This is a genomic window from Novosphingobium sp. HNCC26BN242 (assembly GCF_057180525.1).
The window spans coordinates 505,935-733,616 of the sequence record NZ_JBXUGM010000001.1 but is presented as its reverse complement, the minus strand read 5'-3'; the positions used below and the strand labels follow the sequence as shown (position 1 = coordinate 733,616).

The window sequence follows — 227,682 nt, the reverse complement described above, 5'->3', positions numbered from 1 at the left end:
GATTGGTAACGTCTGCTGTCAGCTTTACCCCATCTGCCGGTTCATAGCTGGTCATCACGCGGGCCACGACATAGCCCGGCAGTTCAAAGGTCGAACCCGTTTCGCCTAGGCGCTTGCCCACATAATTGATCCCGCCGCCCAGCGTAAAGCGGCGTTCGCCGATCATGAACCCCTTGCTGGCGATGAGGTTCGCCGCGTGCGCCGGAATGTTGATCAGCCGGTCGCCGGGATTGATGGTCAGGCCAAAGTCCCTGTCCCCTGCCCGCGTTGTCCAATTGGCATCCAGATAGGCGTAAGTGGCGATCACCATTATGTCGCCGGGCAGATTGGCGTTGAAATCCAGCTCAATCCCGCGAGACCGCGCAGCGCCACCGGCAATCGAGAACCCGGCATTTGCCGGATTAGGATCGGCGGTCAGAATGTTATTCTTGGTCATCGTGAAGGCAGCGATGGACCCGCTGATCGGACCACCCGGCTCACCCAGACGCAGACCCACTTCATAGGATTTGCTCATTTCAGCCGGGAATGGATTGCTGGCGGCATCAACACCGCTGTTCGGACGATACCCCTCGCCGTATCCGCCGAAGATCGAAAGATCATCGTTGATCTCAAACAACACGCCGCCCGTTGGGCTGAACTGCTTCTGGTTGACGAGGATAGTGCGGTTGTTGGCGCGGTTCAGCACCGTCTGCTTGAAGTTGTCATAGCGCCCGCCCACACGCAGCTTCAACCGGTCGGTCAGGTCGATTTGGTCCTGGAAATAGATGCCCCACGCCTTTTGCGTTTCAAAGGTGTTGGTCAGCGGCGTCGCGCCCAGGGCCAAAGTCTGGCCATAAACCGGGTTGAAGATGTTCACGGCATAATTTCCCGCCGTGATCGGCGCGCCGGTCGTGTAGTTTAAAGGACGTCCGCGAAACTGCAGCAAGTCGATGCGAAAACGGTCCCAATCGGCCCCTACGAGAACATGGTGCTTGATCCCGCCGGTGTATAGATTTCCCGAAATCTCTCCTCGCACGACCAAGTTGTCGGTGCTGTAATCGCGTGAACGGCGCTGACGGGCCAGAAAGTTGCCCGGCTTGCCCAGCGTCTGTCTGCGATTGGTCCCGATGGGATCGAGTTCAGCCTCGCTGGAAAAGCCTTTGAATTCGGTTTCGCGATAGCTCAGGCCGGCAAGGAAGTACCAGTCGCCACCCAACTTTTGCTGGAACTGCACCTGATGGCCCAGCACATTCACTTCCATCCGCCCGTCGCCCGGTTCGCCAAAGAAAGTCGACCGGTCAACCACGCCAAGCTGGCCGTTCACCGCAATCGTGCCGCGGTCAAAGGGCACGCGATTGTTCATGAACTCCAGTTCATAAGAAATGCTGGTGTCCTTGCTCGGCGTGAACACGATGGAAGGGTTGGCGGTGTAAAGCGTCTGACGCACCACATCGCGGAAGCTGTCCCCATCTTGCGCTGCACCGTTCAGACGGATCGCCACGGTATCGCTAAGGGAAAGGTTATAGTCGGCTTCTACGCGGAAGGTGTTCCAGCTGCCGCCTTGCACCGCAAAGCTGCCGAAAGTCTCACCGACCTTGGCCTTTTTGGTGATGATGCTGATGGTCCCACCAGGCTCACCCCGGCCAAAGACTGCGCCGTTGGGGCCCTTGAGGATTTCGATCTTTTCGATGTTGGACGCATCACGCGGGCCACCGTAACCACGACCAGCATTGAAACCGTTCACCAGCACGCCACCAGCAAAGTTTTCGTCTCCGGCAAAACCGCGAATGGCAAAACCGTCGAACAGGCCGCCAAAATTGTTCTGCCGCGCAACGCCACTGGAAAGATCAAGCGCGGTATCGAGCCGGGTGATGTTGAGATTCTGCAGCGTCTTGGCATCGATCACCTGCACGCTCTGGGGAATTGCCGAAAGGGGAACATCGCCACGATACTGTTGGCGCTGGCCCACAACGACCATCTCTTCGGCCATCTGCGCTTCGTCGCCATCAGCCGCAGCGCTTTGCGCAAAGGCTGCCATCGGCATCGCTCCCATCGCTACGCCGATCGCCAGCGCGGCCTTAAGTGCGGACATTTTCATCATCGCCACTTTACCCCTATTCGTGATGCGTTTCATCGATCCCACCCGCCGCATGTAATACTATTACATGCGGATCAAGCGAAACCAGCGTTGAGCCGTCCTGCGTCTTTTTTGTTTGTGAGAGGAGCCTATGCCCCCACCAGCGAATCTTGCGTCGAAAGGGTAAGCGCGAACGAACGATTATTGTGAAATTGATATGACACCGGCAAGTTTGTGCCGTTCGAGCCAATCTCCCTGTTTGCGCTTGGTTCTGGTGGGTCAACCCACTTTCAGGTCGCGAAACAAAAGTGTTAATAATAGAGTGCTCGATATGGTGCCACGATGAGGCATTCTGCCCCTCTTATCGCCAAAGGCAATCTTTACGACCACATTTATGCATTAGGTCGATCATAAAAAATGCGCTAATTTGATGGTTCAGAGCTACTGGAGAACGACGATGGACATGAAGACGGGCGAAATGGGCGCAAAATGCCCCTTCCATGCCGCAGATGGCGGCGTTCGCGCGCTGCTGGGCCGCACCAACCGCGATTGGTGGCCCGATGCGCTGCAGCTCGATATTCTGACGCAGAACGGCACCTCGCCCGATCCGATGGGCGCAGACTTCAACTATGCCGAAGCGTTCAATACGCTCGATTACAACGCGCTCAAAGCCGATCTGCGCGCCCTGATGACAGACTCGCAAAGCTGGTGGCCCGCCGATTACGGCCACTATGGCCCGTTTTTCATCCGCATGGCGTGGCACTCTGCCGGAACCTATCGCACGGCTGATGGGCGCGGCGGATCGAGCAGCGGGCAGCAGCGCTTCGCCCCGCTCAATTCCTGGCCAGACAACGGCAATCTGGACAAGGCGCGCCGCCTGCTCTGGCCGATCAAGCGCAAGTACGGCAAGCATATCAGCTGGGCCGACCTGTTCATCCTGACCGGCAATGTCGCCATCGAAAGCATGGGCGGGCCGGTGTTCGGCTTTGGCGGCGGCCGTGCCGATACGTTCGAACCTGAACGCGACGTCTATTGGGGCACCGAGGCCGCATGGGTCGATACCGGCGCGGAAACGCGCATCCAGCCTGACAAGGGCCTTGAGCTGGAGAACCCGCTGGCCGCGATCCAGATGGGCCTGATCTATGTGAACCCCGAAGGCCCCGGTGGCGTGCCTGATCCACTGCAGTCTGCGCGCGATATGCGTGTGACGTTCGAACGCATGGGCATGAACGACGAGGAAACCGTGGCGCTGACGGCAGGCGGCCATGCTTTCGGCAAGGCACACGGTGCTGTTCCCGCCGATCAACTGAGCGGCGCCCCGGAATCCGAAGCGATGGAGCTTATGGGTTTTGGCTGGGCGACGGATGCCGAGCAGATCGACAACGGCCACATCACCACTTCAGGCATCGAAGGCGCATGGACGCCCAACCCCACGCAATGGGGCGGCGATTATTTCCGGCTGTTGTTCAAGTATGATTTCGAACTGGTCCGCAGCCCGGCTGGTGCCCACCAATGGCAACCGATCAATCCCGATCCGTCAGACATGGCACCCGATGCCCGCGATCCTTCCAAGCGCGTGCCGACGATGATGACCACCGCCGACATGGCCCTGAAGATGGACCCCGAATATCGCCGGATTTCCGAACGCTTCCGCGATGATCAGGCGGCGCTGGACGATGCCTTTGCCCGCGCTTGGTTCAAGCTGTGCCACCGCGACATGGGACCAAAGGCGCGCTATCTTGGCCCTGAAGTTCCGGCAGAAGACCTGATCTGGCAAGATCCGGTTCCGGCTGGCACAACGCCTTCGGACGCCACTGTTGAAGCTTTCAAGGCTGCGATCCTAGGCAGTGGCCTATCCGTGTCTGAACTGGTCAAAGCCGCTTGGGCCTCTGCCTCAACCTATCGCCGCACCGACCATCGCGGCGGAGCCAACGGCGCACGCATCCGGCTTGCCCCGCAAAACGGTTGGGCCGTGAACGATCCCGAAGAACTGGCACGCGTGCTGTCGGTGATCGAAGGGCTGCGCGGTGATCTGTCGATGGCCGACGCCATCGTGCTGGCAGGCACCGCTGCGGTTGAAAAGGCCGCGCGCGATGCAGGCTTTGATATTACCGTGCCCTTCACCGGCGGACGCGGCGATGCCACGGATGCGCAGACCGATGCGGACAGCTTTGCCGTACTGGAACCGCGCGCCGATGCCTTCCGCAATTACCTCGCCACGCGGCAGACCGTGAAGACCGAAGAACTGATGCTGGACCGGGCACACTTGCTGGGCCTTTCGATCCCACAAATGGCCGTCCTGGTGGGCGGATTGCGCGTGCTTGGTGCCACCGCTGGCAACACCGATCTTGGCGTGCTGACCGACAGGCCGGGGCTGTTGACCAACGACTTCTTCGTCAACCTGCTCGACATGGGAACGAAGTGGAAGACCGTGGACACCAGTGGCGACGAGGAATTCGTCGGCACTGACCGCGCTTCGGGCACTCCCCGCTGGCGTGCAACCCGGACGGACCTCGTGTTCGGCTCGAACTCGCAACTGCGCGCAGTTTCGGAAGTCTATGCAGAGATTGGCAATGAGGCGAAATTCGTGTCCGATTTCATCGCCGCATGGACCAAGGTCATGAACGCAGACCGGTTCGACCTTGCCTGAGACGTGATCTGAAAGCTCCAGCCTCGGGTTGGCAACCCGGGGCTGGATCATTCAGAAGTGGCCGCCGATGATGCCGCGTGTGGCGCTTCATATGTCGCCCAATTGCTGTCCGCCGATGGAACGGGCGGCAGTCCTGCAGGGCCAACGGGATCAAGCACGCCATTCTCCGGCTTCACCCGCAATTGGTGCAGATGCACTTTGGCGATCATGTTGGCCGATATCGGCGCGGTGATGAACAGGAACAGCGATATCAGCAGTTCGTGCAGCGCCCATGCTCCTTCGGCCAGATGAAAGAACAGGATCGACCCCACCAGCATTCCGCCAAGCCCCAGCGTTGTTGCCTTGGTTGGCCCGTGCAGCCGCTCCATCAGCGTGGGCAACCTGACCATGCCCCAACTGCCGATCAGCGCGAAAGTGGCTCCGATCACGATCATGGCGCTGATGGCGATATCGGCAAGGGAATCCAGCACGCTCACTCCACAATGTCCCCGCGCAGCAGGAACTTGCAATAGGCCACTGTGCTGATGAACCCGACCATCGCCAGGATCAGCGCTGCTTCGTAATAGGTGCCGCGTGCCGTGGCGATGCCGATCAGGACGATCACCGCAATCACGTTGATGACCATCGTGTCGAGCGCCACGATCCGGTCCCCGATGGTCGGTCCCTTTAGCAATCGCCACACGTTGCAGCACAAGGCCAGCGCCAGACAGACGAAGGCATAGTCAACGGCATAATCGATCATTTGAAGACCCCTTTCAGGCGGGCTTCATAACGCACCTTGATCCGCGCAATCTCACTTGCGGGATCAGGCGCGTGAAGGGCGTGGACCAGCAGGTAACGGCCGCAAGATGATACGTCTGCCGATACCGTTCCGGGCGTCAGGCTGATGGTCCCGGCCAGCACCGTGATGGCCTCGGGCGTATCCAGTTCCAGCGGAATGGTCAGCCACGCAGGCCGCAGATCGCGATTGCGGCAGAACAGGATAATCGCGGCCACCTCGAAATTGGCCACGATAATGTCCCACAGGACCAGCGCAATGAAGGCAAGCCCAGCGGTATAATTGACCGAGGGCCGACCCGGCCAAAACGGCGCGGTAAACAGCGGCAAAAGGATGCCAATAACGATGCCCATCAGCACACCGCCTGCAGTAATGGCATTGGCCATCAGCAGCCAAACGATGACTAGCAGAACCGACAGACCGGGGTGCGGGATCAGGCGGCGCATATCAACGCTCCCCCAAAACGGCGCGGGCGGTGGCGGCGCGATCAAGCACCTGCTCTGCCGCTGCCGTGCCATAATCGGTAACCGGGCCCGCCCCGGCTGACAGGCCGGCAAGCAACGCAAGTACGATGATTGGGGCAATGAGATCGGAACTGGATACAGGCGGCGGCTGGTAACCGGCAGAGGCCTCTGCTTCCTTCCAGAAAATTGCGCTGCCCGTGCGGGCAAAGCCGATCACACCGATCAGGGTCGTGCCCAAAATCGCACCCCACGCCCAGCCCCAGCCCGCCACATCAGTGACCGAGCGCAGAATCAACAGCTTGCCGATAAAGCCTGAAAGCGGTGGCAAGCCCGTCGCCGCAATGGCTGCTCCCATGAACAGCAGGGCAACCAATTGCCTTTGCTGGAACATTGGCCCGGGCACGGCCCGGTCAGCATAGCTCGCGCGGCGGCGGGCCACGATATCGGCCACCAGAAACGACGCCGCCCCGGCAAAGGTTGAATGGACGAGGTAGTAGATTGCAGCGCCCAGCGTGTCCTGCTGCCATCCGGCCACGGCAATCATCAAGGTGCCGGTGGACCCGATCACGGCATAAGCGGCCTGTTCCGAAAGTTCGCGGGCCACAAACACCCCGGCAAAGCCCACGATGGCGGTCAATATCGCGGCTGGCAGCAGATAGGGAGCAGGCACCCATGCCGCAGCGCCTGCATCATCGCCAAAGACCTGCGGGATCACGCGGATCATCGCATAGACGCCCACTTTGGTCATGATCGCAAACAGCGCCGCAACCGCTGGAGTTGAAACCGCGTAAGTGCGCGGCAACCACAGATGCAGCGGCACAATCGCCGCTTTCAGCGCAAAAACGCTGGCCAGCAGCAGCGCCGCCACGCGCAACAGGCCCTGATCATCGGGCGCAATCGCCGCAACCCGCAGGCCCATGTCCGCCATGTTGAGCGTGCCCGTCAGCGCATAGAGCAGGCCCAGCGCAATCAGGAACAGCGACGAGCCGACGATATTGACGATCACATACTGCACACCTGCCTTCAACCGCGCAGGCCCCTGCCCATGCAGCATCAGCCCATAAGACGCGATCAGCAGCACTTCGAAAAACACGAAGAGGTTGAACAAGTCGCCGGTCAGGAATGCCCCGTTCAGGCCCATCAACTGGAACTGAAACAGCGGGTGAAAGTGCCAGCCCTTGCGGTCAGACCGCGTGATAACCGCGTGGGTTAGGGCAATCAGCGACAGACTGGCCGCCAAAGTCAGCATGATGGCCGAAAGCCGATCAACCACCAGCACAATGCCGAACGGCGCAGGCCATTCACCCAATTCATAAGTGCGGATTGTGCCGTCCCCGGCAGCATGGAGCAAAATCACAGCTGCAGCCAGCATCGCCATGCAGGACGCAAAACCGATGCCGACGCCCAGCCACCGCCTTCGGCGCATGACCAGCAGCGCTATCGGTGCGGCAACTGCGGGGATGACGATCGGCGCAATGGCAAGATGCGATGCAACACTCATCCGCGCGGCTCTGCGGTCACGTCTGAGCACTCATCCTGATCGCCAGCACATTCGTTGCCATCAACCTGATCGCTGCCGGTTTCCAGAAAGCTGCGAAGAGACAGCACCACGGCCAGCGCCGTCATCCCGAACGTGATCACAATGGCCGTCAGGACAAGCGCCTGCGGCAAAGGATCGGCATAGTCGGTGACACCCTTTTGCAGGATTGGCGGGCGATCAATCGTCAACCGCCCGGACGCAAAGAGGAACAGGTTCACGGCATAGGAAAACAGCGTAAGCCCAAGCACAACCTGAAACGTCCGCGCCCGCAGCGAAAGATAGATACCGCCTGCCACCAACACGCCAATGGCGCTGGCGACCAGAAATTCGAGGGTCATTGGCCCTCCTCCTGCTGCGCGGCAAGGCTGGCAGCATGGGCCCGCGCCGCCCGCTGGGCAATCTGGCTAAGCTGCGCCAGCGCCATCATGACCGCACCAAACACCACCGCCAGCACACCCAGATCGAACAGCATGGCAGTTGCCAGTTCAACTTCGCCCACCAGCGGAATATCGAAATAGCCGAAAGAACTGGTCAGGAAATTGGCCCCGAACACAAGTGATCCCAGCCCTGTTGCCAGCGCCACAAGAACCCCGGACCCGATCAGCAAATGCTCCCCCACCTTGCGGCGCGCATCGGTCCAGTCAAAGCCTGAGGCGAGATATTGCAGCAGGAACGCAATCGCCATCACCAGCGCGGCAATGAAGCCTCCGCCCGGCTGGTTATGGCCGCGCAGGAAGATGTAATTGCCCACCGCCAGCACCAGTGGCAGCAGGATGCGCGTAGCCATCACGAACATCACCGGGTGGCGTTCGGGCGAATGCGGCATGTCTTCCTGCCAAGTGCCCAGCCGCGCCCCGGCCGCACCGCGCGTTGCCGTATCGAGCAGGGCATAGATCGCAAGGCCTGCAATCCCCAGGACGATAATCTCACCAAGCGTATCGAAGCCACGGAAATCAACCAGCGTGACATTGACGACATTTGTGCCGCCGCCACCGGTATAACTGTTGGCAATATGATAGGCCGATATCGGATCATTGGCATTGCGCGTCAGCATCGCCCAAGCCGCACCACCGACGCCCAATCCACCGGCAACCGCCAGCGCACCATCGCGCGAACGCCTGCCCTTGCTCGACAGTTGTGGCGGCGTCTTGGGCAGGAGATTGAGGGCTAGCAGCAGCAGCAGAATTGTGACTACCTCGACCGAAATCTGCGTCAACGCCAGATCAGGGGCCGAAAGGTGGACGAAGGCCAGGGCAATGACCAAGCCGATCACGCTAACATAGACGAGCACCAGAAACCGCTGGCGCTGAGCCAGCACCACCGCAACCGTGGCGGCGATCAGCAGCCCCCAAGCGATCACCGCCACCACCGATGCAGGTTGGCCTGCACGTGGGCCGGTAAGGCTTCCGCCACCGGCCGTTGCTCCTTCGATAAACAGCGCAACAACCACCGCAAAAGCGGCAAGCAACATGCGCTGCAGCGATGGCGTGTGCAATGCCACGATCAGCTTGCGAATACGCTTGTCGGCATAAGCCATCGCGCGTTCGAACACGACCTTGGCATCAAGGTGGCGCACGCTCTCATAAGCGCGCAGCAGCGGCGCGTGCTGCCACAGCAGCAGTGTGCCAAGCGCTACGGCAGCCACGCTCATCCCCAGCGCCGGGTTGACGCCATGCCACAGCGCCAGCCCCAGCGGTGGTGCCGCCTCGCCCAGTACCGCACCCGCTGCAGCAGAAACCAGCGGCCCTGCCAGCGTCATCGGGATCAGGCCAAGCAGCACCGCCAACACCACCAAAAATGCCGGTGAAGCCCACATTCCAACACTCGGATCATGCGCTTTTGTATGAACCTGAGCATCGCGCGGCTTGCCGAAAAACAGATGAACCGCAAGCCGCAGCGAATAGGCGACCGACAAGGTGGCCGCCACTGTTGCCACCACTGGCACCAGCCAGGGAAGGCCAAGCAGGCCAATATGCAGCGTCTCGTCCAGCATCATCTCTTTCGAAATGAAGCCCCCAAAGGGCGGAAGTCCTGCCATCGACGCTGCGGCCAAGGTTGCCACCAGCGCGGTGATCGGCATGGCTTTGCCAAGCCCACCCAGCTTGCGGATATCGCGCGTGCCCGTTTCGTGATCGACGATCCCTACCGCCATGAAGAGCGCGGCCTTGAACGCGGCGTGATTGAGGATGTGCAGCACTGCGCCAACAGCCGCCAGCTTGATCGAAAAGCCCAGCAGCATCACCAGCAGGCCCAACTGGCTGATGGTGGAATAGGCCAGAATGCTCTTCAGATCGTGCCGGAACAACGCCACCCAAGCGCCGATCAACATGGTGATAAGCCCCGTCCCACTGACGATGACGGTGTAAAGTTCTGTCCCCGAAAGCACCGGCCACAACCGCGCCAGCAGAAACACGCCCGCCTTCACCATCGTGGCCGAATGCAGATAAGCACTCACCGGCGTTGGCGCTGCCATCGCGTGCGGCAGCCAGAAATGGAACGGAAACTGCGCCGACTTTGTAAAACAGCCGATCAGGATCAGGATCAGCATCACCGGATAGAGCGGCGAGGCCTGCACAAGATCACCGCGCTGCAAAATGGTCATCAGATCAAACGACCCGGCAATCGTCCCCAGCAGCACCATGCCTGCAATCAGCACCAGCCCGCCGCCGCCCGTCACCGCCAGCGCCATGCGCGCGCCCTGCCTTGCCTCTGCCTTGTGTTTCCAAAAGCCGATCAGCAGGAACGAAGACAGACTGGTTAGTTCCCAGAACACCAGCAGCAGCAGAATGTTGCCGGAAATGACAATACCCAGCATCGCCCCCTGAAACAGCATCAGGCTGGCAAAAAACCGCCCCGTCGCTTCGGTCGGAGCCAAATAGAAGTGGCCAAAAATTACCACCAGCAAACCGATGCCCAATACCATCAGGGCAAACAGCAGCCCCAGCGGATCGAGCATCAGGGAGAAATCAAGTCCAAGTGCAGGCACCCATGGTGCCGAAACCGCAAATACTTCACCTGCGAGTACGCGCCCGGCCGAGGCCAGCACGATGATCAGCCCCACTGCACTTCCCGCAGCAGCCAGACCGCTATGCCATGCCAAGCTTTTTTTACCGACCACTGCAATCAGAAAGGCAGCAAGGAATGGCAGAAAAACAAGCGGATAAAGGGTCAGTTGGAGTGCCATTGTCTGGCCCTGATGCTCCTGTTCAATAGCTTATGCAGTTTGATTTGCTGTCCCCGTCAGCGCCTGTCCTAGACGTTGCAGACAAAGGAAAACAAGGAAAACCAGCCCAACAGCAGCGCCTTCCTAGCAAGAATTGCCGGGACGCTTGTCCCACGGGCGTATTGCCAAGACCGAATTGTTCAGGCTCACTCTCCAAAATAAAAACACAGGGAGGGCGATTCGATGGCAGCAGCTGGCCTGTCCGCAGCAGCACGTGGCGCAACACCTGTTGCCAGCGTAAACCCCGTTCGCACGCGCGCCGATTGGGCAGCGATGCGAACAGCCGTGCTTGAAAACCCCGGAGCGTTCCACGCCAACATCGCGGCAGAACGGATCCACTGGTTCGTCGCCGACCAAGGCACGGCGGGCACATGGCTGACCCGCGATAGTGCTGGCACATGGTCCGGCTGGGATGCCACCACTGGCGCGCCGGTCACCGCTGAACTCTCTGCAGATTTCGCACCATGGACAACCGCGTTTGACGCCTCGAACCCGCCGCACTGGCGCTGGTTCAACGGCGGCCGCACCAATGCCGCCTTCAACGAGATCGACCGCCACGTGCTGGCCGGCCACGGCGATGAAGCCGCACTGATCTTCGAAGGCGACCGCTGGGACATGGCGGCAGACGGCGGGCGCGGCGCGCCGGTCGATACCTTCACCGTCTCGCGCAAGCGGCTCCTGCTCGAAGTCGCCAAGTGCGCCGTTGCGCTGGAAACGCTGGGGCTGAAGGCGGGCGACCGCATTGCGCTCAACATGCCCTCGATCGTGCCGCAGATCTTCTGGACCGAAGCGGCCAAGCGGATGGGCATTGTCTACACGGCAGTGTTCGGCGGCTTCAGCGACAAGACCCTGTCTGATCGCATTGCCGATGCTGGCGCGCGCGTGATCGTCACGTCAGACGGCAGCTATCGCAGCGCGCAAGTTGCTGCGTTCAAGACCGCCTATACCGATCCTGCGCTCGACAACTACGTGCCTGTGACCACTGCGCTGGCCGTGCTGGCGGCGACCGACCTCGGGCTTGATCCGGCAGACGCCGCCGTGATCAACACCACCGTTGCCGAAACGCTTGCGGGCGAAGTCACCGTCGAACGCTCTGATGTGATGCGCGGCGTGGGCCGCGCGCTTATCAAGCTGGGCGAAGCGGGCCGTATCGCATCCAGCGATGCAGCGCGCGTGCGCCTTGCCATTGCCTCCAGCCTCGTCACGCTTCCGCCGCGCGTCGATACCGTGATTGTGGTGCGCCACACCGCCCAGCCCGATATCGTCTGGCGCGAAGAGCGCGACCGCTGGAGCCACGAGCTTACCGACGCGGCGTTGGAAACCATCCTCGCCAAGGCTGGTGTCGCCAATGAAGCAGCGCTGCTCGCCCTGCCCGACGCCGATTTCGTGCGCGCCATCTGGGCATCGTCGAAGCCGCTCCCAGTCGATTCCGATTACCCGCTGTTTTTCATCTATACTTCGGGTTCCACCGGCAAGCCCAAGGGCATTGTCCATGTTCACGGCGGCTATACCGCAGGCATCGCGCAATCGATGCAGGTCGCTTTCGATGCGCGGCCGGGCGACACGATCTTCGTCGTGGCCGATCCGGGCTGGATCACTGGGCAGAGCTACCAGATTTCTGCAGCCTTGCTTTCGCGCGTCACCACGGTCGTGTTTGAAGGCTCACCGGTGTTCCCCCATGCGGGCCGCTTCGCCTCGATGATTGAGCGGCACAAGATCACGATTTTCAAAGCGGGTGTGACCTTCCTGAAGTCGGTCATGTCCGATCCGTCGAACCTTGCGGATGTGCAGCGCTACGACATGAGCAGCTTGCGCGTCGCCACCTTCTGCGCCGAACCGACCAGCCCCAGCGTGCAGGCCTTCGGCATGGAGCACGTGACCCCGCAGTATATCAACAGCTACTGGGCGACCGAACACGGCGGCATCGCGTGGACCCATTTCTACGGCAACGCCGATTTCCCCTTAAAGGCCGACGCCCACGCCTTCCCGCTGCCGTGGATTGTCGGCGAAGTCTGGGTCGAGGATGAAGAGGCCACCCCCGGCACCGCGCAATTTGCCCGCACTGGCAGCGAAGGCGTCACCTGGCGCCGCGCCGAGCCGGGCGAAAAGGGCGAAGTCGTTATCGCCGCCCCCTACCCTTATCTCGCGCGCACGATCTGGGGCGATGTCGAGAATTTCCGCGTCGAGAACGGCAGCGTGGTTGGCGGCTGGACGGGCGATGCCGGGCGCTGGGAAAGCGGCTATTGGGGCCGCTGGCAGGGCGCTTGGGCCTATACCCAAGGCGATTTCGCCATCGCGCATGATGATGGCTCCTTCTCGTTCCATGGCCGTTCGGACGACGTTATCAACGTCTCGGGCCACCGCATGGGGACCGAGGAAATCGAGGGCGCAGTGCTGCGCGACAAGACCCTCGATCCAGACTCGCCGGTCGGCAACGTGCTCGTTGTCGGCGCACCGCATCGCGAAAAGGGGCTGACCCCCCTAGCCTTCGTCGTGCCCGTCGCGGGCCGAAAGCTGACCGAGGAGGACCGCCAGCGGCTGTTCAATCTCGTGCGCACTGAAAAGGGCGCGGTTGCAGTTCCGGCAGACTTCATCGAGGTCAGCCAGTTCCCCGAAACGCGCTCGGGCAAATACATGCGCCGCATGGTCCGCGCGCTGGTCGAAGGCGGCGAGCTGGGTGACGTTACCACCTTGCGCAACCCCGAAAGCCTGACTGAGCTCAAGACGGCGATTGATGCATGGCAGCGCCAGCAGCGCCTCTCCGAAGAGCAATCGCTGTTCGAGCGCTACCGCTACTTCTTGATCCAGTACAATGCGGTTGCTCCGGGCAAGCGCGTCGCCACCGTCACCGTCACCAACGCGCCGGTTAACGCGCTGAATGAGCGCGCGATCGACGAACTGGTGATCGTGGTCGAGCATTTGGCGCGCAAGGACGATGTCGTTGCGGTGGTATTCACCGGGCAAGGCACGTCATCGTTCGTCGCGGGCGCGGATATCCGGCAGATGTTGGAGGAAATCCATTCCCACGAAGAAGCGCTCGTCCTGCCCAACAACGCGCAGCTCGCCTTCCGCAAGATCGAGACCATGGGCAAGCCCTGCATCGCGGCGGTGCAAGGCGTCGCGCTCGGCGGCGGCATGGAATTCGCGCTTGCCTGCCACTACCGCGTGGCGGAACCCACCGCGCGCTTCGGCCAGCCTGAAATCCGCCTGCGCCTGCTGCCCGGCTACGGCGGCACACAGCGCTTGCCGCGCCTTCTGGCAGACAAGCACGGCGAGGTCGGAGTGCGCGATGCGCTCGATCTGATCCTAGGCGGGCGCAGCATCGATGCCGACACCGCCGCCGGAATTGGCCTTGTCGATGCGCTGGCCACCGGCAGCAGGGATGCACTCGCCGAAGCCCACGCGCTGGTGCGCGATTGGGTGAAGCATGGCGAGGGCAGCACGCTGGGCAAGGCCTTTGCCGCACGCGAAGCCGCGACGCAGAGCTGGGAACAGCCCGCTAAGGTCGATCTCGATGGCGTGCTTCAGGACGACTTCCTCCAGCGTATCCTCCGCCAACTCGATTGGGCCGGTCGCGGCACGGCGGGCGCACGCGCGCTCTATGCCGTGCGCACCGGCCTGACACAGGGCATGGCCGCAGGGCTGGCGCGCGAGGCCGCGCTCTTTGCCGAGGCGATCATCGATCCCGAAGGCGGCAAAACCGGCATCCGCCAGTTCATGGACAAAGTCAGCCCGCCGCTCCCCGTGCGGCGCGACGGTCTGTGGATCGACAGCGAGCATGAGACACGTGGGGCCGCGCTGGAAGCCAGCGGCGATCTGCTGCCGGTGGGTGCGCCATTCTATCCCGGCGTCACCGCGATCCCCGAATGGCAATATGCCTTCGGCATCGCGCGCGATCCCGATACCGGGAGCCCACGCTTCGGCCCGCCCGCGACGCACGAACGCGAGCTGATCGTCAAAGTGCCCGAACCTGCGCCCAACGAAGCGCTGCTCTACATGCTGACCAGCGAGGTAAACTTCAACGATATCTGGGCGCTGACGGGCATTCCCGTTTCGCCCTTCGACGCCCATGAAGAAGACGTGCAGACGACAGGGTCGGGCGGCATTGCGCTCGTTGCCGCACTTGGCAGCGAAACCCGCGCCAATGGCCGCGTCAAGGTCGGCGATCTCGTCACCGTCTATTCGGGCACCAACGATCTGCTCTCGCCGATGGTCGGCAACGATCCAATGTACGCGGGCTTCTCGATTCAGGGCTACGAAACCGAGACGGGCAGCCACGCCCAGTTCCTTACCGTGCAGGCCCCGCAGATGCACGCCGTCCCGCCGAACCTGACTCTGGAGCAAGCAGGCAGCTACGTCCTCAATCTCGGCACGATTTCGCGCTGCCTGTTCACCACGCTGCAGATTGCCCCGGGCCGCACGCTGTTCGTTGAAGGCGCGGCCACCGGCACCGGGCTCGATGCGCTGCGCTCATCGGTGCGCACGGGCCTGCAAGTCACAGGCCTTGTCTCCAGCCCTGCACGCGCCTCGTTCATCACCGGCCAGCAGGGCGCAGTGGGCGCGATCGACCGCAAGGACCCACGCTTTGCCGATCTGTTCACCACCGTGCCCGAAGATGCGGACGAAGCCCGCGCTTGGGAAGCCGCTGGCGCGCCGCTGGTTGCCGAATACGAGGCGCTAAACGGCGGCAAACGCGCCGATTATGTGGTCAGCCACGCGGGCGAAACCGCCTTCCCGCGCAGCTTCCAGCTCCTTGCCGAAAACGGCACGCTGGCGTTCTACGGCGCGTCGTCCGGCTATCACTTCAGCTTCATGGGCAAGCCCGGCGCGGCCAGCCCCGAAGAAATGCTGCGCCGCGCGGCCCTGCGCGGCGGCGAGGCGGTGCTGATCTACTATGGCCCCGGTTCCACCGATCTGCTCGACGACATGGGCCTCGAAATCATCGAAGCCGCCCGCCGGTTCAACGCGCGCAGCGTGGTGGCAACCACCACCGATGGCCAGCGCGAATTCCTGCAATCGCTTGGCCTTGAAGACGCGATCGAGGGCATTGTCAGCCTCGAAGCGATCCGGCGGCGCGAGGGCGATAACTTCCTCTGGCCCGATACCATGCCGCGCCTGCCCGATGCCAAGGCCGATATCGAGGTCTTCAAGGCCGCAGTCCGCGATTATCAGGATCGTGTGATGAAGCCGTTCGGTGCAGCTGTCGGCAAGATCCTGCGTTCGCCCGACAACCCGCGCGGAAGCCCCGATCTGGTGTTCGAACGCACCGGCCAGGATACGCTCGGTGTCTCCACCTCGCTGGTCAAACCCTTCACCGGTCGCGTGGTCTTTGCCGAGGACATGACCGGCGGGCGCTTCACGTTCTATGCACCTCAAGTCTGGACACGCCAGCGCAAGATCCTCATGCCCACGGCCTCGATCCTCGGCACGCACTTGTGCAACGCCTATGAAGTTTCGCGCATGAACGATATGATCGCTGCAGGCCTGCTAGAAGTGACCGAGCCGCAAGTCGTCGAATGGGACGGCCTGCCAGAGGCGCATCAGGCGATGTGGGACAACCGCCATTCCGGCTCGACTTATGTCGTCAACCACGCCCTTCCCGCGATGGGTCTGCGCAGCCGCGATGCGCTGCTGGAAGCGTGGGCGGTAACACAGGAATCCGATGCTTAAGTGCATGCTTGACAAAATGGCCCGGAAACAGCGAACATAAACGAACCGACTGCACCGGACCAAATGTCGGGCGTCTGATCACCTTGCTACGAAGCTGTCCTCCCCAGGCATAATATTGAAAAAGCGCGCAACATCGCTTGCAGCGCATGTGTGGGAGAGTGACATGGCCAAGGCAAAGACCAGCACAACTGTCGATTCTAAGCCCAGCGATTCGGCCGTCAGCACCGCCACCGGCAGGCTGGCAGGCAAAATCGCGCTAGTGACCGGCGCAGCGGGCAATCTCGGCGGCTATATCGTGCGCCATTATCTGGCCGAAGGCGCAACCGTGGTGATGACCGGGCGCACCTCCGAACGGTTGGAAGCTGCTGCTACCGCCATGCGCGAGGCCAGCGGCGTCGATGCCAGCCGCCTTGCCTCCGTGGTGCTCGATGGCGGTAATCCGCAATCGGTGCGCGATGGCATTGCCGATGTGGCAAAGCGTTTTGGCAAGATCGATATTCTGGTCAACAACGCAGGCTCTGCGGGGCCCAAGCAGCCGATCGAACAGCTTCCCTTCAGCGCCGAAGAACTCGCCGCGCTGCAGAAAAAGGGCTCGACCGATACCGAGACAGTCGCCGATGCCATGCGCAACATTTTCGGCGTGGCATGGAACCTTGCGCGCACCGCTGCCGGCGTGATGGGTGAAGGCGGATCGATCATCAACGTCTCGACGATCTTCTCGCGCACGCCCTATTTCGCGCGCGCGGCCTATGTCGTGCCCAAGGCTGCAATGAACGCGTGGTCGCGCGAATTGTCGCTCGAACTCGGGCCGAAGGGCATCCGCGTCAATCTCGTCTTCCCCGGCCCGATTGAAAGCGAGCGCATCCGCACTGTCTTCGCCACGATGGACAAGATGCGCGGCGACGAAGCGGGCACGACCGCCAATACCTTCTTCGACATGATGTCGCTCGAACGCAGCACCAGCGGCGCGCCCAAGGCCAAGACCTTCCCGGTGCCCGATGACATCGCCCAGACCTGCGTATTCCTCGGCAGCGATGAATCCGCCGCCTACAACGGCCACGATTTCGAAGTGACCCACGGCATGACCGTGCGCAAGGAAGAGCGCGCAACCTATCTCGCCCGCCCCACCATGCGGTCGATGGATGGCGCTGGCCTTGCCGTGCTGATCGCGGCGGGCGATGGCTGGGAAGAGGCGCTGGAGATCGCCAAGATCCAGATAGCCTGCGGAGCATCGGTGCTGCTCGGCCTGCCGCGCCAGGCAGATGTGGCCATCGCCCAAGCCCGCGCCAAGGCCGAAGCGATTGGGGACGCGCTCACCATCGTGCGCTTCAACCGCAGCGAACCGGCCACGATCGAAGCCGCGCTGGCGACGTATACTAAAAGCAACGCGCCGATCACTGGCGCAATCTTCCTCCCAGTCAACGGTCCGGGCGAATTCACCGGAAAGCTGGTCGATGCCACTGACGAAGACATCGAAGCCTTCATGGATATCGAACTGGTCGGCGCGATGGCATTGGCCCGTACGCTCAGCCGCTATTGGAAGCGTCACGGCGCACTGCTGCAGGCGCCGCGCTTCATCTTCATGTCGAATGCCAGCGACGGCAAGGACAACGTCTACGCCAACGTGCTGCGTGCCGCGATAGAACAACTGGTGCGCGTCTGGCGCGATGAATCCGAGATTGATGTGGCCCACGGGCGGCGCGGGCAGGTAGAATGGGGTAATCAGATCGTCCGCTTCACCAATGCCGAAGCCGAAAACACGCGCTTTGCTGCAGGCCATGCTGCACGTGTGCTGATCAAGGAAAGCAAGATCGGCGAAGTCACGCTCTATGTGCCGCGCAACATCGGCGAGGCGACCGGCGCACGCAAGGCGATGGCCGGGTTCAGCGAGAACATCACCGGCCTGCATCTGGGCAAAGTCGCGCTGATCACCGGCGGTTCGGCAGGCATCGGCGGCCAGGTCGCACGGCTGCTGGCGCTGGCTGGGGCAAAGGTCATGATGGTCGCCCGCCGCGAAAGCGAACTGGCCGTGGCCCGCGCGCGCATCGTCAGCGAGCTGGAAGACATCGGCTTTGCCGGTGTCGAACGCCGCGTTCAGACCATGTCGGGCATGGACGTCAGCAATCTCGACAGCCTGAAAGCCGCCGTTGACGCCACGATGAAGGCGTTCGGGCGGATCGACTACCTGATCAACAATGCTGGCGTTGCAGGCGCTGAAGAGATGGTAGTCGACATGAGCGTCGATGCCTGGAACTACACGCTGGATGCCAACCTGATCTCCAACTTCGTGCTGATGCACCACGTCGTGCCGCTGATGAAGGCCCAAGGATCGGGCTATGTACTCAACGTATCGTCCTATTTCGGCGGGCAAAAGAACCTTGCTGTCGCCTATCCCAACCGCGCGGATTATGCCGTTTCCAAATCCGGCCAGCGCGCGATGGTGGAATCAATGTCGCGTTATCTGGGCCCCGAAGTGCAGTTCAATGCCATCGCTCCTGGCCCAGTTGATGGCGACCGTCTGGCAGGCACCGGCGGCAAGCCCGGCCTGTTCGAACGGCGCGGCAAGCTGATCCTGGCCAACAAGCGCCTGAACGCGGTCCACGCCGCCGCCGTCAGATCGCTGCGGCGCGGGGTGCGGGTCGAAGCGCTGCTCAGCCGCCTGTCGCGCAACGATACCGTGCGCATGTCGCACGATACCAACAACCCGCGCGAACTGCGTGAACTCGCACTGGCCTGCGCGCGTGAGGGCGATGGCCTGTGCACCTGGGACCGCTATCTGATGACGCCGGATATCGCAGCCAAACTGGTGTGCCGCTTGCGCAACACGGGCTATTTCCTCGATTCCCCCGAATGGGCAGAACGGCCCAATACGCCGGAAGACAACGGCAACTGGCTGCTCAAATCCCCGCCTGAAGACGCGCCATTCCTTCCCGCCGAAAAGATTGCCAGCGAGGCCGCGAAAGTGGGCACCGGCGTGCTCTCGCAACTGCTGCTGGGCAAGATGCCAACCGAGACCGACGTGGCGCAGGCCACCGTGTTCTTCCTTGCCGACCGTGCCGTCAGTGGCGAAACCTTCATGCCTTCAGGCGGCCTCAGCGTTGAACGCTCCACCACCGAGCGCGAACTGTTCGGCAGCCCCAAGCAGGAGCGGCTCGATCAGATGCGCGGGCGCACCGTGTGGATCATCGGCGAACATCTGACCGATTACCTTGCCGAAACCGCCCGCGAGTTCATTAGCGACTGCCATGTGGCGCGCGTGGTGTTCATGACCAGCACCGAGGCAGGTTTTGCCGCGCTGAAGGAAGCGCTGTCCGACATTGAAAACGCACCACTGGAAATGGCGCTGCTCGATGGCGGTGTAGAAGCCGCCATGGACAGCGCGCTGACGCAATGGGGCCACCCGACAACCATCGTCTCCACCCCGCTGCAGGCGCTGCCGACCAAGCTCTTTGCCACCGATGCCTTGCTGAGCCCTGAAGAGTTCCGCCAACTGGTCGCCGATAATCTCACCACGCACTTCCGCGTCTCGCGCAAGGCCTCGCTCTATGACGATTGCCAGCTGGTGCTCGTCACCCCCGATGTGCCGATGGGCGACAAGAGCCCGGCCTTTGCGCTCGCCAACTTCATCAAGACCACGCTCCACGCCTTCACCGCCACCTTGGCGGTAGAGAACGAGCGGCTGGTCCACGGCGCTCCGGTCAACCAGATCAACCTCACCCGCCGCGTCCGGTCCGAAGAGCCGCGCGACTTGGACGAGCATCTGGAAGAGGTAAAGCGCTTTGCCCGCGCGGTGCTGCTGGTCGGCACACCGCTGCCCGATGCCGAAGATTCCCGCTATCGCGCGCGCATATATCGCGGCATGTCGATGACGGTCTAATGGAATACCTCTCGTTCGAAAAGCCGATCGAAGCGCTCACCCGGCGCGCAGCAGCCCTGCGCGAAACCGGGGAGCGCGAGGACGAGGCGGCCATGCTGGATGAGCGGGCGCACCGCCAGCTTGGCGATATCTACGCCCGGCTCACCCCGTGGCAGCGCACGCAAGTGGCGCGGCACCCTGCGCGCCCGCACTTTGCGCAATATGTCGAAGGCCTGTTCGATCACTTCATGCCGCTGGGTGGGGATCGCACCTTTGGCAACGATCAGGCGATCATCGGCGGCTTTGCACAACTGGGTGGGCGGCGGGTCGTGGTCATCGGCCATGCCAAGGGCGAGGACACCGCTTCGCGCCTGCGCCACAATTTCGGCATGGCCCGGCCCGAAGGCTATCGCAAGGCGATGCGGCTGATGGACCTGGCCGACCGGTTCGGCCTGCCCGTGATTACGCTGGTCGATACGCCCGGAGCCTTCCCCGGCATCGATGCCGAAGCGCGCGGACAGGCCGAAGCCATCGCCCGCAGCACCGAAAAGTGCCTCTCGCTGGGCGTGCCGCTGATCGCCGTGATTGTCGGCGAAGGTGGTTCGGGCGGCGCGGTGGCGCTGGCGGCCGCCAACCGCGTGCTCATGCTCGAACACGCGGTCTATTCGGTCATCTCGCCCGAAGGCTGCGCCTCGATCCTGTGGCGCGGTTCGGATCGCGCCCCCGATGCCGCCGAAGCGATGAAGATGACCGCCGCAGACCTGCTCCAACTCGGTGTCATCCACCGCATTGTTTACGAACCGGTCGGCGGCGCACACCGCAACCACGCCGAAACCATCCGCCGCCTTGGCACCGCGCTGCGCAGCGAACTGGATGATCTGATCCCCCTCGGCGCTGACGATCTGCGCAACGAACGCTGGAACTTCTTCATGCAGCTTGGGGAACTCTGAAGCGGCGTTTTACGCCGTCAATTTCCCACCAGCACGAACGGTGCCCAAGTGGCAGGATGCGCCGCCCCGGCCAGCTTGCGATCACGAATAATGGCAAGCTGGGCTTGCCGCAGCGCCTCGGCCTGAGACAATCCGCGCCCTGCCCCGTTCAGCGTATCGAGTGTCAGGCGGCTGGCCACATCATCGCGCACTGGCCAGTGTGACAGCAGCAGGGACCGCGCCCCTGCGGCGATGAACGACCGGGCGAGCCCTGAAAACGTCGGCGCGCTTTCCCCGTCACCGGCGCTGGTATCGCAGGCAGACAGGATCACCCAATCGGCATCAAGCCGCAACTTGGCGATTTCCGAAGCCGTCAGCAGCCCGTCATCGCCCTCGCTCGCCTGAACGGGCGGGGTCAGCACCAGCGCAGGCTCCACCAGATCGCGGAACTCCCCGCCGACTAGGCCGTGAGTGGCAAAGGCAATCACGCTCGCCTGCTGCAGCGGCGCGGCCTTCACCGCCGTCTCGGTGGCATCCGTGCCGATCAGCAGCGCCGATTGCCCGGGAAAGGCGCTGGCCATGCTGCGCAATTCATCCGCCGCGCCGGGCAGGCTGGCCAGCTCGCGCAAGGCCCGGGTGCTGGTATCGCCCGAGCGAAGCAAGCTGGCATTGCGCGTGGCCAACCGCACCGGTTCGCCCAGCACAGGTGCGCCGATGCCAGCAAAACTGCGCGCCTTTTTGCCACGTGGCCCCTCGGTCAGCGGCACCGCCGCCAGCGGAACCGAAACGGCATGCGTCAGCGCCAGCCAGCGCGTGCGGCGCAGCGCATCTGCGGCATCATCATCCCCCTGCGGTGCCTGCGTGATAAACGCCGAAAAGGGCAACGCGGCAAGGCTGCCTGTGGCCAGAATGCGCAGATCGGACGCTGCCTTCACCGCATCGCGGATCGGCTGCGGAAACAGCGCCAGATACAATTCATGCGCCGCCGTGCGATCAAAAGCCGCTTTGCCATTGGTCTGAAGCCCGCTTTCAATCGAACCACGCAGGCGCTTTTGCAGATTGAGCAGCGGTCGTGGGGCAATGGCCGTGGTGGCCGCCACCGCCGTGTCCGGCGTCACCGCCAGCACAACCAGTCCCTCTTCGTCCTGACCATAAAGGATCAGCGCCTGCGCCTTGGCCAGGCCCGCTTGCGCCGCTGTAAGGCTGGCTGGCTCCACCGCTGTCTGCACCGAATAACCGGGGATCAGCGCCGCCAGCCGCGCATCTTCCTCGCGCAGTTTGGCATCGATATCAGCAAGTTGGCGATTGATCTCGTCTGCGCCCTCGCCCTTGCCCGCGGCCACTTGCGAATTGAGCGTGCGCCGCAACCGCGCGCCATCGGTGGCCAGCGCCTGATAGCGGCGGATTGCCTCGGTCGCCTCTGGGCTGTCCGCCGTGCGCAGCAGGCCCAGGCTCGACATCGCGCTTTGCAAATCGCCCAGATTGGCGAGCTGCAACGCTTCGAACGCCTGCGCCACATCGCCTGCTGCCATGGCGAGGCGAGCATGCTGTACGAACAGCCCATGATACTGCTCGGCAAGCCGCGATACCTCGGCACGGGGCGTGGCACGATCCAGCAACCGTGCCCGCGCTGGGGCCAGAATCGCGCGCGAACGCGCCATCGCGCCGGGATGATCGCCCTTTTCCGATGCGACAACTTCGGCAAAGATCAGCCCGCCCAGCCGGCGCGCGTTTGAATCGAGCGCCCGTTCTATGAACGCCGCATTGGCGTGGGAAAGCAGCGGCAAAGCCTCATCAAACCGCCTGCCCCCAATATATTCGCGCGCAAGGTTCACTTCGGCAAAAATCACATCGGGATGCTCGGGCGAAGTCGCGCGCTCCCGGCCGATACGCAGCGCTTTTTCGCGCAGGGCCAGCGCCCCCTCCTTGTCCCCGCGCCACGCCGCCAGCCTTGCCAACTGGCCGATCGCAGTGGCGGCAATCGTGGGATTGTTGCGGATGGTGCTCTTCTCAAAGATCTCCGCCGCCCGTTCATAAAACGGCAGCGCCTCCTCCTTGTGCCCCGAATTGTCGAGCGCAAAGCCAAGCGCACTGAGCGAAAACGCGATATCGGGATGCCCTTCCGGATAGGCCTTTGCCCGCAGATCAAGCGTCCGCCGGATCACCGGAATTGCTTGGCCATAAAGCCCTGAATCGTTGAGCGAAGCACCCAGCTGGCTCAGCGCCGCCATGGTCACCCGGTGGTCTTCGCCCAGCTTCGTTTCCGCCCACACAGCCGCCTCGCGCGCCGGGCCAATCGACGAGGCTGGATCACCCGCCTGAACCAGCAGCGCCGCAAGGCTCAGCCCGAAGATGGCAGGCTGTTCCAGATCGTTGCCCGATTGCGTGGCATGCGCCCGCGCCAGCCGCAGCGCTTCCCGCACCCGCGGCATCGCCTGCAGCGGCTCTCCGCGCCGGAATTCAATCAGCGCTAGGCCATAGAGCGCCGAGGCATATTCAATGCTTTCCTTGCCCGCCGTTTGTTCAGTCAGCGTCAGCGCGCGCAGCTTATAGCGCGTAGCCTCGTCCAGCTTGCCCATCGACGAATAGAGCGAACCGATGTTGTTCACCAGTTCGGCGCGGTCCGGGGTCATCGGGTATTTGTCCCGGTCCAGTTCCGCTTCAAGGCCATAGTAGATGCCCAGCGCTTCATCGTATCGGTCAAGCCAGAAGAGCGCATTGGCCCGGCTCGCTTCGGCATAGATCAGGTCGAGCCGGTTGATATTCCCGGCCTTGCGTGCCCGCGCCAGCACCGCATCGATCATCGCCAGCGCCTCGGCCGGTTTTCCCGCCGTATCGGCGGTTTTCAGCGCCTTGACCTCATCTGCCAAACTGGGAACGCTTGCCATCGGCTTTTCCGGTTCGGCGGCAAGACAGACGTTTGGCACAAGTGCCAAAGCAGCAACTGCCCAGATGATCCTCGACATATCCCCTTGCCCCTACTCGAACGACACCCCAGAAGCCCCATACCTGAAGCGTTTTGCCAGCTTAGGCCAGAGTCTTTGCGGCCATAGTTTTGCCAGCCGCAATGCCTTGCTACAGCAACCATTTCCAGCCAGAGTCAGGCTGCAACCGGCATGCCGTCGGCAATCACGGAGCACCATCTCGATGGCAGATACCACGCCCCCTGCAACAGCGAGGAAACCCCGTCGCGCCGCAACCCCGCGCAAGGCAGAAAGCAAGGCCCGCCTCGAAGTGCGGAACGCGCGCATTGCCGATGTGCGCGGTATCAGTTCGCTGGTGCGCCGGGCCTATGGTGATGGGCAGACATATACCTCCGGGCAAATATCAGGCCAGATCAACAACTTCACAGCAGGTTGCTTCGTGGCTGTTCTCGATGGCCAGATCGTTGGCTATTGCGCCACCTTGCAGATTGCCGGCGAAGTCGCCCTGTCACCCCACACTTGGGACGAGATCACCGGCAACGGCTTTGGCGCGCGCCATGATCCGACCGGCGATTGGCTCTATGGCTATGAAATGGTTGTCGATCCTTCGGTGCGCGGGGCGCGCATCGGCCGCCGCCTTTATGAAGAACGCCGCGCCCTTGCCGAAGAGCGGGACCTGACGGGGATCACCTTCGGCGGCCGAATGCCAGGGCTTTCACGGCTGCGGCGCAAAGCGCCTGATGTTCAGGCCTATCTTGATGAAGTGGTGGCCAGCAAGCGCCACGATCCGGTGATCCGCTTCCAGCTGGCCAATGGCTTCCAACCCATCGGCCTGCTGCCGCACTACCTGCCAGAGGATGCTGCCTCTCTTGGCTACGCGGTCCATATGGTGTGGCGCAATCCCTATGTTGACCGCGACCAGCCGGTAAAGCTGCGCGTGCCGCGCGGGGTGGAAAGCGTGCGCCTTGCCACCTGCCAGCTTCAGGCGCGGGCAGTGAAAAGCTATGAAGAATTCATGCAGAATGTCGAATATTTCGTCGATGTAGCATCGAGTTACGAGGCAGACTTCATAGTCTTTCCCGAGATGTTCACGCTCCAGCTCCTGTCCTTCGAGGCGCGCCAGCTTTCTCCCGCTGAAGCAATCGAAGCGCTCAGCCGCTATACTCCCAAGATCCGGCAGGCGCTGTCAGACCTTGCGATGCGGTTCAACATCAACATCATCGGCGGATCGCACCCGACACGCATGGACGATGGGGACATTCACAACGTGGCGATGGTCTGCCTGCGCGATGGATCGATCCACGAACAGGAGAAAATTCACCCCACCCCGGACGAGCGCTACTGGTGGAACGTCAAAGGCGGTGACCGCATCGACGTGATCCCGACCGATTGCGGCCCCATCGGCGTACTCATCTGTTATGACAGCGAATTTCCCGAACTGGCGCGCCGTCTGGTCGATGAGGGCGCCCGCATCATCTTCACCCCGTTCTGCACCGACAGCCGCCAGGGCTATTTGCGTGTGCGCTATTGCTGCCAGGCACGGGCCATTGAAAACCAGTGCTTCGTGGTGATGAGCGGCAACGTGGGCAATTTGCCCAACGTGCACAATATGGACATCCAATACGCCCAAAGCTGCATCCTCACCCCCTGCGATTTCCCCTTCGCCCGCGATGGCATCGCCGCCGAAGCCAGCGAAAACGTGGAGACGCTCACGGTGTGCGATGTGAACCTTGCAGACCTTGCCTGGGCGCGCGCCGAAGGGTCGGTGCGCAATCTCGCGGACCGGCGGTTCGACCTCTATCGGATCGAATGGGAGGACCCGAAAAAGCGCCGCCACGCCGCTCGCCCCGCACCGATCGGCAAGCCCCTGCCCGCAGGCGGATGATGGCGTAAACTGCAATCGCGGCAGGACCGACTTGGCACTGCGTGAAGCAACGCAAATACTCCCTTGGTGCAGTTTGGTGCATCTAGGTGCAGCTAGGTGCAGTTCGGAAATCGCGTTCGGAAGCTCCGATTTCACCCTAGCCAAGACCGGAAATGCCGTGAATGCCTGCAACCTGACACCACCCTTCTGCCTTGTCTGCGCCTACGAGGCCGTCACGATCTTTAGCCGCATGCCGGGCTTGACCTGATCAGGTGTATCCAGCCCATTTATAGCCAGAAGATGCGCCAGCGGACTGGGCATAGCCACTCGCTTTGCCAGCAATTGCGCAGTTTCGCCGGACTTAACAGTCACGACCCGCAAGTAACGATTCATAACGCCCTTGTTGGACTTGAACGTCAGGCGAAGTCCGTTGATCATATTAAGATAGCGATCCCGATTGCGCGGCAGATCGGTGCCTCCCTGCTGCTGCGCCAACTGCATGGCACGCTTGACCCGGTCAATCGGCTGGGGATGGCTTTGCAAATATGGCGGAGTTTCGTCTCCAGTCGGCTGAATAAAGGAATCATACCAGTCATTCTGCTTCTGCAACTGGTACAGCATTCGCGCCGCCCCTAAAGTATCAAGGCCAAGTTTGCTGTTAACGGTAAATCCAACAGCATCGGATTCATACTCGTTCTCTTGACTATAGGCGATATTCTTAAGCATCAGACCGGCTTTTATTTCCGGTGCCTTTTCCCTGAATCGACGGCTAAGCATGCCCAGCTTGTATGCCGCTGTTGAAACATTTTTACGGGCGATCTTCTTGGCGGCATGACGGTTTATGGCATGGCCGACTTCATGACCGATGAGTCCGACCAGCTCGGCCTCGTCGTTGATCCAGACCAGCATACCCACATTAACATAAACAAACCCGCCGGGCATCGTGAAGGCACCCAGATCAGGCTTGTTGGTTACGCTGAAAACAAATTGATCGGGGTGCTTAGCCACGCTTTGGGCAATGCGTTTACCAAAATCGGCGACGTAGCTGGTCAGCTTCGCATCGGGGTAAGGTCCACCAGCTTCGGCAAGAACGGCCGCGTGATTGCGTTCACCGTATGCCCGCTCTTCCAGGGGATTCATGAACGTGCCGTAATCCTGCGCCCATCCGGCCGTTTGAGGCGCGAGCATAGAGGCGACCATCACCCCCAGTAGCAGTTTCCTTGCGATCATCGCCCGCCCTCCTTCTGTCCTGATCAATCCTGCACCAGGCGGATCTGTTCGATCTTTCCGCCCGAAAAGCTGAAATAGAGTTTGCCGCTGCCCCGCGATGAACGCATGGCCGAAAACACCTGATAGTTGCCGTCCACTTGTGGAGGTTGAGGGCGTACGCCCTGATCTTCGCGCGCGGCATCGCGCATTCTGGCGGCAACGGCCTGCTTGCCGGTCGCGCCATCCTTTGGCGAAACGAGCCGCACATTATCGTGCAGCAAGGCAATACCGCCGTTGATATCACCAGAATTGATCGCAGCAACATAACGCGCCGCAATCGACCGGCCGATATTGGCCTCACGCTCAAGCCGGGCGCGCAGTTCGGCACTTGCCGCGGCACGGCGGCGCTGTTCAGCCTCGGCCTCTGCCAGAGCCAGCGCATCGCGACGAATCTTGAGATCGGCAACGATCTGGCCGCCCGCGCTGCCCGCTGGCGAAGGAACGACTTCTAGCGCTGCCACGATGCGGTCAATCGCAGCCGGCGTGCGCGCACCTTGGGAAGCGGCGCTGATCTGCGCCGAATTGTATTCGATCAGCGATGCCTGCATCAAGGACAGGCACCGGTTATACTTTTCGACCATAGGCGAAAGCGCACCGCCAAACCCCTGTGCCAGCTGATCCAGCTTCTTGCCGTCATCAGCATAGGGAGCAAGGGGATGCACCCCGCCACCCACCAGATCGATGCCGCCATCGATCTTTGACATCTCTACCCAGCTGGCCAGCATCCATTGCGCAAGCGCACTGGCGGTGCGCGCCGAAGTTGCGGCAATCGCATCATCGAGCGTTGCAAAACTTTCCTGCATCGAACGGCTGGGCTTTCCACCCGCCCCCGCAATTTCAGCCTCGATCACTCGCCGCGCCCGGATTGCTTCTGCCATCGAAGCAAGGCGTCCGTTGGCGTACGTCCAGTTTTCGCGGCGCGCTTGCGCAATTTCAACAGATGAAGACAGGCCCGGAATGGACAAGGGATTGCCGAAATCGGGACAGGCAAACCCTTGCGCCCAAGCCAACGCCTTTTGCCCGCGCGCAATCGCAGCCTCATCCTCGGGCGTGCGCGCAATTGCCGAACTGTTTGCCATCAGCGCAGCTGCCAGAAACAGGGCGTGACGCAACCGTCGCATCCTCATTTCTCTTGGCGAAGCTTGGGTGGCGTGGCCCCTGCCGAAAGCAGCGCTTCCGGCCCGATCCGGGCGCCATTGGCATCAAACGAGGCGCTGATGATCTGCGCCCCGCGCAAGGCATAGCCGCTGCACACCTGATTGCCATAAGGCTTCAAACGCTCACGCAGGTCAGTGGCCATGCGCGTGCGCGCAGCCGGGCTGGCAGATCCGCCCTGAACCTCGATCCGGGCCACTTGCGGGTCTGAACACAGCAATCCGCTTTTGTTCACCGCAGCATATGTAAGCACCGCTTGCGTCCCTTGCCCATCGAGCAAAGAGCGAGCAATCACGGTCGCTCCATCTTCGCTGGCATTGCGGAACTCACTTGATGATGTGCAAGTCCCGGCCTGCGGACTGGTGCAGAAGAATGGCTTGCCTTTGGTCGCTGTCATCACTGCGCCAAAGGCCGAAAAGTCCCGGCGCTTGGCAAAGTTGGCGCGATCGGCACTGGTTCCGCGTGCCCCCCCGCCCAGCAGGCTGTTGTCCTTTGAACTGCCCAGTTCAAGCAACAGCCAGTTGCTCTCCCCCTCGGCCACCGCATTGTAGACGATCTCGCCGTTGACCGTGCCTTTTGCGGCAACCAGCTTGACGCGGGGGCAGGTGCGACGGATCGAAGAGACAACATTGCTCATCATCCGCGTGGCGGCGCTATCCTTGTTGAATGCGGCGCGATCCTTGCCGTTGAAGACGAACGCCACCTCATCGCCGCAGCGCGGGCCGGAGAACGAGGCGCTCAGCGAATTGTCCACTGTCGTCATGAAAGGACGATTGCCCAGCATTTGTCCATGGGCCACCCCGCTGCCCATAATGAGAAACGGCAGGGATAACGATAGCAGCAAACGTCGGCTCGGGATCACAGGGCTCATCGGTATCATCCTTGGCATCAAAAAATCGCAAGAGAACGTGCTTGGGCGTCGGCTGAACGGCCTGCCCGCAACAGTTGGCTCAATTGTGCAGCCTGCGCAGCGACCAATTGCGCATAAGCGCTCGCTCCACGATCAGGCAAAGCGCTCAAAATCGATGAAGCCCGCTTCGTAGCGGCTTCATCCCTCGTGCCAAGAAGCGCCACCGCTTCGGTCAGACGAATGCCGGGATCCTCAGGGTCAAGCTTTGCCGCCTCGGCAAACAGCGCGTCCCCCTTCTGGCGTGACGCACCGTAAACCAATGCACCTATCCGTGACCGGCGCACCACTTCATAATGCCAAGCCCCGCCCAAGGCCTTTGTCCAACCTTCATTTGGCAGCTTCATTTCCGCTGTGTCGAGCGCTTCCCGGCTGCGTTTTGGATAGCCTTCGCGCAGTGAAGCCGAGGTGGAATTGCTGCGCACCAGCGTGCCGATCGCGGCAATCTCGACCAGAAGGGTCGGCACATCCAGCGGGGTGATCCTTTCGAGCACGCGCCGTGCCGCCAATTCCCTGTCAACCTCGGGCTTTCCCACGGTTGAGACAAGAAAATCCTGCAGATTGTTGACTGCGGCAACACCTGCAGGAGCAGCCGACAGGACCGAGCCCTTACAAAGATATAGAAAAGCAGTACCAAAAGTGAATGTACGCCTGTCACAACGCATATGTCCGCCCCTCACACGCACTGTAGCGGCTATTGTCGCCTGTTATATTAATAGCCCCGTTTATGGTCCATACAATTCGGCAACGATTTAGAAAAATTCCTTTGAAATCGGCTTCAGGCCATTTACGTCAAGATTAAGCCGCAAGTGGGGATTCGGATGAAAGCGTCTTTTGCACGAAAGCCGCGCGTAAATCGCTTGATTTGCGCTGCTTTATCTGTCCAACTCGCAATATTACCGATTTGTGATGTGCCTTTTGCTTTTGCTGCCCCAATAATGCAGCAGAACGAGGGTGCCGATGCAGCCAATCAGGACAAGTCCCTGACTGACATGATTGCAGACCGCAATCGCGAACAGGCGGAAAAAGCCAAGGGTGTCAAGAAAACCGGCGGCATTCTGGGTGCAATCGGTGGAATTGGCACATTCTTTTTATGCGGCGGCGGCAAAAAGGGTGCCTCGGATACGACCAAGCTGCTGTGCACAGCGGCCGGTGCAGCAGTAGCTTACACTGCAGTGCTGATTTCCAATTCCATTGCAAAAAAGCTGGTCGAAAAGGATCAGAAAAAGGTACTGGCCGCAGCAAGCCAATCGTTGCGCACCGGAGAGCCGCAGCAACTCACCCTGCCAGACAGTTCAGCCAGCGCGTCTGTTGCCGGTAGTGGTCAGCCGGTTTTTCGCGAAGCCACGGTGAATATCTTTTACGATACGGTCCGCGTGGCGGATCTCAACAAAATCAAAGTGATCGCCGAACCTTATGTAGTGACCAAAGCCAACACCCTGGTCCGAGACATTCCATCGACGACGGGCAAGATATCGGGGAAACTGGCCGCCAACACTCCGCTCTATGTTTCGGGCCAGGTGGACAATTCCAACTGGTATCTGGTTTCGGAACGCGTTGTTGAAGGTGAAGAATCGGCCATGATGGCGGTCGGTTATGTTGATTCGAAGCTGTTAAAGCCCGCGGCGGCCGGTGCTGTGATGCCGGGCAAAGCCCCCCCTGCCACCATTGCGCGCAAGGATGTGCTGGCTGTGTTGAAGTGCGACAAGATCGGCTTTGCAGTCAGAGACGCCAAGGGCAAGCAGACGAACAGCACATCCGAACTTTGTCTTGGGCCGGAGGGTACGCCAATCTCGGCATGAGGGTCGGCATTGGCATGAACTATTATCCCGCGCAGGCAATAACCCAATCTTCTGAACCTGTTCATCGTCCCCCGGTGGCAAGTCCAGCGTTCACGCCTCCATCCCTGCACGTTCCCGAAAACTGGCCATCCACATGGCATTGGGTGGGAACGGCACGCCAGAATGCGCTTGGTCTGTTTCCGCAAGACTGTTTTGATCGCCTTATGACCACGCATAGCGTTGTCGGCCAACGGCTTGTGGTCCTGTCCGATCCGGCAACGATTGCCGAAGTGAACGGCAGCGCAGCATCGAATTACGCCCTTACCAACATGCATTTGCGCATGCTGGGGCCCGCGCTTGGGAAGGGCGTGATCGTGGCCGAAGGTGCAGCGTGGCGGCGGCAGCGCCGGGCGGCGATCCAGATGGTCTCGGCTGCCAATGATCGGGCGGTTTGCCCGTTCAGCGAAGATCGCATCGCCGCACAAGTTTCAGCCTGGCAAGCTGCATCAAATCCAATCGCGATCCAGAGCGACCTTTCGCTGCTGGCGATTGATCTTCTGGCAGCAGAATTGTTCCATCATCATCAAAAAATCGGTGATGGCCGGGTGCTTGATGCTATCGGCCAACACCGTGTTCTGGTTGAACGCGCCGATCTGCTCGACATGATCGGCGCCCCGGCGTGGTTGACGACACCACGCTTGTGGCGGGCAAAGCGCCTAATCCGCAGCTTCGACACAGACATTCACGCTGCCATAGCCCAAAGTTCCCGATTTGCGCCACCTGCCGATTTCGAAGCTTCGGCCCAGCGCGATCTGGTGGTCAATCTGATGTCCGGCTTTGAATCGATTGCCACGACAGCTCTCTGGCTGCTCGGGCTTGTGGCTGCGCATGCCCCCTTGCTGCATTGGTTGACAGATACGCAGCTCTCTCCTGCCCAGCGCGCTGAACGGATGGCAGCGGCCGTTACCGAAACGCTGCGCCTCTATCCGCCCTTGCCGCTGATCTACCGGCAGGCTCTGGCTGCACACGAAACCCGCTGTGGCACCATTCCGGCGCGAGCCATGGTCTGCATCTCGCCCTATGTTGTGCAACGTCATACGCGTCTGTGGGATGATCCTCAGCGGTTCGATCCCGAACGGATCATGCCTGCGGGCAAGGTGACGCCGTTCATGCCGTTTGGCCTCGGGGCCAGGCAATGCGTTGGACGGCATATCGGGCCGCGCCTTGTGGCGCTGATCGTGTCTGCCGTCCTGTCCACGCTGCGCCCGCGCCTGCACGGCCCTTTCCCGATCCCGCGCGCCGGGCTCAGCCTTCGACCTGCAACACCAATGATGATGACTTTTGATCATGGCTGAAGCAACCGGTACCATGGCCCGCATCGAGGCACGCGTAGCAGAATGGGTTGTCCAGCATGCGCGGCTGCTGTTCTGGCTTGGCCTTGCGATTTCCGTGGTGGCCACCACGGGCTTTTCGCAGATGACACTGCGGAACGATTATCGCTCGTTTTTCGATCCGGGCGATCCCATTCTGGAGCGGACCGACAAGCTCTCTGAACGCATGGGAAACAGCCGCGAAACGGCAATCATCCTCTATCGCCCACAAGATGGCAATGCGCTGAGCGCGATCAGCGTCCTGCAATATGGCCAGCTTGCCGATCAGGCCGGAACATTGCCCCACGTTACCAAGGCAGAATCGTGGTTTGATGCGGAAAAGGTTATTGCCCTGCCCGGTGTCGACGAAGCCGGGCGCCCTCGCCGGGCGCTAGTGCCGTTCCCTGAAGGTGCGGACTTGTTCACGCCCGAAGGCCTGAAGCTGTTGGCGCAAGACATTTCCTACACGCCTACGGTGAACGGACGCTTCGTTGCGCGTGATCGTACCAGCGCCACTGTAATGCTGCAGATCGATCTGGATAGCACTGCGGGCAGCCGAGTAGCGAAACTGGAATCGCTCGAACGTGAAGTCAGCCGGATCGAAAAAGACCTGCAACGGGTAGCGCCGGGTGATCAGCTGCTGCTGGTGGGGTCAACCTTGTTCGATTACACCAGCACACAAGTGCTGCGGGCAGATGTGAAGCGGCTTTTTCCGATTGCCCTGGCCATCATTCTCCTGACGATCCACTACCTTTACCGGTCATGCACATTCACAGCCTGCGCCATGCTGCTGATCGTGCTGCCTGTGATCGCCACCGGTGGCGTGATTGCGGGCGCAGGCTTTGAATTTTCAACGCTGACCGTATCGGCCCTGCTGCTGGTTGGTACACTGGCCGTGGCCGATATACTGCACATCGCAAACAGCTTCTTTCTGATCAGCGCCACCCAAACGGACGCGCAGAGCGATCCGCGCACGGCCCTGAAGCAAGCCTTGTCAAAAAACTTCTGGGCCATAACGGCGACCAGTTCAACGACCGCAGTGGGCGAAATCGCCCTCCTTTTCAGCTCCGCCCCACCCGTCCGGGTCATGGGCATCACGGTTATCGTCGGCGTCTTCATCGCGTGGTTGCTGGCGGTAATGATGCTGCCCTGGGTACTGCTGCACATACGAAATGTGCGACGCGGCGGCGCCAGTTTCTTGAGTGGCCCGCTCGCCCATTTGTCAATGGCCTGCGCCCGGCGTCCATGGCCAGTGCTCGGCGGCTTTGCCATGCTGATGATCGTCTCGGCTTACGGCATTTCGCTGAGCCGCGTCGATGACAGCATGAGCGCGTGGTTCTCAAAGGAAACGCGGTTCCGTCAGGGTATGGACATGCTCGATTCCCAATATTTGGGGCTGCGGACCATGACCTTGGCGACCAAGGTGGATGATCGGGATCGCACCATTGCCGATTCGCAGCGCGAATCAATTCCTGTGCAACAGCACTATGCCAAAGTGCAGGATCGGCTGAGTGCAGCCACCGATGGCTATTGGTTAAGCGCGGTAACCGCCTCGCGCGAGTTTTCAAAACGCATGTCCCAGCCCGGACCGACCGGGTTTCGGCCTGACCCTGCGATGATCTCGGAAAACCCGTCACCAATGTCGTCACGGGTATTGTCGGATTCAGGGCTGATGACGCAGTTCGAACCGGGGAAAATCGATTACGCAGTGTCCTATTTCGATCCGCAGGGCACAACAACTTTTGAAACACTGCGCGCAGCAGACCGGGTGACCAGTGTTGCGCAAAAGGCAGCACCGGATCGGGAACCACAGGTTCAGGGTGTGTCCCTCGCCTTCGCGTCGCTCAGCGCACGCAATTTCTACAGCATGGTGACAGGTTCCATCGCTGCCTTTGCCATCATGACAGTGTCCCTGATGGTCGTGTTCGGATCATGGCGCATGGGATTGGTCAGCATGATTCCCAATCTGGCACCACTGCTGGTGGTCTATGGCCTCTGGGGCTTTCTGGATGGGCGGATCAATATGGCAGCGGTCAGCGTGTTCAGTGTGGCCTGCGGGATCATCGTCGACGATACGATCCACCTCGTGCTTATGTACCGCCGGTTTCGCACTGCAGGCGCTTCGGTGGCAGATGCTATTGGGCAATCGATGGAATCCAGCGGAACCGGCGTGCTCGCCACGACTGTCGTGATCGCTGCAGGCTTCTTTCTTCTGGGCCTTTCGAACTTCTATCTGACAGCGCAAAAAGCGATGATGGTAGGCGGAGCCATCACAGTAGCCTTCTTTTTCGATCTGCTCGCGATGCCGGCGCTTCTTGCCATCTTCGATCAACTCGATGCAAAATTGCGCGGTGCATTGGGCAGTGGCAAACGGCGCAAAACCTAAAGCTGCCACCCAACGCAACTGTTGTTCCGACAACAGCAAGGCAATGCCAGCACAATTTGCGTGCATGCCGGGGGCAACAAAGACGTTTGACTGGCGGAGCGGGAGGAAGCCACATTTCGTGATTCCTATCAGGAATTCAGGTTCTTTCATGGGCCATCTAAGACGAGCGTACCCCCACCTATACCCCCACTTCAGTTTGCCGCCTTAGTTCGAGTGACTGGTGTGCGGAGTTGGGCTCAGTGAAGAGCGGGATGGTTGGATTTTTTTGCGATGCCAGCGAGTGAATTACGCATGTGGGCTGCCGACCTCTCGAGATGGCGTGAGGATAGCCGTATCATGGCAAGTGTGGGTAGCAAGAACACGAAGCCACAGACGGTTCTGGGGCGTGCCCATTTCGCGCTTGGCTATCGCTATCGCCATTACTCCCGCCGCTTGCCCGGACGGCGAGACTTCGTATTCCCTGCCCGAAAGAAGGCGATTTTCGTACACGGTTCTTTTTTGCATGGCCACCGATGAAGGTTGGGAAGGCTGCCAAAATCGCGGTTTGCATATTGGAAGTCGAAGAGCAAAGCGGATAAGGACAGTGACGCCCGTTCCGTGGAAGGCCTCGCTGAGCTTGGCTGGTACGCCCACGTGGTTTGGCAATGCGGGCTGCGTGAGTTGGAATGTGTGATCGAACGTGTAGAGCAGCTCCTTAACGACGAATGACGGGTTTTCTTTCACGTTTCGTTCCACTAAGATTCCGCGCAAACTGCCTGACAGGGAAACGCATGACACGACCGATTGGTATTGACCTTTTTGCAGGCGCGGGCGGCATGAGCCTTGGATTCGAGCAAGCCGGGTTCGACGTGGTTGCGGCAGTTGAGATCGATCCGATCCATTGCGCAGTCCACAAGTTCAATTTTCCCCACTGCGCAGTCATCCCCCGTTCGGTAACCGCCGTGACGGGCGAGGATATTCGGCGCGAGGCGAAGCTAGGCAATCGAACGGTCGATGTGGTTTTCGGCGGTGCTCCTTGCCAAGGCTTCTCGATGATCGGTCAGCGAGCGCTCGACGATCCACGAAACTCCCTCGTGCGCGACTTCGTGCGGATCGTGCATGAACTTGAGGCGAGCTACTTCGTGTTCGAGAACGTGAAGGGCCTGACCGTTGGGAAGCACCGGAAATTCCTTGAAGAGCTGATCGAAGCATTTGAAGGCGGCGGCGCATACCGCGTCACCCTCAAAGAGCAGGTTCTGAACGCTGCCGACTTCGGGGTTCCGCAAAATCGGCACCGTCTGTTCCTCATGGGAGCACGGCACGGGCATAAACTGCCTTTGTATCCGGACCGGATTACCCACGCGGCTGGTACAATTAATTGCGGATCCCCGGATGGTCCATCGTGCGAAGATGCGTTGGGAGACCTACCCGATGCAGAGCAGTTTAAGTCATTGTGGAAGAGCGACACGGTCTCGATTGCAAAATGGGGTGCACCTAGCCCATATGCCAAAGAGTTACGCTGCATTACAAACGACGCATGGCACTTTGGACATCCGCGCGACTGGAATCCTTCGTTGCTCACGTCGAGTTTGCTAACCGAGCATACAGAGATTTCGCGTCGTCGTTTTCGTAGCATCGAAGGAGGCAGGGTCGAGCCTATCTCTCGATTTTTCAAGCTCGCTGCGGGCGGCGTATCCAACACTCTTCGCGCAGGCACGGACGCCGCCCGAGGTGCATTCACCAGTCCTCGCCCGATCCATTACAAGTACGACCGCTGCGTCACCGTTCGTGAGATGGCTAGGCTGCACGGATACCCTGACTGGTTCCGTTTCCATGAGACGAAATGGCATGGCGCACGACAAATAGGCAATTCGGTGCCACCACCCCTTGCCCGCGCTGTTGCCGGTAGAGTTATCAAAGCGCTGGGCGTCGACCCAACTAGACCAGCCCGCAGCCTAGCTCTCGGCGACCCAAAGCTCTTGTACATGGACATGTCCCAAGCGTCCGCATTTTGGAAAGTCGATAACCCGATTTCAGGTCGCGACCGCAAGAGCGGTGCGCGCAAGCGCAAACAGTCGGAAATTGAAGCGTCAAATGCCCTTGATGCGAGGCAGTAGTTCGAAGATAGCGTCACTCACCAGCGTGAGCGCATTTAAGTTACCAGCATGTTCTTTTGAAACTGCTTCGAACTCGGTCACATAAAAGCCGACTCCTTTGATCGCACGCAGGCCGATAGGCACGACGGTTTCCACATCGTCAGTCGCGGTGAAGGCTGCCTGCACCTGATTGATTATCTGGCTAGGTATCAGCGGGTCTTTTGCCTGCTTTGCCTCGCAAGTCACGAGAACTGGCTTAGAGTCCTTTGCGCTGCCTGCGTGACCCAAAAACAGCGCGTCAATCTCTGTTGATCGCAATTTGATGCCCATCTGCAGATGAGCCAACTCTAAGAACTGAAACGATCCGGCAACAGCGAAGTGAGTTTCGATAATCTTGAGATTGATCGCGACCTGGATCAGCCAAGTCTCGTCTGACCTGCCCAGCGATTTCGTCACGAGCGGGATGCTGATGGACTGAATTTTGTATCGATCCGCGTCGAGCCGGATAGGGAACGCGTCCGGAAATGCCTCCGCTTGCCCCGCTGCAAACAGAATGAACTCGAAGCACTCACCCTCGCCAGTGCGTTGTACCGCGGCGTAGTTCCTATTCGCCACCGATTCCGGCCAATTCCGAGAGGTATTCCCGCCGCGTAGCAGGTCTTTCATGAAGTTGGCTGGGTTTCTGTCGCTAAGCGTTACGCCTCTCGGCCTGCATTCCCTGATCGCCTCAGCGACATCATTGAGACTCATCAAAGTCCGCCGAAGGGTCCGTGACTGCTCATCCCAGTGCTTATCGAACAAGTGCTCGATTACTATCGTTTTCTGCGAAGCCATGCAGAGCTAGATAGCCTACTGGCGGTCCGCGTGGAAGCATGCGCCGATTTTATTGCATCTTTTCTGACGGCAAGGGCAACACCTGAAGTCTCATGGAATATCTCCAATCCTCAAGAATCTGAGCGCGAACGGTCTTCCACCAACCAGAAGTCTATATTGGCTGCAGACGTTTTATTATGAAAAAATAATTCTCACATTTTTTCTGAAACGACATTGATCTCGAACGCCTTAGATCTTCATGATAAGACCCTTCTGGCTCATCTCGCCCAATGCAGAAAGAAACAATTCTCGACCTATACCATGGAGGTGCTCGATATCGTCATCTAGGAGTACATCTTTGGCTCGTTCCTTTGCACGTTCTGGGGACATCAAATTGAAGAGCCTAATGGTCTCTGCTCCCTTTGCTGAACCGTTTTTTGGGCTTATCAAGATAGCCTTGTCAGCCACTCCAAAATTCAGATGATCAGCAGGATCGTCAAAAAAAGGATGCACAATGGTAAAAGTCGTGCGCCGATAGCTAGATGCCGCGACGGCAACCGTATCGGCCTCGCCCTTACAATCAACGTTGCAACAGTAGCATGCCAACACCATATTGGTCGGCCAAAATGTCCAACTGTAATGTGGGCTCTTAGGTGCGATATGATCTCTGTGAGGGCGTTTCTCGAACAAGCGGGTGCCGCAATATGCACATCGTTTTGATTGTGCGGCCATCATTGTTGTTGTCACACTCTTCTTGAAGTTCCCGTATTTTCCATCATTGCGCTTCCAGAGTTTTTGGGCGGTCGCAACATCAGAAAGCTTAGAGCGCAAAAAGCGAACAACTTTTATGTCGAATGGCGGTACGTCCAACTTCTTCATACGATTGCGTCTCTGTAGTCTCTTATTGACCCAACAACTTGAGCTAATGCGTCTGCGCTTTCCAAATTCAAGCGATCTGCCTTTTTCAAAAATTTGTCAATTCGATGGCGATCTGTTCCATTCTCTTGAATATGCAGCAGAACGGATGCCAACTCTCTTTGGAAGCCAAAACTGGAAGCAGATGGAATATCCAGAACTTGATATAGCACGGACTCAGGACCCCAACCTTCAAACTCAGCATCGACCGTCGAAGCCCTTAATCGTTCTTTGTTTCGCTCAATCAGAACGACACTAGATTCTCCGAATGGCAGGCTCGATATCAGATGCGGCGAATGGGTGGCGATCAATACGTGGCTTCCTGGTGCCTCTGACAGAGACTGAGAGACAAGGTCGATATAATGTTGTTGCCATGCAGTGTTGAGACTTACTTCAGGCTCGTCGATTGCAATTAAACAGCCTGGCTCGGCGTGTGCGATGAGTTTTGCTCCTGTAGACAAAATATTTTGCTCACCTGAGCTTAACTGTCCGAATTCCGCCCAGCCCTGCCAAGCCTCTCCTTTAATCGCTACATTTGGCCATGAGAAAAACCGACCTCTAATAGCTGTTGTAACCGCTGGCTGTAGTTCTGCCAGCTCAACCAGAGAATCGACGTCCAACGCATCTAGTCTCAAGACGAGGCCTGAGCCGCTAAGTCCTCTACTCCCGAAGCTTTCGGTCCCTTGAGTTCGGCTGCGGAGATACTGAAAAAGTTGGATAAGTGAGGGAACGGACTCGGCGGCGCTCTCAAGTAGCCGTTCATTCTTGATTCTAGCGCTACCTCGCACACGAGCCATTCGCTGGGCAAAGGCGTTCACTGGATCGGGATCGGACAGAAATTTATCGATCTGTGATCGCGAAACACGATCAAAAGTGAGGGCAATTTCACGGGTTCCGCCAAACACTAACTCAACCCATTTTTGAAAAAGACCGCGTTTAGCTCGATCTCCGTAGAGGCGCATGACGGCCTCAGCGACGGAACGTTGCATTGAGCCCGTTGTCATCAGGTTTGTTGCCTGCCTCACTCCCAGATAATGGTAAAAATCGTCATCGTCGGGATCATTTAGGACAAATCGAAAGCGGTCCATCACAAGATTGGACAGCACAAGAATTTTTGTCGGTAGAGGCGTACCGTCCAAGGCATTGCGAGAACCTCGAATTTCGTCTCCTCTGCTATCGAGTATTTCACAGACAAGTCCATGAGTTCCAGACGCGTCGTATCGTTTGGAGACTTTTCTTTCAGACATCTCATCGTGGAGTTTCATCGTGGAGTTCGCAGAAGCGATCCACAATGCTTGCCAAAATTCGGCTCTTGCTGGTGCCGTTGGCTCCTGTGATCAATGTAATGTGCGACTTGTAAGCCTGAGCATTGGGGCCGAGGAAATCAATGGCCTGCGGAACACCGTCGCTTATAAGGAACTGCGCTGATTTGAGCTGAAATGTGGGAAGTGCCACGATTTACCAACCTTTCCGGAAAAAAACTTGCTAACTTCGCCGTTGCTGAACTTCTTACTTTCGCGCTTGTTCAAGGACATGATCACTCTTGATGGCTTGTTTTGACAGCACAGGTTTTCTCACCGAATCATACACTTAATAAAAAAGTATTCTCCTGCGACTACACGTTTCAGCGGTGCGGATCGGCACCACCTTTTTGGAACGCAACGTCTTTGTAACAAAAGGGAACTCCGAGGGAGTGTCCGCTTGGAGAAAAAATCGCGATAGCTGCGCTACTACAGCAAAAGTCGGATCTCCCCCCTCAAGGGTCAATCGCAGATCGTGCAATGAATGGCACCTTTCCGGATCGGTCTTTGATCGCCTTGATACTGGGTTGAACTCAGGTGGTCGCTATCTCGGCTGTCCGGTGTTCGCGTAATCGAGCCCGACCTCGCCCGTCGCGCGCACGGCATGCTCGAACAAAACCGTGATGCCTTGGTGGTCGCTGGTCATTCCGCCCATCGGCGACGGCTGCCCTTAAAGGCATGCCATCGAAGTATAAGCACTGGACGACGGCGTCTTTTCGCTGGTTCGCAGCTAGCTGTCAGCGGCATGGCGATGCATCTGATAGATCTCGACACGGTATCCATCTGGGTCGAGACACTTTAGCCGCGTACGATCATCGCGCTCGTCGATGCGAGACGATCCTTCCGGCATAAGCCGCTCATAGGCAGCGAGGCTTAGCCGAACATTGGCAACTTCGGCGAAGACCGTGACTTGATCTGTGACGCCGTCCACATGGCCCACTTCAACTATCGACAGAACGCCCCCCAGATTCACAGACTTGGCGGTTCGTTTACTGATCCGCAGCCCTAGGATTTCGCGGTAAAAGTCCACGGACCGGGCGAGGTCGGAAACCACCAATCGAAGCCCGAGATGCAATGGGGCAGGCATTCCTGCCGGCGAACTGAAGCCGAGTTCAGTCTCGGTGCTGAAACTTTCGGGCGATTGCCCCGTCCTTTTGCCCAGTTTCTTCACGAAGAGCGTTTGCCCATCGTCAAGCGTGAGCTGCCACGCGTTCGCCGTAAGCGACGGTGACTTTGGAACAATGCCGTCCCAACTTTCGGCTCGAGCGGTCAAACCATTGGGAAGTTTGACCGGAGACGGCTGGCGAAGCTCCGCAAGTTGCGAGAGGAAAGCGGCGAGTGCGGCCTTAGTGACTGGACGATGCCCGGCGCGCGGGGCGGCATCTTCGGGAAGATCGTAAATTTCATCCGCCGTACGACGGATCGTTTCGCGATCTTGTAGGTCTCGAAGGAAAGGCGAAAGCCATTCTAGGCCTATCGCGGCACCGAGCAGTCCGCCGGTCATTGAGGCGAGCGTATCGGTGTCCGCCCCTTTTGCAAGCGCTGCCTGTTTCACACCTTCTACCGGATCCGCGGCGTGCCGTGAGGCGAGGAAAAGCGCTGCAGCCGCGTTGACTGTGCCTGATCCATTCACACGCTTGTCAAAACAGCCCAGTTCCTTGAGCACGTCCTCATCGATTACGGCAACGCCGCCCGCGAGCCCGGCCAAGCATTGATTTAGGAGATCGAGTTGCTCCCGTACTGCATCCCTCCACAGGGCCTGATAGGCACCGGAGTGACCGGCCGCCTCAGTCCAGCTTGGCCAGCGCTCGGTCACAGAAGGTATGGCGCCCCATGCCTGATGGTTCAAGCTAACTACATTGAGGAGCTGGCCGTAGCCAAGCGTTCCGCGCTGCCGCAGCGCCGCCCAGAGGCCATAGCCATATGCCAACGCTCCGACCAAGGCGCGTGGATGACCGTGGGTCGTAACACCATCAGTCATGATGTCCACGGCGAGTGCGGAAAAGCAGGTGTCGCCCACGCGGCGGAGACAATGCGGTAGGATCCGCATGGCGACGCCATTGCCGCCCGCAGCGAGATACCGATCCACGTCATTGGGCTTGGCATCCCATGGCGCCCGTCCGGCGAGCCAGGTAGTTGCCGCGCGTTTGGTCGCGCCGCCGCCGCCACGCTGATAAAGCGTCCACAGTGGAAGCTCTTGGGAAGCAAAGAGGAGCCACCAGGCAGAAGGGTCGCGTAGCAACGACCGCGCACAAGCTAGGATTAACTGGGTATCGTCGCTGTAGCTTCCCGCGCTGATCGCTTCCTCGTGAGGCTGAAAGCGACCACCGGAGCGCTTCGTCCAAGCGTCGAAACCAAGGTTAGGCGACTTTCGATTGCCGCTGGCCCGGGAGGCGCGCATTTCGTGCGGCCACCCCATCGCATCCCCAACTGCGGCACCCAAAAACGCGCCTTCCGCGCGGTCGCGCTTGGGCCGGAACGCGGTGCTGCCATCTTCATTGAGAGGTGAATGGTTGGTCATGCAGTCCACAGTGTTTCGGATGGTCTTTGCCCTGCTCGGATGGCCTTGCTGAGAGCGTACTTGTCGAACAAGGTGGGGGATACCACAAACTTCAGGTCGCCTACGTCGATACCCAGAATCTCGAGCCGGACACGTTCCGCTTGGGCTTGCTCGTCGCTCGAAAGCCCTATCGCCTTGATCTTAGCTGGTGGGATTGAGTCAGGCACCAGCACCTCCGCCTGGTCATCGGTCGGCGAACAAGGCAGATGCAGGAGCGTGCGGCCGCGCACCTTTCCTTGCGCTCCGGGTACCGAGGGCGCGAACATGCTGGCAAAAGCTTCTTCCCCCGCGCATACATAGGCGCCATAGCCAGCGGCGGCGTTTCGCGGACAAAACAAGGTTCCTTCAGACGCGAGCACAGTCGGATCGATAAAGATCACGACCCAGTCACGAAACAGAATTTCGCCTTTTCGGGCACGGTCGAGATACCAGGCGTTCGGATATTCGATCGAGCAACAGATGTGATCGGGATGGCCGTCGAGGCGATGGAGATCGGTGGGATTGAAGAGCAGCCGATCCTCTTCTTCAAGCAACCTAGAGGGCAAAATCCCGGCGCCGCCCGCCAAGATATGGGCAAGGCTGCGCGAGGGCGTGAAGTGGCAAAGCCGGGTGATGCCCCGCTTGGCAACATCCCGTTGGATAATTTCGATCATCCTTCGACTTCCAGGTAGAGTGAGCGGTTCGACGGAAGTAACGCGGTACGCTCGCCTGTATATGTCAAAAGCAGAGCCGTCCTTGCGCGCGTAACACCTACATACAGGATGCGCCCATCGGTTGCGGTTGCGTCTTCAAGACCGCTCTTCTCGACAGCAATAGGGTGCGGTAGCTCCGCGTCCGAAAGGTGCGGCAGGATGACACTATCGAATTCAAGGCCCTTTCCGCTGTGCAGAGTGCCGATCCAGATCCCGGAGGACTCCTTCCAGATCGAAAGTGAATCGGTGAGCGACCGCGCTTCGGGCAGTTTCGAGCTGAATGCCCGAGCCTGCGCCCGCGTTCGGGTAAGGATCGCCACGCTCCTAGTTCTGGCGAAGCGCGTGGCACGGTCGGCCACGAAGGCTATCTCTTGGTCCCGGTCGGTGAAGTGAACCAATGTGGGCTTCGGGCCGTCGGCTGCGGGCTGCTTAGGCGCAACCAAGTCAGCTTCCCCGGCATAATAATGCATGCGAGAGATCGCCAAAGCTAAGTCCGCGATGGCTTGGGTGTTGCGGTAATTCTCTTCGAAATGCCAGATTTTTGGAGGGCTGAGGCCTGCAGATCTCCAAGTCATTTGGTTGCCGTAGATCTGCTGCGCCACATCGCCGAAAAAGGTGAACGACCCGTCTTGTGGTACAGCCTTGGATAAGGCGCGGAGCATCTCCGGTGAAAGGTCTTGACCCTCATCGACAATGACGTGCTTGTAGAGCCGGGGCTTTGCGTCGGCGTCGAACGAGTTCGCGACTGCCGACGCGATGTCATCAACGTCATAACGATAACCAGCCTCGCCACGCAGCCTGCGATATTCCTCGAGAATCTTCCACATTGTGGGGCGCAGCGAACGAATGAGACGCGCGTCAGCGCGTCCAGTCCTGCTGGCCGAGGAGTAATCGTCCGCGCTCACGATTCCGTGGCGCGACAACCAACGGATTTCGTCTTCGAAGAAGGAAACCGACCTGTTGAAGAACGCGTGGGCATCGTGATCGACGGCGACATTCGCAACCGCGTGCTGGACGAGCCCAGCATAGCGGTTGGTTGGCAGGATCGAACTTCCGTTCATCTGCCCGCGCGCGCTCAGATATCCGCGCGCGAAGCGATGGAAGTTCTCGACCGTGACACCGCGCAGTATATCGGCCGCGAGGAATCGAATATAGGAGCCCAACGTCTTGTTGAATGTGATCAGAAGGGTCTTGCCGGACCCTGGGAAGTTGGCAGTCGACAGCAATGCCGCTCGTAGAACGGCCATTGATGTCTTGCCGCTGCCAGCGGTTCCTAGGATCACCTGGTGACCTTGCGTCGGTAGGTATACGACCTCGCGCTGACGTCCGATCGGTTTCGGTAGTGCCACGAATCCCCCAAAATGGCGTCGTCTTCTACGGAACGCCAAAGCGCTTGCTACGTCGTGTACCCGGAATCGCCAAGCTATTCGCTCCCGTTTCGGGAAAAATCTAAGAGTCCGAACCGAAAGTTGTTGTGCAATACCAGCATGTTGTGATTCACGCCTCTTTGCGAAGAGATGGAGTGAATTATAGCATGGACTGGTATTGCCCGGCGTGTGCATAGCCGGGAGGGATTGCGATATCCATAGGATATGACGGATGCCGAGTGGGCGCTGACAGCGCCATTCGTGCCTCCGGCACAGCGTGGAGGCCGACCTCGAACGGCAGACATGCGCCAAGTTCTGAACGCGATTTTGTATATTGCCGCGAGCGGGTGCGCGTGGCGACTTTTGCCGAAATGCTTTGCTCCGGTGTCGACAGTGCAGTGCTACTTCTACGCTTGGCGCGACGCCGGCCTGTTTGAAGCCATCAACACCGTGCTGGTAGTGAACCTGCGCGAAATCGAAGGACGGGCAGCTTCTCCCAGTGCTGGAGTGATCGACAGCCAGTCGGTGAAGATCCCCTGAAACGTAGCTCAGCGCAGCTAAAGTGGCGGAATATCAGGCTTTGACGCGGGCAAAAAGGTCAAAGGGCGCAATCGACAAATACTGACTGACACCTGCGGTTTTCTGATCTTCATCCCCGTGCACGCCGCCGACATGCAGGACCGCGATGGGGCCGTAAATGTACTGGCCGCTATTCGCATGCGGTTCTCCTGGTTGCGCCACGTGTTCGCCGATGGCGGCTATACAGGCTATAAACAACGGTCTGCCCTCGCTGGCATGGGCAAGTGGGCAATCGACATCATCAAACGATCGGACAAGGCCATAGGCTTCGAACTGCTCCCCCGGCGATGGGTAGTTGAACGCACTTTCGCAGGGCTCAACCGCTTGAGCACTGATCGCTTCAATCCGCATGCTCACGCGCAGAACTGCAAGATGTTGCTTCGCTTGAGAAACTTTTGAATCAGGCACTAAGCGACGTTCGGTTGCCTTGGCTGCTCAAGGGCTTTTGACCGACTAAGATAACGGTCCATTGATTTGCAAGCAGTTGGGGTTAATCTAACCCACCGGCGCCTCTTGGCTCCGCTCCGCTCCGCCGGGCGATAAAGGCTCGCGTTATAGCGAGGTTGCATGCGCCCAATATGTCGGGTGGTCGGTCATCGTTCCGGTATCCTGATTGGATATCGCGAGGTGTGTAAGCCTTATCCTTACCCTTCGCGGCGCGGCACTGCGTGTCAGTCAGCATCTAAAAATTTCCTCCAAGAGTTTGCATTCGCAAAGCTCTCAAGGTCACCTTCGTCGCCTGCCGCGACAGGCTCAACAGTTTATAAGACGCTGACAACTCATGACATTTATTGGAAGTGGTTGAGAAATTGACTTAGCTCAGAGCTAAGCCAAGTTGCGGGCATTACCAAGATCACCGCCAAGTCTGCGTACCCCCAAAACACCCATTCCATACCCCCAGCAATACCCCCACGGGGTTGAGATGCCCTGAAATCTCGTGATGTTCGCTGACACGGATTTGGAGGCGAAACCTCCGGAAAGCCGGAGGTTTTGACCTCTTATGGAAGCTGCTGAACACGGGGAATGGCGGAGCGGGAGGGATTCGAACCCTCGATGAGCTTTTGGCCCATACTCACTTTCCAGGCGAGCGCCTTCGACCACTCGGCCACCGCTCCGCATCTTGCTCTGGAAGAGCGCCCCTAGCCGCATGTCTTGGCTTTCGCAAGGCATCGGTTCCTGCAATGATGAACTTATGTCGCTGCTCGCCTTGCTCGCCGCTGTTGCGGCCTCGCCCGAACCTGTCACGCCGCCTGCCAAGACACTTGCTCCGACCGAGATCGTGGCGGCTGCACCTGCAACGGATTGGGTGGTGATTGCGCCTGCCGATCTGTTGGTGATGGACCTTGCGCCCGATGCCGCGCCCGATGCTGCAGGGCGCCCGCGCCGGGTGGTGATCCAGCTGCTGCCCGCGCCGTTTTCTCAAGGGTGGGTCGGCAATATCCGCAAGCTGGCCGCCGCGCACTGGTGGGATGGCACCTCGATCAACCGCGCGCAGGACAATTACGTGGTGCAGTGGGGTGATCCCGATGGCGAGGACAAGGCAAAGGCCAAGGCTTTGCCGGAGGGGTTGGCGGTTGTGGCGCAGAGTGAGTACGAGAAGCCTGCTGCTGTGGTTAAGTCGCCACGCTACGGCAAAAGCAGCGGTGCGGCCTATGTCTATCGACTGCTTCGCGAATTTGGGGATAAAGAAAGTACAACGTCGTCCAAGAATCTTGCGCCACACATCGTAGGCTCTGATGGTGACAGCTACGCGGCTTATTTGGGGTGGGAAAGCGGCTGGCCCGTCGCAAGTGACTTTACAAATGCATGGCCCATCCACTGCTACGGCACCGTTGGCGTGGGCCGCAACGAACCGCCAGACACCGGCACCGGCGCGGAACTCTACGCCGTCATCGGCCACGCCCCGCGTCAGCTTGATCGCAACATCGCGGTCGTCGGACGGGTGATCGAGGGGATGGAGCACCTCTCCACCCTGCCGCGCGGCACCGGCGATATGGGCTTTTACAAGACCGCGCCCGAACGCACGCCGATCCGCGCCATTCGCAACGGCACCGACGTGCCCGATCTTCCCGCGTTCGAATATCTCGGCACCGAAAGCCAGAGCTTCGCCCGCTATGCTGATGCCCGCGCCAATCGCCGCGATGCCTTCTACATCCAGCCCGCAGGCGGCGTGGACATCTGCAACGTTCCGGTGCCCATCCGCCGCCGCAAATGAGCGAGCCTGCCTATCCACTCACCACCACGCTGTGGCGCTGGACGGGCGGGGCGAATGGTGGGGACTGGTTCTTCGTCACCATCGATGGCGAGGTGGGCGAAGCGCTTTCAGCCACCGCGCTGATGCACCGGCTGGAAACCGGGCGACGCTCTGGCTGGGGATCGGTGAAGCTGGGCGCGCAGGTCGGCGAAACCGCCTGGCGCACTTCGGCGTTTCCCAGCAAGGAACAGGGTTGGATCGTCCCCATCAAAGCCGCCGTGCGCAAGGCTGAAGGGCTGGTTGAGGGTGAGGCTTTTGAGATTACGCTGACGTTCTAATCAAACAGCCCACCCCCAACCCCTCCCGCAAGCGGGAGGAGGGAAAGTTACGCCGGTTCTTGCCCTCCCGCCTGCGGGAGGGCCGCGAGACTTACGGAACGCAGGGACGTTAGTCGCAGCGGGGTGGGCAATCTTCACTCACCTCAGTAAACCCAGCCCAATCCCAACCCCAAGGACACCAAGTGCACCACAACGTCGCCCTCATCGGCTATGGCTACGCCGGAAAGACCTTCCACGCCCCGCTGATTCAAGCCGAACCCGGCCTTCGTCTCGCCGCTGTAGTCTCAAGCAATCCGGCCAAGGTCCACGCAGACCTGCCCGATATGAGCGTAGAGGCAGACATCGCCGTCATCCTCGCCGACCCGACGATTGACCTCGTCGTCATCGCCACGCCTAACGATAGCCACGCCCCCCTCGCCCACGCCGCGATTGACGCGGGCAAGGCGCTGGTGGTGGACAAGCCCCTCGCCCTCACCTTGGCCGAAGCACGGCAAATCGCCGCCCACGCGGGGCAACGCGGCACGCTGCTCAGCGTGTTCCACAACCGCCGCAGGGACGGCGATTTCCTGACCATCGCGAACGCAATCGAACAGGGTCTGATCGGCAAAGTCGCCCACTTCGAAAGCCACTTCGACCGCTTCCGTCCCACGGTGCGCAACCGCTGGCGCGAGAACCCCGGCCCCGGCAGCGGCGTCTGGGCCGATCTGGGGCCGCACCTTGTCGATCAGGCACTCTGCCTGTTCGGCCTGCCAGAGCGCGTGATAGCCAGCCTTGGAACGCTGCGCGAAGGCGCACAGACCGATGATTGGGCGCATGTCGTGCTCGAATACCCAGACAAGCGCTGCGTGCTCCACGCCGGAATGCTGGTGGCGGGTGGCTCCCCGCGCTTCATCGTCCACGGCAGCGAAGGCAGCCTGATCAAGCACGGCCTTGATCCGCAAGAAAACCAGTTGCTCAGCGGCCTGCGCCCCAGCGCGCCCGATTGGGGGCGCGAGACCAATCCCCTCACCCGCCACGATGCGGAAGGCAATGCTCATCCGCTAGCACTAATGTCCGGCGATTACCCCCGCTACTACGCCGGGATCGCCGCCGCCCTCGATGGCGCGCCGTTGGAGGTGACACCAGAGCAATCGCTCGCCGTGATGGCCGTGGTTGAAGCTGCGACGGAAGCTGCACGCACTGGCATGGCCCAGCCGGTCCCGCCATTTCGGTTGTAAATCGGCTGTCCTACACGCCCAGCATCAAGGCAGGCTTTGCACAGCTACTTGAACCGTCAATTGCCTGTCGAAACGCAGTGCTAAACCGTCGCCCACCCCCAACCCCTCCCGCAAGCGGGAGGGGGGAAGAAGGCTCTGATCCCGCCTTCCCGCTTGCGGGAGGGCCGCGAGACTTGGCCTTTCGCAGAAAGGCTTAGTCGCAGCGGGGTGGGCTTCCCACGTCAGGAATAACGCGCCAACAAGACCCACTGAGTTACTTTCTTTGGACTGTGTAAACCCCGTAAACCCCTTCAGGAAACCGCCCCGTTTCCTGAACGAGATCACCGCCCGCGCAATACCATTTCTACCGCTTCGCAAATCTGCTGGACGGAAAATGGCTTGGCCAGAAAGTGCATGTTCGGAATGTCGATCTCACGCCGAAGCTGCTCCTCGGCATAGCCCGACATGAACAGGAACGGCAGATCGGGCTTCAGCGCACGGATCTCTCGCGCCATCGCCGGGCCGTCCATCGTCGGCATGACCACATCGGAAACGACAATATCAAACTCACCGCGCCCAATAGCTTCCAAGCCTTCCTCACCGTCCGAAGCGGTGGTCACTTCAAAGCCCTGCCGCACCAGCGCGCGCTCGGCCACGGCGCGCACGGTGTCCTCGTCCTCCACCAGCAGCACCTTGCCCCCGCCCGACCATTGCCGTTTGGGTTCCGCTGCGATCGGCTTGGTCGCTTGCGCCATCTCGGCGGCATCGGGATGGTGGACCGGAAGATAGATGCTGAACCGCGTGAACTTGCCCACTTCGCTTTCGGCAAAGATGAACCCGCCCGATTGTTTCACGATGCCATAGACGGTCGAAAGCCCAAGTCCGGTTCCCTTGCCCTTCTCCTTTGTGGTGAAGAAGGGCTCGAAGATTTTGCCGATCTGGTTCGGCTTGATGCCATGGCCGTTGTCCTCCACCATCAGCGCGGTGTAATCGCCGATGGGCAGAATTTCGCTTTTCATCGCCCGCACATCGGCAGCGGTCACGCGACGGGTCATCAGTTTGACGACGCCCGCTGCGCCTTTAACGCCACCTGCTGCCAGCTTGTCGTTGATCGCATCGCGCGCATTGACGGCAAGGTTCAGCAGCACCTGCTCAAGCTGTGTCGGGTCGGCGCGGATGAAGCCCAAGTCGCGGTCGTGCGTTACCTCCAGCGTGATCCGTTCGCCGATCAAGCGCTTGAGAAGCGCGGACACTTCGGCCACCACATCGGGCAGTTGCAGCACTTGCGGGCGCAGCGTCTGCTGGCGCGAAAAAGCCAGCAATTGCCGCGTCAGCGAAGCCGCACGGTTTGAATTCGCCTTGATCTGCTGGATATCGTCATAGTCGCTGTCGCCCGGCGTGTGGCGCATCAGCATCAGGTCGCAATAGCCGATGATCGCGGTCAGCACGTTGTTGAAATCGTGCGCCACGCCGCCCGCCAATTGCCCCACCGCCTGCATCTTGGTCGCCTGCGCAATCTCGCGCTTGAGCCGGGTTTCTTCAGAGGAGTCCTTGAGGCTCAGCAGCACCGCCCCCTCGCCCAGCCCGCGCACGCCGGCCAAGCTGAGCGAGACCGGCTCTTCGGGCGAGGCGCGCAACCGCACCGCCACGTCGCCCGCCGTCGCTTGGCCCTGCGCATAGCGGCGCACCGCATCGAGCAGCGCGCTCTTGTCTTCCTTGATCACAAGGTCCGCAGGATAAGGCGGCGGGATCGTGTCTTCATGCCCGGCCGCGCGCAGGAAGGCGGCGTTGGCAAACAGGAAACGCCCGTCCCGGTCAGTCATCGCCAGACCCAGCGGCAGGCGCGCCAGCAGCGCTTCGATCTGCGGCAGGCCTGCGCGGATGTCGCCCACGCTGTGCTGGTTATCGATCAGCAGGAACAGTGATGCGGTGCGCGCCGGATCGGTGTTGGCCACGCCGTCAGGATCGGCCACCGGCAGATGGACAAGCCGCACCGGCGTGCCTTTGCCCCCTTCACGGGCATAGAACACGCGCTCTGAGTCGTCGCTGGCAAGATACGATACGAAATCGGTGCCCGTAATTTCACTGCCCGCGTTGCCTGTGGCCCGTTGCGCAAAGGCAGAGTTGGCGGCCAGCACCACACCGTCGGGGTTTACGACCACGGCCTGCAACCCTTCGCGGGCCAGCGCGCGGCCCAGCTTGCCGCCCACGTGCGCGGCCATATCGGCAACAAGGTTTTGCGTGACCACTGGCTTAAACCGCCAGATCAGGAAATCCTCGCCCCGTCCCACGCGGCTAAGTTCGGCGCGCCAGGTGCCGCTGGCAGAGGTGAGCGCATGGGCACTCGCGCTGCCATCGCGCCAGGCAGCGCGCAGTGCATCCTCCAGCGCTTCGACACCGGCCTTTTCCAACGGCAAGCGCGGCGGCGCTGCCCCTGCGCCAAACCATTCCCCCATCAGCGCATTGGCGCAGACCATGCGCCCGGCGCGATCGGTTATGGCTATCGCGGCATCGGTGCTTTCGATGGCCGCGTTGGTGACTGACCAGTCAGGCGCGGCAAAATCGGCCGACACTGCCGATGGCGCGGGGCGATAGGCCAGCCGCAGCGCCGCGCCGATCACGCCGACCCCGCCCAGAAACCCGCCGATCACCAGCGGTTGACCCGAAACAGCCCACAACGCGCCCGCACTGGCAATGACCGCGCCGCTCAGCAGGAGCCAATCGCGCAAGGGGGCAGTTGCTGTGCCTGCATCAGACCCTGCAATCGCCATCAATCGGGCCTGGTCATTCAGGGAAGTCCCGCGCCTCGAACCGCAGCTTGCGGGCCTTGCGCTTGTGCGCAGTCCACCACCGCCAAGCAAAAACCGAAATCACATAGCCGAGCGCAGCTGCCACGATGGAGATCAAAAACAGGCCGATCACCAGCGATGGCGCAGCATCTGACCCCAACCAGGCCAGCCAATCGCCAATGCTGGCGCCCTTGGTCACCATATCACTCACCGTGGCGAAATCGGCGTGGAAGCCGAAACTGTTGCCCACCGCGATGGCGCCGGGAAGGAACACGAACAGTGTGGTTGGCGGGATCGAGATGAAGGTCATCAGCACGGCGAGCGGGATGTTGCCCCGGCACGGCACGCACATCAAGGCCGCGCCGACGATCTGCACGCCGGGAATCAATGCGAAGATGCCGATGAACAGCCCCGCCGCCACACCGCGCGGCACCGAGCGCCGGGTAAACCGCCACAATTCATGGCGCGCGGCCAGCGGGCGGGCGAAGCGGTTATGCTCCAATTGCTCGCGCGTTGGCATGTTGGCCTGCGCCCAGCTGACGATCCGTTTGAACATGGTGCGCTTGCTTCTACCCGTTTACCTACGGCCCCGCCACGGGCCTTTGGATCGCATCTAGACTAACGGCGCTTTCTCAGTGGTGAAGCGCTTTTCCGAAAACCGCTCATCCGTGATCTTTCATGATCCGGGCCTTGTCGCGTTTCCAATCGCGATCCTTCATCGTGGCGCGCTTGTCGGCCACGTTTTTGCCTTTGCACAGCGCCAGTTCCACCTTGGCGCGGCCCCGGCTGTTGAAATAGATCGAGAGCGGGACCAGCGTCATCCCCTTACGCTCAACCGCGCCGTGGAATTTGGCGATCTGGCGCTCTTTCAGCAGCAGCTTGCGCGGGCGCTTGGGCACATGGTTGTTGCGGTTGCCATGGCTGAATTCGGGTACGTTGGAATTGACCAGCCATACCTCGCCGTTCTTCACCTCGGCATAGCTTTCCGCGATGGAACCTTCGCCAAAGCGCAGCGATTTCACCTCGGTGCCGGTCAGGCAGATGCCAGCCTCGTACTTCTCTTCAATGAAGTATTCGAACCTTGCGCGGCGGTTTTCGGCGACCACTTTGGTCTTGTCGAATTCGGGATGTACGGGACGGGCCATGATGATTGCCCATGTAGGCGCTGCCCCGGCAAAGCGAAAGTGGCACTTCACACTTTGTCGGGGCGAGTTTTCAGATCAAAGCAGACCGGCGTGGACCAGCGCGGCATCAACCTTGGCGCGCGCTTCGGCGCTGGCGGGGACGAGCGGCAGGCGCAGTTCGTCGTTGATGCCTTCGAACACGCGGGACAGCGCATACTTGAGCGGCGCGGGCGAGGCATCAGAAAACATCGCGTAGTGCAGCGGATAGAGCTTGTCGTTCAGTTCGCGCGCTTTTTCCAGATCGTTGGCCGCGCAAGCTGCCTGAAAATCGGCGCAGAGGCGCGGCGCGACATTGGCCGTCACCGAGATGCAGCCGACGGCCCCTGCTGCGTTGGCAGGCAGCGCCAGTTCATCATCGCCCGAAAGCTGGCAGAAGTGCTTGCCGATGCCCATACGGTGGTCGGTCACGCGCGAAAGGTCGCCACTGGCATCCTTGATGGCCACGATCTTTTCCGGGTAACGCTTGGCCAGTTCGCAGACAGTTTCGGGCAGGATATCTGTCACCGTGCGGCCGGGCACGTTATAGAGCACAATTGGCAGGTCGTTATGCTCAGCCAGATAGCTGAAGTGGGCGATGATGCCCGCCTGACTTGGGCGATTATAATAAGGCGCAACGCACAGCGCGGCTTGTGCGCCGCACTTCTTGGAAAAGTTCATATGCAACAGCGCGTTCATCGTATCGTTGCTGCCGCAGCCTGCGATCACCGGCACGCGGCCCGCAGCCTGTTCGACGCAGACCTCTATCACGCGGTGATGTTCGGCGTTGGACAGGGTCGATGCCTCACCGGTGGTGCCGCAAGGGACCAGCGCGGACGAGCCGTTTTCGATCTGCCAGTCGACCAGACGCCGGAAGGCTTTTTCATCGAACGCGCCATCACGAAAAGGGGTGACAAGGGCCGGAATGGAGCCGGTAAACATGGACAATACCCCTTCTTTTACCCCATAAAGCCGTTCGTCTTGCAGCAAGTCGAACCCTTCGGGGATCTGTTCAGCGCCTGATAAGGAGCCGCTCCATAGTATGTCCGGCATGGACGTGAAAGCCTTGATGTTGCGCTGGGGTGTTGCCGGTCTGCTGATGCAGACTGCGGTTGCTTCAAGTTCTGTGCATGCCAGTGGCGCGGAAAGTGCCGACGGTGCCGATTGGGATCGCGCGCGCGCGAATCTGACGCTGAGCCAGGGCGGGCCGATGACGGCGGCGGTGGAGCGGTGGAAGCTGCTGACCAGTTCGAACCGTTTTGGATTTTCCGACTATTCCAGCTTCGTGGTCACCTATTCAGGCTTTCCCGATGAGGAAAAGCTGCGCCGCTATGCCGAACTTTCGCTTGAACGAGAGGCGGTTGACGCAGGGCGTCTGGTCAATTTCTTCAGCCAGAAGCCGCCGCTGACCAACATGGGCCGCGCACAATATGCGCTGGCGCTGACGCAACTGGGCCGCCCCGAAGCGCGCGAAGCAGCGCGGGCCGCATGGCGCGGCGGGGCGATGACCGATGCTGCCGAATCTGCGCTGCTTGCCTTCTGGGGCACCAGCTTTACTGCCGACGATCACGATGCGCGGATGGACGCACTGCTGTGGTCTGGCGCGACCGATCAGGCGGCGCGGCAGATCTTGTGGGTCAGCCCTTCCCGCAAGAGCATTGATGGCGCGCGGCTGGCGGCGATGCAGGGGGGCGATCCCTATGCAGCGGTTTCCGGTGTTTCCACGCAACTGTTGAACAGCGATCCGGGCTTTGTTTTCCAGCGCGTGCGGCAGTTGCGCAAGAGCGGACAGGGTGCGGCGGCGCGGGCGTTGCTGGCCAACCGGCCCTTGCTGGTGCGGCAGCCGCTGGACCGGGCAAAGTGGGTTGAAGAACTGCTGCTGAACGCGCGCGGCGCGGCGAGCGCGGGCGATGCGCGGTCTGCCATGCGGATTGCCGCCGGGATCGACGATGCCTTTGCGCCGGGCGAGGACGTGAGCCAACTCGAATACGATCTGCGCGATGACTACACGTCGCTGATGTGGCTGGGCGGAACGCAAGCCTATCAGAACATTGGCGATTATGCGGGCGCGGCCCCGCTGTTCTGGCGCTATGGCGCGGCGGCACGGACGCCGGGGACGCGGTCAAAGGGGTTTTACTGGGCTGGAAAGGCCGCAGCGCGGGGTGGCCAGCAGGCTGAGGCGCGGCGCTACTTCGAAATGGCGGCGCAATATGCCGACCAGTTCTATGGCCTGTTGGCGCTGGAGCGGCTGGGCCGTCCGGTGCCGCAGTTTGCCAAGGATTCCAATGCGCAAGCCACGCCCGATGAACGCAGCCGATTCTACAATCAGCCGCTGACGCTGGCCGTGCGCGAAGTGGCGCGCAATGGCGAATGGCGCACTTCCATCCGCTTTTTCAAGGAAATTGCCGAGCAGCAGCAGACCGAAGGCCAGCATGTGATGGTGGCGCAATTGGCGCGCGATTTGGGACGCCGCGATCTGGGTGTGATCGTGGGACAGGCCGCAGCGGCGCGCGGATACCTCGATTTTCAGCATATCGCCTTTCCGCTGATCCCAGTGCCTGCTGGCTATGAAAGCAAGTGGACCGGCATTCACGCGATCAGCCGCCAGGAAAGCCAGTTCGCGCAGAACGCGGTGAGCCACGCGGGCGCGCGTGGGTTGATGCAACTGATGCCGGGCACGGCTAACGAACAGGCGGGCAAGCTCGGCCTGTCCTACCGCCCCGGCGCGCTGACCGAGGATGCGGGCTACAACATCCAGCTGGGCGCGGGCTATTTCGGGCGGATGCTGGACTATTACAACGGATCATGGCCGCTGGCCGTGGCGGCCTATAACGCCGGCCCCGGCAACGTGAACAAGTTCCTGCGCGCCAATGGCGATCCGCGCAATGGCGGCGTGGACTGGGTGGAGTGGATCGAAAAGATCCCGCTGTCCGAAACGCGCAACTATGTGCAGCGCGTGCTGGAAAACGCGGTGGTCTATGAGGCGATGAACCCACAGTTTGCGACCTATCGCGGGGCGAACCCGATGAGCCATTTTATTGGGAAGCGGGAGCCGGGGTGAGCTTCTTTTTGACCGCACACTCACTTGATGATTGAGAACCTAATGTCGTTGTTTTCGTGGTTAAGTGGTAAGAGTGCTGCACACAAGGAAGTAACAACCTTGGTTGCATTGGCACTTAGGCAAAACTTGGAAAGGTCGATCTCGAACGACTATGACGCCAAGCGTATCGCAACATCTTGGACAGACGAGCGCCCACCACGTTTTCAGCATGATGGCATTGGAGGGTCTCGCTTGACGTCCACCGCTATGGGCGAAGCATTTTTCCTTTTGCAGTCTAGAATATCGAGCAATGAAGCTTCGCAGTGCGCCTACGAGATTGCAGCGCTGAAGTATTTGATCGTGCTGTCCTTCAGCGAAAGACTAGACGCGAGGCTGACAGGGCTGGACGTAGAAGCAAGGGCCTCTGCGTCTCAAACTCTACTAGATCTTGGTGCTGTTGCCAGCTCGAACCCAGTTTAAAAGAGCTTCGAATATGAAGCCTGACGGTCACCCCATCACACCCGCCGGATTTGCCGCCTTGCGCGCGCGATATGACCACCTGCTGGGCAATGAACGCCCGGCGATTGTCGAGATTGTCAGTTGGGCGGCGGGGAATGGCGATCGGTCGGAGAACGGCGATTATCTCTATGGGCGCAAACGGATGCGGGAGATTGATCGGGAGCTAGCATTCCTTGCACGGCGGATGAAAGCGACGCGGGTGGTCGATCCGGCGCGGATGGAGGATCGCAGCCGCGTGCTGTTTGGCGCGACCGTGGATATTGCCGACGAGGATGACGCGCGGCGCGTGCTGACCATCGTGGGGGATGACGAGCAGGATGCCAGCAACAACCTGATCGGCTGGAGCGCGCCGATTGCCAAGGCCTTGCGCGGGGCGCGGGTGGGGGATTTGCGGATCGTGAGGCTGCCTTCGGGGGAGAAGGAGTGGGAGATCATGAGCATTTCCTATCCTGACGCCGCAGGCTAAAGCAGCGCGCATGAAAACGGGTCGCTTCTTCATCATGCGCCACGGCGAGACGGTCTATAATGCGACCGCCCGGCTGCAGGCGAACCACATCCACACTCCGCTGACGCGGCAGGGCTTTGAACAGGCCGTGGCGATGGGCTGCGCGCTGCGCGGCGAACTGGGGGAGAAGCCCGAAGTGACGCTGCACATTTCTGATACCGGGCGCGCGTTGCAGACGGCGGCGCTGATTGCCGAGGAACTGGGGCTGGACTGGTTTGCCGGGCGCCGCACGATGGATCTGAAAGAGATCGACATGGGATCGTGGTGTGGGCGTTCCTACGGCGATGTGGAGGATGAAGTCGGCCCCATCGTGATCGAGGACCACCTGCTGCGCCCTGCCCCGGACGGCGAGGACTATCCGATGATTGCCGAACGGCTGAACCGCTGGCTTGATGGGCTCAGCGATGAAGGCGGCGATCACATCGTGGTGATGCACGGCATTTCGAGCCGAGTGCTGCGGGGTATCATGGCAAGCTATCCGGTGCACCCCATCCACGGCGCGCCGATTGCGCCATCGCTAGTGCAAGGCTCCATCGCGCTGGTGGAGGATGGGGCGGAGACGGTTTTGTTCGGATCGGAACGCGGGATCGAGCACGCCTGATGGGTGAGGTCGTGAACCTGCGGGCGGTACGCAAGGCCAAGGCGCGCGATGCGCACGCGGTTGAGGCGCAGGCCAATCGGGCGAAATTCGGGCGTACCAAGGGCGATAAGTTGCGTGATGCTTTGGAAGCTGAGCGGGCGGCGCGGTTGCTCGATGGCGCCAAAAGGGATGAGCCGTGAGGAAGCTGCTGGTTCTGGCAGCGCTGGTGCTGGCGGGCACGGCCACTGCGCGCGATAGCCTGGGCGTGTTCGGCACGTGGGGTGCGTTCCGTGATCCGGCGGTGCCACGCTGCTATGCCATTGCGATGGCGGAGAAAGTTAAGGGCCGGGAACAGGCGTTTCAGCCTTATCTGACCGTGGGATACTGGCCGCAGCGCAAGATTCGCGGGGCGGTGCACGTGCGGCTGGCGCGGCGCGTGGCGGCAGGTTCGAGCGTCAACGTCTCTTTCCCCGAAGCGAACTTTACGCTGCAGACGGGGCAGGCTGATGCCTGGCCTGCAGACCAGCGGGTGAATGCCGGGATCGTGGCGCAATTGCGCAGCGCGCCGCGGGTGGTGGTGATTGGCCAAGGCACCGATGGCCGCAAGTTTCGCGATACTTATGTGCTAAGCGGCGCGGCTTCGGCGATGGATGCGGCGGCGCTGGGGTGTGTGGGGTAGGATGAAGGCTCGGTAGCATGCCCTCCCCCGGCCCCTCCCGCACGCGGGAGGGGGATTGATGTAAAAAGGGCGGACCTTGTGGCCCGCCCTTTGCGCTTTGCTTAGAAGCGCAGGCCGACGCCCGCCATCACTTGGTGACGGTCGGTGTCGATGTTGAAACGGCTCGAATCCGGTGTGCCACCGTTGAAATCGAACTCGCCTTCGCTGTAGTTGTTGTAGCCGTATTCCAGCTTCACATAAGCGTTGGTGCCGAGGTTCTGCTCAACGCCCGCACCGACACGATAGCCATCGGTATCAAGACGCTGGCGCAGGTTCACTGTGCCATTGGTCCCCTGCAGGTCATAACGCTGGTTGCTGTAGCCACCCTTCACATAGACCATCGTGCTAGGCGACATGGCATAGCCCACGCGACCGCCGAGATAGTACTGACGACCGGCATCAACGCGACCGAGGTTGAACACGTTGGGCTGGTCATTGTTGTTGTCCCAACCGGCGCTGCTTTCGGTGATTTCGGCTTCCGCACCGACCACAAGATTGTTGCCGAGCGCGATGTCATAGCCGACTGCACCGCCATAAGTGACGCCGTCGATCGACTGCTTCAGATCACGGGTGGAATCAATGTCTTCGCTGCTGCCTGAGCGGTGGTGGTCATAGCCAACCAGTGCTTCCACACGCAGGCCGCTAAAGGCCTCGGCGGGAGTCGCGTCCTGCGCGAAAGCCGGGGCAGCGACAAGCGCGGTTCCAGCGGCGAGGATTGCGATGATATTCTTCATGTTTCACTCCATTGATACGTTCACGTGCCGGTTTTCGTTTTTGGCTGCGACCCGGCAGTGGTGTTTAGAATGAGCGCAATTGCATCGGGTTTCATGAACCTGAGACAACAATAAACTGTGATATTTCAGCCACATATTTTGCGACACTCGGAGTGATTAACAGGCCGAACGACAGGAACTATCACGCTGCAAATGCGTTCGCGCGGGGGCTGTTTGCCAGCAGGGCAGAGAATCACTATATGCGCGCGATGCAGCAATCCCCTGATTTTGAACCTTCGATCCCTGCGAACATGGCCATAGCCGGGCATATCGATCCTGTGCCGGTGCCACGCCCCGGCATGGTTGATGGCGTCACCCCGCGCGAGGACGGCCGGGTGGACCTGATCGGCCTGACCAAGAAGCAGATCGCCACCGTGTTCGAAACGGCAGGGCTGGATGCCAAGGCCGCCAAGCTGCGCGCCAAGCAGGTGTTCCACTGGCTCTATCATCGCGGTGTGACTGACTTTGAAGCGATGACCGACATCGCCAAGACGATGCGCCCATGGCTGGCGGAGCGGTTCTTTATCGGTCGGCCCGAGATTGTCGAGGCGCAAGTATCGACCGATGGGACGCGCAAGTGGCTGCTGCGGACGGCAGACGGGCATGACTTCGAAATGGTGTTCATCCCCGATGCTGACCGGGGCACGTTGTGCGTTTCGAGCCAGGTGGGCTGCACGCTCAACTGCCGGTTCTGCCACACCGGCACGATGCGGCTGGTGCGCAACCTGACGCCGGGCGAAATCGTGGGACAGGTGATGCTGGCGCGCGATGCGCTGGGCGAATGGCCGAATTCAATGCAGCGTCCCAGCGCCGATAGTTCATTGGCAGGCGGGGACCTTGGTGGTGATATTCAACGGTTCAGTAAAACGGCTGAGGCCCCCGCCTTCGCGGGGGCGCACGACGCGGTGGATGACGACGAAGATGAAGCCGCTTACACCGCCGATGGTCGCCTGCTGACGAATATCGTGATGATGGGCATGGGCGAGCCGCTCTATAACTTCGACAATGTCCGCGATGCTTTGAAGCTGGTGATGGATGGCGATGGGCTAGCGTTGTCGAAGCGGCGGATCACACTTTCGACCAGCGGCATCGTGCCGTTGATGGCGCGCGCGGGCGAGGAGATCGGGGTGAACCTGGCCGTTTCGCTCCACGCGGTGACCAAAGACGTGCGCGACGAGATCGTGCCGATCAATCGCAAATATGGGATCGAGGAATTGTTGCAGGCTTGTGCCGACTATCCCGGATCATCCAACGCGCGGCGCATCACGTTTGAATATGTAATGCTGAAGGACAAGAACGACAGTGATGCCGATGCGCGCGAACTTGTGCGGCTGATCAAGCAGTACAAGTTGCCCGCCAAGGTCAATCTGATCCCGTTCAACCCATGGGAGGGCGCGGCTTATGAATGCTCCACGCCCGAGCGGATCAGGCGGTTTTCCAGCATCGTTTTCGAAGCAGGCATCAGCGCGCCGGTCCGCACTCCGCGCGGGCGGGATATTGATGCGGCTTGCGGCCAGTTGAAGACATCGGCTGAAAAGAAAAGCCGGGCGGAACTGGACCGGCTGGCCGAGGAAAAGATGGCCGCCCTCGACTGATCAGCCGACTTTGCGCTGATGGTTCGTATCGGTTTCGACGCTTGACGGGGGCCGGCCAGCCACTGCGGCAATCCGACCGTTGTCATCTAGCCGCAGCGGCAGGGAAAACTCAACGCCCAACCGGTCTTCACTGGACCAGCGGCATGTGGCTGTCACCACATGGTTATCGGCCAGCACCACGCGGAAGATGGTGCCCGGCGGCACGTTCCACAGCCCTTCGATCAGGGCACCGGTCTGGCTGATATTGCGCACCATGGCGTTATAGCGGTGGCCGCCGTGATCCAGCACGACCTTGCGCAGCATTGATTGGCGCGATGCGCGTGCCGAACGCGGGCCTTGCGCAATCGCCATAAGCCCGGTTGATAGCCGCGCGGCAGCATTCATGGAACTGAGTGGCCGCTCATAAATATAGCCCTGCACATGGCTGCACCCGAGCATGCGCACGAGATCCAGTTCGTCGAGCGTTTCCACGCCTTCGGCTGTGGTTTCCATGCCCAGAGCTTCGGCCAGGCTGACGATCGAGGCGATGATCGCCCCGTTGCGGCTGCCGGGCTGGGTTGCCCCGCGCACAAACGACTGGTCGATCTTGATCTTGTCAAACGGAGCTGTCTTCAAATATCCGAGCGAGGAATAGCCAGTGCCGAAATCGTCGAGCGCCAGACGCACGCCGATGGCCTTGAGCGCCTTGAACATGTGTTCGGTGCCCTCGTCATCGTTGAGAAACACGCTTTCGGTGATTTCCAGTTCCAGCCGTTCAGGCGCCACTTGCGCATTCGCAAGGGCATTGGTGACGATGGCCGGAAGCGCCGGATTGGCGAACTGCAGCGGTGAAACATTGACCGCGACGCGCACGTTTTCGGGCCAGCGGGAAAGATCCCGGCAGGCCGTGCGCAGCGCCCATTCGCCGATCGGGGCGATAAGGCCGGTATCTTCGGCAATGGGGATGAAGCGTGACGGACTGATCCAGCCTTGTTCGGCGTGGTTCCAGCGCAACAGTGCCTCGAACCCGGTGATCTTCTCGGTCGCGGTCTGTACGACGGGCTGGTAATAGAGTTCGAGCCCGCCGTTGGTGACCGCATCGCGCAAGTCTTCTTCCATCTTGCGGCGCTCTTCGGCATCACTGTGCAGATCGGCATTGTAGAAATGGAAGCGGCCGCGCCCACCATCTTTGGCAGCATAGAGCGCAAGGTCGGCATTGCGGATCAGCGCCTCGCTGGTCACGCAGTCATCAGGTGCGAGGGCAATACCCACCGATACGCCGATCATTACCCGGCTGCCATCGATGGAATAAGGTTGCGACAGGCTTTCGATGATGCGCGAAGCGAGGTGCCCCAACTGCTCACGCTCAATCTTGCCGGGCAGGATCACCTGGAATTCATCGCCCCCAAGGCGCCCGACGCGGCCCATCTTGCCGACCACGCGTTCGAGCCGCTGGGCGACCTGCTTCAGAAGAGCATCACCAGCGGGATGCCCGAGTGTATCGTTGACCTGCTTGAACCGGTCGAGATCGAGCAGGAATACCGCGCAGGCACGGTGGTGGACTTGCGGCGCAAGCAGGATCTTTTCCAGCGTCTGCGACATGCGGAAGCGATTGGAAAGGCCGGTGAGCGAATCGAAATGCGCCAGCCGCGAGGCATGCTCTTGCGAACGGCGCTTTTCCGTAAGATCGGTGCCCGATCCGCGAAAGCCAGTGAAGTTGTTGAACGTATCGTACGTGGGGCGGCCGGTGATCGACCACCAGCGCTCTTCATCCGGCGTGGCCGCACGCACTGCCAGTTCGCTGAAACTGGAACGCGCCGAGAGGTGAAAGGCGAGCGTACGCTCTCCTTCGCCGGATTGCTCTGTCAGGTTGAAGAGTTCGGCAAACGGCCTGCCGATCAGGTCTGTAACCTTGCGACCAAGCGTTTCGGCCACGGGCACAGAAAGATAGGTGATGTGCCCTCGGCGGTCAGTCTCCCAGAACCATCCTTGGCCTGTCTCCTCATAATCGGCCAGAATTTCCTGCGCACGTGTCTGAATTCTGACGTCATTTTCGGCTTTTTCGCGCAGCAGCAGATCGATCCGGCGCTGCCGCGAATAGGCGATAACAGCGATACCCATGCCAACCGCGAGCGAAAAATAGCCGCCGATCGTGGAGGCGACGCAAGTGATTCCCGACCAGATCGCCACTTGCCCGGCCAGCACGCCAACCAGCCTGCCCGATTGCACAACAGTGGAAAGCAGCGAGAGAATGGCCACAGCGACAAGGCAATAGAACCAATCGATCTGCCCAGTCGCTCCCCAGACACCCATCGCCGATCCGAACAGAAACATTGGCAACGCCACGGCGAGACCGACCAGCAGCATCCGCTGCCCTGTTCCGAGGCTCCGTTCGCTTTCTATGCGCAGCGCCCATTTCGACAGCGCCGTGATGCCTGCTGCCAGCCCGACAAGCAGAGCAGTGAGCGCCGGAGGGAGTTCAAGATTAAATGCGGCGATACCGACCATCAGCAGCAGCATCGGCACCGCAAGGCGCGGCCATTCCGGGGCGACGAGGCGGTTGGTCGGATCGCTGCCAAACAGGAAGCTGGCCCCGGCCTCGGTCATGACCGCTGGCGGCACCCGTTCGCGACGGCGGGTCCGCGCAAAATCGCGCGGCGCGTCTGGCATCAGGGGTGCAGTTTCGGGAGGGTTAGCGGGCATACCCTGCAAATGCCCCATGTTCATTTTAGAAACAGTAAACGGCTGAACCATTCAAATGCTTTTGCTGCGACTGCGAAGCTGCTAGTTCGCCCACCGGAATGCGGGGCAAAATGGCAGACAAAGCAGTGAAATCTCTGATCGGCGTAGCAGGACGCAGACTGCACGTTGCGCGGTGGAATGAAGGAGGCGATGCGCATCGGCCCTTATTGATGCTTAATGGCATCGGCATGAACCTCGAACTGCTGGAGCCCATTGCGCGCGCCCTGCCCGAACGTGAAGTGCTTTGCTTCGATTTGCCCGGCATCGGCAGTTCGCCCGATCCGTTCATTCCTTATACGATGGCCCAGATGGCCCTGACGACGGCTGCGCTGCTGGACCAACTTGGCATTGCCGAAGTCGATTTGCTAGGCATAAGCTGGGGCGGTGCGCTGGCGCAGCAGTTCGCATTCCAGCACCGGGCACGCACAGGAAGCATGGTGCTGGCCGCCACCGCTGCCGGAGCAACGATGGTGCCGGGCAACCCCGCAATGATGGCCCATCTGGCCGATCCACGCGAATACACCGTCGAAAAGACCCTGAAGCGCAACCTCGCCTCGATCTATAATGGCGGCGGCAGTGCGCAGGTTTCGCTAAATGCGGCCAAGGCCCCCTCTCCGCTTGGCTTTTCCTATCAGCTCGCCTCATTCGCCTGCTGGTCGAGCGTGCCGTTTCTGCCGCTGCTGCGAATGCCCGTGATGATCATGGCAGACGAGGAAGACCAGTTGATTCCGCCCACCAATGCCCATTTCCTGCACAACGCTATCCCGCACAGCCGGATCGAAATGTTCAGTGGTGGCGGGCACTTGTTCATGCTGTCGCAGCGCGCACGCTTCATTGAAATCATGCGCGACTTTCTGGATGCAGAAGTTACCGAAGGCTGACAGATCTGCAGTTGCCGCTGTGCCCCAGTCTGGCACTGTATCAACAGATTGACCCGGCGCCTAAGCTCTGACTTAATCAAACGATTAACGTGACAGGTGACCCTTTGCGAGTCGGCCTGCGCGGGAGAAGGAGCTTGCCCATGCCAGCCTATGACCTGATCATCAGGAACGGAACCATCGTTGACGGCACCGGATCACCCCGCTTTACCGGCGATGTGGCGGTAAAAGGCGGGCTGATCGCCGCTGTCGGCACCGTGCGAGGCGATGCGGCGCAAGAGATCGACGCCACAGGGCGGATCGTAGCACCGGGCTGGGTCGATATTCACACCCATTATGATGGCCAGGCCACGTGGGATGCCGAAATGGCGCCCTCATCGTGGCACGGGGTGACCACCGTGGTCATGGGCAATTGCGGCGTGGGCTTTGCACCTGCTGCGCCGGACCGGCACGAATGGCTGATTGGCCTGATGGAAGGCGTGGAAGACATCCCTGGAACGGCGCTGGCCGAGGGGATAACCTGGAACTGGGAGACTTTCCCCGAATACCTTGATGCGCTGGAGCAGATGCCGCGCACCGTGGATGTGGGTACGCATGTGCCGCATGGCGCGGTGCGGGCCTATGTGCTGGGCGAGCGGGAGAAGCCGGGAGCGGTGCCGACCGCCGAGGATATCCGCAAAATGGCCGAAATCGTGGAAGACGGCGTGCGCGCAGGGGCGCTGGGATTTTCTACCAGCCGCACCGTGATCCACAAATCGATTGATGGCGAAGTCGTGCCAGGAACAACCGCCACGGCAGAAGAGCTGATCGAAATCGGCCGCGCTATGGCCCGCGCAGGCCATGGCGTGTTCGAGATGGCATCTGACATGAAGCGCGAATGGGATGAATTTGGCTGGATGGGCGCGCTGAGCCGCGAGACCGGCTTACCGGTGACTTATGCAGCGCTGCAATCCATCGCCAAGGAATTGCCGCTTGACGAACAGATCGCCCAGATGCGCCAACAAAACGCGCAAGGGGCCAATATCGTGGCGCAAATCGCCCTGCGCGGGAATGGGGTAGTGATGGCCTGGCAGGGCACGATCCACCCCTTCCGCTTCCGCCCGAGCTATGCCGCAATAGCCGATCAGCCATGGGAGGCGCAGCTTGCGCGGCTGAAAGACCCTGCGTTCCGGGCGCAGGTCCTGTCAGAAGAGAATGCCTATCCGCAAAGTGACATCATCGGACTGCTGATGATGATCGGTCAAGGCTGGCACAACCAGTTTGTGATGGATGACGGGTTTGATTATGAACCGCAGGGCGATGCCAGCGTTCTTGCCCGAGCCAAGGCAGCAGGCACCTCACCCGATGCTTTTGCCTATGACAAGCTGATGGAAAATGACGGAGCGGGGTTCATCTACCTGCCGATCCTGAATTATGCTGATGGCAACCTGGATTTCCTTGAGGCGTTGCAGGCCTCGGATGACACCGTCAATTCGCTGTCGGACGGCGGCGCGCATTGCGGCACGATCTGCGATGCCGCCAGCCCCACGTTCATGCTGGAACACTGGGTGCGGGATCGGAAAAGAGGCGGCAGGATCAGTCTTGAACACGCCATAAAGCGCCAATGCCGTGATACGGCGCGGCTATATGGCCTTGATGACCGGGGCATTATTGCGCCCGGCTATCTGGCCGATATTAACGTGATCGATTTCGAAAATCTCAAGCTGCTAAAGCCATGGCTGGCTTTCGACCTGCCTGCTGGAGGCAGGCGGTTGCTGCAGAAAGCCAAAGGCTATGACTATACGATCAAGGGTGGTCAGGTAACATTCCGCAAAGGCGAATGGACAGGGGCAACGCCGGGAGGCCTGATCCGCGGACCGCAGCGGGCAGAACTGCTCGAAGCGGCAGAGTAGCGCGAAAGCTTACGCCACCCGCCGCAGATCGGGGAGTGCCTTGCCCGTGCCCTTGTCCAGCCGAAACCGCGACACCAGTCGTGCCAGACAATCCGCTTCAGTCGCGAGGCTGCGGGCGGCTGCGGTGGCCTGTTCGACCATCGCGGCGTTTTGCTGGGTCATCGTGTCCATTTCACGCACGGTTTCGCGCACTTGGCCGATGCTTGCGGCCTGTTCCTGCGCCATGCGCGCAATGCTGCTGGCAAGCTCCGCGACTTGGCCGACCTTGTCGACAATCACCGCGAACATGACACCGGTCTGCCCGACAAGGCTTACACCGCGTTCAACTTGCGTTGAACTGGCGCTGATCAGAGTCTTGATGTCGCGCGCGGCATCGGCAGTGCGCTGTGCTAGCGCTCTGACTTCGTTGGCGACGACCGCAAAGCCACGACCATCGTCCCCTGCCCTTGCAGCCTCGACGCCCGCATTCAGGGCAAGCAGATTGGTCTGAAAGGCAATTCCGTCGATCACCGAAATGATCTTGCCGATTTCCTGCGCCGAATGATGGATGTCGTTCATGGCCGTAACGGCCTCGCCGACAACCTCGCCGCCCTTGATTGCCTCGCCGTGGGCCTGCTCGACCGAATCGTGCATGTGCGCAGCGTCGTCGGCGGCGGAGCGAACATTTGTGGAAAGCATGGTCATCGCCGCAGACGCTTCTTCAAGACTGGCGGCCTGCTGTTCGGTGCGGCGCGCCAGATCGTCTGATGCCTGCTGTATCTGCTTGGCGCCCACATCAACCGAACCGGATGTCTGGGCAACGTTGCTCAAGACGCCCGAAACCTGAACGCGCATCCCATCAAGATGCCTCTGCAATTCGGCAAAAGCGGCCGGAAGATCGGGCACTCTCGTGGCAAAATCGCCCTCGGCCATTGCGCGCAAGGTGGCGCTGACTTCGTCGATCACCGCTACGCGCGCAGCCTGTTCTGCCTTGAAATAGGTTGAAAGCGCAACCTCCATGTCCAGCAGTGCCATCTTGATCATCGAACCAACCGATCGTGCGATCTTGCGGCGGCGAAACATCGCGAAAAAGCCAGAGAACATCTTGTTGACGATGTTTTCCAGCACCGTGGCATAGGCCCCGATGTACCAACCCGGTTCCAGCCCGATGCGGGAGTGAACATTGCCGATCCGTTCGGCACTATAGAAGTAAGCCCGGTCCACCGTGCCACTGAACATGCCGGCCCAATGTTCGATCTGCTTGTCCCGCGCATGGGTCATCATGCTACGCGATCCGAAAAAGCGGGCCATTTCTGGCGTTTGCGCTATCTGATCATAGAGCCGATCCAGCGCGGGGGGAGCATGTTGGCGCAGAGCAGCAGCGATCTGGGGAAACCGCGCGAGGTCCTTTTCGGCGATGTTGAAGAACGTCAGCTTCTTGGAAACTGCTTGCGGATCATAGGCGCTGTTCATCGACTTCCACACTCCTGTGTGGAGGAGATTTACCAATGCAAACTTTCAAATACGGTATTTGGATCAGGCGTAAAGTTACGCCCCTGATCGGTATCCCACGATTAACCATATAGGTCCGGGGGCGGAACCAGAGCTTTCCCCCGCACCCCAGTTATTGCGCATCAGACCCGCATTGGCATCAGCACGTAAAGCGCAGCACTCTTGTCGTCCTTGCGGATCAATGTGGGCGCGCCGGCATCGGCCAGATGCAATTCCACTGTATCACCATCGATCTGGTTCAGGATATCTTTGAGATATGTGGCGTTGAAGCCGATTTCGAACTCTGCCGAGCTGTAGCTGGCGGGCAGTTCTTCGGCGGCCGTGCCGTTATCCGGGCTGGTAACTGAAAGTGTGACGCGATCATTTTCGAGCGCCATCTTCACCGCGCGGGTCTTTTCGGTGGCGATGGTGGCCACACGGTCCACGCCCTCGAAGAACGAGCGGGGATCGAGCTTCAGCAGCTTGTCGTTGCCGGTGGGGATCACGCGGCTGTAATCGGGAAACGTGCCGTCAATCAGCTTGCTGGTGAGCACAACGCCATTTTCGCCGCCCAGCGTGAAGCGTACCTTGCTGGCCGAAAGGTCGACCAGAACGTTGGTATCGAGCACTTCTTCCAGCAGCTTGCGCAGCTCGCCCACGCATTTGCGGGGGACGATCACGTCGGGCATGCCCTCGGCCCCTTCGGGACGGGGAATTGTGAAGCGGGCAAGACGGTGGCCATCGGTGGCCGCAGCCTTTAGCACTGGCGTGGTTTCATCCGATACGTGCAGAAAGATTCCGTTGAGGTAGTAGCGCGTCTCTTCGGTGGAGATCGCAAAGCGCGTGCGATCAATCAGTTCCGCCAGCGTGCGGGCAGGCACTTCAAAGCTGGTCGGCAGATCGCCTTCGACAATGACGGGAAAATCATCGCGCGGCAAGGTTGGCAGCTGAAAGCGGCTGCGCCCGGCCTTCACGATCATGCGGTTATCAGCCGTTTCGATGCTGACCTGCGATCCGTCCTGAAGCTTACGTGCAATGTCGAACAGCAAATGCGCCGAAACCGTGATAGCGCCCGCGACCTCAACCGAGACGGCTGCCATCGATTCCACGACCTGCAGATCAAGGTCGGTCGCCATCAGCCGGACCCGGCTATCAGGCGAGGCCTCGATCAGCACGTTCGACAGGATCGGAATCGTGTTACGGCGTTCTACCACCGACTGGACGTGGGACAGGCAGCGCAGCAAGGTCGCGCGTTCGATCGTCGCCTTCATTCTCGTCTCGATCCCCCCGGGCAGCGGCTTGCGCCGTGCTTCCGTGAATTTGGCTGGACCGGGGAATCACACTCCCCGGCGTACGGTTCGGACTGCATGTCTTAACGCAGCGCCGCTGCTCGGCAAGCGCTGCTCCTGCCATTGCAGCCTAAGTTGGGGATAACGGCCCCGATTTCGGCTTAGGGGGCCGCATCCAGCACCCGTCAGGACAGCATCGCCATGCCGCCGTTGACATGCAGGGTCTGCCCGGTGACGTAACCGGCCTCTTTGGAAGCAAGGAAGGCCACCGCCGCGCCAATATCAGAACCTTCGCCCATGCGGCCCATCGGAATGCGGGCGTTGAGCGCGTCCTTCTGGCCATCAGGCAGAACATCGGTCATCGCGGTGCGGATGAAGCCGGGCGCCACGCAGTTCACGGTCACGCCGCGGGTGGCAAGCTCTTGCCCCAACGACTTTGACATGCCGACGAGCCCTGCCTTGGCGGCGGCATAGTTGACCTGCCCCGGATTGCCAGTGGCTCCCACCACGCTGGTGATCGAAACGATGCGGCCAAACCGCGCCTTCATCATCGGCTTGGTAGCCGCGCGCATAAGGCGGAACGCAGCTTCAAGGTTCACGCGGATCACCGCATCCCATTCATCATCCTTCATCCTCATGGCAAGGTTATCGCGCGTGATTCCGGCGTTGTTGACGAGGATATCGAGCTTGCCCAGCGTATCCATCGCGGCGGGCACAAGATGTTCGACCTGCTCGGTGTTCGAAAGATCGCACGTGATCTCAACGTGGTCGTGCCCGTAAGTGTCGTTCAACTCCTCGCGAAAACTGCGCAGCTTCGAAGGATTGGTCCCCGACAGCGCCAACCGCGCGCCTTGCTGCGCTAGCGCGTGGCAGATGGCAGAACCAATGCCACCAGCTGCACCGGTCACAAGGGCAGTCATCCCGGTAAGGTCGAAAAGGCGGTTTTCCATAGGCTCAGAGCTCCTTCAGAATGGCTTCGATATCGGCCATGCCGATTATACTAGTGACTGCGACGTCGGTAACCGAGCGCGTGATCATGGGGCCCAGGACTTTGCCGCCCAGTTCGATCACGCGTTCTACGCCTGCGGCCTTCATGGCGATGGCGGTTTCGCGCCAGCGGACGCGGCCGGTGACCTGTTCGACAAGGAGTCGCCGGACTTCGGCGGGGTCAGTCACCACCGAAGCGGTGACGTTGGCGAAAAGGGCGATGCGCAAAGGACCGGGAGGGGTTTTCTCAAAAGCCTCAGCCATCGCATCGGCGGCTGGCTGCATCAGCGGGCAGTGGAATGGTGCGGACACCGGCAGGAGCATACCGCGCTTGATGCCATGATCCTTGACCATGGCCACGGCCCGTTCGATTGCGGCGCGGTGGCCCGATAGTACCACCTGCGTGGGATCGTTATCGTTGGCAACCGTGCATGTCTCACCCTCAGCCGCAGCTTCTGCAAGTGCAGTCGCCTTATCAATGTCGGCCCCCAGCAGCACGCACATCGCGCCTTCGCCCACTGGCACCGCTGCCTGCATCGATTGCCCGCGCAGTTTCAGAAGGCGGGCCGTATCGGCAAGGCTGAACGCCCCTGCCGCACACAACGCGGTATATTCGCCAAGGCTATGCCCGGCGACGAAATCGGCCTTTTCAGCGAGCGTAATCCCGCCCTCACGCTCAAGCACGCGCAGCACGGCAATGGCATTGGCCATGATCGCAGGCTGGGCATTTTCGGTAAGCGTCAGAACGTCTTCCGGGCCTTCCTTCATGATCTGGAAGAGCTTTTGCCCCAGCGCCTCATCCACCTCCTCGAACACTTCGCGCGCTGCAGCGCTGGCTTGGGCCAGTTCAAGACCCATGCCGACCTTCTGGCTGCCTTGCCCCGGGAAAACGAACGCTCGCATCAAATTCTCCTGCTGCCCCGCCCTTGTCGGCTACCCTTATTAGCGGTGGCGCGCCCTATTCCGGCGCTGCACGTCATGCAAGACCGAACGGCACGATGCGATTTTTGATGTCATGGCCAATCTCGGCCGATCCAAGATAGGCAATGCCCGTTTGCGCGCACCAATGTTCCGCCATGGACTCAGGCTCGCAGCCAAACGGGCGGTCGTTTTCGGGCACATCGCTAACCCGGCCCAACCGGAGGCCCGCGATCCCAACCGGGGCAAGGCCGTGGGTTACGTGAAACAACAACCGGTCAACGGCGTAGTGGTATTCGGCTACCTCCTCGACCATTACGACATGGCCAGCCAGATCGGGAAGCAGCGGCGTGCCGCAGAGCATGGCGAGCGTCATCAGATTGAACGCAGCGGCTGGGCGGTCATCGGTGAGCGATGGCTCCAATCCCTCGCGCGAGCCCGCCAGCCAGCCCAGCGTGCGCCGGATGGCAGCCTCTCCCATTGCGCGGCGGATGTCCGTGGGCATCGGCGCATGAACTTGCCGCCCGATGCGCGCACGATAGAGCGCGGCCAGCAAGATGCCGCCATCGGAATAGCCCAGATACTGCTTGTCACTAGCCGCAGGCTCAAGCCGCGTGATGGCGTCCATCGCGATGCGGTTTGCGCCATAGCCGCCGCGCGCGAACCACACTGCGTCAAACGCAGGATCATTCGCACATTCCACAAAGGCGCCAAGCCGCAGCGCATCAGGCCCGGCAAAGTGGCCTTCGCTGGCAAAGCATTGCTCATGGAATTCAAGCTGAAGCTGCGGAAACTCGGCCTCAGCCAGCGCGCTGACGCGGGCGGCATCGTCACGCGTGAAGGGCGTTGAGGGGGCGCAGATGGCGATGCGACGGGTCATCGCCCACCCCTAGCCGCTTTCGCGCATCGGGTGAAAGCGGCAATCCGAAGGTTGTCACCTGCAGCGCGGGCGCATACCGAACAGGAATGACTGACGACATCATGCTTTCGCCTGCAGCCCTGGCAAATCAAGACTGGTTCTTCTGCGGAATCGGAGGATCGGGGATGCTGCCGCTGGCCTTGATCCTACGCGGTCTGGGCGCGCACGTGGCCGGGTCTGACCGCAGCCGCGATCAGGGCCGTACGCCGGAAAAGTTTGCCTGGCTGGAAAGCCTTGGATTCAAGCTGTTTGCGCAGGATGGTTCAGGCATCACATCATCTGCGCAAGTGCTGGTCGCATCCGCTGCGGTTGAAGACACGGTGCCAGAGGTCGTGCGTGCAAAGGAGCTTGGCTGTGCCCGGATGAGCCGTGCGCAGCTGCTCTCAGCGCTGTTCAACGCCGCGCCACAGGGCATTGCGGTGGGCGGCACCAGCGGCAAATCCACCGTCACCGGCATGATCGGCTGGATCCTGACCGAAGCGGGGCGCGATCCCACGATCATGAACGGCGCGGTGATGAAGAACTTCGTCGCCGATGATGCGCCCTTTGCCTCGGCGCGGGTCGGCGCGGGCGCGGCTTTCGTTTCGGAAGTCGACGAGAGCGACGGATCGATTGCGCTCTACAATCCTGCCGTGGCGGTGCTCAACAATGTCAGCCTTGATCACAAGAGTCTTGAGGAACTGCGCGAATTGTTTGGCGATTTTCTCGCGCGTGCTGGTGCCGCTGTGGTCAATGCCGACGATGCCGAAAGCATGGTGCTGATCGGGCGCGCGCAACAGGCGGTTACCTTCGGTTTTGGCCCGCAAGCGCAGATTTCGGTTGAGGATGGCTCTGTAAACGAAGGCCCCACCACGATTTGCGCGCAAGTAATCGACCGGCGCAGCGCTGCGCGCCATGCGCTCACGCTCAGGGTGCCGGGGCGGCACAATCTGGCCAATGCGCTTGCAGCACTGGCAGCGGCCGATGCGGCTGGCCTGCCCATGGCCGATGCGGTGCGGCACCTTGGCGGTTTTGCCGGATTGGCGCGCCGGTTCGATATTGTCGGCACTTCTGCAGCCGGCGTGACTGTGATCGACGATTTCGGCCATAACCCCGAGAAGGTCGCCGCCACCCTCGCCACGCTGAAGGCCCATCCCGGCCGCGTGATCGCGTTCTTTCAGCCGCACGGCTATGGCCCATTGCGGCAGATGGGGCACGAACTGGCCGAGGTCATGGCCACACGGCTTGGGGCAGAGGACATGACGATCCTGTGCGATCCGGTCTATTTCGGCGGCACGGTGGACCGGTCGGTGGGGTCGGAACGCATCGTCAGCCTGATCCGCGAACATGGCGGGAATGCCGAACACGTCCCTGCCCGCGCCGATTGCGCCGACCGCATCGTCACGCTTGCCCGCCCGGGTGACCGCATAGTCGTGATGGGCGCGCGCGATGATACGTTGTCGCTCTTCGCGCGCGACCTGCTGCGGCGGGTTTAGAAAGTCTTTTCAAGCATGATCAGGTGCGGATCGCCATCCATGCCATGCGCGACAAAGCCTTTTTCGCGCTCCAGTTCGATGGCCGCGTGATTGTCGCGGTCCTCGATCGAGATCACGCGCTTCACGCCGCGATCACGCGCCGCATCGGCCAACAGATCAAGCATGGCCCAGCCCACCCCGCGCCCGCGAAGGTCGCTGCGGATCGATACGGCAATTTCCGCAGTGTCCATGGCGGCATCGCAGGCCAGCATCGCCGAAGCAGCCAATGCGCCATCGGCCTGATCGAAAGCCAGAAAGCTTTCCGTGCGCCAGTGATCGACATGCGTCAGAGGAGCCAGTTGGCTATGGCCCACGTGGTTGCTGGCGGCCAGAAAACGGAACCGGCGGTCTTCGGGGCTGACCTTGTCGAAGAACTCTTCAAGGAGCGCCTCATCTTCGGCAAAGGCGGGGCGCACGTCGAGCACCAGCCCATCGCGGGTGTTGTACTGTTTCCGGGGCGCAAGCTCGGCAAGCGTAGGGGCTGTCATCGTCCGATCTCCTGAAACTGCTGGATCTTCTGACAGGCGTTCTAACGCTGCGCGCACCAGCCGCGTTGATCCAACGCAATTGGATAGGCCGGGGCAGATGCAAAGACAGCGGACACGCTTGCACAATGCGCGAAGATTTTTCGTTCCACGCGGTTAGCGCCCCTTAAACTTTTGTGGGTTAAACCGTCCTAATGCTTGTGGTTAACACAAGTGGAGGATTGGCCATGTGGATCGACAGCGAAAACGCAGACAGTGAAGCCAAGCGCCGCGTTGCGCGGGTTGGAATAGAACTGCCGGTGCGCTGCAAACGCGGCACGCAGCGGTCAACGGTCATCCTCAAAGACCTCAATCCCTATGGTGCACGCATCGAAGGCCTGGAGAAATTGCGCATCGATGAGCCGCTTTACCTGATGCTACCGGGCCTTCAGCCCAAGCTGGCATTTGTCGTTTGGAGCCGTGACAAGGTCAGTGGGCTCGAATTCGAACGCCCGTTGCACGATGACGTGTTCGAAAACCTCGTCAGCGAATTTGCGATCAAGCATTACCGCGAAGCGGCAGCGCCCAAATCACATCCCGTGCGCCACGCTGCCTGACACCGCACCGGTGCACGGCAGGCGTCAGTGCGAGCCACGCGCCTTCGCGATGACATGCACTATCCATGCGACGATCCCGCCAAGGATCAGGCCCACGATCGCCGACAGCACTGCGTTGGTCAGCCATCCGAGAATGCCCGCCAAAGGCCCGGTGACTGCTTCGACAGCGTGTTGAGCTGCGTGAACAACATCTGCCGGACCATGCAGGCCCAGTTCCTCTGCCCCGTGCAGAATGATCTGGCCGCCCACCCAAAGCATTGCCAGCGTTCCAACCGTGGCCAGCACTGTCAGCAGGACCGGCATGGCTTTCAGCAGCATCGCACCGACCGAGCGTGCGGTTGCCGAGGACTTCTTGGCAAGGCTGAGGCCAATGTCGTCCATCTTAACGATGAAACCAACCGCGCCATAGACAATCGCCGTGATGGCAATCCCAACGATGGCAAGGACCACGCCTTGCTGGAAAATGGTCTGCCCCGTCAAATCCGCCAGCGTGATCGCCATGATCTCGCCCGAAAGGATCAGATCGGTTCTCACCGCGCCTGAAACGCGCTGCTCTTCAAAGGCAGCAAGATCGGTTGGCTGATCTTCCAGTGTTTCGCCATGCTTTTCACCACCGAGCTTTTCCAGCACCTTTTCAGCGCCTTCGAAGCACAGGAAAAGACCGCCAGCCATCAGGATCGGCGTGATTGCACCCGGAAGAAAGGCACTCAATAGCAGCGCTGCCGGCAGCAGGATCACCAGCTTGTTGAACAGGCTGCCTTTGGCAATCCGCCATATGACCGGCAGTTCGCGATCAGGGGTGAAGTCGGTGACGTAAGACGGCGTTACTGCCGCATCATCGATCACCACGCCTGCCGCCTTTGATCCGGCCTTGGCGGCGGCTGCGCTGACATCGTCAAGCGAAGCCGCAGCGGCGCGGGCGATAACGGAGATGTCGTCGAGCAGGGCGACAAGACCGGTGGGCATGGGGTGAGAAATCCTTGAAGGGGTTCGCGATCAGACAGCCGATTTGCGGGAAGCCGCCGTGAAGCGCAAGTCCGCAGCGTTTATTGCCGAAATTGGTTCCCATCCTTCTTTTCTTCTATCGTCGGCGAAAAGCCTCTAGGGGCCGCACATGGTCGCGCCAACCTCCCGCCTGCACCACCTTGATGCCGCGCGTGCATCATTATTGTTGCTTGGCCTGCCCTTCCATGTGGCGACCAAGGCCATTTTTGAAAGCGAACCGGCGGCCACAAACTTTCAGCAATCGCTGCTGATCGGCGGCTGGGCATCAGTCACGCACATTTTCCGCATGTTCGCGTTCTTCATGCTGGCAGGCTTTTTCGCAGCCATGATCCGCGAGCGCAAAGGCACGCGAGCGTGGTTGGCCGAACGGACGCGGCGGCTTGGCCTGCCGTTCGTGGCGAGCCTGCTGACGTTGGGGGCGCTTCAGTTCCAATTGCAGGACCGGTTGCTGCACAAGCCTTCACCGCTCTTCCTTGGCCTGCCGTTGGCACTGGATCACTTGTGGTTTCTGCTCGTCTTGCTTGGCTTTTGCGCGATCTATGCAGCCATACCGGCCAGAGCCATCACTCCCGGCGAGCGCACGTGCCGGGCAATGCTGCTGCAAGGCCCGCAAAGCCTGTTGTTGCTGGCGTTGCTCGGGGCCTGGGGCCTTGTCCGCTATGCGACAGAGCAAGTCCCGCCCATTCCGAATGCGCCGATCGAAACGCTGCTGTGGCAGCAGTTCGTGTTCCATGCTGCCGGCTTTGCTCTGGGCGTAGCCGCATGGCATGCCCGGATTGGCGCGCAGATCTTTGCCCTTCGCAGCCGCTGGATCATTCCGGGCATCGTGCTGATGGCGGTCCCCTATCTGCCCCTCGATCCTTTGCTACGCCCGGCTCTGGGCAAGGAAATCTACCCTGATCTTGCAGGCACGCTGATCCTGCGCGCTCTGGAATTGCCGCTGGCCTATCTAATGTCGCTCGCGCTGTTTCGCCTGTTGGCCAAGGTCGTGCACGAGCAAAACCGCATCGTCACATTCTTCGTCGATGGTGCGCTCGCCATCTATCTGTTCCACCTTGTCTGGGCGATGCTGGTGCTGCAGCAAGTCCGCGCCATGCCCTTGCCAGCAGAAGCGCAGTGGATCATCGCATCAGCCGCCGTTCTGCTGTTGTCCATTGCGAGCTATATTGTTGCGCGAAAAACCCGGCTAACCGCGGCTCTGTTTTGCGGTGCGCCGCTGACCCAAGCACCGGGCAAGGCGCCGCCCCCATCCGCAGCGGCACCATAGAAACCCAAGTTCTTCCTTGCATTCCGCCCCAGAATCGCTAAGCGCCGCCCCTTCACCGGCATCTGGCCTGTGAATACGAAGAAAGCCGGAGGGGCCCCGCAATCCCGCGGATCAGCCAGCGATCGGTTATTGAGATAAGGACGCAAAAGCATGCCGCTTTACGAGCATGTGTTTCTGGCGCGCCAGGATCTGAGCCAGGCTCAGGTTGATGTGCTTGCTGCCACAGCCACTGAAATCGTCGAGAGCAACAACGGCAAGGTCGTGAAGACCGAGACGTGGGGCCTCCGTTCGCTGGCATACAAGATCCAGAAGAACCGCAAGGCACACTTCGTTCTGCTGAACATCGAAGCGCCCGGCTCGACCATTCTCGAGCTTGAGCGTCAGACGCAGATCAACGAAGACGTGATCCGCTACATGACCGTCCGCGTTGACGAGCACGAAGCTGGCCCGTCGGTGATGATGCGCAAGAACGACCGCGAGCGTACTCGCCGTCGCGAACGCGAAGGGGAATAAGAGATGGCCCGTCCGTTTTTCCGCCGCCGCAAGAGCTGCCCGTTCTCGGGCAAGAACGCGCCGAAGATCGACTACAAGGATGTGCGCCTGCTTCAGGGTTTCATGTCCGAGCGCGGCAAGATCGTTCCGTCGCGCATCACGGCCGTCTCGGCCAAGAAGCAGCGTGAGCTGGGTCAGGCGATCAAGCGCGCCCGGCACATCGGCCTCCTGCCCTACATCGTGAAGTAAGGAGCGCACATCATGCAGATCATCCTGCTCGAGCGCATCGAGAAGCTGGGCGCCATCGGCGACGAAGTGACCGTCAAGGACGGCTATGCCCGCAACTTCCTGCTGCCCAACAAGAAGGCGCTCCGCGCCAACGACGCCAACCGCAAGGTTTTCGAAGCCAACCGCGCCCGCATCGAAGCTGATAACGCCGCACGTCGCGAAGACGCCAAGGGTGAATCCGGCAACGTTGAAGGCAAGGAAGTCGTGCTCATCCGCGCGTCATCCAATGCTGGCCAGCTCTATGGTTCGGTTTCCGTCCGCGACATCGCCGACGGCCTGATCGCACTGGGTGCCAAGGTGAACAAGTCGATGATCGTGCTGGAACGCCCGATCAAGACGCTTGGCGTCTATGACGTCAAGGTTTCGCTGCACCCCGAAGTGTCCGTGACCGTCAAGGTCAACGTGGCGCGTTCGCCCGACGAAGCCGAACTGCAGTCGAAGGGTGTCAACGTCATCGACGCCATGTTCGACACCGAAGTTGGCGGCTTTACCGAAGCCTACGATCCCAATGCCGAACCGGGCGAAATCTCGGCCGACATGCTGGACGGTGGCGAGGAAGCAGAAGCGGAAGCCTGAGGCTTTCCTTTTTGCGAGAGAGATTCAGGGGCGTCCTTCGGGGCGCCCCTTTTTCGTTGGGCCCTTCTTTCCAGCGAAACAAACGCACGCTACACCTGCTGCGATGGCAAAAACCGAAACGATCCTTTCCGAACTCACCCGTGTCTATGACAGTGCTGTGGCCCTGCTTCGCGAAGATATTGCGATTTACGCCAACACCGGCACGCCCCCGTCGATCAACAAGCGTCATGATGGCAGCTATTGCTACCCGGAATTGCGCATCCGGCTTGATGATGATCCGCGCAACGAATCCACTGGCCGCGCCTTTGGCCGCCTGACTCAGCGCGGCGATTACGCCTGCACCGTAACGCGCCCGGTGTTGTTTGCAGATTATCTGGCCGAACAGATCGAACTGATAAGCTCATCCTATAATGTGCGGATCGAAGTAGGCCGCTCCCGGCAGGAAATGCCCTTCCCCTACGTGCTCGACGGGGCCTATGGCGCGCAGATCGGCATGGTTAGCCCGCAGGAACTCGCCAAGCATTTCCCCGCAACCGATCTTGCCCATATTGGCGATGAGATTGCCGATGGGGAATACAATCTGGGCGATGGCCCGATGCCGTTGTCGCTGTTTGATGGTCTGCGCACCGATTTCAGCCTCGCGCGCCTCGCTCATTACACCGGCACGCGGATCGAGGATTTTCAGAAATACATCCTGTTCACCAACTATCACCGTTATGTCGATGAATTCGTGGATTGGGCAGGCCTTCAGATCGATGGCGATCAATATGTTGCGCTAACCGGAGCTGGCGGCCTGTCGCTCGACGCGCGGACGGAAAACGCCCGCGCGCGCCTGTCAGACACGGCGTGGCGGCGGCACCAGATGCCAGCTTATCACCTTGTCGCGCCAGACAAATCAGGCATCACTCTGGTCAATATCGGCGTCGGGCCGTCCAATGCCAAGACCATCTGCGATCACCTCGCCGTCCTGCGCCCCGAAGCATGGCTGATGATCGGCCACTGCGGCGGCCTGCGCCCCACGCAGAAGATTGGCGATTATGTGCTGGCCCACGCCTACTTGCGCGATGATCACGTGCTTGATCCGGTACTGCCACCTGAAATCCCGATCCCGGCCATCGCCGAAGTGCAGGTCGCGCTGCAGCAGGCCGCTGAACTCGTCTCTGGCGAAGGCGGCACTGACCTGAAAAAGCGCATGCGCACCGGCACCATCGTGACGACCGACGATCGCAACTGGGAACTGCGCTACACGCACTCCGCGCGCCGTCTGTCGCTCAGCCGGGCGGTGGGGATCGACATGGAAAGTGCCACCATCGCTGCCCAAGGTTACCGCTTCCGCGTGCCCTATGGCACGCTGCTGTGCGTCTCGGACAAGCCGCTGCATGGCGAGATCAAGCTGCCAGGACAGGCCAACCGCTTCTACGAAGAAGCCATTGCCGCCCACCTCGCCATCGGCACCACCGCCTGCGCCCTGCTCCGCGAAGAAGGCAACCGCCTCCACAGCCGCAAACTGCGCGCATTCAATGAACCGCCGTTCCGGTAAGGCGGCGATACCCACGTAAAACCCCGCTCACACTGAGCTTGTCGAAGGGTGCCCGCACAAGTTTGTATGCCATGCTTCGACAAGCTCAGCATAAGCGGACTTGTGTATGCAGTGCTTGCCACGCGGTCTTACCAGTGCCCCCAAAAGAAGAGGCAATCCGTAGCAGCTAGCCCTGCTTGCGGATTGCCGAGTTCTGCCCAGCGCTCCGGGGTGGCCAGAGCGGGGCAGCGTCCGTTATAATTCAGGCTTATTTGAATACTTCGGTGCCCAGCGTGTCCATCGCGCTGCGGAACATATCGACCGAGTTCGAGAACACCTCAAGGTCGATGCCTTTGCCGGTCACCACGTCCCACGTCATCATCACCGCATCATCCTTGCCCAGCGAGACCGAGGCAAAGCGCGTGTTGCGGTTAAAGCGCACCGCATCTTCGGCGGTAAACTTTTTCTCTGGGGTGAAATTGGCCACGAATTGCAGAGACTGGCACCCGTCATGGGTCTTTGCGTTGCATTCATAGAACATCAACGCCGCCTGCCAGCCGCCGATGTCGGCATTGATCAGAGGATCGCCGTTGGCGTCCTTGGCCAGCTCTGCCGTGTAACCGAGGTTTTTGAGCGCTTCTGCCACCCCATCGGGCTTTATGGCGGAAACCGTGGTCGCATTCGCTGCCGAAGGGACCAGAACGCTTACGGCCAATGCCGCAAGCATGCCTTTGATCGTCATTGCATCTTCATTCCCGAGAGAGCTCTTGCCGGCCCGTTCGTTGTTTTAGCAAGCTGCCACCAACGAACCGATCCGGCAAGAGCCTCTGAGCGGGTTATGAAAAAAGGTATGTGAGGCTGGCGACCTTACCAGCCGCAGGACTGGCCCTTGGTCTGGCTTGCCAGCCATTTGGTCAGCGGGGCGAAGTAGCGGATCATCGCCTTGCCGCTCATCTCGCGGCTGCCGGTGAAGGCTTCCAGCGCGTCTGGCCAAGGCTTCGAAGCGCCCATCTCCAGCATCGCGTTCAGCTTCGCGCCAACCTCCTTGTTGCCATAGAAGCTGCAACGGTGCAGCGGCCCCTTCCAGCCAGCCTGCTTGCACGCAGCTTCGTAGAACTGGAATTGCAGCACCCGCGCAAGGAAATAGCGCGTATAAGGCACGTTGGCGGGCACGTGATACTTCGCGCCAGCATCAAACCCATCGGCCGGGCGCGCGGCGGGCGGCACAATGCCCTGATACTGCATGCGCATCGCATCCCAGCCCTTCTGGTAATCGGCGGGCGTAATCTTGCCGCTGAACACGTCCCAGCGATAGCGGTCAATCAGCAGACCGAACGGCAGGAAGGCGATCTTGTCCATCGCCTGACGCAACAGCAGGCCAGTATCCTTGTCTTCCGAAGGAACCTTGGCGCGGTCTAGCAGGCCGATCTGCACCAGATATTCTGGCGTAATCGAGAGCGCCACGAAATCGCCGATAGCCTCGTGGAAACCGTCGTTCGCGCCATTCAGATAGAGGGCATCCTGCTTGTTATAGGCGCGCTGGTAGTAGTTGTGGCCAAGCTCGTGATGGATGACGACGAAATCATCGCCATTCACCTTGATGCACATCTTGATGCGCAGGTCGTCCTTGTTGTCGAGGTCCCAGGCCGAGGCATGGCACACCACATCGCGGTCGCGCGGCTTCACGAATTGCGAGCGTTGCCAGAAGGTCTGCGGCAATGGGGCCATGCCCAGCGAGGAATAGAACCCCTCACCCGCCTTCACCATCTGAATCGCGTCATAGCCCTTGGCATTAAGCAACTCGCCCACGTCATAGCCGATGTTGCCTGCCCCTGCCGGTGCCACCACATCATAGATATTGCCCCATTCCTGCGCCCACATGTTGCCCAGAAGATCGGCGCGGATCGGGCCGGTCTTGGCCTGCACTGCATCGCCATACTTTTCGTTCAGCTTCATGCGGGTGAAGCAATGCAGCTGGTTGTAAAGCGGCTTGACCTCGTTCCAGATCTTCTCGGTCAGCGCGGCAAACTCTTCCGGCGGCATGTCATAGTTCGACCGCCACAGCGCGCCCATGTCGGGAAAGCCCAGTTCACTCGCCCCCGCATTGCCGATGCCGATCATTTTGGCATAGTCTGCCTTCATCGGCTTGCCGACATTGTCGTGCCAGCTGACCCACATCTCCTTCAGCTCATCAGGATTGCGATTGGTGCCCATCGCCTCTTCGATGTCGCTGCCATTGATCGGCTGGCCCCTCAGCGTGCCCATGCCTTTGCCGTAAATGCCTTCAAGTCCGGCCTGAAGCGTGGCAAATTCCTGCGATGCGCCGGGGGCAGATGGGGCGGGACCTGTAATCTGCGTGCGGAAAATCACGAGCTTGCGCGCCACCTCTGGCGAAAGCCCGGCGACCTTGGCATATTCCGCCGCCTGCTTGGCCTGTGCCACCGACATCGCCGTGCTGGCCGCATTGGCCTCTGCCACCAGCGATTCCGTGTCATCGGTGATGTTGGTTGCGTAGATCCAGTTGGCCCGCGATGTGGAATAGGAATTGGCCAGGATCTCAGCCTCAGCCTGTTTGACCCAGTCTGATACTTTGCCAGCGTCAGCAGGCGCGTTTTGCGCAAGGGCGGGTGAAGCAACCATGGCTGTGGCCAAAGCCAAGCTGGATACAAGCGATTTCATAATCTTAAGGTCTCCCAGAGGCGATGTTTCAGCGCCGCAAACCGGGCGCCAAACGCATGGCTGCTGGTTACTCTTGAAACCGTCCCGGTCAACCCGCCAAAGAAAATTTCAGCAAGATGGCGTCAGGAGGTCAGAAACGCGACCAATTCGTCCCCAAGCTCCGGCATCGTCACGCTGCTCATGTGCGTGCCGGGAATCAGCGCAAGGCGCGCATCGGGCAAAATCTCTGCCAGCTTTTCTGCTGAACCATTGTCATTGTCCTGATCGCCGCACAGCACCAGCGTGGGCATGGTGATCGCCCCAAGTTCTGCAGGATCGGTATCGGCATTGGCCCCAAGCAAAAGCCGCGCAGCCACGCGGTCTGTGCCCATGCTTTTCAGGAATTGCTGCGCGAAATAGGCCGGATCATCCCGCTTGATCGTGCCAAACCGGTCGATCACATCGACAAAGAAATCCTGCCGCTTGGCCCATCCGGCCAGCCCCTGCAGGCCCATGCCGGAAAGCACCAGCTTGCGCGGCTGCATCCCGGCAATCACCGCCCGCGCAGCCGTGCGCGATCCCAGCGAAAAGCCGACCAGATCAAAATCGGTCAGCCCCAGATGCGCCACCAATGCTTCCACATCGCGCGCCAGCACGTCCTTCGGATAGGCCGCCGGATCATGCGGCGCGGCGCTGTGCCCGTGCACGCGCAAATCCGGCATCAGGCATTCAAAACCCGCCGCCGCCAACTTTGCCGCCGTGCCGAACTTGATCCAGTTGACATGAGCCGAGGAGAACAGCCCATGCAGAAGCACCACCGGCCTTCCGCTTCCCATCCGGTGCAGCGCCAATTGTGCGCCATCGAAGCCGGGGAAGAATTCAGGCGATGCCTCTGCCATGGTGGACTCAGCCCTTCTTCAGGTGACGGCGGCCGAGCAGTTCGGCGATCTGCACCGCGTTCAGCGCAGCACCCTTGCGCAAGTTATCCGAAACGCACCACAGCGACAGGCCGCTGTCCACGGTCGGGTCTTCGCGCACGCGGCTGACATAGGTCGCATCATCGCCCACGCATTCGATCGGGGTCACGTAGCCACCGTTCTCGCGCTTATCGATCAGCATCACGCCCGGCGCTTCACGCAGGATGTTCTGCGCTTCCTCGGCGCTGATTTCCTTTTCGAACTCGATGTTCAGCGCTTCGGAATGGCCGACGAACACCGGCACGCGCACGCACGTGGCCGAAATCTTGATCTTGGGATCAAGGATCTTCTTGGTTTCGGCCACCATCTTCCACTCTTCCTTGGTCGATCCATCGTCAAGGAACACGTCGATGTGCGGGATCACGTTGAACGCGATCTGCTTGGTGAACTTCTTCGGCGCGCCCAGTTCGCCCTGCGGCATATAAATGGCGCGGGTCTGTTCAAACAACTCGTCCATGCCATCCTTGCCCGCGCCCGAAACCGATTGGTACGTGGCCACGACCACGCGCTTGATCGTGGCGGCATCGTGCAAGGGCTTGAGTGCCACCACCATCTGCGCGGTGGAGCAGTTGGGATTGGCGATGATGTTCTTCTTCTTGTAACCGTCGATGGCGTCGGGGTTCACCTCTGGCACTATCAGCGGCACATCCGGGTCCATGCGGTACAGCGACGAATTGTCGATCACCACGCAGCCCGCAGCCGCCGCGCGGGGCGCATGAATTTCGGTCGGGCCAGACCCTGCGGCAAACAGCGCAATGTCCCATCCGGTGAAATCGAAGTTCTCGATGTTGCGCACTTTGAGCTTCTTGCCCGTCTCGCCAAAGTCGATCTCGGTGCCCTGCGAACGCGGCGATGCCACGGCGGCGATTTCGTCCAGCGGAAACTCACGCTCGGCAAGGATGTTGAGCATTTCGCGGCCCACATTCCCCGTCGCGCCGACAACTACAACCCGGTAACCCATTGTCATTCCCTTCCAGCGGCCCGCCCATTCAGACAGTCGGCCTGTGTCCTAGCGGCTGGTGCCAACCAGCCAAGTGTTTTGGGCTTTAGGCCCATGAAGTGAGGCTACTTCCCGCTCCCTGCGCCATTGCGGTCAAGGAAGCGGAAAATCGTCTCATACAAGTGCTTGCTCACCTTCGGCCCACTAATGCGGTGGGTGTAGCCGGGATAGAGCATCATCTCGAACGGCACCGCCTCGCCCTGCATCTTGGCGATGATCGCGCTGGCGTTTTCGAACACCACATTGTCATCGGCCATGCCGTGGATGATCAGGAGCGGATCGCTGATCTTGCCGGTATCGGCCAGCGCGTTCGCCTTTTCATAGACCTGCGGCAATTTGCCCGGATCACCCAGATAACGCTCGGTATAGGTCGTATCGTAAAGCTGCCACTTGGTCACCGGCGCCACGGCAATGCCCGCCGCATAGGCCCCCGGATTGGCCTCCAGCATCTTGATCGACATGTACCCGCCATAGGACCAGCCGAAGGTGCTGATCTTGTCCGCATCCACGAACGGCTGCTGCTTCAGCCACATGGCCCCGGCCAGCTGGTCTTCCACCTCGACCGAACCCATCGCGTGGTGCAGCGCCGAGGCGAACTTCACGCCCCGATTGTCAGACCCGCGATTGTCGATGGCGAAGTAGATATAGCCCTTGTCGACAATCGCCTGTGCCAGCGGGCCTTGAAAGCCCTTGGTCACCACTTGCGCAGTCGGCCCGCCGTAGTGGTAGGTGAAGACCGGATACTTCTTCCCAGCCTCCAGCGGCGGCGTAATCATCATGTAATGCAGCGGTGTGCCGTCTGCCGCAGAGATCGTGCCGAACTGCGCCGGACGATGGCTGGCCAGATACGGCGCATAAGGATGCGCGCCCGCCACCTTGTTCTCCTCGATCCACGCCAGTCGTTTGCCGGTGGTGTCCGCGATGTAGGACTGCGCAGGCTGCGCATCTGAAGCGCGGCTGATCATCAGCGTCTGCCCGGTGCGGTCCATGCTGGCATTGTTGACCCAGCCCGGCTCGGTAATCCGCGTCAGCCGCCCCGGCGCGTTCAAATCCATCGCATAGACCTGTTGCGCAAGCACATCGTCCTTGGTGCCGGTAAGATAGAGCTTGCCGCCCTTCTCATCCACGCCCACCAGCCCCGTCACCACCCAGTCGCCCTTGGTCAACTGGCTCCATTTGCCACCCTTCAGGCGATAAAGGTGCCCAAAACCATCGCGCTGCGACCACCAGATCAGGCTGCCGTCGCTCAGGAACCGGTAGCTGTCCGACAGATCGATCCAGTGTTTGTCCGCAGCCTTCTCGGTGAACAGCACGCTCGCCTTGCCCGTGGCCGGATCGACCTTGAGCATATCAAGCACCGTCTGCTCGCGGTTCATGCGCTGCACGTAGAGCGTCTTGCCATCGGGCGCCCAGTCCACACGGGCGAGGTAGATGTCCTTATCCGCCCCCAGATCCACCTGCACCCGGTTTGATCCATCCGGCCCCATCACCCACAGCGAAATCTCGGCGTTGGGCGTGCCCGCCGCCGGATAGCGCTGCTGGTAAGTGCGCGTATCCTCTGCGCCGATGGCCGTGCGCGTGACCACGCCCACCATGCTCTCGTCAAAGCGCTCCACCGCGATGCGCTTTTCATCGGGAGACCACCAGAACCCGTTGAAGCGGTTCATTTCCTCCTGCGCCACGAACTCGGCCTCGCCCCAATGGACATCCGCGTTCGTCTCTTCTGGCGTGATCGCCTGCGCAGTTCCCGTCACCGGCCCGGCCCACAACCGCCGGTCGCGCACAAAGGCAATATGTTCGCCCTTCGGCCCCAGCTTGGGCGTCAGTTCTCCACCCTTGGTGCCCTCAACTTTGCGCACTGAACCGTCGAGGCCTGCGAGGAACAATTCGCCATCCACCGGCACCAGCACCGATTTGCCATCGGCGGCCCATTCATAGGAAACGATGCCCTTCAGATCGCCGATGCGCTGCCGCTCACGCTGCATCTTCTCCGCCTCGGACAATTCCCGCCCCGAGGACAGCTTGAGCGAATCCACCAGCATCTTCCATTCGCTGGTCTGCCGGTCAAAGCCCCACAGATCATACCGCTCACGGTCGTCAGCGCGGTTCTTCAGCAGCGTCAGATAGCGCCCATCGGGCGAAAGCTTCACCGCGCGCGGCGCGGGGCCATTCAGGCCGGGGCTGGCGAACACCCGTTCAAAAGTCAGGCTCGTCGCTTGAATAGGGGCTTCAGCAGGCACAGCAGTGGTCATCGATGGTTCCCGTTGGGCAAGCGCAGGCGCAGCAATGAGGGTTGAAAGTGCGCAGGCGGCAAGCAGGCAGACGTGACGCATGAGTTGTCGGTGTCCTTTGGCCCGGCGATAGTTCCCGGGCAAATCCAAGATGCGCCTAGGTGGCCCGAAAAGGTTGTGCTTGAAAGCGCAAAAAGGCGCCCCGGCTCTGAGCCGGGACGCCTTTTTAACACGTTAGCCGTGTTGCGGCGATCAGGCCCTTTGGGCTCAGGCCTTGGTGACCTTGCGCTCTGCAATACGTGCCGATTTGCCGGTGCGGCCGCGAAGATAATACAGCTTCGCACGACGCACGACACCACGGCGCACGACGGTAATCGAATCGATATTGGGCGAATAGAGCGGGAACACGCGCTCCACGCCTTCGCCGAACGAGATCTTGCGAACGGTGAAGTTCGAACCGAGGCCACGGTTCGAACGCGCGATGCACACGCCTTCGTAGGCCTGAACGCGGGTACGCTCACCTTCAACCACGCGCACGCCAATGCGCACGGTGTCGCCTGCGCGGAAGTCGGGAATTTCCTTCTTCGCCTTGTATTCGGCGATGGCTTCAGCTTCAAGCTGCTGAATCAGGTTCATTTTTTAACGTCCTGCACTTCACGCTGCGCGTCAGAGGCAGACTGGACCCGAGCGCCGATGTGACGCTCCCAAAGGTCCGGCCTGCGTAACCGTGTATCGATCTCGGACTGTGACTTGCGCCAAGCCGCGATCTTCGCATGATCCCCCGATCGCAGCACTTCAGGGATCGTGCGCCCTTCCCACTCAGCAGGTCGGGTATAATGCGGGTATTCAAGGAGACCGTTCTCGAACGACTCCTCTTGCCCGCTAGAAGCCGCGCCCATTACGCCGGGAAGCAGCCGAATGCAAGCATCCAGCAGCATCAACGCCGCACATTCGCCGCCCGACAGGACGATGTCTCCGACTGAGACTTCCTCAACCTCGCGGCCGGCAAAAATCCGCTCGTCAAACCCCTCGAACCGTCCGCAAACAAGGATCACGCCCGGCCCCTCGGCAAGCTGCCGAACCCGCTCCTGCGTCAGAGGCTTGCCCCGAGGTGTGAGCGCAATAACAGGGTTGCCCGGATGCGCCTCGCGCGCATGATCAATAGCCTTGGCCAGCACATCCACCCGCAGAACCATCCCGGCCCCGCCGCCTGCCGGCGTGTCATCAACGGTCTTGTGCTTGTCGATGGCAAAATCGCGGATCTGCACCGGATCCATAGACCACTTCCCCTCCCCCAGCGCCCGCCCCGCAAGGCTGACACCCAGAGGGCCGGGGAACATTTCGGGGTAGAGGGTAAGGACTGTGGCGGCGAAGGTCATTGAGCCTCATTTCGTGGCTTCAGCCAGCGGCGAGCGAGATATCGCCCTAAAAACGGACCGGCAATTAGACTGCAGAAAAGCGATCCCCAACGGAGAGCATTCATGAACAAGCCGCCAAGCTCGCCGGTACACATTAATTGTTGCGGTCCATTTGCAGCGATGCAGGCCGCGGTTCGAACCTGATCTGCCCGTATTGACCAAGCTGGATAGGACGCCATCAGCACCGGGCAAAGGAGCATGAATTGCCAAGGCCGACGTAGCCAGCCAGCGCCAATAAGTAGCCGGCATGCTCCCGCAACCGGTAACGCGAGAACGCACGTCGCGAAAACTGGAGGCAGAAGTAGCAGGACAACAAGAAACAGCTCCATCAAACCGTCCAGTTCTCAACCATCAACTCCGGCACGTCAGCAAAGTCGCCTACGTTGTTCGTCACCACGGTCGCTCCAATGCTCAAGGCATGGGCCGCCAGCAACCGATCAAATCGCGCCCGCTTGAACGGCAGCTTGGCGTATTCCCGCGCGGCTGCATCGTCGTAAGGCAGAATCGGAATAGCCTTTAAAAACGCAGACAGAACCTTTGGCGGAGGCGGCTTCTGCAATTGTGTGCCGAGCGCTATCTCTGAGAAGCTGATCGCAGAAATCGCAATTTCTCCGGGCGCACACTCACCAATCCGTTGGTTTACCGGAGACTTTGCATCAACCATCGCGTAAATTGAACTGTCCGCATCAATCAAGAAACGGATCACCTGCCCGCATCCCCCAGCTCGTCCTCAAGCCGTTTGAGCGCAGCCACTGTAGAAGGACGCTCCTCAAACTCTCGCAATTGCGGGGGCAATGGTTTCAACCAAGGTGCCTTGCCAGCAAAGCCGCTCACATCAATCTTTCGCTGCGTCGGCTCCATCGGCTCTACCCGGAAGCCTGCATGTTCTTCCTTGACCATGCGGACCTCGGTGCCCTCGGCAATGCCGAGCCCCTTTGGCAGGCGCAACGCAACAGAGTTGCCCGACCGGAAGACTTTGCCCCGGAATTCCTCGCTCATTGCGCCAATTCCTTTTCGGAAACCTCAGCTACGACATCTTCCTTGAGCCAGCGCAACGCATCCCAAGGATAATCGCACCCCTGCTCGCCCAACCACAAAACGCGCGCCAACAGGGCCTGCGCTGAAGGTTCAACGTAACGTTCACGCACTTTGCCTGCGACCATCACCGGCCCTGTAACATGGACATGGAAGCCGTCTGCGCCGCGATAGGCATAGAGATCGCCGTCACTCCACCGACAGTAGCTCATCACACACTCCGTATAGCCGGAATGTATATACTACTCCACCCAGCTCGCTTCAATCACAATCCGCTCGTCGGTCCATTCCGGAACCGCTTGCGCCTTCATCGGCACCATGAACTTCTTGCCGTCGGGCTTGCGCACTTCGATCACGTCGCCTGCGCCGAAGTTGTCGACCGCGATGCACTCGCCCAGCGCTTCACCCTCGGTCGAAACCACCGGCAGCCCGATCAGATCGGCATAATAATATTCGCCCTCCGCCAGCGGGGGCAGCGATGCCCTTGGCACAGTCAGCGCCGTGCCGCGCAGCTTTTCCGCTGCGGTCCTGTCCGCCACTTCGGCAAAGCGGGCAATCGCGCCGCCTTTGCCATCATCGCGCATGGACACAACCGTCAGCGCAGAATCGTTGAAGGCGCGGTAGCGCTTTAAAGCGCCCGCGCCGTCTCCGAACAGTTTCAAGCGCACCTCGCCGGTCACGCCGTGCGCGCCGGTGACAGCGGCCAGCGTGACAGACAGGTCGCGCAAGATCAGGCTTCCGTCTGCTCTTCAGCAGCGACTTCAGCGGCAGGAGCCTCTTCAGCAGCAACTTCTTCAACCACCGGAGCAGCCGATGCAGCAGCAGCGGCTTCAGCAGCTTCACGGGCCTTTTCAGCCTTTTCTTCAGCGCGCTCTTGCGCCTTCTTGCCGGGGACGCCAGCGTTCGGGTTCAGCGTAGCCTTGCGCTCCTTGATCCCGGCCTTGTCGAGCATGCGGGCAACGCGGTCGGTCGGCTGTGCGCCAACGCCCAGCCAGTAACGCACGCGATCTTCGACCAGACGCACGCGGTTTTCGTCATCCTTGGCGAGCAGCGGGTTGTAGGTGCCAACCTGCTCCAGATACTTGCCATCGCGCGGGGCGCGGCTGTTGGAAACGACGACCTTGTAATACGGGCGCTTCTTCGAACCACCACGCGAAAGACGGAGAGAAACCGACATGTGAACTACCTTTCAATCAAACCGAAAAACGAAAATTGCAAAACTCATTTCTTCTTGAGCAGGTCGCCAAGGTTGCCAGGCAGACCGCCCGAACCCAGCCCGGGCAAGCCGCTCATGCCGCCACCGCCCATACCACCAAGGCCTCCGGGCCCCATCTGCTGGTCCAGCCCCGGCATGGCAGCGCCAAGTCCTCCCTTGCCGAACAGCGCGCCCAGGCCTTTCAGGCCGCCCATCTTCTTGATCTGCTTCATGGCCTTGGCCATTTCCTGATGCATTTTCAGAAGCTTGTTCACGTCCTGCACTTGCGTGCCGGAACCCTTGGCCACGCGAATTTTGCGCTTGGCGTTGAGCAGTTCGGGTTTTTCGCGCTCCTTGGGCGTCATCGAACCGATGATCGCGTCCATGCGCAGCAGCACGCGGTCATCCATGCCCGATTGCGCCATCGCCGCCTTGGCCTTCTTCATGCCCGGCATCATGCCCGCCAGCGCGCCAAGACCGCCCATGTTCTGCATCTGCCGCAACTGGCTGCGCAGGTCGTTCATGTCGAACTGACCCTTCGACATGCGCTGCGCCAGCCGCTCGGCGTCTTCAGCGTCAATCGTTGCCGCTGCCTTCTCGACGATGGAGACGATGTCGCCCATGCCAAGGATGCGGCCCGCAACACGTTCCGGGTGGAACGGTTCAATCGCGTCCAGCTTTTCGCCGGTGCCTGCAAACTTGATCGGCTTGCCGGTAACCGCACGCATCGAAAGCGCCGCACCGCCGCGCGCATCGCCGTCCATGCGGGTCAGCACCACGCCGGTCAGGTTCACTTCGCCCGAGAACGACTGCGCCACGTTGACCGCATCCTGCCCGGTCAATGAGTCGACAACGAGCAGCGTTTCCTTCGGGACGGAGACAGCGGAAACCGCCTTCATCTCGTCCATCAACGCCGCATCAACATGCAGGCGGCCTGCAGTGTCGAGCATCAGCACGTCCACGGCCTGCAGCTTGGCTGCATTCACGGCGCGTGTTGCGATATCGACCGGCAATTGGCCTGTGATTATCGGCAGCGTGGCCACGCCCGCCTGCTCGCCCAACACGCGCAACTGTTCCTGCGCTGCCGGACGATTGACGTCCAGCGAAGCCATCAGGACCTTCTTGCCATGCTTCTCTTTCAGCAGCTTGGCGATCTTGGCGGTGCTGGTGGTCTTGCCCGAACCCTGCAGGCCGACCATCATGATCACGACCGGCGGCGCAGCATTCAGATCGAGTTCGGCGGTCCCGCCGCCCAGCATCTCAACCAGCGCATCGTTGACGATCTTGACGACCTGCTGGCCGGGCGTGACCGATTTGAGCACCGACTGACCAACAGCCTGCTCCGAAACGGACTCAATAAATCTACGGACGACAGGCAGCGCAACGTCGGCTTCGAGCAGCGCGATGCGCACTTCGCGCATTGCGGCCAGCACGTCTTCCTCGCGCAGCGCGCCGCGGCCACGCAGGCGGTCAAACACGCCTCCAAGCCGGTCTGAAAGACTATCGAACACGCCCAGTTCCCATCACCATGCCCTTGAAAGCATGCCATTTTCGCGTAACGCGAAAAACGCCGGTGGGCGAAACCTCGCCGACCAGCGTGTGGCATCCTGAACAGGGGCCGTTGCTAAATATGCAACAGACTCAGCCGCCGCACTGCGCGCCATTACCCGCTGCCTGCTGCAAAGGCAAGCCAATCAACGTCGTGCCTCGCGCTCAGTGCGACGAACCGAAGACGCAAAGGCAATCTTAACCAAAACTTCAGGACGATCCCCTACTTCTTTTGGCCTGACGGGAAAGGCAGTGAACGCGCAGTTGCAGCCAATGCAATCCGCGATCACGGCAAAAAGCGGAAACGGGATTATGGCTTCCATGCCGGTTGAGACGGACCAGACTACAGACAACGGCAATGCCATGGCGCATGATCTGGTCGGTCTGGGTATAATTGTTGCAGCGGTGCTCATGTTTGTAGCCACCGGATCATCAGTTTTGACCGACTTCCTTCTTCTGTTGCGAACCGGAACTCCCCCGCGTGAACCGATGCTGGGCGTCGCGCTGATCCTCAACGTGGCCCTGCTGCTGTTTGGCTGGCGGCGCTACGTAGACCTCACCCGCGAAGTGGGTCAGCGCCGTTTGGCCGAAGAAACCGCCCATCGCCTCGCCCACACCGATCCGCTGACCGGCTGCCTGAACCGTCGCAGCGTTGGCCCGGCGCTGGAAGAGATGATCCGCACGGCGCGCATTACCGGCCATGAAGTGGTCGTGATGATGATGGATGTCGACAATTTCAAGCGCTCCAATGATGCGCACGGCCATCAGGCTGGTGATGCGATCTTGATGCAATCGGCAGAGCGCATTCGGGCCATTTTGCCCGATCGCTCGATCATGGCGCGCCTGGGCGGTGATGAATTTGCCTTTGCTGCGATCTATGACCCTGATCATGTCGAGGCCATCGACCGGCTCATGGCGCGTATCAGCATCGGCGTTGCCAAGCCGGTGGAAGCCGAAGGTGTCTTGCTTGAAGTAACCGCATCGTTCGGTGTTGCCACTTCTGCAGGCCGCGATCCGAACGAGACGCACGGCCTTGCCGCCAAGCTGATGCATCAGGCCGATCTTGCCATGTATCAGGCCAAGAAATCGGGCCGTAATCGCTATTGCTGGTTCGAACAGAACATGGAAAGCGAACTGCGCTTCCGCAGCGAACTGGAACGCGGCATCCGCGATGGCATTCCCCGTGGCGAATTCATTCCTTATTACGAAAAGCAGGTCGATCTCGATACCGGAGAGCTCACTGGCTTTGAAATGCTGGCACGTTGGAACAATCCGCAGCACGGCCTGCTTTCGCCTGAAATCTTCATCCCGATTGCCGAAGAAATCGGCCTGATTTCCGAACTTTCCGAAAGCCTGATCCGCCGTGCGCTTAGCGATGCGCGCGATTGGGATCCCAAGTTGACACTGTCGGTCAACATCTCGCCGTTGCAGTTGCGGGATCCGTGGTTTGCGCAAAAACTGCTCAAACTGCTGGTAGAGGCCAATTTTCCGCCGCACCGGCTGGATATCGAGATTACCGAAACCTGTTTGCATGAAAATATCGGCGTGGTGCGCACGCTGATCACCAGCCTGAAAAACCAGGGCATCCGCATCAGTCTGGATGATTTTGGAACTGGCTATTCATCGCTTGCCCAATTGCGCACCCTGCCGTTTGATCAGATCAAGATAGATCGCTTCTTCGTCTCCAGCCTTGGCACAAGCAGCGATAGCGCAACAATCATTGAAGCCATCTCATCGCTGGGCAAAGGTATGAACCTGCCCATCACTGCCGAAGGTATTGAATCACCTGAAGTCCTTGCTGCCATTCGCAAGTTTGGATCATTCAAGGGCCAGGGCTTTCTTTACGGCCAGCCGTCAGACGCAGAAGGTGTACGCTCGATCCTTGCCGAAAACAGCCTGCTTGCGGCTGCCGCCGAAGACAAGGTGAGCCTTGGCGAAAAAGCGCCCAAACTTCGGGTACCCCGCAAAGCTGCATCGGCCTGAGGCCTAAGATCTTGCCCTGCTGAAGCACTGCTTCCCGGCGCAACAGATTGCTTTGCAGCGCTGCAGTCCCTAAGTCGCGGGACATGCGCATCTCTTTTCGCAAAATGCACGGCCTGGGCAATGATTTCGTGGTAATCGACGCCCGCGATGCGCCGGTTGCCATGACCGCGCGCCGCGCCGCTGCCCTGTCAAACCGCCGCACTGGAATTGGCTGCGACCAGCTGATCGTGCTGCAACCTTCGCAAATCGCTGACGTCAGGATGCGGATATTCAACCACGATGGTGGCGAAGTGGAGGCCTGCGGCAATGCCTCTCGCGCGGTCGGCCTGCTTCTGGGTGCTACGCAAAGCATTGAAACACTTGGAGGCTTGATCCGTTCGACGGCAACCGACGATGGCGTTTCTGTCGATATGGGCACACCACGGCTGCGTTGGGATGAAATTCCTGTGTCCTATGCAATGGACACGCTGGATATGCCGGTGGGCTGGGAAGATCTGGAAAACCCGGTCGGTGTCAATGTCGGCAATCCGCATGTGATCTTCTTCGTGCCCGATGCCGACGCGGTGGAGCTTGAACGGCTCGGGCCTCTGATCGAACATGATCCGCTTTTTCCGCAAAGAATCAACGTCAACGTTGCCAGCGTGGTTGGTCCTGATCACCTCAGGCTGCGCGTGTGGGAGCGCGGCGTGGGCCTGACGCAGGCTTGCGGCACGGGTGCGTGCGCTACCGCGGTCGCCGCAATCCGTCGCAAACTGACTGGGCGCAAAGTGCGCGTGGATCTGCCGGGTGGGCCGCTGACCATCACTTGGTCAGAAAATGGCTCCATCGACATGACCGGCCCTGCTACGCTCAGCTTCGAAGGCACGTTCGAGGACGCTGATTTCCCCGCATGACGTCCGAAGTCATCTCATTGGGCTGCCGCCTGAACATTGCCGAAAGCGAGGCGATCCGGGGCTTTCTGGCCGATGGTCCGCCCACCGTCGTGGTCAATTCCTGCGCGGTAACCGCCGAAGCCGTGCGCCAATCGCGCAAGGCAGTGCGAAAGCTGCGGCGCGAAAATCCTGGCGCAAGGCTGGTCGTCACAGGGTGCGCGGCAACGATTGAGGCCGATGCTTTTGCGGCGATGCCCGAAGTCGATGCGGTGGTTTCCAATAGCGTCAAGCTCGATCCCACCAACTGGCGTCCCCGCGCAGGCGGGGACCTCAGGGTTGTTGATGAACGCCTGAGGCCCCCGCCTTCGCGGGGGAGCGGTGAACAGTTGGAGCGGGGGAGCAATGTTGGACTTCACACCCGTGCCTTCGTGCCGGTGCAGAACGGGTGCGATCATGCCTGCACGTTTTGCATTATCCCCCAAGGGCGCGGAAAAAGCGTTTCCCTGCCGATAGTTGACCTGCTTTCTGCGGTTGAAAACGCGATATTCCTGAACAGCACCAAGATGCACCTAGATGCACCTAACCCGCATCAGGGCGTCAATGAGGTGGTGCTGACCGGGGTTGATGTAACGTCATGGGGCGCTGATCTGCCGGGCACTCCCAAACTGGGGGATTTGGTTGCGGCAATCCTCGACCGGTTTCCCACTCTCCCCCGGCTTCGCCTCTCTTCGCTCGACGGGGTGGAGATTGATCCGCTTTTGTTTGACCTCATCACCGCTGAACCGCGCGTAATGCCGCACATCCACCTCTCGCTCCAATCGGGCAGCGACATAGTGCTCAAACGGATGAAGCGGCGGCATACCCGCACGCAGGCGATTGACCTTGTGCAGCAGATGAAAGCGCGGCGGCCCGATATTGCCATCGGCGCAGACCTGATCGCCGGGTTCCCCACTGAAACCGCTGAAATGCATGAAGAAAATGTCTCGATCGTGCGCGAATGCGGCATCGTTCACGGCCATATCTTCCCCTATTCCCCCCGCCCCGGCACCCCGGCAGCGCGGATGCCGCAAGTCGATCCGGTACTGGTGCGCGAACGCGCGGCCCAAGTGCGCGCTGCGGTGGCAGACGAGCGCGCCCGCTGGCTTGCCACGCTGATCGGCAAGCCTGCGCAAGTGCTTGCCGAGCGCGACGGAACCGGCCATGCGCCGCACTTTGCGAGCTACCGTGTACCGCAAGGCACCCCCGCCGGGAGCTTGGTGACGGTGACGCCGACCAAGATCGTTGAAGGAATGTTGGAATGAGTGGCGAGAGTTGGTCCGAGCGACTTCTCGGAGGTTTTCGCAAGACTTCTGAACGGCTTGCCGAAAACCTTGGCAGCATCGTCGGCGCATCGCGACTGACCGAGGCGCAGCTTGACGATCTGGAAGACGCGCTGATCCTCTCCGACTTAGGCCCGCGCGCCGCCGCGCGCATCCGTGAGAAGCTGAAGGCGGCGAAGTTCGAGAACGGTGTTGACGAACAGGGCGTGAAGGAAGCCGTGGCAGAGGAAATCGCCGCGATCCTGCGCCCCGTGGCCAAGCCGCTGGAAATCACAGCCTTTCCGCGCCCGCAAGTGATCCTGGTGATCGGCGTGAACGGTTCAGGCAAAACCACCACCATCGCCAAGCTGGCGCACCTGTTTCAGGAACAGGACTATGGCGTGATGCTGGCCGCCGGAGACACTTTCCGCGCCGCCGCCATTGGCCAGCTGAAGGTATGGGCCGAGCGTTTGGACGTGCCCATCGTGACTGGGCCGGAAGGCGGCGACCCAGCGGCCATCGTGTTCGATGCGGTGAAATCGGCGACCGATACCGGGATCGATACGCTGATCGTCGATACCGCAGGGCGATTGCAGAACAAGCGCGAACTGATGGACGAACTGGCCAAAGTGCGCCGCGTTTTGGGCCGCCTGAACGCTGAGGCGCCGCATGACGTGGTGCTGGTGCTTGATGCCACGAACGGGCAGAACGCATTGCAACAGATCGAGATTTTCAAGGAAGTTGCAGGCGTGACCGGCCTGATCATGACCAAGCTGGACGGCACCGCGCGCGGCGGTGTGCTGGTGGCTGCGGCCGAGCAATATGGCTTGCCGATCCATGCCATCGGCGTGGGCGAAAAGATTGATGATCTGCGCCCCTTCGATCCCGATCTGGTCGCCAAGGTCATCGCAGGAGTTTACCGGTGAGCGAGACAAAGCCCAAGCCCAAGTCATCCTGGATCAACCTGCTGGTCGATTACGGCCCTCTGCTCGTGTTCTTTCTGGCCTATCGCTATTTCAAGCCCGAAGGCGGCGATGCAGGGCTGGCTGAAGTGGTGGCGGTGACCAAGGGCACGGCGGTGTTCATGGGCGCAACGGTGCTGGCGCTGATCATCTCCAAGCTGCGTCTGGGCAAGATTTCGCCGATGCTGTGGCTATCGACTGTGCTGATTCTGGGCTTTGGCACGTTGACCGTGCTGCTTGGCGATCCGTTCTGGATTCAGGTGAAGCCGACCGCGATTTATTTGCTGTTTGCCGCCGTATTGTTTGCCGGGCTGGCGCGCGGCAAGGCCATGTTGCGCTATTTGCTCGAAGCGGCATTTGATGGATTGAGCGATGAAGGCTGGTTGAAGCTGTCACGCAACTGGGGGTTGTTCTTCCTGTTTCTGGCTGGGCTGAACGAAGTTTTGCGCCACTTTTTCAACACCGCCAACGGCAACTTCGAAATCTGGCTGCAGGCAAAGCTGTGGGGCGTGACCACGCTTTCGTTCCTGTTCACCTTCTCGCAGATCCCGATGCTGCTGAAACATGGGCTGGCCGTGGGGGCCGAAACCGAGGTCGAGAAGAATCCCCCGCACGATTGATCGGCAAAGGCCGCAACCTATTTTTGTGTGACTTTTGCGACGTGCTGCCTAATATGCGCGATAACCGGAGGGGCATGGTCGTGTCCCTGCAAAACATGACGGTTGCAAATAGGGGGAAATTCTCATGGCCAAGTTCTTTGGCAATCTTCATCTCGTTCTCGTCGTAGGTCTTGTTGCGGCGATTGCGCTGATGCTGGCCTATGGCGATTCCGCGCCTGTCGATGCGAACGCCGTGCTGCGTTGGCTTCACGTGTTCTTCGGCATCGTGTGGATCGGCCTGCTCTATTATCTGAACTTCGTGCAGGTGCCGACCATGCCCAAGATCCCTGCCGAACAGAAGGGCGCGATCACCGGGCACATCGCACCCAAGGTGTTCTTCTTCTTCCGCTATGGCGCACTGCTGACTGTGCTCACCGGCCTCGGCATTGCGGCTGTTTCAGGCTATGCGCATCAGGCGATGACCTTCACCGGTGAAGGCAATGTAAACCTGATTGGCGTTGGCATGTGGCTGGCGCTGATCATGGCATTCAACGTGTGGTTCATCATCTGGCCTGCCCAGAAGAAGATCCTTGGCATCGTGGAAGCCACTGCCGAAGAAAAGGCTACCGCTGCACCGCGCGCACTCTATGCCAGCCGCACCAACACGCTGCTTTCGCTGCCGATGCTCTATGCGATGGTGAGCGCAAACTTGGGCTAAGCACCGCGTAAGAATATGGTTATCTGGCAGGGCGCAGTATCCTTATGGATCCTGCGCCCTGTTCATTTAATGCCAAAACGCCTTTGCCGGGATATTCTTGCGCAGTGGTGCGTTGCAGCTTCAACCTGCAAATGCGGGTCTGATATACACTGGGAGTCATTCACGAAATGCGTAAACTCATCCTGATCGCCGCGACTGCGGCCAGCGCGCTCGCCCTTACAGCTTGTTCGGAAAAGACGCAGGAAGCTGCTGAAACCACCGCAGAATCAGCTGGAAACGACGTGGCCAGCGCAGCGGACAAGGCTGCTGCTGCAACCGACGAAATGGGCGACAAGGCGGCAAAGGCCGTGGATGATGCCGCCGCGGCGACAGATGAACTTGGCAAGGAAAGTGCCGCGAAAGCCAAGCAGGAAACGGCAGAAATGGAAGCCAGCCTGCACAACGAATCTGTGGCAGAAGCCAAGAAAGACTGAGAATTCCGTCAGACAGCCCGGGGCGGCGCGTGCGCCGTTCCCGGATGCTGCTGATATCAAGCAGAAAAGAAGGCGCCAAGTTTGTCCAAAAGCTGCGACGAGACATAGGGCTTGCCCAGAATTGGCCGGTCATCAAACGGTGCATCGACCGAGCCATAGCCTGTGGCGATGACAAACGGCACACCACGTTCTGCCAGCGCTTCTGCGAGCGGCAGACCGGGCTCTCCGGCAAGGTTCCAGTCCAGCACGGCCGCATCAATGCCACCTGCGGATATGGCCGATAGCGCTTCGCTGACGCGCCCCACCGGGCCCAGCGCAATCGCGCCAGCATCCTCGAGCGTATCGCAAAGCATTGCCGCCACGATGAATTCATCCTCGATCACGAGGATGCGCTTATCCTTGAGCATCATTGGCCTTCGATCATCTTTCCATTCCTGCGGTATCGCCTGCCTTGCATATCTCGGCGGGTAAGGTGATGCGGCACCGCACGCCTTGCGGATCGAGATCAAGTTGCACCGATCCCCCCAGTTGCCGGGGAATTGCATCGGACACAAGCCGCGACCCAAACCCTTTGCGGACTGGCGCACGCACCGGCGGGCCACCGCTTTCCTGCCATTCCATCATAACATCCCCATCGGGACAGAGCGACCAGACGATCGAAACCTTGCCACTGCTTGCGGACAAGGCCCCGTATTTCATCGCATTTGTGGCAAGTTCATGCAGTACCATGACCAACGAAACCGTGGCCGTTGACGAGATAAGCACGTTTGGCCCGCAAAACTGCACCCGATTGTCGCCATGTTCGCAGATCAACAAGCCGTGGTGCACGATCTCGGCCAGTGGCACGCCGGTCCAGTTCGTCCGGCTGAGCGCATCGTGCGCTGCAGACAAGGCGGCGATCCGTTCGTTGAATGCCCCCACAGGCGCAGCAGGCAGTTTAGCGCCCCGGAAGGTTTGGTGTGCCATGGCCTGAACCACCATCAGCGTGTTTTTGACCCGGTGGTTCAGCTCATCCACCAGCAGTTCAAGCTGTTCTTCCAGTTGTTTGCGCTCGGTAATGTCGATGCCGGTAGACTGCGCCACCTGCCAATTGCCGTGTGCATCAAATTCCAGCGCGTGATTGCGCCACAGCGTCCACCGTGGGCCTGTGGCGGATTCAAAGCGGTTTTCGATGGTAAGTTCAGGGCTTTGTGGGGTCAGCCGAGCAAGCATGGCCGACACGTGTTCGTGATCCTCGTCCGAAACATGCTTCCACAGATTCCGCCCGGTTAAATCCGCCGGTTCCTGCCCCAGCGTGCGGGCATAGGCGCGATTGACGAACAAAATCGTGCCATCGGCACGAAAGCGGCAAACCATTTCAAGCTGGGCATCGAGTATTTCGCGCAAGAGCGCCTTATCAGACATTGCGATGCGCCCTTCTTGGCTGGTCTAGAGGGCAAGATAGCTGTTTCCCTCGCTATTCCAAGCCTGTGACGGGTTAGAGCCGGTAGATGCGCTCTGTCCGGGATCGTTGCAGATGGATCAGATCTTCAATTGGCTGCCAAGTTCGACCACGCGGTTTGTTGGCAGGCGGAAGAATTCCATGGCGCTGGCGGCATTGCGCAGCATCCACGCGAACAGCTTTTCCCGCCAAAGCGCCATGCCTGGCTTGTCTGATGCGATCAGAGTCTGGCGCGAGAGGAAAAAGCTGGTCTTCATCATGTTGAACGGTTCACCGCACATGCTGACCTTCTTGAGCGCGGCGGGCACATCGGTTTCCTCAAGGAAGCCGAAGCGCATGGTCAGGCGGTAGAAGCCATTGCCGAAATCCTTGACCGAAAAGCGTTCCGCTTCCTCAACGAAGGGGACGTCTTCGATCGATACGGTCAGGATCACCACGCGTTCATGCAACACCTTGTTGTGCTTGATATTGTGCAGCAGCGCTGACGGCACGCCCGCTGCGGTCGAAGCCATGAATACGGCCGTGCCCGAAACGCGCGCGGCGCTGGAATGGGCAGACTTGGTGAAAACTTCCAGCGGAATGGTGCCTTCAGCCATATTGGCCCGCATCAGGGCGCGCCCGCGTGACCATGTGGTGAGCAAGGTGAAGATGGCTACGCCCATCACCAGCGGCACATAGCCGCCATCGGGAATCTTGGTCAGGTTCGCACCAAGGTAGGCTGCGTCGATTGCAAAGAACAGCGCCAGCATGGCAATGGCCGCCGGCATTTTCCACTGCCAGAGTTTGAACAGCACCACGGCCAGCAGGAAATTGTCGATCAGCATCGCACCGGTCACCGCAATGCCATAGGCGGCGGTAAGGTTTGATGAGCGCTGGAACATCAGCACCAGCAGGATCACCGCGATCATCAGCGCCCAGTTGATGACTGGAATGTAGATCTGTCCTGCGGCGGTCGAGGTATGCTTGATCGTCATGCGCGGGATGAAACCAAGCTGGATCGCCTGCTGCGTGACCGAGAACGCGCCCGAAATCACCGCTTGCGAGGCAATGACAGCAGCAGCCGAGGCGATGAACAGCAGCGGCCACTGGAACCATTCCGGCGCAAGGAAATAGAACGGGCTTTCCAGCGCTGCGGGATTGCGGATTAGCAGCGAGGCCTGCCCCAGATAGTTCAGCACCAGCGCGGGCAACACAAAGACCAGCCACGACATGCGGATCGGCTTACGCCCGAAGTGGCCCATATCGGCATAGAGCGCCTCTGCCCCGGTGACAGCCAGCACGGCTGCACCCATGGCAAGGAAACCGCGAAACGGATCCATCGCAAACATCTTGACCGCATAGTGCGGGCTGAGCGCGGCGATGACTTGCGGATATTGGGCGATGCTCATGGCACCAAGCACCGAGATGGTGGCGAAATAGAGCAGCATGATCGGGCCGAAAAAGGCCGCAACTTTGGCTGTGCCCCGGCTTTGGATAAAGAACAGGCCGATCAGGATGGTTACCACCAGCGGCACGATCAGGCCCTGCATCGATGGGCGATAGACCGCCACACCCTCAATCGCGCCCATCACCGACACCGCCGGTGTGATCATCGAATCGCCATAGAACAGCGCGGTGGCGAACACGCCGAGCAGGATGATCCCCTTGCCCCAGCGTTTGCCATCTGTGTGCTGATTGATCAGCGCCAGCAGCGCGAGGCTGCCGCCCTCCCCCTTGTTGTCGGCGCGCATGATGATCGTCACGTATTTGAACGTCACGATGATCATCATCGACCAGAACATCAGGCTGATGATGCCGTAGATATGCAGCAGATCGAGCGGGAGCGGATGGTGCCCGGCGAATGTATCGCGCAAGGCGTAGAGCGGACTGGTGCCGATATCGCCAAAGACCACGCCAATGGCGCCTACGGCGAGCTTCAGGAGTGGGCCTTGCGTATGGCCGTGCCCGCCCGGGCCTGTGGCTGTGGCCGCGCCGGGCGCACCTGTGCCGGGGCGTTCTGCTGTGGTTGCGGCATTACTCATGACGACCGTGCCCCCGGCTTTTCAGCCATTTGCCATCCCCCGGAACGGTGGAATGGCGCGGCGCTTTAGCACCGCCCCATAACCCCTGCAATGGGGCGGTAACGACAACCGGATGAACCGAAAGGCAGAGCCAGAGACGCCGTCTCGATCATGCGATTTAGGCCAGCGATTCAGGCCGGTGCTTAAGGCAATTATTCAGCCGCTGCGCCCGAAACAGCAGGGGCTGGAGGTCCTGCCTCTACCGGCGAACCTGTGGTTTCGGCGCCCGCTGTCATGGCCATCATCGAATCGATCCGTTGCACCCGCGCGGCCAGATCGGCCCGATATGGGGCACTTGCGGGCGAGCGTTCGAGCAGTTCGGCCCACATCGCCCGGGCTTCAGGCAAGCGGCCCGACTGCGCAAGCGCGAGGCCCATGAAGAACGGCGGTCCGGGATGGGCGGGGTCGATGTTGGCGGCCCGTTGGAAAGCGAATTGTGCGGCAGGGGATATGACCCCATCGCTATGGCCGACCAGCGCATTGCCCAGCGAGACCCACAGGTCGGCATCCTGCGGGAACTGCTGCGTGCCTTTGCGCAGCACTTCGGCGGCAGCGCCGAACTGGCCTTGGCGGGCAAGTCCATCGGCAAGGATCATCCAGCTTTGGCCCTTGGCAAAGCCATCGCCCATCTGCTGACGCTGTTTGAGCAGGGCTTCATCGGCGGCGCGCTTATTTTCAACCGGGGCCTTGGGGGCACCGGGCAGCGATGGCGCCCCCTGCAACGCGTACCCAGCGATGCCGACAAGCAGCGCAGCGCCGGTCAATTCCCACCCGGCGCGCGGCAACTTCAACGCAAAGGCCATAATGCCAAAGGCGGCGGCGGCGATCAGCAGGATGATGGCCCAGGTCATGCGTTATCTTCCTTGGCCTTGGCGCGCCGGAAACGCCCGCGCAGCAGCAGCACGGCGAGTAGCAGGAATACCAGTGGCGCAGCAAAAAGCGGCCACATGATCGGTTTGTTCTGCGGCGCATAGCTGACATAATCGCCATACCGCTCGATCAGCCAGGCGCGGATGGCTTCAGGATCCTCACCGGCAGCGATGCGGGTGCGGACTTGATGCCGCATATCGCCTGCCATTGGCGCATCGCTATCGGCAATCGACTGGCTCTGACACTTCAGGCAGCGCAAGGTTTCCATCAGCCTTTGCGCGCTGGCTTCCTGCGTCGGATCATCAAGCTGCTTGTAGGCCAGCGGTGCGGGCGGCATCTGGTCTTGCGCTGCCAGTGGCGCGGTGAGAAGCAGGGCGATGGCCAGCCACAACGATGTTGCAAGACGCTTCATGATTGCGCCTCTTTCAACTTCTGCAGGATCAACGGCACATCTTCAGGGCGGATTTCGCCAATGTGCTGATAGCGGATCACGCCTTTGCCATCGATCACGAAGGTTTCGGGCACGCCCGATGAACCAATGCCCACCTGCACCTCGGACAGATCGTCCTTGCCGATCCGGGCAAAGGGGTTGCCATAATTGGCGAGGAAGCGGTTCAAATCCTCGGGCCGGTCACGAATGGCCACACCGTCAATCTCGACGCCCTGTTGGCGCAAGGCTTCAAGCTGCGGAGCCTCTACCGCGCAAGGCACGCACCAGCTGGCGAAAACATTGAGCAGACGTGGTTTGCCGGTGGTCATAGCGGCAGTAGACAGGCCAGGCCGGTCTGCAACGGCAGCGGGCAGGTTGAATTGCGGAAGGGGCTTGCCGACAAAAGCGCTGACCACATCCCGGTCTGCCGGGCGATAGAGCCCCCAAATGACGAGCACGAAAAATGCCCCGAACAGCGCGAGCGGGAGCCAGATGGCCAGACTGGAGCGTTTGGGCCCTGAGCGTTTCGGTGCTTCCTCGCTCATTTCAGCATGTCCTGCTGCGCTTTGCGGAAGGCGATCTTGTCCGTCGCGCGCACGCGCTTCACATCCTGCGCCACGCGACCGAGCAGTGCAATCAGACCGCCAAAGGCCACCAGCAGCCCGCCCAGCCAGATTAGCGGCACGAACGGCTTCCACCAGAAGCGCATCTGCCAGCGGCCATCATCACCCTCGTTGCCCAGAACGGCGTAGAGCTGGCCGTTCCAGCGCGTATACAGCGCAGATTCCGTACGCTCCCCCGGAGGCGAGGTAAACGTGCGCGCCTGTGGGCGCAGAAGAACCGGCGTGCCACCATTGTGAGTGGCGCTGACCGTGGCCTCGATCGCGGTCCAATTCGGCCCAGCAACCGGCCCCATGCTCTCAAGCTTGACCGTGATCGGGCCGACCTGTTGCGTATCACCCACGTTCATGGCGGCGAGCCGTTCAATCGAAAAAGCGCTTTCGCTGGCCGCGCCAAACAGGGCCACACCAAGGCCGCAATGTGCCAGAACCATGCCCCATACGGCCAGCGGTGTGCGGCGCAAGTTACGGCCCTTGAGCGGCAACCAACTGCCCACGGCAAGGCCGACACCCACCGCAAGGCCAAGCATGGGCAGAATGCGGATCGACGGGAACATGAGCACGACGCCCAGCAGCACCAACGCCACAACCAGCGCCGGGATCGCCACCGTGGCGGTGATCCGCGACGGCTTGTCCTTGCGCCAGCGCAGCAGTGGCCCAACGCTCATCATCAGCATCATCGGTATCGCGAAGATGGCCGAAACAGGGTTGAAATAGGGCGGGCCGACCGAGACTTTGGCGTCGAACGCCTCGGTCATCAGCGGGTACAACGTGCCAAGCAACACAATGCCCAGAATGCCGCAGAGCATCACATTGTTGAAAACAAGGCTGGCTTCGCGGCTGACGAGGCTGAAGCGTTCGCCTTCGGTCACGGTCGAAGCGCGGATGCCGAACAGCGCCAGCGCACCACCGATGTAGATCGCAAGCAGCGCCAGAATAAACGAGCCACGCTCAGGATCGACCGCGAAAGCGTGAACGGAGGTAAGAATGCCCGAGCGGACGAGGAACGTGCCGACCATCGACATGGAAAACGCGATCACGCCGAGCATCACGGTCCACGCGCGCAAGGCGTTGCGACTGGCAAGGACCGATGAGGAATGCAGCAGTGCCGTAGCGGCAAGCCATGGCATCAGCGAGGCATTTTCAACTGGGTCCCAGAACCACCAACCGCCCCAGCCGAGCGTATAATACGCCCAGTAGGACCCAGCGGTGATGCCAACCGTGAGGAAAATCCACGCGCCCAGCACCCACGGCCGCATCGCGCGGGCAAAGGCCGGACCTACATCGCGAGTGATCAGCGCACCGATGGCAAAGCTGAAGGCGACCGACAGGCCGACATAGCCGACATAGAGCGTGGGCGGATGGAAGGCGAGGCCGATGTCCTGCAGAAGCGGGTTGAGGCCTTGGCCTTCAGGTGCAGGTTCAGGCAAACGCTCGAACGGGTTCGAGGATAGCAGCAGGAACGCGTAGAAACCTAGGCTGACAAAAGCTTGCCCTGCCAGCGTGGCAATCAGCGTGTCTTCGCGCAGCCGCTTTTCCACCAAAGCAACAACTCCGCCAGACATCGCCATGACGGTAATCCACAGCAGCATCGAGCCTTCGTGGTTGCCCCATGTGCCCGCCAGCTTGAAAATGAACGGTTTCATCGAATGGCTGTTGGCAGCGACCAGCTTTACCGACAGGTCCGTTTCCAGAAACAGCGAAACCAGGCAGACGAACGAGACGCCCACCAACAGGCCTTGAATAACAGCAAGCGGGCGGACCACGCCTGCCAGCACCTGCCCACCCGGACGCAGCGCAGAGAAGCCCGCAAACAATTGCAGCACGGCAAGGGCTGCGGCCATCCACAGGACGGCAAGGCCGATTTCGGCGATCATTGCGTTTGCGCCACCACTTGCTTGGCCTGTTCTGGAGTCATGTCGCCCATCTGGCGCGGGACATAGTTTTCATCGTGCTTGGCCAGAAGGTTGTCGGCCACAAAGGTGCTACCCTCCATGCGCCCTTCGGCAACCACGCCAGATGCTTCGACGAACAGGTCGGGCGTGATGCCAGTGAAGCGCACAGGCACCCGGGCCTTACCATCGCTGACCACGAAATCGATGGTGATGCCGTCAGCGCGAGTTTTCAGCGAGCCTTTTTCCACCATGCCGCCGAGACGGATGGCGCGACCTTCTTCCGGCGGGTCTTTCACCAGATCGGCCGGAACGTAGAAATAGCTGGCTTGGTTAGACAGTGCATAGGCCGCAAGCAGCCCCGCACCAACCAGCGCGACAAGAGCGATGACAATCAGGACGAGGCGCTGATGCTTGGGCTTGATGCCGCCGCCGGAAACCTTGGTGTTCACTTTCCTCTGACCTTATCCCTGCGGCGTTCTGCGCGGACCATGGCAGCCAGCGTCCAGCCGACCAGCAAAAGCGTGCCGATCACCCCCACTGATAGCGCGGCGATAACATAATCCCACTGCTCAAGACCTTCACGCATCGTACTGTTATGCCATGGCTTTCCGGCGCAAACGCGCCTCGGCCTGAATTTCGGCCAGAAGAGTGCGCATGCGCGCGATGACGACACCACCAAACACCAGACTGAAGCCCAGCGCTGCAATGAGCAGCGGCCACAGGAAAGTGCCATCAATGGCGGATTTGCCCGCCGTGATCGAAGGTGGCTGGTGCAGGCTGTTCCACCACACGACCGAGCGGTTGATGATGGGAATGTTGATCGCACCAACCAGCCCGAAAATGGCGGTGATGCGATTACCTCCGCCGCCGCCTGCCATATCGCGCTGCGCTGCACCGGACAGCGCGATATAGCCGAAATAGAGGAACAGCAGAACGAGGAAGCTGGTCAAGCGGCCATCCCACACCCACCACGTGCCCCACGTGGGCCGCGCCCAGATTGATCCGGTGGCAAGGCAGATAGCGGTAAAGACCGCGCCTGGCACCGCTGCAGCACGCCCGGCAATGGCGGCCAGCGGGTGCCGCCAGACGAGTTCTACCAAACTGGCTATCGCAATGGTGGACCATCCGGCCATGCCAAGCCAAGCCGCAGGCACATGAATAAACAGGATGCGGACGGTTTCGCCCATCAGCCGGTCCGGCGGGACGACGAGCACGCCGTACAGGACCGCACCCATCGACAGGAGCAGGCCGGTGACCAGCAAAAGTGGCATCATCCAGCGGGCAAGGCGCAGGAAACGGGCGGGATTGGCGAAACCGTGCATAGGCGCGGGGCAGTGTGATCCTTCTCCCGGAAACGTGCGCGTCCGGTCCGCTAACGCTCTGCCACTGTGCGCGCAAAGCCGCAAGCGCAATGGCGGCAAGCCACACCAAAAGGCTATGTCCCCGAAGGGTTGAATTAGCAATTTCAGGAGGAAAATGGGGCGACCGAGGGGGTTCGAACCCCCGACCTCCGGTACCACAAACCGGCGCTCTAACCAACTGAGCTACGGTCGCCACATCATCTGCACGGAACACGCCGTGCGGGGCGGTCCCTTTGCAGAAAGGCGCGGGAAAGGGAAGCAGAAATTTTGCCTGGGTGTGCTGATCACCGGCTGAAACGATCCCCCCATGTGCGGAACGCCACGCGCGGCGGGTTCAGCCCGACATCAATCAGCGCCTGTTCTTCAAGCACAGCCGAATCGACCGTGACCGTCTGGCTAAGCAAGAACCAGCGGCTGAGCACTTGCACCTGGCTTTCGCCCTCCCCGCCACCATCGGGAATGCCGCCAACGCTTCGAAGCGCATCTTCGGCTGCTGCCCAGCCGAGTGCGGGCCGGCTGGCGATCAAGGCGCGCGCGCGATCCACAGAAATTGCAGTCGGCGCGGTCATGGCCAAAAGCGGGGCCTGATCAGCACGCAAGGTATTGATATTGATTGGGGAAAGCTCTGCTGTCGGAAGTGCGCAGAGCCATGGTCGAAGGCGTTCATAGAACTGCGGTGTCATGCCGCGCACCGCACGAATCTCGCTCACGTCGCCAATCAGGCGGCCCGCCGTGCGATAGGGTACGGGGCGGCCTTGATAGCTGTCGTCTTCAGCGCCGTTGGGTGCGGGCGCATTGTCGGTGTCAATCCAGTCCGCCGTCGAATCGCTGATAATCGCGGTCTCCGCCTCGGGGATGGCAAGGCTGCGCATCAAGGCGCGCATCTGGGTTAACCCGGCAACCCGCAGCCGGTTTTGCCCTTGTGCATCCTGTTCAACCAACGAATTGAGATTGAAGCAATTCCCGGCATCATCCACCCGCACCATCACGGTGCCGCGCGGCAAGGACAACGGAAATTCGCGCCCCAACAGGCCAGTACGATCAACCGTGCGTTCGTCAGACTGATCGACCAGCGCCTTGATCCGCGCCATGGCCAGGGTTTCGGCACTGGTGGCATAGAAGCGCGCCTGCGTCATCGCCTGCCCATTGCCGGCAAGGCGCGTGGCCAAATTCAGGCGATCGAGCATGACAGCTGCAATCACCGCCATCACCGCCACCAGCAGCAGAACGGAAAGGAGCGCCGCGCCGCGCTCTTTCGGGTTTCGTGCGCTCACTGGTAGTTGACCCCGACCAGCGAGACGATGCGCAAGGGCGGCACCCCTTTTTGCGGGATGAGCAATTCCACCGCCACAGGCAGTTCGGTGGAAAGCTGCGGCTCCCACCGGTCACGCCAGTTGCCATCCTTGCTACGGAACCGAACTGTCGGTGCGGCTGTCACGGGCAGGACTTCGCTTGGACGATCAGCAGTTGCGCCATCGGGATAGGGGTAGCCTGCGCGAACCAATGCCGTGGATGTGATGCGATATTCCACCTTTTGGAGGCCGGGCCGTGGTGCGCCATCGAGATTGTCCCACCCGCTGCGAGTGAAGCGGATCACCATGCCGTCGGTGTTTGCCTCGAACGCAGGGCGCGGTGTGCCCGACTGGTCACGCGAAGGGCGCGGCACGGCCTGCGCCAGATCAGCGGTCCAGACAGACAAGAAGCGGCGCTGGGCGGCTATGGCGTCAGTCTTCGAGCGGCTGGCAAGTTCGGCATCGACCGAAAAACGCAGCAAACCCAGCGCGCCGACCGCGATCACTGCAAACAAGGCGAGTGCGACCAGCATCTCGACCAGAGTAAAGCCATTACGGGCAGGTGGTTTGATCATGCACCCGGCATACGCGTGAAATCGAGCGTGAAAGCCTGCGACCCTGAACCCGGCGTTGCTTCGCGCACTGACAGCGTAATAGAAAGCACGCCATAATCAGCCTGATTGGCAACCGTGCGGGTCCACTGAAATCGGCGGCCTGCGTTCTCGATTGCGCCACTGGCGCTGCCAACGGGTGGCGGCGCAGGGTCGGTCAATATCTCGGCCGCCATGTTCTGCGCCACGATCTCGCGCAGAAGGCGCTGATCAAGATCGGCGGTGCGGGCGATGCTGGCACCTTCCATCTGCAACAATGCCAAAGCGGCAATGGCAAAGACCGATAGCGCGACCAACAGTTCGAGCAGGGTGAAGCCATTGGGCTGGCGGGGTGTGCGGTCAGCCTTCATCCAATGTCACCTTGCCATCGCGGCGCAGCTGGATGACCAGCGAATTGCCATCGCGGGTGAGCCGGACGGCCGCATCGCTGCTCGCAAGGCCAAGCGAATCGATCACGACGCGCTGGCGCCCGGCGCTGGCCGTGGTTCCGGTGGCCCAGCTGGTGAGGTCAAAGCCCTTGCCGGGCAGCGGCTGCCATTGGCCTTCCATCCGCCGTTCGAAGTAATAGCCGCGTTCGCTGACCACCAGCGCAATCGGGCGGGCCCCTATAATCGCCTCATCCCGCGCAGCCAGCGTGCGGGCGGCAAAGCGCTCGGCCTCTTCACGCAGCCGGCGTTCGTCGCCGGGGATGGTGAGCACGGCCACGGAGGCCAGCAGGCCCATGACCATCAGCACGACCATCATCTCGACCAGCGAGAAGCCGTTGCGCGCCGGGCGCTGAGGAGTGGGTCGAACCATGGCACTTCGCATGCGGCAGAAACGTGACGGTTTTACGACCAAAGCGCCAGCACGTTCAAGTTGCGGCAGGCGGGACGGATGCATAGAAAAACGCGCGATGCTGTCTGTTGCCAACGAATCGTCTGCCGAACGGCTGCTTGCTGTGCCCGGCATGATGCGCGTGCCCTCGCCCCGGATCGAAATGTTCATCCTGCGCGATTTCCTGTCCGAGGCGGAATGTGCTGCACTGGTGGACCGGATCGAGCGGCAGCGGCGGCCCTCCACGCTAGCCGATGCCAATGGGGACACGGCGTTCCGCACCAGCGAAACCTGTGATTTGCCGATGGATGAACACGATGTCGCAGCGCTCGATGCCAGATTTTCTGCCCTTTCCGGCATCGACCGGCCGTTTGGTGAACCGATCCAGGGGCAGCGCTATGATGTGGGGCAGGAGTTCAAGGCCCATACCGATTTCTTCGCGCCCGACGGCGTCGATTACGAACGCTATTGCGGCGTGGCCGGGCAGCGCACGTGGACGTTCATGGTCTATCTGAACACGGTGGAAGCCGGCGGCGCGACGAGGTTCAAGGTGATCGACAAGACGATCCAGCCCAAACGGGGCAAGCTGGTGTGCTGGAACAACCGGCGGCCAGATGGCAGCGGCAACCCCGCCACGCTCCATCACGCGATGAAAGTGCGCAAAGGGCTGAAATACGTGATCACCAAATGGTATCGCGAAAAGCCCTACGTTTGAGGGATCAAGCGCTCAGCCCTCAAGCTCAGCCTCTCGCGCGGCACGAATTATTGGCAGGGCGCGGAATAGCACGTCGGCATCAAGCGCGCCAAGCAGTTCGGTGAAGCGCTCCTCATGCCGATCAATCCGCGCAATCGCTTCTGCTGCCATCGCGCGGCCTTCATCGGTCAGCATGAGCGCATGGCTGCGCCCGTCGAGGCGTCGGCGATCCACCAGCCCGCGTTCCATCAGGCGCGAAATGATTGGCACCATATTGGCCCGCTTAATGGCCAGCGCCTGCCCCACCTCGGTTTGCGAACAATCGGGGTTTTCGGCGATGACCAGGAGCGTGGTCACTTCGGCTGGGCGCAGATCAAGGTCGGCCAGTTCGCGCGAAAGATCGGCCATCATGACAGACGAGGCCCGGCGCAATTGGTAGCCAAGGCGGCTTTCAAGGGAATTGGTCAACGTCATGGCATGATCTTTAGGACGGCTATCGGGGATAGCAATATCCACCTGCGCCGATTTGCGCGCAAATGAAAAGGGCGGCCTGAGCCGCCCTTCCCGAAACCAAAACCACTGCCGTATCTTAACGCTTGAGCGAAAGACCACCGAAGCGCTTGTTGAACTGGGCAACGCGGCCACCCTGATCGAGCTGGCGCGTGCCACCGGTCCATGCCGGGTGCGATGTCGGGTCGATTTCGAGCGCCAGCGTATCGCCTTCCTTGCCCCAGGTAGAGCGAGTCTCGAAAACGGTGCCGTCGGTCATCTGCACCTTGATCATGTGGTAGTCGGGGTGAATGCCAGTCTTCATGGGTCTAACTCCGGTGCGCAGCCGGTTCCGACCGGCCACAAGAATCTGTAAGGGCGCGCGCCTAAACGAAAGCGGCTCTATTGTCCAGCGACAGAGATGCAGATCAAGCGTCGGCGATCATCGCCGTGAAGCTCACTTCGCAGGTCACCTTGTCGCCGATCATGGCCTTGCCAGCGAACTTGCACACGCGGCTGCGCTTTTGTGTGAATTCGACATGGAGATCGAGCAGCACGCCAGGTTCCACCGGATTGCGGAACTTAGCTTCCTCAATAGCCATGAAATAGACAAGCTTGCCAGAGCCCGCCAAACCCAGCGATTCCACCGCAAGCACGCCCGCGGCCTGCGCCAACGCCTCGATCTGAAGAACGCCGGGCATGATCGGACGGCCGGGGAAATGGCCCTGAAAGAACTGTTCGTTCATCGACACGGCTTTCACCGCATGGATGCGCTCGTTCAGTGTAATGGCAACCACGCGATCAACCAGCAGCAAGGGATAGCGATGCGGCAGCGCCGCCATCACCTTGCGCACATCGTAATCCGTTATCACGGCTTGAGCCGTCTCTTCGGTCATTTCCCCGTTTTCCCGGTCGCTAGCCCTGAAAGCCTCAGCGGCCCTCAGGAGCCTTTTTTGCAGGCTGGGCGGGAGCGGGCGTTCCAGCCTGCTGCGGGGCCTGTGCCTGGGCCTGCTGCTCACGCTGTGCGCGGGGCATCCAGCCAGCTGGCGGAACGAGCTGGGCCGAGGGGATCAGCTTGTTGAGTTCAACAAGAATATCCTGATTCAGGTTATAGGCCTGACCCGCCTTGATCACACTTTGCGAATCCAGCACCAGCGTGATCTTCTTCTTGTCCATCGCGGCCTGCGTGGCAGCGTCCAGCTTGTCGCCGATCTGCTCCAACACGTACTGCTGCGAAAGGTTCAACGGCTCCAGAATCTTCTGGATTTCGGCCTGGCCCGCCTGCTCGATCTGCTGGATCTGCTCATACTGTTGCTGCAGCGCGGCGCGGTTGGGTGTGGCAGCGCGCGAATCGGCCTGCAGTTTGTCGATCAGCGGCTTGAGCTGCGCTTCGATCTGGGTCTTGCGCGTATTGGCCTGATCGATCTGCGGCTTGTAAGTGGTGGGGCGCTGCTGCTGGGCCGTTTGATAGGCAGCCGAAGCGGCAACGACAGCCGAAGGATTAGCGATGGCGACGCCGGGTGCAACAACCCCGCCAGCCGCCTGAGCGATTGCAGCGTTGGGCGAAATGGCAACAAGAGCGAGGCCCGCGAGAAGCGCGGATGCATAACGGATTTTCATCAGAACTGGGTTCCCACGTTGAAAGTGAAAGTTTTGGGATCGTCGCCGTCAACCCTTTTGAGGACTCGGGCGAAATCGAGGCGGAATGGTCCGAATGGCGAGTTCCAGTTCACGCCGATACCTACCGAAATACGTGGCGCGGGCGAATCGCCGACGAACGTTTCGTTGAATATCTGAACCGGATCACCGTTTGATGTGCCATCCGATGCTGTCGGGCTGGCGGTCGGCCTGCCGGTCAGACGGTCAGTATAGATGCGCTGCGGGTTGACGAGGTTGGCCGCCAGCGGATTGGTAATTCCCCACAGCGCGCCTGCATCGACATAGATCGACGGACGCAATCCCAGTTCACGCGCGCCTGAGCCCAGCGGAATTTCCAGCTCTGCGCGTGACAGGTAGTAATATTTGCCGCCCACCGCGTCATCGATCCACTGGTTGCGATCGGTTGCTTCCACGCCGTTGATGATGTTCTTGCGCAGCACGCGCGGACCTACGCCGCGAATGTCGAAGCCACGAATCTGCGGTTCACCAAGGAAGAAGCGGTCGGTCAGATAAACGTCATCGATCGTCGGATCATTCGACCGGCTGCCCAACGCCTTGATCGCGCCGCCTTCGGCCCGCAGCGAGAAGATGAAGCCGCTGCCCACGTTCCAGAACCGCGATGCGTTGGCCGTAAACCGCGCATACTTCACCGAACCGCCAAGCCCGGCAACATCGCCGCCCAGCACAACCTGCATACCTCGCGTCGGGCGCAGGCGGTTGTCGAGCGTATCATAGACCAACGACGCCCCAAGGATCGAACTGGTCCGCTTACCAATGGCATCGCACAGATAGCGCCCTGCCAGCAGATTGCTGCACTGGCCGTTGATGAAGAACGTGTTCTGATCCAGCGTCACGTCATCAATGTTGAACGTGTAACGACCAATCAGCGACATGTATTCGGTCAAGGCCACACCGATGCGCGCCGTGAAGCCGGTGGTGGCTTGCCGATAGGTGGTGTTGCGGTTCTGGTTCTGGAAGTTGAAGCTGTTCAGATCGCGCCGGTAGATATCCATCCCGAACGACACGTTCTTGTCGAACAGATAAGGCTCGGTAAAGCTGACCTGCACCGACCGGGTAAAGCGCGAATAATCGACCGAAAGGCCAATCGTCTGCCCACGGCCGCGGAAGTTGTTCTGGCGGATCGATCCTTGGAAGATGAAACTCTCAAGGCTCGAAAAACCGGCTGACAGCTGTAGCTCGCCGGTGGGGCGTTCTTCCACGTTGGCTTCCAGCACGATCCGATCAGGCGCGCTGCCGGGCTTTTGTTCAACCTCAAACTTTTCCTGGAAGTATCCCAGCGATTTGATGCGGTTGGTTGAACGCTTGATCTGGAACGTATTGAAGGCATCGCCTTCGGAAATGCGGAACTCACGCCGGATCACCTTGTCCTGCGTCAGCGTATTTCCGTTAACATCGACGCGTTCGACATAGGTGCGCGGCGCTTCGGCGATGCGGAAGGTGACCGACATCGTCAGGTCATCCTTGTTGCGCGCAAAATCGGGGCGCACATCGGCAAAGGCATAGCCAAAGGCACCGGCGGTTTCGGTCAAAGAGTCGACCTGATCTTCCACCATCTTGGCGTTATACCAGGCACCCTGCTTGATCGGCAGGTTCTTCGCCATCCTGTCACCGTCAAAATCGCGCAACTGGCTGTCAACCTTGACCTCGCCAAACTTGTAGCGCTCCCCTTCTTCGACAACGTAGGTGATGATGAAGTCGCGCTTGTCCGGGGTCAGTTCGGCCACGGCGGAGACCACGCGGAAATCCGCGTAGCCTTCGGTCAGGTAATACTGGCGCAACTTTTGCTGGTCGAAGGCCAAGCGATCAGGATCGTAGCTCGTGCCTGATGAAAACAGGCGGAAGAAACGCGCCTGTTTTGTCACCATCTGGCCGCGCAGTTCCCCGTCGGAGAACTTCTCATTGCCCAGAATGTTGATCTGGCGAACCTTGGACTTCGGGCCTTCGCTGATCTCGAACACGATATCGACGCGGTTCTGGTCCAGCATGACCATCTTCGGTTCAACCGTGGCGGCAAATCGGCCCTGGCGCTTGTACAGTTCGATGATGCGGGCCACATCGGCGCGCACCTTGGACCGGGTAAAGATCTGGCGCGCCGAAAGCTTGATTTCGGGGAGGATCTTGTCTTCCTTTAGGCGCTTGTTCCCTTCAAGGATGATGCGGTTGATGACCGGGTTTTCCTTGACCTGCACCACCACATCGCCGCCATTATTGCGGATCTGCACATCAGCAAACAGTTCGGTCGCGTAGAGGTCCTTCAGGGCCTGATCGCCTGAAACCTGCGTATATGTCTGGCCCGGACGCAGCCGTATGTAGGACAGAATCGTGTCGGCTTCGAGGCGCTGTGAACCTTCGACCGTCACCGTGCGAATGACATCGCCGACTGGGGCCACAGGCGCAGCAGGCGCAGCGAGCGGTACGGCAGGAGCCGCTTGCGCAAATGCAAGTTGCGGGGCAGCCAGCATACCAGTGCAAAGCCCGGTGGTTGCGAGCAAGGCCGCTCCGAGCGGGGGGAGTTTGCCTGCCCGTGCCGCGTTCCGTCCAATCATCACCAAGCGCTATCCCGTACTAAGTGGCAGGTGGACGCCCGCGAGGACGGCCCAGCCACGGCAAGCAATGCTGCCCTCTGCCCGATGCAACAAGGCCAATCAAGCAAACATTGCCCCGCATTTCTGTGGAAAGACATTCCGTGCAAGAATCCTGCCGTCACCCCTGCCGGACAAGACCCCCTTGCACCCAAGATCCATGCGCCCCGCACCGGCACGTGGAAAGAAGCTTACCCCCCGAACACTTTCAGCGACGCCACATCGTTGATCGTGACGAACAGCATCAGCGCCATGACAAACGCAAGGCCAGTGCGGAATGCCCACTCCTGCCCGCGCGGACCGACCGGCTTTCTGCGCACCGCTTCTGCTGCGTAGAAAGCCAGATGGCCACCGTCGAGCACCGGGATTGGCAGGAGGTTAATGAACCCCAAGTTAATCGAGATCAGCGCCACGAAGCCGACGAACGATTGCCAACCCGAAACGAACTGCTCGCCCGAATATTTGGCGATCTTGATCGGCCCGCCCAGCTCTTTGACCTCGCGCTTGCCGGTGATGATCTGGCCAATGCCGTGGACCATCATGCCAATGATACTGCCGGTCTGCCTTACGCCGTCTACCACGGCATCAACCGGCCCGACGCGCACCACTTCATAGGATTTGGGACCGATCCCCAAAAAGCCGATCTTCTGGGTATTGCCGAAGCGGTCGCTTTCCACTTTCACCGCAGCGCGCGCTGCCAGTTCCACCTGCCGACCTTCGCGCAGGACCACCAGATCCAGCGGCTCGCCGGGATTCTGGCCCACTTCAAGCCGGACATCGAGGAAAGATTCGACCGTATTTCCGCGGATCGACACGATCCTGTCGCCGAGTTTGACACCGGCCCGATCGGCAGCTGAGCCGGTCTTGATTTCGCCCACCACCGGCGGGACCACCACTTTGCCATAAGCCATTGTGAAGCCTGCCAGAATTAGCACGGCAAACATCAGATTGGTAACCGGCCCTGCCAGCACGATCAGCGAACGCTGCCACAAGGCCTTGGCCTGAAACGTGCGGTTGCGCTCTTCTGCGGGGAGCGCCAGCCATTCAGGGCTGGGCTGGCTCGCAGGGTTCATGTCACCGGCAAACTGCACGTAACCGCCCAACGGTAGCGCTGAAAGCTTCCAGCGCGTGCCGCGCTTGTCGGTCCAGCCCGCCAGTTCCTTGCCAAAGCCGATGGAGAAGACATCAGCCTTCACCCCGAACCAGCGGCCCACAAGGTAATGACCGAGTTCGTGAATGAACACCAATGGCCCCAGCACCAGCAGGAACGCCAGAATGGTGGTCAGGATTCCGGGGCTTTCAAGCGGCGTCATAGCTGGCCAAACTCCATCACGCCAAACTGCATTACAGGGCCGATCTGGGTCAAGACACGTGCTCCATCAGTTCGCGTGCATGGGCGCGGGCCTGCGCATCGATGGCGATGACATCTTCAAGGCAGGCCGGAGCGGGCAGCGGGCTACGCGACAACACATCCTCAACCGATTGCACGATGCGGGTGAACGGTATCTGACCATCAAGGAACGCCGCCACGGCAATCTCGTTGGCCGCGTTCATCGTGGCAGGCGCAGCGCCGCCTGCGATCACCACATGGCGTGCAACGCGGGTGGCCGGAAAGCGCACCTCATCAGGCGCACGGAACGTCAACTGCCCAATTGCGGCCAGATCGAGCGGCGCGCACGGCGTGTCCATCCGCGCAGGCCATGCCAGCGCCGAGGCGATGGGCACGCGCATGTCCGAAGGGCCAAGCTGGGCCAGCGTCGAACCATCGCGGTATTCCACCATCGAATGCACCACCGATTGCGGATGAACAATCACGCGCAGCCGCTCCACCCCCACCGGGAACAGGTGATAGGCCTCGATAAACTCAAGGCCCTTGTTCATCATCGTGGCCGAATCCACGCTGATCTTGGCCCCCATCGACCAGTTGGGATGCTTGACCGCCTCGACCGGGGTGGCCGCGTGTAGCTGCTCCAGCGTCCAATCGCGGAACGGGCCGCCACTTGCGGTAAGTGTAATGGCATGGACGTGATCGATATCATTTCCCGCAAGGCACTGAAAAATAGCGTTATGCTCGGAATCCACTGGCAACAGCGTTGCGCCATGGCGCGCGACCGCTGCAGTCATCACATCGCCTGCCGAAACCAGCGCTTCCTTGTTGGCCAAGGCGATTGTGCCACCGCGTTCAATCGCCGCCATTGTGGGCGCAAGGCCTGCACAGCCGACAATCGCGGCCACAGTCACATCTGCGCCCCGCGCGGCCGCTTCGATCAAGGCATCAGGCCCCGCCGCGGCCTGAATGTTCGTGCCAGCCAAAGCCTCACGCAGATTGGCCAGCGCGGCCTCATCAGCCACGACAGCCAATTCCGCGCCAAACTCCCGCGCCAGCTTGGCAAGGCCTCCAGCATCACCATGGGCAGTGAGCGCGACCACGCGCCAATCAGCGCGGTTGCGGCGGATCAGATCAAGCGTGGACGAGCCGATGGAACCAGTTGCACCAAGAATCGAAATTGAGCGAGTCACGGCTTCAGTTCCCCACCTGCGTTGCGGCCCACGCGGTACCTGCGATAATGGCTACGGGCAGCAGGCCGTCCAACCTGTCAAACAGACCGCCATGGCCGGGTATAAGGCGGGAGGAATCCTTCACCCCTGCCCGCCGCTTGAGCCAGGATTGATAGAAATCACCAGCTTGCGCAAAAATGGCCATAACCGCCCCAGCCAGCGCGGCCACGCCGACATTGGCGGTTTCAAGCGCCCCAGCCACACTCGGCCCGGTTGGACCGATTGCTGAAATCAGGTATCCGGCTGCCAGCACCACTAACGCGGTCCAGATCCCCGCCGCTGCCATGCCCCCCAGCAGGCCGGACCATGTCTTCGACGGACTGATCCGTGGCGCAATCTTGGGCCCGCCCAGCGCCCGCCCGGTGAAATAAGCTCCAGTATCGGTGAAGATCACGATGCCCAGCACCACCAGCATCAGCGGTTCGGGCATCACCGCCAGCGCCAGCCCCGCCCAACCTATGTAGACGGCCCCGGCGATGACCATAGGCCCCAGCTTCATCGGGCTTTCGGCAATCTTGCTGCAAAGTAGGACATATTCCACGAACACGCCAAACGCCACCGCCGCCACGAACAGGTCCAGCACCAATCCGCCAACCCAGAAAGCCACCCCCGCAATTGCCAGCATGGCCACCGCCGATGCAAGCCGGACCGGCAAATCCGCGTTCTTGCGCTGACCTGCCTCTAGCGGCACCAAGACGGGATCAGCGTCCACCAAACCGCCTCTCGCGCGCACCGAACTGGTCCAGCGCCTCACGCAAGTGTTCCGGGCTGAAATCAGGCCACAACACATCGGTGAACCACATTTCGGCATATGCCGCCTGCCACAGCAGGAAGTTCGACAGCCGCAGTTCGCCAGACGTGCGGATCAACAGATCCAGCGGCGGCAGGCTCGCGGTATCGAGTTCGGCTTCGATGGCCTCGGGCGTGATGTCCCCTTTGGCCGCAGCTTTGGCCGCAGCACGAGCGATTTCCTGTTGCGAACCATAGTTCAGCGCAATGGCCAGCGTGGTACCAGTGTTGTGCGCCGTGCGCGCCATTGCATCTTCGATCAGCTCTACAATGTCGGGTGCAAGCGCCTGATATTCGCCGATGATTCGCAGCCGCACATTGTTGGCCACGAATTCTTCTAAATCATTGCGGATGAAGGTGCGCAGCAGCCCCATCAGGTCGGCGATTTCATCAGCCGGGCGCTTCCAGTTCTCGGACGAAAACGCATAGAGCGTCAGCGCTTCGAGGCCTAAGTCTCTGGCTGCGCGGGTAATCTCGCGCACAGTATCAACGCCGCGCTTGTGCCCGAAGGCGCGCGGCATCAGGCGCTTCTTGGCCCACCGGCCATTGCCATCCATGATGATGGCGACATGGCGGGCGGCCCCTGCAGAACCGCCACCAAGCCGGGCATCGACCCGCTCATCCTGAGCTTGCCGAAGGGTCACTTGCCGAGGATTTCCTTTTCCTTGGCAGCAGCGGCGTCATCGGCCTGCTTGATGATTTCGTCGGTCAGCTTCTGCAGGTCGGTCTCGGCACGCTTGCGCTCATCCTCCGAGATTTCCTTCTTGTTTTCATCGGCCTTCAGCGCATCCATGCCATCGCGGCGCACATTGCGGATCGCGATGCGCGCGTTTTCTGCATATTTGCTGGCCAGCTTGGCCAGTTCCTTGCGACGGTCCTCGGTCAGATCGGGGATCGGCAAACGCAGCGTCTGGCCATCGGTGATCGGGTTCAGACCAAGGCCTGCTGACCGTATCGCCTTTTCAACAGGCGTCACGTTCGATTTGTCCCACACCTGCACCGACAGCATGCGCGGTTCCGGCGCAGAAACGCTGGCAACCTGCGACAGCGACATATGAGCGCCATAGACCTCAACCGTGATTGGATCGAGCAGCGCAGTGTTGGCGCGGCCGGTGCGCAAGCCGGACAGATCGCTTTTCAACGAGTCCACTGCGCCCTTCATGCGGCGCTCAAGATCGGCCTTGTCGTATTTTGCCATGTCAGGCGTCCTTCATCACAATGACTTTTTCACAATTGTCTGCGTGCCCTCGCCTGCCAGAACACGGGCAAGATTGCCGCGTTCGCGGATCGAAAAGACGACGATCGGAATGCTGTTGTCACGGCACAGCGCCACGGCGCTGGCGTCCATGACCTTCAGATTGTCTGCCAGCACCGTGTCATAATCCACGGTATCATAACGCTTTGCAGAAGCGTCCTTCTTTGGGTCGGCATCGTAGACGCCGTCCACACTGGTGCCCTTGAGCAGCGCGTCGCACTTCATTTCAGCCGCGCGCAGCGCAGCGCCGGAATCGGTGGTGAAATAAGGCGCGCCAACTCCGGCAGCGAAGATCACGATGCGGCCTTTTTCCAGATGCCGTTCAGCGCGGCGGCGGATCACCGGCTCGCACACCTGATCCATCTGGACAGCAGACTGCACGCGCGTGGGCACGCCAATCTGTTCGAGCGCATTCTGCATGGCCAGCGCGTTCATCACCGTGGCCAGCATGCCCATGTAATCGGCCTGCGCGCGGTCCATCCCCTTAGCTGCGCCTGCCATGCCGCGGAAGATATTACCCCCGCCGATAACCAGACAAATCTGCAGCCCGCTATCGCGCGCATCCTTCACTTCCTGCGCCACGCGAGCGACGTAATCGGTATCAATCCCGAACTGCTGTTCCCCCATCAGCACTTCGCCCGAAAGCTTCAGGAGGATGCGCTTGTAGGATGGAACGCTCATGGTCTGGATGCACTCATATCGGAAGGTGGCATATCGGAAGGTGGCATATCGGAAGGTGGCCGCCCTTATAACCCTGTGAAGGGCCGTGCCAAGGGCGCAAGATGCAACAATCCCCGCACAGGCAGTCCCTTTGCGGAACCGCCCCTGCGGGGATTGCAGCTTGTGGTGTTACTTGATGCCGGCAGCAGCAGCCACTTCGGCGGCAAAGTCGGTCTCTTCCTTCTCGATGCCTTCGCCGAGCTGGAAGCGGACATAGTCCTTCAGCACGATCTTGGCGCCAGCTTCCTTGCCCGCCGCATCGACGACCTGCTGGATGGTGGACTTGTTGTCCATCACGAAGATCTGCGAAAGGAGCGCGTTTTCCTTGGCATACTTGGCCACGGCGCCATCGACCATCTTGGCCTGAACTTCGTCAGGCTTGCCGCTTTCCGCTGCCTTTTCGGCCGCGATCTTGCGTTCGCGCGCGATCAGTTCGGCATCCAGATCATCGGCATTCAGCGCCAGCGGGAAAGCCGCTGCGATGTGCATCGCAATCTGCTTGCCCAGCGATTCCAGCTTGTCAGCCGCCGCTTCGGATTCGAGCGCGACGAGCACGCCGATCTTGCCGAGGTTGGTGGCAGCCGCATTGTGCATGTAGGGCACGACCACGCCCGCCGAGACTTCGACGTGCTTGATGCGGCGCAGCTGCTGGTTTTCGCCAATGGTCGCCACGTTGTTGGTCAGCTTGTCCGATACGGTGCCGCCATCGGGATATTCAGCCGACTTCAATGCTTCAACGTCGGTCTCGCCGGTGTGCAGCGCCACCTCGGTGGCCTTGCGCACGAAGTCCTGGAACTGGTCGTTCTTGGCGACGAAATCGGTTTCCGAGTTCACTTCGAGCGCAACGCCCTTGGTGCCTGAAACGGCCACGCCCACAAGGCCTTCAGCTGCCGTGCGGCTTGATTTCTTGGCAGCAGCGGCAAGACCCTTGGCGCGCAGCGCGTCAACCGCGGCTTCGATATCGCCATTGGTCTCGTCGAGAGCCTTCTTGCAGTCCATCATGCCGGCGCCAGTGCGCTCGCGCAGGTTCTTCACGTCAGCGGCGGTATAAGCCATCGCGTTGATCCTTCATTCTTGAATATAGAGGAGGGCCGCAGCACTGCCGCGGCCCGTAGATCACATCCGGGACAATTCGGTGACGGCCCTTCCCTTCACGAGTGGGCCGTCAGCCGAAATTCCGAAAATCAGGCCTCGACGATGGCTTCTTCTGCCATCGGTTCGTCCATCGCGCCAAGATCCGCACCCGAAGCGATAGCGGCTTCGCGGCCACCCTTGGTCGCAGCAGCGGCAACGGCTTCACAGTACAGGCGGATGGCACGGCTGGCGTCGTCGTTCGCTGGAACCGGGAACGCGATACCATCGGGCGAAACATTCGAATCGAGGATGGCAACAACCGGGATGCCCAGAACGTTGGCTTCCTTGATCGCAAGTTCTTCCTTGTTGGCATCGATCACGAACATCACGTCCGGGATGCCGCCCATGTCGCGGATGCCGCCAAGCGAGAGTTCGAGCTTGTCGCGCTCGCGCGTCAGTTGAAGAACTTCCTTCTTGGTCAGGCCTGCGGTGTCACCGGCCAGCTGCTCTTCGAGCGCCTTGAAGCGCTTGATCGAACCGGAGATGGTCTTCCAGTTGGTGAGCATGCCGCCCAACCAGCGATGGTTGACGTAGTGCTGGCCCGAAGCGCGCGCGGCCTGTGCAATCGGCTCCTGCGCCTGACGCTTGGTGCCAACGAACAGGACCTTGCCGCCTGCCTGCACGGTGGCCGAAATGAATTCGAGCGCACGGGCGAAAAGCGGAACGCTCTGCGACAGGTCAAGGATGTGGATGCCGTTGCGGGCGCCGAAGATATACGGCTTCATCCGCGGATTCCAGCGGTGGGTCTGGTGGCCGAAGTGGGCCCCGGCTTCGATAAGCTGATGCATCGAGACGACTGGTGCCGCCATAGGTAATTCCTTTCCGGTTGTGCCTCCGGGAAGCTGGAACCGTTGCGGAGATCCCGCTGTCGGCACCGGTGTGAGCGCTTCCCGTGTGGATTGCCGCAAGCACAGGTCAGCACAACGCCAGCCCAAGTCGCGACGTGGCGGCCCTTAAAGCAGGACTTTGATAAAATCCAGCGCGGATTTGACAGATAGTTCAGGCTAGGATCGCACCGAGCACAGAAATACGCCCACGCGTGCGCAAAAGGCACTTGACCGAATGGAACAAAAAGAGAACATTAGTTCCATACCCGAATCGGTTCCCGGGCGTGTTGGAACCATAAGGCAATTCACAGGTTTTCCACAGGTGTTTCCGATATCATCGGAAATGGGTTGAGGGGACCGGACGGTCTAAGGATTCAGGCAATGCTCGCTTTGGTATGCACAGCTGTTTTCGTCATTGCGGCGGCCTTTGCCGTCATTGCCATTGTGGTAACGATGCAAGGACGCACCGCGCAGATCAAGGCGCTGCTGGCTGAATACCGCACGCTTCAGCGGGACCGTGAATTCCTCGTACAGATCACCAGCGACGGAACACCGGCACCGCGCGGCGCCAGCACTTCTCAGGCGCGTCGCACCCTACGCCGTGCGGCACGGCCTTTCGTTGAAGTTGCGCGGCCTACACAGCCGCTGCGCGCTGCCGCCTGACTTTGGCGTAGCGCACCATCCCGACAGGGATCATCGCAAGGTAAACCACACAGATTGCCGAAAGCGTCAGCCATGGCTCGGTCAATAGCGCAGCGATCACAAGGCCGGTCAAAGCCATCAGTTCCAACCGCACATTGCGACGCGGTCGGATCGACGACCAGCTGAGCGTTGCCACGTTCGAAATCATCAGGAACGCGATCATCACCAGCCATGGACCCACTAGTAGGGGTTCACGGAACAGCGGATTGTCAGTCGCGATCCACAAGTAGAGCGGCAGGAACGCCAATCCTGCCGCCACCGGAGCCGGGACCCCAGTCAAAAAACCGGCGGATTTGTGCGGCTGCTCTTCCAGATCGATGCGAGCGTTGAACCGGGCGAGCCGCAACGCACAAGCAATAGCCACGGCCAATGCTGCAAACCAGCCAAGGCGCGGCACTTCCTGCAATGACCACAAGAACAGTATCAGAGCGGGCGCAACGCCGAACGAGACATTGTCGGCAAGGCTGTCCAACTCGGCACCAAAGCGCGATTGCGCCTTCAGCAGCCGCGCAATGCGGCCGTCGATGCCGTCCAGCAAACCGGCAATAACCACTGCGGCCACAGCCCTGCGCCAGTCTTCCGCCACTTGCACAGGATCGGTTCCCGATGCTGCTGTTACGGCAAAACGAATTCCGGTCAGCCCGGAACACAGCGCCGCTGTGGTAATCGCATTGGGCGTCATTGCCCGCAGCGTCAGCCCGCCCGGCAGACGCCCACGGCGAGGTCCGGTCCGTTCAGAGCCGTCCCTTACTTCGGGCTCATCGAAGCCCTCGTCATCGATCACTGGCCAATGCCTTCGATCAACGGTGCATCGCCGATCTCGGCCAGCACCGTCTCACCGGCAATCGTTTTTTGCCCCATCAACACTTTGGGCTCGGTCCCGGCAGGCAGATAGACATCAACCCGGCTGCCAAAGCGGATCAGGCCCACGCGCTGTCCAGCGGCAACGATGTCGCCCCCTTTGACAAAAGGAACGATACGGCGCGCGATCAATCCGGCAATCTGGGTGAACCCGATCTGCACACCATCGCCGCGCTCCACCAGGAAATGCTGACGCTCATTCTCTTCGCTGGCCTTGTCGAGATCTGCATTCACGAACTTGCCGGGGATATAGACAACGCGGCGGATCGTGCCGGCAATCGGCGAACGGTTGATGTGCACATCGAACACCGACATGAAGATCGACACCCGCGTCACCGGCTCGCTGCCCATGCCCCGCACGCCCGATCCATCATCAGCGCACAATTCGCGCGGCGGTGGTACTTTCTGGATCAGGGTGATCAACCCGTCAGCAGGTGCGACAACAAACCGGTCATCGCGCGGCGTCACGCGCACCGGATCGCGGAAGAACGCGAGCACGCCCAGCGTCAGAAACGCCAGCGGCCAGGCAATGGTCTCCCACGCCATGAATGCCGCGCCCGCAGCAAGGGCCGCAGAAATCAGGCCAAACTTGCGCCCTTCAGGATGGATGGATGGCCATGACCAACCGGCGGAACCGCGACCACGGTTATCGAAAATATCTCCGGACATGGCCTTCATCTACGCGCTGGCTGTCGCGGGGACAAGCAGACTTGCCCAAAACAATGACAGCCTGCCCCATTGACCCCGTTCCTCGCTCCAACGCTGAACGAATGGGGCGCACAATCGCCCGAGTTATCAGGCTAACAATGCGGCCAGGTCGATCCGCTGACGGAAATTGCCAAAAGTGCCCGGTTCGCACTCGCCACCGGATCATCCGCCTTATCGCGCGGGACCGTGACATTTGGCCGTCAGCGCGGTGATGAGCATGCTGTCCCGCTGTCCGAACCAGGGCAGCAGAGCAAATAACGGCATCATAGTTGGGAGGCGCACGGCCTGCAGCCTGCATAGCTCAACGAGCAATTAGTGGTGGACAGGGCTGGATTCGAACCAGCGTACGCTCTCGCGGGCAGATTTACAGTCTGCTGCCATTAACCACTCGGCCACCTGTCCACACCAGTGCTGCCGGTGCCGGATTTCTTCGAAAAGAAAGCCGGATTTGCTAGTCTCCGAAGAGACCGTCCGGCCGAGAGGCGGTCCCTTTGGCGAAGCGGCACTTGCCTGTCAATGGGCAGGCTGGCATGCGCGGCATGAAAATTTCATCGAATTTGCGAAAAGGTGCCCCAATGCCGCGTCACGACGATCAACCCAAAGGCCGCGCGCTGCGCGGGCGTGCCGGACGCAACAAGGGCGGTCGGGGCTCCGGGCGCGGCAGTGCCGGGGCTATTCGCCTGTGGGGCCGACACGCCGTGGAAGCCGCGCTCACCAACCCGAACCGCGATGCCAAGAAGCTGTGGGGCACGCGTGAGGCGATTCAGGCCATGCTGGATCATCACGATGCCGAACTGCCTGCTACCCTGCCTGTGGAATACGCGCAGGCAGCCGATCTGGGGCGGCTGGTCGCCAAGGATGCGCCGCATCAGGGCCTCGTGCTCGATTGCGCCCCACTCGATGACGTCGTGCTTGACGATATTCTGGATGAATCCGATGGGCGCACCATAGTCCTGCTCGATTCGGTCACCGATCCGCACAATGTCGGCGCAATTCTGCGGTCCTGCGCGGCCTTTGATGTCGCCGCGCTGATCACGCAAGACCGCAACTCGCCGCCCGAGTCGGGCACGCTGGCCAAATCTGCCTCGGGCGCGCTTGAAGTAGTGCCGTGGGTGCGGGTGGTAAACCTTTCGCGCGCGCTCGAACGGATCAGCGAGGCGGGTTACTGGCGCATCGGTCTGGACGGCGATGGCAAGGCCGTGTTCCCCTCTGCGGTCCCTGCAGGCCCGGTCGCGCTTGTGCTGGGGGCCGAAGGCGAAGGCTTGCGCCACAATGTTGCACAGCATTGCGATGCCATAGCGCGGCTGCCCATTGCCTCTTCCATCGAAAGCCTTAACGTCTCGAACGCTGCGGCCATCGCGCTCTATGCGGTCGCCACCCGCGAAGGTTGATAACACGCGAAGGCTGATCTTGTGCAAAGGCTGATTTGCTGAAGGGGGCGACGATGCGCACATTGAAGTTCGGATTGGCGATCACGGCAATGCTGCTTCTGGCCGGGTGCCTGCTCCTGCCCGGCAAATTCACTTCAGCAATCGATTTGCGCAAAGATGGCGCGTTCAGCTTCACCTATAAGGGCGATATCCATGTCCTCGCCCTGTCAAAAGTTGCCGCCAGCGAACGCTCCCGCACGAGCGCGGATGCCAAGTTTGAACCCTCCCTCTGCTACAGCCCCAATTCTGGCGATGAGCAGGAATGCTCGGCAGAGGAACTGGCCGAACAGAAAAAGGCATGGGAAGAGGACATCGAAGCCAGCAAGGTCGCCTCTGCCGAAAAACGGAAGTCTGACGAGCAGATGATGAAGACTATGCTCGGCGGGATCGATCCGACCGATCCGCGCGCAGCGCAGGAATTTGCCGACCGTTTGCGCCGCCAGAAAGGCTGGAAATCGGTCGTCGACAAAGGCGACGGCCGGTTTGAGGTTGAGTATTCCATCGCTGGAAAGCTAGACCATGATTTCAGTTTTCCTACTGTGGAAAAGCTGCCGATGGTCACACCGTTCATCACGATGATGCGGCGAGCCGATGGCGGTGTGCGCATTGATGCGCCAGCTTTTGCCAGTGCTCCGGCCGGAGCACCCTTCATGGGCATGGCCGCCGCCATGGCCGATGGCAAAAACCAGAAGGCAGAGGCCGAAGGCATGCCGGTGCTTGATGGCGTACTCACGCTCACCACCGATGGCGATATTCTGGCCAACAATACCGATGATGGCCCCGTGGCCAGCACGACGGGCAAGATGCTGAAATGGCAGGTCAATGCTCGTGCCAAAGACGCACCAACGGCATTGATCCGCATCACGCCCTGATCGATCAGGCAAGCCACATGCTGCACAAAAATGCCGCGCCGATGATAATCACCAGCGCGGCTTTTTGTGCCGAAAGTCAAAGGCGGGAGATCGCCAGTATCGCGGCGCTCAGTTCACCGCGTCCTTCAGCCCCTTACCAGCCTTGAACTTGGGCTGAGCCGATGCCTTGATCGCCATTGGTTCACCAGTGCGCGGATTGCGGCCGGTAGACGCCTTGCGCTTGGCCACCGAAAACGTGCCGAAACCCACCAAGCGCACTTCGTCGCCCTTGGCCAGCGAACCGGAAATCGATTCAAACACGGCCTCAACCGCCTTGGTCGCATCACTTTTCGAAAGGCCGCTGATATCGGCAACTGCGCCGATCAAATCGTTTTTGTTCATTGCGAACTCCCTAGTTTCTTATCTCGGGATTGATACATTGAGTCGAATTGCGAATGGCTCAAAAGAAGCCCAGAAACCGCGCTCTGTCAAAGACTAAAGCGGTAATTTGGCTCTAATCAACCATGTAAACCGGCGGACTTGCACAAAAATGCAAGCGCGCAAGCACGGACCGTGCTTGCGCGCTTGCCGCTTGCCGCAAAGCCGATCAGTGCGCCGTAGGCACCGCCCCAACCGCACTTGGCGCTGCCATTGGCTGCGAAGCCAGATCATCAGCCTCGGTCCATTCAATCGCCTGCGGCACACTGATAAGCGCTCGTGCCAGCACCTCATCCACATGCGACAGCGGGATAATCTCAAGGCCTTCCTTGATGTTGGCCGGAATCTCGGCAAGGTCCTTGCGGTTCTCTTCCGGGATCAGGACGGTCTTGATGCCGCCGCGCAGCGCTGCCAGCAGCTTTTCCTTCAGGCCGCCAATCGCCAGCACGCGCCCGCGTAGCGTGACCTCACCGGTCATCGCCACATCGGCTCGCACCGGAATGCCGGTGAGCGTGGAAACCATTGCGGTCACCATGCCGATGCCCGCACTCGGCCCGTCCTTGGGCACCGCGCCTTCGGGCAAGTGGATGTGCAGATCCTTGCGGTTAAAGATCGAAGGTCGGATGCCATAGGCTGGGCTGCGCGCCTTGACGAAGCTGAACGCCATCTGCACGCTCTCGCTCATCACTTCGCCCAGCTTGCCGGTGGTCTTGACCGCACCCTTGCCGGGCACCGTCACGCTTTCGATCGTCAGCAGTTCGCCGCCCACTTCGGTCCATGCCAGACCTGTGACCGCGCCGACCTGATTCTCCTCGTCGGAAACACCATGACGGAACTTGCGCACGCCTGCATAGTCGGCAAGATTTTCAGGCGTGATTGTCACGCTTTTGGTCTTGCCTTCAAGGATTTGCCTAAGGGACTTGCGGGCAAGCCGGGCTACTTCGCGCTCCAGCGTACGCACACCGGCTTCGCGCGTATAGTACCGGATCAGATCGCGCAATGCCTCGGTTTCGAGCGTAAATTCGCCCTTCTTAAGACCATGCGCTTCCACCTGCTTGGCGATCAGATGCCGCTCGGCAATCTGGACCTTTTCATCCTCGGTGTAACCCTCAAGCCGGATGATCTCCATGCGATCGAGCAGCGGCTGCGGCAGGTTCAGGCTGTTGGCCGTGCAGACGAACATCACGTCTGACAGGTCAAGGTCCAATTCCAGATAGTGATCCTGGAATTTCGAATTCTGTTCCGGGTCCAGCACTTCAAGCAGCGCCGACGCCGGATCACCACGGAAGTCCTGCCCCAGCTTGTCGATTTCGTCGAGCAGGAACAACGGATTGGACGCACCAGCCTTCTTGAGGTTGGTCACGATCTTGCCCGGCAGCGAGCCGATATAGGTGCGCCGATGGCCGCGAATTTCAGCCTCATCGCGCACGCCACCCAGCGATTGGCGCACAAACTCACGCCCCGTTGCCTTGGCAATGGACTTGCCCAGCGAGGTCTTGCCCACGCCCGGCGGGCCGACGAGGCACAGGATCGGACCTTTAAGCTTGTTGGTGCGTGCCTGCACCGCCAGATACTCGATGATCCGGTCCTTGACCTTGTCGAGCGCATAGTGATCGGCATCCAGCACAGCTTGCGCTGCTGGAATATCGCGCTTCAGCTTGCTGCGCTTGCCCCATGGCAGGCCCAGCAACACATCAAGGTAATTGCGAATGACGGTCGCCTCGGCGCTCATCGGCTGCATGGTCTTGAGCTTTTTCAGCTCAGCCTGCGCCTTGGCCTTGGCTTCCTTGGAAAGCTTGAGTTTGTCGATCTTGTCCTGCAGTTCGGCAATCTCGTTGGCCTCTTCGCCATCGCCGCCGCCCAGTTCAGATTGGATCGCCTTCAACTGTTCGTTCAGATAATATTCGCGCTGGGTCTTTTCCATCTGGCGCTTCACGCGGCCACGGATCTTGCGCTCCACTTGCAGCACGCCCAGTTCGCCCTCCATGAAGGACAGCACCATTTCCAAGCGCTTCATCGGATCGACTTCGGTCAGTACGGCCTGTTTGTCTGCCACCTTGGCCGCAAGGTTGGCGGCAACCGCGTCAGCCAGCTTGCCCGCGTCTTCGATATCGCCCAGCTGGCCGCCTGCATCCTGCGGCAGCTTCTTGGAAAGCTTGGCATATTCGGCAAACTGATCAACGACCGAGCGCATCATGGCCGAAATTTCAGTGCCTTCCGCGATCACCGGGTCTTGCTGCTCAACTTGCGCCACCAGCATCACACCATGCGATGTCGTTTCTTCGCGCAAGTTCTGCAGTGACGCACGTTCACGCCCTTCGACCAGCACGCGCACCGTTCCATCGGGCAGCTTCAGCAGCTGCAGCACGCTGGCGATCACGCCGGTATCGTAAAGGTCATCACGATCAGGATCATCGCAGCCCGGATCAAGCTGCGCGAGCAGGAAGATATCCTTCGATCCTGTCATCGCGGCTTCGAGCGCCGACACGGATTTTTCACGCCCGACAAACAGCGGCACAACCATGCCGGGGAACACCACAATGTCGCGCAAGGGGAGCAGGGGATAGAGATTCATGGGCACTTTGTTTCCGTCCTGCCGGGCACGCCGCCCGACGCTTTCCGGGGATATGGGGACCACATGCGCGCGCCGCAATGCCTTTGCCGACATCGGTTGTGGATCATGCCCCAAAAGGCCCCGGCATTTCCGGCCGGTTTGCCTCGTGTAAACCCAATCTTAGGTATGTTCCCGCAAAGCTGCCGTTCAGCCACCCGGGACCCTAGCCAGACATGCTCAGAACACGGACAACGCTGATCATCGGCGCGGGTGCGAGCATGGAGCTGCAATTCCCGTCGAACGCCGAATTGCTGGCCCGCGTGATCCAAGGCTATGATTTCAAACGCAGCGGGTCGGAAACCTCTACTCGCGATGGCCAGTTGCTGCTGCGCAACATTTACAAGCTGGCCGAGCGCCTGAACAAGCCAGTCGAGGAAGTGGCTGTTGCGGCAGAGCGTTTGCGCAATGCCTGCCGTCTTGGCCGGTCCATCGATGCCGTGCTCGAACAATACGATCACGATCCGCTGGTGCTGGCCTGCGGCAAGCTCGCCATCACCTTTTTTATTGGGCAAGCCGAATCCCGCTCCAGCCTTAAAGATGCGCCGCGTTTGCCAGGCGAACTTCCGCTGCAAGGCAAGGTTGCCGAACACTGGATCTACCAACTGGGCCAGTTGATAACCTCGGGCGTTCCCCGCAGCAAGATCGGCGAAGCGCTGGAACTGCTGACAATCGTCAACTTCAACTATGACCGGTCGGTCGAACACTTCCTGCCCTATGCGCTGGTCATGGCCTATGGCATTGAGTTGAAGGAAGCGCGCGAGGTGATTGCCGACAAGCTCGACATTATCCACCCGCACGGCACGATCGGACGCCTGCCCTGGCAAAAGGGCGAAGCCGCGCAGGCCGAATGGGGCGTTGAACAGCCGTGGAACATCCACAACATTGCCTCGCAACTCTCATCGCTGACCGAACGCCGCGCGGATCGCAACGCAGTGCGCGACATTCGCCTCGCCGTGGCAACCGCACAGCGCATCGTGTTCCTCGGTTTTGGTTTTCAGCCGCAAAACGTCGATTTGCTGTTCGAAAACGCGCTGTCGCACAACCCTGATGTGCTTGTTTCCACCCATGGCGTCAGCACCGGCAACGTTGCGACGATATCACTGATGCTGCGCCGTCTGTCCGGGCTGGAAAGTGATAGTCAGCTGATGCTTTCCCCGGGCAAGGCATGGGAAGTGCTGCGCGACTATTCGCTGCTGCTGGAAAGCTGATTGCACCGCCGCGCGCAAGAAACCCCAAAACCCAAACCCCCGCTTCCCCGCGAAGGCGGGGACGCATGGAAGGTTTGCTTGTAAACCGCGCTCAGCGCCCCAAAGGCAGCGGCTGCACCACAGGTTCGCTGATGAACTGCACCGGCGCGGGCTCTGCAGGCGCAACCGGCTCGTCACCAGCCACAGCCTCGGGCATCACCGGCGGCGCGGTCCGCGTCAGTTCCGGCAGGATAATCGTGCCCTCTTGCTGATAAACAGCTTTGCCCTTCAACGCATCGATCTCAGCCTGCCGCGACTTCAGGTAAAGCTCGCGATAACTGGCATAAGGATTTGATTCCTCGCGAATACGCTTGAACAGTTCATCGTTCTCAACCCGCTCATCCAGCGAGCGGATCACGAAACTGCTGGTGACAAAAGCAGGCGTGCGCAAAGGCCCGCCCACCGCGAACGGCATCAGAAACCGGTCGATCGTCAACCCGATCACATCACGCAAGGTCGTCGGCCCAACCAGCGGCAAGAACATGTATGGCCCCGGGCCAATGCCGTGATACCCAAACGTCCATGCAAAACCATTGCGCCGATATGGCAGGTTAAACGGTTTTGCCTTGGCCACATCGATCAACCCTGCTGCCCCTACAGTGGAGTTGAGAGCAAAGCGGCCCAACGTCTCCAATGCCTTGCCCGGCTTTAATTGCAGCAGGAAATTCAGCGCCACCACCGGCTCGGTCAAGTTGCGCAGCACGTTACGCAACCCCGTGCGCACGGGCTTGGGCAGCACATCTTCATAGACCATCGCGATGGGCGCGATCACCGCATCGTCAACCGCCTGCACCGCATCATACGATACCTGGTTGATTGCCTGCATCGGATCCTGCTTCGGCGTGCGTTCTCCCGACACGACAATCGCCGTCTCCTCCTGCTCGATCTGGTCGAGCGAAGGCGCATCCGGCGGAGTTTCACCGAATTGTGGCATGGGCAGAGTCACAGGAATAGTGACGGTAGCTTCTGGCAGGGCTTCTGCAGATTGCCCCGCGCCCAAGCCAGAAGCTTGATCTGGCACGGTCGGCGCACTTGCCGCTTCTTGCGCATAGGCCGTGCTGACCCCGGCGCTGACCATTTCTGCCGTCACGCCTCCGGGCACGGAAAGCAGAGCGGTGCTGGCAAGCAGGGTCACGCTCAAGCAAAAATTCCAATCTGATGCATCAATTTGTCCGGCTCGCCATGCCCCTCAACCCTTGTGATCGCAAGCCGTTCCCCAACGGTGCGGACCAGCCCAATCTGGCATTCAGAACGGCAGCTTGAAACCCGGTGGAATGCCCGCAGCCATCTGCACTTTCTGCATTTCTTCAGAAGCAGCGGCATCGGCCTTGCCGCGCGCGTCATTAAACGCTGCTGCCACCAGATCTTCCAGAATGCCCTTTTCCGAAGGGGCCAGCAGGCTGTCATCAATGCTGACGCCAATCACGCGGCCCTTGGCGGTTGCGCGGATCTTCACCAGACCGCCGCCTGCCGCACCTTCAATCTCGATGTTGTCGAGTTTGCCTTGCGCATCCTCCATCTGCTTCTGGATGGTCTGCGCCGCCTTTTGCGCGGCCTGAATCATTTCTTCCATCGACTTCATGCGCGTTTGCTCCACGGTCTCTTTTCGTGCTCTCGCGAGCTACTTTCATCCACGATCACCGCGCCCGGAAAAGCTTGCAGCGCAGCCTTGACCAGCGGGTCCTCCTTCATCGCCGCATCTGCCGCCGCAACCTTGGCTGCCTTGGCTTCCTCAAGGCTGGGCTGCGCCTCACCTTCTCCGCGCTCGACAGCCCAGACTTCGCCGGTCACGCTGTTCAACGCGCGCCGAATATCCGCCACTGGATCGCCGGGCAAGCCCGGGACCAGTTGATACCGCAACAATCCCTGCCGCAGTTCCACCACGCGCACACCCAACCGCATGGTCGATCCGACCAACGGCGAAACATGCTCAACCTGTTCAACCAGCGCTTCCCAATCCGCACCAGCGCCCGCCGCCGCAGCGGCTTCGGCCACCGGGCCTGACGTGCTGGCGCCTTCGCCTGTCGTCGCCGCATTCGTCATTGGAATCGCAGGCCGTGAAGCCAGTTCCTCCAGCTTTTTCACCAGCCCACCCGGATCGGGCATATCGGCCGCGTGCATAACCCGAAGCAGCGCCATCTGCGCCGCCACCAGCGGATCGGGCGCAGTCTTTACTTCCTCATAGCCCTTGAGCAGCAGCTGCCACAGCCGGTGCAATTGTCCCGCCGTGAGCGCCTTGGCCCAACCCTCCAGCGCCTCACGCTCCTCGGTGGAGCGAACGTCCGGCCCGACGCCACCGATCTGCGTCACGGTCACGCGGTGGATCACGTCCATCTGCGCGCGCATCATCGCGATGGGTTCAATCCCCAGCGCATATTGCTGCGCCACTTGCGCCAGCACCAGATCGCCTTTGCCCGAAAGCACGGCCTCCAGCAGACGGCGCTGCATGGTCTTGTCAGCCAGACCCAGCATCTGGCGCACCTGTTCGGCGCTCACCCGCGTCTTGCCATCCTCGCTGCCTACCAGATCGGCGTGGCTGATCGCCTGATCGAGGATCGACAGCCCATCGCGCACCGATCCTTCGGCCGCCGCTGCCACCATCGCCAGCGCCTCGTCCTCAGCGTCCACGCCTTCCTTGCCGCAGATCATCGCAAAGTGGCTGGCCAGCAGTGGCGCAGGAATACGCTTCAGGTCAAACCGCTGACAGCGCGACAGCACCGTAACCGGCAGCTTATCCACTTCGGTGGTCGCAAACAGGAACTTCACATGCGCAGGCGGTTCCTCAAGTGTCTTGAGCAAGGCATTGAACGCATTGCGCGACAGCATGTGAACTTCGTCGACGATATAGATCTTGTAGCGCGCCGATACGGCAGCATAGCGCACCGCCTCAATAATCTCGCGCACGTCATCAACGCCGGTGTTCGATGCCGCATCCATCTCGATCACATCGATGTGCCGCCCTTCGGCAATCGCGCGGCAAGGCTCGCACACCCCACACGGGTCGATGGTCGGCCCGCCCTGCCCGTCCGGCCCGATGCAATTGAGCGCCTTGGCGATCAGCCTAGCGGTCGACGTCTTGCCCACTCCGCGCACGCCGGTCATCAGGAACGCGTGGGCCAGCCGGTCCCGCCGGATTGCGTTGGCCAAAGTCTGCACCATCGCATCCTGCCCGATCAGTTCGGAGAACGTCTGCGATCGATACTTGCGTGCCAGCACGCGATAGGGCTGCACAGCGGGCGCTGTGACTGCGGGTGTGGCTTTGAGCGCTACAGCAGCAGGCGACTCAACAACCGGTGGCGGCGCAGCTTCCTGCACAACCTCGACGACCGGTTTTGGCGCTGGCTCAGCGGGAGCCACCGGTACCGGATCGCCGAACAACGACACCTGCCCCGCCGCTTCCAGTTCAGCAGCAGAAGGCGTGTTCTCCTCCTCAATCGGAGGGTCGCCAAACATATCGGGGGAATCGGCCATTGTTACACTAGGTAAGCGCTAAGCCTGCGAATGTCGAATGTCCCAAGCGGCCGAAACGGTGGATTGACGCACCTGATGGAACGAGAAAACCTGCCCGGACCGGTCCCGACACGCCGGGTCGCGCTGGTCCGCACGATCATGCAGCAAGGCACCGCACTGGGGGATAAAGGAGCCGGCCGACCCGCCGCAACCCGTTGTGGCTGCTTCCTTCCGGACCTGACCAGGTTGGCGGACGCAAACGTCCGACCGACTCCCGGCGCGGCATATGGCTGCCAAGCGGGCGCTTGTCCAGCCCCCAGTTGCCTTCTCTCCCCTCCCGCTAGCGGCAGGGGTCAGGGGTGGGCATTCCAGCCCTACCCAACCCTGCGATCAGCGAAAGTTATCCGCGTAGCTCTGCAGCTTTAACTTGCGTGGGGGCGTCGGGATCACTCGCGCTTCAATCCCATAGCGATCGGCATAGGCCTGCGCCTCGTCCTGCGAAGCAAACGCCAGCACAACTTGCGCCTGCGTATCGCCAGAGCCTGCCCAGCCCATCAGCGGGTCCGGTCGCTTGGCCTCGGCCGGTTCGAATTCCAGAATCCAGTCGCTGGTCCGGGCCTTGCCGGACTGCATGGCGTTTTTGGGGCGCTGATAAATTCGTGCTGACATAGGCATGCGCTTGCACACGAATCAGGGCACAAATCAAGTCCGCTTTTGCGCGTTGAAGGCGTTCTTGGTCTTCAGGCTCGGGTCCTCGGCCCACGGTTCATCCGGCCAGCGGTGGCGGGGATAGCGCCCCTTCATATCCTTCACCACATCGCGCCACGATCCGCGCCAAAATCCCGGCAAATCCGCCGTCGTCTGGATCGGCTTGGCACCGGGACTGGTCAGGCTCAGCAGCAGTGGCCTTGGCGGTTGCCCCACGCACGGATGCCGGTCCAGCCCGAACAGCGCCTGCACGCGCAGTTCCACGCAAGGCCCACCTTCATGTCCATAATCAATGGCATGGCTGGTCCCCGCCGGAGAGCGGAACTCTGCCGGAGCCAGCCGGTCCAACGTCTGCTTCTCATTCCAGTCGAGCCGGTTCGCCAGTGCTTCATGCAACTTGCCCGCACCAATCTCCAAATCGCGCCGCCCGGTCAGCAAGGGCCGCAACCATTCTTCCAGCCTATCCAGCAACGCAGCTTCGGAAAGCGCCTCAAGTCCGGCGTACCCCGCCCGCACGATCAGCGCCTTGGCCGCATCGCCCAACGGCAACAGGTCCAGCCCACCCTCGCGCACCACCTCGATCAGCTTTGCAGCCACCGCTTGTGCATCGGGCTTGGGATCAGGCACCCGCGCCAGCACAATCGCCCCCAGCCGCCGCTCCAGCCGCGCTTCCACCCGACCGTCGCCGGCATTCCACGTCAGCGCGTGCCGCTCCTCGATCCGGTGTGAAAGATGGCGCGTAACCTCCTCATCGGTAAGCGCAATCGCCGCCGTAATCCGCGCGCCCTTTGCTTCCCCTTGCGCATCGCCAATCACCAGCCATTTCGCTGTGGCGAGCGGCGATGCGGCATCCAGCCGACACCCGCGCCCGCCTGAAGAGAGCCACTCCTCCCCCGTTGCCGACCGCGCCCGCGCTATCCGTTCGGGAAAGGCTTCGGCAAGCAAGACGCCTAACGGCACCTCGCGTTCGCATCCTTCGACAAGCTCAGGATGAGCGGATCTGATGTTGGAACCCCGCTCATGCTTAACCGACTTCCTGTTTTGATCCCGCTCATGCTGAGCTTGTCGAAGCACCCTGCCAGCCAGCTCCGCCCAACGCCCCGCCAGTTTCCGCGAACCTTCGGCCCGCCCTCCCCGCTCGCGCTCCCAGCGCTCCAGCCGCTGCGCCAGATCCTCGCCACGCCCGCCAAGACCACGCTCCTGCAGCAGCAGCGCCAATCGCGCCGCTTCTTCCGCCTGCCCCCGCTCTGCCGCAAAAAGCAGCATGTGCGACAACGCCGGCTCCATCGGCAGCCGCGCCATCGCCCGGCCATGCGGCGTTATACGCCCGTTGTGATCGAGCGCGCCCAAGGCCGCCAACGCCCCCCGCGCGGCCGCCATCGCCGCGACTGGCGGAGGATCAAGCCAAGCCATCGCCGCCACATCACCCGCGCCCCACTGCGCCAAAGTCAGCGCCAAAGGAGCCAGGTCGCTCGTCACCACCTCGGGCGGATCGAACGCCGCACGCCCCGCATGCGCCGCCTCTTCCCACAAACGATAGGCCACGCCCGGCCCCTGCCGCGCCGCGCGCCCCGCCCGTTGCGCGGCTGAGGCCTGACTGGCCCGCGTGGTAACCAGCCGCGTCACGCCTGCCGCCTTGTCAAACTCCGCCCGCCGCGAAAGCCCCGCATCGACCACCACCGACACGCCATCCAGCGTCAGCGAGGTCTCGGCAATGCTTGTCGCCAGCACGATTCTGCGCCGCCCTTGCGCATCACGCCGGATCGCCGCGCGCTGCCCCGCCGGTTCCACCTGCCCATGCAATGGCAGCATCAGCGCTTGCGGCAACCGTTCGCTAAGCAAATCCGCCGTCCGCTCGATCTGTGCCACACCGGGCAGGAACGCAAGGATATCCCCCGTCTCTTCGCGCCACGCCGTCTGGATCGCAGACGCCATCGCCGCCTCGATCTTCACATCAGGCCGCGCGCCCAACCATTTGACCGTCAGCGGATGCGCCTTGCCCTCGCTCTCCACCACCGGCGCGTCGCCCAATAACGCTGCAAAGCGCGAACCATCAATCGTGGCAGACATCACCACGATCCGCAGATCCTCGCGCAACACCCCTTGCGCTTCTACCGCGAGCGCCAGCCCCAGATCACTGTCGAGATGCCGCTCGTGCGCCTCGTCAAACAGCACCGCCGAAACGCCCTGCAATTCGGGATCGTTGAGGATCGTTGAAACAAAGATCGCCTCGGTCACCACCAGCACCTGCGTTTTCGCAGAGCGCTTGGCATCCAACCGCGTCACATAGCCCACGGTGTCGCCCGCTTCCTCGCCCAGCAATTCTGCCATCCGGTCCGCCGCCGCCCGCGCCGCCACACGGCGGGGGGACAGCACCATGACTTGTCCGGTGCACCACGGCTCTGCCAATAACGCTGGAGCCACTGCCGTCGTCTTGCCAGCCCCCGGCGGCGCGATCAGCACCGCGCTTGGCCCTGCCCGCAATGCGGCGAGCAGGTCTGGCAAAACGGCATGGATCGGAAGGTCGCTCACGCCCTGCGCTTTACGGTTCATCGCCTTGCATTGGCAACACCTGCGCCGTTCGTCGCGCGCCGCTTCGCATCAGTGCCGTTTGGCGATAAGGCTGCACAATGAAAACCACGCTGGAATTCGTGGTGGCGCTGACCACCGGCCTGCTGTTCAGCGGAGCCATGATCGGCGCGGCCATCCTCGGCATCGGCGCGGTATGTGGCGGCAGCTTCTGGTTGCTATGGCGACGTTTCGGCCGCCGCAAGTAAGCTCACCCCATCGGATAGGGAATAGCGCGGCTCACCTTGTTGATTGCCTTCATCACATCATCGGGCAGGACCAGATCGGCAGCGGCAAGGATGGCATCAAGCTGCGCTTCCGCCCCAACGCCAACTATCGTCGAGGCGACAAAATCATGCTGCTTCGACCACGCCACCGCCATCGTCACCGGATCAAGCCCGGCCTCCGCAGCCACCGCCATGAACCGCTCAGTCGCTTCCAGCGTGCGCTCATTCACGAAGCGCTGGCCCATCTGCGCCTGCCGCCCTTCCATCGCCAGATAGCGTGAAAAGCGCGCGCCTTCGGGCCGCGCCCCGCCATTGTACTTGCCCGAAAGCACCCCGCCCGCAATCGGCGAATAGGGGATCAGGCTCACCCCCTCCATCCGGCATACTTGCGCCAGTTCATCCTCGAACCGGCGACTGTTCAGGCTGAAATTGTTCTGGATCGTCTGATAGCGGACCGTCCCCAGCTTTTCCGCCGTGGCGATGGACTTCATCAGCCCCCAGCTAGTCTCGTTCGAGCAGCCAGTAATCCGCACTTTACCCACGCGCACCAGCTCGTCGAGCACTTCCATCGTCTCGTCATAGGGCGTGTCGTGGTCGGGCCAGTGCGTCTGGTACAAGTCGATGTAATCGGTGCCCAGCTTGGTCAGGCTGGCGTCGATCGCTGTCTCGATGTTGCGCCGATCCAATGCAGTCATGCCATTGCGGCAGGGCGAGCGGAACCACACATGGCTCGGCCCCGAAACCTTGGTCGCCAGAATGATCGCATCGCGCGGCTTGGTTTTCAGCCACTTACCCACGATCTCCTCGGTCCGTCCTACCCACTTGATATCGGGTGGCACCGGATACCCTTCGGCGGTATCATAGAAATTGATGCCCGCATCGTAGCTGCGGTCCAGCACGCGCAGCGCTTCGGCCTCGTCCACCTGGCTGCCGAAGGTCATCGTCCCCATGCAGATGTCGGAAACGACGATGGCCGAACGGCCCAGACGGCGATGCTGCATCAGGTATACTCCGGGTAGGTCAGAACCGGCGCGCCACCGCAAACAGCGCGGCTTCGGTCATGGCAGACTTGGCCGCGCTTGCCGGGAAACCGGCAATCGCGTCAATCGCGCGCTGCGCATACATCCGCGCGCGTTCACGCGTGGCATTCACCGCATCGTGCCGCCGGATCAGCTCAATCGCATGGGCAAGATCGGCGTCGGATGAGCGATCTCCGGCAATCGCTTCTTGCCAGAACCCGCGCTCTTGGGCGTCCCCGCGCGCATAGGCCAAAATGACCGGCAGAGTCATCTTGCCCTCGCGGAAATCGTCGCCTTGATCCTTGCCCATTTCGGTAGCATCCGAATCATAATCTATCGCATCGTCTGCCAGCTGGAACGCAATGCCCAGATTGCGGCCATAGGCATCAAGCGCCAGCTCGTCCGCCTCAGGACGCTCAGCCACCACCGCAGCAATCCGGCAAGCCGCGGAAAACAGCGCCGCTGTCTTGGCCGCGATAATGTCCAGATACATTTCCTCGGTCGTCTCGATCTGCCGCTGCGCTACCAGCTGGTCAACTTCACCTTCGGAAATAACCGCCGATGCGTTTGACAGGATGCGCAGAACCTTCAGCGAGCCATCCTCGACCATCAGTTCAAAGCTGCGGCTGAACAGGAAATCGCCCACAAGCACCGTGGCCGGATTCCCATAAACGATGTTGGCGGTCTTCTTGCCGCGCCGCATGTCGGACCCGTCAACCACATCATCGTGCAGCAACGTGGCCGTGTGGATGAACTCAACGGCTGCTGCCAGCTTGTAATGGCGGCTGCCGCCATAACCCAGCAGCGATGCGCTCGCCAGCGTCAGCATCGGGCGCATCCGCTTGCCGCCCCCGGCAATCAGATGCCCGGCCAGCGTCGGGATCAGCGGGATGCGTGATTGCATGCGATCAAGGATCACGGCGTTGACGCTGTTCATGCCTTCGGCCACGAGGGCCATCATCGGCGTAAGCGAAGGTTCCGCCTTGCGCGGCAGGGTATGTACGGTAGCAGTCATGTCGTCTGTTCGCTTGGCGGCAAGGGCGGCGCTTGGCAAGATGCATCTTGCGCTGTAGCGGCGCACAGAGACCATTTGACACGTCCGTAGAGCAAGGATTCAAGATGAGCGAAGATCCGGTTCTGGCAGGCTATCGCCAGTCCATCGACAATATCGATGCAGCCATGATCCACATCCTCGCCGAACGTTTCCGCATCACGCAGGCCGTTGGCGCGCACAAAGCCGCCAACAAGCTCCCCGCATCCGATCCCGGCCGCGAAGAACGCCAGATAGCCCGGTTGCGCCGCTTGGCCGAGGACGCGAAGCTTGACCCGGAATTCTCCGAAAAGTTCCTGCGCTTCGTGATCGAAGAGGTCATCCGCCACCATGTTCAGGCGGCGGGTTCGGCGAACTGATTTGTTGTAGCTGATGTACACGCGCCCCCGCCTTCGCGGGAGAGCGGCACTACATAGGGGAAAAAGCGACGCAATCTGCGCGTCGCCCCCACTCAATCCTCCAACGGCACCCCCGGCACCTGCTTAGCCGTGCGAATCGTAAGCGATGTCTTTACGCTGGCCACATTGGGTGCAGGCGTCAGTTTGCTGGTCAGGAATTCCTGAAAGCTCTGCAGATCGCGGCTGACGATCTTCAGGATGAAATCGATCTCGCCATTCAGCATGTGGCATTCGCGCACTTCGGGCAGGGTGCGCATGTGGTCTTCGAACTGGCGCAGCGATTCCTCAGCCTGGCTCTTCAGGCTGACCAGCGCGAACACCGTGATCGCAAAACCCAGTTTCGATGGATCAAGATCGGCGTGATAGCCCCGGATCACGCCCGCTTCTTCCAGCGCGCGCACGCGGCGCAAGCACGGTGGCGCCGTCAACCCGACGCGCTGCGCCAGTTCGACATTGGTCACGCGGCCCTCTGCCTGCAGTTCGGCAAGGAGCTGCCGGTCAATACCATCAAGGGTTGCCATGTTCGTGTTCGTTCGTCCGTTTCGTCAAAGCCCGCTCGGGCGAGTCGGAAAGAAGCGTGAGTCGCAATTTTCCGCACAATTCTTCGCATTCATGATAATTTTATTGTTTCATAGTGCAAGCGTGCCGCATTGCAACGCAATCGATACCCGTCGGCGGCGGCACACCACCTGCTGATGCCACTTTTCGAATTGTAGCCATACTTTGTTAGCCTTCTTCAGGCTATTGGAGTGGTTCGGAGCGCTGCTCTGCGGTATGATTCCCCGGTGCGGAGCGTAAATGATCTTTGATGACCGCCTTGAAACCGTGCTGCGTACCAACGTGGCCGGCAAGTCGGCCGCGCGAACGCAGTTGCGGCAGTTGGTCGATCTGCTTGGCGCGGTGCCCGTGGCCGATTGGAATGCAAGGCATGCCGCCGCGCTTCAGCGGGTCGAAGAGCTTGAAGCCCAGCTATCGGATGAAGAGCGCGCCTCTGTCCTGCGCGCGGTACCGCATCGTTCGCCCATGCTGGTCTATCATTTTGCTCAGGGCGGACCACGCACCGCATCAGCCGCCATTTCCTCGGCCCGCCTGACAGATGAAGATTGGCTCGCTCTGATCCCCCGCCTGCCCACGCAGGCGCGCGGCTTTGTCCGCCACCGCAGCGATCTGGGCGAACCAGTGCGCACCCTGCTCAGCCGCCACGGCATCAATGATTTCCTGCTGCCACAACCGCAGCACAAGGATAAGGCCGCCCTTGGCGCCGCACGTGCGGTGCTTGCGCAAAAGGCTGCAATAACATCCCCGCCCGCTTCAGCTCCACTTGTCGTCCCGGCTGAACCGCAAGCGGCTGCAATTGCCGAGCCAGCCACCGAAACACCGATGGCACCAGCACCGGTTGCGCTTGTCTCAAATCCCCCCGCTGCTGCTCCCCCACCTGCGGCAGCAACACCGGATAACGCAGACGCCGAAGATGGCATCGGAGCCATTGTTCGCCGCATCGAAGCGTTCCGCCGCAAGCGTGACGAGCGCGACGCAGACTTGCAGAAATCGGGCCTACGCCAAACGGGCCTGCACCAATCAGGTATTGGCGCTCAGGCTCTGCGCGACGTTTCGGATGGCGTCGCACCACGCCTGCCTTTTGCCGATGAACACGATCCCGAACGCCCCGCACCTGCCTGGATCGATCTGCGGTGCGATGCCGAAGGCGTAGCCGTTCACGCCGCCATTGATACGCCGGGCATGTTGATCGGGGCGCGGGTGTTCTGCATTGATCAGGATGCGCCCGTGCATTGTGACAGCGCAATGGCGCAGGCCTTTCGCCATCGTCAGCCGATTTCCGCAGGCCAGCTTCATATCGAAGGAGCGCCTGCCATTTCCGGCCAATGGCAGGCTGATGGCACGCCCCTGTTCGCGCCCGATGGCGGCCGCTTTACCGGCTATCTGCTGCGCCTGCGCCGCCCGCTTGCTGCCGTGGCTACACCGGAAGCGCCCACCGTTACGCCGCAATTCGTCGAAGCTGACCGGATGCGCCAGCTGCTCCATGAATTGCGCACGCCGATCAACGCGATTCAGGGCTTTGCCGAAATGATCCAGTCGCAGGCGTTGGGCACCACGCCGCACCAGTATCGCGCCATGGCCGCCAGCATCGCCGCCGATGCCGCGCAGATCCTCGCCGGGTTTGAAGAAGTCGAACGTCTGGTCAAACTTGAAAGCCACGCCCTCGCGCTTGAACCGGGCGAGGCCGATGCCGCCACGGTGATCACGCGGCTGGTTGATCAGTTCTCCGCGGTGCTCGCCGCGCGCAACGTGCGCTTGTCGCTCGATCTGGCGTCCGATCCGCTGCCAGTCACAATGTCAGCGGAAGAACTCGAACGCGCAGGCTGGCGGGTGCTGTCGGTCATCGCAGCAAGCGTGGCTCCTGGGGAACGTCTGAATATTAGCCTTCATCCCGATGCCAACATGGCAAAGCTCGTGATATCCCTCCCCGCCACGCTTTACCGGCTTGATGATGCCACGCTGTTCGCGCCCGATGCCAGCAGCACCGCAGGATCGTTTGCGGCCTCGGCCATGCTGGGCAACGGGTTTGCCCTGCGCCTTGCCCGCGCGGAATTTGCAGCGGCCGGAGGAAGTTTGTTGCGCGAAGGCGAACGCGTGCAAATCACATTGCCGTTCGTGTCCGATGCGCCCGGTGCCGCGGGCCGCTTGGCCACCGGGGCATAGGTGCAAGATACCATGGTCTCCCCCTTGCAAATCCTGCGCATGCCCGACGAGAAGGACTTCGTGCGCTTCGCCCCCAGGTTCGGCACGCGCTTCGTGCTGACGATTGACACCGAAGAGGAGTTCGACTGGTCCAAGCCGCTCGATCGCACCAGCCACGGCCTCGATCACCTGCCCCGCCTCGCCAAGTTTCAGCAGTTCTGTGAGGGCCTTGGCGTCGTCCCGATCTATCTGGTGGATTTCCCGGTGGCGAGCGATCCGCGCGCCAAAGAGGTACTGTCCGATGCCGTTCGTGCGGGCCGCGCAGAGATCGGCGTTCAGTTGCACCCCTGGGTCAATCCCCCGCACGATGAAGATGTAACCGTCCATAACAGCTATGCCGGCAACCTGCCGTTTGAACTGGAACGCGCCAAGTTTCGCAAATTGCGCGATACCATCGAACAGGCGTTCGGCGTTGGTCCTGCTATCTACCGCGCCGGACGCTATGGCGTTGGCCCGAATACAGCAGGCATTCTTTCGGAATGTGGCATTGCCATCGACACATCAGTCCGCGCCAACTTTGATTACAGCGCCAGCGGCGGCCCCGACTTTCATCGCCACCCGTTAAAGCCATGGTGGATCGACAGACGCAACGGCCTGATGGAAATGCCCCTGACCACGGTCTTTGCAGGCAGGCTCGCCAAGCTGGGCAAGAACCTCTACCCACTGCTTTGGCGCGTGCCCCGGATGCGCGGCGTGCTATCCCGGCTCGGCCTGCTGGAACGCATTTCACTAACGCCCGAAGGCATCACGCTGGACGAAGCGGTGCGCGGGATCGACGTTGCGCTTGATCTTGGCCTGCCCATGCTGGTGCTGTCCTTCCACAGCCCCTCGCTCGCGCCCGGCCACACGCCTTATGTGCGCAACGAGGACGATCTTGATCGCTTTTACGATTGGTGGCGCGGGGTCTTTGCCCACCTTGCGGCACGCGGAGTAAAGCCCACCTGCGTGCGTGAGATCATCGAGGCAGCCGAAATCTGACCCATCTTGCAAACCACGTCTCACCGCTGTAGCGGAGGCCGCGATGGGCCTGTAGCTCAGTTGGTTAGAGCTGGCCGCTCATAACGGCTAGGTCGCGGGTTCAAGTCCTGCCGGGCCCACCATCACCCTCCCCGGTCCTGACCGGTAGCCAGCCCCAGATGCTGCGCCAGTTCCTTCAGATCACGCGTTGCGCCGTCGCCGATCAGCCCCGGCACCGTGCTCGTAAGCTCCAGCCTCGCACCCTTGATCTCAAGCTGCGTCGCGGCAATCACCGCCCCAGACCCGGCACTCATGCGTCGACATAGCCTTGCCGCCAAACCCAGCGCACGGGCATCGGCAAGGTCTGCAGCCGGTGCCAGCCGTGTCCACGGGTCAGGCTCCTGAGCATCCTTCTGCGCTTTGCCTACACTGCCCCGGATCGCTGCTGCCAGCACCGCACGCCCGGCATTGTCCACGCCCACCCAACGCTTGGCCAGCCCCCAGTCGCCCGGCAGATCGCGCCGCATGTTCGGCTCCACCCGTCCCGCTGCCAGACACAGCGCCAGCGCCGCGCGGCCCAGCGGCGTGCGCGCCAGCGGCACGGCATCGGCCATCCATGCTGCGGCGGTATCAACCAGCGCTCTGTCCACGGCCAAGGGTTCAACGAAAGACATCACGCCCGCCAGCAACGGGTCTTGCGCCTGCACCGCGCGCGAAAGCTGGCCAAACAACACGCCTTCGCGCAGACCCCAGGATGAAAACACCACCCGCCCCGGCTGCAACCGCCGCAACAGCACCGCCAGCAGCGCCGCCGCATCGGGAATGCTGGCAAGGCGGCTTGATGAAACGCCCTCCACCGGCTTCACCGCCTGCCCGCGCCGCGCTAGTTGCCGCGCCAGCTTCAACGCTTCGGCGGCATCGAGCGCAAAGCCGTGCGTATCTTCCAGCGGCCAGTCCAGCCGCACCATCATCGCGCGCGCCAGTGCGCGCATCGGCCCGCCCACCAGATAGAGCGTCACCCCCGGCTCGGCCATCCAATCGGCCTTGGCCAGCATCCGCCCGATCTCGCGCACGAACACGCGGTCCCCTTTGGCGCGCAGGGCCGGAAGGCGCAGCGATCCCAGCGGCAGGCTAACCCCATGGCTGGACCCGCCATCGGCCACATCGACGAGCTCAAGGCTACCACCGCCCATATCGCCCACGATTCCTACCGCATCGGGAAAGGCGCCCAGCACGCCCGTAGCGCTCGTCTCGGCCTCTTCCACACCCGATAGCAGGCGCGGCTCAAAGCCGATGGCGCGGATCTTTTCCAGAAATTCCGGCCCGTTGCTGGCATCGCGCGCAGCGGCCGTGGCCACCACGTCCACGCGCGGCACACCTGCCAGATCGATCAGCGCCTTGTACCGCCGCAGCGCTGCCACCACGCCGGTCACCGCCTTGCCCGAAAGCTTGCCGGTTTCGGCCACATGCTTGCCGAGCTTAGCCGTCACCTTCTCGTTCAGCAGTGTCACCGGCGCGCGCGGCGGCCCGCCATAGACCACCAGCCGCACCGTGTTCGATCCGATGTCGATGATGGCGCGCGATTGCGCCCAGTCGTAGATGCTCAGCCCTGTCTTCACTCAACCACGGTTAGCCGCCCCGCGCCGCAACGCAAGCTTCGGCACTTTTCGTCCACGGGAAAGCGCTGCCCCGCGCCCGGAAAGCGATGGATTGGTCATGAAATAGCCGTGCAGGTTGAACGAAGGGTCCCCCTTTTCGAACCGCTCGTAATCACCATCCGGCCCCAGCGCCCAGCTCTGTTCGGTATCAAGCAGGTTGGCCAGCATCACCTGATCCAGAATCTGGTCATGCACGGTCGGGTTCTTCACCGGCACCAGCACTTCCACGCGCCGCCCCATGTTGCGGCTCATGCCATCGGCCGACGATATGAACACCCGCGCGCGCTTGTTGGGCATGCGCGATCCGTTACCGAACGCCCAGATGCGGCTATGCTCCAGAAACCGCCCGATGATCGATTTGACCTCGATCGTTTCCGACAAGCCCGGCACCCCCGGCTTAAGACAGCAAATCCCGCGCACCACCAACCGGATTTCCACGCCAGCCATGCTCGCCAGATAGAGCCGGTCGATCAGATCGGGATCGGTCAGCTGGTTCAGCTTCGCCCAGATCGTGGCCGCCCGCCCCTTGGCCGCCAGCGCAATCTCGCGATCGATGCATTCGTAAAGCTTCTCGCGCAAGTTGATCGGGCTGATTGCCAGCAGTTCGGTCTGCTTCGGCTCGACATAGCCGGTCACGAAGTTGAACAACTGCCCCGCATCGCGCCCCATGCGCGGATCGGCTGTAAAGAACGACAGGTCGGTATAGATGCGCGCGGTCACCGGGTGATAGTTGCCCGTACCAAAGTGGCAGTACGTGCGATAACTCCCGCCTTCCCGCCGCACTACCAGGCTCACCTTGGCGTGCGTCTTCCAGTCGACAAAGCCATAGATAACCTGCACGCCCGCGCGTTCCAGCTGCGCGGCCCACAACAGGTTCTGCTCCTCGTCAAACCGCGCCTTCAGCTCCACCACGGCGGTAACAGACTTGCCTGCTTCCGCCGCCGCAATCAGCGCGGCAATCACGGCCGATTGCTTGCCCGCACGATAGAGCGTCTGCTTGATCGCCACCACATCAGGATCAGCCGCCGCCTGCCGCAGGAAATCGATCACCACCTCGAAACTCTCGTACGGGTGGTGGATCACCAGGTCCTTCTCACGGATGGCCGAGAAGCAATCCCCGTCATGCTCCAGCACCCGTTCGGGGTAGCGCGGGTTATAGGGATCGAATTTCAGATCCTGCCGGTCCTCGTCGATCACGCTCGAAAGCCCGCTGATCGCCAGCAGGCCCCGGCTCTTGATCACCAGCGCATGGTCCAGCCGCAACTGCCGCCGCAGCAGGCTTTCCGCATCGGCGTCGAAATTCTCCTGCAGATGCAGCAGGATCACCTTGCCGCGCCGCCGCCGCTGGATCGCCGTGCGGTAATAGCGCACCAGATCCTCGGCGTCTTCTTCCAGCTCGATATCGCTGTCGCGCAGCACGCGGAACGTGCCATCGCCCAGAATCTTGAAGCCCGGAAACAGCAGCGTGGCGTGGCGCCGCACCAGCTCCTCAATCCCGATCCACGCCGCGCTTTTGCCCGGCAGGCGCACAAACCGCGGCAGTGCGGGCGGGATCAGGATCATCTCGGTCACCGGCGCACCATCGGCACTGCGCAGCAACTGGAACAGGATGCCGGTGCCCTGATTGGCGATGAACGGAAACGGATGCGCCGGATCAATCGCCTGCGGCGTCAGCACCGGCACTACGTGTTCTTCAAAGTAATCGCGCAGCCAATCAGCCTCAGCCTTGGTCACAGCATCGTGGTCAATCAGCCGGATGTCCGCTGCGGCCAGCTCGTCCTTCAGCCCTGCCAGCACATCCTGCTGCGCATCGATCAGGTCCTTCACCGCCTCGAGCAGCGCGCCCAATTGTTGCGTTGGGGTTTGCCCGTCGATCGACAGCTCGTCGATCTGCCGCCGCACCTGCCCCGCGATCCCGGCCACGCGCACCATCATGAACTCGTCAAGATTATTGCCGCTGATCGACAGGAACCGCAGCCGTTCCAGCAACGGATAATCGGCATTCACCGCTTCGGCCAGCACGCGCCGGTTGAAGGCCAGCCAGCTCAGCTCGCGGTTGAAAAAGCGGTCCTGCACTGGTGGCAGATTATCGGTACTCAAATGCAGCTCCCGTGCGTCATATGCAGTATCATGCGCATTGGTCGTTATAGCGGCGCGGCTGAGAAGTCTTGAACCATTTCCGTCACGTCCCCGTCAAACAAGTGACGCCGATCTGTCCCTGAAATTGCACGATGCTGCAACAGCACAGGCCTAGTTGCCCCTCACCACACCAATGTGGAACATGAGGGATCACACCATGCGTATCGTCGCCGTGCTGCTTGCCAGCACCTCGCTTATCGCTGCTCCGGCCATTGCCGCCGCTCAGGAAGCCCCCGCTGCATCAGAAGCCGCAGAAGCCGCCGCTGCTGATTCGGCTAGCGCCGAAATCGTCGTCCTTGGCGCAGGTCAGACCCGCCAGGTGCAGGAATTGTCCACCCGCGAACTCACCATCCTCGCCTCGGGTACCAGCCCCTTGAAGGCGATTGAAAAGCTTCCTTCGGTCAATTTCCAGTCGGCCGATGCTTTCGGCAACTATGAATGGTCCACCCGCGTCACCATTCGTGGTTTCAGCCAGAACCAGCTCGGCTTCAATCTTGATGGCATTCCACTGGGCGACATGTCCTATGGCAACGCCAACGGCCTGCATATCAGCCGCGCGATCAGCCCTGAAAACATCGGCATCACGCGCGTTTCGCAGGGCTCGGGCTCTATCGCCGCCCAATCGACCAACAACCTCGGCGGCACGCTCGAATTCTTCTCACTCGATCCCAAGGACACGCTCGGCGTCACTGCCAGCGGCTCTTACGGTTCGGCCAACACCTTCCGCGGCTTTGCCCGCGTCGGGCTTGGCACGGCAGACGGCCTGCGCGGCTATGTCTCGGCGCAGTACCAGAACGGCGACAAGTGGAAGGGTGATGGCCAGCAGAGCACCCTGATGTTCAATGCCAAGGCGATCATGCCACTCGGCGAAGGCGTCGATCTCGATGGCTACCTCAGCTATTCGGACCGCGCCGAGCAGGACTATCACGACCTCAGCCTCGAAATGATCAACCGCCTCGGCTATGATTGGGACAACTTCGGCCCCGGTCGCTATGTCGAAGCGGTACGGATCGCCGACATCGCCGCCAACACCGGCTACAGCGGCGTTACCCCCACCAACCCGGCTGCTGGCACCACCTACCCCGCACCGTTCATCATTGCCGATGATGCCTATTACGACGCATCGGGCCTGCGCAAGGACACGATCGCCGCGCTCGGCCTGAACGTCGCCGTGGGCGATACCGGCAAGTTCTCGGTCAAGGGCTACTACCACGAAAACGATGGTCAGGGCACATGGGGCACGCCGTACCTCGCAAGCCCATCGGGCGTACCGATGTCCATCCGCACCACGGAATATGACATCAAGCGCAAGGGCTTTTTCGCTTCTTACGCTGCCACTTATGGTATCAACAACCTGCTGATCGGCGGCTGGTACGAAAAGAACAACTTCATCCATTCGCGCCGGTTTTATGGCTATGAAAGCCGCACCAGCGCGGGCCGTGATCACCGTGATTTTCAGCGCAACCCGTTCCTCACGCAGTGGTCCATTGCCTTCGAAACCGACACGATCCAGTATTACGTGTCAGACGAACTCGATCTTGGCGATCTGAAGCTCAACGTGGGCTGGAAGGGCTTTTCGGTCGATACCAACGCCTTCGCGCTGGTCAACACCAACAGCCGTGCCACCGGCGATCTCAAGGTTGAAGACTGGTTCCAGCCACATGTTGGTCTGAACTACAAGTTCGGCAACGGGCTCGAAGCCTTCGCTGGCTTCACGCAGGTAACCCGCGCCCATCAGGCCTCCACCACCGGCGGCCCGTTCTCGTCGACGCAAGCAGGCTTCGATGCGATCAAGGACACGATCAAGCCGGAACGGTCGGACACCTATGAAGCTGGTGTGCGCTACTCGACCGGCATCATCAATGCTTCGCTGGCTGGCTACTATGTCAACTTCAGCGATCGCCTGCTGGTCATCCCAACCTCGCTCGGCATCGTTGGCGCAACCAACGCACTGCAGAATGTCGGCTCGGTCCGCGCGCTCGGCATCGAAGCGGCAGTGGACGTAAAGCTGCCCGGCGGCTTCGGCGCGTTCGCATCGTACAGCTACAACGACTCCACCTATCGTGACGATGTGGTCATCGCCAGCACCACCCCGGTCACGATCCAGCCTACCAAGGGCAAGACCGTGGTCGACACGCCAAAGCACCTGCTGCGCGGCGAACTGTCCTATGACAGCGACATGTTCTATGGTCGCATCGGGGTGAACTATATGTCCAAGCGCTTCTTCAACTATCTGAACGACCGTTCGGTGGGCGCGCGGACGCTGGTCGACGCCACCATCGGCTACCGCCTTGACATCGGCCAGCGCCAGCCGGTCGAACTGCAGATCAACGGCGTGAATCTGACCAACAAGCGCTATGTCGCCACGATCGGGTCGAACGGCTTTGGCTTCAGCGGCGATAACCAGACCCTGCTCGCAGGCGCACCGCGTCAGGTCTTCGCAACACTGAAGGTCGGCTTCTGATCATGGATCGCCTTTCTGTCGGAAAGGCCCTCGTCGCGGGCGTCGTGCTGCTTTGCAGCGCGGCGCCCGTCGCCGTTCGGGCCGATGAAAACCGCTCGCCTGTCCTGCTCATTTCCATTGATGGCCTGCGCCCCGGCGATGTGCTCGAAGCGGAAAAGCGGGGCCTGAAAATCCCCAACTTGCGCCGCTTCCTGGCAGAAGGCGCCTATGCCACCGGCGTCACCGGCAATCTGCCCACCGTCACTTATCCCAGCCACACCACGCTGCTCACCGGCGTTGCCCCGGCGCGCCACGGCATCGTGTCCAACACCACGTTCGATCCCAAACAGATCAACTATGGCGGCTGGTTCTGGTTCGCCGATGATATCACCGCCCCCACCCTGTGGGACGCGGCGCGCAAGGCGGGCCACACCACCGGCAACATCCACTGGCCGGTCAGCGTCGGCGTCTCGTCGCTCACATACAATATGCCGCAGATCTGGCGCTCAGGGCACGCCGATGACCGCAAGATGCTCAAAGCCATGGCCACCGATGGCCTCTACGCTGCGCTTGAACACGATTGTGGACCCTATGCCGATGGCATCGATGAAGGCGTCGAAGGCGATGAAAACCGCGCCAAATTCGCCGTCCGCCTGATCGAAACCAAGAAGCCCGGCTTTGTCACCGTTTACTTCGCCGGACTGGACCATGAAGAGCACGCCTCCGGCCCCGGCAGTGCGCAGTCCAACGCCACGCTCGAACGGCTCGATGCGGCGGTCGGCAAAGTGGTCAGCGCAGAACTCGCCGCGCACCCCGATGCCACCATCGCCGTGGTCAGCGATCACGGCTTCGTCGCCACCGATACCGATATCAGCCTGTTCCGCCCGTTCATCGATGCGGGCCTGATCACGCTGACACCCGAAGGCAAAGTGGACAAATGGGACGCCATGCCCTGGCCCTCGGGCGGCTCCATCGCCGTCGTCCTCGCCCGCCCAGATGATGCGGCGCTCACCGGCATGGTCGGCGCGCTGCTCGATAAACTTGCCGCCGATCCGCAAGCGCGCATCGCCAAAGTCGCAGGCCGTGCTGAGATCGCCAAGATGGGCGGCAACCCGCAAGCCAGCTTCTTCGTGGACCTGAAACCAGGCGCGCTCTCCGCAGGGTTCGATCCCAAGGCACCGCTGGCGCGCCCCAGCCGCACCAAGGGCATGCACGGCTATTTCCCCACCCTTCCCGAAATGCGCTCCACCTTCCTGATCATGGGCAAGGGCGTGGCTAAGGCCCGCAACCTCGGCGAAATCGACATGCGCGCCATCGCCCCAACGCTTGCCGCGCGCATGGGAGCAGCGTTGCCGGATGCGCAATTGGCCGCGTTGAAGGTGGCCGAATGATCGCAAGGCCTGCTTCTCATGATTTATCAGCCATTTGAGAAGCGGGCTTTGCAATTCCTGTATTGCTGAAATTTGACGAAACCCGAATGCAGTGGTGCGACTCGATCCACTCGGCGCAAGGCTTCGAAATCGCACTCCCGCACACAAATGGCTAACCATGAAACGCGGACTTTTTCGCACGTTTGACAGCTTCCTTGGCGAATGCGCCCGCGTCCACGAGGATGCAGGCGATGCCTCCCCCTACCTGCGCCCCGACCTTTACCGCATGCTAGACTTCCAACCGGCCTACGAAGACCTCCCGCTGATGGTGCCGCAGCACCCCTCAGACTCGCGCCCCCACTGATCCGCTCCCCCGCGAAGGCAGGGGCCTCAGGCCGAATCACAGAACGCCAGCATAAATCGTCTGAGGCACCCGCATTGGCGGGTGCGCGGGCACTTACGGAGGTTGATGGGTTCCAACTCCGCTTGCCACCACCGGACGAGTATGACAGGGACTCCCGCGCCCGAAACACCCCGATTTCCTGAAGCGAACGCGCCCCTTTTCATGCTTACCATCAACGGCATCACCGTCCGCCTCGGCGGCCGCGACATCATTTCCCGCGCCTCGGCCGCCATCCCCCCGCGCGCCCGCGTCGGCCTTGTCGGGCGCAACGGCGCGGGCAAATCCACGCTGGTCAAAGTCATCATTGGCGAGATCGAGCCGGACGAAGGCGCGATCGAAATGCCCCGCCGCACCCGCCTCGGCTACCTTGCGCAGGAAGCCCCGGCAGGCAGCGCTACGCCGTTCGAAACCGTTCTGTCCGCCGATGTCGAGCGCACACAGCTGCTGGCAGAGGCCGAAACCTGCACCGATCCTGACCGGCTGGGCGATGTACATGACCGCCTGCTCGCCATCGATGCCTACTCCGCCGATGCCCGCGCCGCGCGCATCCTGATCGGCCTCGGCTTTGACGAGGACATGCAGGGCCAGCCGCTCGACAGCTTCTCCGGCGGCTGGCGGATGCGCGTGGCGCTGGCCTCGCTCCTGTTCTCCGCGCCCGATGTGCTGCTGCTCGACGAACCTTCGAACCACCTCGATCTCGAAGCGACGCTGTGGCTGGAGAACTTCCTCAAGGCCTACCCGGGCACGCTGCTGCTGATCAGCCATGAGCGTGACCTGCTGAACAATGTGGCCGACCACATCGTCCACCTCCACGGCGGCAAGCTCACGCTCTACCCCGGCGGGTACGACAGCTTCGAACGCCAGCGCAACGAGCGTCTGGCCCAGCAAGCCGCCGCCCGCGCCGCGCAGGAAGTGCAGGCCGACCGGCTGAAGGACTACATCGCCCGCAACTCCGCCCGCGCCTCCACCGCCAAGCAGGCCCAATCGCGCGCCAAGATGCTGGCCAAGATGCAGCCGATCGCGGCGGTGGTAGAAGATCCCTCGCTCAGCTTCGACTTCCCCGATCCCGAAGAACTGCGCCCGCCGCTGATCACGCTCGACCTTGCCAGCGTCGGCTACGCGCCCGGCAAGCCGGTGCTGCAGCGGCTGAACCTGCGGATCGATCCGGATGACCGCATCGCCCTGCTCGGTCGGAACGGCAACGGCAAGACCACGCTGGCCCGCCTCCTCGCCGCGCAGCTTGCGCCGATGGCTGGTGAGATGACCGCGACCGGCAAGATGCAGGTCGGCTACTTCACGCAGTATCAGGTCGAAGAAATCGCCGATGGCGGCACCCCGCTGGAACTGATGACCCGCGCGATGGACGGCAAGAGCCCCGGCGCGATCCGGGCGCAGCTGGGCCGCTTCGGCTTTTCCGGCAACCGCGCCACATCGCAAGTCGGCACGCTGTCGGGCGGCGAGCGCGCCCGCCTCGCGCTGGCCCTCGTCACCCGCGATGCGCCGCACCTGCTGGTGCTGGACGAGCCGACCAACCACCTCGATATCGACGCGCGCGAAGCGCTGGTGCAGGCGCTCAACATGTACAAGGGCGCGGTGATCCTGATCAGTCACGACCGGCACATGGCCGAACTGGTGGCGGACCGTCTGGTCCTCGTCGATGGCGGCACGGCCAAGCCGTTTGACGGCAGCATCGAGGATTACATCGACTTCATTCTGGGCCGCAACCAGCCCAAGACCGATAGCTCCGGTGCCCCCGTGGTCAAGCAGGACAAGAAGGCCCGCGCCGCCGCCCGCGATGCGTACAAGGCGCTGCAAAAGGCGCAAGGCGAAGCGGAAAAGCGCGTGGCCAAACTGCAGGCCGAAATCGCCCGGTATGACCGCGCGATGTTCGAACCCGCCAGCGCAGCACCCGACCTTGCCAAGCTCAACATGAGCGACCTGTCACAACGCCGGGGCAAGCTGGCCAAGGAGCTTGAGGAAGCGGAAGCGGCATGGCTTGCGGCGGGTGAAGCAGCAGAATCGGCGGATTCCGAGGCCAGTTGAGCGTTGAGGCCAGCAGTGCGGGCGCGGCGGTTCCGCACTTGAGCGAGGCTGCAGGTTTACGGGGTTTACACGGTGCAGAGGAGGATTTTCCTTCCTCCTGCATCCCCGCGAAGGCGGGGACCTCAGGCGTGTTACTGTAAGCTTTGTGTAAAACTCCTGAGGCCCCCGCCTTCGCGGGGGAGCGGTTTTGGTTTGAAGCTGTGAGTTCCTCCTCCTCCACCTCCCCCGGAAACAGCGCTTCGAGCCTTGCGCAGCGGGCGTCGGTTTCGCCGTCCCATTTGGCTTCGGCGCAGGCGCGGGCCTGCGCAGTCATGGCATCGCGGACTTCGCCCCACAGGTCCCAGAGTTCGTCGTCGGCGTCTTGGTCAGGTTCGGGGTTTTCCTCATGGAAGCGGCGCAGGGCCTGGCCCTCGCAGTCCTCGACATAGGCCTCGCGCTCCGGATCGGGGAGCGCGGCGGCCTGCGCGGGGGCCTCGCCCTCGCCCAGCGCAAGGAGCATGTCGTCGAATTCTTCGGCGAGGCGGTGGATCGCGGGGCTGGCCTTGGCGGCGCGGGCATCGAGCCGGGCGAGGTGGGCGAGCAGCAACCGTGCATCAAAGCGCTGCCGCTGCCCCACCGCCTCGCCGCGATACCAGATCGTCTCGGTCGTCCCCATGATCGCGCGCTCTGCCAGCACCTGCTCCGCCGCCGCCCGCGCATGGAGCAAGGCCGCCTCCCACCCGGCAGCAAAAGCCGGATCGCGGCGGCGGCGCACATAAGCCGTCTGCTGCGAAACCCCCGCCGCCAGCGCCGCCGCCCGCACGTTTCCGGCGCGGCTGAGGTGTTCGAGGAAGCGCGCGATGAGGAGGGGGGTGAAGGCATGGCCGCCATTGAGCGAGGGGACTTGCTGCCCCCCTCCCGCCTGCGGGAGGGGATGGGGGTGGGCTCTTCCTTCTTCTTCTTCCCGAAAAACTGCCAATTCGCCTGACGGCGAATGCCCACCCCTAACCCCTCCCGCAAGCGGGAGGGGGACTCCAGCACCCGCCGTCGGGTGCTGCCCCCGCACCCACGCCGCCCAATCCACCTGCCCACCTGCATCCAGCGGCGGCAGATCATCATTCGGCAGCCCGATATCCCGCCCGGCCGGAATCCACCCGCGTCCGAAAGAGGATGTGGCGAAGGAAGATGATGCATGAGGATCGGCGACATGCGGCATGGGAGACTCCTGTTGGGAACGAAACAGGAACTTCTAGGCGCGGACGGGGGATGTATGAAAATGGTTTTGTGGCTTAAAGTAAAACGCAACTACATGGTCCGCCGAAATAGGGCTGTACCTGACGCTATGCGTCTTCTGCAAATCTCAACCTCGGTTTAAAAGAGGGATAGGCCCTATTTAGCAAGTCGAGAATTTGATTAATAATTTTAACTGCATCCTCTGAACAGTCATTCATGTTTGATCGGGGAATTGCTGGAATTCTATGCAGGCGATGCAAAGGATTCATGCATAAATCAAACACAGAATCGCGCACAGCTACCCAATGCCCGTGAACATATCCTGACGCCCATCCAAAATATCGGTCATAGACGTTTTTTAAACCGGCACTATCGCTCATTTCTCTGATATTTTTTTTAGACCAACTTCCAAGATCTATGTCAGAAAATTCTTGCCATTTGTCTTCGTTAGCTAATTGCTCTAGATCTTCCAAAGAAACATACTTCGGCATTTCTGATACATCGAAGTCAATTGTTTTTAGGTATGCAAGCTTAGCCTGTCCATTTCCATAATTTCTGTACTGAATCCATGTCTTCTCAGCATCAACATGCATCAAATAACCCAAGGTGATAAGGCATTCAGCGAGCGACCTAAGCATCATCCTACCCTCGACCCGCCTATACGCCGCACCAGCGACCATACTCAGCATTATGTTTATAGAGAACATAGTTAATCCAAAAACTGCATCGAGCCTCGCATCCACTGCGGCAAAAGAGTTTTGTTTAAAAAAGTGCGCCCTTATCTCATCATAAATACCAACTGTCTGATCAAAAACGTCTTGTGTTTTTATTTTTTTAGACTCTTTTGGATAGAATTGGATACAATTTGTCTCCTTTTTGCACTGGCCCCAAAATTCATCAATCCACTTGGACAAGCGCTCCCGCTCTTGATCATCTTCCATAATTGCAAAAGTTTGTTCTGCAGCCCTGATGCTGGGACGCACGGACCTCAGATCTCCAACATTTGGAAAGCCAATAATTTCTTCAAGTTGACGCCCTAGGGACTCTGGATAATGCAACTTCCCGCCTAAGATCATCGACAGAATTTTAAGCCACCTTATGTCTGTAGATGCTTCAGATTGATGCCAGCTAGTCAAACCAATTGCATGAGAAATTATGCTGTAATCGTCTTCGGAGACGCTATTCCAATCGGGGACAATGCGACCCCAATGTGTAAAATCTGGTAGATTTTTGAAAAGATTAAGTGGCTTAAGCTTGCTTACAAGCCCGCCCTCAATGAGCGGAATCATTAATCTATCGAATTCATAATCTGACAAGGAAGCAAGATTTGTATGTCCCAAACCCACCCATTTATTCGAGGAAAGGTCTGCGCAGATTTCCGAAATTTTTCTGAATACGCGTAGATACGACTCTCTATCTGTACCGCCTGTAATCAATGAAGCCCAAAGCATGTTTGGCAGACGGTCGTCTCGCCATGAAGATAATGTAACTTCTGGCAATGACGACAGCGACGATAAAAGCACTTTTCCAGATTTTTTCATCTCAGAGATTTTTCTCTGTCCTATATTTTTCTTTTTTCCCAACGAATATGCTCCCCAATGAATGTTCTGTGGCTTACTCAACAGGCCCATGTTATGTCGATATCTTAATTTTTTGTTCTATATCATGTGATTAATGATCCTGCAATTTGCTCTAGATTTTGAATTCTCTCATAGTTTAGACGCCTTCGCATCCACAGTCCTGTATGATAATACCTAGTCCCTTCGCGAAGCTGCTGTGCTGGGAGTTAAGGTGACAGTTTAATATGTTCTAAACAACCTATCACACCCTAACCCCGCCAAACTCACCGGCAAGGTCGCGCTTCACCGCGGGTGCCCCTCCACCACCTTCGGTGGTCCCCCTCCCCGTGCCGGGGAGGAATTGGCGCCCTTCCGCCTACTGCACGTAGTCCGGATCGCCGTATTCGGGCGTTGGGGCGAAGGGGGAGGCTGGCTGGGCAGGCGGTGCTCCGGCCCAGCCCGAGCCAGCAGCGGGGGTGTTGCGGGGGCGGGCGGGCGGGGTGGTGAAGGTGCCGAAGCTGGAGGCGGAGGCTTCGGCTTTTTCGGTGGCCTTGGCATAGCATTGCAGGCCGATCTTCATGTGAACGTCGCGGGTGTATTCCTCCACGGAATGATCGCCGATCCAGTCTTTTGCTTCGTACACCATGCAGTTGCAGGTACCGACGGCGACGTGGGCCGGGATGCCCTTTTCCTTTGACATGCCGATGCACTGGCGGCGGACCTGTTCGGTCTTGCTGGTGGGGCTGGCCTTCCACGCATCGTAGGCCACGTTCAGGCCGCCTATGGCGAACATGGGTATGAATATCATCCACAGCTTCATCGGTGCACCTCCGCTGGGGGAGGAATACGCGATGAGGTTTAAGGGTGGGTTAGCGAGGGGCGCCAGGTTGTGGGGTTCCCACCCCTCCACCAACATCCTTCGACAGGCTCAGGATGAGCGGATGGTTGTAGGCAATGGGTGCGTCCCCGCAAAAGCGGGGACCTCAGGCGGTTTACTATAGGTATCTGTAAAAGGCCTGAGGCCCCCGCCTTCGCGGGGGAGCGGTTGTGTGGTATCGTGATGGCAACACTGGTGAGAGGTTGGCAAGCATGGATGTTTTTCGGGCGATCTACACGTCGCAGCCGTTCGGGTTTGATGAGGCCATCTTGCGCGGTATCCTGTCGATTGCGCGGCAGTACAATGCGCGCGACGGGATTACCGGGGCGTTGATCTGCCGGGCCGATGTCTATCTGCAGTGGCTGGAAGGGCCGGAGGACAAGGTGCGCGCCACGGTGGCGCGGATTGCGCGCGATGACCGGCATCTGGAAATGAAGTTGCACGTGTCCGAACCGGCACAATCGCGCCTGTTTGGCGAGTGGGACATGCTGCACGATCCGGCGACGACCTGCATCTGGACACCCGAGGAGATTGCCGCAGGGGCGATTGACCGCGCGACGCCCGAGGGGATTGTGGCGATGTTTGTGCGGATGCGGGCGGATGTCGGGGTTTCTGGGGTTTGAGTTTTTTGGCGCTTGCGGCGTCCCCGCGAAGGCGGGGACCTCGGGAGGTTTACGATAGGTTTCCTTAAACGGCCTGAGGCCCCCGCCTTCGCGGGGGAGCGGGGGCGCGGGTTCGGGTAGTTTCCTATTCGTCATTCTCGCGCAGGCGAGAATCCAGCGCACAATCGTTGGAACTGGATTCCCGCCTGCGCGGGAATGACGAGGGGCTAGGAGTTGGTCCCCGTGCCGGGAAGCGGCGCTTGAATCATTTGCGTAAATGAAGTTCAATGCTTCTTCGCAAAGTGATGATGCAAGTCACGCGGAGAGGGTGATTCTATGGCTGGTCAAGCGAACGAAAACGCACAGGCTACTGCGGGGGCGTTGACGCCCGGCAAAGGGCTGATCGTGCTGGGCATCGTGATCGTGGCGGTGACGGCGTTCATCGCGATCAGCGGGGCGCTGGGGCTGGCGGCGGTGTTTGGCGGGTTTCTGTTTGCGTTCTATTTCACCGGGCTGTGCCACGCCGCGCCGGACAAGTTCCTGCCCGCCAGCGTGGGAGCCTTTGCGGGCATGGGCATCGCCTTTGTCCTGATGGCGCTGCCCGCAGACTTCGGCGTTCCGGGCATGATCGCGGCGCTGATCGTGGTGCTGGGCGCGGTCTATGCGCTGATCATGGGCTGGGTGCCGCTGGCGATCAACAACGCGACGATGCTGTTCCTGACCGTGGGCACGATCCCGGCGCTGCAGCAGCGCGGGACGCTGGCGGAGATGGCGCTTTCGGCAGGGTTGGCGGTGGTGCTGGTTGGGGTGGTGTTGGGGCTTGCTCGGATGCGTGGGCGGTAGGGTTGCCGAAGGGTGACGTTTTGCCGATAGCTTTCGACCCCTCCACCACCTTCGGCGGTCCCCCTCCCCGTTCCGGGGAGGATTTTTAGCGCTTTAACAGGGGGGCGAGGTAGTGGCCGGTGAAGCTGCGGGGGTTTTTGGCGACCACTTCGGGTGTGCCTTCGGCGACGATTTCACCGCCGCGCACGCCGCCTTCGGGGCCGAGGTCGATGATCCAGTCGGCGGTCTTGATCACATCGAGGTTGTGTTCGATCACCACCACGGAGTTACCCTGTTCGACCAGGCGGTGGAGGACTTCGAGCAGCTTGCGCACGTCTTCGAAGTGCAGGCCGGTGGTGGGTTCATCGAGGATATAAAGCGTTTGCCCGGTGCTGCGGCGGGCGAGTTCCTTGGCGAGTTTGACGCGTTGCGCTTCGCCGCCCGATAGCGTGGTGGCCTGCTGGCCGACCTTGACATAGCCGAGCCCCACTTCGTTGAGCATGTGCATCCGGTCACGGATGGGGGGGACGGCCTTGAAGAACTCTTCGGCGTCCTCGATCGTCATATCCAGCACATCGGCGATGGAGTGGCCCTTGAATTTTACTTCGAGCGTTTCGCGGTTGTAGCGTTTGCCATCGCACTCCTCACACGTGACGTAAACGTCTGGCAGGAAGTGCATTTCGATCTTGATCAGACCATCGCCGGTGCACTTTTCGCAGCGGCCGCCCTTGACGTTGAAGCTGAAGCGGCCGGGTTTGTAGCCGCGCGCGGCGGATTCGGGCAGTCCGGCGAACCAATCGCGGATCAGGGTGAAGCTGCCGGTGTAAGTTGCGGGGTTAGAGCGCGGGGTGCGGCCGATGGGGGACTGGTCGATCTCGATCACCTTGTCGCAGTTTTCGAGCCCGGTGACGCGATCATGCGCGCCCGCGATCACGCGCGCACCGTTCAATGTGCGGGCGGCGACGGCGTGGAGCGTGTCGATGGTGAAGCTGGACTTGCCCGAGCCGGAAACGCCGGTGATGCAGGTGAACGTGCCGAGCGGGACCTTGGCGCTCACGTTCTGGAGGTTGTTGGCGCGCGCGCCCTCCACCCCGATGAAAAGGCCGTTGCCCTTGCGGCGCTTCTTGGGAACCTCGATCCGGCGGGTGCCGGTGAGGTATTGGCCGGTGAGGCTGTTGGGATTGTCGAGAATGTCCTGCAGCTTGCCCTGCGCGACGATTTCGCCGCCGTGGACGCCCGCGCCAGGGCCGAGATCGACCACGTGATCGGCGGTGCGGATGGCGTCCTCGTCATGCTCCACGACGATCACGGTGTTGCCGAGATCGCGCAGACGCTTGAGCGTGATGAGCAGGCGGTCATTGTCGCGCTGGTGCAGGCCGATGGAGGGTTCATCGAGCACGTAGAGCACGCCCGAAAGGCCGCTGCCGATCTGGCTGGCGAGGCGGATGCGCTGGCTTTCGCCGCCGGAGAGGGTGCCGCTGGTGCGGTCCAGGTTCAGGTAATCGAGGCCGACGTTGTTGAGGAAGCCGAGGCGCTCGTTGATTTCCTTGAGGATGGCCTTGGCGATCTGGCTTTGCTGGCTGGTGAGCTGCGCATCGAGCGCGCCGAACCATTCGACCGCGGCGGAGACGGAGAAGTGGGTGACGGTGGAGATGTCGGTGCCTGCAACCTTGACCGAAAGCGCTTCGGGCTTGAGGCGCTTGCCTTCGCAGGTTTCGCACGGTTGCGCAGTCTGGAACTTGGAGAGTTCCTCGCGCATCCACGCGCTTTCGGTTTGCAGCATGCGGCGGTTGAGGTTGCCGATCACGCCTTCGAAGGCTTTCTGGACGGTGTAGCTTTTCTTGCCGTCGATGAAGGTCAGCGGCACGGCCTTTCCTGCGGTTCCGTAGAGGATAATGACCTTCACCTCGGCGGGGAGCTGGTCCCACGGGGTGTCGAGTTTGAACCCGAAATGCGCGGCGAGGCTGGCGAGGACCTGCATGTAATAGGGGGACGGCGGGTTGCTCTTGGCCCAGGGGACGACCGCACCCTGCTTTAGCGACAGGTTTTCGTTAGGGACGACGAGTTGCGGATCGAACAGCAGCTTTTCGCCGAGGCCATCGCAGGCGGGGCATGCGCCCTGGGGGGCGTTGAAGCTGAACAAGCGTGGTTCGAGCGCGTCGATGGTGAAGCCGCTGACGGGGCAGGCGAACTTTTCGGAAAAGACAATGCGGTTGGCGGGGAGGCCGGTCTTTTTCATGCCCTTTTTGGGCTTGCCGGAGGGGCCTTCGACAGGCTCAGGCTGAGCGGGATTGGGGGCGGTTTCGCCAACATCCGCTCGTGCTGAGCTTGTCGAAGCACTCTCGCCCAACTCCGCCACTGTCGCGTCCGCCAGATCGATGTACGCCAGTCCATCGGCCAGTTTCAGCGCCTGTTCGAAGCTGTCGGCAAGGCGGGTCTGGATGCCGTCTTTCACGGCGATGCGGTCTACCACCACTTCGATGTCGTGCTTGAGTTTTTTATCCAGCGCAGGCGCGTCTTCGATGGCCATCATTTCGCCGTTGATGCGCACGCGGGTGTAGCCCGCTTTTTGCCATTCGAGCAATTCGCGGCGGTATTCACCCTTGCGGCCGCGCACGGCAGGCGCGAGGAGATAGGCGCGGGTGCCTTCAGGCAGGGCCATTACGCGGTCCACCATCTGCGACACGGTTTGTGCGCTGATCGGCAGGCCGGTGGCGGGGCTGTAGGGCGTGCCGATGCGCGCCCAGAGGAGGCGCATGTAATCGTAGATTTCGGTGACGGTCGCCACGGTGGAGCGCGGGTTGCGGCTGGTGGTCTTCTGTTCGATGCTGATGGCGGGGCTGAGGCCGTCGATGTGCTCCACATCGGGCTTCTGCATCATTTCGAGGAACTGGCGCGCATAGGCCGAGAGCGATTCGACATAGCGGCGCTGCCCTTCGGCATAGATCGTATCGAACGCGAGGCTGGATTTTCCCGAGCCGGACAGGCCGGTGATGACGATCAGGCTATCGCGCGGGAGATCGATATCGATCCCCTTCAAATTGTGTTCACGGGCGCCGCGGACGGAAATGGTGTTGAGAGACATGCGCGGCGGTGTTCCATATTTGTTCGTTTAGTGCAAGGCCCCCGCCATGCGTGTCTGCATGTGGGGAGCGCAAGTGTGCGGTGCAATATGCGCTTTGGGGGATGATCGGTTTTGACAGCACTGCTGCGTCCCCGTGAAGACGAGGACCTCAGGCGGTTAACGCTGATGTTCCGTGAACGGCATGAGGCCCCCTCCTTCGCGGGAGAGCGGGGTGGCGTTACTACGTTCAGTTCTTCTTGCCGACGGTTACGCCGGAATAAGTGGAGGCGTTGGTGGCCTGACCGCTGGGCGAATCCAGCAGGAGCGAGAAGGCTCCGCCCCATTCGGCGGCATTGAGGCCAAAGAAGGTGCCATTGAGCACGCTGCTACTGCCCACATTGGTGCCGGTGGCGCGCAAGAGGAAGGTATTGCCAACGCCGCAGCCCGGGCAATTCCCGGCGATCGATCCGCTGTAAGTGAAGCTGCCGAGGCTGCTGACCGCGTTGTTGGTGACATCGGTGGCGTTGAGGCTGAGTACGACATTACCAGTGCCTGCACCGAAATTGGCAGTGAACGCGCTCGTGCCCGAAAGCGAAGCTTCGCGCTGTGTGGTGCCATTACGGCCGTAGCCGTAAACTACGCCATTGTAGCTGGCGCTGCCGGTGCGCGGGATCTGGAAATCGGGGGTGATGCCGCCGAAGGGCACGTAATAGCGCGTGGCGACTTCGCGCCCACCGACAGTATCGGTGCGCACCACTTCCGCAAAACTGGTGTAGGTGAGCGCAATGGCCGGATTGGCCGCGCTGGGTTTGAATACGCGGGCGGTGTAATCTGCGCCACGATAGACATCGAAGGTGGTGGTGCTTTCAGCAGTGCGAAGATCGGCTGCGGCCAGTGTCTGATCCAATTGCTTGGCATTGCCGAAATTGATGCCGCTGGTGTTGGAGCGCAGGATATAGGATTTGTCGGTGGGGTTGTAGGTGACCTCGACATTGCTGTCATTCAGCGTCTGTTCGGCGGGGCTGAGGCCGTTGACGACATAATATTGCGCGCTGTCACCACTGAGCACGGTGGTCGCGGTCAATGACGCAAGGCCGCCTTGCGAGGCACCCGTATCAGCACCGCGCCCGCCGGTAAGCGTGGCTGCCATGACCGCGCCGCCCGTGCTGCTGGCCTGGACCACCGCGCCAACCTGTTCAGCCGCCGGGCCATAGAGCCGGCCGTTGAGTGTGCCGCTGTAGTCCGTGGTGCCATCGAAGGTTATGGTGCCGGTGATGCTGTTGGCCGAGGCCGAGAGGGTGCCGTTGCCGGTCCAGTTGCCGGTGTCAGTCTGGGTGCCAGGCAGGTTGCTGGCGATGCCGGGGATGGCATTGCCCACGGTATAGGCGCCCAGCGTGCTAATCGCCCCGCTCTGGAAATTGAGGTTGAGGCTGCCCTGCCCGTTCACGCTGCGGAACGGTGAACCATTGACGGCGATCCCGCCATTGAGCGCCACATTGAACGAAGCCGAGCCGGTGCGCGGGGTGGCTGCATTGGTGGTGGGGAAGCCATAGACGAAGGCATCGATCTGGCCGAGCGAGGAGCGCCGATCAATCAACACCCCTGCCCGCAGGAAATCGGTGCTGGCGTAGAATTCATAGGACAGCGGCGTATCAATGCCGCGCCGGGGCTGCCACATGATGCGGCCATCGTTGCCGAAGAACACCAGCGGCACGCCCAAGTCTCCCTGGAAAACCGAGGCGATGCCGGTGCCTGCACTGACCGCAGACAGATTGCCGTTTGCGGCCAGTGTGCCGCGCGCCGATGCTGTTTGTGGCTGATAGAATTGATCAGTGGCCGGAGACGTGAGATCGGTGGACGTGTTGACCGGCGTGGTGCCGCGCGTGCCATAAAGCACGCCAGTGGCCGCGACATCGGCATTGGGATTGTTGTTGAAAGTGCCGCCCACTTCTTCTGCTGCGGGGCCGAAGAAGGAGCCGCGCAACTGGCCTGTGCCGATGCTGTCGAGCGTCAATTCCCCAAGAAAACTGTTGGCGCTGCGCGACAGCAGCGCGAAGGCCTGCCAGCCGAAATTGCGCGCGACGATACCGGTTTCGACATCCGTTTCATCATAGAAGCCATTGCCGGCGATCCCGCCCGAGCGGAAATCGACCGACAGGGTGCCGGTGCCGCCAATCGCGAAAATCTTGCTGCTGAAATTGCGTGCGCCGAGCAGCCGCACATCAAAGCTGGCAGCGCCCGTGCGCGGCAAGGCAGCATCGGGGGTTTGCACGCCATAGGCAAACGAGGCGACCCGGCCATTGACCGTAGTGGTATCGGTGGTGACCCGCTGCCACACGCCCGCGCCGACATAGCGGGTTTGCCCAGCACCGGTGCCGGTAGTGGTTAGCGAGAGGAACTCGGTCGTATTGCCGGAAACGACGCGATAGGTGGTGAGCGCGCTGTTCGACTGCGAGGCATCAATGTTGGCGGGCAGGAACGTGCGCGAATTGGTGCCGTCAGACACGGTCCACGACTGGTTGGCGGCGTTATAGGTGACGTTGAGCGTAAGCGCCGAGGCGGTTGCGGTGCCGTTGTTCCCGTTCAACGGGAAGCTGAGCGTGGCGACCGATGCGTTGTTGCGGAATGTCTCACTGGCCAGCGGGGCGACGAGGCTGCTGTTTGCGCCGGTGGTGGGCGTCGGGGTGGGTGTTGGTGTTGGGGTCGGAGTGGGTGTGGGTGTGGGTGTGGGTGTGGGCGTTGGAGTAGGCGTTGGCGACGGCGTTGGTGATGGCGTTGGTGAGGGCGTGGGCGAAGGCGTCGCGGTTGGCGTGGGCACCGGGGTGGGTGTGCTACCGACACCGCCGCCACTGCCGCCGCCGCCGCAAGCTGCCAGCATCAGGGCGATGGTGAGTGCAGAGGCCGTTCCGGCGCGCTGGTGATGGCTCGTCATGACAATGGTTCCCCTCAGAATGCTGAAGTCAGCCCGAATTCGGCGGCAGTACGGCTAAAATCGAAAATGCCCACGGTCGAGCGATTACGCTCTGCCCGAAGGCGGACGAAGGGGGCGAACCCCTTGAACTGGATCGCGCGGAACGTGCCCGACAGGCCCAACGTAGTGCGCCGATCTTCGCGCTTTTGCGGGTAAAGGACCAGCCGTTCATCAGCGGTAAGGCGCGCATGGCTGGCATCGAACACGAATGTCGTGCGGCCCACTTCGCGGAACAGATAGGCAGACGCCCCGCCGGTCCAATCCGCCCAGCCAGCATCGCGCGCGTCGGTGCGGCTGGCGCGCAACTGGATGCCGCCGCCAAAGCGGGCGCTGAAGGCCCGGTCTACGCCCAAGGTTGCAGCGTAGATCGTGGCGTCTTGCAGATCGTTGCGGCGATTGTCGACGCGGGAGATCGCCCCTTCGGCGCGCAATTGGCCACGTTTGCCCAAAGGGTGCTGGAGCACGGCGGAGCCGCCCCACCCGCCAGTAAAAGGCTGTTGCCCGAACCAGCGCCACGATGGCCCGGCGGCCAGCGTGATGCGATCCGTGCCCGAAGTGAATTCCGGCCCGATCTGTACGGCCAGCGCATAATCATCAAACTGGCCCGTACGATAGAAATCACCGCTGCCCGAAAGGCGCGCGAGCAGACGCGTTTTTGCACCCAGCGGCAGGCGCGCATAGCTTTGCCCGCGCAGCGCAAGGCCAAGCCCCGATTGGGCGCGTGCATCATCGCTGAGCGCGAAATCGCCGATCACGGTGCCCAGCGTATCGGCGCGGGTGGCGCGGTTGATGTTGCTATCGGGTGCCAGCGCCACTTCGATGCTGCCGCCCACCGGTTTGGCGGCAGCAAGAGCTGCGGCATAGAAGCGGATCGCGCGTTCCACATCGGGCGGCAGCTGGCCAATGGCCTGTGCGGCGCGAATCTCTCGCTCAGCCGCGCCGAGGCGGCCGAGCATCGCATTCATCCGCGCCAGTTCCAGCCGGACGCGGGCGACATCGGGCTTTTCATCAAGGATGCGCCGCAGTTCTACGGCCGCATCGCGGGTGCGCCCCATGCGATCGGCCAGCATCAGCGCAAGGCGAAAGCGCGCTTCGGAGCGCAGCTCAACCTCAGGATTTTCGGCCAGAGCGCGATAGAGCTTTTCCGCAAGCGCGAAATCACCGGCATCGCGCGCGCTGTCAGCCAAAGAAAACAGTTGGGCCGATGTCAATTTGACTGGAGCCGGAGCCGTTGGCGGGCCCGAAGCGGTGCTTTGCTCTGCAGAGAGATTCGCCGAAGTTGGCATAGCCTTACCGAGCGCCATATCCGGCGAGCCTGCTGCCAAAACTGCAAGGCCTGTCGCCAAAATCATCTACTCCGTCCCACCATGCGAAGAAATACTGACTCGCAAGGCAGAAGCAAGGTGTTTTGGGACCGCAATGCGTGGGAACAAAGGTGTGCTAATTCAAATTATTGCTGATGCACAATGGTTTGGAATGGTTAGTAGCAGTTTTGGTCCAACAGCGCTGACGCCCGTTGCGGCCTTATCAGTTCACCAAGCCAAACCGGATCACCATGACGGTCGGAAAGTGCGCAAAAAACTTCAAAAGTGTGTTGCAGCGCACAATTCCATCTCGACATAGGCTGTGGAATGTCGGAACCATACAATCGTTCCTATATGGACCTTGCTATTGCGGCCCGACGTTCAAGGAGCTTGGATACCGGTTCGATGGTTGCCGATTTGCCCGCACATACTGAAGCCGATCCTGCAGAATGCAGCGCGCAAAGCCTGTTCTGCCGCAGCAGCGGTGTCAGCATGGTGCGGCCCGCGATTTCGGCCAATGTGCGCGAACGGTTTGCACGATACTTTGCAGCAGACTTTGCTGCGGCGATGACTGAGCATCGGCATGATAACGAACATGACGTGCCGGTGGAGGCTGCCTGAATTTCGGCGTCTGTTTGATGTTGCTGGCGTTTGATATGCAGGCGGCGTCCCCGCCCCTCGACAAGCTCAGGATAAACTGCTCGAAGGGCAGGCAGGGACCCCAGGCGGTTTAAGCTGATGTTTTGTGAAACGCCCGAGCCCCCCGCCTTCGCGGGGGAGCTAGAGCTATGTGTAGCGTTACAGGGCCAGCGCCATGTGGCCGGGGGTGCCCAGCCAGTGGCTTTCGAGCTTCCAGACCTTTGCGATGACGGTTTCGGACAGGGCGGTTGCGGGGGCACCCTGAGCAGCCACGCGGCCTTGATCGAGCACGATCACATGATCGGCGTGGTTCATCGCCAAGGCCAGATCGTGGACTACGAGGACGATACCCTTACCCTGCCCCGCAAGGTTGCGAAAGCGCGTGGCAAGGTTGCGCTGGTGCGACAGATCGAGCGCGGCGAGTGGTTCGTCGGCCAGGATCCATTCGGGCTGCGTGGCCAGCACGCGGGCTAGCATCGCGCGGGCTCGCTCTCCGCCTGAAAGCGTGGTGAGCGGGCGGTCGGCGAACGCGGTGAGATCAAGCGCGGACAAGACGTCTGCCAAAACCGCCGCATTTTCAGCAGCGCTGGTGCGGTGCGGCAAGCGGCCCAGACCCGCAAGGGTGCTTACCGAGAGGTTCCACGCGACTTCGCCCGATTGCGGCAGATAGCCAATGCGGCAAGCGCGATCATCTGGGTTGAGCTGTACCACAGGGCGGCTTTGCAGGGTTACCGTGCCGCTGGCTGGAGTGATCAGGCCCGCCAGTGTGGCCAGCAGCGTCGACTTGCCCGCGCCATTAGGGCCGACGATGGCCGTGACGCGGCCTGCGCGCAGTTGCGCGGTCACGTCGTGCAGGCGGTGGGGAATGGTGATGCGCAGGGCCTCAAGCATGGGCTGCACTCATGCCATATCCCGCCGCATCTTGAGCAGCAGGCGCAGGAAGAAGGGCGCACCGGCGAGGCTTAGCGCGATGCCGAGGCGCAGTTCGCCGCCCTTGAGCGGCATTATGCGGCACAGGCAATCGGCGATCAGCAGCAGCAGCGCTCCGGCCAGTGCGCTGGGGATGAGGGTGGAGGACGGGCGCTGGTCAGTGAAGGGGCGGATCATGTGCGGCACCATCAGGCCAACGAAGCCGATCATGCCGGCGACGGCTACGCCAGAACCCACGATCAGGCCGATGGCGCAGATCATCAGCCAGAGCAGGCGTGTGGGGTCTACGCCGAGCGAGCGAGCGGCGGATTCGCCCAATGCCAGAGCATCGAGCGCAGGGGCGGCGCGCCATAGCAGCGCAAGGCCTGCCAGTGTGAGCGGGGCGGCAAGGCGCACTTCGTCCCAGCCACGATCGGCCAGCGCCCCCATCAGCCAGGTGACGATCTCTGACAGCGCGAAGGGATTGGGCGAGAGGCTGATGGCAAGGCTGGTGAGCGCACCGGCAAGGCTGGCGATCATCATGCCCGCCAGCGTGAACAGCGCAATGCCCCCTGCCCGGCCCGCGATCAGCGCGAGCAGGCCCATGGCTCCGCCGCCGCCAATCAGCGCGAAGAGCGGCAGGGTGAGCACTTGCGTTTCATAGCCGGTGTAGAACGACAGCACGGCCCCGAGCGCGGCGGCGGGCGCTATGCCGAACAGGCCGGGGTCGGCCAGCGGATTGCGCAAGTAGCCCTGCATTCCGGCGCCCGCTGCGCCGAGGCCTGCGCCAAGGATTAGCGCGAGGACGGCGCGGGGGAGGCGCAGTTCCATCAGGATGGCAGTGGCATTGGGGACAGGCGGGCTGAACGGGCTGAGCCACACTTGCCCGGCGAGGAGCGAGAGGGGGATGGAGGCCAGCAGGAGGGCAAGGAGGGTTTTCGTGAGGGGGAGCGGGTTTGAGAAGGCGCTCGTCACTTCAGGTGCCCCTCCACCATCTGCGATGGTCCCCCTTCTCCTTCGACAAGCTCAGGACGAGCGGGCGGGGTGGAACTGCGAATTGCGGACAGCCTTTGGGCGGCGGCGATGAGGGTAGGGCCGCCGCAGTAGAGCAGTTTGGGGTTCAGCGCGGCGCGGCGGGTGGTCTTGAGGGCGCTGAGCGCGGGGTGGCTTAGCACGCGGTCGTCGCCACCGATGTTTGACCCTTGGCCGGTTTCGGCAGAGCGGCCCGCGACGAGGATCAGCGCGGGCGGATCGGCCAGCATGCGTTCGAGCGGAAGCAAATCAGCCTGCCCCAACCCGCGTGCGGCGGCGAAGTTGGTGAAGCCGGTGCGGCGCAGCACATCGGCGATCAGCGTGCCGTCTCCGGGCACCATTCCGCCCGATTGCCAGACCACCGTGGGGATGGGTGCCGTGCCCGCGGGCGGTGCGGCGGCGGCAAGGGCCGCGTTGATGCGCCCGATCAGCGCTTCACCGCGCTGGGGCTGGCCGATCAGGCCTGCGATCTGGCGAATTTGGGCGTGGTTTTCCTCGACCGTCATGGCCATGCCGATGCGTTCGAGCCGCAGGCCAAGGCGGCTATAGGCGCTGGCGGTGGCCGGATCGGTGAAGGTACTGCCGAGCACGATATCGGGCTTGAGCGCCAGCACTTCTTCCACCGTGCCGCGCGTGGAGGGAAAACGGCGGGCGTCTACCGCGTCCATCGAGGTAGAGCGCGGATCGTGGCTATAGTGCGAAATGGCGAGGATCTGTGCCGGGTCTGCCACTTCGGCAAGGATCGCGTCGGTGCAGGGATTCAGGCTGACCAGAGTAGGCCTCGATTGGGACGGGTGATGCTGCTCCGGGGGGTCTTGCGCGGCGCGGGATTGGGGGATGCAACCGGAGGTTAAACTTGCTGCGAACGCGGCGAAAGCGGAGAGCACCACCCCCCTGCCCCCTCCTCTAAAGAGGAGGGGGGGAAGAGAGGGCCTGCCCCCTCCTCTAAAGAGAAGGGGGGGAAGAGAGGGCCTGCCCCCTCCGTGCAAGAGGAGGGGGGGAAGTGTTGTGTTTGGTTGCCTGAGGCCCCCGCCTTCGCGGGGGCGCGTGCTACTTTGAGTTTTAGCTTGGTGCGTCCCCGCCCCTCGACACGCTCGGGATAAACTGCCCGAAGGGCAGGCGGGGACCTCGGGCCGACTACCCCAATGTTCCGTAAAACGCCTGAGACCCCCGCTTTCGCCGGGGAGCAGGGTTTGAGGTTGGGGCGACCGGGTGCGCATCAGTAGCGCGCGCGCAGGCCGATGTAGGCTGAGCGGCCCCAGGTACCGTAGGTGGCGACGGTCTGGTAGGCCTGATCGAACAGGTTTTCGACGCGGCCGTAGATTTCCACGCGGTCGGTCACGGGGAAGCTGGCGCGCACAGTGGTAAGCGCGTAGCCATTGAGGCGAGTGCTGTTTGACGCATTGTCAAAGCTGTCTCCCACAAGCCGCAAATCCGCGCCTAGAATAAGGCCTGCAAGCGGCGTGGTCCAGTCGCTCGACAGGGTCAATGCGTGTGAAGGCCTACGCGCCAAGTCCTTGCCGAAGTTGGCCGTGCCTGCGGTGCGGTTTTCGGTTTCGAGGTAGGTATAGGCGGCTTGCAGGTGCAGTGTGTCGGTCGGCCGCGCACCAAGTTCAGCCTCGATGCCCTGCGCGCGGGCGAGGCCGACATTGTCATAGAGGCCGGAGGGGCGATCAGCGCAGCGGTTCAGGCTGGCGCAGGAGACGAAGGCGATCAGATTGCGGCTATCGCGGCGGAATACCGTGACTGCGGCGTGGAGATTGCCATAAGGTGCGCCCCATTCCAGCCCTGCGTCATAGCTTTTGCTGCGTTCAGGATTGAGCGCGGTATTGCCATAGATCGACAGCAGATTGAACAGCGTGGGCGCGCGGAAGCCTTCGCCATAGCTGGCGCGCAGGCGCAGATCGCTGAACAGTTCGAAGCTGCCGTTGGCACCGAAGGTCCATGCGGTGCCGAAGCGGCTGTGATCGTCCACGCGGACACCGGCGGCAAGGTTGGCGCGGCCATTGCTCCAGCCCAGCAGCGCGTGGCCGGAGGTAAGATTGGCCTTCGCCTCTGCATCGAATGTGCTGGAAAAGCGCGTCCATTCGCTGTCCGCGCCGAAATCGAGCGTAAAATTGGCGGGCAGGTTCAACCGCCCCGTCAGGTCGGCGCGTTCGGAGCGGGCCTTGTAACCATAATCGGGCGTGGCGGCGGCATCATCGGCGAAATAATCGCGCTTGGTATCGGCCAACGCGAAACCGGTGTTGATGGTCAGCGCACTGGAGACATAGCGCAGGCCGACACGGCCCGAGGCCTGGCGGGTTTCCTGCACTTCGGTGGTATCGCCAAAGCCCGCCATGCCGAACCCATCGATATCGGTGCGGCCGTTTGCATAGCGGGAGGTGGCGACAATGGCGAGTTCGTCGGTCAGGTTCAGGCGACCGCGCCCGCCGATGCGCCACTGGCGGAAGCCATCGGGTTCGGTGCCCACGGCGGCGGCGGAAACGCCATCGGTGCGGGTATAGCCGCCGTTGAGCGTGATCGCGGCGCGATTCGATGAAACGCCTGCAGCAGCATCGGCGGTGTAGCTTTCGTTCGCGCCATATTCGGCGCTGGCTTCCACGCCGTTCAGATCGCGCGATTGGACGGCGATTATGCCGCCGATGGCCGCGCTGCCCCAGACGACCGAGTTGGAACCGCGCAGCACATCAATCCGCTCAAGCCCGCCGGGGGTGAGCGTGCCGAAATCGAAGCCGCCCGAGGGGGCTGCAACGTCTTCCATGCGCACGCCATCAACAAGGACGAGGACCTGTTCGGACTCCGATCCGCGCAAGCGCACGCCGGTGACGCTGCCAGGGCCGCCATTGCGCGTGAGCGTGAGGCCGGGGACGCGTTCAAGCACGCGGGTGATGTCGGGGCCTTGGATCGAGGCGATTTCCTCGGCAGTGATGACAGTGACGGGCTGGCCAAGGCGATTGAGCGTGGTTTCGCTGCCGGTGGCGATGACAGTGATGGCATCAGCGCGGATTTGATCGGCGATGACAATGTCGTCAGCGCTTTGCGCGAGAGCAGGACACGCGAAAACGACGGCGGAAACGGAAAGCAGATACTTGTTCACAAGACATAACTCCGGCCACGAACGGTTCATGCCGTTCATGGCGAGAGGTGCGCTGGGCCATGGAATTGGCGCGCCTCGTCGCATGCGCCCGGTACACCCCGCCCGGCCGCGGAACGACAACCAGTGGCAGGTTTCCTGGCTTCCGGGTCATCGCGCGTTGCCCGCCTTCCCAGCGCCGGTTTTCAACCCGGCACCAGTGGCTTAACTGGGCAACGCACTATCCGGTTACAGTTGCGGGGGCAGCGCCGGATTTGAACCGGCTTCCCTCTTAGCCCTTTTCACAGGGCACCGTTGGCGTCGGCGCGGAGATTAGCCGGAAATTCAATGCTCGGCAAGGGGCGACCCGCACTTTGGGACGTGTCAGCCTTGTCTAGCCGCAAATCACATCAAGCACCGAAAGGGGGCAATTAACCGGATCGAAGGGGGATGTACCGCATCGGGACAGCGGGAAATGCTCGGGTGCGCGCGCTTTCGCAAAGGTTTAGCGGGGCGGGGAATTATCAGGATTTTTGGCTCCACCATGCCTTTGGACTTCGCCTATCGACCCATCGAACTGCCTGCCGCCCCGCCGCAGCAGCGCGGTGCCGTTGCGCCGAAGGCTGTTTCCGAAGGCGCGATCCTGCAGGGTCCAGTGTTGGTATCCGAGCCCCGCCCCCGCGATTTCGCTGCGCGGGTACGGCGGCGCGACATGCGCTCGATCCGGCGGGCCTTGCGCGCGCCTTCGATGATGCAGAAGCGGCTGGCCGGGGTGGCGATGTTCGGCCTGCTGGCCACGGTCCTTGGCCCCATCGGCTGGGGCGAACCCGGAGGCGTGCGCGCGGCGACCGCGCGGGTGCAGATGGCAGGGCTCCAACCGTTCGAACGTGGGGGCGACAGCTTTCCGGGATCGGCGTTCTATTGGCTCGACACGCAAGACAGCGGGCTGATTGAGCCGACCGAAGCGCAGGCAAAATGGGACCAGAGCCGAAGCGACGCTGACATCGGTTCTGCCCGGCCCATACTGGCGACCGGCACGACCGAGGACCGCTGGCGCGCGTTGCAGTGCCTGACGACGGCGATCTACTATGAAGCGGCAAGCGAGCCTGACGCGGGTCAGCGCGCGGTGGCGCAAGTGGTGCTGAACCGGGTGGCGCATCCGGCCTGGCCGAATACGGTGTGCGGCGTGGTCTATCAGGGATCGGAACGACCATCGTGCCAGTTCTCGTTTGCGTGTGACGGATCGCTGGTGCGCAAGCCGATGAAGGCGTTCTGGGACCGGGCGCGGCGCGTGGCGGCCGATGCGCTGGCGGGCAATGTCTATGCGCCGGTCGGGCTGGCGACGCATTATCACACTACCGCTGTGCATCCGTACTGGGCACCAAGCCTGAGCTTTATCGGCACAATCGGTGCACACCGGTTCTATAACTGGGCCGGTGCTGCCGGAAATCCATCGGCGTTCAACGCGCGCTATGCCGGGCGCGAGCCGATTGCCGCGCCACATCCGCGCACGTGGACGCCCTCTCCCGCCGATATCGCCGATCCGCTGGCGCTGGAGAAGGCGTTTGAAGCAGGGAAGATTGCGGCGGCGGATGCGGTTGTTGGCTCAGCGCCCGCCTATACTGCGCCACTGCTGCAGCAGGGCGGCGATGCGGTTTTCCGTGCGCAGGGCCTGCCGGGGTTAACTGCGCCGGGTGCAAAAGCGCCGCGCGCTGATCAGGCTCCGGCTTCGGGCAGCGGATCGGTGCTGCCGGGCCATGAAGGCGCAAGTCAGTGGATTGCGCAACCGGGCGCTTGAACCGTCTAACCTCCGCTCATGCTGAGCCTGTCGAAGCATCTGGGGTTGTGCGTACTTCCTTCGCCCTTCGACACGCTCAGGATGAGCTCAGGACGAGCGGTAACGAGATGCTTACTCTCGCCACACTGCAACGCAGGCGCGACCCGTCGCAAAACTGCTTCTTATAAGGTGATTACCGGTTCCTTTACCCTGTCATAGAACACACTCTTAGTCCGCGAGGCATAGAAGGTTGGCTGTGGAGAGCGGTCTGGCGTTTCGCCCGCACCGCAAAGGAGAAGTGAAGGAATATGGTGCGATTTGCCCCGAAGTATGGGATTATTTCCCCATGCATGGCGCGGCCCGTTCGTCGGCGGCACTTGCGTGCGGTAAATGACAATTCCGCAAGCGCACAGATTCAACCGCAAGCCGCGCTCGACAGCGCCTTGCGGCTGTTTGCAGCCCATGGATTTTCCGCCGCCGCCCGCGCCCGCGATGCCGCTATGATTGCCGAGGCGAACGGCGATGCCGATCGCAGCGCGTTCTGGCTGGAGGTGTGCAACACACTCGACCGACGCATGGCGCGCGATTTCAAGGCACGCCGCCACCGCTGAGCCCGCACAGGTTTGCGCAGAAGAAACGCAAAGGAAGCCCCGGTGGAAACACCTGGGCTTTTTTTGCGCCTGTAATCGAAGAGCGCACTCTGGAAATGTGTCGATCAATTGCCTGTCTTGCTATTGCAAACTGTTATCAAAAAAACCCGGAAACTAGCTGTTTTTCGCGGTTGCAATCATCTTCAGGCGGGCTTAGTGGCCGAGTCATTCTGTCAGAACTTTCCTGTCTCGCGGGGCACGGGAGGGACTTGGGCGCAAGCTCTGCTGGCATCTGTATGCTTGTCCCCGCGAACGGGAAAGGACCGTAGAGCATGGCACGCAAGAAGATTGCGCTGATCGGCGCAGGCAATATCGGGGGCACACTCGCCCACCTCGCCGCCCAGAAGGAACTGGGTGACATCGTCCTGTTCGACGTTGTCGAAGGCGTGCCGCAGGGCAAGGCGCTCGACCTGTCGCAGTGCGGCCCGGTCGAAGGCTTTGACGCCAAGATCACCGGTTCGAACGATTATGCCGACATTGCCGGTGCCGATGTTATCATCGTGACCGCAGGCGTTGCCCGCAAGCCGGGCATGAGCCGCGACGACCTGCTGGGTATCAATCTTAAGGTCATGAAGGCCGTGGGCGAAGGCATTGCTGCCAACGCTCCTGACGCATTCGTCATCTGCATCACCAACCCGCTGGACGCGATGGTCTGGGCGCTGCGCGAATTCTCCGGCCTGCCGCATCACAAGGTTGTCGGCATGGCAGGGGTGCTGGATTCGGCGCGCTTCTCCACGTTCCTCGCATGGGAATTCGGCGTTTCGATCCGCGACGTGAACACCTTCGTGCTCGGCGGCCATGGCGATACGATGGTGCCGGTCACCCAGTACTCGACCGTCAACGGCATTCCGGTGCCGGATCTGGTCAAGATGGGGCTTTCGAGCCAGGAAAACATCGACGCGATCGTGCAGCGCACCCGCTCGGGCGGCGGCGAGATCGTTGGCCTGCTCAAGACCGGCTCGGCGTTCTACGCGCCTGCCGCTTCGGGCATCGCAATGGCTGAGGCCTATCTGTTCGACCAGAAGCGCATCCTGCCTTGCGCGGCATATGTCGAAGGCCAGTATGGCGTTGACGGCCTTTACGTCGGCGTGCCGGTGCTGATCGGTGCAGGCGGCGTGGAGAAGGTTATCGAGATCGAACTCGACGATGCTTCGAAGGCTGGCCTTCAGGTCTCGGTCGACGCGGTCAAGGAACTGCTGGAAGCCTGCAAGGGCATCGATAGCAGCCTCGCCTAAGCATTCAAGAGATTGCGCCCCCGCGAAAGCGGGGGCCTCGGTGTTGTTACGGAACACCGCGTAAACCGACTGAGGTCCCCGCCTTCGCGGGGACGCGAAATTCAGGAGTGAATGCATGTCCATTCTCATCGACAAGAATACCAAGGTCATCACGCAGGGCATGACCGGCGCGACCGGCACGTTCCACACCGAACAGGCGCTGGCTTACGGCACGCAGATGGTTGGCGGCGTTACTCCCGGCAAGGGCGGCACGACGCATATCGGCCTGCCCAACTTCAACACCGTGGCCGAAGCCAAGCACGCCACGGGCGCGACCGCATCGTGCATCTATGTGCCGCCGCCGTTTGCTGCGGATTCGATCCTCGAAGCCATCGACGCTGAGATGGAACTGATCGTGTGCATCACCGAGGGTATCCCCGTGATGGACATGGTGAAGGTCAAGCGCGCGCTGGTCGGTTCCAAGAGCCGCCTGATCGGGCCGAACTGCCCCGGCGTGCTCACGCCGAACCAGTGCAAGATCGGCATCATGCCCGGATCGATCTTCAAGGAAGGCTCGGTCGGCGTGGTCTCGCGCTCGGGCACGCTGACTTATGAAGCGGTGTTCCAGACATCAAACATCGGCCTTGGCCAGACCACGGCTGTGGGCATCGGCGGTGACCCGGTCAACGGCACCAACTTCATCGACGTGCTGGAACTGTTCCTGGCAGACGAGGCTACCAAGTCGATCATCATGATCGGCGAAATCGGTGGTGATGCTGAAGAGCAGGCTGCGCAGTTCCTGATCGACGAAGCCAAGCGTGGGCGCAAGAAGCCGATGGCCGGCTTCATCGCGGGCCGCACGGCTCCTCCGGGCCGACGCATGGGCCATGCTGGCGCCATCGTTTCGGGCGGCAAGGGCGATGCCGACAGCAAGATCGCAGCCATGGAAGCGGCCGGGATCAAGGTCTCGTCCTCGCCTTCGCTGCTGGGCGAAACGCTGGCCGAAGTGCTGAAAGAGCGCGTGTAACTCAAAATCTTGTGCGTCCCCGCGAAGGCGGGGACCTCAGGAGGTTTACGGAACATAAGCGTAAAACGCCTGAGGCCCCCGCCTTCGCGGGGGAGCAGCGGTTTTTTGAGGCGCGGTTTTGAAAGCATGAAGCCCGGCTACGTCTACATACTGACGAACAAGCCGGGTGGAGTTTTGTACATCGGTGTTACGAGCGACCTCTCGCAGAGGATCGCCCAGCACCGGAGCCGGGCAGTTCCGGGGTTTACCCGGGAATACAACTGCGAACGGCTGGTCTGGTGCGAGAGGTTCGACTGCATCCACGATGCGCGGACGTTTGAACACCGGATGAAGAAGTGGAACCGGGCGTGGAAGGTCGCCCGCATCGAAGAGCGGAACCCGGATTGGCGGGATCTGTTCGAAGATGGCCTGATGCCTTGAGCGGCTTCTCTTTGAGGTTGCGTAAGGAGCAAGGAAAGCGTGCGTCCCCGCGAAGGCGGGGACCTCGGTGGTGTTACGGAACGCTTGTTCAGCAAGGTTGCGTAACGAGGCCTGAGGCCCCCGCCTTTGCGGGGGAGCGGTTTGAATTGGGTCAGGTGAATTGCGTTTTGTCCGAAGCCCCCATCCTCCCCGGGGGGACAAGGAGTTGGTAATGGGTTCTGAACTGCACGATTTCGATGTCGATCCTTCGCAGGAAGGGCCGCAGCCCGGTCCTTCGTGGGCCAATAAGCGCTGGCCGATCATGGATGCCGCCGCAGGCGATGACCTGACGCAGGCGATGGACCCGATGGCGATGAAAGTTGCCATCAAGGAAGCGGTCAAGAAAGCCGGAGCGCCGCTGGATGAAGCCGCGCTGCAGCAGGCCGCGATGGATTCGATCCGCGCGATGACGCTGATCCGCACCTATCGCGTGCGTGGGCATCTGGTCGCCGATCTTGATCCACTTGGCCTTGCGCGGCAGAAGCTGCCCGCCGACCTTTCGCCCGAATATCACGGGTTCAGCGCGGCCGATGCCAAGCGCAAGATCTATATCGGCGGCGTGCTGGGCCTTGAATGGGCGACGCTGGAAGAGCTGGTGGCGATCCTGCGGGCCAATTACTGCGGGCACATCGGCTTTGAATACATGCACATCGCCGATGTGGAAGAGCGCCGCTTCATTCAGGATCGCATCGAGGGCGGCGACAAGTCGGTAGACTTTACCCCCAACGGCAAGAAGGCCATTCTGGCTGCCGTGGTGCGCGGTGAACAGTACGAAAAGTTCCTCGGCAAAAAGTACGTCGGCACCAAGCGCTTTGGTCTTGATGGCGGGGAATCGATGATTCCGGCGCTGGAAGCGATCATCAAGTATGGCGGCCAGCTGGGCGTGCGCGAGATCGTTTATGGCATGGCCCACCGTGGCCGTCTGAACGTGCTGGCCAACGTGATGGCCAAGCCTTACCGCGTGATCTTCCACGAATTTTCGGGCGGCAGCGCCAACCCGCAGGACGTGGGCGGTTCGGGCGATGTGAAGTATCACCTGGGCACCAGCACCGACCGCGAATTTGACGGGATCAAGGTTCACATGAGCCTGGTGCCCAACCCTTCGCATCTGGAAACGGTGGACCCGATCGTGCTGGGCAAAGTCCGCGCGCAACAGGTGTTCCGCGATGACATTGGCGGCGATGTGGGGCCTGATGCCAAGCACAAGCAGGTTTTGCCGGTACTGATCCACGGCGATGCGGCCTTTGCCGGCCAGGGCATCGTGTGGGAATGCTTCGGCCTTTCGGGCGTGCGCGGGTATGATACCGGCGGGTGCATCCACTTCATCATCAACAACCAGATCGGTTTCACCACCAGCCCGCAGTTCTCGCGCGGTTCTCCGTATCCGTCAGACGTGGCCAAAGGCGTGCAGGCACCGATCCTGCACGTGAACGGCGATGATCCCGAAGCGGTGACGTTCGTGTGCAAGCTGGCGATCGATTACCGCCAGAAGTTTGGCCGCGATATCGTGGTCGACATGTGGTGCTATCGCCGGTTCGGCCATAACGAGGGCGATGAGCCTTCGTTCACGCAGCCGCTGATGTATGCCAAGATCCGCCAGCATCCGGGCGTGAGTGACATCTATGCCAAGCGGCTGGTGGCCGAAGGCGTGATCGACGGCAACCACAAGGGCGAAGTGGAAAGCCATTTCACTGCCGCGCTGGAAAAGGAATTCGAAGCCGCCAAGGGCTACAAGGCCAACGAGGCCGACTGGTTCGGCGGGCGCTGGTCGGGCTTCAACAAGCCGGCCGATCCGGTATCGGCACGGCGCAACGTGGGCACGGGCATCGATCAGAAGCTGTTCGACAGCCTTGGCCGCACGCTGACCACGGTGCCCGACGATCTGACGGTCCACAAGACGCTGGGCCGCGTGATCGATGCCAAACGCGAGATGTTTGCCACAGGGCAAGGCTTCGACTGGGCCACCGGTGAAGCGCTGGCCTTCGGCAGCCTCGTGACCGAAGGCTACGGCGTGCGCCTGTCCGGGCAGGATTGCGGACGCGGCACATTCAGCCAGCGCCACGCGGTGTGGGTGGATCAGACCGACGAGCGCAAGTATGTGCCGTTGAAGTCCTTGCCGCACGGCACGTTCGAAGTGCTGGATTCGACGCTTTCGGAATATGGCGTACTCGGTTTCGAGTATGGCTATGCCAGTGCAGACCCCAAGAGCCTGGTGCTGTGGGAAGCGCAGTTCGGCGATTTCGCCAATGGCGCGCAGATCGTGATCGACCAGTATATTGCCGCATCCGAAGCCAAGTGGCTGCGCGCCAACGGCCTCGTCATGCTGTTGCCGCACGGGTATGAAGGTCAGGGGCCGGAGCATTCGTCTGCACGCATGGAGCGCTATCTGCAGCTTTGTGCAGAAGACAACCTGCAGGTGTGCAACATCACCACACCGGCCAACTACTTCCACGTGCTGCGCCGGCAGATGCACCGCCCGTTCCGCAAGCCTCTCATCATCATGACGCCCAAGAGCCTGCTGCGCCATCCACTGGCAAAGTCGGTCGCGTCCGATTTCATCGGCGAAGGGCACTTCATGCGCATCCTTTCGGACATGAAGCCTGCGGCGGACCTCGATACGAAGCGCGTGGTGCTGTGTTCGGGCAAGGTTGCCTATGACCTGATGGAAGCGCGCGATGCGGCGGGTATCACCGACACCCAGATCATCCGTCTGGAACAGCTCTACCCCTTCCCCGGCGATCCGCTGGCACTGCGCCTTTCGCGCATGACCAATCTGGAAGAGGTAGTGTGGTGCCAGGAAGAACCGCGGAACAATGGTTCGTGGTTCTTCGTTGAACCGATGATCGAGGAATCGTTGAAAGCGGCCAAGAGCAAAGTTGCGCGCGCACGCTATGCCGGACGCACCGCCGCCGCCTCGCCCGCCACGGGCCTCGCCAGCCGCCACACCAGCGAGCAAGGCGCGCTGGTGGCTGATGCGCTTGGCTTGTCGGTGCGCGGCGAAATCCGTCGCCAAAAGAAGAACTGACGCAGAAGAACTGAATTTCCTTCTCCCCAAGGAACGAAGATATGTCGATTGAAGTCAAAGTCCCGACGCTTGGCGAAAGCGTGAGCGAAGCAACCATCGGCCAGTGGCTGAAGAAGCCCGGTGAGGCCGTGGCGCTGGATGAGCCGATTGTCAGCCTTGAAACCGACAAGGTTGCGGTGGAAGTGCCCGCGCCTGCGGCGGGCGTGATGGGCGCGCTGGCAGCGAACGAGGGTGACACAGTCACGGTCGGCGCGCTGCTGGCGCTGATCGAAGACAGCGTCGCGGCTGCAGGAGCGCAGGCCCCGGCCCCGCGCACCGAAGCGCCGGTTCCGCCTGCATCGGCTTCGGAAGCGCCGGCTGCGGCTCCGGCTGCTGCTGCGCCCGTTGCGGCCCCGGCGGGCGATGCTGCGGCGCTTTCGCCTGCGGTGCGCCGTGCGGTGCTGGAATACGGGATCGATCCTGCCAGCGTGAAGGGCACCGGCAAGGACGGCCGCCTGACCAAGGAAGACGTGATGGCCGCCGCTGCCGCCAAGCAGGCTGCGCCTGCCGCTGCGGTTTCGGCTCCGGTCGCGGCACCTGCCGCATCGGCTCCGGCTGCAGGTCGCAACGAAGAGCGCGTAAAGATGACGCGCCTGCGCCAGACCATCGCCAAGCGCCTGAAAAGCGCGCAGGACACCGCAGCGCTGCTCACCACGTTCAACGATGTGGACATGAGCGCGGTGATGGAAGCCCGCGCCAAGTACAAGGACGTGTTCGAGAAGAAGCACGGCGTGAAGCTTGGCCTGATGTCGTTCTTTGCCAAGGCTTCGGTGCTGGCGCTGAAGGACATTCCTTCGGTCAACGGCCAGATCCAGGGCGATGAGATCGTCTACTTCGACTATGTGGACATCTCGGTCGCGGTTTCGGCCCCCAACGGGTTGGTCGTGCCGGTGGTGCGCAATGTCGACAAGATGAGCTTTGCCGATATCGAAAAGGCCATCGCGAACTACGGCAAGGCCGCGCGGGATGGCACGTTGACCATGGCCGATATGGCGGGCGGCACCTTCACCATCTCGAACGGCGGTGTGTTCGGTGGCCTGATGTCCACCCCGATCATCAACCCGCCGCAGTCCGCCGTGCTGGGCCTGCACCGCATCGAGGACCGCCCTGTCGTCCGCAATGGCGAGATCGTAATCCGCCCGATGATGTATATCGCGCTGTCCTACGACCATCGCATCATTGACGGCAAGGAAGCGGTGACGGCACTGAAGACGATCAAGGAAGCGATTGAGGATCCAACGCGGTTGCTCATCGATTTGTGATTTGTAACAAGACCTTCGTCATTCCCGCGAAGGCGGGAATCCAGACGAGGTCTGACTGGATTCCCGCCTTCGCGGGAATGACGAAGTGATTTGATTGCCGAATTGGTTTGATAGCTAAGTGCCGCTCATGCTGAGCTTGTCGAAGCATGGTCGCGCAACGGAGGCCGAAAATGGCTGAATACGATTACGACGTTCTTGTCATCGGTGCCGGTCCCGGCGGGTATGTGGCCGCCATTCGCGCGGCGCAACTGGGGCTAAAGACCGCTTGTGCCGATGGACGCGAGACGCTGGGCGGGACCTGCCTGAACGTCGGGTGCATTCCGTCAAAAGCGTTGCTGCACGGCTCGGAAAAGTTCGCCGAAGCGGTGGATGGGACGTTTGATACTTATGGCATCAAGACCGGGCCGGTGACGCTGGACCTGACCGCGATGCAGGGCCAGAAGCTGGATTCGGTCAAGCAATTGACCGGCGGCATCGAGTTCCTGTTCAAAAAGAACAAGGTGACATGGCTCAAGGGTTACGCCACGTTCGAAGATGCGCACAGCGTGACTGTGGCTGGCCAGAAGGTCAGCGCCAAGAACATCGTGATCGCCACAGGGTCGAACGTCACCCCCCTGCCCGGCGTGACCGTGGACAACGATGCTGGCATTATCGTGGATAGCACCGGCGCGCTGGCGCTGGATCGCGTGCCCAACCACATGGTGGTGATCGGCGGCGGCGTGATCGGGCTTGAACTGGGCTCGGTCTGGCGCCGTCTGGGTGCGAAAGTCACGGTCGTCGAATTCCTCGACCAGTTGCTGCCCGGCATGGACAGCGACGTGCGCAAGGAAGCGGCCAAGATCTTCAAGAAGCAGGGCATGGACATCAAGCTGGGCACCAAGGTGACCGGCGTTTCGGTGAGCGGCAAGACCGCGACCCTGACCGTCGAACCATCCAAGGGTGGCGAGGCTTCAACCATCGAGGCCGATTGCGTGCTGGTTGCGATTGGACGCCGCCCGAATGTCGATGGCCTTGGCCTCGACAAGATCGGGCTTGAGGTCAATACGCGCGGCCAGATCGAAACCGACCACGATTTTGCCACCAAGGTTCCCGGCGTGTGGGCCGTGGGCGATGTGATCCCCGGCCCGATGCTGGCGCACAAGGCCGAAGACGAAGGCATTGCCGTGGCCGAGAACATTGCGGGCCTGACAGGCATTGTGAATCATGACCTGATCCCGGGCGTGGTCTATACCTTCCCCGAATTTGCAGGCGTTGGCCTGACCGAGGAAGCCGCGCGTGAAAAGGCCAAGGAATCCGGCGGTGACATCAAGGTCGGCAAGTTCCCGATGCTCGCCAACAGCCGTGCCAAGACCAATCATGAGCCGGACGGCTTCGTAAAGGTTATCGCCGACGCCAAGACCGACCGAGTGCTGGGCGTGTGGTGCATCGCTTCAGTTGCCGGAACGATGATCGCGCAGGCCACGCAGGCGATGGAATTCGGCGCGACGAGCGAAGACATCGCCTATACTTGCCATGCGCACCCGACCCATGCCGAGGCGCTGAAAGAAGCAGCGATGGCGGTGACGGGCAAGCCGATTCATATGTGATCTCAGGCTGCCAAGTTGCATGAACAGGGCCGTCCTTCAGGGCGGCCCTTTTCTTTTGCACAGGAAAGGCTTGGCCAATGCGGCGTGACATCCTTGGCTCACGCTGCTAGCGGCCAAGAGGAATAGAGAAAGCACACGAATATCATGGCAGGATACAAGGAACCCGGACTCGACGCACGGCGCGATGCTTCGGCAAATGCACGCGCAAAGGCGATTGAAGCGCTGAAGGCCAAGGCGAAGGCTCCGGTCGATCCGGCGGTACAAGCAGAGCGCATTGCCAAGGCGCAAGCCAAGGAAGCGGCTGAAGCCGAAAAGCGCGCCGCCATCAAGCAGCGCCGCGAAGAAGAGCTGGCCGAAAAGGCCCGGATCGCTGCCGAAAAGGCTGCGCAAGAAGCCGAAGCCGCCCGCATTGCTGCGGAAAAGGCCACCCCGCTTTCCGAAGCCGAACGCAAGGCCGAGCGCGATGCGCGCTATGCCGCGCGCAAGGCGCGGAAGAAGTAGGTTTTGGACAATCTGAAGCTGGCCCCAGCACTCGAAACTGTCCCTTCCCAAGATGCCGCTCCTCCCGCGATGTGGGAGCTTGAAGATGGCGACGAACTGATCGACACAGCCTGCGTGCCCGATGGCGCACGGCTGCGGCTGGTGCGCAATGGCGATGATTTCGTCATCCTGCTCGACCGTAACGAGCTGATGAGCACCGATGTGTGCGCATCCGAAGTGGCGCTGGCGGAAATGACCTGCGCGCGGCTGGGCAAGCTGGCTTCACCGCAGTTGTTGATCGGCGGCTATGGCCTGGGCTTCACGCTACGCGCGGCGCTGGCCGTGCTGGACAGCAGCGCCAGCGTCACCGTGGCCGAGATCGTGCCCGAGATCGTATCGTGGGCCCGCGGAGCAATGCGGCGGCTGACCAACGGCTGTCTTGACGATCCGCGCGTGCAACTGGTCCACGATGACGTGGCGATGCTGATCGACGCGGCACGCGGGGCCTATGATGCCATCCTGCTCGATGTCGACAACGGCCCCGAAGGCCTGACCCGGTGCATCAACGACTGGCTCTATTGCGAACAGGGCCTCGAAGCCGCCGCCCGCGCGCTGCGCCCCGGTGGCATTCTGGCGGTGTGGTCGGCGTTCAAGGACGACAAGTTCGTGGAGCTGCTGCAAAGCACGGGCTTCACCGTAGAAGTCGTCAGCGTCGATGCGGGCGAACAGCCGAAGCCGGGCAAGACACCGCTGGAACACGTGATCTTCTTTGCGACGAAAGGCTGAGTAAGCACACCTTTCATTTGTGCGCTGCGCCGCGCGGCGGTAACCGCAGGCTTTGAATCGCAGGAGTGCCACAATGGCCATTAAGCTTACCCTGACTGAAGATGAAATCGAGATCCTGATCGATGCGATGGATGCCGACATGGAAGGCTATGTCGAAGCCGCGAAGGAAGCGCGCGGGAACAACAACCGCGAGGACGTGAAGACCTTCACCGAAGCGGCAGAGCGCATTCTGGCGCTGAAGAAGAAGCTGGAAGCGCTGATCGGCGAGTAATCGCGTGCGGATCACCCGCCGCCTGATGATGGCTGTTCTGGCTGCGGGCGGGTTGCTGCCGGGGCGCATCGTGGCACAGCGGCGGAATCTGACACTGGACGAATTGCTTGCCCTGCCGATGTCTGCGGCAACGCTGGCGAGCATCCGCCGCGCAGTGGGCACGCCCGGCATGGCGGCGATGTGGCAGGCGGGCGCTGCGCCACCGGTGTTCCTTGCCGATGGGTTGCGCGCAGTAGGCCATGCCGAGCCTGTGACCACGCGCGACCGGTGGCATCTGGGATCGATCACCAAGTCATTCACCGCCACGCTATTTGCGCGCGCGGTGGAGGCGGGTGTGATTGCGTGGGATACGCCGCTTGAGGCCGCCCTGCCCGATGTGCCGCGCCGCCATCGCGCGCTGACGGCGGTGGAACTGCTCAGCCACCATGCGGGGCTTCCCAAGGACATTCCGCTCGGCCCGCTCTTCGCCATGCCGCAATACGGTTCCGGCGCGAGCGAGGCGGACTTGCGCGAAAGCCGCCGCCGCTTTGGCGAACTGGCGTTGAAGATGAAGCCGGTGGCGACGCCGCGCACGGCTTATATCTATTCCAATGCAGGCTATGTGCTGGTGGCGCGGATGCTGGAAGAGGCGACTGGCATGCCGTGGGAGGCGCTGCTGCGGCGCGAGGTGCTGGAGCCTTTGGGGCTCGGCAGCGCGGGCTTCGGGCCGCCGGGTTCATCGAATAGCCATGATCAACCGTGGGGCCATGACGAAGGCCAGCCAATGTTTGCCGACAATCCAGCGTCCATGGCCCCTGCGGGCGGATTGCACATGACTTTGGCCGATCTGGCCGCATGGCTGCGCACGCATCGGGATCAACCAGCATTGCTCAAGCCCGAAAGCTGGCGCGCGTTACACACGCCGCGCTTTGGCAGCCAGATGGCGCTTGGCTGGTTTGTGGAGCCGGACGGCAGCCTGTGGCACAACGGATCGAACACGCGGTGGTATGCCGAGGCGTATATCGAACCGCGCTCCGGCCTGATCATGGCCCAGTGCGGCAATGACATGGCCTTGTTCCGCCGCCAGCGCGCGCTGTTGCCTGCGCTGCGACAGGCGGCCATGATACCGCGATGACGCCGGTTCTGCCCCTGCCCACCACCGATATCGCGCCGCTGATTGGCTTGCTTGATCTGGCGGGCATTGCCGTGTTTGCGCTGACCGGAGCGCTGCTGGCGGCGCAATTGCGGCAGACGTTTGTGACGATGGCGTTCTTTGCGCTGATTACGGGCGTGGGTGGCGGTTCGGTGCGTGACCTGTTGATCGGTGCGCCGGTGTTCTGGGTGCGCGATCCGTGGGTTGCACCGGTCTGCTTGGGTGTGGCCCTGATCGCCTGGTTCACACCGCACCGCTGGTGGGAGCGGCCTATCCTGGAATGGGCGGATGCAGCAGGGCTTGGCGCTTATGCGGTATTGGGCACGGCCAAGGCGCTGGCCTATGGCGTGCCGCCGGTGCCGGCAGTGCTGATGGGCGCAATCACGGGATGCGCGGGCGGGATTATCCGCGATGTGCTGGCAGGCAGGCCATCGATCCTGATGCGGCCTGAGCTTTACGTGACGGCGGCGGCATTGGCTTCAGGCTTGTGCGCGGGTGGTGCAGCGCTGGGGCTGGCGAATGCCGTGGTCTGGCCGGTTGCGGCGCTGGCGGGCTTTGGCTTGCGCGGGGCGGCAGTTTATTGGCGACTGGGGTTGCCGGTTTACAGTTCCGAAAACGCCGGCTGATAGCATTCCATTAGTTCCGTTCGTGTCGAGCCCCTCGACAAGCTCGGGATAAGCTTCGCGCTCTAGCACCAAATCGAGACACGTGGCGCGCAGTGTCTCGACTTCGCTCGACACGAACGGTTTCAGGAGTTTACCTGAAAAAACTAAATCAACCGATCATCTCAACCACGATCTTGCCCATCGCCAAACGGTTTTCGAGCGTAGCGATGGCTTCGCGGCCCTGTTCCAGCGTGAAGCGCTGCGAGACGCGCGGGTTGATTTTGCCCGCTTTCAGCAGCGCGAACAGTTCAGCCACTTCAGCCTTGAACGCCGCAGGCTCGCGCGCGGTCCACGCCCCCCAGAACACACCGCAAACGTCGCAGGATTTCAGCAGGGTAAGGTTCAGCGGCAGGCGCGCGATGCCCGCCGGGAAGCCGACGACGAGGAAGCGCCCTTCCCACGCAATCGCGCGCAGGGCGGGTTCCGAATAGTCGCCGCCGACGATATCATAGACGATATCCGCCCCGGTCGGGCCGCAGGCGGCCTTGAACTGTTCAGCCAGCGCCTTGGACTGGGCCTTGTCAAACGGCGCGCGGCCATAGATCACCACATCGTCCGCACCGGCCTCGCGCGCCACAGCGGCCTTTTCCTCGCTGGAAACCGCCGCAATCACCCGCGCGCCATAGGCTTTCGCCAGTTCTACCGCCGAAAGGCCTACGCCACCCGCCGCGCCCAGCACCAGCACGGTATCACCCGCCTTGATATGCCCGCGATCCTTCAACCCGTGGATCGTGGTGCCGTAGGTCATCAGCAGCGATGCGCCTGTGGCAAAATCCACGTCATCGGGCAACGCGAAGAGGCGGGTGACCGGAGCGATGACCTTTTCGGCCAAGCCGCCGCTGCCGGTCATAGCGATCACACGATCACCTACCGCCCAGCCGGTCACACCCTCGCCCAGCGCTTCGATCGTGCCTGCCAATTCGCTGCCGGGCGCATAGGGACGCTCGGGCTTGAACTGGTACAAATCGCGGATCATCAGCGTGTCGGGGAAATTGATCGAGCAGGCGTGGACGCGCACGAGCACTTCGCCCTTGCCCGGCACCGGATCGGGCAGATCGTCCAGCACCAGCGTTTCAGGTCCACCCGCAGCGTGGGTGCGCAATGTTTTCATCAGGACTCTCCCAAAGCTTGTGCGGAATCAAACCGCTTCGCCATAGGGAAGCAAGTTTTCTGCGGCTTGGGAAGCCCTGTTAAACGCGCAATTAAGCTGCCGCTACGGCATCGGTCCCGTGCGCAAGGAACGGCAGGCCTTCGCGCATCTTGGCCTCGTGCGCGGCAATCGCATCGCCGCGCGCCATGGTCAGGCCCACTTCGTCAAGGCCATTGGTCAGGCAGTGCTTGCGGAAAGCATCGATCTCGAACACGAAGCGGTCCTGAAACGGCGTCGTGACGGTTTGCGCTTCAAGATCGATCGAGACAGGATCGGTCTGCGCCACTTCCATCAGCCGGTCGATGGCCTCTTGCGGCAGGACGACGGTGAGAATGCCGTTCTTGAACGCATTGCCGGAAAAGATGTCGGAGAAAGACGGCGCGATCACGGCCTTGATGCCAAGGTCACCCAATGCCCAGGCAGCATGTTCGCGGCTGGACCCGCAGCCGAAGTTGTCACCCGCGATCAGGATGGGCGAGCCTGCAAATTCTGCGCTGTCAAAGATGTTGTCGGGATCGGCCCGCAAGGCTTCAAATGCGCCACGGCCAAGGCCCTGACGGGTGATCGTTTTCAGCCATTTGGCAGGGATGATTACGTCGGTATCTACGTTCTTGCGGCCGAACGGGATGGCCCGTCCATCGATCTGCTTCACCGGTTCCATGGCGCTGCTATAGCTTTGTGTGGGTGTGATGCAACACTACCTTCGTCATTCCCGCGCAGGCGGGAATCCAGCGCCAATCGAGTCATCGTCGCATTGCGACGGCATTCTTGCGTGACTGGATTCCCGCCTGCGCGGGAATGACGAAAAAGGGGCAGTGGGGAAGGACGATAAGACAGACCTCAATCCGTCAATCAATCCGTCTCTGGCACATCCACTGGTGGAGCCTTGGGCGTGGCCTTCTCAGCGCGTTCCTTGCGGCGCGAGGCATAGAGTAAGGCGGCGGCAAGCGCTGCCGAGCCGACAGCCGCCCCTGCCATGGCAGCCTTTCCGGTCCAATCGGTTTTCTTGGTCACGCTCGGAAACTCCTTGATCGCCAAAGCCTAGATTGGCCGCGTGTCACACAAATGCAAGGATCAGCGCAGGAATTTCCGCAAGTTCATCCACTCCGCCAGCTTTGCATCGAACGTCAGCGCAGCATGGGCCGGGCTGCTGGAAGGCAGGCGCAGCAATTCAATGCCTGTCACACCGGCCAATTGCACCATGCCGATGGCTGCGGATTTTGCGCCATTGAAGGCGATGCACTGCAGCATAGGAAATGAATCGACGAGATTTTCCAGAGGGTTGGCCTGCACGTCGCGGATCGCTGCATCAAGGCTTCCGGGGCGCGTTGCCGATGCGATGGCATCCCACAGCCCGATGCAATTGTTGCGCAGCATTTCTAGCCGCGCTGCGTAATCAAAGTCGGCCAACGGTTCTCCGATCAACGCGCCTACCAGCCGCCAGAACTGGTTGCGCGGATGGGCATAGTACCGCGCGGCGGCAAGGCTTGCTTCACCAGGCAAGCTGCCAAGTATCAGGATGCGAGTACGTTCATCGACGACCGGTGCGAAGGAGACCTTGCGCCCGCTCACGCAGGCGCTGGCGCAGCATCGTCCTTGGCCGCCTCATCCTTGGCAGGCGTCCCGCAGCTCATGCAGAAGCGGAAGAAGGCCATCTTGCGCGTGTTGCAGGCGTGGCAGTGGTCAAACAGCGTCATCCCGCAATGGACGCAGAAATTGGCTTCGGCATCGCCGGTGGTGGAGATGGGTCGGTCGCAGCCGGGGCAGACTTTGGCGCCCATTTTCTTGAACGCCTCATCATGGCTCACGCGGGCGCGGCGGGTCTGTTCGGCCTGCTTTTCCGCTTCCTGCCGCTGCGCCAGATAGGCGCGCATGTTCTTGACGAGGAAATGCCCCGCCGCAAAGGTCAGCGCGATGCCCACCAAGTAGCGGATATAGCCGCCGTAGCTGGGCAGATAGGGCACCAGTTCCACGAAGAACACGAACACCGCAGCCAGCACAAAGCCACGCATCAGCGGCCAGTGATCGCTCTTGCGCTTCTTCATCACCATCCATGCTGCCACGCCCAGCATCGGCAGCGTGATGAGCAACCGCAGCCCGAAGACGCGCAGTTCCTGCCAGAACATCGCGCGTTCCTGCGCCGGGATGGCAGCATCGATCAGTGCGTTTTGCTGCGTGTTCAGGGCATTTTCACGCTGGTCGAGCGGGGCGCGCTGGTTTTCCAGATCGGCAATTGCCTGCTGGATCGCGCGCTCGTTGCCCTTCAGTTGTTCCAACTCGCGGGTGCGGGTGATGACTTCGGGATCCTGCTGCGGATTGGTGGTGGCGGTGCGGGCGGCAATCCACGCGCGGAACGTCTCTTCCGCTGTGCCTGATTGCCGCTGCGCCTGTTCCAGCTGCAGTCGCTGGATATTCAGCTTGTCGTCAATCGCCACCCTTTGCGCCTGAAGCTGGCGCACCTGTTCGCGGATTTGGCGGACTTGCGGTGTGTCCTCGGCCGGGGCGGTGTAGACTTGGCTCTCCACCATCGGCAGATCGCCGATCACCAGATTGCCAAGGCCGATGATGAAGCCCGCAAAGACAATGGAAACCAGCCACAGCACGCCGCGATAGAGCCGTTCTGGCACACGCACGCCTTTGATTACGTCCATGGGTGGGTCCTCCTCTTTGTCGGTGAAGCTAGTGGGGCGTCGCATCGTTGTAAACGCAAGGCAGGGCCACGACCAATCCCGCTCACCCTGAGCTTGTCGAAGGGTGCTGGCGTGACCGTCGTGCCAGATGCTTCGACAGGCTCAGCATGAGCGGGTATCTCGGTTGTCAGGGTTTACCGCGTCACCAGCGGGCTCACCCGGTCGCGCGCCATTTCCCACGCTTGCCACTTGTCCCCCAGCCCGGGGTGGTCAATCGCGCCTTCGCGCATCGCTGCAGCGGCCTGTGCGGCAGGCAGTGGTGGCAAAGGCCCGCCATCGCCCATCACCAGTTCGTCGCCCAGCAGACGAAAGCCTTGCGGCGCGGGGCGGAAAGCCTGCACCACGGTCATCACATTGCTGCCGCTTTGCACCACATCGATAACCAGCGCATCGACATCGCCGGCGGGCGTGCCGACCTTTACCTGCCGCGCAATCGCGCAGTCGGGCCACTGCGCCGCGCCGCCGGTGATGAAGGCGCGCGCCTTGTCGTCCTGCTCTTTGGGCGTGGGGCCTTCAAAGCTCTGTAGCTGCCGACTGCCATCGCCGCGCATGCACAGCGATTGCGGCTGATAGCTCGCCCCCGCAGGCAGTTCCGACGCGGTCCAGAAGGCATGGGCCATCAGGAACCCCGCCAACTGGAGCGCAGCGGTAGGAAGGACCGCCATGCCTGTCTCAGCCGATCAGCTTGCGCACGTCGGTCAACCGCCCGGTCACCGCTGCGGCTGCCGCCATCGCGGGGCTGACCAGATGGGTGCGTGCGCCCGGCCCTTGGCGGCCAACGAAATTGCGGTTCGAGGTAGATGCGCAGCGTTCGCCCGCAGGCACCTTGTCCGGGTTCATGCCGAGGCACGCCGAACAGCCCGGCTCGCGCCATTCGAAACCCGCTTCGATGAATACGCGGTCCAGCCCCTCGTCCTCGGCCATCTTCTTCACAAGGCCGGAACCGGGGACGACGATGGCCCACTTCACGTTACTGGCCTTCTTGCGGCCCTTGAGCACGGCGGCGGCAGCGCGCATGTCTTCGATGCGGCTGTTGGTGCACGAACCGATGAAGATGTTCTGCACCTCCACGTCCTCCATGCGCTGTCCGGGCGTCAGGCCCATATAGGCAAGGCTGGCCTTGGCGGCTTCCTGCTTCGAAGGATCGGCAAACGATTCCGGTGCAGGCACAACGCCTGAAATCGGCAGCACATCCTCAGGGCTGGTGCCCCAGGTGACCGAGGGCGCAATGTCGCTGGCATTGATCACCACGACCTTGTCATAGGTCGCGCCCGGATCGGTGGCGAGGCTGGTCCACCAGGCCACGGCCTTGTCCCAATCGGCACCCTTGGGCGCGTAGGGACGGCCCTTGATATAGGCGTTGGTCTTTTCATCCGGCGCGCAGAGCCCTGCCCGCGCGCCGTGTTCGATCGCCATGTTCGAGATGGTCAACCGGCCTTCGATGGACAGATCGCGAATGACCTGCCCGGTATATTCGATGACCGATCCGGTCCCGCCAGCCGCGCCCAGTACGCCGGTGATGTGCAGCACCACGTCCTTGGCCGTCACGCCCGGCAGCAGCGTGCCCTCGACGCGCACTTCCATGCTTTTGGACTGCTTGAGCAGCAGCGTCTGCGTGGCGAGCACGTGCTCCACTTCGCTGGTGCCGATGCCAAAGGCCAGCGCACCCAGCCCGCCGTGGCAGGCGGTGTGGCTGTCGCCGCACACGATGGTCGCGCCCGGCAGCGAAAAGCCCTGCTCCGGCCCGACGACATGGACAATGCCCTGCTCCGCATCGGCATCACCGATATAGCGGATGCCGAATTCGGGCGCATTGCGCTCCAGCGCTTCCAACTGCTGCGCTGATTCAAAATCGGCAATCGGCACGCGTGCGCCATCGGCGGTGCGGCGCGCGGTGGTGGGCAGGTTGTGATCGGGCACCGCCAGCGTGAGATCGGGGCGGCGCACCTTGCGGCCTGCCACGCGCAGCGCTTCGAACGCCTGCGGGCTGGTCACTTCATGCACCAGATGCCGGTCGATATAGATCAGGGCCGTGCCATCATCACGCTGTTCGACAACGTGGGCGTCCCAGATCTTCTGGTAAAGTGTGCGCGGATTGTGGGTCATAGGCCAAAGCGGTTAGGCCCGCCCTGCCTGCATTTCAAGCAGGAAAGGGCGGGCCTTGGATGTCTTGAGCGTAATTTTGTTACTCGGTGCGGTTACATTCAACCACGTCGATTAGCCCCTGCGGCCATCACGATCACGCTTTTCAATGCGCAGGCGCTGGTTGATAGTGTCGACGCGGCGTTCGAGCGTGCGGAACTCACCCACCGACAACCCGCGATTGGCAAGGCGGGTATAGGTCTGCTTGATGTCGCGGGCATCGCGGCGCAGGCCCTGTGCTTCCCGCGGAGAGATGGCGCGGTTCTGCTGGGCGCGGGCGATGCGGTTGTCCAACTGCCAGATATCGCGGCGGATTTCGGCGTTGCGGGCGGGCGTCAGATAGGATGCCTCGGCACGGTTTCCACCGGGGAAGCGATCACCATCGCGGCCATAGCTGTGGGCCGATGCGGTTCCGCCAAAACCGGTGGCGATCATCGTGGAAAGGGCGACTGCGATAATGGTCTTGCGCATTGGATTGCTCCTCATTGGGTTGCTGAAGCCAAATTGCCACCCGCCGCCTGAACGCCAGAAAAACAACCCGTCGCGACTTTCGGGCAAAGTGTAAGAATGTGTCGCGGGGCGCGCCCGTGCGTTGTATGGGAGCGCCATGCAGTTCGTGATTGCCCTTCTGATTATCGTCGCCACCGTCCTCGCCATGGAATTCGTGGCGTGGTCCAGCCACAAATATATCATGCACGGCTTCGGCTGGGGCTGGCACCGCGATCACCATGAACCGCACGAAGGCTTCTTCGAAAAGAATGACCTTTACGGCGTGGTCGGCGCGGTCATCTCGATCAGCTTCTTCGCCATCGGCAGCCCGCTGGTGCTGGGCGATAGCGCGTGGTGGCCCGGCACTTTCATCGGCCTTGGTGTGATGGCCTATGGCGCGATCTACACCCTGATCCACGACGGCATCGTCCACCAGCGCTGGTTCCGCTGGGTCCCCAAACGCGGCTATGCCAAGCGACTGGTGCAGGCCCACAAACTGCACCACGCCACGATCGGCAAGGAAGGCGGGGTCAGCTTCGGGTTTATCTTCGCGCGTGATCCGGTGGTGTTGAAGAAGGAACTTCGCGTGCAACGGGAGCGGGGGATTGCGGTGCTGCGGGAGGCGGTGGAGGGTTAGGCTGCGTCAGAAGTTTGCGCAGCTTCTTCATCTTTCGGCCGTTTTTTCCAGAAGCGAACACGCATGCCGAAACGATGCAATACCCAGCGCAAAACAACGATCAACAGCGCAACAGGAAGCAAAGCCGCCGCTGCATAGATGATAGCAGCAATGGAAACGCCAATCGTTGTCTTCGTCGATCTTAGCGCCGTCAGGATCGGCCGTCCGAACCCAAGCTGAGAGTCGCCAAAATAGGGTTGATACTGAATTTTAACGGCACTGAAGCGGATTCGGCCACGATATTGCTGCAGTTTGGAACGCGATTCATCGACTTCCTCATTCACGTCAGCAATGGCTCTTTCAGCCGCAATCAGCTCCTCAACCCCGCCCCGGTTGTTCTTCAAAATTTCAGTTAGCTTGTCGCGCAACACAAGCCGTGATTGCAGCCGCGCTTCGGTATCGATGATACTTTCGGAAAGATCCTCCCCGTCACGAACGGACGAAACCAATTCACCGCCGAGTTCCGTTGCAGGCTTCGATAATGCCTTCTCAAACGCCCCGGCTTCACTCGCAGCAACCTGAAGTTCGACTTCGCCATAGGCATCAATTCCATCGCTGCTAGCCTGCGAAGTCCGCATCACCCGGCATTTCGGCGCCATCCCCTCACAGATTGCAGTGTGAGCCCGCTGCAATTGCGCAACCTTATCGCCGCTGATTTGAAATCCAAAGCCATAGGAATAAGCGATCTGGGGTTGGGACGCCGTGGGCGGTGGTTGAACGGCTGACGACGCTTCTGCCGGTTCTTCTACATTCAGGTTTGCCGCCATCATTCGGGCCCGAGGTGCATCTCCGCCGAACAGGTCTGATGCCTTCGGTTTTTCCAAAGCCTCGGCAAAACCAAATTTGTTCTGAGGCGCATCCCCATCGCCTTCCGATGGTTCAATCTGAGCAATTACATCTTCTGCGGCAGACTCAGCTGGCTTTTCACTACAAGCGGTCAGCAGAGCCAAAACAAACAAAGTAGAGATACGTTTGCCCATTGTCGGCCCTTGTCGCAGATATTGCCTAGAGGACCGCCGTATTGTCGACCGATGCCCTTTGTCTGTTTAAACCCGCAAGCAACGCTTAAAGCAATCGTGCAAATCAAGCTAACCTGATCTCATTCAGCACGCCCTTCGCCAGATTGCGGAAGCGTAGCGCGTCAGACACCGAGATGTCCTGATTGTGCGCAGCGGCGTTGCGAAGGGCGCGCATTTCTCCGATCATGCCGACGGTGCGTGCGGGCAGCACCCCGCGTTGCTGGAGGGCGCGGCTGGCCTTTGCGGCGTCGGTGCTGGCAAGCGAGTGCGCCAGCGCAAGGCCCTGCAACGCCTCTTCCACGCGCGACCATGAATCGAGCACGGCGGCATTGGGCGACAGGTCGAGCAGCTTGATGAAGCGCCCGTGATCGCCGGTCAGCGCTATTTCCGGGCCATCCGGCTCGGCCACTACCGGCGACGCTTCGGATTCCAGCCGGTCCAGCCGTCCCGCAAAGCGCGCCGCCTTGTCGCCCCAGCTCAATTCATCCAGCCGCGCCAGCAGGGTCAGCAGCGGGCGGCGGAACACCAGCGCGATCACCAGCGCCGCCAGCGGCCACGCCAGCGCGCCGAACAGGTCCACAGCCCTGGAAAACCAGTCCTCCGCAGGGCCAATGGTCAGCGAAATCATCGGGCGAATCCGTTCCGTTCGAGTCCCTCCAGACTCTATCCGAAATGGAACAAAAGTGGAACGATGTTCACAACGCACCACGTCGCAACACGAATGTGCAAATCACGTGATCATCAGTGGCCAATGCACGCATGGCCCATTATGCCACCGTGGCTATGCATCGAACCGATAACCCAGCCCGGCGATGACGTGGGTCTACACAGCCAGTCTGGCACTCACGGGCCTTGCGGCGCTGGGCGGCTACGCTGTTTATGATAGCCAGCGTCCGGGGTATGGCGATAAACCATCGCACACTTGCATGGCTGATGCGCCAGCCGTCCCGCCCCCGTCTGGCCGCGTTTTTCATGTCGATCCCGCACGTGGGCGGGACGATGGCGATGGGTCAGCCGCCCGTCCCTGGGCAAGCCTTGACCGGATCGTGGCGGGCGGACTCGTTGGCGACGACACGCGCGCGCCGCGTCTGGTGGATCGCGCGATTGCGAAGTTCCGCAAGGGCCGGATCGTCAGTCCACCAATGCACGCCAATGGGCACGCGGTGGTGCATGGCGGCGATACGATCCTGCTGGCCTCTGGAGACTATGGCAGCCTGCTGCTTTCCGGTCTGGCAAACCGTGCGCCGGTAACCATTGCAGCGGCCCCCGGCGCTACGCCGCGCTTCCAGAATATTGCCGTCCATGATCTGGTGAACTTCGTGTTCCGCGATCTGGTGGTTGCGCCTGATCGTCGGCCAGAAACCGGCTATCTGGTAACCACGCGCCCACTGGCCGATGTGCGGCCTTCGCATAATGTGCGGTTCACCGGTCTTGCCATCGATGGCGCGGGCAGCATCGCGCAGACCGATCCGGTCGTCTGGGCCAACACGTCTGCCAATGGCGTGATGCTGTTTGGTGAATGCCTTGGCCTTGAAAAGAGCACGGTGCGTGATACGCACATTGCCGTGGTCATCTACCGCTCCGCCAAGATCAGGGTGGAAGACACCGAAATCAGGGACTTTTCGGTCGACGGGATAGACTTTTCCGGCAATGACATTGTCATCAGAAACAATGTTATCCGCGATCATTGGCCGACTGGAGACACGCTTCATCCCGATTGCATGCAAGGCCAATCAGGGCCGAACCTGCCCACGTTTGGCCCCGTCGAAATCACCGGCAATATCTGCCTTTCCGATACGGCGTTGGCGCGCCAATCGCGCGATCTGCAAGGCATCAACATCTTTGATGGCCGCTGGGACGACGTGCGCATAACCTGCAATTTGGTGCGGCCGACCGTGGCTCACGCAATAGCGCTCTATGGTGTGGACAAAGCACATATCTCCAGAAACGTGGTGGTAGGCTGGCCCGGCCCGATCTTTCCATGGATTGTCGCCATGCCTTCAAAGGAAGGACGCCACCCGTCTGCCAATGTGATTACCGCAAACAGCGCTCCTGCCTATCTGAACGCCATTCATGGCAGTGCGCAGCCCCCGCAGACGCTGATCAAGGCGATAGGTCTTTATAGAAACGATTACGTCATCACGGAGGCTTTGTCGGAACCTGTGCGCGGCGTTGCGCTGATCAACAATGCATGGCTGCCGCCGGGGCCTGATATGGGCGGGGACAACCGCTTCCGCAAAGGAACGGGGCCTGATCGAGCCAAATCCCTTTCGGTCGAACAGGCAAGAGCATTGCTGGCACGCACCTGTCAGGAATGAGCGCTATTCCGCGCGCGTCCAGATCCATGCGCCCATGATACCCATTGTGCCCGCCGGGATCAGCACCCACGGCCAGCCTGCGGTCACGGCGGTTAACACCACGCCAAACGCCATGGCCGCCAGCGCGCCGATCTTGCCCTTGCGCGAAATCGCGCGCCGGGTTTTCCAATCCCGCAAAGGCGGGCCATAGCGCGGATGATCGAGCAGCCGCTGTTCCCACGCCGGGTTGGACCGGGCAAAGCAGAACGCGGCTAGCAGCATGAACGGCACGGTGGGCAGGAGCGGCAGGAATGCGCCCAGCGTGCCCAGCGCTACACTGATGACACCGCCTGCCAGATAGAGGTGGCGGCGCAAGTCCTAACTCAGGCCGCAGCGGCAAGGCGTGCGGCATGTTCGCGCACCAGCGCAATCATGTTGGGCACGCCCTGGGTGCGGTTTGAGGACAGCTGCTTTTTCAGATCAAACGGCCCCAGCGCCTCGGCAATGTCGGTTGCAGCCACTTCGGGCGCCGGCCGGTCTTGCACCGCCGACAGCACCAGCGCGACGATACCCTTGGTGATCGCCGCGTTGCTATCGGCCAGAAAGTGCAGTGTGCCGTCATCGGTTTGCGTCGGGTAAACCCACACGCTGGCCGAACAGCCGCGCACCAGCGTGGCATCGGTTTTCAGCGCATCGGGCATGTCTTCCAGCTCGCGCCCCAGCTCGATCAGCAGGCGATAGCGCTCATCGCCATCGAGGAATTCATACTCTTCCAGAATATCATCAAGTTTGCGCATGGGCCGCATTTAGCGAGTGGTTGGGGTGGCGTCCACCGCCCGGTGGGGCAAGCTATCCCGAAATCCCGCCCGGCCGCATCAGCGCATACCAGATGACATAGAGCCACGACAGAATCCCATGCACGGCCGCCCAGATGATTGACTTGTGCAGGCTCCACGAGATGGTGACCGCAATGGCGGAGCCTAGGCCGATGCCCGCCTTGGCGGCGCCCTCGCCTTTCCCGCTCACAGGTCTACCCCGGCGGCGATGGCTTCCAGCTTGCGCAACCGTTCGCGCATGTCGGCAAGGTCGATCAGATTAGCGGCACCGCCGGTTTCATGGCGTTCAAGTTCCAGCCGCTTCAAGGCCAGCCACCCATCCCACCCGCGCAAGGCGGCCAAGGCGATCATGGCAAGGCCGGTCAGGCCCGATAATGCTGTGACAAGTTCGGAAGTCATATCGGCAACTCCCTGTTGCAAAAGGGTTCACTTCTCGCGCAGCTGCTCAATCTTGCGCGAGAGGCGGCGGGTTTCGCCATCATCGGTGGCAATACGTTCCAGCACTTCAAGCCGCTGGCGCAATTCTGTCAGTTCGCGTTCGAGGCTGGCGGTATAGGCTGCGTCGGCATCGGCGCGCTCGTATCCGCCGCCACGATGCTTATCCCGGTTCATGCGGATATTGGCGAAAGCGATGATCGCAACGATGGCAACCATGGCACTCCAAAAAGACATTGCGGCGCTTCCTCAATTGACTTTGATATCGCGCAGGTTTTCGATGCGCAGGGCAAGATCGGCGTTGTTATCGGTTGCGATGCGTTCGAGTACGCGGACTCGTTGCTCCAGCCGCTCGGCCTGCGCGGCATACTGCGCGGCCTTTTCGGCGGTGTGCTTTGACAGGAGTTCAAGTTCGCGCTCACGGAAAGCGAGGCGGCGCTTGTAGGCATCTGCCAGAACGCTGACGACGATGGCGAGGCCGATCATCAGCGCACCCAGCGCCAGTGTGTCTTCCATGGTCATCCGGCTCTTCCTTCCCTTGCAGTTTCGGATTTGGCGGGCGTGCTTCGCAGCGCCTCGATCTGGCTGGCCACGTCAAAGCCACGGTCGGTAACAATCGCCTCGACATTGGCAAGGCGCCGGTGCGTGGCTTCAAGCTGTTGGCGTAAAACGGCATTTTCCTCGCGCAGCCTGGTCATCGCTTGATCATCTGTCCGCTGCGTCGTGCCGCCCCACTCATCTTCCAGCGGATATCCATGGCGGGCGCGGATCCAGTTGTTGACGATCCAGCCGCCGGTCGAGATCACGATGATGGCGAGCACAAATTCTGGTCCGCCCCAATCCATCACACGTTCCGGTCTTCAAGCGCGGCGCTATCACGGCGCAACGCTTCGATCTGCGAGGCGGTATCGAACCCCTTGTCGGTGACGATCCGCTCCAGCACGCGGACGCGCTCTTCAAGTTGGCGGGTGTGCTGGGCGTATTGGGCGGCCTTTTCGGCGCTCAGTTCGGCGGTGGCTTTGATCTGCAGTTCGGCAATCTTCTGACGGTGTTTTGTCCAGATCGCGATCATCGGAATAAACAGCGCGACGATGGCAATGAGTGGGCCAAGAGTGGCAGGTCCCATGATGTTAAGTCCCCCTCAGGACGAGTTAGGTGTGTCTAGGTGCAGTTAGGTGTGTCTAGGTGCAGTTCAGCGCAGCTTCTCGATTTCGGCCGAAAGGCGCGGGTTCGAGTTGACATAGAAGCTTTCCACATCGGCCAGACGGCGATCAATATCGCGGAAGCTGGCGCGCACTTCGCGCGCGGTGCGGGCCGGTGATTGGCGCACGCCCTGCCAGAACTTCTGCTCCTCGCGGTCACTGTAAAGATGCGGCGGCTTCTTGTTCGCCAGCAAGCCAAGTGCGAAATAGAGCATGAATGGCCAGCCCATCGAGAAGGCCAGGATCAGAAAGCCCAAGCGGATCCACAGCGCATCGACGCCAGTGTAATCGGCAATCCCGGCGCAGACGCCCATGAACTTGCCATTGACCTTGTCACGGTAAAAGCGGGTGCGTGGGCTGCTCACTTTGCGGTCCTTCCCTGTTCGGCGAACATGCGGTCCAGTTCGCGCAGTTTCTGGTTGTCGATCTCACGGTCGTGCGTGATGCGCGCCGGTTTGAAGTCAGGGTTGTCGGATGCGACGAGCCGCTCAACCGTATCCATGCGTTCATCCAATCGCTTGGCGAGCTGGTAGAGCTCCTCCAGCAGCGCTTCATCACCGCTGGTCAGGGTGGGCGCGGTTTTCCACTTGGTGATGTAGTGGAGGATCAGCCAGGGCAGGCCGACGAAGAGCATGCCGACGACACCGATGGGAACGAGTACGTCTTCCATGGCTCAACCTTCCTTGCCAAGCTGGCGCTTCATTGCTTCGAGTTCCTCGTCGATCTTGTCCTGCCCGGCCAGCGCTGCAATCTCGTCGGCGAGGCTTGGCTTGCCCGAACCGTCGGCGAGACCCAGTGCATCGGCGCGGCCCTCGGCATAATCGACGCGGCGTTCGAGCTGGTCGAAACGGGCGAGCGCATCGTCCACACGCTCGCTGGCCAGCAGCGTGCGCAGGCGGACGCGGTTTTCGGCGCTTTCGAGGCGGGCGGCGATAGCAGTCTGACGGCTGCGGGCTTCGCGCAGGCGGGTCTGCAGCTTTTCGATGTCCTGCTCATAAGCGCGCATCGCATCATCGAGCACGGTGATCTCGCTGCGAAGCTGATCGCCCATATCGGCGGCCTTCTTCTTTTCAACCAGAGCGGCGCGGGCCAGATCTTCGCGGTCCTTCGACAGCGCGAGCTGGGCCTTTTCCGCCCAATCGGCCTGAAGTCGGTCGAGCTTCGCCACATGGCGGCCCATTTCCTTCTGATCGGCAATGGTGCGGGCGGCAGAAGCGCGGACTTCGACAAGCGTTTCTTCCATTTCCATGATGATCATGCGGATCATCTTGGCTGGATCATCAGCCTTATCGAGCAGATCGTTGAAATTGGCGGCGATGATGTCGCGAGTCCGCGAGAAGATGCCCATCAGGTTTACTCCTGGTTTGAAATTGGAAGACTTGAACGAAGCATTGGGCGAGGCACCGTTGCTCTGGCCGAACGCGGTGTTGGCAGACGTGCGGAGACGATCCAGTTCTGCGTCAAAGCGCGTGGTGCGTCCACCCGCTTTGCCTTCCGGCCGGATCGGGGAAAGTTCATCGGCCATCATGCAAGCTCTCCGGTGATTGCCGCGGTCGAAGCGACGACGTTCAGCACAGAGTTCACTTGCTGGCTAAGCGCGAAGCAGCACAGCACCACCATCGCCCCGATGCTGGCGAGGCTAGCGCGTCCGAGCTGGGTGGAAAAGAAGCGGGCGGTGTACATCTGAATGACCTTTCGGCGGATGGGATCGGCTGACTGCCGGGTTGTTAATGGTACAGCAAGCAGCGTGCCAAACTGCGCCAAGGCCCGATTTCCCGGACTTTTCGCGCGTTCTGCACTTTTCATGTTGGCAAATCTTGCGAAGGCTTGGGAAAATGCGCTAATCTTCAGGCATGGATCGTGAAACGCAATTCTTGGGCCAATCGGGCGCGTTTCTGGACGCGGTGGAACGGGCCAGCCGCGCCGCGCCGATGCGCCGGCCGGTGCTGGTGATCGGAGAGCGCGGGACCGGCAAGGAATTGATCGCCGAACGCCTTCACCGCCTGTCATCACGCTGGACCGAACCGCTGGTGACGATGAACTGCGCGGCCTTGCCCGAAACGCTGATCGAGGCCGAATTGTTCGGGCATGAAGCCGGTGCCTTTACCGGCGCAACCCGCGCCCGCACTGGGCGGTTTGAAGAGGCGGACAAGGGCACGCTGTTCCTTGATGAACTGGGCACGCTGTCCATGGGCGCGCAGGAGCGACTGCTGCGCGCGGTGGAATATGGCGAAGTAACCCGCATCGGATCGAACAAGCCGGTGCGGGTGGATGTGCGCATTGTGGCGGCGACCAACGAGGACCTGCCCAAGATGGCCGAACAAGGCCGGTTCCGACCCGACTTGCTTGACCGGCTAAGCTTTGAAGTGATCACCCTGCCCCCGCTGCGCGTGCGCGAAGGGGATGTGGCGGTGCTGGCCGAATACTTCGGGCGGCGCATGGCGGCGGAACTGCAATGGGACGCCTGGCCCGGCTTTGCACTATCGGTGCAAAAGGCGATGGAAGACTATCTGTGGCCCGGCAACGTGCGCGAATTGCGCAACGTGGTGGAGCGCGCGGTCTATCGCTGGGATGATGGCACGCAGCCGGTGGGCCATGTGCAGTTCGATCCGTTTGAAAGCCCATGGAAGCCGGTAGGGCCACCCCGCGCTGAAGCAGTGGCAGAAGGCGAAGCGGTGTTGCCGGTGCGTGCTGTGCCAACGGCGGATTTCGATGGGGTAAGCGATCTGCGCGCCGCCGTGGACACGCACGAGCGCGCGATCATCGAACACCATCTGGGCCGCAACCGCTATAACCAGCGCCAGACCGCCAAAGCGCTGGGGCTGACGTATGACCAGTTGCGGCATTGCATGAAGAAGCATGGGCTGGGGGAGCGGGGATAGGTCCGAAAAGAAGGCTGTTTCACGCAGAGACGCAGAGAAGAAATAGAGACGCGGAGATGTGGCGCTTGCGGCGCAGCCGCTTACAAAATTGAAACTCGCGCATCCGAACGGATCTGTAAAAATAGGCCTGCGGCGCTCTCGACTTCTCTGCGTCTCTCCTTCTCCTCTGCGCCTCTGCGTGAAACACTCTTTCTTGCGCCACCATAGAAACCCGGTAACGCCGCAACAACGATGTCCCTAACCCGCCTCACCCTGCGCGATTTTCGCAATCATGCTGCTACGCGGCTGGATGGGATGTGCGCGTTCAACGTGCTGGTGGGGGAAAACGGCGCGGGCAAGACCAATGTGCTGGAGGCGATCAGCCTGCTGGCACCGGGGCGCGGGCTGCGGCGCGCACAGCCTGCGGAAATGGCGGGGCGCGATGGCGACGGCGGGTTTGCCGTGGTGGCCGACATGGAGGACGGCGCAGTACAGATCGGCACCGCCACCGAGGCGCAGGCCCCCAATCGCCGCACGGTGCGCATCAACGGCGCCGAAGGTCCAGCGGCGCGGCTGGCGGAGTGGCTCTCGATCACCTGGCTGACCCCTGCGATGGACCGGATCTTTGCCGAAAGCGCGGGATCGCGGCGGCGGTTTCTGGACCGGCTGGTGCTGGCGCGCGAACCGATCCATGCGCGCAATGCCACCCGCTATGAAACCGCGCTGCGCGAACGCAACCGGCTGCTGAGCGAACCGGCTGAGCCTGATGCGCTGTGGCTGGACGGGATCGAAGCGCAGATGGCCGAAGCGGGCGCGGCGATGGCAGCGGCGCGCGCAGGCCTGGTGGCCGATCTGGGGCGCGTGCTGGAAACCGTGCCCGAACAGCCCTTTGCCCGGCCTGCCTTGACCTATGCCAGCGATGTGCCGCCAGAGGCCGAGGCGCTGCGGGTAATGCTGCGCGAAGGACGGCGGCGGGATCGGGCGGCGGGGCGATCGCTTACCGGGCCGCACCGCGATGATTTGGCGGTCATGCTGGCAGCTAAGAATTCACCGGCGGCGGACTGTTCCACCGGAGAGCAGAAAGCGATGCTGATCGCCATCGTGCTGGCCCATGCTGGCCTGACTGCAGGGGACCGGCCCCGCCTGTTGCTGCTGGACGAAATCGCCGCGCATCTCGATCCGGTGCGGCGCGCGGCACTGTTTGAACGGCTGGCCATGAGCGGCGCGCAAGTGTGGATGACCGGCACCGAGATGGCCCCGTTCGCCGATATTGCCGGACAGAGCGCGGTGTGGAGTGTGTGTGATGGGGTTGCCACCAAGCTCTAACCTAAAATGGCGAGAACCCCATTCGTCACCCCGGGCTTGATCCGGGGTCCCGCTACTTTCGCTACCGTTGCCAAGAACAGCCTTGTCCCGGGTCAAGCCCGGGACGACGAAGAGTTTGAGTCTGGCACGCGGTAAATCAGGAGAACACGTCCACCGGCGACGGGTTCTTCGGGTCTGGCCCGAAGCGGTTGGCGCCGCGGGTGCCTTCGAGGCACATCAGCACGAAGATGGCGAACCAGCCGAAGAACGGGATGATCCACAGCAGCAAGAGCCAACCGGTGCGGCCCTGATCGTGCAGGCGGCGCACGGATACGGCAAGGCCGGGGACGAGGCTGGCCAGCCAGAACAGGCTGCCGATCCAGCCGCCTGCCCCGACCATGCGCGAACCATAGACGAATGCGCCGCCCCCGCGTTGCACATCATTGGTGCCGAACACGATGTTCAGCCCCACCATCACAAGGATGTAGAACAGCGCGAAGGACCAGTACTCCTTGCGCCGCGAACGGCCCGAAAACTGGGCATAGCGGCGGTAAGGCAGGATCATCCAGTTCATTGCGCTGTTCTTCCGTCAGCAAGCCTTAGCCAAATACATCGTAACCAGCCGGGTTCTTCGGATCATCGCCAAAGCGGTTGGTGCCGGTGGTGCCGGGCAGTGCCATCAGCACGATAAAGCCGATGCTGATCAACCCGCCGATGACCGGGATAGCCCCGCCCACAATAAAGCCCAGATACCACCAGCCCGACATATCGCGATCATGCAGACGGCGCACGCCGACCGAGATCGAGGGGATGAAGCTGGCCAGCGCGAACAGGCCGAACAGCACCGCGCCGAGCCAAAACAGCGGGCCGAATTCGGGCACCACAGGAGCCGCACCATCAGGCGATGGCAGGCCTGCGGTAAACGCATTCATAAGGCCACCGGCCAGCATCATCCCACCAAAAACCAGATAGACGAGGGTGATGAACAGCGCGAACATCCAGTATTCCTTGCGCCGCGAACGGCCTGAAAACTCGGCATAGCGCCGGTACGGCATCAACATCCATTCCATGAATTTCCCCCTCGACAGGTATGAGACGGCCAAGTCACCACGGATTACGCGCGGCTGCAAGTATGCGCGGTCACATCGGTGGAAGATTTGGGGGTGGAATTAGAGCGAGGAGCTAGAGCGCCATGACGGAAATCTACACCACCACCGTGCGTGTGCATCGCGTTTGGCGCAGACCGCTCTAAAGCCAGCCCGCCTCGCGGTACCACGCAGCGGTGGCGTGAAGGCCCATCGGCGTTTCGACTTGCGGGGTCCACAGCGCGGGCGGCGGCTGCATCCCCTCGCCCACGCGCCAATCGGGATGGCACATGTAGCCGACGCGATCCATCGTCAGCTTGGCGCCCTTGCCCCGGAACCGCGCATCCAGCTTTGCGCCTAAGCGAAGCATGCTGGCGGGCAGGTTGATCGGCGTTGCGCGCCTGCCCACGGCCATGCCGATGGCGCGCGCCAGATCGTTGTGGCTCCAGCCGCCGGGCCTGCCGTCGTCAGGCTCGAACGTCAGGTGCGTCACCTCTTCACTGCCCGGGATCAGTGCAAGCAGCAGCCGCGCCAGATCATTGACGTGGATGATCGACAGGTGCCCTTGCGGCGGAAGTGGCACCACCCCGCGCCGGGCCAGCTTGAACAGCTCAAACATCTCGGTATCGCGCGGGCCATAGACGGCGGGTGGGCGCACGACGGTCCAATCCAGACTGCTGGCTTTAACGATCTTTTCCCCGCGCAGCTTGGACTGGCCATAGACCGACAGGTCTGGCTCGCGCGCTGAGAGCGAGGAGACGTGGACAAAGCGCGGCACGCCAGCATCAAGCGCGGCGTTGACCACGTTCAGCGTGCCCCAGACATTGCCATCCTCAAAGCCTTGAGCATCGGGCGCATTGACCACGCCTGCGATGTGCAGCACCACGCTGGCCCGGCCGACCAGTCGCTGAAGCGCGCGCTTGTCTTGCAAGTCGCCCTGCACCCATTCCACCCCGGCGCGGGCATCCTGCGGACGGCGGGCCAGCGCGCGCACTTCAATCCCGGCACGCGCGGCGTAATCGAGCACAGCCTGTCCGACGAAGCCAGTGGCCCCGGTAATCGCCAGCAATTCACCCGCCATTACAACAGCACCAGCTGGTCGCGATGGATCAATGCTGAGCGCGGAGCATAGCCCAGCAGGGCTTCGTGTTCACGGCTGTGATGGCCTTTGAGGGCGAGGCATTCCGCCGCATCATATTCCGACAGACCACGCGCGATGGTCTGGCCGTCGGGACCGATGACCGCGATGGCATCCCCGCGCTGAAAATCCCCGTCAACTGCGGTGATCCCGGCGGCGAGCAGGCTGGAGCCTTTGGCAAGAGCGGCGGCGGCTCCGGCATCGACCGACACGCTCCCACGCATCCGCATCCGCCCGCCGAGCCACGCCTTGCGCGCCTGCTGCCGCCCGCGGGGCAGGAACAGCGTGCCCCGGTCTGCGCTGAGGGCCGCGCTGATCGGAGACGTGGGCTGGCCGTCGATAATCGCCAGCGCCATGCCTGCCAATTCGGCAATTTCGGCGGCTTGCAGCTTCGATGTCATCCCGCCTGATCCGAGGCCTGAGGACGACCCGCCAGTCGCCATGGCATGAATTTCGGGCGTAACGCCGCGCACCACTGGGATGCGCGTGGCACCCTCTGCGCGCGGATCGCGGTCATAGAGGCCATCAATATCGGACAGCAGCAACACGCCCGATGCGCCTGCCGCCTGCCCCACGCGGGCGGCCAGACGGTCATTATCGCCAAAGCGGATTTCTTCTGTTGCCACCGAATCGTTTTCATTGATCACCGGCACCGCCCCTGCGGCCAGCAGCGTGCCCAGCGTGGCGGTGACGTTCAGATACCGGCGGCGGTCCTCAAGGTCTTCCAGCGTCAACAGAATCTGCGCAGCGGTCAGCCCGTGTGCGGCCAGCAATTCAGCCCACAGGCCTGCCAGCGTGATCTGGCCCACCGAGGCCGCCGCCTGCGCATCGGACAGGCTGCCGCGGCCTCCCTTGGCGAGGCCCAGCTTGCGCGCGCCAAGCGCAATCGCGCCGGACGACACGACGATCACTTCCTGTCCGGCAGCACGCGCCGACGCAATTTCGGCTACCAGCGCGGTCAGCCATTCGCGGCGCGGCGCGCCATCCTTGCCCACGAGCAGCGCCGAGCCAACTTTGACCACAAGGCGTGGGCAGTTGGCAGCGTCGGTCAGATGGGCAAGCTGGCTGATCTTCATGGTGAGCCGCTTAAGCGATTTGTGACGAGGCGTGAAGGGTTGTCGGTCCGATGTCTGGCGCGCTTTGGCCGAGGCTCGTACCTTGGCGTCCTTCGACAGGCTCTGGACGAGCGAAACCGGGTGACTGCCTAAGTCCGCTCATGCTGAGTTTGTCGAAGCATCAGATCGGTGACCAGGGCTTGGCGTCTTCGGCGTCCTCGATCTGTCCGGTCGGGCGTTCGGTAACTGTCGCACTGGGGAGGTAGGCAAGCACGGCGTCCATCAGCGCATCCATGCCCTTTCCGGTCGCGCCCGAGATCGGATAGACCTTGTGCGCTCCGGCCTGCTTCAGTTCCTTGGTGAAAGCTTTCACCAGTTCGGCATCGACCAGATCGATCTTGTTCAGCGCAATCAGGCGCGGCTTTTCGTCCAGCCCTGACCCATAGTTCTCAAGCTCCGCCTCAACAATGTGCATCGCTTCGGCGGGGTCGGTTTCGCTGTGAATGTCGATCAGGTGGATCAGCACACGGCAGCGTTCGATGTGGCCAAGGAAGCGGTCGCCGATGCCAGCGCCCTCTGCTGCACCTTCGATCAGGCCGGGAATGTCCGCCAGCACGAATTCGCGGTTGCGGTGGCGCACCACGCCCAATTGTGGGCGCAGCGTGGTGAAGGCATATTCGCCGACTTTGGCCTTGGTATTGGTGACCTGATTGATGAACGTGGATTTGCCCGCATTGGGCAGGCCGACCAGCCCGGCATCGGCCAGCAGTTTGAGCCGCAGCCAGACGTACATTTCCTCACCCGGCCAACCGGGGCCATGCTGGCGCGGGGCGCGGTTGGTCGATGTCTTGTACGAAGCATTGCCACGCCCGCCATCGCCGCCGCGCAGCAGGACGATCCGCTGGCCAACTTCGGTAAGGTCGAGCAGCACGGTTTCGCGTTCATCATCAAGCACTTGCGTGCCGACCGGAACCTTGATGATCAGGTCTTCACCACCGGCACCCGTGCGGTTGGAGCCTGCACCACCATGCCCGCGCTGGGCCTTGAAATGCTGGGTATAGCGAAAGTCGATCAGCGTGTTGAGCCCGGCCACCGCTTCAAAGATGATGTCGCCGCCCTTGCCGCCATTGCCGCCGTTGGGGCCGCCATACTCTTCGTACTTTTCACGCCGAAAGCTGACTGCGCCGACGCCGCCTGCGCCGGAACGAATGAAAATCTTGGCCTGATCGAGAAAATGCATGCGGGTAACCAATTCCAATGGCAGGCCCGAAGCAAATGCAACATCGCGCCCCTTAGCCGAGCCTTTTACCCGTTCATGGAGAGCTTGTAACGCCGAACCGCAAGGCGCCTGCCTGATCACGCGGTTCGATAATACCTGACGGAACAATGGTGGAGCCGAGGGGGATCGAACCCCTGACCTCGTCATTGCGAACGACGCGCTCTCCCATCTGAGCTACGGCCCCGTTCCCGGTATCCCTACCGGTCCTGCCAAAAAAGCAGCACCGTTGGGACCGCCGCCCTTAGCGCAGCAGCCCCGGCCTGCAAAGTCCCTTTGATGATTTATTCAGCTGTTGACTGGCGTGGCCCAGTCCCAGTCTGGCTTCAGGCAGGTGTGATCAGTTGGCCGCTCCGCCCGCTGCTTGTGCCGCCACCGGAAGCACAGCCGTGGTCACAGGCTGCTCATACTGGGCTTTCCAGATAGCCAAATCGTTGCGGTAGACTTCGTATCGGCGATAGAAATCATCGAACACCACTTCGATGCTGGGCAAGCTGCGCATGGCAAACGCCTCAAGTTCGGGAGACTTTATCGCCGCGCCATCGCGGGCAACGGCACCGACAGCATCGCAGAAGTCGGTCAACGTGGGCGGCAGCGCGAAGTGATTGTAGACTTGCGTCATGTAGGATTCACGCGGGGCGATGAACTTTGCGCCGTGCTTGGCCTTGAATTCGGCATCGACTTTCTTGTTCGCGGCGGTCAGCGCCTTGGAATGTGTGGTCAAAAACGCCTTGTAGAGCGGCAGGATACCCACATGCTGCGGCTTCGAGCAATTGAGCGCAGCAACGTTATATGCTGAGCGCAAGTTCCACACCATTTGCGCCGGGCTGATATTGCGGTTCAGCGAATAGCGCAGGCCATTGGCATCGGCTGGTGGGATGCCAAGGTTTTCCGAGGCTCCATTGGGCGCACGAGGCTTTGGCGGAATGACCACAACCTTTGGCGGGGGCGGCGGGGGTGGTGGGGGCGGCGGAGGCGGCGGCGCGCACGAGGCAAGCCCAATCGCCAGAACCATCGTTGCCACAGCAGGCGCAATAACGCGCCGGTATTCAAACATTGGCATTCCCCCGGAAGTCGGCTTGTTCTGCGACATCAAGACCTGCAAACACTCTTATTTGCTGCAACCTTGCTGCAGCATGAAACCAACCCTAGCGCGCTAATGCCGCTATGAGAATCCCTTGCGCAAAGAAAACCCGGCGAACCGTTAGGTCCGCCGGGGATATCCGTTCAGCTTGGCCGCTTTAGCAGATCAGCGGCGTTCGCCCATGAACTGCAGCAGGAACTGGAACATGTTGATGAAATCGAGATACAGGGTCAACGCGCCAAGGACGACGGCCTTTCCTGCAAAATCACTTCCCGCAACATAAGCATACTGCTCTTTCAAGCGCTGCGTATCGTAGGCGGTAAGGCCAGCAAAGATCAGCACGCCGAGGAAGCTGATTGCCAGCGACAGGCCCGAAGACTGCAGGAAGATATTAAGCACCGATGCGATGAGCAGGCCAAATACGCCCATGATCAGGAACGTACCCATGCCCGACAGGCTCTTCTTGGTGGTGTATCCGTACAGGCTGAGCCCGGCAAAGGCGCCGGCCGTGGCAAAGAAGGTCGTCGCAATCGATCCGCCTGTGTAGCGCAGGAAGATCGTCGAGAGCGACATGCCCATCAGCACCGCAAATGCCCAGAACATAGCCTGAAGCGTCGGCAGGCTGAAGCGGTTCTGGCCGAACGACATCGCGAACACGATGGCCAGCGGCGACAGCACGACAAGCCACATGATCGGCGACCCGACCATTGCGGCAGCATATCCGCTTGTGAACATAAGCAGAGCGACGATGCCGGAAAGCATCACGCCCGAAGCCATGTAGTTGTAAATCGATAGCATGTGACGACGCAGGCCCGCATCGAACACTTCGCTGCGGCCCTGGAGGCCGGAAAGGCCCGGAGACGCGCCGAATCCCGTCCCGGTGGGGCGAGGGTCGTTCCAGTTTGCCATTTTCAAAGCTCCGTTATGTGGTCCCAATGACCACGTAAACGGAATATCGGCGCTTTGGGTTCCGCTTTCAAGCGAAACCGGTACGAGAGACGATCAATCATTTGTAACGAATTGTTGCAAGCGCGCGAAAGTGGCTTAGGAGTTACCGCGTGCCTGCTTGGTCATTTCCACGCTGCGGTCTCGCGCGCCGCGCAAGGTATCGGTCATCAAGGCCACCAGACGCTGGTCCTGATCGAGCACATCTATGCCCACTTGCGTAACCCCGCCGGGGCTGGCGACGCGGCGCGCCAGTTCCGCCGGACCATGTTCGGAGGCTGCGGCCAGCATCGCGGCCCCCTCCACCATCGACAGCGCCAACCGGTCAGCCTGATCACGCGGCAGGCCCAGTGCTGCGGCCCCTTCAGCCAGCGCATCGATGAACCGGTAGACGAAAGCCGGGCCAGACCCGGCGAGTGCGGTGACCAGATCCATCTGATCTTCGCCGCTCAACCATTCAGCCTGCCCCAGCGGGGCCATCAGCGCATCGGTTTGCGCCCGCGCGGCGGCATCAGCCTCGCCCACCAGTGCAATCGGCGATTTGCCGAGCGCAGCAGCCAGATTGGGCATCACGCGCACGATCGCGCGCGCATGCGGAAAAGCGCCGCGCAAAGTGGCAAGATCAACGCCCGCCAGGATCGAAAGCAGCAGCGTTTGCGGGCCGACAAAAGGCCGCACCATGGCGGCGGCATCGGGCAACTGCTGCGGCTTGAAGCCCAGCAGGACCACATCAAACACCCCTTCCCCATCCGGTGCCGTCTGTAGGAGGCGCACGCCTTCGGGCGCGGCAGCAAGAAATGGATCGACGATGGTGAACGCCTCAGGGGCGATTCCGCCTGCCAACCAGCCCTTGAGCATAGCCCCCCCCATGTTGCCGCAGCCGAACTGGAGAATGGTCTTGGACATGGGCTGATCCTTGAATCGTGTGCCAACGCTCAATGGCAATGCGCCACCCTCACTGCAAGCTTCCCTGCCAACCCTAACCGCTCCCCCGCGAAGGCGGGGGCCTCGGGGTGTAGCACGCTGGCGTTCCGTAAACGGCCTGAGGCCCCCGCCTGCGCGGGGGCGCAGGCGTGTTACGTTTGGCCGTTATGCCTCGCCGGCAGCGTCAACCATCGCGCTGGAGAGCGCTTCGGACGGGCTCTTGTCGCCCCACAGCACGAACTGGAATGCGGGGTAAAAACGGTCGCATTCGTCCACCGCCGCTTCAACCGCCGCCTGCGCCTGACTGATACTTAGCAGGCCATCATCGCCCAGCATCAGGCCGTGGCGGTACAGCAGGACCGAGCCGTTCGACCAGATATCGAAGTGGCCGATCCACACCTGCTCGTTGATCAAGGCCATCAGTTCAAACACCGCAGGCTTCTTGTCATCGGGAATGCGGGTATCGGGCAGGCAGAGGATCTGCAGCACGTGATCCTCGACCCGCCAGATCGCGCGGAGTTGATAATTGGCCCATGACCCCTGAATTTCGCCGGTCACTTCATCGTCGGACACGAACTCGCACGGCCAGCCGCGGGCTTCGAAAAGCGAGGCAATCATGTCGACGGGCGCGGCGTCATCGCGCTCATTCTCGTCATGGCCGGTCCGCATCGTACGTCCCCTGAACACTTTGCTTGGGCCTCCTTGGCTGATTGGCTCGGCTGGTTGGCCCCGGCAGGACGATATGCCCTGCCTGCTGCACGCACCGTCAATGGGGGTTAATACCCCCCAGCGACAATCGCGGGTTAACAGGCGGTTGGGCAAAACTCGATAAGCTTGTGGGAAAGCTGTGGACAAGGGGTGAACACCCACGTCCACAGGCGGCGCTGCAATCTGCCTTACTTCAGCGAAAGGGTATCGACCGCTTGCCCAGCCGGGCTGGTCCACTGATAGCTCGAAACGCCGCTTTTCTTGAGCTTCGTCACAAACTCCTGAGCGGATGCTTCGCTTTCAAAAGGACCAGTGAGCAGACGGAAATTGCTGCGCCATGGCGACAGATACGGCTTTCGGCTGCGCAACAACTCGGGCGATTCCTTCACGAGGCGGCGCCACTCGTTATCCATCACGTCCTTGTTGGCACCGGTCAGCACTTGCACCCAGATGCGGCTGGGATGGCTGGGAACGGCTTTCTTGGCCTTGGCCTCTTTCGCCGCCTTTGCGTCCTTTGCAGCGGTTTTGGCATCCTTTGCTGCAGGCTTTGCCAGTTCTTTCGCAGGCGTGCGCGAAACATCGGTCGGGCCATCGGGACGCTCACCGCGCGGATCGGGCTTGGCCACGGGTTTTGGCGGCAGACGCGTGATATCAACCGCAGCAACGGTTGCCACACGCTCCTCGGCCGGAGGCTCGAAGGTTTTGAACATGGACGCGAAATCGGTCGGCCGGGGCGGCTCTGATGGGGCTGTAGCAGCGGGTGCGGATGCCTGAGGAGGCGCTACTGGTTGCGCGAATGAGGCTCCGGCATTGGCAGCGACGGCTGTCACCACGGGTGCTGGCTGCTGCGCCGGTGCCGGTACTGGTGCCGGTGCTGGTGTCGGTGCAGGCGTCCCAGCAGCAGGCGGCGGCGCACTGGTCGAACTGGCCACACGTGCAAGATCGAAGCTTCCAGAAGCCGGCCTCGCAGCTGGCGGCACTGGCGTGGGAGCGGCAGAAGGTTGCGCCACCGCAGCCGCCGTTGGCGCAGGACGGATCGGCGGCACGGGCGGACGCTGCGCACCGGGCGGCACGTCCAATGCCGACAGCACAACCGGGCGCGACGGCGTGACAGCAGGCGGCGCTGTTGGCGCAGGGGTTGGAGTTGGGGTCGGCGTGGCCGCAACCGGCACCACGGCACGTGGCGTTGCCTTGGCCAGAACCACCTTCTCGTCATTGCGGCCCGGACGGCGACGCTTCTCACGGCTGGGCTTTTGCGATGCCGAGGCTGCGGCTGGGCCAAGCGGCGCACCGGCGGGGATCAACCCGGCCTCGGCCACCCGTGGTGCGCGCGGATTGAGCATCGCATATTGCACCACCCGCGGATCATCGCGGCCCATGTCTGCCGCGCGCGGAAAGCGCCCGAAATTGGCCGCTGCGGCCTGTTGCGCCGGGGTAAGGCGCGGCATGTAGCGCAGATAGGGCGCGATGCCCGAAGCGAGGTCCTGCGGCATCGAGGCATAGGCGATGGCCACCGCCTCATCAGCCCCATCGGTTACCGCCATTGCAAACGTGCGGGTGCGCCACGCAGCGCGGTCCTGCTTTTCGATCAGCGGCGCAAGCAGGGCCTCCGCCCCGCGCCGGTTGCCCGATATGGCAAGGCTCATCGCAAAGCGGCGCGTGATTTCGTCATTCGGGCCACGGCTTAGCGCGACCTGATACCAGCGCTGCGCTCGTCCATTGTCGCCCACCAGATCATAGGCAAGCGCTCGTTCAGCCGCCATCGCAAAGGTATCGGCCCCGGCGCGTTCGGCTTCATCGAAGGCGCGAATGGCATCAACCGGGTTTTCAGCGGCAAGGTAGGCTTTGCCAACAAGCGCCTTGGTTCGCGCATTGCCGGGCTGAATTTCGTCGGCACGGGTCAGGAACCCGACGGCGGCCTCGTTGTCACCCAGCTTCAGCGCCGCCTCAGCCGCATCAGACAGCGCCGAAACATCGCGCGGATCGCTGGCCAGACGTGCCAGCGCAGCGTTCAGTTCCCGACTGGGACTGGGCGCTGTGGATTGCACCACAGGCCGCGAAACGGTGGCCGGGCCAGCCGGGTTCTTGCCCACTTGGGCCAGCACACCGGGCGACGACGCCACCAGCAGGAGCGATGCGACGAGGCGCGAGCTATATGCCAAGGGCCCATGCGCGAAGGGGAAACGTTTTTTCATCCTGCCGCGCTCAATACATCATTCCAGATGAAGCGGGGGCAACATGTGCCGCCGCTCATCGCAATTACTGGTTGTTCTGCCGCCCAAGGAAACGCGGAATGTTGAGCGAACCGCCATCATCCCCATCGTCATCCTCGCCCGCCTTGGTCCCGCGCGAAAGATTGGCCATCCGTTCGAACAGCGTGCTGCCCCCGGCAGGCTTGGCTGCTCCAGCATCATCCGACCGGCTGAGCCGTGGCATGACAGGATCTGCTGCAGGCGGCATTGCCGGTTGGGCACCGCCGAGCAGCAGTTCGCCAGCGGGCGCTTCCAGCACTTCTTCCTGCGCCGAAGTCAAGTCGAGCGTCAGATCAAACGGCTCTGGCTCGGGCGCTGGAGGAGCAGGCGGTGGCGCGAACGCCGCTGGTGCAGGTTCAGGCTGCGCGGGCGGCGGGGTATAGACTGGCGCAGCAGCAGCAGCCGCTGCCGAAGCTGCCGTGGGCACGGCGGGACCGCGCGATGTGCCGGGGATCGACACGGGGCGCGAGGCGATTTCGGCCTGTTCGTTGCTCTGTTCGATGCCGGTGGCGACGACTGAGACGCGGATCTTGCCATCCAGATCGGGATTGAACGCCGAGCCCCAGATGATGTTGGCATTGGGATCAACCAGTTCGCGGATGTGGTTGGCGGCTTCGTCGACCTCAAGCAGCTTCATGTCATCGCCGCCGATGATCGAGATGATCACGCCCTTGGCCCCTGCCATCGACACGCCATCGAGCAGCGGATTGGCAATGGCGCGTTCGGCAGCTTCAAGCGCGCGGTTGGGGCCCTCGCCTTCTCCGGTGCCCATCATGGCCTTGCCCATTTCGCCCATGACCGAGCGGACATCGGCAAAGTCGAGGTTGATCAGGCCGGGCATGACCATCAGATCGGTGATCGAACGGACGCCCTGCTGCAACACTTCATCGGCCAGCTGGAACGCTTCCTTGAAGGTCGTTTCGGCCTTGGCCACCAGAAACAGGTTCTGGTTGGGGATGACGATCAGCGTATCGACGTGCTTTTGCAGCTCTTCAATGCCCGAGTCGGCAGCGCGCATGCGGCGCGTCCCTTCGAACAGGAACGGCTTGGTCACCACCCCAACGGTCAGCACGCCCTTGCGACGGGCGGCTTCGGCGATAACCGGAGCAGCGCCGGTGCCGGTACCGCCACCCATGCCAGCGGCGATAAACACCATGTGCACGCCATCCAGCGCCCGCTCGATCTCTTCGAGCGTTTCTTCGGCAGCGGCGCGGCCCACTTCGGGGCGCGCACCTGCGCCAAGGCCCTGCGTGATATCGGGGCCAAGCTGGATACGGGTTTCGGCAATCGCATTGTTGAGCGCCTGCGCATCGGTGTTGACGACGATGAAGTCGACCCCTTCGATCTGCGCGTTGATCATGTTGGCGATGGCATTGCCGCCTGCGCCACCAACTCCGATCACCGTGATGCGGGGCCGAAGCTCGTCGATGGCCGGCGGTCCGATGTTGATGCTCATAGACGGTCTCCCAAGCGGGTCGCTGGATGGGCCACCGACAGTTTCCTGTCTTTGGCGCGATTGGACAATATCACATTAACCTGTTGCACATGCAGGGTTGTCGAATCAAAGGCGCACAAACCTTTTCCACAGGTTGCAACACTATGACGGGCCAAGTTTCCGGGCATTTTGGGCCGGAACGGTGGAAAACCTGGCTCAGAAGTAATCCTTCACTGCCCGCAACAGCCGACTCGGCAGGCTCCAGCCCTGATAGGCGCCGCTGGGCGAATAGGCTGGGCCAATGCTGCGAATATCGACAGGATCGGCCGCCGCAAACAGAATCAGACCCACCAAAGTGGTCGAACTGGGCGTGGCATGGCCCGGCGGCAGGCCCAGCATTGTCGGCGGCGATCCGATACGGACAGGGCGGCCGAGCGCGGATTGCGCATAGTCCGCAAGCCCCGGCAATTGCGCCCCGCCACCAGTCAGCACCACCTGCTGTCCGGTCTGGCCGACAAAGCCCATGGCTTTGAGCGCCTTGGAAACCTCTTCGGTGAAAAAGCCCAGTTGCTGCGTGATCACCGAAATCAGTTCAGCGCGCGGAACTCGGTTCTTGTCATCGGCATGGCGCGCCATAGGGCCGCCTTCGGGATCACCTGGCGCGTTGACCGGGATCATCTCGCGGTGATCGGCCGGGCTGGCGATGGCTGACCCGGACATGCATTTCAGCCGCTCTGCCTGATAGCGGCGAATGCCAAAGGCTGAGGCGATGGCATCGGTGATATCGCCCGAACCGTACTGGATCACCTGCATGCCTAGCAGCATGCCAGCGGCGTGGACCGACACCGTTGTCACTTCCGCCCCGAATTCCACCAGCGCAACACCCAGTTCGCGCTCTTCCGGCGTCAGGCAAGCGTGACCAGCGGCAATGGGCGAGCCGACCACCGTCTCTACATCAAGATGCGCATTCTGCACGGCTTCGCGCAAATTGCGGATCGGCGCGCCATCGGCCAGCATAACGTGGATATCGACGGCCAGGCGCTCGGCATGGAGGCCCTTGGGATTGGGCACGCCGTGCGCACCATCCAGCGTGTAGTGCGCAGGCTGGGCATGAAGCACGGTGCGGCCATCAGGTTCGATCACCTCGCGCCCGGCCACCAGCAAATGTTCGATATCGTCCTGTTCGATCCGGCGACCACCGATCTCTACCTCGACTTTGGCCGTGGTGCTGCCAAGGCCTGCGCCCGAACAGCCGATCCACACTTTCTGGATGCCGATATTGGCCATCTTTTCAGCGCGTTCGATTGCGTCGCGTACAGAATGGGTGGCGGCCTGCATATCGGTCACGTAGCCGCGCTTGATGCCCTGCGCCGCGCGGTGGCCCGATCCGAGCACGACCATTTCGCCTGTTTCCGAAAGGCCCGCGATCATGGCAGACACGCGAAAAGAGCCAATGTTGACGGCAGCAAAGACCTTGGTGATGCGCGGTGTGGCCATGGCAGCAGTTCAGCCCTCGTCCGCGCGGGCGGCAGCAGCAATGCGCTTGGCCTGCGCCTTGGCTTCGGCCACCGCGCGCTTTTGTTCGGCCATTTCATCGGCATGGCCGGGCACCCGCATGTAGATGCGGTCCGGCGCGCGCATATCGAAAGCGGCAACCTTGCCGCCAAGCAGGCGGTTCACTCCGTCCATGCGGGCAAAGCTCAGCAGCGCGCCAGCAGACTTTTCGTTACCTTCCGGCAGGGCCAGCACTTGCCCGGTCTTGAACGTCAAGTTCCAGCGGCGGTTGCCCACCCATTCAGCTTCGGCCACTTGCGGCTTAAGCGCGGGCGCAGCCTCCAGCAAACGCGACAGGTCTTGCACCCGCTTGCCCACGCCAAGGCCGTTCAGCACCAGCATGCCCTTGGCCCGGTCTGGCTTGACCGTTTCCAGTTCGGTGCCGGTATCATCGATCAGCACCAGCCGGTCAGGCTTGCGCAGCACCGCATGCGGATTGCGCTCAACGATATCGATCACCAGCGTATCGGGCAGCTTGCGGGATACGCGCGCATCCTTGACCCACGAAATCGCGTTCAATTCCTCGCGCAGCCCAGCCAGATCGAGCGTGGTCATCGCGCGGTCATTCTGGCCGAGGACCTTTTCGTAGATCTTCTGCTCGTTCATGCGGTTCACGCCGCGCACTTCAAGATGGCTCACCTTGAACCCGGCGTCAGATGCAATCAGCGCGGCCTGTTCGGATGCCAGCGCGGGCACGCCTGCCATAGCAGCAACCGTCCAGATGATCGCGGCGGTCACGGCAAGGATCAGCGCCATCACGATCTTGTGCAGCGTATCTTCGCTGAACGGCATCCACGCCATCACACTGTCAAACAGCGATCCAGTCTGTTTGCGCGCGGTCTGGACCTTGCGCTGGGTCGTGCGCGCTGCTGCTGCGCGCCGCACGCCCTTGCCGCCACCACGCTTGATCGTTTGCGCCATGGTTCAGCCCTTTCCTGCATCTTTCATGGCCTCGGCAATGATCGCCTCGACCAGATCGGGATAGTCCATGCCCAAGGCCTTGGCCTGTTCGGGCACAAGGCTCAATGGGGTCATTCCAGGCTGCGTGTTCACTTCCAGCAGGAAAAGTCCGTCGACACCTTGCATGTCATCCCAGCGGAAGTCGGAACGGCTCGTGCCCTTGCACCCCAGCAACTGGTGTGCGCGCAGGGCAATCTGCTTGCAGGCTTCGGTGATGTCCTCGGGAATATCAGCCGGGCAGATATGATCGGTCATGCCATCGGTATACTTGGCATCAAAATCGTAGAAGCCCGATTTGGGGCGCAGTTCGGTGACCAGCAGTGCGCGATCACCGATGACGGCGGTGGTCAGCTCGCGCCCCCGGATGAAAGGTTCGGCAAGAAGCTGGCCGAATTCCTGCCACGGACCTTGGCTGTCGGCGCTGATCGGATTGCCATAATTGCCATCGGCGGTAACGATGGCGACGCCAACCGACGAGCCTTCGTTCACCGGCTTGAGCACGTAGGGGCGCGGCAGCGGATCGGCCTTGTATAGGTCCGCCGTCTTGACCATGCGCCCGCCCGGCATGGGGATGCCGTGGGGGACAAGCGCCAGCTTGGTCAGTTCCTTGTCGATGGCGATCACCGATGTGGCGAGGCCCGAATGGGTATAAGCAAGGCCCATGATGTCCATCAGGCCCTGAATCGAGCCGTCCTCTCCGGGCGTGCCGTGGAGCGCGTTGAACACCACATCGGGCTTGGCTTCAGACAGACGCAGAGCCACGTCGCGGTCCATGTCGATGCGTGTGACGCGATAACCCTTGGATTCCAGCGCCTTGGCCACGCCCTCGCCCGACATGAGGCTGACAGGCCGTTCGCTCGACCAGCCGCCCATCAGCACGGCAACGTGGAGTTTTCCGAGAGTCACTTGCGACCGATCCTTCTGATTTCCCATTCGAGATCCACGCCTGCGCTGTCTTTCACCCGGCGGCGGACTTCCTCGCCCAGTCCCTCGATCTCAGCGCTGGTGGCAGTGCCGGTGTTGATGAGGAAGTTGGTGTGTTTTTCACTGACTTGTGCGCCGCCCATCGTCAGGCCCCGGCACCCGGCCTTGTCGACCAGTTCCCACGCCTTCGCACCATCCGGGTTCTTGAAAGTGGAACCGCCGGTCTTGGAGCGCAGCGGCTGCGAGGCTTCGCGCGCGGCGCTGATGCGGTCCATCTCGGCCTGAATCGCCGCAGGTTCGCCCGGTTCGCCCTGAAACCGCGCGGCGATTACGATGCAGCCGTCGGTCAGGTCGGAATGGCGGTAGGTGTAGCCCAGTTCGGACAGCGGCAGCGTCACGATCTCGCCCGAGCGGATCACCACGTCGCAATCCACCAGCACATCCTTGACCTCGCGGCCATAAGCCCCGCCATTCATGCGCACGAAACCGCCCACAGTGCCGGGGATGGAGCGCAGGAATTCAAGGCCTGCAATGCCGTTGTCGCGCGCGGTGGAAGAAACAAGGATGCCGCTGGCCCCGCCGCCGCAGTTTAGTGTGGTTTCGGCAGTGCGTTCAACCTTGGCGAAGGCCTTGCCAAGGCGGATGACTACCCCCGGAACGCCACCATCGCGCACGATCAGGTTGGAGCCAAGACCCAGCGCCATGACGGGAACGTCAGGGGCTAGGCCTGCGAGAAAGTCTTGCAGGTCGGCTACGTCCTTGGGTTCAAACAGCCAGTCGGCCGTGCCGCCGGACTTGAACCATACCAACGGGGCGAGCGGGGCGTTGGGCGTGAGTTTGCCCCTGACCCCGTTCGTGTCGAGCGAAGTCGAGACACTGGGCGCAGTGTTTTGCGTGTCTCGACTACGCTCGACACGAACGGAGGTGGGGGGCGTGCTCAAACCGCAGCCCTCTCAGCCGCAATCGCATCGGCCAGACCCGCTGCCCATTTGGTGATGTCGCCCGCACCGAGGCAGACGACCATGTCACCCGCCTGCACGGTGGCGGCAAGCTCCGTGGCCAGCTCAGCAGGCCCGGCAATCAGGTGCGCACTGCGGTGCCCGCGCGCCTTGACGCCTTCGACCATCGCGGCGCTGTCCACGCCTTCGATGGGCGCTTCGCCCGCAGGATAGACCGGCGCGGCATAGACCACGTCGGCATCGTTGAAAGCGCCCTGAAACTCTTCCATGTGATCGCGCAACCGGGTGAAGCGGTGCGGCTGGACGACTGCGATGACGCGGCCCTGAACGCCCTCACGCGCAGCAGCGAGCACAGCGCGAATTTCGACCGGGTGGTGGCCGTAATCGTCGATGACGGTGACGCCCTCTACTTCACCCACCTTCGTAAAGCGACGCTTGACCCCGCCGAACTTGGCAAAGCCGGTGCAGATGAGATCGTCCGACACGCCCATTTCCGCAGCGACCGCCACGGCGGCGAGCGCATTCTGCACGTTGTGCCGCCCGGGCATCGGCAGTTCGAGGCCCTCGATCCGGCGGAACGAGCCATCGCGCTGGCGCAGCAGCACATCGAAACGGTTGCCGCCCGGGATCGGCGTTACCGCCTCACCGCGCACATCGGCCTGCGCGGAAAAGCCGTAAGTTACCACGCGACGGTCGCGCACCTTGGGGATGATAGCCTGCACTTCAGGGTGATCGATGCACAGCATGGCCGCGCCATAAAACGGCACATTTTCAATGAATTCGACGAAGGCGGACTTCACCTTGTCGAAACTGCCGTAGTGATCGAGGTGTTCGGGATCGATGTTTGTGACCACGGCCAGCGTGCCGTCGAGCCGCAGGAACGAACCGTCGCTTTCGTCAGCCTCAACCACCATCCACTCGCTGTCACCGAGCCGCGCATTGGAGCCATAGGAGTTGATGATGCCGCCGTTGATCACGGTCGGGTCTACGCCGCCTGCATCAAGCAGGCACGCGATCATCGATGTGGTGGTGGTCTTTCCGTGGGTGCCAGCCACAGCCACCGTGTTCTTGAGCCGCATGAGTTCGGCAAGCATTTCGGCCCGGCGCACCACCGGAATACGGTTTTCCAGCGCGGCGACGACTTCGGGATTGTCACGCTTCACCGCAGTAGAGGTGACGACCACGGCCACGCCTGCGACGTTCTCCGCCGCCTGCCCGATCATCACCGTGATGCCGCGCTGGCGCAGGCCGTCGACCACATAGCTTTCGGCCATGTCCGACCCCTGCACCGCATAGCCCATGTTGTGCATCACTTCGGCAATGCCCGACATGCCAATCCCGCCGATGCCGACAAAGTGGATCGTGCCGATTTCAGTGCCGACGCCCTTCACTTGGCTTCTCCGTTTGCGTGCGCGCGCTTTGCCAGTTGCTTCTGCCCTGACGGAACGGTGCTGCGCGTATTGACGCGGATCACGTCCATGATCGGATCACCGCCAAAGCCTTCGACCAAGTCGGCCAGATCGGTGACGGCATTGGGCAAGCCGCAGTTCCATGCAGCGTGCGCCGCATTGGCAAGCGTTTGTGGGTGCTGGGCCATGACTTGAATCTGCTTGGCCAGTTCCTTGGGCGTAAAGCCGGTCTGACGGATCGCACGCGCGCCGCCTGCCGCCACCATCTCGCGCGTGTTGGCGGCTTGATGATCATCCGTGGCGATGGGAAGCGGGATCAGGATGGCCGGGCGGCCCACGGCGGTCAGTTCGGCAATGGTCGAAGCCCCGGCGCGGCCGATAAACAGATGCGCGCCTGCCAGACGGGCCTGCATGTCTTCAAAATAGGTGCCAAGTTCGGCCGGAATCTCGTGCGTGGCATAGCGTGCGCGCACGGTTTCAAGGTCCTCAGGGCGGCACTGCTGCGTCACCTGCAAGCGGTGGCGCAACGCGGGTGGCAGCATCGCCAGGCCATCGGGCACAACCTCCGACAGGATCGATGCGCCCTGACTGCCACCAGTCACCAACACACGAAACAGGCTGTCTTCGGTAAATTCCGGGAAAGCCTCACCGCGCAAGACCAGCACTTCGGGCCTCACCGGATTGCCCACACGGTGGACTTTGCCCCACAGCTTGGGATCGAGCCGGTCAACCTCTCCATATGCTGTGGCGATGGCATCAACCCGGCCCGAGAGGAAGCGGTTGACCCGGCCCAGCACGGCGTTCTGTTCGTGGATTACCGTTGGGATCTTCGCCGAACGCGCGGCCAGCAAGGCAGGCAGTGCCGGGTATCCCCCGAAGCCAACAACGCAGGAAGGCTGAAAGCTTTCAAACAGGCGCAGCGCCATAGCCCGGCCCTGCCAGATGGCGCGCAACCCCTTGGCCAGCGCAACAGGGTTTGTCGCCAGACGCCCGGCGGGAAGCACATGGGCGGGCATGAAATCGGGCTTTCCGGGGATCATCGCCCCGCGTTCATCCGTGACCAGCGCAACATGGTGCCCGCGCCGATCCAGCTCGATCGCCAAGGCAAAAGCGGGGATCAGGTGGCCGCCGGTGCCGCCAGCTGCCAGCACGAAATGCCGGGAAACGCCGATGGCGGGATTGGGGGCGTTCATTTGCGCACCAGTTCTGCAATGTCGAACTTCTCGCGCGACAGGTAGGGATTGCGGCGCGTGATCGCCAGCAGCAGTCCAACGCCAAGAAGAAGCGCAATCGTGGATGATCCGCCATAGCTGATAAGCGGCAAGGTCATGCCTTTCGAAGGGAACAGTTGCACGTTTACAAGGATGTTGATGAACGCCTGCCCTACCAGTTGCGCGGTCAACCCAGCAGCGGCAAGGATCGTGAACATGTCATCCTCGTCAAGCAGGCGCATCAGCACGCGCAGCGCGATTGCACAATAGATCAGGACGATGACCGCACAGGCAATCAGCCCGAATTCCTCACCGATCACCGAAAAGATATAGTCGGTATGCGCTTCGGGCAGGGCATTCTTGCGACTGCCCAACCATAGGCCGGTCCCGCTCCACCCGCCGTTGGTCAGCGTGCGCATGGCCAGATCGACCTGATCGAATTCGCTACCGCCCGAAATGAAGCTGTCGATCCGGTTGGTGGCGTTGGGGTAGAACAAATAGGCGGCCACAAACGCAAGGACGCCACCGCCAATGGACCAGCCAATCTTGCTGACCGAAAGGCCCGACAGCAGCACCAGCACAAACCAAACGCCGCCAAACAGCACGGTCGAACCAAAATCAGGCTGCGCCATCAGCAAGGCCCCAACCAGCCCCATGATGCCGACCGTTACAGGGATCACCGGAATATTGGGATCGCGCACCCGCCATGACAGGATCCAGGCCAGCGCGATGGCAAAACCGGGCTTGAGAAATTCGGACGGTTGCAGGCTGAAACCCAGCCACAGCCAGCGCCGTGCGCCCTTCACTTCGCTGCCCACCAGCGGCACCAGCAGCAGGCCGATCACCATTGCCACCGCCAGCAGGATAGCCGCGCGCCGCGCCGCCTCCTTGGGCAGGACCGATGCAAAGAACATCGCCACCAACCCCACCGCCACCCACCGCAGATGAATCCAGAAGAAATAGAGATCGCCCAAGGACTTCTTGGCCGTGGACAGGCGCTGCGCGCTGGCCGGAGACGATGCTGCCACTGCGATGCAGCCAATTGCCACGAGCGACAGGATCAGCGTCAGCAGCACACGATCAATCTCGCGCCACCAGATCAGCAACTCGCTGCGGCGGCTCCGGCGAAAGCGCGCGCCATGGCCCACCACGCGCACGCCGCCATCAGGCGTGGGTGTGGTGACCAGACGGGTGGGCGTTGGCGCAGTGCTCATAGGCCAGTGCTCATATGCCGGCTTCCGGTGGACAGGGGCTGCTGCGATCTTCGATCAGGGCTTCGACGATCTGGCGGAAGCTGTCTCCACGCGCTTCGAAATCGCGGAACTGGTCAAAGCTGGCACAGGCCGGAGACAGCATCACGACATCGCCGGGCTGCGCCGCTTCCATGGCCTGCCGCACCGCATCGCACATCATCTCGCTACGCGTGACGGGCATGACCGGTTCGAGCAAGTCGGCGAACATCGGCCCAGCCTCACCAATGGTATAGGCGGCCACGACATTGCCGAAATAGGGCGCGCATTCATCCAGATTGTCGCTCTTGGGCAAGCCGCCCAGAATCCAGTGGATGCGCGGATAAGCGCCGAGCGCAGGCGCGGTGGAGGCCGCGTTGGTGGCCTTGCTGTCGTTGACGAACAGCACGCCGTTGGCCTCGGCTACGCGCTCCATGCGGTGCGGCAGGCCAACAAAGCTGGCCAGCGCAGGTCGCCACACGTCTTCGCCAATGCCGAGTTGCTGCGCAATCTCAACAGCAATGGCAGCATTTTGAAGGTTGTGCGGCCCTTGAAGCGAAGGCCAATCGGCCTGCCCCTGCAGCAGTTCAGGCTCTACCACATGGACGAACCCGGATTCGTGCCGCGCGGAAGTTTGCAGGCCGATGTTCAAAGTGTGCTGATCACCGCGGCCAAACACCGCATGATGGCGCGCTGACTGTATCTGGAACAGCCGCGCTTTGGCCGCAGCATAGCCCTCAAAGCCATCGTAGCGGTCTAGATGATCGGGGCTCAGATTGATCAGTGCAGCCACATCACAATCAAGGCTTTGCGTCAGGTCAATCTGGTAGCTGGACAATTCCAGCACATAGACGCCGCCTTCTGGCAATGGCTCCTGCCCCAGCACGGGCAACCCGATATTGCCGCCAAGCCGCGCCTCAAAGCCTGCGGCCTTGCAGATGTGGTGGACCAGCATGGTCGTGGTCGATTTGCCATTCGTACCGGTAATGCCAACCACGCGATGCAGCGGCAGGTCGGCGCGCGCCTGGGCAAACAGCTCGATATCGCCAATCACCGGCACGCCGAAAGATGCGGCATGGGCAGCAATCGGATGGCGGTTCAGCGGAACGCCGGGGCTTACAACAACGCCTGCAAAGCCCGTCAGATCGATCCCCAGCGGATCGGCAATCTCGCATCGCCCTTCATAGGCAACGCGCGGTTCTTCGCGGGCATCCCACAAAGTGACCTCTGCTCCGCCCGCCAGCAGCGCCTCGACACTGGCCTGCCCCGAACGGGCAAGGCCGAGCACGGCAAAGCGCTTGCCGGTAAAGGCGGGCGAGACGATCATCGCACCTTCAGCGTTGCAAGGCCGATCAGCGCCAGCACGATCGACACGATCCAGAAGCGGATCACGACGGTCGATTCCTTCCAGCCCAACTGTTCGAAATGGTGGTGGATCGGGGCCATGCGGAACACGCGCTTGCCGGTGCGCTTGTAGACCGCAACCTGCACGATCACCGACACCGCTTCCATCACGAACAGACCGCCGACGATGGCCAGCACGATCTCGTGATGCGCGGCCACCGCGATAACACCCAACGCTCCGCCAAGGGCCAGACTGCCGGTATCACCCATGAACACGGCGGCAGGCGGAGCGTTGAACCATAGAAACGCCAGCCCCGCCCCCATCATCGCCGCACAGAAAATCGCCAGTTCGCCAGCGCCCTTCACATGCGGAATGCCAAGGTAGCTGGAATAGTCCACGCGGCCCGCCAGATAGGCGATGATCGCGAACGTGCCCGCCGCAATGATCACCGGCATGATCGCAAGGCCATCCAATCCATCCGTCAGGTTCACCGCATTGCCCGCGCCAACGATCACAAAGATTGCAAAGAGATAGTAGAACGGTCCCAGCGGAATGTAGAGGTTGCTGAACACCGGCACATAGAGGTTGGTCTCCCCTACCGCGAGCCATGCCGCAAGGGCGGCAACCACGAATTCTCCGGCAAGACGGACCTTTGCTGGCACGCCTTTGTGCGCATACTTGGTGACCTTGTCGTAATCATCGAGAAAGCCGATCAGGCCAAATCCCAGCGTGACGACAATGCAGGACCACAGCAAACGGCTGGTCATGTCCATCCACAGCAGCAGCGACAGCAGCAGCGCGGTGACGATCATCAACCCGCCCATCGTGGGCGTGCCACGCTTGGCCAGGTGGGTTTGCGGGCCATCTTCGCGAATTGGCTGGCCTTTGCCTTGCCGCACGCGCAACATGTTGATGAAGCGCGGACCGATGATCAGGCCGATCAGCAGCGCGGTGAGCAGGGTAATGCCCGCGCGGAAGGTCTGGTAGCGGATGAGGTTGCTGAAACCTTCAAAATTCAGCCATTCGGCCAGCTGATAGAGCATTCACTGTTCCCTGGCGGCAAGTGAGCGCACGATCGCGCCCAGCCCTACCGAATTCGACCCCTTGACGAGCAGAGCATCACCCCCGCGCACGCCATCGGCCGCGAGACATTGCGCTGCTTCGGCCGCAGTCTGCACATGCGTTACATCGATTTGGGCGGCAAGCGACGATGCGCCGCTTTTCCCCAGTGCTTGCGCCAAAGGGGCCATTTCGGTGCCGACCAGCACCAGCTTATCAACCTTGCCTTCGGCAATCGGCCCGGCAAGTTCGGCATGATAGCGAGCCTCGTCAGCGCCCAGTTCCTTCATCGCGCCCAGAATAGCCACGCGCCGGGCTGCGGGCGTTGCCCCCAACTGGCGCAAGGTCACCGCCATTGACGCAGGATTGGCGTTGTAGCTTTCATCGATCAGCAGCGCGGTGCCAGACCCATCGCCACCGTGCGCCAGAATGGTGTGGCGCGCGCCGCGTCCGGCAAGGCCCTCCATTTCCGCCAGCGCAAGGCCTGCAGCGCCCAAATCACCGCCGATAGCCTCAACCGCGGCCATGATCGCCAGTGAATTGGCTACCCAGTGCTCGCCCGGCTGCGAAATCGTGTAGCACACCTTGCGCCCGCCCAGATCGGCCGTAACCAGCGTCCCGCCATGGGCCGAAACCACAGCATCAAGAAGGCGCACATTGGCATCGGCATGGCTGCCAAAGCTCACCACCCGTTCGGCGTGCTGCACGGCCTTGGCGCGCAGGCGTTCATAGTGGCGGTTGTCGTGCGGGATAATCGCAACGCCGCCGTGCTCCAGCCCTTCGAAGATCTCGGCCTTGGCGTCGGCAATGCCCTCCTCGCCCGCAAAATGGCCGATGTGTGCCGGGGCAATCGTGGTGATGATCGCCACATGCGGCCGCACCAGCTGCGTCAGCGCGGACAATTCGCCTGCATGGTTCATGCCCATTTCGAACACGCCAAAAATGCTGCGCGCGGGCATCCGGGCAAGGCTTAGCGGGACGCCCACATGGTTATTGTAACTCTTGACCGAACGGTGCGCCCGGCCCCGGCTCGCCCGGTCAAGCGCTGCATAGAGCGCCTCCTTGACCCCGGTTTTCCCTGCAGAGCCGGTAACGCCAATAATC

At 61.4% G+C, this 227,682-nt stretch carries 207 protein-coding genes, 5 tRNA genes, 1 other RNA gene, 1 pseudogene and 1 riboswitch (2 of these 215 running past the window's edge); of the genes and pseudogenes, 70 read left to right on the top strand and 144 right to left on the bottom strand.

The features are described 5' to 3' along the window. Window positions 1-2,071, bottom strand: partial view of a TonB-dependent siderophore receptor gene (locus AC2A1F_RS03515; protein WP_484207368.1) — the 5' portion only. The gene continues 98 nt to the left of window position 1, outside the view; the window shows 2,071 of its 2,169 coding nt (coding positions 1-2,071); the start codon lies at window positions 2,069-2,071; its stop codon lies beyond the left edge, outside the window. A gap of 442 nt (window positions 2,072-2,513) precedes the next feature. Between AC2A1F_RS03515 and katG the strand changes: the two genes are divergently transcribed. After that, complete coding sequence (katG, locus tag AC2A1F_RS03510; RefSeq protein WP_484208160.1) at window positions 2,514-4,706, top strand: catalase/peroxidase HPI; 2,193 nt, start codon at window positions 2,514-2,516, stop codon at window positions 4,704-4,706. A 47-nt stretch (window positions 4,707-4,753) separates the two neighbouring features. Here the strand turns inward: katG and AC2A1F_RS03505 are convergent, their stop codons facing one another. Genes AC2A1F_RS03505 through AC2A1F_RS03480 form a run of 6 tightly spaced genes read right to left on the bottom strand, consistent with a single transcriptional unit; the run spans window position 4,754 to window position 10,672 of the window. Beyond that, window positions 4,754-5,182, bottom strand: coding sequence for a Na+/H+ antiporter subunit G (locus tag AC2A1F_RS03505; RefSeq protein WP_484207367.1), 429 nt, complete (start codon window positions 5,180-5,182; stop codon window positions 4,754-4,756). Then, the gene (locus AC2A1F_RS03500) at window positions 5,179-5,448 is read right to left on the bottom strand and encodes a K+/H+ antiporter subunit F (protein WP_484207366.1); all 270 of its coding nucleotides are present in this window, start codon (window positions 5,446-5,448) and stop codon (window positions 5,179-5,181) included. Before AC2A1F_RS03500 ends, AC2A1F_RS03505 begins: the two co-directional genes overlap by 4 nt. Then, complete coding sequence (locus AC2A1F_RS03495; protein WP_484207365.1) at window positions 5,445-5,930, bottom strand: Na+/H+ antiporter subunit E; 486 nt, start codon at window positions 5,928-5,930, stop codon at window positions 5,445-5,447. Before AC2A1F_RS03495 ends, AC2A1F_RS03500 begins: the two co-directional genes overlap by 4 nt. A gap of 1 nt (window position 5,931) precedes the next feature. Continuing rightward, window positions 5,932-7,449, bottom strand: a complete 1,518-nt coding sequence (locus AC2A1F_RS03490; RefSeq protein WP_484207364.1) for a monovalent cation/H+ antiporter subunit D — start codon at window positions 7,447-7,449, stop codon at window positions 5,932-5,934. Beyond that, window positions 7,446-7,826 carry a Na+/H+ antiporter subunit C gene (locus AC2A1F_RS03485; RefSeq protein ID WP_484207363.1) on the bottom strand — a complete coding sequence of 127 codons (381 nt, stop codon included), beginning with the start codon at window positions 7,824-7,826 and terminating at the stop codon, window positions 7,446-7,448. Before AC2A1F_RS03485 ends, AC2A1F_RS03490 begins: the two co-directional genes overlap by 4 nt. Beyond that, window positions 7,823-10,672, bottom strand: a complete 2,850-nt coding sequence (locus AC2A1F_RS03480) for a monovalent cation/H+ antiporter subunit A (protein ID WP_484207362.1) — start codon at window positions 10,670-10,672, stop codon at window positions 7,823-7,825. Before AC2A1F_RS03480 ends, AC2A1F_RS03485 begins: the two co-directional genes overlap by 4 nt. A 222-nt stretch (window positions 10,673-10,894) precedes the next feature. On the opposite strand from AC2A1F_RS03480, the gene AC2A1F_RS03475 reads away from it, so the two are divergent. The 3 genes from AC2A1F_RS03475 (at window position 10,895) to AC2A1F_RS03465 (ending at window position 21,187) form a co-directional block, all read left to right on the top strand. After that, window positions 10,895-16,381 (top strand): AMP-binding protein, encoded by a 5,487-nt coding sequence (locus AC2A1F_RS03475; protein WP_484207361.1) that lies wholly within the window; start codon window positions 10,895-10,897, stop codon window positions 16,379-16,381. A 163-nt stretch (window positions 16,382-16,544) separates the two neighbouring features. After that, window positions 16,545-20,258, top strand: coding sequence for an SDR family NAD(P)-dependent oxidoreductase (locus AC2A1F_RS03470; RefSeq protein WP_484207360.1), 3,714 nt, complete (start codon window positions 16,545-16,547; stop codon window positions 20,256-20,258). Beyond that, complete coding sequence (locus AC2A1F_RS03465) at window positions 20,258-21,187, top strand: acetyl-CoA carboxylase carboxyltransferase subunit alpha (protein WP_484207359.1); 930 nt, start codon at window positions 20,258-20,260, stop codon at window positions 21,185-21,187. Before AC2A1F_RS03470 ends, AC2A1F_RS03465 begins: the two co-directional genes overlap by 1 nt. A gap of 17 nt (window positions 21,188-21,204) precedes the next feature. Here AC2A1F_RS03465 and AC2A1F_RS03460 read toward each other — a convergent pair whose 3' ends face one another. Further along, window positions 21,205-24,132, bottom strand: a complete 2,928-nt coding sequence (locus tag AC2A1F_RS03460; RefSeq protein ID WP_484207358.1) for a CHAT domain-containing tetratricopeptide repeat protein — start codon at window positions 24,130-24,132, stop codon at window positions 21,205-21,207. 181 nt (window positions 24,133-24,313) lie between these two features. On the opposite strand from AC2A1F_RS03460, the gene AC2A1F_RS03455 reads away from it, so the two are divergent. Further along, a complete protein-coding gene (locus tag AC2A1F_RS03455; protein WP_484207357.1) occupies window positions 24,314-25,975 on the top strand; it encodes a GNAT family N-acetyltransferase in 1,662 nt (553 codons plus the stop codon). Window positions 25,976-26,176: 201 nt separating this feature from the next. Here the strand turns inward: AC2A1F_RS03455 and AC2A1F_RS03450 are convergent, their stop codons facing one another. The 4 genes from AC2A1F_RS03450 to AC2A1F_RS03435 all read right to left on the bottom strand — a co-directional run bounded on the left by AC2A1F_RS03450 (window position 26,177) and on the right by AC2A1F_RS03435 (window position 29,779). Then, window positions 26,177-27,184 carry a M48 family metalloprotease gene (locus AC2A1F_RS03450; protein WP_484207356.1) on the bottom strand — a complete coding sequence of 336 codons (1,008 nt, stop codon included), beginning with the start codon at window positions 27,182-27,184 and terminating at the stop codon, window positions 26,177-26,179. A 23-nt stretch (window positions 27,185-27,207) separates the two neighbouring features. Next, window positions 27,208-28,302, bottom strand: coding sequence for a nuclear transport factor 2 family protein (locus tag AC2A1F_RS03445; RefSeq protein WP_484207355.1), 1,095 nt, complete (start codon window positions 28,300-28,302; stop codon window positions 27,208-27,210). Between the two features lie 44 nt (window positions 28,303-28,346). Continuing rightward, complete coding sequence (locus AC2A1F_RS03440) at window positions 28,347-29,141, bottom strand: hypothetical protein (RefSeq protein WP_484207354.1); 795 nt, start codon at window positions 29,139-29,141, stop codon at window positions 28,347-28,349. A gap of 125 nt (window positions 29,142-29,266) precedes the next feature. Further along, window positions 29,267-29,779, bottom strand: a complete 513-nt coding sequence (locus tag AC2A1F_RS03435; protein ID WP_484207353.1) for a hypothetical protein — start codon at window positions 29,777-29,779, stop codon at window positions 29,267-29,269. A gap of 327 nt (window positions 29,780-30,106) precedes the next feature. Between AC2A1F_RS03435 and AC2A1F_RS03430 the strand changes: the two genes are divergently transcribed. The 5 genes from AC2A1F_RS03430 to AC2A1F_RS03410 all read left to right on the top strand — a co-directional run bounded on the left by AC2A1F_RS03430 (window position 30,107) and on the right by AC2A1F_RS03410 (window position 36,918). Continuing rightward, window positions 30,107-31,087: an SH3 domain-containing protein gene (locus tag AC2A1F_RS03430; protein WP_484207352.1), complete on the top strand. Its 981-nt coding sequence runs from the start codon at window positions 30,107-30,109 to the stop codon at window positions 31,085-31,087. Beyond that, entirely contained in the window at window positions 31,084-32,421 is a 1,338-nt protein-coding gene (locus AC2A1F_RS03425) for a cytochrome P450 (protein WP_484207351.1), read from the top strand. The genes AC2A1F_RS03430 and AC2A1F_RS03425 overlap by 4 nt, the downstream gene beginning before the upstream one ends. After that, complete coding sequence (locus tag AC2A1F_RS03420; protein ID WP_484207350.1) at window positions 32,414-34,822, top strand: efflux RND transporter permease subunit; 2,409 nt, start codon at window positions 32,414-32,416, stop codon at window positions 34,820-34,822. Before AC2A1F_RS03425 ends, AC2A1F_RS03420 begins: the two co-directional genes overlap by 8 nt. Before the next feature lie 270 nt (window positions 34,823-35,092). Then, window positions 35,093-35,338 carry a hypothetical protein gene (locus AC2A1F_RS03415; protein WP_484208159.1) on the top strand — a complete coding sequence of 82 codons (246 nt, stop codon included), beginning with the start codon at window positions 35,093-35,095 and terminating at the stop codon, window positions 35,336-35,338. Window positions 35,339-35,592: 254 nt separating this feature from the next. Further along, window positions 35,593-36,918 carry a DNA cytosine methyltransferase gene (locus tag AC2A1F_RS03410; RefSeq protein ID WP_484207349.1) on the top strand — a complete coding sequence of 442 codons (1,326 nt, stop codon included), beginning with the start codon at window positions 35,593-35,595 and terminating at the stop codon, window positions 36,916-36,918. Here the strand turns inward: AC2A1F_RS03410 and AC2A1F_RS03405 are convergent. The 7 genes from AC2A1F_RS03405 to AC2A1F_RS03375 all read right to left on the bottom strand — a co-directional run bounded on the left by AC2A1F_RS03405 (window position 36,892) and on the right by AC2A1F_RS03375 (window position 44,740). Continuing rightward, window positions 36,892-37,731 (bottom strand): hypothetical protein, encoded by an 840-nt coding sequence (locus AC2A1F_RS03405; protein ID WP_484207348.1) that lies wholly within the window; start codon window positions 37,729-37,731, stop codon window positions 36,892-36,894. The two genes, AC2A1F_RS03410 and AC2A1F_RS03405, sit on opposite strands and share 27 nt — an antisense overlap. 228 nt (window positions 37,732-37,959) lie before the next feature. Beyond that, window positions 37,960-38,589: an HNH endonuclease family protein gene (locus tag AC2A1F_RS03400; protein ID WP_484207347.1), complete on the bottom strand. Its 630-nt coding sequence runs from the start codon at window positions 38,587-38,589 to the stop codon at window positions 37,960-37,962. After that, window positions 38,586-39,890: an AAA family ATPase gene (locus AC2A1F_RS03395; protein ID WP_484207346.1), complete on the bottom strand. Its 1,305-nt coding sequence runs from the start codon at window positions 39,888-39,890 to the stop codon at window positions 38,586-38,588. Before AC2A1F_RS03395 ends, AC2A1F_RS03400 begins: the two co-directional genes overlap by 4 nt. Then, the gene (locus tag AC2A1F_RS03390) at window positions 39,874-40,080 is read right to left on the bottom strand and encodes a hypothetical protein (RefSeq protein WP_484207345.1); all 207 of its coding nucleotides are present in this window, start codon (window positions 40,078-40,080) and stop codon (window positions 39,874-39,876) included. The genes AC2A1F_RS03395 and AC2A1F_RS03390 overlap by 17 nt, the downstream gene beginning before the upstream one ends. A 576-nt stretch (window positions 40,081-40,656) precedes the next feature. Further along, entirely contained in the window at window positions 40,657-42,447 is a 1,791-nt protein-coding gene (locus AC2A1F_RS03385; protein ID WP_484207344.1) for an ADP-ribosylglycohydrolase family protein, read from the bottom strand. Then, window positions 42,444-43,139, bottom strand: a complete 696-nt coding sequence (locus AC2A1F_RS03380) for a DarT ssDNA thymidine ADP-ribosyltransferase family protein (RefSeq protein ID WP_484207343.1) — start codon at window positions 43,137-43,139, stop codon at window positions 42,444-42,446. The genes AC2A1F_RS03385 and AC2A1F_RS03380 overlap by 4 nt, the downstream gene beginning before the upstream one ends. Further along, window positions 43,136-44,740 carry a 3'-5' exonuclease gene (locus tag AC2A1F_RS03375; RefSeq protein WP_484207342.1) on the bottom strand — a complete coding sequence of 535 codons (1,605 nt, stop codon included), beginning with the start codon at window positions 44,738-44,740 and terminating at the stop codon, window positions 43,136-43,138. The genes AC2A1F_RS03380 and AC2A1F_RS03375 overlap by 4 nt, the downstream gene beginning before the upstream one ends. On the opposite strand from AC2A1F_RS03375, the pseudogene AC2A1F_RS03370 reads away from it, so the two are divergent. Next, a pseudogene (locus tag AC2A1F_RS03370) lies at window positions 44,705-45,512 on the top strand (IS5 family transposase). The gene AC2A1F_RS03375 and the pseudogene AC2A1F_RS03370 overlap by 36 nt on opposite strands. A 636-nt stretch (window positions 45,513-46,148) precedes the next feature. Here AC2A1F_RS03370 and AC2A1F_RS03365 read toward each other — a convergent pair. Beyond that, window positions 46,149-46,239, bottom strand: a tRNA-Ser gene (locus AC2A1F_RS03365). Window positions 46,240-46,271: 32 nt separating this feature from the next. Between AC2A1F_RS03365 and AC2A1F_RS03360 the strand changes: the two genes are divergently transcribed. The 3 genes from AC2A1F_RS03360 (at window position 46,272) to AC2A1F_RS03350 (ending at window position 48,873) form a co-directional block, all read left to right on the top strand. After that, window positions 46,272-47,339: a peptidylprolyl isomerase gene (locus tag AC2A1F_RS03360; RefSeq protein WP_484207341.1), complete on the top strand. Its 1,068-nt coding sequence runs from the start codon at window positions 46,272-46,274 to the stop codon at window positions 47,337-47,339. Further along, window positions 47,336-47,656: a DUF1905 domain-containing protein gene (locus tag AC2A1F_RS03355; protein WP_484207340.1), complete on the top strand. Its 321-nt coding sequence runs from the start codon at window positions 47,336-47,338 to the stop codon at window positions 47,654-47,656. The genes AC2A1F_RS03360 and AC2A1F_RS03355 overlap by 4 nt, the downstream gene beginning before the upstream one ends. 182 nt (window positions 47,657-47,838) lie before the next feature. Next, window positions 47,839-48,873 (top strand): oxidoreductase, encoded by a 1,035-nt coding sequence (locus AC2A1F_RS03350; protein ID WP_484207339.1) that lies wholly within the window; start codon window positions 47,839-47,841, stop codon window positions 48,871-48,873. Between the two features lie 320 nt (window positions 48,874-49,193). Here the strand turns inward: AC2A1F_RS03350 and AC2A1F_RS03345 are convergent, their stop codons facing one another. The 4 genes from AC2A1F_RS03345 to dapA all read right to left on the bottom strand — a co-directional run bounded on the left by AC2A1F_RS03345 (window position 49,194) and on the right by dapA (window position 53,743). Next, window positions 49,194-51,623, bottom strand: coding sequence for a hybrid sensor histidine kinase/response regulator (locus tag AC2A1F_RS03345; protein ID WP_484207338.1), 2,430 nt, complete (start codon window positions 51,621-51,623; stop codon window positions 49,194-49,196). 13 nt (window positions 51,624-51,636) lie between these two features. Further along, window positions 51,637-52,197 (bottom strand): DUF2062 domain-containing protein, encoded by a 561-nt coding sequence (locus tag AC2A1F_RS03340; RefSeq protein WP_484207337.1) that lies wholly within the window; start codon window positions 52,195-52,197, stop codon window positions 51,637-51,639. Between the two features lie 106 nt (window positions 52,198-52,303). Continuing rightward, window positions 52,304-52,786, bottom strand: coding sequence for an SsrA-binding protein SmpB (smpB, locus tag AC2A1F_RS03335; protein WP_292627849.1), 483 nt, complete (start codon window positions 52,784-52,786; stop codon window positions 52,304-52,306). Between the two features lie 75 nt (window positions 52,787-52,861). After that, window positions 52,862-53,743 carry a 4-hydroxy-tetrahydrodipicolinate synthase gene (gene dapA / locus AC2A1F_RS03330; RefSeq protein ID WP_484208158.1) on the bottom strand — a complete coding sequence of 294 codons (882 nt, stop codon included), beginning with the start codon at window positions 53,741-53,743 and terminating at the stop codon, window positions 52,862-52,864. Window positions 53,744-53,843: 100 nt separating this feature from the next. On the opposite strand from dapA, the gene AC2A1F_RS03325 reads away from it, so the two are divergent. From AC2A1F_RS03325 to AC2A1F_RS03305, 5 genes are all read left to right on the top strand, one after another. Further along, window positions 53,844-55,862: a lytic transglycosylase domain-containing protein gene (locus tag AC2A1F_RS03325; protein ID WP_484207336.1), complete on the top strand. Its 2,019-nt coding sequence runs from the start codon at window positions 53,844-53,846 to the stop codon at window positions 55,860-55,862. Between the two features lie 472 nt (window positions 55,863-56,334). Then, window positions 56,335-56,826, top strand: a complete 492-nt coding sequence (greB, locus tag AC2A1F_RS03320; protein WP_484207335.1) for a transcription elongation factor GreB — start codon at window positions 56,335-56,337, stop codon at window positions 56,824-56,826. Between the two features lie 10 nt (window positions 56,827-56,836). After that, window positions 56,837-57,466: a phosphoglycerate mutase family protein gene (locus AC2A1F_RS03315; protein WP_484207334.1), complete on the top strand. Its 630-nt coding sequence runs from the start codon at window positions 56,837-56,839 to the stop codon at window positions 57,464-57,466. Then, window positions 57,466-57,645 carry a DUF4169 family protein gene (locus tag AC2A1F_RS03310; RefSeq protein ID WP_484207333.1) on the top strand — a complete coding sequence of 60 codons (180 nt, stop codon included), beginning with the start codon at window positions 57,466-57,468 and terminating at the stop codon, window positions 57,643-57,645. Before AC2A1F_RS03315 ends, AC2A1F_RS03310 begins: the two co-directional genes overlap by 1 nt. Further along, window positions 57,642-58,124 carry a hypothetical protein gene (locus tag AC2A1F_RS03305; protein ID WP_484207332.1) on the top strand — a complete coding sequence of 161 codons (483 nt, stop codon included), beginning with the start codon at window positions 57,642-57,644 and terminating at the stop codon, window positions 58,122-58,124. The genes AC2A1F_RS03310 and AC2A1F_RS03305 overlap by 4 nt, the downstream gene beginning before the upstream one ends. Before the next feature lie 101 nt (window positions 58,125-58,225). Here AC2A1F_RS03305 and AC2A1F_RS03300 read toward each other — a convergent pair whose 3' ends face one another. Beyond that, window positions 58,226-58,897, bottom strand: a complete 672-nt coding sequence (locus tag AC2A1F_RS03300) for an outer membrane protein (protein ID WP_484207331.1) — start codon at window positions 58,895-58,897, stop codon at window positions 58,226-58,228. 248 nt (window positions 58,898-59,145) lie between these two features. Between AC2A1F_RS03300 and rlmN the strand changes: the two genes are divergently transcribed. Continuing rightward, complete coding sequence (rlmN, locus tag AC2A1F_RS03295) at window positions 59,146-60,531, top strand: 23S rRNA (adenine(2503)-C(2))-methyltransferase RlmN (protein WP_484207330.1); 1,386 nt, start codon at window positions 59,146-59,148, stop codon at window positions 60,529-60,531. Here the strand turns inward: rlmN and AC2A1F_RS03290 are convergent, their stop codons facing one another. Further along, window positions 60,532-63,180 (bottom strand): EAL domain-containing protein, encoded by a 2,649-nt coding sequence (locus AC2A1F_RS03290; RefSeq protein ID WP_484207329.1) that lies wholly within the window; start codon window positions 63,178-63,180, stop codon window positions 60,532-60,534. Window positions 63,181-63,323: 143 nt separating this feature from the next. Between AC2A1F_RS03290 and AC2A1F_RS03285 the strand changes: the two genes are divergently transcribed. Together AC2A1F_RS03285 and AC2A1F_RS03280 are read left to right on the top strand one after the other, a co-directional pair. Then, the gene (locus AC2A1F_RS03285) at window positions 63,324-64,133 is read left to right on the top strand and encodes an alpha/beta fold hydrolase (protein WP_484207328.1); all 810 of its coding nucleotides are present in this window, start codon (window positions 63,324-63,326) and stop codon (window positions 64,131-64,133) included. A 140-nt stretch (window positions 64,134-64,273) separates the two neighbouring features. After that, window positions 64,274-66,022, top strand: coding sequence for an N-acyl-D-amino-acid deacylase family protein (locus AC2A1F_RS03280; RefSeq protein WP_484207327.1), 1,749 nt, complete (start codon window positions 64,274-64,276; stop codon window positions 66,020-66,022). A 9-nt stretch (window positions 66,023-66,031) separates the two neighbouring features. Here AC2A1F_RS03280 and AC2A1F_RS03275 read toward each other — a convergent pair whose 3' ends face one another. The 5 genes from AC2A1F_RS03275 to AC2A1F_RS03255 form a co-directional block, all read right to left on the bottom strand. Next, on the bottom strand, window positions 66,032-67,474 hold the full coding sequence (locus AC2A1F_RS03275) for a methyl-accepting chemotaxis protein (protein WP_484207326.1): 1,443 nt from the start codon (window positions 67,472-67,474) through the stop codon (window positions 66,032-66,034). A gap of 161 nt (window positions 67,475-67,635) precedes the next feature. After that, window positions 67,636-68,763 carry a DNA polymerase III subunit beta gene (gene dnaN, locus AC2A1F_RS03270; RefSeq protein ID WP_484207325.1) on the bottom strand — a complete coding sequence of 376 codons (1,128 nt, stop codon included), beginning with the start codon at window positions 68,761-68,763 and terminating at the stop codon, window positions 67,636-67,638. A gap of 203 nt (window positions 68,764-68,966) precedes the next feature. Then, on the bottom strand, window positions 68,967-69,731 hold the full coding sequence (gene fabG, locus AC2A1F_RS03265) for a 3-oxoacyl-[acyl-carrier-protein] reductase (protein WP_484207324.1): 765 nt from the start codon (window positions 69,729-69,731) through the stop codon (window positions 68,967-68,969). Window positions 69,732-69,735: 4 nt separating this feature from the next. Further along, window positions 69,736-70,671 (bottom strand): ACP S-malonyltransferase, encoded by a 936-nt coding sequence (fabD, locus tag AC2A1F_RS03260; RefSeq protein ID WP_484207323.1) that lies wholly within the window; start codon window positions 70,669-70,671, stop codon window positions 69,736-69,738. A gap of 73 nt (window positions 70,672-70,744) precedes the next feature. Beyond that, on the bottom strand, window positions 70,745-71,566 hold the full coding sequence (locus tag AC2A1F_RS03255; protein ID WP_484207322.1) for an LD-carboxypeptidase: 822 nt from the start codon (window positions 71,564-71,566) through the stop codon (window positions 70,745-70,747). Between the two features lie 86 nt (window positions 71,567-71,652). Between AC2A1F_RS03255 and AC2A1F_RS03250 the strand changes: the two genes are divergently transcribed. Next, on the top strand, window positions 71,653-73,080 hold the full coding sequence (locus AC2A1F_RS03250; RefSeq protein ID WP_484207321.1) for a glutamate ligase domain-containing protein: 1,428 nt from the start codon (window positions 71,653-71,655) through the stop codon (window positions 73,078-73,080). On the opposite strand, the gene AC2A1F_RS03245 is transcribed toward AC2A1F_RS03250, so the two are convergent. Beyond that, window positions 73,077-73,607 carry an N-acetyltransferase family protein gene (locus tag AC2A1F_RS03245; RefSeq protein WP_484207320.1) on the bottom strand — a complete coding sequence of 177 codons (531 nt, stop codon included), beginning with the start codon at window positions 73,605-73,607 and terminating at the stop codon, window positions 73,077-73,079. The two genes, AC2A1F_RS03250 and AC2A1F_RS03245, sit on opposite strands and share 4 nt — an antisense overlap. 224 nt (window positions 73,608-73,831) lie before the next feature. Here AC2A1F_RS03245 and AC2A1F_RS03240 point away from each other — a divergent pair, with 224 nt between their 5' ends. Further along, window positions 73,832-74,200, top strand: coding sequence for a hypothetical protein (locus tag AC2A1F_RS03240; protein ID WP_484207319.1), 369 nt, complete (start codon window positions 73,832-73,834; stop codon window positions 74,198-74,200). A gap of 24 nt (window positions 74,201-74,224) precedes the next feature. Here AC2A1F_RS03240 and AC2A1F_RS03235 read toward each other — a convergent pair whose 3' ends face one another. After that, a complete protein-coding gene (locus AC2A1F_RS03235) occupies window positions 74,225-75,166 on the bottom strand; it encodes a DUF808 domain-containing protein (protein WP_484207318.1) in 942 nt (313 codons plus the stop codon). A gap of 148 nt (window positions 75,167-75,314) precedes the next feature. On the opposite strand from AC2A1F_RS03235, the gene AC2A1F_RS03230 reads away from it, so the two are divergent. The 5 genes from AC2A1F_RS03230 (at window position 75,315) to AC2A1F_RS03210 (ending at window position 79,368) form a co-directional block, all read left to right on the top strand. Next, on the top strand, window positions 75,315-76,472 hold the full coding sequence (locus tag AC2A1F_RS03230; protein WP_484207317.1) for an acyltransferase family protein: 1,158 nt from the start codon (window positions 75,315-75,317) through the stop codon (window positions 76,470-76,472). Window positions 76,473-76,622: 150 nt separating this feature from the next. Next, on the top strand, window positions 76,623-76,985 hold the full coding sequence (gene rpsF / locus AC2A1F_RS03225; protein ID WP_292627791.1) for a 30S ribosomal protein S6: 363 nt from the start codon (window positions 76,623-76,625) through the stop codon (window positions 76,983-76,985). Between the two features lie 3 nt (window positions 76,986-76,988). Beyond that, window positions 76,989-77,213, top strand: coding sequence for a 30S ribosomal protein S18 (rpsR, locus tag AC2A1F_RS03220; protein ID WP_169492015.1), 225 nt, complete (start codon window positions 76,989-76,991; stop codon window positions 77,211-77,213). 12 nt (window positions 77,214-77,225) lie between these two features. Further along, window positions 77,226-77,828 carry a 50S ribosomal protein L9 gene (gene rplI / locus AC2A1F_RS03215; RefSeq protein ID WP_484207316.1) on the top strand — a complete coding sequence of 201 codons (603 nt, stop codon included), beginning with the start codon at window positions 77,226-77,228 and terminating at the stop codon, window positions 77,826-77,828. A 22-nt stretch (window positions 77,829-77,850) separates the two neighbouring features. Further along, window positions 77,851-79,368 carry an AMP nucleosidase gene (locus AC2A1F_RS03210; protein WP_484208157.1) on the top strand — a complete coding sequence of 506 codons (1,518 nt, stop codon included), beginning with the start codon at window positions 77,851-77,853 and terminating at the stop codon, window positions 79,366-79,368. 247 nt (window positions 79,369-79,615) lie between these two features. On the opposite strand, the gene AC2A1F_RS03205 is transcribed toward AC2A1F_RS03210, so the two are convergent. The 13 genes from AC2A1F_RS03205 to ffh all read right to left on the bottom strand — a co-directional run bounded on the left by AC2A1F_RS03205 (window position 79,616) and on the right by ffh (window position 91,372). After that, window positions 79,616-80,089 carry a YbjN domain-containing protein gene (locus tag AC2A1F_RS03205; RefSeq protein ID WP_484207315.1) on the bottom strand — a complete coding sequence of 158 codons (474 nt, stop codon included), beginning with the start codon at window positions 80,087-80,089 and terminating at the stop codon, window positions 79,616-79,618. 125 nt (window positions 80,090-80,214) lie between these two features. Continuing rightward, window positions 80,215-82,026, bottom strand: a complete 1,812-nt coding sequence (locus AC2A1F_RS03200; RefSeq protein WP_484207314.1) for a M2 family metallopeptidase — start codon at window positions 82,024-82,026, stop codon at window positions 80,215-80,217. 122 nt (window positions 82,027-82,148) lie between these two features. Beyond that, window positions 82,149-82,904 carry an alpha/beta fold hydrolase gene (locus tag AC2A1F_RS03195; protein ID WP_484207313.1) on the bottom strand — a complete coding sequence of 252 codons (756 nt, stop codon included), beginning with the start codon at window positions 82,902-82,904 and terminating at the stop codon, window positions 82,149-82,151. 7 nt (window positions 82,905-82,911) lie between these two features. After that, entirely contained in the window at window positions 82,912-83,943 is a 1,032-nt protein-coding gene (locus AC2A1F_RS03190; protein ID WP_484207312.1) for an aspartate-semialdehyde dehydrogenase, read from the bottom strand. Window positions 83,944-84,047: 104 nt separating this feature from the next. Next, window positions 84,048-86,315 (bottom strand): S9 family peptidase, encoded by a 2,268-nt coding sequence (locus AC2A1F_RS03185; RefSeq protein WP_484207311.1) that lies wholly within the window; start codon window positions 86,313-86,315, stop codon window positions 84,048-84,050. A 165-nt stretch (window positions 86,316-86,480) separates the two neighbouring features. Then, window positions 86,481-86,849, bottom strand: coding sequence for a 50S ribosomal protein L19 (gene rplS / locus AC2A1F_RS03180; protein WP_484207310.1), 369 nt, complete (start codon window positions 86,847-86,849; stop codon window positions 86,481-86,483). After that, window positions 86,846-87,592, bottom strand: a complete 747-nt coding sequence (gene trmD / locus AC2A1F_RS03175; protein ID WP_484207309.1) for a tRNA (guanosine(37)-N1)-methyltransferase TrmD — start codon at window positions 87,590-87,592, stop codon at window positions 86,846-86,848. Before trmD ends, rplS begins: the two co-directional genes overlap by 4 nt. A 367-nt stretch (window positions 87,593-87,959) precedes the next feature. Then, a complete protein-coding gene (locus AC2A1F_RS03170) occupies window positions 87,960-88,337 on the bottom strand; it encodes a PIN domain-containing protein (RefSeq protein ID WP_484207308.1) in 378 nt (125 codons plus the stop codon). Next, window positions 88,334-88,630 (bottom strand): AbrB/MazE/SpoVT family DNA-binding domain-containing protein, encoded by a 297-nt coding sequence (locus tag AC2A1F_RS03165; RefSeq protein ID WP_484207307.1) that lies wholly within the window; start codon window positions 88,628-88,630, stop codon window positions 88,334-88,336. The genes AC2A1F_RS03170 and AC2A1F_RS03165 overlap by 4 nt, the downstream gene beginning before the upstream one ends. Then, window positions 88,627-88,878 carry a hypothetical protein gene (locus tag AC2A1F_RS03160; RefSeq protein WP_484207306.1) on the bottom strand — a complete coding sequence of 84 codons (252 nt, stop codon included), beginning with the start codon at window positions 88,876-88,878 and terminating at the stop codon, window positions 88,627-88,629. The genes AC2A1F_RS03165 and AC2A1F_RS03160 overlap by 4 nt, the downstream gene beginning before the upstream one ends. Window positions 88,879-88,908: 30 nt before the next feature. Further along, a complete protein-coding gene (gene rimM / locus AC2A1F_RS03155; protein WP_484207305.1) occupies window positions 88,909-89,394 on the bottom strand; it encodes a ribosome maturation factor RimM in 486 nt (161 codons plus the stop codon). Between the two features lie 2 nt (window positions 89,395-89,396). Continuing rightward, the gene (rpsP, locus tag AC2A1F_RS03150) at window positions 89,397-89,843 is read right to left on the bottom strand and encodes a 30S ribosomal protein S16 (RefSeq protein WP_484207304.1); all 447 of its coding nucleotides are present in this window, start codon (window positions 89,841-89,843) and stop codon (window positions 89,397-89,399) included. A 44-nt stretch (window positions 89,844-89,887) separates the two neighbouring features. Then, the gene (gene ffh / locus AC2A1F_RS03145) at window positions 89,888-91,372 is read right to left on the bottom strand and encodes a signal recognition particle protein (protein WP_484207303.1); all 1,485 of its coding nucleotides are present in this window, start codon (window positions 91,370-91,372) and stop codon (window positions 89,888-89,890) included. A gap of 349 nt (window positions 91,373-91,721) precedes the next feature. Between ffh and AC2A1F_RS03140 the strand changes: the two genes are divergently transcribed. The 7 genes from AC2A1F_RS03140 to AC2A1F_RS03110 all read left to right on the top strand — a co-directional run bounded on the left by AC2A1F_RS03140 (window position 91,722) and on the right by AC2A1F_RS03110 (window position 98,314). Beyond that, entirely contained in the window at window positions 91,722-93,392 is a 1,671-nt protein-coding gene (locus AC2A1F_RS03140) for a putative bifunctional diguanylate cyclase/phosphodiesterase (protein ID WP_484207302.1), read from the top strand. An 83-nt stretch (window positions 93,393-93,475) separates the two neighbouring features. After that, the gene (gene dapF / locus AC2A1F_RS03135; protein ID WP_484207301.1) at window positions 93,476-94,285 is read left to right on the top strand and encodes a diaminopimelate epimerase; all 810 of its coding nucleotides are present in this window, start codon (window positions 93,476-93,478) and stop codon (window positions 94,283-94,285) included. After that, window positions 94,282-95,565 (top strand): MiaB/RimO family radical SAM methylthiotransferase, encoded by a 1,284-nt coding sequence (locus tag AC2A1F_RS03130; RefSeq protein WP_484207300.1) that lies wholly within the window; start codon window positions 94,282-94,284, stop codon window positions 95,563-95,565. The genes dapF and AC2A1F_RS03130 overlap by 4 nt, the downstream gene beginning before the upstream one ends. Continuing rightward, entirely contained in the window at window positions 95,562-96,488 is a 927-nt protein-coding gene (gene ftsY, locus AC2A1F_RS03125) for a signal recognition particle-docking protein FtsY (protein WP_484207299.1), read from the top strand. Before AC2A1F_RS03130 ends, ftsY begins: the two co-directional genes overlap by 4 nt. Beyond that, entirely contained in the window at window positions 96,485-97,144 is a 660-nt protein-coding gene (locus AC2A1F_RS03120; protein WP_484207298.1) for an inner membrane-spanning protein YciB, read from the top strand. Before ftsY ends, AC2A1F_RS03120 begins: the two co-directional genes overlap by 4 nt. Before the next feature lie 124 nt (window positions 97,145-97,268). Continuing rightward, a complete protein-coding gene (locus AC2A1F_RS03115; protein ID WP_484207297.1) occupies window positions 97,269-97,841 on the top strand; it encodes a urate hydroxylase PuuD in 573 nt (190 codons plus the stop codon). Window positions 97,842-98,008: 167 nt separating this feature from the next. Beyond that, on the top strand, window positions 98,009-98,314 hold the full coding sequence (locus AC2A1F_RS03110) for a hypothetical protein (RefSeq protein WP_484207296.1): 306 nt from the start codon (window positions 98,009-98,011) through the stop codon (window positions 98,312-98,314). A 56-nt stretch (window positions 98,315-98,370) separates the two neighbouring features. Here the strand turns inward: AC2A1F_RS03110 and AC2A1F_RS03105 are convergent, their stop codons facing one another. The 15 genes from AC2A1F_RS03105 to AC2A1F_RS03035 all read right to left on the bottom strand — a co-directional run bounded on the left by AC2A1F_RS03105 (window position 98,371) and on the right by AC2A1F_RS03035 (window position 109,692). Further along, the gene (locus AC2A1F_RS03105) at window positions 98,371-98,724 is read right to left on the bottom strand and encodes a response regulator (RefSeq protein WP_484207295.1); all 354 of its coding nucleotides are present in this window, start codon (window positions 98,722-98,724) and stop codon (window positions 98,371-98,373) included. A gap of 10 nt (window positions 98,725-98,734) precedes the next feature. Beyond that, window positions 98,735-99,718, bottom strand: a complete 984-nt coding sequence (locus AC2A1F_RS03100) for a sensor histidine kinase (RefSeq protein ID WP_484207294.1) — start codon at window positions 99,716-99,718, stop codon at window positions 98,735-98,737. Window positions 99,719-99,835: 117 nt separating this feature from the next. Next, complete coding sequence (locus tag AC2A1F_RS03095) at window positions 99,836-101,776, bottom strand: potassium transporter Kup (RefSeq protein ID WP_484207293.1); 1,941 nt, start codon at window positions 101,774-101,776, stop codon at window positions 99,836-99,838. A gap of 191 nt (window positions 101,777-101,967) precedes the next feature. Beyond that, window positions 101,968-102,666, bottom strand: coding sequence for a tetratricopeptide repeat protein (locus tag AC2A1F_RS03090; RefSeq protein ID WP_484207292.1), 699 nt, complete (start codon window positions 102,664-102,666; stop codon window positions 101,968-101,970). Then, window positions 102,663-103,097 (bottom strand): cytochrome c-type biogenesis protein, encoded by a 435-nt coding sequence (locus tag AC2A1F_RS03085; RefSeq protein WP_484207291.1) that lies wholly within the window; start codon window positions 103,095-103,097, stop codon window positions 102,663-102,665. The genes AC2A1F_RS03090 and AC2A1F_RS03085 overlap by 4 nt, the downstream gene beginning before the upstream one ends. Then, entirely contained in the window at window positions 103,094-103,660 is a 567-nt protein-coding gene (locus AC2A1F_RS03080; protein ID WP_484207290.1) for a DsbE family thiol:disulfide interchange protein, read from the bottom strand. The genes AC2A1F_RS03085 and AC2A1F_RS03080 overlap by 4 nt, the downstream gene beginning before the upstream one ends. Next, window positions 103,657-105,612 (bottom strand): heme lyase CcmF/NrfE family subunit, encoded by a 1,956-nt coding sequence (locus tag AC2A1F_RS03075; RefSeq protein WP_484207289.1) that lies wholly within the window; start codon window positions 105,610-105,612, stop codon window positions 103,657-103,659. Before AC2A1F_RS03075 ends, AC2A1F_RS03080 begins: the two co-directional genes overlap by 4 nt. Then, window positions 105,609-106,079, bottom strand: a complete 471-nt coding sequence (gene ccmE / locus AC2A1F_RS03070; RefSeq protein WP_484207288.1) for a cytochrome c maturation protein CcmE — start codon at window positions 106,077-106,079, stop codon at window positions 105,609-105,611. The genes AC2A1F_RS03075 and ccmE overlap by 4 nt, the downstream gene beginning before the upstream one ends. After that, window positions 106,076-106,216 carry a hypothetical protein gene (locus tag AC2A1F_RS03065; protein ID WP_484207287.1) on the bottom strand — a complete coding sequence of 47 codons (141 nt, stop codon included), beginning with the start codon at window positions 106,214-106,216 and terminating at the stop codon, window positions 106,076-106,078. The genes ccmE and AC2A1F_RS03065 overlap by 4 nt, the downstream gene beginning before the upstream one ends. A 7-nt stretch (window positions 106,217-106,223) precedes the next feature. Continuing rightward, window positions 106,224-106,952, bottom strand: a complete 729-nt coding sequence (gene ccmC, locus AC2A1F_RS03060; RefSeq protein ID WP_484207286.1) for a heme ABC transporter permease CcmC — start codon at window positions 106,950-106,952, stop codon at window positions 106,224-106,226. Between the two features lie 155 nt (window positions 106,953-107,107). Further along, a tRNA-His gene (locus tag AC2A1F_RS03055) sits at window positions 107,108-107,184 on the bottom strand. 91 nt (window positions 107,185-107,275) lie between these two features. Further along, window positions 107,276-108,265 carry a type II secretion system minor pseudopilin GspK gene (gene gspK / locus AC2A1F_RS03050; RefSeq protein WP_484207285.1) on the bottom strand — a complete coding sequence of 330 codons (990 nt, stop codon included), beginning with the start codon at window positions 108,263-108,265 and terminating at the stop codon, window positions 107,276-107,278. Then, window positions 108,262-108,858 (bottom strand): type II secretion system minor pseudopilin GspJ, encoded by a 597-nt coding sequence (gene gspJ, locus AC2A1F_RS03045; protein WP_484207284.1) that lies wholly within the window; start codon window positions 108,856-108,858, stop codon window positions 108,262-108,264. Before gspJ ends, gspK begins: the two co-directional genes overlap by 4 nt. Further along, window positions 108,855-109,244, bottom strand: coding sequence for a type II secretion system minor pseudopilin GspI (gene gspI / locus AC2A1F_RS03040; protein WP_484207283.1), 390 nt, complete (start codon window positions 109,242-109,244; stop codon window positions 108,855-108,857). The genes gspJ and gspI overlap by 4 nt, the downstream gene beginning before the upstream one ends. After that, on the bottom strand, window positions 109,234-109,692 hold the full coding sequence (locus AC2A1F_RS03035) for a GspH/FimT family pseudopilin (RefSeq protein WP_484207282.1): 459 nt from the start codon (window positions 109,690-109,692) through the stop codon (window positions 109,234-109,236). The genes gspI and AC2A1F_RS03035 overlap by 11 nt, the downstream gene beginning before the upstream one ends. Window positions 109,693-109,789: 97 nt before the next feature. On the opposite strand from AC2A1F_RS03035, the gene AC2A1F_RS03030 reads away from it, so the two are divergent. Continuing rightward, window positions 109,790-110,425, top strand: a complete 636-nt coding sequence (locus AC2A1F_RS03030) for a prolyl hydroxylase family protein (RefSeq protein WP_484207281.1) — start codon at window positions 109,790-109,792, stop codon at window positions 110,423-110,425. Between the two features lie 12 nt (window positions 110,426-110,437). Here AC2A1F_RS03030 and AC2A1F_RS03025 read toward each other — a convergent pair whose 3' ends face one another. From AC2A1F_RS03025 to rpsB, 13 genes are all read right to left on the bottom strand, one after another. After that, window positions 110,438-110,878, bottom strand: a complete 441-nt coding sequence (locus AC2A1F_RS03025; RefSeq protein WP_484207280.1) for a MarR family winged helix-turn-helix transcriptional regulator — start codon at window positions 110,876-110,878, stop codon at window positions 110,438-110,440. A 115-nt stretch (window positions 110,879-110,993) separates the two neighbouring features. Continuing rightward, a complete protein-coding gene (rpmE, locus tag AC2A1F_RS03020) occupies window positions 110,994-111,218 on the bottom strand; it encodes a 50S ribosomal protein L31 (RefSeq protein WP_039337458.1) in 225 nt (74 codons plus the stop codon). Window positions 111,219-111,321: 103 nt separating this feature from the next. Beyond that, on the bottom strand, window positions 111,322-111,789 hold the full coding sequence (gene fabZ / locus AC2A1F_RS03015) for a 3-hydroxyacyl-ACP dehydratase FabZ (RefSeq protein ID WP_484207279.1): 468 nt from the start codon (window positions 111,787-111,789) through the stop codon (window positions 111,322-111,324). A 34-nt stretch (window positions 111,790-111,823) separates the two neighbouring features. Then, entirely contained in the window at window positions 111,824-112,513 is a 690-nt protein-coding gene (locus AC2A1F_RS03010; protein WP_484207278.1) for an OmpH family outer membrane protein, read from the bottom strand. Continuing rightward, window positions 112,513-115,119: an outer membrane protein assembly factor BamA gene (bamA, locus tag AC2A1F_RS03005; protein WP_484207277.1), complete on the bottom strand. Its 2,607-nt coding sequence runs from the start codon at window positions 115,117-115,119 to the stop codon at window positions 112,513-112,515. The genes AC2A1F_RS03010 and bamA overlap by 1 nt, the downstream gene beginning before the upstream one ends. A 227-nt stretch (window positions 115,120-115,346) precedes the next feature. After that, on the bottom strand, window positions 115,347-116,468 hold the full coding sequence (rseP, locus tag AC2A1F_RS03000) for an RIP metalloprotease RseP (protein WP_484207276.1): 1,122 nt from the start codon (window positions 116,466-116,468) through the stop codon (window positions 115,347-115,349). Between the two features lie 49 nt (window positions 116,469-116,517). Next, window positions 116,518-117,675 (bottom strand): 1-deoxy-D-xylulose-5-phosphate reductoisomerase, encoded by a 1,158-nt coding sequence (locus tag AC2A1F_RS02995; protein WP_484207275.1) that lies wholly within the window; start codon window positions 117,673-117,675, stop codon window positions 116,518-116,520. 4 nt (window positions 117,676-117,679) lie between these two features. Next, window positions 117,680-118,426: a phosphatidate cytidylyltransferase gene (locus AC2A1F_RS02990; RefSeq protein ID WP_484207274.1), complete on the bottom strand. Its 747-nt coding sequence runs from the start codon at window positions 118,424-118,426 to the stop codon at window positions 117,680-117,682. Continuing rightward, window positions 118,416-119,060, bottom strand: a complete 645-nt coding sequence (gene uppS / locus AC2A1F_RS02985; protein WP_484208156.1) for a polyprenyl diphosphate synthase — start codon at window positions 119,058-119,060, stop codon at window positions 118,416-118,418. Before uppS ends, AC2A1F_RS02990 begins: the two co-directional genes overlap by 11 nt. 83 nt (window positions 119,061-119,143) lie before the next feature. Further along, window positions 119,144-119,701 (bottom strand): ribosome recycling factor, encoded by a 558-nt coding sequence (gene frr, locus AC2A1F_RS02980; protein WP_484207273.1) that lies wholly within the window; start codon window positions 119,699-119,701, stop codon window positions 119,144-119,146. 15 nt (window positions 119,702-119,716) lie between these two features. Beyond that, a complete protein-coding gene (gene pyrH / locus AC2A1F_RS02975) occupies window positions 119,717-120,439 on the bottom strand; it encodes a UMP kinase (RefSeq protein WP_484207272.1) in 723 nt (240 codons plus the stop codon). A 168-nt stretch (window positions 120,440-120,607) separates the two neighbouring features. Next, window positions 120,608-121,534: a translation elongation factor Ts gene (tsf, locus tag AC2A1F_RS02970; protein WP_484207271.1), complete on the bottom strand. Its 927-nt coding sequence runs from the start codon at window positions 121,532-121,534 to the stop codon at window positions 120,608-120,610. A 128-nt stretch (window positions 121,535-121,662) separates the two neighbouring features. After that, complete coding sequence (rpsB, locus tag AC2A1F_RS02965) at window positions 121,663-122,421, bottom strand: 30S ribosomal protein S2 (RefSeq protein WP_484207270.1); 759 nt, start codon at window positions 122,419-122,421, stop codon at window positions 121,663-121,665. Between the two features lie 399 nt (window positions 122,422-122,820). On the opposite strand from rpsB, the gene AC2A1F_RS02960 reads away from it, so the two are divergent. Beyond that, window positions 122,821-123,102, top strand: coding sequence for a hypothetical protein (locus AC2A1F_RS02960; RefSeq protein ID WP_484207269.1), 282 nt, complete (start codon window positions 122,821-122,823; stop codon window positions 123,100-123,102). On the opposite strand, the gene AC2A1F_RS02955 is transcribed toward AC2A1F_RS02960, so the two are convergent. The 3 genes from AC2A1F_RS02955 to AC2A1F_RS02945 form a co-directional block, all read right to left on the bottom strand. Further along, window positions 123,074-123,922 carry a CDP-alcohol phosphatidyltransferase family protein gene (locus AC2A1F_RS02955; protein ID WP_484208155.1) on the bottom strand — a complete coding sequence of 283 codons (849 nt, stop codon included), beginning with the start codon at window positions 123,920-123,922 and terminating at the stop codon, window positions 123,074-123,076. The genes AC2A1F_RS02960 and AC2A1F_RS02955 overlap by 29 nt on opposite strands. After that, window positions 123,922-124,671, bottom strand: coding sequence for a phosphatidylserine decarboxylase (locus tag AC2A1F_RS02950; RefSeq protein ID WP_292627673.1), 750 nt, complete (start codon window positions 124,669-124,671; stop codon window positions 123,922-123,924). Before AC2A1F_RS02950 ends, AC2A1F_RS02955 begins: the two co-directional genes overlap by 1 nt. 355 nt (window positions 124,672-125,026) lie before the next feature. Next, a tRNA-Tyr gene (locus AC2A1F_RS02945) sits at window positions 125,027-125,112 on the bottom strand. Window positions 125,113-125,285: 173 nt separating this feature from the next. Between AC2A1F_RS02945 and rlmB the strand changes: the two genes are divergently transcribed. Both rlmB and AC2A1F_RS02935 read left to right on the top strand, forming a co-directional pair. Beyond that, window positions 125,286-126,101: a 23S rRNA (guanosine(2251)-2'-O)-methyltransferase RlmB gene (rlmB, locus tag AC2A1F_RS02940; protein ID WP_484207268.1), complete on the top strand. Its 816-nt coding sequence runs from the start codon at window positions 125,286-125,288 to the stop codon at window positions 126,099-126,101. Between the two features lie 53 nt (window positions 126,102-126,154). After that, complete coding sequence (locus AC2A1F_RS02935) at window positions 126,155-127,012, top strand: hypothetical protein (RefSeq protein WP_484207267.1); 858 nt, start codon at window positions 126,155-126,157, stop codon at window positions 127,010-127,012. A gap of 108 nt (window positions 127,013-127,120) precedes the next feature. Here AC2A1F_RS02935 and AC2A1F_RS02930 read toward each other — a convergent pair whose 3' ends face one another. After that, window positions 127,121-127,393: an HU family DNA-binding protein gene (locus AC2A1F_RS02930; protein ID WP_292630998.1), complete on the bottom strand. Its 273-nt coding sequence runs from the start codon at window positions 127,391-127,393 to the stop codon at window positions 127,121-127,123. 205 nt (window positions 127,394-127,598) lie between these two features. Further along, window positions 127,599-130,004, bottom strand: a complete 2,406-nt coding sequence (gene lon, locus AC2A1F_RS02925) for an endopeptidase La (RefSeq protein ID WP_484207266.1) — start codon at window positions 130,002-130,004, stop codon at window positions 127,599-127,601. A 212-nt stretch (window positions 130,005-130,216) separates the two neighbouring features. Between lon and AC2A1F_RS02920 the strand changes: the two genes are divergently transcribed. Then, on the top strand, window positions 130,217-131,251 hold the full coding sequence (locus AC2A1F_RS02920) for a hypothetical protein (RefSeq protein WP_484207265.1): 1,035 nt from the start codon (window positions 130,217-130,219) through the stop codon (window positions 131,249-131,251). 91 nt (window positions 131,252-131,342) lie between these two features. Here the strand turns inward: AC2A1F_RS02920 and AC2A1F_RS02915 are convergent, their stop codons facing one another. From AC2A1F_RS02915 to hrpB, 6 genes are all read right to left on the bottom strand, one after another. After that, entirely contained in the window at window positions 131,343-132,425 is a 1,083-nt protein-coding gene (locus AC2A1F_RS02915; protein WP_484208154.1) for an MlaA family lipoprotein, read from the bottom strand. Between the two features lie 111 nt (window positions 132,426-132,536). After that, a complete protein-coding gene (locus tag AC2A1F_RS02910) occupies window positions 132,537-132,872 on the bottom strand; it encodes a YbaB/EbfC family nucleoid-associated protein (RefSeq protein WP_484207264.1) in 336 nt (111 codons plus the stop codon). Beyond that, entirely contained in the window at window positions 132,869-134,761 is a 1,893-nt protein-coding gene (locus AC2A1F_RS02905; protein WP_484207263.1) for a DNA polymerase III subunit gamma/tau, read from the bottom strand. The genes AC2A1F_RS02910 and AC2A1F_RS02905 overlap by 4 nt, the downstream gene beginning before the upstream one ends. 162 nt (window positions 134,762-134,923) lie before the next feature. Then, window positions 134,924-135,018: signal recognition particle sRNA small type (gene ffs / locus AC2A1F_RS02900), an RNA gene on the bottom strand. A gap of 112 nt (window positions 135,019-135,130) precedes the next feature. Beyond that, the gene (locus tag AC2A1F_RS02895) at window positions 135,131-135,409 is read right to left on the bottom strand and encodes an ETC complex I subunit (protein ID WP_292631007.1); all 279 of its coding nucleotides are present in this window, start codon (window positions 135,407-135,409) and stop codon (window positions 135,131-135,133) included. Between the two features lie 33 nt (window positions 135,410-135,442). After that, window positions 135,443-137,980: an ATP-dependent helicase HrpB gene (gene hrpB, locus AC2A1F_RS02890; RefSeq protein WP_484207262.1), complete on the bottom strand. Its 2,538-nt coding sequence runs from the start codon at window positions 137,978-137,980 to the stop codon at window positions 135,443-135,445. A 98-nt stretch (window positions 137,981-138,078) separates the two neighbouring features. Here hrpB and AC2A1F_RS02885 point away from each other — a divergent pair, with 98 nt between their 5' ends. Then, window positions 138,079-138,225 carry a hypothetical protein gene (locus AC2A1F_RS02885; RefSeq protein WP_484207261.1) on the top strand — a complete coding sequence of 49 codons (147 nt, stop codon included), beginning with the start codon at window positions 138,079-138,081 and terminating at the stop codon, window positions 138,223-138,225. Between the two features lie 2 nt (window positions 138,226-138,227). Here the strand turns inward: AC2A1F_RS02885 and AC2A1F_RS02880 are convergent, their stop codons facing one another. Continuing rightward, window positions 138,228-139,244: an aldo/keto reductase gene (locus AC2A1F_RS02880; protein WP_484207260.1), complete on the bottom strand. Its 1,017-nt coding sequence runs from the start codon at window positions 139,242-139,244 to the stop codon at window positions 138,228-138,230. A gap of 19 nt (window positions 139,245-139,263) precedes the next feature. Continuing rightward, entirely contained in the window at window positions 139,264-140,277 is a 1,014-nt protein-coding gene (locus AC2A1F_RS02875; protein ID WP_484207259.1) for a polyprenyl synthetase family protein, read from the bottom strand. A gap of 104 nt (window positions 140,278-140,381) precedes the next feature. Between AC2A1F_RS02875 and AC2A1F_RS02870 the strand changes: the two genes are divergently transcribed. Next, window positions 140,382-140,672, top strand: a complete 291-nt coding sequence (locus AC2A1F_RS02870) for a chorismate mutase (RefSeq protein ID WP_484207258.1) — start codon at window positions 140,382-140,384, stop codon at window positions 140,670-140,672. 92 nt (window positions 140,673-140,764) lie between these two features. Here AC2A1F_RS02870 and AC2A1F_RS02865 read toward each other — a convergent pair whose 3' ends face one another. Continuing rightward, entirely contained in the window at window positions 140,765-141,232 is a 468-nt protein-coding gene (locus AC2A1F_RS02865; RefSeq protein ID WP_484207257.1) for an Lrp/AsnC family transcriptional regulator, read from the bottom strand. 277 nt (window positions 141,233-141,509) lie between these two features. Here AC2A1F_RS02865 and AC2A1F_RS02860 point away from each other — a divergent pair, with 277 nt between their 5' ends. The 3 genes from AC2A1F_RS02860 (at window position 141,510) to AC2A1F_RS02850 (ending at window position 144,571) form a co-directional block, all read left to right on the top strand. Next, entirely contained in the window at window positions 141,510-143,432 is a 1,923-nt protein-coding gene (locus AC2A1F_RS02860) for a histidine kinase dimerization/phospho-acceptor domain-containing protein (RefSeq protein ID WP_484207256.1), read from the top strand. A 39-nt stretch (window positions 143,433-143,471) separates the two neighbouring features. Beyond that, window positions 143,472-144,449 carry a polysaccharide deacetylase family protein gene (locus AC2A1F_RS02855; protein WP_484207255.1) on the top strand — a complete coding sequence of 326 codons (978 nt, stop codon included), beginning with the start codon at window positions 143,472-143,474 and terminating at the stop codon, window positions 144,447-144,449. 45 nt (window positions 144,450-144,494) lie between these two features. Continuing rightward, a tRNA-Ile gene (locus AC2A1F_RS02850) sits at window positions 144,495-144,571 on the top strand. Here the strand turns inward: AC2A1F_RS02850 and AC2A1F_RS02845 are convergent. Both AC2A1F_RS02845 and AC2A1F_RS02840 read right to left on the bottom strand, forming a co-directional pair. Further along, window positions 144,572-146,047 (bottom strand): Ppx/GppA phosphatase family protein, encoded by a 1,476-nt coding sequence (locus AC2A1F_RS02845; RefSeq protein WP_484207254.1) that lies wholly within the window; start codon window positions 146,045-146,047, stop codon window positions 144,572-144,574. Then, window positions 146,048-148,186: an RNA degradosome polyphosphate kinase gene (locus tag AC2A1F_RS02840; RefSeq protein WP_484207253.1), complete on the bottom strand. Its 2,139-nt coding sequence runs from the start codon at window positions 148,184-148,186 to the stop codon at window positions 146,048-146,050. A gap of 196 nt (window positions 148,187-148,382) precedes the next feature. Here AC2A1F_RS02840 and AC2A1F_RS02835 point away from each other — a divergent pair, with 196 nt between their 5' ends. From AC2A1F_RS02835 to AC2A1F_RS02820, 4 genes are all read left to right on the top strand, one after another. Further along, window positions 148,383-150,689 carry a TonB-dependent receptor domain-containing protein gene (locus tag AC2A1F_RS02835; RefSeq protein WP_484207252.1) on the top strand — a complete coding sequence of 769 codons (2,307 nt, stop codon included), beginning with the start codon at window positions 148,383-148,385 and terminating at the stop codon, window positions 150,687-150,689. A gap of 2 nt (window positions 150,690-150,691) precedes the next feature. Next, complete coding sequence (locus AC2A1F_RS02830) at window positions 150,692-152,059, top strand: alkaline phosphatase family protein (RefSeq protein ID WP_484207251.1); 1,368 nt, start codon at window positions 150,692-150,694, stop codon at window positions 152,057-152,059. 157 nt (window positions 152,060-152,216) lie between these two features. Beyond that, window positions 152,217-152,402, top strand: a complete 186-nt coding sequence (locus AC2A1F_RS02825; protein ID WP_484207250.1) for a hypothetical protein — start codon at window positions 152,217-152,219, stop codon at window positions 152,400-152,402. 201 nt (window positions 152,403-152,603) lie between these two features. Further along, complete coding sequence (locus AC2A1F_RS02820) at window positions 152,604-154,484, top strand: ABC-F family ATP-binding cassette domain-containing protein (RefSeq protein ID WP_484207249.1); 1,881 nt, start codon at window positions 152,604-152,606, stop codon at window positions 154,482-154,484. Here AC2A1F_RS02820 and AC2A1F_RS02815 read toward each other — a convergent pair. The 3 genes from AC2A1F_RS02815 to AC2A1F_RS02805 all read right to left on the bottom strand — a co-directional run bounded on the left by AC2A1F_RS02815 (window position 154,366) and on the right by AC2A1F_RS02805 (window position 158,075). Beyond that, window positions 154,366-155,442, bottom strand: coding sequence for a hypothetical protein (locus AC2A1F_RS02815; RefSeq protein WP_484207248.1), 1,077 nt, complete (start codon window positions 155,440-155,442; stop codon window positions 154,366-154,368). The two genes, AC2A1F_RS02820 and AC2A1F_RS02815, sit on opposite strands and share 119 nt — an antisense overlap. Window positions 155,443-155,803: 361 nt before the next feature. Continuing rightward, entirely contained in the window at window positions 155,804-157,327 is a 1,524-nt protein-coding gene (locus tag AC2A1F_RS02810) for a DUF5677 domain-containing protein (protein ID WP_484207247.1), read from the bottom strand. Between the two features lie 304 nt (window positions 157,328-157,631). After that, entirely contained in the window at window positions 157,632-158,075 is a 444-nt protein-coding gene (locus tag AC2A1F_RS02805) for a hypothetical protein (protein ID WP_484207246.1), read from the bottom strand. A gap of 269 nt (window positions 158,076-158,344) precedes the next feature. Here AC2A1F_RS02805 and AC2A1F_RS02800 point away from each other — a divergent pair, with 269 nt between their 5' ends. Both AC2A1F_RS02800 and AC2A1F_RS02795 read left to right on the top strand, forming a co-directional pair. Next, window positions 158,345-158,755: a BLUF domain-containing protein gene (locus AC2A1F_RS02800; RefSeq protein WP_484207245.1), complete on the top strand. Its 411-nt coding sequence runs from the start codon at window positions 158,345-158,347 to the stop codon at window positions 158,753-158,755. 315 nt (window positions 158,756-159,070) lie between these two features. Continuing rightward, window positions 159,071-159,577: a hypothetical protein gene (locus AC2A1F_RS02795; protein WP_484207244.1), complete on the top strand. Its 507-nt coding sequence runs from the start codon at window positions 159,071-159,073 to the stop codon at window positions 159,575-159,577. Between the two features lie 85 nt (window positions 159,578-159,662). On the opposite strand, the gene uvrA is transcribed toward AC2A1F_RS02795, so the two are convergent. The 3 genes from uvrA to AC2A1F_RS02780 all read right to left on the bottom strand — a co-directional run bounded on the left by uvrA (window position 159,663) and on the right by AC2A1F_RS02780 (window position 166,943). Beyond that, window positions 159,663-162,641 (bottom strand): excinuclease ABC subunit UvrA, encoded by a 2,979-nt coding sequence (uvrA, locus tag AC2A1F_RS02790; protein ID WP_484207243.1) that lies wholly within the window; start codon window positions 162,639-162,641, stop codon window positions 159,663-159,665. Between the two features lie 226 nt (window positions 162,642-162,867). Continuing rightward, on the bottom strand, window positions 162,868-165,552 hold the full coding sequence (locus AC2A1F_RS02785) for a beta strand repeat-containing protein (RefSeq protein WP_484207242.1): 2,685 nt from the start codon (window positions 165,550-165,552) through the stop codon (window positions 162,868-162,870). A gap of 14 nt (window positions 165,553-165,566) precedes the next feature. Further along, entirely contained in the window at window positions 165,567-166,943 is a 1,377-nt protein-coding gene (locus tag AC2A1F_RS02780; RefSeq protein WP_484207241.1) for a surface lipoprotein assembly modifier, read from the bottom strand. A 342-nt stretch (window positions 166,944-167,285) separates the two neighbouring features. Between AC2A1F_RS02780 and AC2A1F_RS02775 the strand changes: the two genes are divergently transcribed. Beyond that, a complete protein-coding gene (locus AC2A1F_RS02775) occupies window positions 167,286-167,516 on the top strand; it encodes a hypothetical protein (RefSeq protein WP_484207240.1) in 231 nt (76 codons plus the stop codon). 177 nt (window positions 167,517-167,693) lie between these two features. On the opposite strand, the gene AC2A1F_RS02770 is transcribed toward AC2A1F_RS02775, so the two are convergent. The 4 genes from AC2A1F_RS02770 to AC2A1F_RS02755 form a co-directional block, all read right to left on the bottom strand. Then, the gene (locus AC2A1F_RS02770) at window positions 167,694-168,425 is read right to left on the bottom strand and encodes an ABC transporter ATP-binding protein (RefSeq protein ID WP_484207239.1); all 732 of its coding nucleotides are present in this window, start codon (window positions 168,423-168,425) and stop codon (window positions 167,694-167,696) included. A gap of 9 nt (window positions 168,426-168,434) precedes the next feature. Then, window positions 168,435-169,418: a FecCD family ABC transporter permease gene (locus AC2A1F_RS02765; RefSeq protein WP_484207238.1), complete on the bottom strand. Its 984-nt coding sequence runs from the start codon at window positions 169,416-169,418 to the stop codon at window positions 168,435-168,437. Continuing rightward, window positions 169,415-170,362, bottom strand: a complete 948-nt coding sequence (locus tag AC2A1F_RS02760; RefSeq protein WP_484208153.1) for an ABC transporter substrate-binding protein — start codon at window positions 170,360-170,362, stop codon at window positions 169,415-169,417. Before AC2A1F_RS02760 ends, AC2A1F_RS02765 begins: the two co-directional genes overlap by 4 nt. Before the next feature lie 332 nt (window positions 170,363-170,694). Next, complete coding sequence (locus AC2A1F_RS02755) at window positions 170,695-172,575, bottom strand: TonB-dependent receptor plug domain-containing protein (protein WP_484207237.1); 1,881 nt, start codon at window positions 172,573-172,575, stop codon at window positions 170,695-170,697. A gap of 108 nt (window positions 172,576-172,683) precedes the next feature. Next, window positions 172,684-172,882: riboswitch (cobalamin riboswitch) on the bottom strand. Window positions 172,883-173,095: 213 nt separating this feature from the next. Between AC2A1F_RS02755 and AC2A1F_RS02750 the strand changes: the two genes are divergently transcribed. The 13 genes from AC2A1F_RS02750 (at window position 173,096) to AC2A1F_RS02690 (ending at window position 186,885) form a co-directional block, all read left to right on the top strand. Further along, window positions 173,096-174,349, top strand: coding sequence for a cell wall hydrolase (locus AC2A1F_RS02750; protein WP_484207236.1), 1,254 nt, complete (start codon window positions 173,096-173,098; stop codon window positions 174,347-174,349). A 329-nt stretch (window positions 174,350-174,678) separates the two neighbouring features. Further along, window positions 174,679-174,939, top strand: coding sequence for a hypothetical protein (locus tag AC2A1F_RS02745; RefSeq protein WP_484207235.1), 261 nt, complete (start codon window positions 174,679-174,681; stop codon window positions 174,937-174,939). A gap of 311 nt (window positions 174,940-175,250) precedes the next feature. Then, complete coding sequence (mdh, locus tag AC2A1F_RS02740) at window positions 175,251-176,213, top strand: malate dehydrogenase (protein WP_484207234.1); 963 nt, start codon at window positions 175,251-175,253, stop codon at window positions 176,211-176,213. A 115-nt stretch (window positions 176,214-176,328) separates the two neighbouring features. After that, window positions 176,329-177,219 (top strand): succinate--CoA ligase subunit alpha, encoded by an 891-nt coding sequence (gene sucD, locus AC2A1F_RS02735; protein WP_484207233.1) that lies wholly within the window; start codon window positions 176,329-176,331, stop codon window positions 177,217-177,219. Window positions 177,220-177,345: 126 nt separating this feature from the next. Continuing rightward, window positions 177,346-177,639 (top strand): GIY-YIG nuclease family protein, encoded by a 294-nt coding sequence (locus AC2A1F_RS02730; RefSeq protein WP_484207232.1) that lies wholly within the window; start codon window positions 177,346-177,348, stop codon window positions 177,637-177,639. A 211-nt stretch (window positions 177,640-177,850) separates the two neighbouring features. Then, a complete protein-coding gene (locus tag AC2A1F_RS02725) occupies window positions 177,851-180,703 on the top strand; it encodes a 2-oxoglutarate dehydrogenase E1 component (protein ID WP_484207231.1) in 2,853 nt (950 codons plus the stop codon). A 41-nt stretch (window positions 180,704-180,744) separates the two neighbouring features. Beyond that, complete coding sequence (odhB, locus tag AC2A1F_RS02720) at window positions 180,745-182,004, top strand: 2-oxoglutarate dehydrogenase complex dihydrolipoyllysine-residue succinyltransferase (protein WP_484207230.1); 1,260 nt, start codon at window positions 180,745-180,747, stop codon at window positions 182,002-182,004. Between the two features lie 170 nt (window positions 182,005-182,174). Next, a complete protein-coding gene (gene lpdA / locus AC2A1F_RS02715; protein WP_484207229.1) occupies window positions 182,175-183,590 on the top strand; it encodes a dihydrolipoyl dehydrogenase in 1,416 nt (471 codons plus the stop codon). A gap of 144 nt (window positions 183,591-183,734) precedes the next feature. Further along, window positions 183,735-184,091 carry a DUF6481 family protein gene (locus AC2A1F_RS02710; protein ID WP_484207228.1) on the top strand — a complete coding sequence of 119 codons (357 nt, stop codon included), beginning with the start codon at window positions 183,735-183,737 and terminating at the stop codon, window positions 184,089-184,091. Between the two features lie 69 nt (window positions 184,092-184,160). Continuing rightward, entirely contained in the window at window positions 184,161-184,856 is a 696-nt protein-coding gene (locus tag AC2A1F_RS02705; RefSeq protein ID WP_484207227.1) for a spermidine synthase, read from the top strand. 73 nt (window positions 184,857-184,929) lie between these two features. Further along, window positions 184,930-185,127: a hypothetical protein gene (locus tag AC2A1F_RS02700; RefSeq protein WP_292622856.1), complete on the top strand. Its 198-nt coding sequence runs from the start codon at window positions 184,930-184,932 to the stop codon at window positions 185,125-185,127. 4 nt (window positions 185,128-185,131) lie between these two features. After that, window positions 185,132-186,241 (top strand): serine hydrolase domain-containing protein, encoded by a 1,110-nt coding sequence (locus AC2A1F_RS02695; RefSeq protein ID WP_484207226.1) that lies wholly within the window; start codon window positions 185,132-185,134, stop codon window positions 186,239-186,241. Next, on the top strand, window positions 186,238-186,885 hold the full coding sequence (locus AC2A1F_RS02690; protein ID WP_484207225.1) for a trimeric intracellular cation channel family protein: 648 nt from the start codon (window positions 186,238-186,240) through the stop codon (window positions 186,883-186,885). The genes AC2A1F_RS02695 and AC2A1F_RS02690 overlap by 4 nt, the downstream gene beginning before the upstream one ends. A gap of 148 nt (window positions 186,886-187,033) precedes the next feature. Here the strand turns inward: AC2A1F_RS02690 and AC2A1F_RS02685 are convergent, their stop codons facing one another. The 8 genes from AC2A1F_RS02685 to AC2A1F_RS02650 all read right to left on the bottom strand — a co-directional run bounded on the left by AC2A1F_RS02685 (window position 187,034) and on the right by AC2A1F_RS02650 (window position 193,377). After that, window positions 187,034-188,035: an NADPH:quinone oxidoreductase family protein gene (locus AC2A1F_RS02685; protein ID WP_484207224.1), complete on the bottom strand. Its 1,002-nt coding sequence runs from the start codon at window positions 188,033-188,035 to the stop codon at window positions 187,034-187,036. A gap of 91 nt (window positions 188,036-188,126) precedes the next feature. Further along, on the bottom strand, window positions 188,127-188,735 hold the full coding sequence (leuD, locus tag AC2A1F_RS02680; protein WP_484207223.1) for a 3-isopropylmalate dehydratase small subunit: 609 nt from the start codon (window positions 188,733-188,735) through the stop codon (window positions 188,127-188,129). Between the two features lie 191 nt (window positions 188,736-188,926). Further along, a complete protein-coding gene (locus AC2A1F_RS02675; RefSeq protein WP_484207222.1) occupies window positions 188,927-189,088 on the bottom strand; it encodes an LPXTG cell wall anchor domain-containing protein in 162 nt (53 codons plus the stop codon). Window positions 189,089-189,148: 60 nt separating this feature from the next. Beyond that, entirely contained in the window at window positions 189,149-189,646 is a 498-nt protein-coding gene (locus AC2A1F_RS02670; RefSeq protein WP_484207221.1) for a DNA-deoxyinosine glycosylase, read from the bottom strand. Continuing rightward, window positions 189,643-190,725, bottom strand: a complete 1,083-nt coding sequence (locus AC2A1F_RS02665) for a zinc ribbon domain-containing protein (protein ID WP_484207220.1) — start codon at window positions 190,723-190,725, stop codon at window positions 189,643-189,645. The genes AC2A1F_RS02670 and AC2A1F_RS02665 overlap by 4 nt, the downstream gene beginning before the upstream one ends. Window positions 190,726-190,898: 173 nt before the next feature. After that, a complete protein-coding gene (locus AC2A1F_RS02660) occupies window positions 190,899-191,429 on the bottom strand; it encodes a hypothetical protein (RefSeq protein ID WP_484207219.1) in 531 nt (176 codons plus the stop codon). Window positions 191,430-191,436: 7 nt separating this feature from the next. Further along, window positions 191,437-192,870 carry a 3-isopropylmalate dehydratase large subunit gene (gene leuC / locus AC2A1F_RS02655; RefSeq protein WP_484207218.1) on the bottom strand — a complete coding sequence of 478 codons (1,434 nt, stop codon included), beginning with the start codon at window positions 192,868-192,870 and terminating at the stop codon, window positions 191,437-191,439. Window positions 192,871-192,981: 111 nt separating this feature from the next. Further along, on the bottom strand, window positions 192,982-193,377 hold the full coding sequence (locus AC2A1F_RS02650) for a hypothetical protein (RefSeq protein ID WP_484207217.1): 396 nt from the start codon (window positions 193,375-193,377) through the stop codon (window positions 192,982-192,984). A gap of 136 nt (window positions 193,378-193,513) precedes the next feature. Between AC2A1F_RS02650 and AC2A1F_RS02645 the strand changes: the two genes are divergently transcribed. Next, a complete protein-coding gene (locus tag AC2A1F_RS02645; RefSeq protein ID WP_484207216.1) occupies window positions 193,514-194,032 on the top strand; it encodes a sterol desaturase family protein in 519 nt (172 codons plus the stop codon). Here the strand turns inward: AC2A1F_RS02645 and AC2A1F_RS02640 are convergent. Together AC2A1F_RS02640 and AC2A1F_RS02635 are read right to left on the bottom strand one after the other, a co-directional pair. Beyond that, window positions 194,029-195,051, bottom strand: coding sequence for a DUF4349 domain-containing protein (locus tag AC2A1F_RS02640; RefSeq protein ID WP_484207215.1), 1,023 nt, complete (start codon window positions 195,049-195,051; stop codon window positions 194,029-194,031). The genes AC2A1F_RS02645 and AC2A1F_RS02640 overlap by 4 nt on opposite strands. Window positions 195,052-195,154: 103 nt before the next feature. Beyond that, on the bottom strand, window positions 195,155-195,718 hold the full coding sequence (locus AC2A1F_RS02635; RefSeq protein ID WP_484207214.1) for a hypothetical protein: 564 nt from the start codon (window positions 195,716-195,718) through the stop codon (window positions 195,155-195,157). Window positions 195,719-195,902: 184 nt separating this feature from the next. Here AC2A1F_RS02635 and AC2A1F_RS02630 point away from each other — a divergent pair, with 184 nt between their 5' ends. After that, a complete protein-coding gene (locus AC2A1F_RS02630) occupies window positions 195,903-197,408 on the top strand; it encodes a right-handed parallel beta-helix repeat-containing protein (protein WP_484207213.1) in 1,506 nt (501 codons plus the stop codon). A gap of 3 nt (window positions 197,409-197,411) precedes the next feature. Here AC2A1F_RS02630 and AC2A1F_RS02625 read toward each other — a convergent pair whose 3' ends face one another. The 12 genes from AC2A1F_RS02625 to AC2A1F_RS02570 all read right to left on the bottom strand — a co-directional run bounded on the left by AC2A1F_RS02625 (window position 197,412) and on the right by AC2A1F_RS02570 (window position 201,543). Next, window positions 197,412-197,762 (bottom strand): YbaN family protein, encoded by a 351-nt coding sequence (locus tag AC2A1F_RS02625; RefSeq protein WP_484207212.1) that lies wholly within the window; start codon window positions 197,760-197,762, stop codon window positions 197,412-197,414. An 8-nt stretch (window positions 197,763-197,770) separates the two neighbouring features. Continuing rightward, window positions 197,771-198,184, bottom strand: a complete 414-nt coding sequence (locus tag AC2A1F_RS02620; protein ID WP_484207211.1) for a SufE family protein — start codon at window positions 198,182-198,184, stop codon at window positions 197,771-197,773. Window positions 198,185-198,236: 52 nt separating this feature from the next. Beyond that, window positions 198,237-198,413, bottom strand: coding sequence for a hypothetical protein (locus AC2A1F_RS02615; RefSeq protein WP_484207210.1), 177 nt, complete (start codon window positions 198,411-198,413; stop codon window positions 198,237-198,239). Next, the gene (locus AC2A1F_RS02610) at window positions 198,410-198,622 is read right to left on the bottom strand and encodes a hypothetical protein (RefSeq protein WP_484207209.1); all 213 of its coding nucleotides are present in this window, start codon (window positions 198,620-198,622) and stop codon (window positions 198,410-198,412) included. Before AC2A1F_RS02610 ends, AC2A1F_RS02615 begins: the two co-directional genes overlap by 4 nt. Window positions 198,623-198,649: 27 nt before the next feature. Beyond that, window positions 198,650-198,895 carry a hypothetical protein gene (locus AC2A1F_RS02605; RefSeq protein WP_484207208.1) on the bottom strand — a complete coding sequence of 82 codons (246 nt, stop codon included), beginning with the start codon at window positions 198,893-198,895 and terminating at the stop codon, window positions 198,650-198,652. A 12-nt stretch (window positions 198,896-198,907) separates the two neighbouring features. After that, window positions 198,908-199,180 carry a hypothetical protein gene (locus AC2A1F_RS02600; RefSeq protein WP_484207207.1) on the bottom strand — a complete coding sequence of 91 codons (273 nt, stop codon included), beginning with the start codon at window positions 199,178-199,180 and terminating at the stop codon, window positions 198,908-198,910. Next, window positions 199,177-199,503 carry a hypothetical protein gene (locus tag AC2A1F_RS02595; RefSeq protein ID WP_484207206.1) on the bottom strand — a complete coding sequence of 109 codons (327 nt, stop codon included), beginning with the start codon at window positions 199,501-199,503 and terminating at the stop codon, window positions 199,177-199,179. Before AC2A1F_RS02595 ends, AC2A1F_RS02600 begins: the two co-directional genes overlap by 4 nt. Next, entirely contained in the window at window positions 199,503-199,784 is a 282-nt protein-coding gene (locus tag AC2A1F_RS02590) for a hypothetical protein (protein WP_484207205.1), read from the bottom strand. The genes AC2A1F_RS02595 and AC2A1F_RS02590 overlap by 1 nt, the downstream gene beginning before the upstream one ends. Window positions 199,785-199,850: 66 nt before the next feature. Then, window positions 199,851-200,225, bottom strand: a complete 375-nt coding sequence (gene pspC, locus AC2A1F_RS02585; protein ID WP_484207204.1) for an envelope stress response membrane protein PspC — start codon at window positions 200,223-200,225, stop codon at window positions 199,851-199,853. Further along, window positions 200,222-200,530 (bottom strand): envelope stress response membrane protein PspB, encoded by a 309-nt coding sequence (gene pspB, locus AC2A1F_RS02580; protein WP_484207203.1) that lies wholly within the window; start codon window positions 200,528-200,530, stop codon window positions 200,222-200,224. The genes pspC and pspB overlap by 4 nt, the downstream gene beginning before the upstream one ends. A 3-nt stretch (window positions 200,531-200,533) precedes the next feature. Then, on the bottom strand, window positions 200,534-201,385 hold the full coding sequence (gene pspA / locus AC2A1F_RS02575; RefSeq protein ID WP_484208152.1) for a phage shock protein PspA: 852 nt from the start codon (window positions 201,383-201,385) through the stop codon (window positions 200,534-200,536). Next, window positions 201,385-201,543 (bottom strand): hypothetical protein, encoded by a 159-nt coding sequence (locus AC2A1F_RS02570; protein ID WP_484207202.1) that lies wholly within the window; start codon window positions 201,541-201,543, stop codon window positions 201,385-201,387. The genes pspA and AC2A1F_RS02570 overlap by 1 nt, the downstream gene beginning before the upstream one ends. Window positions 201,544-201,713: 170 nt before the next feature. Between AC2A1F_RS02570 and pspF the strand changes: the two genes are divergently transcribed. Both pspF and recF read left to right on the top strand, forming a co-directional pair. Next, window positions 201,714-202,742 (top strand): phage shock protein operon transcriptional activator, encoded by a 1,029-nt coding sequence (gene pspF, locus AC2A1F_RS02565; protein ID WP_484207201.1) that lies wholly within the window; start codon window positions 201,714-201,716, stop codon window positions 202,740-202,742. 231 nt (window positions 202,743-202,973) lie between these two features. Continuing rightward, a complete protein-coding gene (recF, locus tag AC2A1F_RS02560) occupies window positions 202,974-204,047 on the top strand; it encodes a DNA replication/repair protein RecF (protein WP_484207200.1) in 1,074 nt (357 codons plus the stop codon). A 136-nt stretch (window positions 204,048-204,183) separates the two neighbouring features. Here the strand turns inward: recF and AC2A1F_RS02555 are convergent, their stop codons facing one another. The 22 genes from AC2A1F_RS02555 to AC2A1F_RS02450 all read right to left on the bottom strand — a co-directional run. Then, window positions 204,184-204,600 carry a DUF805 domain-containing protein gene (locus tag AC2A1F_RS02555; protein ID WP_484207199.1) on the bottom strand — a complete coding sequence of 139 codons (417 nt, stop codon included), beginning with the start codon at window positions 204,598-204,600 and terminating at the stop codon, window positions 204,184-204,186. A 25-nt stretch (window positions 204,601-204,625) separates the two neighbouring features. Continuing rightward, entirely contained in the window at window positions 204,626-205,096 is a 471-nt protein-coding gene (locus AC2A1F_RS02550) for a DUF805 domain-containing protein (RefSeq protein ID WP_484207198.1), read from the bottom strand. 178 nt (window positions 205,097-205,274) lie between these two features. Then, the gene (locus AC2A1F_RS02545) at window positions 205,275-206,192 is read right to left on the bottom strand and encodes an NAD-dependent epimerase/dehydratase family protein (RefSeq protein ID WP_484207197.1); all 918 of its coding nucleotides are present in this window, start codon (window positions 206,190-206,192) and stop codon (window positions 205,275-205,277) included. Further along, window positions 206,192-207,325 carry a glutamate 5-kinase gene (proB, locus tag AC2A1F_RS02540; protein ID WP_484207196.1) on the bottom strand — a complete coding sequence of 378 codons (1,134 nt, stop codon included), beginning with the start codon at window positions 207,323-207,325 and terminating at the stop codon, window positions 206,192-206,194. The genes AC2A1F_RS02545 and proB overlap by 1 nt, the downstream gene beginning before the upstream one ends. 160 nt (window positions 207,326-207,485) lie before the next feature. Beyond that, entirely contained in the window at window positions 207,486-208,544 is a 1,059-nt protein-coding gene (gene obgE, locus AC2A1F_RS02535) for a GTPase ObgE (RefSeq protein WP_484207195.1), read from the bottom strand. Between the two features lie 147 nt (window positions 208,545-208,691). Then, window positions 208,692-208,767, bottom strand: a tRNA-Ala gene (locus AC2A1F_RS02530). A gap of 153 nt (window positions 208,768-208,920) precedes the next feature. After that, complete coding sequence (locus tag AC2A1F_RS02525) at window positions 208,921-209,637, bottom strand: hypothetical protein (protein WP_484207194.1); 717 nt, start codon at window positions 209,635-209,637, stop codon at window positions 208,921-208,923. Between the two features lie 192 nt (window positions 209,638-209,829). Next, window positions 209,830-210,573, bottom strand: a complete 744-nt coding sequence (locus AC2A1F_RS02520) for a Bax inhibitor-1/YccA family protein (protein WP_484207193.1) — start codon at window positions 210,571-210,573, stop codon at window positions 209,830-209,832. Between the two features lie 135 nt (window positions 210,574-210,708). Then, window positions 210,709-211,515 carry a pyrroline-5-carboxylate reductase gene (proC, locus tag AC2A1F_RS02515; protein ID WP_484207192.1) on the bottom strand — a complete coding sequence of 269 codons (807 nt, stop codon included), beginning with the start codon at window positions 211,513-211,515 and terminating at the stop codon, window positions 210,709-210,711. 183 nt (window positions 211,516-211,698) lie between these two features. Then, window positions 211,699-212,202, bottom strand: coding sequence for a type III secretion system chaperone family protein (locus AC2A1F_RS02510; RefSeq protein ID WP_484207191.1), 504 nt, complete (start codon window positions 212,200-212,202; stop codon window positions 211,699-211,701). Between the two features lie 227 nt (window positions 212,203-212,429). Continuing rightward, complete coding sequence (locus AC2A1F_RS02505; RefSeq protein ID WP_484207190.1) at window positions 212,430-214,403, bottom strand: SPOR domain-containing protein; 1,974 nt, start codon at window positions 214,401-214,403, stop codon at window positions 212,430-212,432. Window positions 214,404-214,500: 97 nt separating this feature from the next. Beyond that, the gene (gene ftsZ, locus AC2A1F_RS02500) at window positions 214,501-215,949 is read right to left on the bottom strand and encodes a cell division protein FtsZ (RefSeq protein WP_484207189.1); all 1,449 of its coding nucleotides are present in this window, start codon (window positions 215,947-215,949) and stop codon (window positions 214,501-214,503) included. Between the two features lie 195 nt (window positions 215,950-216,144). Continuing rightward, window positions 216,145-217,425 (bottom strand): cell division protein FtsA, encoded by a 1,281-nt coding sequence (gene ftsA / locus AC2A1F_RS02495; protein ID WP_484207188.1) that lies wholly within the window; start codon window positions 217,423-217,425, stop codon window positions 216,145-216,147. A gap of 9 nt (window positions 217,426-217,434) precedes the next feature. After that, window positions 217,435-218,403, bottom strand: coding sequence for a cell division protein FtsQ/DivIB (locus tag AC2A1F_RS02490; RefSeq protein ID WP_484207187.1), 969 nt, complete (start codon window positions 218,401-218,403; stop codon window positions 217,435-217,437). Window positions 218,404-218,406: 3 nt separating this feature from the next. Further along, window positions 218,407-219,348: a D-alanine--D-alanine ligase gene (locus AC2A1F_RS02485; protein ID WP_484207186.1), complete on the bottom strand. Its 942-nt coding sequence runs from the start codon at window positions 219,346-219,348 to the stop codon at window positions 218,407-218,409. Then, a complete protein-coding gene (gene murB / locus AC2A1F_RS02480) occupies window positions 219,345-220,175 on the bottom strand; it encodes a UDP-N-acetylmuramate dehydrogenase (RefSeq protein WP_484208151.1) in 831 nt (276 codons plus the stop codon). The genes AC2A1F_RS02485 and murB overlap by 4 nt, the downstream gene beginning before the upstream one ends. Before the next feature lie 128 nt (window positions 220,176-220,303). Next, a complete protein-coding gene (murC, locus tag AC2A1F_RS02475; protein ID WP_484207185.1) occupies window positions 220,304-221,716 on the bottom strand; it encodes a UDP-N-acetylmuramate--L-alanine ligase in 1,413 nt (470 codons plus the stop codon). Further along, entirely contained in the window at window positions 221,713-222,927 is a 1,215-nt protein-coding gene (murG, locus tag AC2A1F_RS02470; protein WP_484207184.1) for an undecaprenyldiphospho-muramoylpentapeptide beta-N-acetylglucosaminyltransferase, read from the bottom strand. Before murG ends, murC begins: the two co-directional genes overlap by 4 nt. Further along, entirely contained in the window at window positions 222,924-224,159 is a 1,236-nt protein-coding gene (locus AC2A1F_RS02465) for an FtsW/RodA/SpoVE family cell cycle protein (RefSeq protein WP_484207183.1), read from the bottom strand. Before AC2A1F_RS02465 ends, murG begins: the two co-directional genes overlap by 4 nt. Window positions 224,160-224,169: 10 nt before the next feature. Further along, entirely contained in the window at window positions 224,170-225,501 is a 1,332-nt protein-coding gene (gene murD / locus AC2A1F_RS02460) for a UDP-N-acetylmuramoyl-L-alanine--D-glutamate ligase (protein ID WP_484207182.1), read from the bottom strand. Beyond that, a complete protein-coding gene (gene mraY, locus AC2A1F_RS02455) occupies window positions 225,498-226,562 on the bottom strand; it encodes a phospho-N-acetylmuramoyl-pentapeptide-transferase (protein ID WP_292631135.1) in 1,065 nt (354 codons plus the stop codon). The genes murD and mraY overlap by 4 nt, the downstream gene beginning before the upstream one ends. Continuing rightward, window positions 226,563-227,682, bottom strand: partial view of a UDP-N-acetylmuramoyl-tripeptide--D-alanyl-D-alanine ligase gene (locus tag AC2A1F_RS02450; RefSeq protein WP_484207181.1) — the 3' portion only. It continues 350 nt past the right edge of the window; only the last 1,120 of its 1,470 coding nucleotides appear in the window; its start codon lies off the right edge, out of view; the stop codon is at window positions 226,563-226,565.

Excerpts from the sequence above, each read along its gene's own strand:
- AC2A1F_RS02685 (WP_484207224.1), bottom strand. The coding sequence starts at position 188,035 with ATGAAAACATTGCGCACCCACGCTGCGGGTGGACCTGAAACGCTGGTG.
- AC2A1F_RS03480 (WP_484207362.1), bottom strand. The coding sequence starts at position 10,672 with ATGGCACTCCAACTGACCCTTTATCCGCTTGTTTTTCTGCCATTCCTT.
- AC2A1F_RS03380 (WP_484207343.1), bottom strand. The coding sequence starts at position 43,139 with ATGATCGAAATTATCCAACGGGATGTTGCCAAGCGGGGCATCACCCGG.
- AC2A1F_RS03475 (WP_484207361.1), top strand. The coding sequence starts at position 10,895 with ATGGCAGCAGCTGGCCTGTCCGCAGCAGCACGTGGCGCAACACCTGTT.
- AC2A1F_RS03185 (WP_484207311.1), bottom strand. The coding sequence starts at position 86,315 with ATGCGTCACGTCTGCCTGCTTGCCGCCTGCGCACTTTCAACCCTCATT.
- AC2A1F_RS02825 (WP_484207250.1), top strand. The coding sequence starts at position 152,217 with ATGAAACGCGGACTTTTTCGCACGTTTGACAGCTTCCTTGGCGAATGC.
- rlmB (WP_484207268.1), top strand. The coding sequence starts at position 125,286 with ATGCCGCGTCACGACGATCAACCCAAAGGCCGCGCGCTGCGCGGGCGT.
- ftsA (WP_484207188.1), bottom strand. The coding sequence starts at position 217,425 with ATGGCCACACCGCGCATCACCAAGGTCTTTGCTGCCGTCAACATTGGC.
- AC2A1F_RS03470 (WP_484207360.1), top strand. The coding sequence starts at position 16,545 with ATGGCCAAGGCAAAGACCAGCACAACTGTCGATTCTAAGCCCAGCGAT.
- AC2A1F_RS03285 (WP_484207328.1), top strand. The coding sequence starts at position 63,324 with ATGGCAGACAAAGCAGTGAAATCTCTGATCGGCGTAGCAGGACGCAGA.
- AC2A1F_RS03340 (WP_484207337.1), bottom strand. The coding sequence starts at position 52,197 with ATGTTCAAACGGATCGTCAGCTGGGCGCAGGCCAACATGCCAACGCGC.
- pspB (WP_484207203.1), bottom strand. The coding sequence starts at position 200,530 with ATGGAAGACGTACTCGTTCCCATCGGTGTCGTCGGCATGCTCTTCGTC.
- AC2A1F_RS03280 (WP_484207327.1), top strand. The coding sequence starts at position 64,274 with ATGCCAGCCTATGACCTGATCATCAGGAACGGAACCATCGTTGACGGC.
- AC2A1F_RS03400 (WP_484207347.1), bottom strand. The coding sequence starts at position 38,589 with ATGAAGAAGTTGGACGTACCGCCATTCGACATAAAAGTTGTTCGCTTT.
- murD (WP_484207182.1), bottom strand. The coding sequence starts at position 225,501 with ATGATCGTCTCGCCCGCCTTTACCGGCAAGCGCTTTGCCGTGCTCGGC.
- AC2A1F_RS02730 (WP_484207232.1), top strand. The coding sequence starts at position 177,346 with ATGAAGCCCGGCTACGTCTACATACTGACGAACAAGCCGGGTGGAGTT.
- AC2A1F_RS02635 (WP_484207214.1), bottom strand. The coding sequence starts at position 195,718 with ATGATTTCGCTGACCATTGGCCCTGCGGAGGACTGGTTTTCCAGGGCT.
- AC2A1F_RS03195 (WP_484207313.1), bottom strand. The coding sequence starts at position 82,904 with ATGGCAGAGGCATCGCCTGAATTCTTCCCCGGCTTCGATGGCGCACAA.
- AC2A1F_RS03395 (WP_484207346.1), bottom strand. The coding sequence starts at position 39,890 with ATGAAACTCCACGATGAGATGTCTGAAAGAAAAGTCTCCAAACGATAC.
- AC2A1F_RS03250 (WP_484207321.1), top strand. The coding sequence starts at position 71,653 with ATGACTGACGACATCATGCTTTCGCCTGCAGCCCTGGCAAATCAAGAC.
- AC2A1F_RS03405 (WP_484207348.1), bottom strand. The coding sequence starts at position 37,731 with ATGGCTTCGCAGAAAACGATAGTAATCGAGCACTTGTTCGATAAGCAC.
- AC2A1F_RS02805 (WP_484207246.1), bottom strand. The coding sequence starts at position 158,075 with ATGAAGCTGTGGATGATATTCATACCCATGTTCGCCATAGGCGGCCTG.
- ccmC (WP_484207286.1), bottom strand. The coding sequence starts at position 106,952 with ATGCACGGTTTCGCCAATCCCGCCCGTTTCCTGCGCCTTGCCCGCTGG.
- tsf (WP_484207271.1), bottom strand. The coding sequence starts at position 121,534 with ATGGCTTATACCGCCGCTGACGTGAAGAACCTGCGCGAGCGCACTGGC.
- trmD (WP_484207309.1), bottom strand. The coding sequence starts at position 87,592 with ATGACCTTCGCCGCCACAGTCCTTACCCTCTACCCCGAAATGTTCCCC.
- AC2A1F_RS03310 (WP_484207333.1), top strand. The coding sequence starts at position 57,466 with ATGGGTGAGGTCGTGAACCTGCGGGCGGTACGCAAGGCCAAGGCGCGC.
- AC2A1F_RS03065 (WP_484207287.1), bottom strand. The coding sequence starts at position 106,216 with ATGCGTGAAGGTCTTGAGCAGTGGGATTATGTTATCGCCGCGCTATCA.
- rplS (WP_484207310.1), bottom strand. The coding sequence starts at position 86,849 with ATGAACCTGATTCAGCAGCTTGAAGCTGAAGCCATCGCCGAATACAAG.
- AC2A1F_RS02665 (WP_484207220.1), bottom strand. The coding sequence starts at position 190,725 with ATGGACGTAATCAAAGGCGTGCGTGTGCCAGAACGGCTCTATCGCGGC.
- AC2A1F_RS02705 (WP_484207227.1), top strand. The coding sequence starts at position 184,161 with ATGTGGGAGCTTGAAGATGGCGACGAACTGATCGACACAGCCTGCGTG.
- dapF (WP_484207301.1), top strand. The coding sequence starts at position 93,476 with ATGCGCATCTCTTTTCGCAAAATGCACGGCCTGGGCAATGATTTCGTG.
- AC2A1F_RS03425 (WP_484207351.1), top strand. The coding sequence starts at position 31,084 with ATGAGGGTCGGCATTGGCATGAACTATTATCCCGCGCAGGCAATAACC.
- AC2A1F_RS02835 (WP_484207252.1), top strand. The coding sequence starts at position 148,383 with ATGCGTATCGTCGCCGTGCTGCTTGCCAGCACCTCGCTTATCGCTGCT.
- AC2A1F_RS02640 (WP_484207215.1), bottom strand. The coding sequence starts at position 195,051 with ATGGGCAAACGTATCTCTACTTTGTTTGTTTTGGCTCTGCTGACCGCT.
- pyrH (WP_484207272.1), bottom strand. The coding sequence starts at position 120,439 with ATGAGCGTTCCATCCTACAAGCGCATCCTCCTGAAGCTTTCGGGCGAA.
- AC2A1F_RS02610 (WP_484207209.1), bottom strand. The coding sequence starts at position 198,622 with ATGACTTCCGAACTTGTCACAGCATTATCGGGCCTGACCGGCCTTGCC.
- AC2A1F_RS02700 (WP_292622856.1), top strand. The coding sequence starts at position 184,930 with ATGGCCATTAAGCTTACCCTGACTGAAGATGAAATCGAGATCCTGATC.
- AC2A1F_RS02510 (WP_484207191.1), bottom strand. The coding sequence starts at position 212,202 with ATGCGGACCGGCCATGACGAGAATGAGCGCGATGACGCCGCGCCCGTC.
- AC2A1F_RS02710 (WP_484207228.1), top strand. The coding sequence starts at position 183,735 with ATGGCAGGATACAAGGAACCCGGACTCGACGCACGGCGCGATGCTTCG.
- AC2A1F_RS03485 (WP_484207363.1), bottom strand. The coding sequence starts at position 7,826 with ATGACCCTCGAATTTCTGGTCGCCAGCGCCATTGGCGTGTTGGTGGCA.
- AC2A1F_RS03430 (WP_484207352.1), top strand. The coding sequence starts at position 30,107 with ATGAAAGCGTCTTTTGCACGAAAGCCGCGCGTAAATCGCTTGATTTGC.
- AC2A1F_RS02600 (WP_484207207.1), bottom strand. The coding sequence starts at position 199,180 with ATGACCATGGAAGACACACTGGCGCTGGGTGCGCTGATGATCGGCCTC.
- AC2A1F_RS02590 (WP_484207205.1), bottom strand. The coding sequence starts at position 199,784 with ATGGGACCTGCCACTCTTGGCCCACTCATTGCCATCGTCGCGCTGTTT.
- rplI (WP_484207316.1), top strand. The coding sequence starts at position 77,226 with ATGCAGATCATCCTGCTCGAGCGCATCGAGAAGCTGGGCGCCATCGGC.
- fabG (WP_484207324.1), bottom strand. The coding sequence starts at position 69,731 with ATGGAAAACCGCCTTTTCGACCTTACCGGGATGACTGCCCTTGTGACC.
- AC2A1F_RS02870 (WP_484207258.1), top strand. The coding sequence starts at position 140,382 with ATGAGCGAAGATCCGGTTCTGGCAGGCTATCGCCAGTCCATCGACAAT.
- AC2A1F_RS02920 (WP_484207265.1), top strand. The coding sequence starts at position 130,217 with ATGCTCAGAACACGGACAACGCTGATCATCGGCGCGGGTGCGAGCATG.
- ftsY (WP_484207299.1), top strand. The coding sequence starts at position 95,562 with ATGAGTGGCGAGAGTTGGTCCGAGCGACTTCTCGGAGGTTTTCGCAAG.
- AC2A1F_RS03010 (WP_484207278.1), bottom strand. The coding sequence starts at position 112,513 with ATGAAAATCCGTTATGCATCCGCGCTTCTCGCGGGCCTCGCTCTTGTT.
- gspI (WP_484207283.1), bottom strand. The coding sequence starts at position 109,244 with ATGAAGGCTGACCGCACACCCCGCCAGCCCAATGGCTTCACCCTGCTC.
- AC2A1F_RS03465 (WP_484207359.1), top strand. The coding sequence starts at position 20,258 with ATGGAATACCTCTCGTTCGAAAAGCCGATCGAAGCGCTCACCCGGCGC.
- AC2A1F_RS02935 (WP_484207267.1), top strand. The coding sequence starts at position 126,155 with ATGCGCACATTGAAGTTCGGATTGGCGATCACGGCAATGCTGCTTCTG.
- greB (WP_484207335.1), top strand. The coding sequence starts at position 56,335 with ATGAAGCCTGACGGTCACCCCATCACACCCGCCGGATTTGCCGCCTTG.
- smpB (WP_292627849.1), bottom strand. The coding sequence starts at position 52,786 with ATGGCCCGTCCCGTACATCCCGAATTCGACAAGACCAAAGTGGTCGCC.
- AC2A1F_RS03205 (WP_484207315.1), bottom strand. The coding sequence starts at position 80,089 with ATGACGATCAAAGGCATGCTTGCGGCATTGGCCGTAAGCGTTCTGGTC.
- AC2A1F_RS03030 (WP_484207281.1), top strand. The coding sequence starts at position 109,790 with ATGCTGTCTGTTGCCAACGAATCGTCTGCCGAACGGCTGCTTGCTGTG.
- dnaN (WP_484207325.1), bottom strand. The coding sequence starts at position 68,763 with ATGAAGGCGACGATCGAACGCGCGACCTTGCTGCGCTGCCTGTCCCAC.
- AC2A1F_RS02865 (WP_484207257.1), bottom strand. The coding sequence starts at position 141,232 with ATGGCAACCCTTGATGGTATTGACCGGCAGCTCCTTGCCGAACTGCAG.
- AC2A1F_RS03375 (WP_484207342.1), bottom strand. The coding sequence starts at position 44,740 with ATGCACACGCCGGGCAATACCAGTCCATGCTATAATTCACTCCATCTC.
- AC2A1F_RS02795 (WP_484207244.1), top strand. The coding sequence starts at position 159,071 with ATGGCTGGTCAAGCGAACGAAAACGCACAGGCTACTGCGGGGGCGTTG.
- AC2A1F_RS03460 (WP_484207358.1), bottom strand. The coding sequence starts at position 24,132 with ATGTCGAGGATCATCTGGGCAGTTGCTGCTTTGGCACTTGTGCCAAAC.
- AC2A1F_RS02885 (WP_484207261.1), top strand. The coding sequence starts at position 138,079 with ATGAAAACCACGCTGGAATTCGTGGTGGCGCTGACCACCGGCCTGCTG.
- AC2A1F_RS02605 (WP_484207208.1), bottom strand. The coding sequence starts at position 198,895 with ATGTCTTTTTGGAGTGCCATGGTTGCCATCGTTGCGATCATCGCTTTC.
- pspF (WP_484207201.1), top strand. The coding sequence starts at position 201,714 with ATGGATCGTGAAACGCAATTCTTGGGCCAATCGGGCGCGTTTCTGGAC.
- AC2A1F_RS03080 (WP_484207290.1), bottom strand. The coding sequence starts at position 103,660 with ATGAGCGAGGAAGCACCGAAACGCTCAGGGCCCAAACGCTCCAGTCTG.
- AC2A1F_RS02780 (WP_484207241.1), bottom strand. The coding sequence starts at position 166,943 with ATGATTTTGGCGACAGGCCTTGCAGTTTTGGCAGCAGGCTCGCCGGAT.
- obgE (WP_484207195.1), bottom strand. The coding sequence starts at position 208,544 with ATGCATTTTCTCGATCAGGCCAAGATTTTCATTCGTTCCGGCGCAGGC.
- AC2A1F_RS03355 (WP_484207340.1), top strand. The coding sequence starts at position 47,336 with ATGAGCGAGCCTGCCTATCCACTCACCACCACGCTGTGGCGCTGGACG.
- AC2A1F_RS03345 (WP_484207338.1), bottom strand. The coding sequence starts at position 51,623 with ATGGCGATTGCAGGGTCTGATGCAGGCACAGCAACTGCCCCCTTGCGC.
- AC2A1F_RS02860 (WP_484207256.1), top strand. The coding sequence starts at position 141,510 with ATGATCTTTGATGACCGCCTTGAAACCGTGCTGCGTACCAACGTGGCC.
- AC2A1F_RS02690 (WP_484207225.1), top strand. The coding sequence starts at position 186,238 with ATGACGCCGGTTCTGCCCCTGCCCACCACCGATATCGCGCCGCTGATT.
- AC2A1F_RS03075 (WP_484207289.1), bottom strand. The coding sequence starts at position 105,612 with ATGATCGCCGAAATCGGCCTTGCCGTCCTGTGGATGGCCGCAGCCCTT.
- lpdA (WP_484207229.1), top strand. The coding sequence starts at position 182,175 with ATGGCTGAATACGATTACGACGTTCTTGTCATCGGTGCCGGTCCCGGC.
- uppS (WP_484208156.1), bottom strand. The coding sequence starts at position 119,060 with ATGGATGGCAATGGCCGGTGGGCCAAGAAGCGCCTGATGCCGCGCGCC.
- AC2A1F_RS03450 (WP_484207356.1), bottom strand. The coding sequence starts at position 27,184 with ATGATCGCAAGGAAACTGCTACTGGGGGTGATGGTCGCCTCTATGCTC.
- recF (WP_484207200.1), top strand. The coding sequence starts at position 202,974 with ATGTCCCTAACCCGCCTCACCCTGCGCGATTTTCGCAATCATGCTGCT.
- AC2A1F_RS03115 (WP_484207297.1), top strand. The coding sequence starts at position 97,269 with ATGGCCAAGTTCTTTGGCAATCTTCATCTCGTTCTCGTCGTAGGTCTT.
- AC2A1F_RS02630 (WP_484207213.1), top strand. The coding sequence starts at position 195,903 with ATGACGTGGGTCTACACAGCCAGTCTGGCACTCACGGGCCTTGCGGCG.
- odhB (WP_484207230.1), top strand. The coding sequence starts at position 180,745 with ATGTCGATTGAAGTCAAAGTCCCGACGCTTGGCGAAAGCGTGAGCGAA.
- AC2A1F_RS03445 (WP_484207355.1), bottom strand. The coding sequence starts at position 28,302 with ATGGCAAACAGTTCGGCAATTGCGCGCACGCCCGAGGATGAGGCTGCG.
- AC2A1F_RS02550 (WP_484207198.1), bottom strand. The coding sequence starts at position 205,096 with ATGGAATGGATGTTGATGCCGTACCGGCGCTATGCCGAGTTTTCAGGC.
- murG (WP_484207184.1), bottom strand. The coding sequence starts at position 222,927 with ATGAACGCCCCCAATCCCGCCATCGGCGTTTCCCGGCATTTCGTGCTG.
- AC2A1F_RS03410 (WP_484207349.1), top strand. The coding sequence starts at position 35,593 with ATGACACGACCGATTGGTATTGACCTTTTTGCAGGCGCGGGCGGCATG.
- proB (WP_484207196.1), bottom strand. The coding sequence starts at position 207,325 with ATGAAGATCAGCCAGCTTGCCCATCTGACCGACGCTGCCAACTGCCCA.
- fabD (WP_484207323.1), bottom strand. The coding sequence starts at position 70,671 with ATGCGAGCGTTCGTTTTCCCGGGGCAAGGCAGCCAGAAGGTCGGCATG.
- AC2A1F_RS02520 (WP_484207193.1), bottom strand. The coding sequence starts at position 210,573 with ATGGCAAACTGGAACGACCCTCGCCCCACCGGGACGGGATTCGGCGCG.
- AC2A1F_RS03455 (WP_484207357.1), top strand. The coding sequence starts at position 24,314 with ATGGCAGATACCACGCCCCCTGCAACAGCGAGGAAACCCCGTCGCGCC.
- AC2A1F_RS03290 (WP_484207329.1), bottom strand. The coding sequence starts at position 63,180 with ATGCCAGACGCGCCGCGCGATTTTGCGCGGACCCGCCGTCGCGAACGG.
- AC2A1F_RS02950 (WP_292627673.1), bottom strand. The coding sequence starts at position 124,671 with ATGTCCGGAGATATTTTCGATAACCGTGGTCGCGGTTCCGCCGGTTGG.
- AC2A1F_RS03245 (WP_484207320.1), bottom strand. The coding sequence starts at position 73,607 with ATGACAGCCCCTACGCTTGCCGAGCTTGCGCCCCGGAAACAGTACAAC.
- AC2A1F_RS03190 (WP_484207312.1), bottom strand. The coding sequence starts at position 83,943 with ATGGGTTACCGGGTTGTAGTTGTCGGCGCGACGGGGAATGTGGGCCGC.
- mraY (WP_292631135.1), bottom strand. The coding sequence starts at position 226,562 with ATGCTCTATCAGCTGGCCGAATGGCTGAATTTTGAAGGTTTCAGCAAC.
- AC2A1F_RS02905 (WP_484207263.1), bottom strand. The coding sequence starts at position 134,761 with ATGGCCGATTCCCCCGATATGTTTGGCGACCCTCCGATTGAGGAGGAG.
- AC2A1F_RS03255 (WP_484207322.1), bottom strand. The coding sequence starts at position 71,566 with ATGACCCGTCGCATCGCCATCTGCGCCCCCTCAACGCCCTTCACGCGT.
- AC2A1F_RS03420 (WP_484207350.1), top strand. The coding sequence starts at position 32,414 with ATGGCTGAAGCAACCGGTACCATGGCCCGCATCGAGGCACGCGTAGCA.
- AC2A1F_RS03490 (WP_484207364.1), bottom strand. The coding sequence starts at position 7,449 with ATGAGTGTTGCATCGCATCTTGCCATTGCGCCGATCGTCATCCCCGCA.
- AC2A1F_RS02525 (WP_484207194.1), bottom strand. The coding sequence starts at position 209,637 with ATGTTTGAATACCGGCGCGTTATTGCGCCTGCTGTGGCAACGATGGTT.
- dapA (WP_484208158.1), bottom strand. The coding sequence starts at position 53,743 with ATGTTTACCGGCTCCATTCCGGCCCTTGTCACCCCTTTTCGTGATGGC.
- AC2A1F_RS02855 (WP_484207255.1), top strand. The coding sequence starts at position 143,472 with ATGCCCGACGAGAAGGACTTCGTGCGCTTCGCCCCCAGGTTCGGCACG.
- katG (WP_484208160.1), top strand. The coding sequence starts at position 2,514 with ATGGACATGAAGACGGGCGAAATGGGCGCAAAATGCCCCTTCCATGCC.
- AC2A1F_RS03025 (WP_484207280.1), bottom strand. The coding sequence starts at position 110,878 with ATGACGTTGACCAATTCCCTTGAAAGCCGCCTTGGCTACCAATTGCGC.
- AC2A1F_RS03165 (WP_484207307.1), bottom strand. The coding sequence starts at position 88,630 with ATGAGCGAGGAATTCCGGGGCAAAGTCTTCCGGTCGGGCAACTCTGTT.
- AC2A1F_RS02745 (WP_484207235.1), top strand. The coding sequence starts at position 174,679 with ATGGCGCGGCCCGTTCGTCGGCGGCACTTGCGTGCGGTAAATGACAAT.
- ftsZ (WP_484207189.1), bottom strand. The coding sequence starts at position 215,949 with ATGAGCATCAACATCGGACCGCCGGCCATCGACGAGCTTCGGCCCCGC.
- AC2A1F_RS02880 (WP_484207260.1), bottom strand. The coding sequence starts at position 139,244 with ATGCAGCATCGCCGTCTGGGCCGTTCGGCCATCGTCGTTTCCGACATC.
- rseP (WP_484207276.1), bottom strand. The coding sequence starts at position 116,468 with ATGACGCCGCTTGAAAGCCCCGGAATCCTGACCACCATTCTGGCGTTC.
- lon (WP_484207266.1), bottom strand. The coding sequence starts at position 130,004 with ATGAATCTCTATCCCCTGCTCCCCTTGCGCGACATTGTGGTGTTCCCC.
- AC2A1F_RS03240 (WP_484207319.1), top strand. The coding sequence starts at position 73,832 with ATGTGGATCGACAGCGAAAACGCAGACAGTGAAGCCAAGCGCCGCGTT.
- AC2A1F_RS02930 (WP_292630998.1), bottom strand. The coding sequence starts at position 127,393 with ATGAACAAAAACGATTTGATCGGCGCAGTTGCCGATATCAGCGGCCTT.
- AC2A1F_RS02725 (WP_484207231.1), top strand. The coding sequence starts at position 177,851 with ATGGGTTCTGAACTGCACGATTTCGATGTCGATCCTTCGCAGGAAGGG.
- AC2A1F_RS03105 (WP_484207295.1), bottom strand. The coding sequence starts at position 98,724 with ATGATGCTCAAGGATAAGCGCATCCTCGTGATCGAGGATGAATTCATC.
- bamA (WP_484207277.1), bottom strand. The coding sequence starts at position 115,119 with ATGATTGGACGGAACGCGGCACGGGCAGGCAAACTCCCCCCGCTCGGA.
- AC2A1F_RS03415 (WP_484208159.1), top strand. The coding sequence starts at position 35,093 with ATGCCAGCGAGTGAATTACGCATGTGGGCTGCCGACCTCTCGAGATGG.
- leuD (WP_484207223.1), bottom strand. The coding sequence starts at position 188,735 with ATGGAACCGGTGAAGCAGATCGATGGACGGGCCATCCCGTTCGGCCGC.
- AC2A1F_RS03090 (WP_484207292.1), bottom strand. The coding sequence starts at position 102,666 with ATGACCTGGGCCATCATCCTGCTGATCGCCGCCGCCGCCTTTGGCATT.
- AC2A1F_RS03160 (WP_484207306.1), bottom strand. The coding sequence starts at position 88,878 with ATGAGCTACTGTCGGTGGAGTGACGGCGATCTCTATGCCTATCGCGGC.
- AC2A1F_RS02770 (WP_484207239.1), bottom strand. The coding sequence starts at position 168,425 with ATGCTTGAGGCCCTGCGCATCACCATTCCCCACCGCCTGCACGACGTG.
- AC2A1F_RS03500 (WP_484207366.1), bottom strand. The coding sequence starts at position 5,448 with ATGATCGATTATGCCGTTGACTATGCCTTCGTCTGTCTGGCGCTGGCC.
- AC2A1F_RS03325 (WP_484207336.1), top strand. The coding sequence starts at position 53,844 with ATGTCCGGCATGGACGTGAAAGCCTTGATGTTGCGCTGGGGTGTTGCC.
- AC2A1F_RS02895 (WP_292631007.1), bottom strand. The coding sequence starts at position 135,409 with ATGTCAGCACGAATTTATCAGCGCCCCAAAAACGCCATGCAGTCCGGC.
- AC2A1F_RS02620 (WP_484207211.1), bottom strand. The coding sequence starts at position 198,184 with ATGCGCAAACTTGATGATATTCTGGAAGAGTATGAATTCCTCGATGGC.
- uvrA (WP_484207243.1), bottom strand. The coding sequence starts at position 162,641 with ATGTCTCTCAACACCATTTCCGTCCGCGGCGCCCGTGAACACAATTTG.
- AC2A1F_RS03360 (WP_484207341.1), top strand. The coding sequence starts at position 46,272 with ATGTCTTGGCTTTCGCAAGGCATCGGTTCCTGCAATGATGAACTTATG.
- AC2A1F_RS03275 (WP_484207326.1), bottom strand. The coding sequence starts at position 67,474 with ATGAACAGCGCCTATGATCCGCAAGCAGTTTCCAAGAAGCTGACGTTC.
- rpsB (WP_484207270.1), bottom strand. The coding sequence starts at position 122,421 with ATGGCGGCACCAGTCGTCTCGATGCATCAGCTTATCGAAGCCGGGGCC.
- leuC (WP_484207218.1), bottom strand. The coding sequence starts at position 192,870 with ATGACCCACAATCCGCGCACACTTTACCAGAAGATCTGGGACGCCCAC.
- AC2A1F_RS02465 (WP_484207183.1), bottom strand. The coding sequence starts at position 224,159 with ATGAGCACTGCGCCAACGCCCACCCGTCTGGTCACCACACCCACGCCT.
- AC2A1F_RS02545 (WP_484207197.1), bottom strand. The coding sequence starts at position 206,192 with ATGGCGGGTGAATTGCTGGCGATTACCGGGGCCACTGGCTTCGTCGGA.
- pspA (WP_484208152.1), bottom strand. The coding sequence starts at position 201,385 with ATGGCCGATGAACTTTCCCCGATCCGGCCGGAAGGCAAAGCGGGTGGA.
- AC2A1F_RS03495 (WP_484207365.1), bottom strand. The coding sequence starts at position 5,930 with ATGCGCCGCCTGATCCCGCACCCCGGTCTGTCGGTTCTGCTAGTCATC.
- sucD (WP_484207233.1), top strand. The coding sequence starts at position 176,329 with ATGTCCATTCTCATCGACAAGAATACCAAGGTCATCACGCAGGGCATG.
- AC2A1F_RS03385 (WP_484207344.1), bottom strand. The coding sequence starts at position 42,447 with ATGACCAACCATTCACCTCTCAATGAAGATGGCAGCACCGCGTTCCGG.
- AC2A1F_RS03085 (WP_484207291.1), bottom strand. The coding sequence starts at position 103,097 with ATGAAGCGTCTTGCAACATCGTTGTGGCTGGCCATCGCCCTGCTTCTC.
- proC (WP_484207192.1), bottom strand. The coding sequence starts at position 211,515 with ATGTCCAAGACCATTCTCCAGTTCGGCTGCGGCAACATGGGGGGGGCT.
- AC2A1F_RS03235 (WP_484207318.1), bottom strand. The coding sequence starts at position 75,166 with ATGCCCACCGGTCTTGTCGCCCTGCTCGACGACATCTCCGTTATCGCC.
- rpmE (WP_039337458.1), bottom strand. The coding sequence starts at position 111,218 with ATGAAGACTGGCATTCACCCCGACTACCACATGATCAAGGTGCAGATG.
- AC2A1F_RS03035 (WP_484207282.1), bottom strand. The coding sequence starts at position 109,692 with ATGGTTCGACCCACTCCTCAGCGCCCGGCGCGCAACGGCTTCTCGCTG.
- AC2A1F_RS03130 (WP_484207300.1), top strand. The coding sequence starts at position 94,282 with ATGACGTCCGAAGTCATCTCATTGGGCTGCCGCCTGAACATTGCCGAA.
- AC2A1F_RS02555 (WP_484207199.1), bottom strand. The coding sequence starts at position 204,600 with ATGAACTGGATGATCCTGCCTTACCGCCGCTATGCCCAGTTTTCGGGC.
- AC2A1F_RS03110 (WP_484207296.1), top strand. The coding sequence starts at position 98,009 with ATGCGTAAACTCATCCTGATCGCCGCGACTGCGGCCAGCGCGCTCGCC.
- mdh (WP_484207234.1), top strand. The coding sequence starts at position 175,251 with ATGGCACGCAAGAAGATTGCGCTGATCGGCGCAGGCAATATCGGGGGC.
- fabZ (WP_484207279.1), bottom strand. The coding sequence starts at position 111,789 with ATGACCGAAGAGACGGCTCAAGCCGTGATAACGGATTACGATGTGCGC.
- AC2A1F_RS02960 (WP_484207269.1), top strand. The coding sequence starts at position 122,821 with ATGCTCGCTTTGGTATGCACAGCTGTTTTCGTCATTGCGGCGGCCTTT.
- AC2A1F_RS03315 (WP_484207334.1), top strand. The coding sequence starts at position 56,837 with ATGAAAACGGGTCGCTTCTTCATCATGCGCCACGGCGAGACGGTCTAT.
- AC2A1F_RS03230 (WP_484207317.1), top strand. The coding sequence starts at position 75,315 with ATGGTCGCGCCAACCTCCCGCCTGCACCACCTTGATGCCGCGCGTGCA.
- rpsP (WP_484207304.1), bottom strand. The coding sequence starts at position 89,843 with ATGTCGGTTTCTCTCCGTCTTTCGCGTGGTGGTTCGAAGAAGCGCCCG.
- AC2A1F_RS02830 (WP_484207251.1), top strand. The coding sequence starts at position 150,692 with ATGGATCGCCTTTCTGTCGGAAAGGCCCTCGTCGCGGGCGTCGTGCTG.
- AC2A1F_RS02750 (WP_484207236.1), top strand. The coding sequence starts at position 173,096 with ATGCCTTTGGACTTCGCCTATCGACCCATCGAACTGCCTGCCGCCCCG.
- AC2A1F_RS02660 (WP_484207219.1), bottom strand. The coding sequence starts at position 191,429 with ATGGCGGTCCTTCCTACCGCTGCGCTCCAGTTGGCGGGGTTCCTGATG.
- frr (WP_484207273.1), bottom strand. The coding sequence starts at position 119,701 with ATGGCAAAATACGACAAGGCCGATCTTGAGCGCCGCATGAAGGGCGCA.
- AC2A1F_RS03300 (WP_484207331.1), bottom strand. The coding sequence starts at position 58,897 with ATGAAGAATATCATCGCAATCCTCGCCGCTGGAACCGCGCTTGTCGCT.
- AC2A1F_RS02810 (WP_484207247.1), bottom strand. The coding sequence starts at position 157,327 with ATGGGCCTGTTGAGTAAGCCACAGAACATTCATTGGGGAGCATATTCG.
- AC2A1F_RS02570 (WP_484207202.1), bottom strand. The coding sequence starts at position 201,543 with ATGTACACCGCCCGCTTCTTTTCCACCCAGCTCGGACGCGCTAGCCTC.
- AC2A1F_RS03100 (WP_484207294.1), bottom strand. The coding sequence starts at position 99,718 with ATGTCTGATAAGGCGCTCTTGCGCGAAATACTCGATGCCCAGCTTGAA.
- rlmN (WP_484207330.1), top strand. The coding sequence starts at position 59,146 with ATGCAGCAATCCCCTGATTTTGAACCTTCGATCCCTGCGAACATGGCC.
- AC2A1F_RS02490 (WP_484207187.1), bottom strand. The coding sequence starts at position 218,403 with ATGGCGCAAACGATCAAGCGTGGTGGCGGCAAGGGCGTGCGGCGCGCA.
- AC2A1F_RS03200 (WP_484207314.1), bottom strand. The coding sequence starts at position 82,026 with ATGAAATCGCTTGTATCCAGCTTGGCTTTGGCCACAGCCATGGTTGCT.
- AC2A1F_RS02800 (WP_484207245.1), top strand. The coding sequence starts at position 158,345 with ATGGATGTTTTTCGGGCGATCTACACGTCGCAGCCGTTCGGGTTTGAT.
- AC2A1F_RS02645 (WP_484207216.1), top strand. The coding sequence starts at position 193,514 with ATGCAGTTCGTGATTGCCCTTCTGATTATCGTCGCCACCGTCCTCGCC.
- AC2A1F_RS03095 (WP_484207293.1), bottom strand. The coding sequence starts at position 101,776 with ATGAGTAATGCCGCAACCACAGCAGAACGCCCCGGCACAGGTGCGCCC.
- AC2A1F_RS02785 (WP_484207242.1), bottom strand. The coding sequence starts at position 165,552 with ATGACGAGCCATCACCAGCGCGCCGGAACGGCCTCTGCACTCACCATC.
- AC2A1F_RS02910 (WP_484207264.1), bottom strand. The coding sequence starts at position 132,872 with ATGAAGTCGATGGAAGAAATGATTCAGGCCGCGCAAAAGGCGGCGCAG.
- AC2A1F_RS02595 (WP_484207206.1), bottom strand. The coding sequence starts at position 199,503 with ATGGATTGGGGCGGACCAGAATTTGTGCTCGCCATCATCGTGATCTCG.
- rpsR (WP_169492015.1), top strand. The coding sequence starts at position 76,989 with ATGGCCCGTCCGTTTTTCCGCCGCCGCAAGAGCTGCCCGTTCTCGGGC.
- gspJ (WP_484207284.1), bottom strand. The coding sequence starts at position 108,858 with ATGATCAAACCACCTGCCCGTAATGGCTTTACTCTGGTCGAGATGCTG.
- AC2A1F_RS02650 (WP_484207217.1), bottom strand. The coding sequence starts at position 193,377 with ATGCGCAAGACCATTATCGCAGTCGCCCTTTCCACGATGATCGCCACC.
- AC2A1F_RS03440 (WP_484207354.1), bottom strand. The coding sequence starts at position 29,141 with ATGACGACAGTGGACAATTCGCTGAGCGCCTCGTTCTCCGGCCCGCGC.
- AC2A1F_RS02820 (WP_484207249.1), top strand. The coding sequence starts at position 152,604 with ATGCTTACCATCAACGGCATCACCGTCCGCCTCGGCGGCCGCGACATC.
- AC2A1F_RS02875 (WP_484207259.1), bottom strand. The coding sequence starts at position 140,277 with ATGACTGCTACCGTACATACCCTGCCGCGCAAGGCGGAACCTTCGCTT.
- AC2A1F_RS03140 (WP_484207302.1), top strand. The coding sequence starts at position 91,722 with ATGGCTTCCATGCCGGTTGAGACGGACCAGACTACAGACAACGGCAAT.
- rpsF (WP_292627791.1), top strand. The coding sequence starts at position 76,623 with ATGCCGCTTTACGAGCATGTGTTTCTGGCGCGCCAGGATCTGAGCCAG.